At 62.6% G+C, this 228,152-nt stretch carries 213 protein-coding genes, 4 tRNA genes, 1 other RNA gene and 5 pseudogenes (2 of these 223 cut by a window edge); 97 read left to right on the forward strand and 126 right to left on the reverse strand.

The genetic code is table 11. The features are described 5' to 3' along the window. From phnE to SB772_RS08005, 3 genes are all read left to right on the forward strand, one after another. Window positions 1–597: the 3' portion of a phosphonate ABC transporter, permease protein PhnE gene (phnE, locus tag SB772_RS07995; protein WP_410832732.1), read on the forward strand. It extends 207 nt beyond the left edge of the window; 597 of the gene's 804 nt are visible here — the last part of the coding sequence; its start codon lies beyond the left edge, outside the window; its stop codon occupies window positions 595–597. A 52-nt stretch (window positions 598–649) separates the two neighbouring features. Then, a complete protein-coding gene (locus SB772_RS08000) occupies window positions 650–1,306 on the forward strand; it encodes an acetyltransferase (protein ID WP_410832733.1) in 657 nt (218 codons plus the stop codon). A gap of 163 nt (window positions 1,307–1,469) precedes the next feature. Continuing rightward, window positions 1,470–2,495, forward strand: coding sequence for an aldo/keto reductase (locus SB772_RS08005; RefSeq protein ID WP_410832734.1), 1,026 nt, complete (start codon window positions 1,470–1,472; stop codon window positions 2,493–2,495). 49 nt (window positions 2,496–2,544) lie between these two features. Here the strand turns inward: SB772_RS08005 and SB772_RS08010 are convergent, their stop codons facing one another. Beyond that, the gene (locus tag SB772_RS08010) at window positions 2,545–3,462 is read right to left on the reverse strand and encodes a LysR family transcriptional regulator (RefSeq protein ID WP_410832735.1); all 918 of its coding nucleotides are present in this window, start codon (window positions 3,460–3,462) and stop codon (window positions 2,545–2,547) included. Between the two features lie 208 nt (window positions 3,463–3,670). Here SB772_RS08010 and SB772_RS08015 point away from each other — a divergent pair, with 208 nt between their 5' ends. Next, on the forward strand, window positions 3,671–4,726 hold the full coding sequence (locus tag SB772_RS08015) for an aldo/keto reductase (RefSeq protein WP_410832736.1): 1,056 nt from the start codon (window positions 3,671–3,673) through the stop codon (window positions 4,724–4,726). A gap of 32 nt (window positions 4,727–4,758) precedes the next feature. On the opposite strand, the gene SB772_RS08020 is transcribed toward SB772_RS08015, so the two are convergent. The 7 genes from SB772_RS08020 to SB772_RS08050 all read right to left on the reverse strand — a co-directional run bounded on the left by SB772_RS08020 (window position 4,759) and on the right by SB772_RS08050 (window position 11,398). Continuing rightward, window positions 4,759–5,085, reverse strand: coding sequence for a LysR substrate-binding domain-containing protein (locus SB772_RS08020; RefSeq protein WP_410832737.1), 327 nt, complete (start codon window positions 5,083–5,085; stop codon window positions 4,759–4,761). Window positions 5,086–5,115: 30 nt separating this feature from the next. After that, on the reverse strand, window positions 5,116–5,565 hold the full coding sequence (locus SB772_RS08025) for a DUF3455 domain-containing protein (RefSeq protein WP_410832995.1): 450 nt from the start codon (window positions 5,563–5,565) through the stop codon (window positions 5,116–5,118). 195 nt (window positions 5,566–5,760) lie between these two features. After that, window positions 5,761–6,366 carry an ankyrin repeat domain-containing protein gene (locus SB772_RS08030; RefSeq protein WP_410832738.1) on the reverse strand — a complete coding sequence of 202 codons (606 nt, stop codon included), beginning with the start codon at window positions 6,364–6,366 and terminating at the stop codon, window positions 5,761–5,763. A gap of 107 nt (window positions 6,367–6,473) precedes the next feature. Beyond that, the gene (locus SB772_RS08035; RefSeq protein WP_410832996.1) at window positions 6,474–7,967 is read right to left on the reverse strand and encodes a catalase; all 1,494 of its coding nucleotides are present in this window, start codon (window positions 7,965–7,967) and stop codon (window positions 6,474–6,476) included. 683 nt (window positions 7,968–8,650) lie between these two features. Continuing rightward, window positions 8,651–9,556 (reverse strand): NAD(P)-dependent oxidoreductase, encoded by a 906-nt coding sequence (locus SB772_RS08040; protein ID WP_410832739.1) that lies wholly within the window; start codon window positions 9,554–9,556, stop codon window positions 8,651–8,653. 42 nt (window positions 9,557–9,598) lie between these two features. Then, entirely contained in the window at window positions 9,599–10,753 is a 1,155-nt protein-coding gene (gene yqhD / locus SB772_RS08045) for an alcohol dehydrogenase (RefSeq protein WP_410832740.1), read from the reverse strand. Between the two features lie 471 nt (window positions 10,754–11,224). Next, entirely contained in the window at window positions 11,225–11,398 is a 174-nt protein-coding gene (locus SB772_RS08050; RefSeq protein WP_410832741.1) for a hypothetical protein, read from the reverse strand. 12 nt (window positions 11,399–11,410) lie between these two features. Here SB772_RS08050 and SB772_RS08055 point away from each other — a divergent pair, with 12 nt between their 5' ends. After that, window positions 11,411–11,584 (forward strand): hypothetical protein, encoded by a 174-nt coding sequence (locus SB772_RS08055; RefSeq protein WP_410832742.1) that lies wholly within the window; start codon window positions 11,411–11,413, stop codon window positions 11,582–11,584. A gap of 83 nt (window positions 11,585–11,667) precedes the next feature. Here SB772_RS08055 and SB772_RS08060 read toward each other — a convergent pair. Then, window positions 11,668–11,754, reverse strand: a tRNA-Leu gene (locus SB772_RS08060). Window positions 11,755–12,152: 398 nt separating this feature from the next. Between SB772_RS08060 and SB772_RS08065 the strand changes: the two genes are divergently transcribed. After that, a complete protein-coding gene (locus SB772_RS08065; protein WP_410832743.1) occupies window positions 12,153–12,977 on the forward strand; it encodes a squalene/phytoene synthase family protein in 825 nt (274 codons plus the stop codon). Window positions 12,978–13,018: 41 nt separating this feature from the next. Here the strand turns inward: SB772_RS08065 and SB772_RS08070 are convergent, their stop codons facing one another. The 3 genes and pseudogenes from SB772_RS08070 to SB772_RS08080 form a co-directional block, all read right to left on the reverse strand. Next, window positions 13,019–14,263, reverse strand: a complete 1,245-nt coding sequence (locus tag SB772_RS08070) for a DUF1501 domain-containing protein (RefSeq protein WP_410832744.1) — start codon at window positions 14,261–14,263, stop codon at window positions 13,019–13,021. A gap of 134 nt (window positions 14,264–14,397) precedes the next feature. Next, window positions 14,398–14,953 (reverse strand): annotated as a pseudogene (locus SB772_RS08075) (DUF1800 family protein); the annotation flags it as partial. Window positions 14,954–14,960: 7 nt separating this feature from the next. Then, window positions 14,961–15,287, reverse strand: coding sequence for a hypothetical protein (locus tag SB772_RS08080; RefSeq protein WP_410832745.1), 327 nt, complete (start codon window positions 15,285–15,287; stop codon window positions 14,961–14,963). Window positions 15,288–15,515: 228 nt separating this feature from the next. Here SB772_RS08080 and ompR point away from each other — a divergent pair, with 228 nt between their 5' ends. The 4 genes from ompR to SB772_RS08100 all read left to right on the forward strand — a co-directional run bounded on the left by ompR (window position 15,516) and on the right by SB772_RS08100 (window position 19,024). After that, window positions 15,516–16,250, forward strand: coding sequence for a two-component system response regulator OmpR (gene ompR, locus SB772_RS08085; protein ID WP_006048917.1), 735 nt, complete (start codon window positions 15,516–15,518; stop codon window positions 16,248–16,250). Between the two features lie 88 nt (window positions 16,251–16,338). Beyond that, on the forward strand, window positions 16,339–17,688 hold the full coding sequence (locus tag SB772_RS08090) for an ATP-binding protein (RefSeq protein ID WP_410832746.1): 1,350 nt from the start codon (window positions 16,339–16,341) through the stop codon (window positions 17,686–17,688). 186 nt (window positions 17,689–17,874) lie between these two features. Then, window positions 17,875–18,423, forward strand: a complete 549-nt coding sequence (locus tag SB772_RS08095) for a peroxiredoxin (RefSeq protein WP_410832747.1) — start codon at window positions 17,875–17,877, stop codon at window positions 18,421–18,423. Between the two features lie 76 nt (window positions 18,424–18,499). Continuing rightward, window positions 18,500–19,024 (forward strand): carboxymuconolactone decarboxylase family protein, encoded by a 525-nt coding sequence (locus tag SB772_RS08100; RefSeq protein WP_410832748.1) that lies wholly within the window; start codon window positions 18,500–18,502, stop codon window positions 19,022–19,024. Window positions 19,025–19,836: 812 nt separating this feature from the next. Here SB772_RS08100 and ispF read toward each other — a convergent pair. Beyond that, window positions 19,837–20,316, reverse strand: coding sequence for a 2-C-methyl-D-erythritol 2,4-cyclodiphosphate synthase (ispF, locus tag SB772_RS08105; RefSeq protein WP_410832997.1), 480 nt, complete (start codon window positions 20,314–20,316; stop codon window positions 19,837–19,839). Between the two features lie 37 nt (window positions 20,317–20,353). Then, window positions 20,354–21,067, reverse strand: coding sequence for a 2-C-methyl-D-erythritol 4-phosphate cytidylyltransferase (gene ispD, locus SB772_RS08110; RefSeq protein ID WP_410832749.1), 714 nt, complete (start codon window positions 21,065–21,067; stop codon window positions 20,354–20,356). Between the two features lie 121 nt (window positions 21,068–21,188). Here ispD and mfd point away from each other — a divergent pair, with 121 nt between their 5' ends. The 4 genes from mfd to mscL all read left to right on the forward strand — a co-directional run bounded on the left by mfd (window position 21,189) and on the right by mscL (window position 27,718). Continuing rightward, window positions 21,189–24,671 (forward strand): transcription-repair coupling factor, encoded by a 3,483-nt coding sequence (gene mfd, locus SB772_RS08115; RefSeq protein ID WP_410832750.1) that lies wholly within the window; start codon window positions 21,189–21,191, stop codon window positions 24,669–24,671. A gap of 145 nt (window positions 24,672–24,816) precedes the next feature. Beyond that, a complete protein-coding gene (gene argE, locus SB772_RS08120) occupies window positions 24,817–26,082 on the forward strand; it encodes an acetylornithine deacetylase (RefSeq protein WP_410832751.1) in 1,266 nt (421 codons plus the stop codon). 55 nt (window positions 26,083–26,137) lie between these two features. After that, window positions 26,138–27,172, forward strand: coding sequence for a threonine/serine dehydratase (locus tag SB772_RS08125; RefSeq protein WP_410832752.1), 1,035 nt, complete (start codon window positions 26,138–26,140; stop codon window positions 27,170–27,172). A 99-nt stretch (window positions 27,173–27,271) separates the two neighbouring features. Then, window positions 27,272–27,718 (forward strand): large conductance mechanosensitive channel protein MscL, encoded by a 447-nt coding sequence (gene mscL, locus SB772_RS08130; protein ID WP_410832753.1) that lies wholly within the window; start codon window positions 27,272–27,274, stop codon window positions 27,716–27,718. A gap of 123 nt (window positions 27,719–27,841) precedes the next feature. On the opposite strand, the gene SB772_RS08135 is transcribed toward mscL, so the two are convergent. The 3 genes from SB772_RS08135 to SB772_RS08145 all read right to left on the reverse strand — a co-directional run bounded on the left by SB772_RS08135 (window position 27,842) and on the right by SB772_RS08145 (window position 32,073). After that, entirely contained in the window at window positions 27,842–29,815 is a 1,974-nt protein-coding gene (locus tag SB772_RS08135) for a response regulator (protein WP_410832754.1), read from the reverse strand. 78 nt (window positions 29,816–29,893) lie between these two features. Further along, the gene (locus SB772_RS08140; protein ID WP_410832755.1) at window positions 29,894–30,373 is read right to left on the reverse strand and encodes a response regulator; all 480 of its coding nucleotides are present in this window, start codon (window positions 30,371–30,373) and stop codon (window positions 29,894–29,896) included. Window positions 30,374–30,462: 89 nt separating this feature from the next. After that, window positions 30,463–32,073, reverse strand: a complete 1,611-nt coding sequence (locus SB772_RS08145; protein WP_410832756.1) for a sensor histidine kinase — start codon at window positions 32,071–32,073, stop codon at window positions 30,463–30,465. A 386-nt stretch (window positions 32,074–32,459) separates the two neighbouring features. On the opposite strand from SB772_RS08145, the gene SB772_RS08150 reads away from it, so the two are divergent. Further along, a complete protein-coding gene (locus SB772_RS08150; protein WP_091794435.1) occupies window positions 32,460–32,954 on the forward strand; it encodes a hypothetical protein in 495 nt (164 codons plus the stop codon). 36 nt (window positions 32,955–32,990) lie between these two features. On the opposite strand, the gene SB772_RS08155 is transcribed toward SB772_RS08150, so the two are convergent. Next, the gene (locus SB772_RS08155; protein ID WP_410832757.1) at window positions 32,991–35,336 is read right to left on the reverse strand and encodes an AsmA family protein; all 2,346 of its coding nucleotides are present in this window, start codon (window positions 35,334–35,336) and stop codon (window positions 32,991–32,993) included. A gap of 168 nt (window positions 35,337–35,504) precedes the next feature. On the opposite strand from SB772_RS08155, the gene SB772_RS08160 reads away from it, so the two are divergent. Both SB772_RS08160 and SB772_RS08165 read left to right on the forward strand, forming a co-directional pair. Then, entirely contained in the window at window positions 35,505–36,215 is a 711-nt protein-coding gene (locus SB772_RS08160; RefSeq protein WP_410832758.1) for an ATP-binding cassette domain-containing protein, read from the forward strand. Then, on the forward strand, window positions 36,212–37,018 hold the full coding sequence (locus SB772_RS08165) for an ABC transporter permease (protein WP_410832759.1): 807 nt from the start codon (window positions 36,212–36,214) through the stop codon (window positions 37,016–37,018). The genes SB772_RS08160 and SB772_RS08165 overlap by 4 nt, the downstream gene beginning before the upstream one ends. Window positions 37,019–37,038: 20 nt before the next feature. Here SB772_RS08165 and SB772_RS08170 read toward each other — a convergent pair whose 3' ends face one another. Together SB772_RS08170 and SB772_RS08175 are read right to left on the reverse strand one after the other, a co-directional pair. Then, window positions 37,039–37,596, reverse strand: a complete 558-nt coding sequence (locus SB772_RS08170) for a DUF6013 family protein (RefSeq protein ID WP_410832760.1) — start codon at window positions 37,594–37,596, stop codon at window positions 37,039–37,041. Window positions 37,597–37,910: 314 nt separating this feature from the next. After that, window positions 37,911–38,927 (reverse strand): zinc-binding alcohol dehydrogenase family protein, encoded by a 1,017-nt coding sequence (locus tag SB772_RS08175; RefSeq protein ID WP_410832761.1) that lies wholly within the window; start codon window positions 38,925–38,927, stop codon window positions 37,911–37,913. Between the two features lie 176 nt (window positions 38,928–39,103). On the opposite strand from SB772_RS08175, the gene SB772_RS08180 reads away from it, so the two are divergent. Further along, complete coding sequence (locus SB772_RS08180) at window positions 39,104–40,057, forward strand: LysR substrate-binding domain-containing protein (protein ID WP_410832762.1); 954 nt, start codon at window positions 39,104–39,106, stop codon at window positions 40,055–40,057. A gap of 46 nt (window positions 40,058–40,103) precedes the next feature. Here SB772_RS08180 and SB772_RS08185 read toward each other — a convergent pair whose 3' ends face one another. Next, window positions 40,104–41,072: a Ku protein gene (locus SB772_RS08185; protein ID WP_410832763.1), complete on the reverse strand. Its 969-nt coding sequence runs from the start codon at window positions 41,070–41,072 to the stop codon at window positions 40,104–40,106. Between the two features lie 197 nt (window positions 41,073–41,269). Continuing rightward, a complete protein-coding gene (locus tag SB772_RS08190) occupies window positions 41,270–42,511 on the reverse strand; it encodes a cytochrome P450 (RefSeq protein WP_410832764.1) in 1,242 nt (413 codons plus the stop codon). A gap of 238 nt (window positions 42,512–42,749) precedes the next feature. Between SB772_RS08190 and serB the strand changes: the two genes are divergently transcribed. Continuing rightward, window positions 42,750–43,589: a phosphoserine phosphatase SerB gene (gene serB / locus SB772_RS08195; protein ID WP_410832765.1), complete on the forward strand. Its 840-nt coding sequence runs from the start codon at window positions 42,750–42,752 to the stop codon at window positions 43,587–43,589. Between the two features lie 53 nt (window positions 43,590–43,642). Here the strand turns inward: serB and SB772_RS08200 are convergent, their stop codons facing one another. The 6 genes from SB772_RS08200 to rimO all read right to left on the reverse strand — a co-directional run bounded on the left by SB772_RS08200 (window position 43,643) and on the right by rimO (window position 49,864). After that, complete coding sequence (locus SB772_RS08200; protein WP_410832766.1) at window positions 43,643–43,774, reverse strand: hypothetical protein; 132 nt, start codon at window positions 43,772–43,774, stop codon at window positions 43,643–43,645. A 455-nt stretch (window positions 43,775–44,229) separates the two neighbouring features. Further along, on the reverse strand, window positions 44,230–45,414 hold the full coding sequence (locus tag SB772_RS08205; RefSeq protein ID WP_410832767.1) for a cystathionine beta-lyase: 1,185 nt from the start codon (window positions 45,412–45,414) through the stop codon (window positions 44,230–44,232). A 150-nt stretch (window positions 45,415–45,564) separates the two neighbouring features. Then, window positions 45,565–46,212, reverse strand: coding sequence for a hypothetical protein (locus tag SB772_RS08210; protein ID WP_410832768.1), 648 nt, complete (start codon window positions 46,210–46,212; stop codon window positions 45,565–45,567). Window positions 46,213–46,274: 62 nt separating this feature from the next. Continuing rightward, entirely contained in the window at window positions 46,275–47,459 is a 1,185-nt protein-coding gene (bktB, locus tag SB772_RS08215; protein WP_410832769.1) for a beta-ketothiolase BktB, read from the reverse strand. Window positions 47,460–47,528: 69 nt separating this feature from the next. After that, a complete protein-coding gene (locus SB772_RS08220; RefSeq protein ID WP_410832770.1) occupies window positions 47,529–48,524 on the reverse strand; it encodes a sugar kinase in 996 nt (331 codons plus the stop codon). Window positions 48,525–48,526: 2 nt separating this feature from the next. Continuing rightward, window positions 48,527–49,864 carry a 30S ribosomal protein S12 methylthiotransferase RimO gene (gene rimO / locus SB772_RS08225; RefSeq protein ID WP_410832771.1) on the reverse strand — a complete coding sequence of 446 codons (1,338 nt, stop codon included), beginning with the start codon at window positions 49,862–49,864 and terminating at the stop codon, window positions 48,527–48,529. 768 nt (window positions 49,865–50,632) lie between these two features. Here rimO and SB772_RS08230 point away from each other — a divergent pair. Beyond that, entirely contained in the window at window positions 50,633–52,360 is a 1,728-nt protein-coding gene (locus SB772_RS08230; protein WP_410832772.1) for a PQQ-binding-like beta-propeller repeat protein, read from the forward strand. A gap of 816 nt (window positions 52,361–53,176) precedes the next feature. Here the strand turns inward: SB772_RS08230 and phaR are convergent. The 6 genes from phaR to SB772_RS08260 all read right to left on the reverse strand — a co-directional run bounded on the left by phaR (window position 53,177) and on the right by SB772_RS08260 (window position 60,678). Next, on the reverse strand, window positions 53,177–53,797 hold the full coding sequence (gene phaR / locus SB772_RS08235) for a polyhydroxyalkanoate synthesis repressor PhaR (RefSeq protein ID WP_341312260.1): 621 nt from the start codon (window positions 53,795–53,797) through the stop codon (window positions 53,177–53,179). Between the two features lie 135 nt (window positions 53,798–53,932). Next, window positions 53,933–54,673: a 3-ketoacyl-ACP reductase gene (locus tag SB772_RS08240; protein WP_410832773.1), complete on the reverse strand. Its 741-nt coding sequence runs from the start codon at window positions 54,671–54,673 to the stop codon at window positions 53,933–53,935. 158 nt (window positions 54,674–54,831) lie between these two features. Next, window positions 54,832–56,013, reverse strand: coding sequence for an acetyl-CoA C-acetyltransferase (locus SB772_RS08245; protein WP_410832774.1), 1,182 nt, complete (start codon window positions 56,011–56,013; stop codon window positions 54,832–54,834). A gap of 167 nt (window positions 56,014–56,180) precedes the next feature. Further along, a complete protein-coding gene (gene phaC, locus SB772_RS08250; protein ID WP_410832998.1) occupies window positions 56,181–57,980 on the reverse strand; it encodes a class I poly(R)-hydroxyalkanoic acid synthase in 1,800 nt (599 codons plus the stop codon). Between the two features lie 575 nt (window positions 57,981–58,555). Beyond that, on the reverse strand, window positions 58,556–59,413 hold the full coding sequence (pgeF, locus tag SB772_RS08255; protein WP_410832775.1) for a peptidoglycan editing factor PgeF: 858 nt from the start codon (window positions 59,411–59,413) through the stop codon (window positions 58,556–58,558). Next, entirely contained in the window at window positions 59,410–60,678 is a 1,269-nt protein-coding gene (locus tag SB772_RS08260; protein WP_410832776.1) for an RluA family pseudouridine synthase, read from the reverse strand. The genes pgeF and SB772_RS08260 overlap by 4 nt, the downstream gene beginning before the upstream one ends. Before the next feature lie 38 nt (window positions 60,679–60,716). Here SB772_RS08260 and SB772_RS08265 point away from each other — a divergent pair, with 38 nt between their 5' ends. Then, on the forward strand, window positions 60,717–61,577 hold the full coding sequence (locus tag SB772_RS08265; RefSeq protein ID WP_410832777.1) for an outer membrane protein assembly factor BamD: 861 nt from the start codon (window positions 60,717–60,719) through the stop codon (window positions 61,575–61,577). A 105-nt stretch (window positions 61,578–61,682) separates the two neighbouring features. Here SB772_RS08265 and rlmD read toward each other — a convergent pair whose 3' ends face one another. From rlmD to surE, 6 genes are all read right to left on the reverse strand, one after another. Further along, window positions 61,683–63,101 carry a 23S rRNA (uracil(1939)-C(5))-methyltransferase RlmD gene (rlmD, locus tag SB772_RS08270; protein WP_410832778.1) on the reverse strand — a complete coding sequence of 473 codons (1,419 nt, stop codon included), beginning with the start codon at window positions 63,099–63,101 and terminating at the stop codon, window positions 61,683–61,685. A gap of 151 nt (window positions 63,102–63,252) precedes the next feature. Then, the gene (locus SB772_RS08275; protein WP_410832779.1) at window positions 63,253–64,029 is read right to left on the reverse strand and encodes a 3'-5' exonuclease; all 777 of its coding nucleotides are present in this window, start codon (window positions 64,027–64,029) and stop codon (window positions 63,253–63,255) included. Between the two features lie 4 nt (window positions 64,030–64,033). After that, the gene (gene rpoS / locus SB772_RS08280; protein WP_410832780.1) at window positions 64,034–65,116 is read right to left on the reverse strand and encodes an RNA polymerase sigma factor RpoS; all 1,083 of its coding nucleotides are present in this window, start codon (window positions 65,114–65,116) and stop codon (window positions 64,034–64,036) included. An 11-nt stretch (window positions 65,117–65,127) separates the two neighbouring features. Further along, window positions 65,128–66,057 carry a peptidoglycan DD-metalloendopeptidase family protein gene (locus SB772_RS08285; protein ID WP_410832781.1) on the reverse strand — a complete coding sequence of 310 codons (930 nt, stop codon included), beginning with the start codon at window positions 66,055–66,057 and terminating at the stop codon, window positions 65,128–65,130. A gap of 5 nt (window positions 66,058–66,062) precedes the next feature. Continuing rightward, window positions 66,063–67,154, reverse strand: a complete 1,092-nt coding sequence (locus SB772_RS08290; protein ID WP_410832782.1) for a protein-L-isoaspartate(D-aspartate) O-methyltransferase — start codon at window positions 67,152–67,154, stop codon at window positions 66,063–66,065. Then, window positions 67,151–67,909 carry a 5'/3'-nucleotidase SurE gene (gene surE, locus SB772_RS08295; RefSeq protein WP_410832783.1) on the reverse strand — a complete coding sequence of 253 codons (759 nt, stop codon included), beginning with the start codon at window positions 67,907–67,909 and terminating at the stop codon, window positions 67,151–67,153. Before surE ends, SB772_RS08290 begins: the two co-directional genes overlap by 4 nt. 215 nt (window positions 67,910–68,124) lie before the next feature. Between surE and SB772_RS08300 the strand changes: the two genes are divergently transcribed. Next, a complete protein-coding gene (locus SB772_RS08300) occupies window positions 68,125–69,099 on the forward strand; it encodes an NADPH:quinone oxidoreductase family protein (protein WP_410832784.1) in 975 nt (324 codons plus the stop codon). A 94-nt stretch (window positions 69,100–69,193) separates the two neighbouring features. On the opposite strand, the gene SB772_RS08305 is transcribed toward SB772_RS08300, so the two are convergent. The 8 genes from SB772_RS08305 to ffs all read right to left on the reverse strand — a co-directional run bounded on the left by SB772_RS08305 (window position 69,194) and on the right by ffs (window position 77,835). After that, on the reverse strand, window positions 69,194–70,018 hold the full coding sequence (locus tag SB772_RS08305; RefSeq protein WP_410832785.1) for an ABC transporter permease: 825 nt from the start codon (window positions 70,016–70,018) through the stop codon (window positions 69,194–69,196). A 118-nt stretch (window positions 70,019–70,136) separates the two neighbouring features. Continuing rightward, window positions 70,137–70,949, reverse strand: coding sequence for an ABC transporter ATP-binding protein (locus tag SB772_RS08310; protein ID WP_410832786.1), 813 nt, complete (start codon window positions 70,947–70,949; stop codon window positions 70,137–70,139). Between the two features lie 127 nt (window positions 70,950–71,076). Continuing rightward, a complete protein-coding gene (locus SB772_RS08315) occupies window positions 71,077–72,114 on the reverse strand; it encodes an ABC transporter substrate-binding protein (RefSeq protein ID WP_410832787.1) in 1,038 nt (345 codons plus the stop codon). 153 nt (window positions 72,115–72,267) lie between these two features. Then, window positions 72,268–73,503: a CaiB/BaiF CoA transferase family protein gene (locus tag SB772_RS08320; protein ID WP_410832788.1), complete on the reverse strand. Its 1,236-nt coding sequence runs from the start codon at window positions 73,501–73,503 to the stop codon at window positions 72,268–72,270. Between the two features lie 83 nt (window positions 73,504–73,586). Then, window positions 73,587–74,183 (reverse strand): recombination mediator RecR, encoded by a 597-nt coding sequence (gene recR / locus SB772_RS08325; RefSeq protein WP_115099840.1) that lies wholly within the window; start codon window positions 74,181–74,183, stop codon window positions 73,587–73,589. A 213-nt stretch (window positions 74,184–74,396) separates the two neighbouring features. After that, the gene (locus SB772_RS08330) at window positions 74,397–74,723 is read right to left on the reverse strand and encodes a YbaB/EbfC family nucleoid-associated protein (RefSeq protein ID WP_410832789.1); all 327 of its coding nucleotides are present in this window, start codon (window positions 74,721–74,723) and stop codon (window positions 74,397–74,399) included. A gap of 62 nt (window positions 74,724–74,785) precedes the next feature. Beyond that, window positions 74,786–77,539: a DNA polymerase III subunit gamma/tau gene (dnaX, locus tag SB772_RS08335; RefSeq protein WP_410832790.1), complete on the reverse strand. Its 2,754-nt coding sequence runs from the start codon at window positions 77,537–77,539 to the stop codon at window positions 74,786–74,788. A 197-nt stretch (window positions 77,540–77,736) separates the two neighbouring features. Further along, window positions 77,737–77,835: signal recognition particle sRNA small type (ffs, locus tag SB772_RS08340), an RNA gene on the reverse strand. Between the two features lie 444 nt (window positions 77,836–78,279). Between ffs and trxA the strand changes: the two genes are divergently transcribed. From trxA to SB772_RS08380, 8 genes are all read left to right on the forward strand, one after another. Further along, the gene (gene trxA, locus SB772_RS08345) at window positions 78,280–78,606 is read left to right on the forward strand and encodes a thioredoxin TrxA (RefSeq protein ID WP_006048864.1); all 327 of its coding nucleotides are present in this window, start codon (window positions 78,280–78,282) and stop codon (window positions 78,604–78,606) included. Between the two features lie 226 nt (window positions 78,607–78,832). After that, window positions 78,833–80,101, forward strand: coding sequence for a transcription termination factor Rho (rho, locus tag SB772_RS08350; protein WP_006048863.1), 1,269 nt, complete (start codon window positions 78,833–78,835; stop codon window positions 80,099–80,101). Between the two features lie 156 nt (window positions 80,102–80,257). Then, entirely contained in the window at window positions 80,258–80,788 is a 531-nt protein-coding gene (locus SB772_RS08355) for a MerR family transcriptional regulator (RefSeq protein ID WP_410832791.1), read from the forward strand. Next, a complete protein-coding gene (locus tag SB772_RS08360) occupies window positions 80,785–82,341 on the forward strand; it encodes an MFS transporter (RefSeq protein ID WP_410832792.1) in 1,557 nt (518 codons plus the stop codon). Before SB772_RS08355 ends, SB772_RS08360 begins: the two co-directional genes overlap by 4 nt. A gap of 15 nt (window positions 82,342–82,356) precedes the next feature. Continuing rightward, the gene (locus SB772_RS08365; RefSeq protein WP_410832793.1) at window positions 82,357–83,190 is read left to right on the forward strand and encodes a M90 family metallopeptidase; all 834 of its coding nucleotides are present in this window, start codon (window positions 82,357–82,359) and stop codon (window positions 83,188–83,190) included. Between the two features lie 221 nt (window positions 83,191–83,411). Beyond that, window positions 83,412–83,678, forward strand: a complete 267-nt coding sequence (locus SB772_RS08370; RefSeq protein WP_042323790.1) for a type B 50S ribosomal protein L31 — start codon at window positions 83,412–83,414, stop codon at window positions 83,676–83,678. A gap of 283 nt (window positions 83,679–83,961) precedes the next feature. Then, window positions 83,962–85,710, forward strand: a complete 1,749-nt coding sequence (locus tag SB772_RS08375; RefSeq protein ID WP_410832794.1) for an ArnT family glycosyltransferase — start codon at window positions 83,962–83,964, stop codon at window positions 85,708–85,710. Between the two features lie 11 nt (window positions 85,711–85,721). Next, a complete protein-coding gene (locus SB772_RS08380; RefSeq protein ID WP_410832795.1) occupies window positions 85,722–87,101 on the forward strand; it encodes an MATE family efflux transporter in 1,380 nt (459 codons plus the stop codon). A 174-nt stretch (window positions 87,102–87,275) separates the two neighbouring features. On the opposite strand, the gene SB772_RS08385 is transcribed toward SB772_RS08380, so the two are convergent. Next, window positions 87,276–87,686, reverse strand: a complete 411-nt coding sequence (locus SB772_RS08385) for a carboxymuconolactone decarboxylase family protein (RefSeq protein ID WP_410832796.1) — start codon at window positions 87,684–87,686, stop codon at window positions 87,276–87,278. After that, window positions 87,638–88,186, reverse strand: a complete 549-nt coding sequence (locus tag SB772_RS08390; RefSeq protein WP_410832797.1) for a MerR family transcriptional regulator — start codon at window positions 88,184–88,186, stop codon at window positions 87,638–87,640. The genes SB772_RS08385 and SB772_RS08390 overlap by 49 nt, the downstream gene beginning before the upstream one ends. Before the next feature lie 280 nt (window positions 88,187–88,466). Here SB772_RS08390 and SB772_RS08395 point away from each other — a divergent pair, with 280 nt between their 5' ends. Then, window positions 88,467–89,060: a ComEA family DNA-binding protein gene (locus SB772_RS08395; protein ID WP_410832798.1), complete on the forward strand. Its 594-nt coding sequence runs from the start codon at window positions 88,467–88,469 to the stop codon at window positions 89,058–89,060. 2 nt (window positions 89,061–89,062) lie between these two features. Beyond that, window positions 89,063–89,638 carry a YidB family protein gene (locus SB772_RS08400; RefSeq protein ID WP_410832799.1) on the forward strand — a complete coding sequence of 192 codons (576 nt, stop codon included), beginning with the start codon at window positions 89,063–89,065 and terminating at the stop codon, window positions 89,636–89,638. 171 nt (window positions 89,639–89,809) lie between these two features. On the opposite strand, the gene clpB is transcribed toward SB772_RS08400, so the two are convergent. Continuing rightward, window positions 89,810–92,407 (reverse strand): ATP-dependent chaperone ClpB, encoded by a 2,598-nt coding sequence (gene clpB / locus SB772_RS08405; RefSeq protein WP_410832800.1) that lies wholly within the window; start codon window positions 92,405–92,407, stop codon window positions 89,810–89,812. A gap of 119 nt (window positions 92,408–92,526) precedes the next feature. Continuing rightward, window positions 92,527–93,036 carry an Rrf2 family transcriptional regulator gene (locus SB772_RS08410; protein WP_410832801.1) on the reverse strand — a complete coding sequence of 170 codons (510 nt, stop codon included), beginning with the start codon at window positions 93,034–93,036 and terminating at the stop codon, window positions 92,527–92,529. A 312-nt stretch (window positions 93,037–93,348) separates the two neighbouring features. On the opposite strand from SB772_RS08410, the gene SB772_RS08415 reads away from it, so the two are divergent. Continuing rightward, window positions 93,349–93,909 carry a group III truncated hemoglobin gene (locus SB772_RS08415; RefSeq protein WP_410832802.1) on the forward strand — a complete coding sequence of 187 codons (561 nt, stop codon included), beginning with the start codon at window positions 93,349–93,351 and terminating at the stop codon, window positions 93,907–93,909. 66 nt (window positions 93,910–93,975) lie between these two features. Here SB772_RS08415 and SB772_RS08420 read toward each other — a convergent pair whose 3' ends face one another. The 6 genes from SB772_RS08420 to SB772_RS08445 all read right to left on the reverse strand — a co-directional run bounded on the left by SB772_RS08420 (window position 93,976) and on the right by SB772_RS08445 (window position 100,248). Beyond that, a complete protein-coding gene (locus SB772_RS08420; RefSeq protein ID WP_410832803.1) occupies window positions 93,976–94,452 on the reverse strand; it encodes a molybdenum cofactor biosynthesis protein MoaE in 477 nt (158 codons plus the stop codon). A 25-nt stretch (window positions 94,453–94,477) separates the two neighbouring features. After that, entirely contained in the window at window positions 94,478–94,735 is a 258-nt protein-coding gene (gene moaD / locus SB772_RS08425; RefSeq protein ID WP_410832804.1) for a molybdopterin converting factor subunit 1, read from the reverse strand. Window positions 94,736–94,761: 26 nt separating this feature from the next. Beyond that, the gene (glp, locus tag SB772_RS08430; protein ID WP_410832805.1) at window positions 94,762–95,991 is read right to left on the reverse strand and encodes a gephyrin-like molybdotransferase Glp; all 1,230 of its coding nucleotides are present in this window, start codon (window positions 95,989–95,991) and stop codon (window positions 94,762–94,764) included. A 142-nt stretch (window positions 95,992–96,133) separates the two neighbouring features. Then, the gene (gene thrC, locus SB772_RS08435) at window positions 96,134–97,585 is read right to left on the reverse strand and encodes a threonine synthase (protein ID WP_410832806.1); all 1,452 of its coding nucleotides are present in this window, start codon (window positions 97,583–97,585) and stop codon (window positions 96,134–96,136) included. A gap of 8 nt (window positions 97,586–97,593) precedes the next feature. Next, window positions 97,594–98,925 (reverse strand): homoserine dehydrogenase, encoded by a 1,332-nt coding sequence (locus tag SB772_RS08440; RefSeq protein WP_410832807.1) that lies wholly within the window; start codon window positions 98,923–98,925, stop codon window positions 97,594–97,596. Between the two features lie 75 nt (window positions 98,926–99,000). After that, complete coding sequence (locus SB772_RS08445; RefSeq protein WP_410832808.1) at window positions 99,001–100,248, reverse strand: pyridoxal phosphate-dependent aminotransferase; 1,248 nt, start codon at window positions 100,246–100,248, stop codon at window positions 99,001–99,003. A gap of 120 nt (window positions 100,249–100,368) precedes the next feature. Between SB772_RS08445 and SB772_RS08450 the strand changes: the two genes are divergently transcribed. The 13 genes from SB772_RS08450 (at window position 100,369) to SB772_RS08510 (ending at window position 114,012) form a co-directional block, all read left to right on the forward strand. Next, window positions 100,369–100,509: a hypothetical protein gene (locus SB772_RS08450; protein ID WP_410832809.1), complete on the forward strand. Its 141-nt coding sequence runs from the start codon at window positions 100,369–100,371 to the stop codon at window positions 100,507–100,509. 249 nt (window positions 100,510–100,758) lie between these two features. Beyond that, window positions 100,759–101,133 (forward strand): Mth938-like domain-containing protein, encoded by a 375-nt coding sequence (locus SB772_RS08455; protein ID WP_410832810.1) that lies wholly within the window; start codon window positions 100,759–100,761, stop codon window positions 101,131–101,133. A 301-nt stretch (window positions 101,134–101,434) separates the two neighbouring features. Next, a complete protein-coding gene (locus SB772_RS08460; RefSeq protein ID WP_410832811.1) occupies window positions 101,435–103,171 on the forward strand; it encodes a glycosyltransferase family 39 protein in 1,737 nt (578 codons plus the stop codon). A 25-nt stretch (window positions 103,172–103,196) separates the two neighbouring features. Further along, window positions 103,197–103,568, forward strand: coding sequence for an SMR family transporter (locus tag SB772_RS08465; RefSeq protein ID WP_410832812.1), 372 nt, complete (start codon window positions 103,197–103,199; stop codon window positions 103,566–103,568). Between the two features lie 255 nt (window positions 103,569–103,823). Then, complete coding sequence (locus tag SB772_RS08470; protein ID WP_410832813.1) at window positions 103,824–104,975, forward strand: DegT/DnrJ/EryC1/StrS family aminotransferase; 1,152 nt, start codon at window positions 103,824–103,826, stop codon at window positions 104,973–104,975. Between the two features lie 6 nt (window positions 104,976–104,981). Continuing rightward, complete coding sequence (locus SB772_RS08475; RefSeq protein ID WP_410832814.1) at window positions 104,982–106,025, forward strand: glycosyltransferase; 1,044 nt, start codon at window positions 104,982–104,984, stop codon at window positions 106,023–106,025. Beyond that, the gene (locus tag SB772_RS08480) at window positions 106,022–106,957 is read left to right on the forward strand and encodes a formyltransferase (protein ID WP_410832815.1); all 936 of its coding nucleotides are present in this window, start codon (window positions 106,022–106,024) and stop codon (window positions 106,955–106,957) included. Before SB772_RS08475 ends, SB772_RS08480 begins: the two co-directional genes overlap by 4 nt. Further along, on the forward strand, window positions 106,954–108,000 hold the full coding sequence (locus tag SB772_RS08485; RefSeq protein WP_410832816.1) for a bifunctional UDP-4-keto-pentose/UDP-xylose synthase: 1,047 nt from the start codon (window positions 106,954–106,956) through the stop codon (window positions 107,998–108,000). Before SB772_RS08480 ends, SB772_RS08485 begins: the two co-directional genes overlap by 4 nt. 10 nt (window positions 108,001–108,010) lie before the next feature. Next, window positions 108,011–108,907: a polysaccharide deacetylase family protein gene (locus SB772_RS08490; protein ID WP_410832817.1), complete on the forward strand. Its 897-nt coding sequence runs from the start codon at window positions 108,011–108,013 to the stop codon at window positions 108,905–108,907. A gap of 127 nt (window positions 108,908–109,034) precedes the next feature. Next, window positions 109,035–109,496, forward strand: a complete 462-nt coding sequence (locus tag SB772_RS08495; protein WP_410832818.1) for a peroxiredoxin — start codon at window positions 109,035–109,037, stop codon at window positions 109,494–109,496. Window positions 109,497–109,843: 347 nt separating this feature from the next. Further along, window positions 109,844–111,709 carry a PhoH family protein gene (locus tag SB772_RS08500; RefSeq protein WP_410832819.1) on the forward strand — a complete coding sequence of 622 codons (1,866 nt, stop codon included), beginning with the start codon at window positions 109,844–109,846 and terminating at the stop codon, window positions 111,707–111,709. Between the two features lie 205 nt (window positions 111,710–111,914). Next, complete coding sequence (locus SB772_RS08505; RefSeq protein WP_410832820.1) at window positions 111,915–113,099, forward strand: NlpC/P60 family protein; 1,185 nt, start codon at window positions 111,915–111,917, stop codon at window positions 113,097–113,099. Window positions 113,100–113,205: 106 nt separating this feature from the next. Continuing rightward, the gene (locus SB772_RS08510) at window positions 113,206–114,012 is read left to right on the forward strand and encodes an SDR family oxidoreductase (protein WP_410832821.1); all 807 of its coding nucleotides are present in this window, start codon (window positions 113,206–113,208) and stop codon (window positions 114,010–114,012) included. Between the two features lie 56 nt (window positions 114,013–114,068). Here SB772_RS08510 and SB772_RS08515 read toward each other — a convergent pair whose 3' ends face one another. Together SB772_RS08515 and SB772_RS08520 are read right to left on the reverse strand one after the other, a co-directional pair. Next, the gene (locus SB772_RS08515) at window positions 114,069–115,079 is read right to left on the reverse strand and encodes an anion permease (RefSeq protein ID WP_410832822.1); all 1,011 of its coding nucleotides are present in this window, start codon (window positions 115,077–115,079) and stop codon (window positions 114,069–114,071) included. After that, entirely contained in the window at window positions 115,079–115,705 is a 627-nt protein-coding gene (locus tag SB772_RS08520) for a DUF47 domain-containing protein (RefSeq protein WP_410832823.1), read from the reverse strand. Before SB772_RS08520 ends, SB772_RS08515 begins: the two co-directional genes overlap by 1 nt. A 1,430-nt stretch (window positions 115,706–117,135) precedes the next feature. On the opposite strand from SB772_RS08520, the gene SB772_RS08525 reads away from it, so the two are divergent. From SB772_RS08525 to SB772_RS08535, 3 genes are all read left to right on the forward strand, one after another. Continuing rightward, the gene (locus SB772_RS08525; RefSeq protein WP_410832824.1) at window positions 117,136–117,816 is read left to right on the forward strand and encodes a hypothetical protein; all 681 of its coding nucleotides are present in this window, start codon (window positions 117,136–117,138) and stop codon (window positions 117,814–117,816) included. 107 nt (window positions 117,817–117,923) lie between these two features. Next, window positions 117,924–119,111 (forward strand): DUF6402 family protein, encoded by a 1,188-nt coding sequence (locus SB772_RS08530; protein ID WP_410832825.1) that lies wholly within the window; start codon window positions 117,924–117,926, stop codon window positions 119,109–119,111. Further along, complete coding sequence (locus tag SB772_RS08535) at window positions 119,108–119,527, forward strand: hypothetical protein (protein ID WP_410832826.1); 420 nt, start codon at window positions 119,108–119,110, stop codon at window positions 119,525–119,527. Before SB772_RS08530 ends, SB772_RS08535 begins: the two co-directional genes overlap by 4 nt. 200 nt (window positions 119,528–119,727) lie before the next feature. On the opposite strand, the gene SB772_RS08540 is transcribed toward SB772_RS08535, so the two are convergent. The 10 genes from SB772_RS08540 to SB772_RS08585 form a co-directional block, all read right to left on the reverse strand. Next, window positions 119,728–119,943 carry a hypothetical protein gene (locus SB772_RS08540; RefSeq protein WP_410832827.1) on the reverse strand — a complete coding sequence of 72 codons (216 nt, stop codon included), beginning with the start codon at window positions 119,941–119,943 and terminating at the stop codon, window positions 119,728–119,730. A gap of 70 nt (window positions 119,944–120,013) precedes the next feature. Next, a complete protein-coding gene (locus SB772_RS08545; RefSeq protein WP_410832828.1) occupies window positions 120,014–120,418 on the reverse strand; it encodes a hypothetical protein in 405 nt (134 codons plus the stop codon). A 459-nt stretch (window positions 120,419–120,877) separates the two neighbouring features. After that, the gene (locus SB772_RS08550) at window positions 120,878–122,263 is read right to left on the reverse strand and encodes a replicative DNA helicase (RefSeq protein ID WP_410832829.1); all 1,386 of its coding nucleotides are present in this window, start codon (window positions 122,261–122,263) and stop codon (window positions 120,878–120,880) included. A gap of 148 nt (window positions 122,264–122,411) precedes the next feature. Beyond that, window positions 122,412–122,864 (reverse strand): 50S ribosomal protein L9, encoded by a 453-nt coding sequence (rplI, locus tag SB772_RS08555; protein WP_410832830.1) that lies wholly within the window; start codon window positions 122,862–122,864, stop codon window positions 122,412–122,414. Window positions 122,865–122,891: 27 nt separating this feature from the next. Further along, window positions 122,892–123,167, reverse strand: coding sequence for a 30S ribosomal protein S18 (gene rpsR / locus SB772_RS08560; RefSeq protein WP_410832831.1), 276 nt, complete (start codon window positions 123,165–123,167; stop codon window positions 122,892–122,894). Window positions 123,168–123,169: 2 nt separating this feature from the next. Beyond that, window positions 123,170–123,469, reverse strand: coding sequence for a primosomal replication protein N (gene priB, locus SB772_RS08565; RefSeq protein ID WP_341312313.1), 300 nt, complete (start codon window positions 123,467–123,469; stop codon window positions 123,170–123,172). Between the two features lie 48 nt (window positions 123,470–123,517). Continuing rightward, window positions 123,518–123,892 (reverse strand): 30S ribosomal protein S6, encoded by a 375-nt coding sequence (gene rpsF, locus SB772_RS08570; protein ID WP_410832832.1) that lies wholly within the window; start codon window positions 123,890–123,892, stop codon window positions 123,518–123,520. 239 nt (window positions 123,893–124,131) lie between these two features. Next, a complete protein-coding gene (locus SB772_RS08575; RefSeq protein WP_410832833.1) occupies window positions 124,132–125,022 on the reverse strand; it encodes an anti-sigma factor family protein in 891 nt (296 codons plus the stop codon). Continuing rightward, window positions 125,012–125,737 carry an RNA polymerase sigma factor gene (locus SB772_RS08580; protein WP_410832834.1) on the reverse strand — a complete coding sequence of 242 codons (726 nt, stop codon included), beginning with the start codon at window positions 125,735–125,737 and terminating at the stop codon, window positions 125,012–125,014. The genes SB772_RS08575 and SB772_RS08580 overlap by 11 nt, the downstream gene beginning before the upstream one ends. A gap of 199 nt (window positions 125,738–125,936) precedes the next feature. Further along, complete coding sequence (locus SB772_RS08585) at window positions 125,937–126,851, reverse strand: LysR family transcriptional regulator (protein ID WP_410832835.1); 915 nt, start codon at window positions 126,849–126,851, stop codon at window positions 125,937–125,939. Between the two features lie 259 nt (window positions 126,852–127,110). On the opposite strand from SB772_RS08585, the gene gcl reads away from it, so the two are divergent. From gcl to SB772_RS08600, 3 genes are all read left to right on the forward strand, one after another. Beyond that, window positions 127,111–128,886, forward strand: coding sequence for a glyoxylate carboligase (gene gcl / locus SB772_RS08590; RefSeq protein ID WP_410832836.1), 1,776 nt, complete (start codon window positions 127,111–127,113; stop codon window positions 128,884–128,886). Window positions 128,887–128,985: 99 nt separating this feature from the next. Further along, entirely contained in the window at window positions 128,986–129,795 is an 810-nt protein-coding gene (gene hyi, locus SB772_RS08595; RefSeq protein ID WP_410832837.1) for a hydroxypyruvate isomerase, read from the forward strand. A 72-nt stretch (window positions 129,796–129,867) separates the two neighbouring features. Further along, entirely contained in the window at window positions 129,868–130,776 is a 909-nt protein-coding gene (locus SB772_RS08600) for a 2-hydroxy-3-oxopropionate reductase (protein ID WP_410832838.1), read from the forward strand. Between the two features lie 345 nt (window positions 130,777–131,121). On the opposite strand, the gene SB772_RS08605 is transcribed toward SB772_RS08600, so the two are convergent. The 6 genes from SB772_RS08605 to SB772_RS08630 all read right to left on the reverse strand — a co-directional run bounded on the left by SB772_RS08605 (window position 131,122) and on the right by SB772_RS08630 (window position 137,431). Next, window positions 131,122–132,177, reverse strand: a complete 1,056-nt coding sequence (locus SB772_RS08605; RefSeq protein ID WP_410832839.1) for an asparaginase — start codon at window positions 132,175–132,177, stop codon at window positions 131,122–131,124. 113 nt (window positions 132,178–132,290) lie between these two features. Next, window positions 132,291–133,217 (reverse strand): CysB family HTH-type transcriptional regulator, encoded by a 927-nt coding sequence (locus SB772_RS08610; RefSeq protein ID WP_410832840.1) that lies wholly within the window; start codon window positions 133,215–133,217, stop codon window positions 132,291–132,293. A 72-nt stretch (window positions 133,218–133,289) separates the two neighbouring features. Continuing rightward, window positions 133,290–134,348: a sulfate/molybdate ABC transporter ATP-binding protein gene (locus SB772_RS08615; RefSeq protein WP_410832841.1), complete on the reverse strand. Its 1,059-nt coding sequence runs from the start codon at window positions 134,346–134,348 to the stop codon at window positions 133,290–133,292. After that, window positions 134,348–135,349 (reverse strand): sulfate ABC transporter permease subunit CysW, encoded by a 1,002-nt coding sequence (gene cysW / locus SB772_RS08620; RefSeq protein WP_410832842.1) that lies wholly within the window; start codon window positions 135,347–135,349, stop codon window positions 134,348–134,350. The genes SB772_RS08615 and cysW overlap by 1 nt, the downstream gene beginning before the upstream one ends. Continuing rightward, window positions 135,346–136,254: a sulfate ABC transporter permease subunit CysT gene (gene cysT / locus SB772_RS08625; protein ID WP_410832843.1), complete on the reverse strand. Its 909-nt coding sequence runs from the start codon at window positions 136,252–136,254 to the stop codon at window positions 135,346–135,348. Before cysT ends, cysW begins: the two co-directional genes overlap by 4 nt. A 136-nt stretch (window positions 136,255–136,390) precedes the next feature. Next, a complete protein-coding gene (locus tag SB772_RS08630) occupies window positions 136,391–137,431 on the reverse strand; it encodes a sulfate ABC transporter substrate-binding protein (protein ID WP_410832844.1) in 1,041 nt (346 codons plus the stop codon). Between the two features lie 315 nt (window positions 137,432–137,746). On the opposite strand from SB772_RS08630, the gene lexA reads away from it, so the two are divergent. The 3 genes from lexA (at window position 137,747) to SB772_RS08645 (ending at window position 139,624) form a co-directional block, all read left to right on the forward strand. After that, window positions 137,747–138,397 (forward strand): transcriptional repressor LexA, encoded by a 651-nt coding sequence (gene lexA / locus SB772_RS08635; protein WP_341312326.1) that lies wholly within the window; start codon window positions 137,747–137,749, stop codon window positions 138,395–138,397. 73 nt (window positions 138,398–138,470) lie between these two features. Then, on the forward strand, window positions 138,471–138,818 hold the full coding sequence (locus tag SB772_RS08640; protein WP_410832845.1) for a hypothetical protein: 348 nt from the start codon (window positions 138,471–138,473) through the stop codon (window positions 138,816–138,818). Window positions 138,819–138,970: 152 nt separating this feature from the next. Then, the gene (locus SB772_RS08645) at window positions 138,971–139,624 is read left to right on the forward strand and encodes a DUF2939 domain-containing protein (RefSeq protein WP_410832846.1); all 654 of its coding nucleotides are present in this window, start codon (window positions 138,971–138,973) and stop codon (window positions 139,622–139,624) included. A gap of 32 nt (window positions 139,625–139,656) precedes the next feature. On the opposite strand, the gene SB772_RS08650 is transcribed toward SB772_RS08645, so the two are convergent. Continuing rightward, on the reverse strand, window positions 139,657–140,121 hold the full coding sequence (locus SB772_RS08650; protein WP_410832999.1) for a universal stress protein: 465 nt from the start codon (window positions 140,119–140,121) through the stop codon (window positions 139,657–139,659). Between the two features lie 231 nt (window positions 140,122–140,352). Between SB772_RS08650 and nodI the strand changes: the two genes are divergently transcribed. Beyond that, the gene (gene nodI, locus SB772_RS08655; RefSeq protein WP_410832847.1) at window positions 140,353–141,267 is read left to right on the forward strand and encodes a nodulation factor ABC transporter ATP-binding protein NodI; all 915 of its coding nucleotides are present in this window, start codon (window positions 140,353–140,355) and stop codon (window positions 141,265–141,267) included. Between the two features lie 74 nt (window positions 141,268–141,341). Continuing rightward, on the forward strand, window positions 141,342–142,169 hold the full coding sequence (locus tag SB772_RS08660) for an ABC transporter permease (RefSeq protein ID WP_410832848.1): 828 nt from the start codon (window positions 141,342–141,344) through the stop codon (window positions 142,167–142,169). Between the two features lie 87 nt (window positions 142,170–142,256). On the opposite strand, the gene SB772_RS08665 is transcribed toward SB772_RS08660, so the two are convergent. Together SB772_RS08665 and SB772_RS08670 are read right to left on the reverse strand one after the other, a co-directional pair. Further along, window positions 142,257–142,679: a hypothetical protein gene (locus SB772_RS08665; protein ID WP_211613292.1), complete on the reverse strand. Its 423-nt coding sequence runs from the start codon at window positions 142,677–142,679 to the stop codon at window positions 142,257–142,259. A 464-nt stretch (window positions 142,680–143,143) separates the two neighbouring features. Continuing rightward, window positions 143,144–144,196: an NADP(H)-dependent aldo-keto reductase gene (locus SB772_RS08670; RefSeq protein WP_410832849.1), complete on the reverse strand. Its 1,053-nt coding sequence runs from the start codon at window positions 144,194–144,196 to the stop codon at window positions 143,144–143,146. A gap of 151 nt (window positions 144,197–144,347) precedes the next feature. On the opposite strand from SB772_RS08670, the gene SB772_RS08675 reads away from it, so the two are divergent. After that, window positions 144,348–144,560 carry a DUF3820 family protein gene (locus SB772_RS08675; protein ID WP_410832850.1) on the forward strand — a complete coding sequence of 71 codons (213 nt, stop codon included), beginning with the start codon at window positions 144,348–144,350 and terminating at the stop codon, window positions 144,558–144,560. Window positions 144,561–144,754: 194 nt separating this feature from the next. Next, entirely contained in the window at window positions 144,755–145,000 is a 246-nt protein-coding gene (locus tag SB772_RS08680; RefSeq protein WP_410833000.1) for a hypothetical protein, read from the forward strand. 50 nt (window positions 145,001–145,050) lie between these two features. Here the strand turns inward: SB772_RS08680 and cysC are convergent, their stop codons facing one another. Both cysC and SB772_RS08690 read right to left on the reverse strand, forming a co-directional pair. After that, the gene (gene cysC, locus SB772_RS08685) at window positions 145,051–145,620 is read right to left on the reverse strand and encodes an adenylyl-sulfate kinase (RefSeq protein ID WP_410832851.1); all 570 of its coding nucleotides are present in this window, start codon (window positions 145,618–145,620) and stop codon (window positions 145,051–145,053) included. After that, window positions 145,617–147,260 (reverse strand): sulfotransferase, encoded by a 1,644-nt coding sequence (locus tag SB772_RS08690; protein WP_410832852.1) that lies wholly within the window; start codon window positions 147,258–147,260, stop codon window positions 145,617–145,619. Before SB772_RS08690 ends, cysC begins: the two co-directional genes overlap by 4 nt. 347 nt (window positions 147,261–147,607) lie before the next feature. On the opposite strand from SB772_RS08690, the pseudogene SB772_RS08695 reads away from it, so the two are divergent. After that, window positions 147,608–147,958 (forward strand): annotated as a pseudogene (locus SB772_RS08695) (hypothetical protein). A 314-nt stretch (window positions 147,959–148,272) separates the two neighbouring features. Here the strand turns inward: SB772_RS08695 and SB772_RS08700 are convergent. The 4 genes from SB772_RS08700 to dusA form a co-directional block, all read right to left on the reverse strand. Continuing rightward, window positions 148,273–148,581, reverse strand: coding sequence for a hypothetical protein (locus SB772_RS08700; RefSeq protein WP_410832853.1), 309 nt, complete (start codon window positions 148,579–148,581; stop codon window positions 148,273–148,275). Between the two features lie 149 nt (window positions 148,582–148,730). Next, window positions 148,731–148,982 (reverse strand): hypothetical protein, encoded by a 252-nt coding sequence (locus SB772_RS08705; RefSeq protein ID WP_410832854.1) that lies wholly within the window; start codon window positions 148,980–148,982, stop codon window positions 148,731–148,733. Between the two features lie 373 nt (window positions 148,983–149,355). Continuing rightward, window positions 149,356–149,431 (reverse strand) — tRNA-His (locus tag SB772_RS08710). Between the two features lie 103 nt (window positions 149,432–149,534). After that, on the reverse strand, window positions 149,535–150,536 hold the full coding sequence (dusA, locus tag SB772_RS08715) for a tRNA dihydrouridine(20/20a) synthase DusA (protein WP_410832855.1): 1,002 nt from the start codon (window positions 150,534–150,536) through the stop codon (window positions 149,535–149,537). A gap of 347 nt (window positions 150,537–150,883) precedes the next feature. On the opposite strand from dusA, the gene SB772_RS08720 reads away from it, so the two are divergent. Then, complete coding sequence (locus SB772_RS08720) at window positions 150,884–151,150, forward strand: hypothetical protein (protein ID WP_410832856.1); 267 nt, start codon at window positions 150,884–150,886, stop codon at window positions 151,148–151,150. 174 nt (window positions 151,151–151,324) lie between these two features. Here the strand turns inward: SB772_RS08720 and SB772_RS08725 are convergent, their stop codons facing one another. Together SB772_RS08725 and SB772_RS08730 are read right to left on the reverse strand one after the other, a co-directional pair. Beyond that, window positions 151,325–151,567 carry a hypothetical protein gene (locus SB772_RS08725; protein ID WP_410832857.1) on the reverse strand — a complete coding sequence of 81 codons (243 nt, stop codon included), beginning with the start codon at window positions 151,565–151,567 and terminating at the stop codon, window positions 151,325–151,327. A 105-nt stretch (window positions 151,568–151,672) separates the two neighbouring features. Next, a complete protein-coding gene (locus SB772_RS08730) occupies window positions 151,673–151,870 on the reverse strand; it encodes a hypothetical protein (protein ID WP_410832858.1) in 198 nt (65 codons plus the stop codon). Window positions 151,871–152,110: 240 nt separating this feature from the next. Between SB772_RS08730 and SB772_RS08735 the strand changes: the two genes are divergently transcribed. After that, complete coding sequence (locus tag SB772_RS08735; protein WP_410832859.1) at window positions 152,111–152,362, forward strand: hypothetical protein; 252 nt, start codon at window positions 152,111–152,113, stop codon at window positions 152,360–152,362. A 48-nt stretch (window positions 152,363–152,410) separates the two neighbouring features. Here the strand turns inward: SB772_RS08735 and SB772_RS08740 are convergent, their stop codons facing one another. Genes SB772_RS08740 through ssuD form a run of 4 tightly spaced genes read right to left on the reverse strand, consistent with a single transcriptional unit; the run spans window position 152,411 to window position 155,714 of the window. Beyond that, complete coding sequence (locus SB772_RS08740; RefSeq protein WP_007182147.1) at window positions 152,411–152,626, reverse strand: molybdopterin-binding protein; 216 nt, start codon at window positions 152,624–152,626, stop codon at window positions 152,411–152,413. 47 nt (window positions 152,627–152,673) lie between these two features. Continuing rightward, window positions 152,674–153,672, reverse strand: a complete 999-nt coding sequence (locus SB772_RS08745; RefSeq protein ID WP_410832860.1) for an ATP-binding cassette domain-containing protein — start codon at window positions 153,670–153,672, stop codon at window positions 152,674–152,676. Further along, window positions 153,669–154,499 (reverse strand): aliphatic sulfonate ABC transporter permease SsuC, encoded by an 831-nt coding sequence (gene ssuC, locus SB772_RS08750; protein ID WP_410832861.1) that lies wholly within the window; start codon window positions 154,497–154,499, stop codon window positions 153,669–153,671. The genes SB772_RS08745 and ssuC overlap by 4 nt, the downstream gene beginning before the upstream one ends. Before the next feature lie 54 nt (window positions 154,500–154,553). Continuing rightward, window positions 154,554–155,714: an FMNH2-dependent alkanesulfonate monooxygenase gene (gene ssuD / locus SB772_RS08755; RefSeq protein WP_410832862.1), complete on the reverse strand. Its 1,161-nt coding sequence runs from the start codon at window positions 155,712–155,714 to the stop codon at window positions 154,554–154,556. 523 nt (window positions 155,715–156,237) lie between these two features. Here ssuD and SB772_RS08760 point away from each other — a divergent pair. Beyond that, window positions 156,238–156,663 (forward strand): hypothetical protein, encoded by a 426-nt coding sequence (locus tag SB772_RS08760; RefSeq protein WP_410832863.1) that lies wholly within the window; start codon window positions 156,238–156,240, stop codon window positions 156,661–156,663. A gap of 89 nt (window positions 156,664–156,752) precedes the next feature. On the opposite strand, the gene SB772_RS08765 is transcribed toward SB772_RS08760, so the two are convergent. Both SB772_RS08765 and SB772_RS08770 read right to left on the reverse strand, forming a co-directional pair. Beyond that, window positions 156,753–157,883: an enoyl-CoA hydratase/isomerase family protein gene (locus tag SB772_RS08765; protein WP_410832864.1), complete on the reverse strand. Its 1,131-nt coding sequence runs from the start codon at window positions 157,881–157,883 to the stop codon at window positions 156,753–156,755. A 46-nt stretch (window positions 157,884–157,929) separates the two neighbouring features. Further along, window positions 157,930–158,730, reverse strand: coding sequence for a TetR/AcrR family transcriptional regulator (locus tag SB772_RS08770; protein ID WP_410832865.1), 801 nt, complete (start codon window positions 158,728–158,730; stop codon window positions 157,930–157,932). A 98-nt stretch (window positions 158,731–158,828) separates the two neighbouring features. Here SB772_RS08770 and SB772_RS08775 point away from each other — a divergent pair. Next, window positions 158,829–159,062: pseudogene (locus SB772_RS08775) on the forward strand (epimerase); the annotation flags it as partial. A gap of 64 nt (window positions 159,063–159,126) precedes the next feature. Here the strand turns inward: SB772_RS08775 and SB772_RS08780 are convergent. Then, window positions 159,127–159,411, reverse strand: a complete 285-nt coding sequence (locus SB772_RS08780; RefSeq protein ID WP_410832866.1) for a DUF1488 domain-containing protein — start codon at window positions 159,409–159,411, stop codon at window positions 159,127–159,129. 288 nt (window positions 159,412–159,699) lie between these two features. Here SB772_RS08780 and SB772_RS08785 point away from each other — a divergent pair, with 288 nt between their 5' ends. Both SB772_RS08785 and SB772_RS08790 read left to right on the forward strand, forming a co-directional pair. Then, window positions 159,700–159,897 carry a hypothetical protein gene (locus SB772_RS08785; RefSeq protein ID WP_410832867.1) on the forward strand — a complete coding sequence of 66 codons (198 nt, stop codon included), beginning with the start codon at window positions 159,700–159,702 and terminating at the stop codon, window positions 159,895–159,897. Window positions 159,898–159,968: 71 nt separating this feature from the next. Beyond that, window positions 159,969–160,352: a hypothetical protein gene (locus SB772_RS08790; RefSeq protein ID WP_410832868.1), complete on the forward strand. Its 384-nt coding sequence runs from the start codon at window positions 159,969–159,971 to the stop codon at window positions 160,350–160,352. 33 nt (window positions 160,353–160,385) lie between these two features. On the opposite strand, the gene SB772_RS08795 is transcribed toward SB772_RS08790, so the two are convergent. Next, window positions 160,386–160,718: a DMT family transporter gene (locus SB772_RS08795; protein WP_410832869.1), complete on the reverse strand. Its 333-nt coding sequence runs from the start codon at window positions 160,716–160,718 to the stop codon at window positions 160,386–160,388. Between the two features lie 10 nt (window positions 160,719–160,728). Beyond that, entirely contained in the window at window positions 160,729–161,226 is a 498-nt protein-coding gene (locus tag SB772_RS08800) for a heme-degrading domain-containing protein (protein ID WP_410832870.1), read from the reverse strand. A gap of 249 nt (window positions 161,227–161,475) precedes the next feature. On the opposite strand from SB772_RS08800, the gene SB772_RS08805 reads away from it, so the two are divergent. From SB772_RS08805 to SB772_RS08835, 7 genes are all read left to right on the forward strand, one after another. Next, window positions 161,476–161,552: transfer RNA gene (locus SB772_RS08805), tRNA-Met, on the forward strand. Between the two features lie 425 nt (window positions 161,553–161,977). After that, window positions 161,978–162,523 carry an NUDIX hydrolase gene (locus SB772_RS08810; RefSeq protein WP_410832871.1) on the forward strand — a complete coding sequence of 182 codons (546 nt, stop codon included), beginning with the start codon at window positions 161,978–161,980 and terminating at the stop codon, window positions 162,521–162,523. Between the two features lie 9 nt (window positions 162,524–162,532). Next, window positions 162,533–163,270, forward strand: a complete 738-nt coding sequence (gene aat, locus SB772_RS08815) for a leucyl/phenylalanyl-tRNA--protein transferase (protein ID WP_410832872.1) — start codon at window positions 162,533–162,535, stop codon at window positions 163,268–163,270. Between the two features lie 126 nt (window positions 163,271–163,396). Further along, window positions 163,397–164,218: an arginyltransferase gene (locus SB772_RS08820; protein ID WP_410832873.1), complete on the forward strand. Its 822-nt coding sequence runs from the start codon at window positions 163,397–163,399 to the stop codon at window positions 164,216–164,218. 111 nt (window positions 164,219–164,329) lie between these two features. Next, window positions 164,330–165,352 carry a quinone-dependent dihydroorotate dehydrogenase gene (locus SB772_RS08825; RefSeq protein WP_410832874.1) on the forward strand — a complete coding sequence of 341 codons (1,023 nt, stop codon included), beginning with the start codon at window positions 164,330–164,332 and terminating at the stop codon, window positions 165,350–165,352. Window positions 165,353–165,468: 116 nt separating this feature from the next. After that, window positions 165,469–166,263, forward strand: a complete 795-nt coding sequence (locus tag SB772_RS08830; protein WP_410832875.1) for a cystine ABC transporter substrate-binding protein — start codon at window positions 165,469–165,471, stop codon at window positions 166,261–166,263. 183 nt (window positions 166,264–166,446) lie between these two features. After that, window positions 166,447–167,106 carry an amino acid ABC transporter permease gene (locus tag SB772_RS08835; RefSeq protein WP_410832876.1) on the forward strand — a complete coding sequence of 220 codons (660 nt, stop codon included), beginning with the start codon at window positions 166,447–166,449 and terminating at the stop codon, window positions 167,104–167,106. Here SB772_RS08835 and SB772_RS08840 read toward each other — a convergent pair. The 6 genes and pseudogenes from SB772_RS08840 to SB772_RS08865 all read right to left on the reverse strand — a co-directional run. Next, window positions 167,105–167,368 (reverse strand): annotated as a pseudogene (locus SB772_RS08840) (S26 family signal peptidase); the annotation flags it as partial. The gene SB772_RS08835 and the pseudogene SB772_RS08840 sit on opposite strands and share 2 nt — an antisense overlap. Continuing rightward, window positions 167,359–168,357: a Gfo/Idh/MocA family protein gene (locus tag SB772_RS08845; protein WP_410832877.1), complete on the reverse strand. Its 999-nt coding sequence runs from the start codon at window positions 168,355–168,357 to the stop codon at window positions 167,359–167,361. The pseudogene SB772_RS08840 and the gene SB772_RS08845, both read right to left, overlap by 10 nt. Window positions 168,358–168,534: 177 nt before the next feature. After that, a complete protein-coding gene (locus tag SB772_RS08850; protein WP_410832878.1) occupies window positions 168,535–169,254 on the reverse strand; it encodes a FadR/GntR family transcriptional regulator in 720 nt (239 codons plus the stop codon). Between the two features lie 361 nt (window positions 169,255–169,615). Continuing rightward, window positions 169,616–170,185, reverse strand: a complete 570-nt coding sequence (locus SB772_RS08855; RefSeq protein ID WP_410832879.1) for a flavin reductase family protein — start codon at window positions 170,183–170,185, stop codon at window positions 169,616–169,618. Between the two features lie 60 nt (window positions 170,186–170,245). Then, on the reverse strand, window positions 170,246–171,085 hold the full coding sequence (locus tag SB772_RS08860) for a class I SAM-dependent methyltransferase (protein ID WP_410832880.1): 840 nt from the start codon (window positions 171,083–171,085) through the stop codon (window positions 170,246–170,248). After that, window positions 171,082–172,968 (reverse strand): serine aminopeptidase domain-containing protein, encoded by a 1,887-nt coding sequence (locus SB772_RS08865; RefSeq protein ID WP_410832881.1) that lies wholly within the window; start codon window positions 172,966–172,968, stop codon window positions 171,082–171,084. Before SB772_RS08865 ends, SB772_RS08860 begins: the two co-directional genes overlap by 4 nt. A 369-nt stretch (window positions 172,969–173,337) precedes the next feature. On the opposite strand from SB772_RS08865, the gene SB772_RS08870 reads away from it, so the two are divergent. Together SB772_RS08870 and SB772_RS08875 are read left to right on the forward strand one after the other, a co-directional pair. Further along, the gene (locus SB772_RS08870) at window positions 173,338–174,810 is read left to right on the forward strand and encodes a flippase (protein ID WP_410832882.1); all 1,473 of its coding nucleotides are present in this window, start codon (window positions 173,338–173,340) and stop codon (window positions 174,808–174,810) included. A 65-nt stretch (window positions 174,811–174,875) separates the two neighbouring features. Further along, the gene (locus SB772_RS08875) at window positions 174,876–175,910 is read left to right on the forward strand and encodes a glycosyltransferase (protein ID WP_410832883.1); all 1,035 of its coding nucleotides are present in this window, start codon (window positions 174,876–174,878) and stop codon (window positions 175,908–175,910) included. Window positions 175,911–176,024: 114 nt separating this feature from the next. Here SB772_RS08875 and SB772_RS08880 read toward each other — a convergent pair whose 3' ends face one another. The 8 genes from SB772_RS08880 to SB772_RS08915 are packed head-to-tail and all read right to left on the reverse strand — an operon-like array spanning window position 176,025 to window position 186,183. Then, window positions 176,025–177,179 (reverse strand): glycosyltransferase family 4 protein, encoded by a 1,155-nt coding sequence (locus SB772_RS08880; protein ID WP_410832884.1) that lies wholly within the window; start codon window positions 177,177–177,179, stop codon window positions 176,025–176,027. Window positions 177,180–177,205: 26 nt separating this feature from the next. Next, window positions 177,206–178,168 (reverse strand): glycosyltransferase family 2 protein, encoded by a 963-nt coding sequence (locus SB772_RS08885; protein WP_410832885.1) that lies wholly within the window; start codon window positions 178,166–178,168, stop codon window positions 177,206–177,208. Beyond that, window positions 178,165–179,295 carry a glycosyltransferase family 4 protein gene (locus SB772_RS08890; RefSeq protein ID WP_410832886.1) on the reverse strand — a complete coding sequence of 377 codons (1,131 nt, stop codon included), beginning with the start codon at window positions 179,293–179,295 and terminating at the stop codon, window positions 178,165–178,167. The genes SB772_RS08885 and SB772_RS08890 overlap by 4 nt, the downstream gene beginning before the upstream one ends. 12 nt (window positions 179,296–179,307) lie before the next feature. Next, window positions 179,308–181,686: a hypothetical protein gene (locus SB772_RS08895; protein ID WP_410832887.1), complete on the reverse strand. Its 2,379-nt coding sequence runs from the start codon at window positions 181,684–181,686 to the stop codon at window positions 179,308–179,310. Between the two features lie 15 nt (window positions 181,687–181,701). Next, window positions 181,702–182,856: a glycosyltransferase family 4 protein gene (locus SB772_RS08900; protein WP_410832888.1), complete on the reverse strand. Its 1,155-nt coding sequence runs from the start codon at window positions 182,854–182,856 to the stop codon at window positions 181,702–181,704. Next, the gene (locus tag SB772_RS08905) at window positions 182,853–184,064 is read right to left on the reverse strand and encodes a glycosyltransferase family 4 protein (RefSeq protein WP_410833001.1); all 1,212 of its coding nucleotides are present in this window, start codon (window positions 184,062–184,064) and stop codon (window positions 182,853–182,855) included. Before SB772_RS08905 ends, SB772_RS08900 begins: the two co-directional genes overlap by 4 nt. 11 nt (window positions 184,065–184,075) lie before the next feature. Further along, window positions 184,076–185,650, reverse strand: coding sequence for a hypothetical protein (locus SB772_RS08910; RefSeq protein ID WP_410832889.1), 1,575 nt, complete (start codon window positions 185,648–185,650; stop codon window positions 184,076–184,078). After that, entirely contained in the window at window positions 185,650–186,183 is a 534-nt protein-coding gene (locus SB772_RS08915) for a GNAT family N-acetyltransferase (protein ID WP_410832890.1), read from the reverse strand. The genes SB772_RS08910 and SB772_RS08915 overlap by 1 nt, the downstream gene beginning before the upstream one ends. Window positions 186,184–186,516: 333 nt before the next feature. On the opposite strand from SB772_RS08915, the gene SB772_RS08920 reads away from it, so the two are divergent. From SB772_RS08920 to SB772_RS08960, 9 genes are all read left to right on the forward strand, one after another. Next, window positions 186,517–186,768, forward strand: coding sequence for an acyl carrier protein (locus tag SB772_RS08920; RefSeq protein ID WP_410832891.1), 252 nt, complete (start codon window positions 186,517–186,519; stop codon window positions 186,766–186,768). Continuing rightward, window positions 186,765–188,057, forward strand: a complete 1,293-nt coding sequence (locus SB772_RS08925; protein ID WP_410832892.1) for an acyl-CoA dehydrogenase family protein — start codon at window positions 186,765–186,767, stop codon at window positions 188,055–188,057. The genes SB772_RS08920 and SB772_RS08925 overlap by 4 nt, the downstream gene beginning before the upstream one ends. Before the next feature lies 1 nt (window position 188,058). Further along, entirely contained in the window at window positions 188,059–189,123 is a 1,065-nt protein-coding gene (locus SB772_RS08930; RefSeq protein ID WP_410832893.1) for an amino acid--[acyl-carrier-protein] ligase, read from the forward strand. Then, on the forward strand, window positions 189,120–190,181 hold the full coding sequence (locus SB772_RS08935; protein ID WP_410832894.1) for a DUF1839 family protein: 1,062 nt from the start codon (window positions 189,120–189,122) through the stop codon (window positions 190,179–190,181). The genes SB772_RS08930 and SB772_RS08935 overlap by 4 nt, the downstream gene beginning before the upstream one ends. Window positions 190,182–190,227: 46 nt before the next feature. Continuing rightward, window positions 190,228–192,810, forward strand: coding sequence for a glycosyl hydrolase 2 galactose-binding domain-containing protein (locus SB772_RS08940; RefSeq protein WP_410832895.1), 2,583 nt, complete (start codon window positions 190,228–190,230; stop codon window positions 192,808–192,810). Between the two features lie 630 nt (window positions 192,811–193,440). Further along, window positions 193,441–194,175 carry a Crp/Fnr family transcriptional regulator gene (locus tag SB772_RS08945; protein ID WP_410832896.1) on the forward strand — a complete coding sequence of 245 codons (735 nt, stop codon included), beginning with the start codon at window positions 193,441–193,443 and terminating at the stop codon, window positions 194,173–194,175. A gap of 55 nt (window positions 194,176–194,230) precedes the next feature. Next, entirely contained in the window at window positions 194,231–195,208 is a 978-nt protein-coding gene (locus SB772_RS08950; RefSeq protein ID WP_410832897.1) for a glycosyltransferase family 2 protein, read from the forward strand. Between the two features lie 41 nt (window positions 195,209–195,249). Next, a complete protein-coding gene (locus tag SB772_RS08955; protein WP_410832898.1) occupies window positions 195,250–196,449 on the forward strand; it encodes a polysaccharide biosynthesis/export family protein in 1,200 nt (399 codons plus the stop codon). Window positions 196,450–196,472: 23 nt separating this feature from the next. Beyond that, window positions 196,473–198,878, forward strand: a complete 2,406-nt coding sequence (locus SB772_RS08960) for a polysaccharide biosynthesis tyrosine autokinase (protein ID WP_410832899.1) — start codon at window positions 196,473–196,475, stop codon at window positions 198,876–198,878. Window positions 198,879–199,010: 132 nt separating this feature from the next. Here the strand turns inward: SB772_RS08960 and SB772_RS08965 are convergent, their stop codons facing one another. Both SB772_RS08965 and SB772_RS08970 read right to left on the reverse strand, forming a co-directional pair. Continuing rightward, on the reverse strand, window positions 199,011–199,433 hold the full coding sequence (locus SB772_RS08965) for a helix-turn-helix domain-containing protein (RefSeq protein ID WP_410832900.1): 423 nt from the start codon (window positions 199,431–199,433) through the stop codon (window positions 199,011–199,013). 337 nt (window positions 199,434–199,770) lie between these two features. After that, entirely contained in the window at window positions 199,771–200,985 is a 1,215-nt protein-coding gene (locus SB772_RS08970; RefSeq protein ID WP_410832901.1) for a glycosyltransferase family 4 protein, read from the reverse strand. Window positions 200,986–201,152: 167 nt separating this feature from the next. Between SB772_RS08970 and SB772_RS08975 the strand changes: the two genes are divergently transcribed. After that, entirely contained in the window at window positions 201,153–202,427 is a 1,275-nt protein-coding gene (locus SB772_RS08975) for a glycosyltransferase (protein ID WP_410832902.1), read from the forward strand. Between the two features lie 46 nt (window positions 202,428–202,473). Here the strand turns inward: SB772_RS08975 and rpiA are convergent, their stop codons facing one another. From rpiA to rnr, 3 genes are all read right to left on the reverse strand, one after another. Beyond that, window positions 202,474–203,169: a ribose-5-phosphate isomerase RpiA gene (gene rpiA, locus SB772_RS08980; RefSeq protein ID WP_410832903.1), complete on the reverse strand. Its 696-nt coding sequence runs from the start codon at window positions 203,167–203,169 to the stop codon at window positions 202,474–202,476. 129 nt (window positions 203,170–203,298) lie between these two features. After that, a complete protein-coding gene (gene rlmB / locus SB772_RS08985) occupies window positions 203,299–204,042 on the reverse strand; it encodes a 23S rRNA (guanosine(2251)-2'-O)-methyltransferase RlmB (protein ID WP_410832904.1) in 744 nt (247 codons plus the stop codon). A gap of 184 nt (window positions 204,043–204,226) precedes the next feature. Beyond that, the gene (gene rnr, locus SB772_RS08990; RefSeq protein ID WP_410832905.1) at window positions 204,227–206,740 is read right to left on the reverse strand and encodes a ribonuclease R; all 2,514 of its coding nucleotides are present in this window, start codon (window positions 206,738–206,740) and stop codon (window positions 204,227–204,229) included. Window positions 206,741–207,044: 304 nt separating this feature from the next. Between rnr and SB772_RS08995 the strand changes: the two genes are divergently transcribed. Together SB772_RS08995 and SB772_RS09000 are read left to right on the forward strand one after the other, a co-directional pair. Then, window positions 207,045–207,131: transfer RNA gene (locus SB772_RS08995), tRNA-Leu, on the forward strand. 142 nt (window positions 207,132–207,273) lie between these two features. After that, a complete protein-coding gene (locus tag SB772_RS09000; protein WP_410832906.1) occupies window positions 207,274–208,506 on the forward strand; it encodes a tyrosine-type recombinase/integrase in 1,233 nt (410 codons plus the stop codon). A 281-nt stretch (window positions 208,507–208,787) separates the two neighbouring features. On the opposite strand, the pseudogene SB772_RS09005 reads toward SB772_RS09000, so the two are convergent. The 5 genes and pseudogenes from SB772_RS09005 to gtdA all read right to left on the reverse strand — a co-directional run. Further along, window positions 208,788–208,988 (reverse strand): annotated as a pseudogene (locus SB772_RS09005) (hypothetical protein); the annotation flags it as partial. Window positions 208,989–209,325: 337 nt separating this feature from the next. Beyond that, entirely contained in the window at window positions 209,326–210,534 is a 1,209-nt protein-coding gene (locus SB772_RS09010; RefSeq protein ID WP_410832907.1) for a 3-hydroxybenzoate 6-monooxygenase, read from the reverse strand. Between the two features lie 57 nt (window positions 210,535–210,591). Then, on the reverse strand, window positions 210,592–211,233 hold the full coding sequence (gene maiA, locus SB772_RS09015) for a maleylacetoacetate isomerase (protein WP_410832908.1): 642 nt from the start codon (window positions 211,231–211,233) through the stop codon (window positions 210,592–210,594). A 33-nt stretch (window positions 211,234–211,266) separates the two neighbouring features. After that, entirely contained in the window at window positions 211,267–211,965 is a 699-nt protein-coding gene (locus tag SB772_RS09020; protein ID WP_410832909.1) for a fumarylacetoacetate hydrolase family protein, read from the reverse strand. A 72-nt stretch (window positions 211,966–212,037) separates the two neighbouring features. Then, window positions 212,038–213,084, reverse strand: coding sequence for a gentisate 1,2-dioxygenase (gene gtdA, locus SB772_RS09025; protein ID WP_410832910.1), 1,047 nt, complete (start codon window positions 213,082–213,084; stop codon window positions 212,038–212,040). Window positions 213,085–213,273: 189 nt separating this feature from the next. On the opposite strand from gtdA, the gene SB772_RS09030 reads away from it, so the two are divergent. Next, the gene (locus SB772_RS09030) at window positions 213,274–214,209 is read left to right on the forward strand and encodes a LysR substrate-binding domain-containing protein (RefSeq protein ID WP_410832911.1); all 936 of its coding nucleotides are present in this window, start codon (window positions 213,274–213,276) and stop codon (window positions 214,207–214,209) included. A 12-nt stretch (window positions 214,210–214,221) separates the two neighbouring features. Here the strand turns inward: SB772_RS09030 and SB772_RS09035 are convergent, their stop codons facing one another. Genes SB772_RS09035 through SB772_RS09045 form a run of 3 tightly spaced genes read right to left on the reverse strand, consistent with a single transcriptional unit; the run spans window position 214,222 to window position 217,008 of the window. After that, the gene (locus SB772_RS09035) at window positions 214,222–215,208 is read right to left on the reverse strand and encodes a 2Fe-2S iron-sulfur cluster-binding protein (RefSeq protein WP_410832912.1); all 987 of its coding nucleotides are present in this window, start codon (window positions 215,206–215,208) and stop codon (window positions 214,222–214,224) included. A gap of 55 nt (window positions 215,209–215,263) precedes the next feature. After that, window positions 215,264–215,734 (reverse strand): aromatic-ring-hydroxylating dioxygenase subunit beta, encoded by a 471-nt coding sequence (locus tag SB772_RS09040; RefSeq protein WP_410832913.1) that lies wholly within the window; start codon window positions 215,732–215,734, stop codon window positions 215,264–215,266. 2 nt (window positions 215,735–215,736) lie between these two features. Then, window positions 215,737–217,008 (reverse strand): aromatic ring-hydroxylating dioxygenase subunit alpha, encoded by a 1,272-nt coding sequence (locus SB772_RS09045; RefSeq protein ID WP_410832914.1) that lies wholly within the window; start codon window positions 217,006–217,008, stop codon window positions 215,737–215,739. Window positions 217,009–217,172: 164 nt separating this feature from the next. Here SB772_RS09045 and SB772_RS09050 point away from each other — a divergent pair, with 164 nt between their 5' ends. Then, window positions 217,173–217,961 carry an IclR family transcriptional regulator C-terminal domain-containing protein gene (locus tag SB772_RS09050; protein ID WP_410832915.1) on the forward strand — a complete coding sequence of 263 codons (789 nt, stop codon included), beginning with the start codon at window positions 217,173–217,175 and terminating at the stop codon, window positions 217,959–217,961. Between the two features lie 43 nt (window positions 217,962–218,004). On the opposite strand, the gene SB772_RS09055 is transcribed toward SB772_RS09050, so the two are convergent. Beyond that, on the reverse strand, window positions 218,005–218,736 hold the full coding sequence (locus SB772_RS09055) for an IclR family transcriptional regulator C-terminal domain-containing protein (protein ID WP_410832916.1): 732 nt from the start codon (window positions 218,734–218,736) through the stop codon (window positions 218,005–218,007). A 230-nt stretch (window positions 218,737–218,966) separates the two neighbouring features. On the opposite strand from SB772_RS09055, the gene SB772_RS09060 reads away from it, so the two are divergent. From SB772_RS09060 to SB772_RS09070, 3 genes are all read left to right on the forward strand, one after another. Beyond that, entirely contained in the window at window positions 218,967–219,725 is a 759-nt protein-coding gene (locus tag SB772_RS09060) for an SDR family NAD(P)-dependent oxidoreductase (protein ID WP_410832917.1), read from the forward strand. An 11-nt stretch (window positions 219,726–219,736) separates the two neighbouring features. Next, window positions 219,737–221,194 (forward strand): NAD-dependent succinate-semialdehyde dehydrogenase, encoded by a 1,458-nt coding sequence (locus tag SB772_RS09065; protein WP_410832918.1) that lies wholly within the window; start codon window positions 219,737–219,739, stop codon window positions 221,192–221,194. Between the two features lie 746 nt (window positions 221,195–221,940). Further along, a complete protein-coding gene (locus SB772_RS09070; protein WP_410832919.1) occupies window positions 221,941–222,906 on the forward strand; it encodes a substrate-binding domain-containing protein in 966 nt (321 codons plus the stop codon). A 31-nt stretch (window positions 222,907–222,937) separates the two neighbouring features. Here the strand turns inward: SB772_RS09070 and SB772_RS09075 are convergent, their stop codons facing one another. Continuing rightward, window positions 222,938–223,087 (reverse strand): hypothetical protein, encoded by a 150-nt coding sequence (locus tag SB772_RS09075; RefSeq protein ID WP_410832920.1) that lies wholly within the window; start codon window positions 223,085–223,087, stop codon window positions 222,938–222,940. A gap of 253 nt (window positions 223,088–223,340) precedes the next feature. Here SB772_RS09075 and SB772_RS09080 point away from each other — a divergent pair, with 253 nt between their 5' ends. The 4 genes from SB772_RS09080 to SB772_RS09095 all read left to right on the forward strand — a co-directional run bounded on the left by SB772_RS09080 (window position 223,341) and on the right by SB772_RS09095 (window position 226,586). After that, window positions 223,341–224,288: a 3-keto-5-aminohexanoate cleavage protein gene (locus tag SB772_RS09080; protein WP_410832921.1), complete on the forward strand. Its 948-nt coding sequence runs from the start codon at window positions 223,341–223,343 to the stop codon at window positions 224,286–224,288. Between the two features lie 115 nt (window positions 224,289–224,403). Beyond that, the gene (locus SB772_RS09085) at window positions 224,404–224,913 is read left to right on the forward strand and encodes a nuclear transport factor 2 family protein (protein ID WP_410832922.1); all 510 of its coding nucleotides are present in this window, start codon (window positions 224,404–224,406) and stop codon (window positions 224,911–224,913) included. A gap of 94 nt (window positions 224,914–225,007) precedes the next feature. Then, complete coding sequence (locus SB772_RS09090; RefSeq protein ID WP_410832923.1) at window positions 225,008–226,120, forward strand: Gfo/Idh/MocA family protein; 1,113 nt, start codon at window positions 225,008–225,010, stop codon at window positions 226,118–226,120. Window positions 226,121–226,349: 229 nt separating this feature from the next. Then, window positions 226,350–226,586, forward strand: a complete 237-nt coding sequence (locus SB772_RS09095; RefSeq protein WP_410832924.1) for a hypothetical protein — start codon at window positions 226,350–226,352, stop codon at window positions 226,584–226,586. A gap of 78 nt (window positions 226,587–226,664) precedes the next feature. Here the strand turns inward: SB772_RS09095 and SB772_RS09100 are convergent, their stop codons facing one another. Beyond that, on the reverse strand, window positions 226,665–227,195 hold the full coding sequence (locus SB772_RS09100) for a MarR family winged helix-turn-helix transcriptional regulator (RefSeq protein WP_410833002.1): 531 nt from the start codon (window positions 227,193–227,195) through the stop codon (window positions 226,665–226,667). Between the two features lie 251 nt (window positions 227,196–227,446). Between SB772_RS09100 and SB772_RS09105 the strand changes: the two genes are divergently transcribed. After that, window positions 227,447–228,152: the 5' portion of an FAD-binding protein gene (locus SB772_RS09105; RefSeq protein WP_410832925.1), read on the forward strand. It continues 1,040 nt past the right edge of the window; the window shows 706 of its 1,746 coding nt (coding positions 1–706); it begins with the start codon at window positions 227,447–227,449; its stop codon lies beyond the right edge, outside the window.

The following is a 228,152-nucleotide window of genomic DNA, read 5'->3' on the forward strand; positions in this document are numbered from 1 at the left end:
GTCCCGAATCTCTGGCCGGTTCTCGAGACGATCGACCTGGCGATTTTCGGCACCGTGTTTGGGGTGCTTCTTGCGTTCCCGCTATCGATTCTGGCGGCCGCGAATGTCACGCCGGCGAAGCCCTTGTACTACATCTCACGTGCGCTGATCGGCGTCACCCGCGCGGTCCCCGATCTGGTGTGGGCACTGCTGTTCGTGACCGCCGTCGGGCTCGGGCCGTTTCCGGGCGCACTTGCACTCGCAGTCCATTCGGTCGGCATGCTCGGGCGGCTCTTCGCGGAAGTGATCGAAGACATGGATATGGGCCCCGTCGAAGCGCTGACACTGACCGGTGCCGGCCGTCTACAGGTGTTGAGCCATGCGGTGGTGCCAGGCGTGCTGCCGTCGCTGCTCGGCATCGGGCTCTTCCGCTTCGACGAAAACCTGCGCTCCTCGCTTGTGCTCGGCTTCGTCGGCGCGGGCGGAATCGGCTTCCAGTTGCTGACCGCGATGAACCTGTTCCAGTATCAGACGGTATCGTTCCTGCTGATCGCTACCTTCATCCTGGTCGCGTGCGCCGAACGCGTTTCCGCCTACCTGCGCAGCCTCGTTATGTGAGTGCGAGGCAAGCGTTTTCGCGGTCACCTCAACATTGAATCCAGAGCCTTTTATGCTAATTGATCACGGCGTCGCGGCCGATCCGTGGACGCTCGGCCGTGTGCTGTCGGAAGATCCTGAGATCCATCCGACGGCACTGGTTCGCGCCAGCGACTTTGGCCGATACACCTATCTCGGGCCACGCAGTCATGTTGCCGAATCGGTAATCGGCGACTACGGTTATGCGATGGGCGACAATCAGATCGCCCACGCGCTCATCGGCAAGTTCGCCAACATCGCCACCGGCGTGCGCATCAATCCGCCGAACCACCCTTCGTGGCGAGCAACCCACCACCACTTTACCTATCGTTCGCGCTCGTACGGGCTCTCGCTCGACGACGACGCCGGCATCTTCCAATGGCGAGCGCAGGACCGCGTCGAGATCGGCCACGATGTGTGGCTCGGCCATGGTGCCGTGATCATGCCCGGCGTCACCGTCGGTACGGGCGCAGCGGTCGGTTCGGGAGCCGTGGTGACCAAAGACGTGCCGCCGTTCGCTATCGTCGTCGGCGTGCCGGCGCGCGTGTTGCGCTTTCGCGTCGACGCGCGCACTTCGGAACGGCTGCAGCAAATCGCCTGGTGGGATTGGAATCCCGAGCAAATCGACGCGGCCCTGGCCGACTTCCGCCTGCTCACCGCAGTCGAGTTCGCCGAGAAGTACGGTGCCTGATGTGGCGTCAGCGTCGCGCGGAATATACCGGCGATGCGAGCGCGAATACCTCAACAACGATTGCCCGGTCAAATTCATCTAGATGTTTAGACATGATTCAACGTGTCAGATGAAGTTTCCAGAACGGGCTGAGATCCTTTCAGTGAGTGGGAGTAAGTTTCACATGGAATTTCGGCAACTTGGACGCAGCGGCCTCAAGGTTTCGACGCTGACACTTGGTACGATGATGTTCGGCGGTCCGACCGATGAGACGACCGCGGAACGCATCTTTGACAAGGCCCGTGAACAGGGCGTCAACTCGATCGATTCCGCCGACGTCTATGCCGGCGGTGAATCGGAGCGCGTCGTCGGACGTTGCATAGCTGCCCAGCGCGACCGCTGGGTGCTGGCGACCAAATTCGCCAGTCCCCTCGCTGAGGACGACGTCAACGCGCGCGGCGCATCGCGTAAGCATATGATCCAGGCCGTCGAGGCCAGTCTGAAGCGTTTGAACACTGACTACATCGATCTGCTCTATCTGCACGCGGAAGACCATCACACTCCGGTCGACGAAACGGTGCGAGCGCTCAACGATCTGATTCGGGCCGGCAAGATACGCTACTACGGCTTGTCGAATCATCGTGGCTGGAAGATCGCTGAATTCGCTCACACCGCACAAGCGCTCGGCCTGGCTGCGCCGGTGGCCAGCCAGCCGCTGTATAACATCGCGAACCGGCAGGCCGAGGCCGAACAGCTCACTTCCGCGCACCGCTACGGGCTTGGCGTTATTTCGTATAGCCCGCTCGCGCGCGGCGTGTTGACCGGCAAGTATGAGATGGGCGTGGCGCCCGCATCCGATACCCGGGCAGGACGCGGTGACCGCCGCCTGCAGCAGGCCGAATGGCGCCCCGAGTCTCTGGAGCTGGCACGACGGGTTGATGAGCATGCACAGGCGCGAGGCCTGAGTGCGGGGCAGTTCGCGCTCGCGTGGGTGCTGAACAGCAGATACATCAGCTCGACGATCGCCGGGCCGCGCACTGAAGCGCAATGGAACGATTATCAACCGGCCTTGAGCTATCGTCTGACCGCGGAAGACGAAGCCTTCGTCGACTCGCTAGTGGCAACCGGCCATCCTTCGACGCCTGGGTTCAACGATCCGAAGCATCCGTTCTTTGGTCGGGTCCCGCGTCACGGTTCCCAAGAGGGATAAGGGGATTTCCCGGACGGAACGCTCTGCGGATGTCGGTCCAGGTCGAACGTCAGGTCGTAACGACAGGCAATTTCAGCAAGTCCAGGAAAGCACGGGCGACCGGTACGAGCGGTTCTCCCGCGCTGCTACCCTTAAAGACGGCCGCGAGTTCCCAGCACGGCTCTTCGGCTTCGCACAGGGTCGCTGTCGCGACCGGCGCGCCGCGCGTGTTGCGCCCCCTTGCAGCGGCCACGGATTCGGGCACTATGGTGATCGCAAGGCCATGGGCGGCCAGTTCAAGTAACATCGGCATGTCGTTGACCTCGAAGCTGCTCCGGCGCTGCAGGCCGGAAGTCGCAAAGCATCGATCGACGAGCCGTCGCACACTCCACTCCGGGCGCAGGTCGGCAAATGTTTCGTCGACGAGATCAGCCAGCTTCAGTTCGGTGGCGCCCGCAAGCCGATGATGCGTTGCGCAGACGACGACCATTCCTTCACATGCGAACAGGTGCGACCCGATACCGTCGAGCGACGTATCCGGCGGCTGTGTGAATGCGAGGTCGAGGCGCCCTTCCTGCACCGCGTCAATCAACGCGCGCGAGCCGTCCAGTGTCAGTTCGATATCGATCCCACCGAACGCTGCCCTGAAGTGTCCCAGACAGGCGGGCAGGTCGACGAAAGGTGCGATACCGTGAATTGCACCGATGCTCAGGCGACCGCGTGCGAGACCATGAACCTGCGTCACGGCGTGCCGCGCGTCGCGTGCGGCAGCCAGTACCCGCTGCGCTTCTGCGAACAGCACTTCGCCGGCAGGCGTCAAGGCGACCCGTCGCGTGCTGCGATTGAATAACGGTCCGCCCAGGTCTTCTTCCAGCGAGCGGATCGACGCAGACAATCCGGACTGCACGAGGTTCAGGCGCCGCGCCGCGCGCGTGAAATGCCGCTCTTCCGCGACCGCCACAAAATGTTCCAGTTGCTTCAAGTCCACGTTGGCACTCTTTTCTTGCAGAGACGATTAATCACGAAAACCGCTCAATTTAATCATATCTTTCTGTTGGAATGGTAATTCAATCTCCGCTATCGTCGAACGTTCGAGGCGTCAACGCAACGCCGGGCGCGGACCGCGGGTGCAATGGAACCTGACGGCCGCGCGCCGGTTTCGAATCCTGAGCAACGTACATGGAGATAGCTTCATCATGGACTACCGTCAACTCGGCCGTTCTGGCCTCAAGGTGTCGACCATCACGCTAGGCACGATGACGATGGGCGGCAAAGGCAAATTCGCGAGCGTCGGCCAGGTCGGCCTCGACGATGCGCGCCGGCAGATCGACATGTGCATCGACGCGGGCGTCAACCTGATCGATACGGCGGACGTCTATTCGAATGGCGCGTCGGAGGAAATCGTCGGCGAAGCGCTCGGCGGCAAGCGTAAAGGCGGTGTGCTGATCGCGACGAAGGCCCGCTTTCCCATGGGCGACGGCCCGAACGACCGGGGGCTGTCGCGACATCATTTGATAAAGGCCTGCGAGGCGAGCCTGCACCGTCTCAAGACGGATGTGATCGACCTCTACCAGGTGCACGAATGGGACGGACTGACGCCGCTCGAAGAAACGCTCGAAGCGCTGGACCTGCTGGTCCGGCACGGCAAGATCAGGTATGTCGGCTGCTCGAACTATTCGGGCTGGCATTTGATGAAGGCGTTGCACGTGAGCGAACGCGATCGTTTGCCGCGCTTCGTGAGCCAGCAGATCCACTACACGCTGGAAGCACGCGAAGCGGAATACGAACTCGCGCCGATCGCGCTCGATCAAGGCCTGGGCATTCTTGTCTGGAGCCCGCTCGCAGGCGGCCTGCTGTCGGGTAAGCACCGCCGCGACGCGACGCCGGAGGGCACGCGCCAGCTCGCCGGCTGGACGGAGCCGCCGATCCGCGACGCCGAACGACTGTGGTCGATCGTCGACACGCTCGTCGAGATTGCCAGCGAGCAGAATGTCTCGGCCGCTCAGGTCGCGCTCGCGTGGACGCTGGGGCGCCCCGCCGTGACGTCGGTCATCATCGGCGGGCGCAACGAGAAGCAACTGCTCGACAACCTCGGCGCGGCGAATCTGAGGCTGAGCGCCGAACAGCGCGAGCGGCTCGACAACGTGAGCGCGCCGCCCCTGCTCTATCCGTACTGGCATCAGGCGCAGACCGCGCACGATCGTCTTTCGGCCGCGGACCTGTCGCTGCTGGGGCCGCATCTCAAGGCGTAGAGTGTGATCCGGCCTTGCAGGTTCGCGTCGCCTCAGTCAAGAAGAGCGGGATTATCGATCGCGCCGTTCAGCAGTTCGATGAACGCCTGCACCGCCTGCGGCAGTGTGCGGCCGGCCATCGTCTGGATCTGGAGCGTGCGCTGGTGTAGCTCGGGATTGCGGATCGGCACGGCGGCGAGCCCATCCACATACAGCCGGCTACGCACGGTCAGGAACCCGGTCAGCGTGACGGCATCGGTCTGCAGGACAAAGCTTTGTAGCGCCGCATGATAGTTGCTGACGAACACGGGCTCGAAAACCAGACCTTCGAGGCTGAAAATCTCTCCATGTGCTCGTGCAACCGGGTTGTCAATGCGCACAGGTAGAAAAGCGGCGCGCCGGCCGGAACGCTATTTCAGGAACACATATCTCGCAACGTAAGGCGACCGGCCAAGCTCGTGTTCAGTCGTGCAGCTTGCAACTGGCGCGGCGCCGCCCACGGTGTCGAGGCGTTGCACGTAGCGAACCACGGATAATTCGCCGCTGCCCGCGGTGCTTTTGGTGCCGAGCAGAAGCTGCGGGACGCTGCCGGCTGTCTGGCTGGGCGCCTGCGCAAGTACGTGGCCTACTATCGTGCTGCCGTCCTGTGCCTGCCATTGCGGGCCGGCCGAATGATGCACCGCCTCCTGCCCGCGAGCGTCGTAGAGCGTTGCCAACGGGCTCTTGAACACCCATCCGAGCTGATGCGAGGCGTCGAACTCGCAAGAGTAGACTTGCACGCCCGAAGCGATCAACGACGTGACCACCTGCGTATCCGGCGGCGCGGCAACCGACGCCAGCGTGGCCGCGCTGACCGGCATTTGGCACGATATGACGAGGGCGGTAAAGATTGCGGTCGCGGCCTTTCGTGTTTGCCGTGAGTGGTTCGACATGGGGATATCCTTCGGATGGCGGTTTTTCAGGGTGGGGGCGGGATTCATTTGCAGCGTTTGGTCCGGAACTCAGCTTTGCATGTTAAATGGCGGGTCCTGGTTATACAAAACATAGCACCGCGACTACCTGGTCGCGCCCAACTGCTGCAAGGCACGGACGGCGGCCTGGTTACCCTGGGCCATCACCGTCTGCATGGCGGAGTTGCCTCTCGCGTCCACGTGATCCGGATTCGCCCCCTTCTTCACGAGTTCAGGCAGCAGGTCGAACCGGCCGAAGAGTGCGGCAAAGGCGAGCGCGGTTTCGCCAGCATTGTTGGTCTGATTGATATCGCACGATGTCTCCATGAGCGTTCGCGCAATGTCCTTCTCGCCTTTGTACAGCGCCCCCATCAGCGCAGTGTTGCCGTTGCGGTCGCCGAGGCAGGGGTTGGCTCCCGCAGCGATGAGCCGGCGCAGCATGTCCGGCTGATCATCGTAAGCAGCAAGTATCAGCGCGGTGTAGCCTTGCGGTGTGGTTGCGTCGATCGGGAAGTGCGCTTGCAGCAGTGCCTGCGCGATATCCCATCGACCCACTCGAGCCGCGTCGAACCACTCTTTGTCGTACGTTCTGACATCGACGCCGGCGCTCGGCGCGGACACATGCGCCGGGGCGGAAGCACAACCCGCAAACAACGCCACGGACAGCAAAACCGCGACGACTCCACCCAAGGCATAAGCACGATTCTTCATTGGGAAACTTCCTGGCGTACAAAGAAAATGCCTGCGCAGTTCACGTGCGGGAGCCGCGCAGGCTGTCGAACCGAACCATGTCCCGTTGGGGACTACGGCCTTACCGGTCAGTCGTCGGACAGCTTCGCCGACATCTGCTGCACACGCGACGAGTCGACTCCCAGCGCCTTCTCGAGACGGGTGCCGAGGTCGCTATCCGCCTTGTTGAAGTACGAAACCATAATGTACTTGTTCTTGTCGTTGGTCACATGGCGCAGGTCGCCGGTCAATGCAGTGACGAGATCGGCCTTCCCGGGTTCCGGCAGTGAACGGTAGAAGATACCGGCCTGCTTGAACATCTGCTTCTTGTGGATGGCCTGTTGCTGCGTTGTACCCGAAAGCGGCGTCTGCACATACTTGTACATGCCATCCTGGGAGAGTTCCTTGATGGTGGACGGCTCATAATTCACCTCTCCTGTCCGACCACTCGCGTTCATCTTCCCGTCCTGATTGTTGTTCTGGACGGTGGCCAGCGGCCGATTGATCGGCAGCGAATTGAAATTCGCGCCGAGGCGATACATCTGCGTGTCCGCGTACGCGAACATCCGGCCTTGAAGCATGCGGTCCTCCGACGGCTCGATACCCGGAACCAGACGTGACGGCGCGAACGCGGACTCTTCCGTGGACTCGAAGTAGTTGTTGGGAACACGGTCCAGGGTCATCGTACCCACCTTGCGCTCAGGCACACCAAGCCATTCCTTCGTGTCATCCAATGGGTCATAGTCGAACTTGGCGAGGTCCGACGGATTCAGAACCTGAATGTACAAGTCCCATTTCGGATAATCCTTTTTCCGGATCGCACCGTAGAGATCGTTGGTCATCATGTTCCAGTCGTTGCCGATGGATGCGGGAATGTCATTGGGGCGAATGTTCTTGAGACCCTGGTCACTCCTCCAGTGGAACTTCACGTAGTGAACTTCGCCCTTGGCGTTGATCATCTTGAATGCGTGAACGGCGAAGCCATCCATATGCCGATACGAGTCCGGCATGCCTTCGTCGGCATACATGTGCGTCAGCATGTTCGTCGACTCAGGCGTGTTCGCGAAGAAGTCGAAAGCAAGATTTGCATCCTGGACACCCGTCACCGCGCTCGGCTTGTTGGCGTGAACGAAATCAGGGAACTTGATCGCGTCGCGAATGAAGAAGACGCCCTTATTGATACCGACCATGTCCCAGTTGCCCTGAGTCGTATAAAACTTGATGGCGAACCCGCGCGGATCCCGAGCCTGCTCGGGCGATCCCCGGTAACCCATCACCGTCGAGAACCGCACGAAGACCGGAGTCTTTGTGCCAGGCTGGAATACCTTCGCGATAGACAGATCCGAAATGTCGGCGCTCGGCACGAACTCGCCGAATGCGCCGGTACCGCGTGCATGCACCACGCGTTCCGGAATGCGTTCCCGATCGAAGCGTTGGAGCTTTTCAACGAGCTGGGAATCCTGAAGAAGCACCGGCCCTTCCGCGCCGGCTGTCTGCGAATTCTCGTTATCGCCCACTGGCGATCCATTGTCGCGTGTCAATTGTTCGGCATAAGCAATATGCATCGACGCGAGTCCCAACATCACCGCAATCGCTGTTCTCTTGAGGACCGTGTTTCCCGCTTTCATATCTACTCCTGATCTGTGGTGGCTGACGAAAGAACTGAACTTCTAGTGCGTCGATCCTACAAGTCGGACCTAGATTAATTCCAATACCGAATTTCAATCAGGTTCATAGCCACGCAACAGCTTCGCATTCCTTATAAATAATAAGTCACTGTAAACAAACCAATTTTTCCCGATCTTTAGAGTTCTTATCGCATAGTCTTTGTCGTGAACCTGGCAGGTATTCTTCACGGAAAATTAACGAACCAACACTGCGTTGCACAATGAAATCCGCCGCATTGGACGCGCGCCAAAGACATAACGGAAGAGGATCGATCAAGGCATCCGCTTTCGCGTTGACCATAGTCACCGTGAACATTGCGAAAGAGAAAAGCGACTGCTGCTGTAATCACAACAGTCACTAGATAGATATCCGCTCAGGGTTCAATAAAATTAGAGCGACGGCGATAGATCGCGGACAGGGCCGCGTTATCGCCAATGAGGCTAAGGACTGGTGTCGAATGGAGCCGCCATGCCATTACAAGTTGTAATTGGCATTGCGAATTGTTTGCAGTTCAGCAATTTTCAGTAGCTGGCTCCGCTCATTAATGGAGTCGTAGCGGAGCAGTGCATCGTAGCAAGCGATGCCGTATCGAACACACTTATCCGCGGTTGAGTTGTTTGCTCAAGCCCGCGTCTGACAATGCACAAAGCGCCATCGCAGACCAGTCATGCTCCGCGCCGATACTTTGCGATCGCAAAGTCAGGAAACGGTCGTGGACAAGACTCGCAAGCGGTAGCGGAACGCCGAGTGCCTCGGCGGCCGCGAGCATGAGGCGATTGTCTTTCTGGCCAAGCGGCAACGAGAAGCCCGGTGGCTGAAACTGCTGCTTTGCAATCAATGGACCATAGATCTTGTACGGCGCAGCGTTGAAAGTCGCGTTCGTCAACAACTCGACGAGGTGCATCGGGTCAAGGCCGGCCTTGCCCGCAACGGCACAGGCCTCACCCAATGTTTCGATAATCACGGACAGCATGAAATTGCCGATGAGTTTGACCAGGTTCGCCTGAGAAGGATCCGCGCCGACAATACCGACCGATTGCCCAAGCTGTTCGAGGACCGGCACCGCGACTGCAAGATGCTCGTCCGCGCCTGCGGCCATGATGAATAGCTTGCGTGCCGCCGCCGCATCAGGACGACCGAATACCGGGGCCGACACGAAACCCAGGCCCGCTTCGCGATATCTCGCCGCGTGATCCTGTGCGGTGGCCACGCTGATCGTGCTCATCGAGATATGCACTGCGCCGGGTTTGAGCCCTGCAACGATGCCTGTTTCGCCAAAGGTAACGGCTACATGCGCTACGTCGTCGGCCACCATCGTCAACACGACGTCGGCCTCCTGTGCGGCCTGCGCCGGCGTTGCCGCCACGCTCGCACCCGCTGCGCGCAGAGGTTCGGCACGGTCGGCGGTGCGATTGAAAACATGCACTTCATGCCGGGACTCGATCAGGTTCATCGCAATCGCAGCGCCCATCGAGCCAAGCCCGACAACTCCAATTCTCATCATGACACTCCCTATAACCAGCCGGCGAGACGGATGCCCGCTCGCTCACACCGCAGATTGATAGATGCGGCGGCTTATCTCGAGCGTCACGTCGCCATGTTCGCCCAACGCCGTCATTCCATGTTCTTCGAGCTTCGCGAGTAGCATGCCGATGGAACTGCCGCCAATCTGGTAATCGCGCAGACGCGTCCCGACAGTCATTCGCTCGAAGAAGACGCGAGTGGCCGTAATCGCCGCCTCGATGCGTACCTCCTCACTGCCCTGCGTTATGTTCCACACCCGTTCGGCGTATTGCAGCAGCTTCGCCCGCTTCTGCTCCCGGCGCACACTCAACATGGCTGGCAACACGATGGCGAGAGTTTGTGCGTGATCGAGTCCGTGCAGTGCAGTAATCTCATGGCCGAGCATATGGGTGGCCCAGTCCTGCGGCACACCAGCGCCGATCAGACCGTTCAGCGCCAATGTCGCCGTCCACATCAGGTTGGCGCGCACGGCATAGTTATGCGGCTCCGCAAGGGCTTGCGGACCCACCTCGGTCAGGGTAATCAACAACCCCTCTGCAAAACGGTCTTGCACTTTAGCGTCGACCGGATAGGTGAGGTATTGCTCGACGATATGGACAAACGCATCGACTACGCCGTTGGCAATCTGCCTCGGCGGCAGCGAATAGGTCGTCGTCGGGTCGAGCACGGAAAAGCGCGGATAGGTCGCTTCGCTACGAAACGGCAGCTTGTCGCCTTTCGCGCGGTGGCTGATGACACCCCCGTTGTTCATCTCGGAGCCGGTCGCGGGGAGCGTCAGCACGCTACCGAAGGGCATCGCGTCGTGCACGTCGGCCTGCTTCGCCAGGATGTCCCACGGTTCGCCGTCAAACTTCAACGCCGCTGCGATGAACTTGGTGCCGTCGATGACTGAGCCGCCTCCCACTGCAAGCAGGAAGTCGATTTCTTTCTCTCGCGCCAGCGCAACGGCCTGCATGAGTGTTTCATAGGTTGGGTTCGGTTCGATCCCGCTGAACACGAACCATGCGCGCCCGCCAAGCGCCCCCTGCACTTGCGCAAGCACACCATTGCTCCTGATGCTCCCACCGCCGCACGTAATCAACACGCGCGCGTCGGGCGGGATCTGGGCATCGAGCACCGCGATCTGACCTTCGCCGAAAATGATCCGAGTGGGGTTATGAAACGTAAAGTTCTGCATTGAATCTCTCGTCCTTTCACAAATGCACGCAGACCCTCAACTGCTGAACCGAACCTTCCCGTTTCATATGCGAAAGACTGTCTTTCCACATGCACCAGAATAGATCCGGGTCAGCCCGGGCCCGAAAGATCGTTTGACTGCACCGTCTCGCCGGCGAAATGGCTGGTGAGGCAACCATGACGTCACGCCAAGAGCCATGGTCTGCGAGATCACACCAACAGAACCAAGGATAGTCCCGATAGATTATATCGTCAATTGACGATTTAATTTTTTTTGCATAGCCAGCGCCTAATGCCGGCGCGAACATGACACGTTCCTGCCGCTCGGCACGCGACAGCCGTTGCGGGGCGACTTACTCGTCGGCCGCCTGACCGCGGCCCCAACCGCCCCAGTCTTACGGCCTGGCCCTGCAACGTCCTTGGGTTTGGCCTTCATGACGCTCACGTGCCTATTGATTTCTCAAACAAGTCTTCACATGACGACTAATGTTTTGATAGAGCATATCGTCGCGAGGGCGGAAGACAGCCGTGCCTGCCACCCCGCGTAGCGCCGCTGCTCGGCAAAGAGTTTACGGGTGAAGTCGCGTATGCCTACGAGCAGCTTAGGGATTTCCGCATAGGCAGGTTCGTCGTAATCGATCATCACGACAAGATGGATATGGACCAGCTGACAATCCGGCTCACAACGCTGCGAGACATGATTGTCGACAACGAGGTGCGAATGTCGGCGCTGGTGCAAGGGCTGTATACATACTCAAACGTGACCTTTACACAAACGCCGTCCATGCTGTGGTGGCGGGCGCTCAGGCGCACGGTGCGCGGCCGCGCTTAAGCGCGCGGCGCAATGCATTTAAGAACCGACACTGCAGACGTAAAAAAGGCCACGTACCGTTTGGGAACGTGGCCTTATTTCTTTGGTGCGTGAGGCCGGACTCGAACCGGCACGAGATTGCTCCCGTCAGGACCTAAACCTGGTGCGTCTACCAATTTCGCCACTCACGCGAATCTTTATACCTGGCAGGTAGGACCGCCGCGATATCGCATGCGGTACAAACCTTTGCGAGACGCCAAACTTCTGCGAGACGCGGTGTACTTCCTTATACCACAAGGGTTTCGGCTGTTTTCAGTGCTGTACCCACTGAATAGAGCGTCAGGACCTGAACCTGGTGCGCCTACCAATTTCGCCACCCTCGCAGCCGGTAAGACGCCGTGCGTCCCACCCAATGTCCTGCATGCCCGCAGCCGCGTCAAAAGCGTGCGTCCGAAAGCGTAAGCGCGGGATTCTAACCGATTGATTCGCGCTTGTCTGCATCTGTCTGAAGGGCGTCGATGCTACAATTTTTAGTTAAACGCACGCATGCCGTGCCCCTCTTCGCGTGCCCTTCCCACATTCCAATCCAGTGAATTTCGACGAATATTGCCAGCAGAAAGCGGCGCCGCCCGGATCGAGCACTTACTATGCGCTTCGGCAGGCGCCCACAGCAAGGCAGCCGCTCCTGACCGCGTTGTTCGCGCTGCGCCGCGAGTTCGAGGAAACCGTTCAGGAAATCAGCGATCCCGCCATCGGCCGGACCAAACTCGCGTGGTGGCAAAACGAGATTGCCTCACTGGCTTCGGGTGCGCCGTCGCATCCGGTTTCAAAAGCGCTGGCGGCTTATCTGCCCGATACGAAGGCCGAGTATCCGGCGTTACAGGCATTGCTCGCCGGTTTTGAAATGGACCTCGACCAGGCGCGTTATCTGGACTACCCGAATCTGCGGCGCTATCTGCAAGGCGTCGGCGGCACGTTCGCGTCTCTGGTGGCGCGCGCGACGGCAAACGACGCGGCGCAGGCGACCAACTGGTCCGCACCGCTCGGCGAGGCCCTGCTGCTTGCGCAGTTCGTCGTCGAAACCGGCAACGATGCGCGGCACGGCCGCATCTATATTCCGATCGACGAAATGCAGCGCTTTAACGTCACGGCGGCCGATCTGATCAATCGCAAATATACCGACGCCTTTACGGAGTTGATGCGCTTCGAGACGAAGCGCGCCCGCGATGCGTTGCACGCGGCTCTCGCCGCGCTGCCCGCCAAAGAGCGCCGCGCACAGCGCACCCTGGTCGCGCAGACGGCGCTGGCGTTGGCGCTACTGGATGAAATCGAACGCGACGGCTTTCAAGTGCTGCATCAGCGCATCGCGTTGACGCCGATTCGCAAGCTGTGGATTGCGTGGCGCGCGAGGTAAGCGAGCGAGACCACACTCGCCGCTTCGCTCATTGGCCCATCTCAGACGCGTAGCAAAGGTAGCGGCTCGAACCGCTGCTGCAAGATCGTGGACGCGTCCAACCCCCACCATGGTCCAAGCACGGTGGCATAAAGCTGGCGGAAGTCGATGCCCACCGGCAGATTGCCGTTACCGTCGAGACGCGCGAGCACCGGCGGCACGCCATACAGTCCGCCTCGCACGCGGCCGCCCATGACGAAGTGCGGCGCAACGGTGCCATGATCGGTGCCGTTGCTTTGATTCTCGCGCGGGCGCCTGCCGAACTCGGCATACGTCATCACCAGCGTATCGTCCCAGCGGCCAAGCTCGACCAGCGCGGACTTCATCGACGCGAAGCCTTCCGCCAACTGCTTGAGCAGCGCCGCCTGCTGGCCGGGCTGGTTCTGGTGCGTATCGAATCCGTTCAGCGTCAACCGGATCGCCGCGACGCCCTGCCCGCTGCGCGGCTGTCCTTGCGGCGTGTCCCTCAAGGGGACTTCCTTCGACGCGTCGCTGGCGGCGAGCACCTGCATCGCGGTCTTGATCGAGGCACCAAACGCTCCGCCGGGAAATACCGTCTTCAACTGCGCCTGACCTTGCGTGGGGCGCAGACGATCGGCCGCCTTCACGATGTCGTTCTCGACGTCGAGAATGTGCGCCAACTCGGGATTGCGCTCGTGAAGCGACACCGGCGTGGCGAGACGCGAGGCCTTGACGAACTGCGCGGGATTGACCAGCGCAATCGCGCGAGCGCCGTTCGCGAGCGGCCCCATTTCGGCACTACCGATCACCACACCATCCGCGACAAAGCCGGGTGGGACCGGCGTCTGTGCAAACGCACGCGTGAGCCAGCCCTCGCGCAGATATTGATCCGAACGCGATGCGGTGTCCCAGATCTCGATCGAGCGGAAATGCGACAGGTTCGGTTGCGCGTAACTGACGCCCTGCACAATCGCCAGTTGCCGGCTCTGCCAGAGCGGCATCAGCGGCTGCAACGATGGATGCAGCGCGGTGCGCTCATCGAGTTGAATCGCCTGCTCGCGTTTAATGCCGATGCTCTTGCGCAGCTGATAGTAAGTCGGATCGGCGAACGGAATCACGGTATTCAAACCGTCGTTGCCGCCCTTCAACTCGACGAGGATCAGCAGATTGCCGTAGCCGCGCTTCATCGGTGCGCCAGGCGCCATTGCTTGTGCGCCGAACGCGCGCGGCAGCCAGAGCGTCGCGCTAGCGGCTGCGCCCATCGAGAGAAAGCTGCGTCGTTTCATCCTGCACCTCGTTCGATTGTCAGGGCGCGCGTCACGCCGAAGTCAATGGCCATGTCATCATTTGAGTTGATACGCCGGATCCTTTAGCAACGCTTCCAGATAGGCGCTGGCGGTCGAATCCGTTTCGATTGCATCCAGCCCGTGTAGGCACGCGCGGCTTCCGATACGTCTTGCTGCGTGTAGTGTCCTTCGCCGAGCGCGAACAGTTCCATCGCCTCACGCGCGAAGTTTTCGTTGGGCTGTGCCAGAAGAGCGTCATGCGCTCGGTCAGCGGCGACGGCGTGCTCGCCATCTTACGCACACCCACCACGCACGTAATATTTCATAACGCTCGCCGCGCAAATGTTGTTCGTCGTAACGCTGGTCAGCGGTCCATGCCTTGCGTGTTTCGCGTGTCGGGATCGGTTCGAGCACCCAGCCGGGCATCGGCGTGATGGCTTCGGTCCGGGTTGCCGCCAGCACCTGGTCGACTGCCTGCTGTCGTGTCAGCCCGACGTATTGCGCGAGTTCGGCATTATCCGGCGCGAAACCGACGCGCGTGAGGAAGAAGCGCGCGTCATCGACGTCGAGGATGTCCTGCCCGGATGAGAAGGCTGCGGACGCAGCCGCTTGCGGGTGATGCTTCAGACGCGGCGCAACGAAATCTTTCACATGCTGGGAACGCGCAATCAACGCGCCGCGCTCAGGCATGGCAAAGCTACCGCTTATAGAGTTCGCGGACAGCGTCTTCGATGTGCTGACGTAACAGACGCCGTTCGTCGGGCGTCATATGGCCATCACGACGACGTTGATCCAGATCAGGGGGAACTGCGGTGCGCAACATGGCGTCTGATGCAGGGCGGTCGGTCTCTGGGTTGTGGCGATTGACTTTGGCGCTGCCCGATCGGGGCGCGCGCTCGCTCGCAACTCTGTCGGCGGGAGGCTGGGCGTGGGCAGGCGTTGGTCCCAGTGTGCCTGCAAGCGTACCGGCAGCCGCCAGTGCAACCACGCTTAGGCGCACATTCGGCCAAACCCCTCCCTTCATGTTGTTCCCTTCGTGGCGCGGCAACCGGCTACCTCAAATGCGTATGCAGACCCCGGTAACGAGCCGGGTGCGAGAGTTTTGTCGAGTGAAGTATCCACCGAACAGCCGCATTCAGTAAAGCAGTCTAACTGTGTGCGCTTTACGTCGTGCCACAGTGCGGGTAAATTTTGTAACTGACTGTAACCCGATAATTGGTGCGCCCGCGCACCTCTTTCTAATCGCGCTAAGATGCCGACCATGGAAACCAAAAACCCTTCGAAAATCCTCGTCGTCGACGACGATCCGCGCTTGCGCGATCTGCTACGCCGTTACCTTGGTGAACAGGGCTTCAATGTCTATGTTGCCGAGAACGCGCCGTCCATGAACAAGCTCTGGGTGCGTGAGCGCTTCGACTTGCTGGTGCTCGACCTGATGCTGCCCGGCGAGGACGGCCTGTCGATCTGCCGCCGCTTGCGCGGCAGCAACGACCGCACGCCGATCATCATGCTGACGGCCAAGGGTGAAGACGTCGATCGCATTGTCGGCCTCGAAATGGGCGCCGACGACTATCTGCCCAAGCCGTTCAACCCGCGCGAACTGGTCGCGCGGATCCACGCGGTGCTGCGCCGCCAGTCGCCGTCCGAGCTGCCCGGCGCGCCGTCCGAGACTACCGAAGTGTTCGAGTTCGGCGAATTCGCGCTGAATCTCGCCACCCGCACGCTGACCAAGGCCGGCCAGGAAATTCCGCTGACCACCGGCGAATTCTCGGTGTTGAAGGTGTTTGCCCGCCATCCGCGTCAGCCGTTGTCGCGTGAAAAGCTGATGGAACTGGCGCGCGGCCGTGAATACGAAGTCTTCGACCGCAGCCTCGACGTGCAAATTTCGCGTCTGCGCAAGTTGATCGAACCCGATCCAGGCAGCCCGCGCTTCATTCAGACCGTCTGGGGGCTTGGCTACGTATTCATTCCCGACGGTGCAGCCTGAGCTTGCTCCCGCCTCCTGTGTCGACCGGAGTTGGCGCTTTAGCGCTTACTCCGGTCCCATGCAAGATAGTTCCAGATAAGAAGGGCCCATGCGGATCGACCGGCGCCTCCTGACGCTCGCGTTCGGCGGCCTTTTCTGGCGGACCTTTCTGTTGATCGCGCTGTTGATCGCAGTCAGTCTCGCCGCGTGGTTCCAGAGCTTCCGGGTGATCGAGCGCGAGCCGCGCGCACAGCGCGTGGCGCTGCAGCTGGTTGCCATCGTGAAGCTCACGCGCACCGCACTCCTCTATTCCGATCCCGACCTGCGGCGCGCGCTGCTGCAGGATCTCGAGAGCAATGAAGGGGTGCGCGTGTACCCGCGCGAAACCTCCGACAAGTACAAACTGCAACCCGACGAGTCGCTGAACCGGCTGATCGAACACGACATTCGCGGCCGTCTCGGCGACGACACGGTGATCGCGCAGACCGTCAACGACATTCCCGGCGTGTGGATCAGCTTCAAGATCGACGACGACGATTACTGGGTGGCGCTCGATCGCGATCAGCTGGACAACGCCACCGGCTTGCAATGGGCCGGCTGGGGCGTGTTCGCGCTGGCGCTGTCGCTGTTCGGCGCGGCGTTCATCACGAGTCTTGTGAACAGGCCGTTTGCCCGGCTCGCGATGGCCGCGCGCAAGGTCGGTTCCGGACAATCGCCGGAGCCGCTGCCGGAGCGCGGCATGGGCGTGGCCGCCGAGACCAATCGCAGTTTCAACCAGATGGTGCAGGACCTCGAACAGCTCGAGGCCGACCGCGCGCTGATGCTCGCCGGTATTTCGCACGACCTGCGCACCCCGCTCGCGCGGCTGCGGCTCGAAACCGAAATGAGTCCGTCCGACCAGCAGACCAAGGACGCGATGGTCGACGACATCGAGCAGATGGACATGATTATCGGCCGATTCCTTGATTACGCTCGCCCGGTGCAGCGTGTGCCGGAACCTGTCGACCTTTCAGTGATCGCAGGAGAACTGGCCGCGCGCATGGCCAGCGAGGACAGCATGCGGCTGATCACGCGCCTCGCGCCGTCCGCGGTGATCGAGGCCGATGAGACCGATATGCGGCGCGTGGTCGGCAATCTGCTGGAGAACGCGCGCAAGTACGGGCTCAGCGACGGCGACGGCATCCCGCATGTGATTCTGGAAACACGGGTGTCGCACTCGCGGGTCGAGCTGTCTGTCGTAGACGAAGGGCCAGGCATTCCGGAAGACCAACTGGCGCTTGTCACACGGCCGTTCTATCGTGTGAATTCGGCGCGCACCCAGGCGAACGGCACAGGCCTTGGCATGGCTATTGTGCAGCGGCTGGTGGGCCGTTACAGAGGCGCGCTGCGCTTGCGCAATCGCACGCCAGGCCCGGGTCTCGAGGTCACGATCGAGTTTCCGCTGGCAAAAGGCGCCTGATCGGAAGGGCCGCCGATCGGCTTCCGCGACCTTGCGACGCGTTGAATAATAACTATCCGACTCGTTAGAAAAAAACTATTGGCAGCATAGTTTAATAGAGCTATAGTCAAAAATCATGTAACGCGCTCGTTACGATGAGCTAGTAGGTTGAACAGCTGTTTTTCCAACACACCCAGGAGTATCGGAATGAAAACCGTTGGCGATAAACTCGAAGCGTTCACCGTCACTGCTGCGAAGCCGGGCTTCAACGCTCACGAAGAAAATGGCGTGTCGGCTTTCGAAGAGATCACGGAGCAGTCGTTCCCAGGCAAGTGGAAGATCATCTATTTCTACCCGAAGGATTTCACGTTCGTGTGCCCGACGGAAATCGTCGAGTTCGGCAAGCTGATCAAGGATTTCGACGAGCGCGATGCCGTGTTGCTGGGCGGCAGCGTGGACAATGAATTCGTGAAGTTGGCATGGCGCCGTGAGCACAAAGACCTGAGCAAGCTGAACCACTACTCGTTTGGCGACGTCAAGGGCGAGTTGATCGACCAGCTCGGCGTGCGCGACAAGGAAGCGGGCGTGGCACTGCGCGCAACCTTCATCGTCGATCCGGACAACACGATCCAGCACGTGTCGGTCAACAACCTGAACGTCGGCCGTAACCCGGAAGAAGTGCTGCGTATTCTGGACGGCCTGCAAACGGACGAACTGTGCCCATGCAACCGCGCAGTCGGCGGCGCAACGCTGTAAGCATTGCAGGTGAAAAGCCCGCTAAGCTTGAAAGAGCCAGCGGGCTTTTTTATCGACAATTCGATAGGAGATATCAATGGAATTCTTATCTTCGATTAAGGCACTCGTGCCTGACTATGCCAAGGACATCCGGCTTAACCTGGATGGGACGATTGCGCGGTCCTCGCTTGAAGGGAATGACGCGGTTGGGGTTGCGCTGGCGGCTGCATTTGCCGCGAAGAGTACGGTTATTGTCGATGCGATTCGTAACGCGGGAGTTTTGTCTCCTGAGGAGACGAATGGCGCGCTGACTGCCGCTGCGTTGATGGGGATGAATAATGTCTGGTATCCCTACGTCGAGATGACGGATAACGCTGATTTGAAATCGCAGCCGGCGCAGTTGAGGATGAATGCCTACGCTTCGCACGGCGGGGTGGATAAGCGACGGTTTGAGATGTATGCGCTGGCGGCTTCTATTATTGGTAAATGCCATTTTTGTGTGAAATCACATTTTGATACGCTGGTTGCTGAGGGGATGAGTTCTACTCAATTGCGGGATGTTGGCCGCATCGCGGCGGTGGTTAACGCTGCTGCGCAGGTTATTGCTGCTGAAGGTAAATAGTTGGTTTTTTTGCCTGTTTGGCGCTATTGGTTGTTCGCCTGTGGCGTTGGCCTTTTCTTTTTTTATTGGTTTATTAGCGTTCCCCCTGTGCGGGGGAGCACCTACTTTTCTTTGCCGCCGCAAAGAAAAGTAGGCAAAAGAAAGCGGCTCAAACCGCCAATTCTTAAGCGGGTCCCCCGGCTTGGAGGAGGCAGTGGAGCATCTGGAATCTGTGTTCTCGCACATTCAGCGCTTGTGACAAGGCAGTCATTCTTCCGGCGGCGCTGCGCGCGCCGCAGCGGTACTTCTTGAAACCGATGGGACGTACGCGCTTCCCGCGTCATTCGCCCCGCCTCGCACTGCGCGTTCGCCGAAACGGTCTGCCAGGGAAACCTGGGGCTTCGTTTGTGCGCGGTGGGAGCCATCGGCTTTGTCTCGGCGACGCGCCTGAATAGTGGAAGTGCAAGCCATTTCGCCTAACAAAACGCAACCGCGAGTTACGCTTGAACGACCGCTGACGCCGGAAGCGCCCCACGGTTTCGTGAAGTACCGCGTCGGCGCGCGCAGCGCCGCCGGAAGTATGACTGCCTTGTCACTCACGCGGAGTGTGCGAGAGCACGGATTCCAGATGCTCCACTGCCCCCTCCAAGCCAGGGGACCCGCTTAAGCGTTAGCGGTTTGAGCCGCTTTCTTTTGCCTACTTTTCTTTGCGGCGGCAAAGAAAAGTAGGTGCTCCCCCGCACAGGGGGAACGCTAATAGACCAATAAAAAAAGAAAATGCCAACGCCGTGGGCGTACAACCAAATACCACCGCCAAAGGTAAAATAACAAACTCAATTCTTGATTAACAAAACAACGGCTTGGGCTTCAATGCCCTCCCCTCGTCCAAGGTAACCCAGCTTCTCATTAGTCTTGGCCTTAACATTAACCCGCTCAACCGGCAGGTTAAGATCCGCAGCAATATTAGTCCGCATCCCCTCAATATGAGTAGCAAGCTTAGGCGCCTGAGCCACAACACTGCTATCGACATTAGCAATAGAAAACCCAGCCGCCGCCACACGAGCAAAACACTCCCGAAGCAAAACCCGACTATCCGCGCCAGCGAACCTGGCATCAGTATCGGAGAAATGCCGCCCGATATCCCCCATCGCGGCAGCGCCAAAAATAGCATCAGTAATAGCATGCAACAGCACATCCGCATCCGAATGCCCGAGCAGCCCGCGCTCATAAGGAATCGTCACGCCGCCGATAATCAACGGACGCCCCGGCACCAGCGCATGCACGTCATACCCCTGCCCAATCCTGAAATCCATATGCGTCAAGTCCGCTCATTAAAATTGAAATCGTCGATCAGGAAGCCGGCGGCCGGCAAAGAATCGCCTCGGCCAGATCGAAGTCTTCCGGATAAGTGACCTTGAAATTGCGCAAGCTACCCTGCACCAGCTTCGGCGCGTGCCCAAGCCACTCGATCGCGCTCGCCTCATCGGTCAAATCGTGACCGTCCGCCTGCGCCCGCAGAATCGCTTCACGCAACATGCCGATTCGGAACATCTGCGGCGTCTGCGCTTGCCATAAACCATCGCGTGCCTCGGTCCGGGCAATCCGCCCATCGGATGACCCGGCATCGATCCGTTTTAACGTATCCGCCACCGGCAGCGCCATGATGCCGCCCACTGCATCGTCTTTCAGCGCGCCAATCAGCGTGCGGATCAAGGACGGCGTAATGCCCGGCCTTGCCGCGTCGTGCACCAGCACCCAATCGTCGTCGTGGGCGCCGAATTCGGCCAGCGCGTGCAGTCCGTTCAACACCGACGCCTGGCGCGAAGCCCCGCCGGAACGGCGCACGGCGAAACGCAAGCCGCTGAAACGGCGGGCGTCGAAGTGCTGGTCGTCAGGTGCAATCACGACCAGCGTTTGCGCAAACTCACTGCACGCGTCGAAAGCGGCCAGCGAGTAATGCAACATGTCGCGGCCGGCAACGGTGCGATACTGTTTGGGCATCGCGGCGCCGGAACGGCTGCCGGTGCCTGCGCACGGAATCAGGGCAAATAGGCGGGAAGTCACGAGTGCGGATGCCGCGAAGTCAAAGTAAACAACGGATTTTATAATAGGTCCTTCGCATCCACGCCCCGACACGCGTAAACTTGCCGATCACGTGTGAGCCCGAGGCCGCCTTTTCTCTTCTATGCCAGACATCGCCGCATCATCGCAGTACTCCCCGCCCGTCGCGCTCGTCAAGGCCGGCCAGCGTTTCGCCTTCGACGGCACGCACGGCTCGTCCGATGCGCTGCTGATTGCCCGCTACCACCTCGCCTACCGCGAGAAGGTGCCGCTATTGGCGGTCGTCTGCGAAAGCGCCGTCGACGCGCAGCGCCTGTCGCAGGAAATCGGCTTTTTTGCGCCCGAGGCACGCGTGCGTTTGCTGCCCGACTGGGAAACGCTGCCTTACGACACCTTCTCGCCTCACCAGGACCTGGTGTCCGAGCGCCTCGCCACGCTGCACGATCTCGGCGAGGGCCGCTGCGACATCCTGCTGGTACCCGCCACCACCGCGCTGTACCGGATGCCGCCCGCGTCGTTCATGGCCGGCTACACGTTCTCGTTCTCGCAAGGCGAGCGCCTCGACGAAGCCAGACTCAAAGCGCAATTGACGCTCGCCGGCTACGAACACGTGAGCCAGGTGGTGCGTCCCGGCGAATACTGCGTGCGCGGCTCGCTGCTCGATCTCTATCCGATGGGCTCGCCGCTGCCGTACCGGATCGACCTGTTCGACGACCAGGTCGACTCGATCCGCGCGTTCGACCCTGACACGCAGCGCAGCCTCTATCCGGTGAAAGACGTGCGTCTGCTGCCGGGCCGCGAATTCCCATTCGACGAAGCCGCCCGCACTGCCTTCCGCAGCCGCTGGCGCGAAACCTTCGAGGGCGACCCGAGCCGCGCGTCGATCTATAAGGACATCGGCAACGGCGTGCCGTCGGCGGGCATCGAATACTATCTGCCGCTCTTTTTCGACGACACCGCCACGCTGTTCCATTACCTTCCCGAGGGCGCGCAACTGGCGTTCGTCGGCGATCTGGACGCGGCGATCAAGCGCTTCACCAACGACACGAAGCAGCGCTACAACTTCCTGTCGCACGATCGCGACCGGCCGATTCTGGAGCCGCAGCGCCTGTTCCTGTCGGACGAAGATTTCTTTACCTTCGCCAAGCCGTTCGCGCGGCTCGTGCTGCCCATCAACGCGGGCGGCGGCTGGTCCATGCCGTTACCGAACCTCGCGATCGACCGCCATGCCGACGATCCGGTCTCGGCCTTGCGCGCGTATCTCGACACCACGCCGAACCGCGTGCTATTCGCGGCCGAATCCGCCGGCCGTCGCGAAACGCTGCTGCAACTGCTCGCCGACAATCATCTGAAACCCGCATCGAGCGACAGCTTCCAGAACTGGCTCATCGGCGACGCGCGTTTTTCGCTAGGTGTCGCGCCGCTCGCCAACGGCTTTGCCGTGCCGCTCGACGGCATCGCGATCATCACCGAAACCGAGCTATACGGACCGCTCGCGCGCCGCGCGGGGCGCCGCCGCCAGGAACAGGCGAGCAACGTCGATTCGATGGTGCGCGACCTGTCCGAGCTGAAGGTCGGCGATCCGGTCGTGCATTCGCAGCACGGCATCGGCCGCTATATGGGCCTCGTCACCATGGATCTCGGCGAAGGCGAAACCGAGTTCCTGCACCTCGAATATGCCGCGGAAAGCAAACTGTACGTGCCGGTCGCGCAATTGCACGTGATCTCGCGCTACAGCGGCGCCGATCCGGAAAGCGCGCCCTTGCACTCGCTCGGCTCCGGGCAGTGGGAAAAGGCCAAACGTAAAGCCGCGCAGCAGATTCGCGACACCGCCGCCGAGCTGCTGAACCTGTACGCACGTCGCGCCGCACGCGAAGGCCACGCGTTCGCACTCGAACCGAAAGATTACGTGAAGTTCGCCGAGAGCTTCGGCTTCGAGGAAACACCGGATCAGGCCGCGGCCATCGCCGCCGTGATCGGCGACATGACGAGCGGCAAGCCGATGGATCGCCTCGTTTGCGGCGACGTCGGCTTCGGCAAGACCGAAGTCGCGTTGCGCGCGGCGTTCATCGCGGTGATGGGCGGCAAGCAGGTCGCGCTGCTCTCGCCCACCACGCTGCTCGCCGAACAGCACACGCAAACCTTCAGCGATCGCTTCTCCGATTGGCCGGTGCGCATCGCCGAACTGTCGCGCTTCAAGTCGACCAGGGAAATCAACGCGGCGATCCAGCAGATCAACGAAGGCAGCGTCGATATCGTGATCGGCACGCACAAGCTGCTGTCGTCGGATGTGCAGTTCAAGCGTCTGGGGCTCGTGATCATCGACGAGGAGCACCGCTTCGGCGTGCGTCAGAAAGAAGCGCTGAAGGCACTCAGAGCCGAAGTGGACGTGCTGACGCTCACCGCCACGCCGATTCCGCGTACCCTCGGCATGGCGCTCGAAGGCTTGCGCGATTTCTCGGTGATCGCTACCGCGCCGCAAAAGCGCCTCGCGATCAAGACCTTCGTGCGCCGCGAGGAAGAGAGCGTGATCCGCGAAGCCATGCTGCGCGAACTGAAGCGCGGCGGCCAGGTGTACTTCCTGCATAACGAAGTCGAGACGATCGAGAATCGCCGGCAGATGCTCGAAGCGCTGGTGCCCGAAGCGCGGATCGCGGTCGCGCATGGCCAGATGCACGAGCGGGAACTCGAACGCGTGATGCGTGACTTCGTCGCGCAACGCGCCAACGTGCTGTTGTGCACGACGATTATCGAAACCGGTATCGACGTGCCGAGCGCCAACACGATTCTGATTCACCGCTCCGACAAGTTCGGTCTCGCGCAATTGCATCAGCTGCGTGGCCGCGTGGGCCGCTCGCATCACCAGGCGTATTCGTATCTGCTGGTGCACGATCCGCAAGGTTTGACGAAGCAGGCGCAGCGCCGGCTCGAAGCGATTCAGCAGATGGAGGAACTCGGTTCGGGCTTCTATCTCGCGATGCACGACCTCGAAATTCGCGGCACGGGCGAAGTGCTCGGCGACAAGCAATCGGGCGAGATTCAGGAGATCGGTTTCCAGCTCTATACCGACATGCTGAACGACGCCGTGAAGGCGCTCAAGGAAGGCAAGGAGCCCGACCTTACCGCCCCGCTTGCCGCAACCACCGAGATCAACTTGCACGCGCCGGCGATTCTGCCCGCGGACTATTGCGGCGACGTGCAGGAACGTCTGTCGCTCTACAAGCGCCTCGCGAACTGCGAACACAACGATTCGATCGACGGCATCCAGGAAGAGTTGATCGACCGCTTCGGCAAGTTGCCGCCGCAAGCGCATGCGCTGGTGGAGACGCATCGTCTGCGGCTGGCGGCGAAGCCGCTCGGGATTTCGAAGATCGATGCGGGCGAGGCCGTGATCGGTTTGCAATTCATCCCCAATCCGCCGATCGACGCGATGCGGATCATCGAGATGGTCCAGAAGCATAAGCACATCAAGCTCGCGGGCCAGGACAAGTTGCGTATCGAAACGCGCAGCCCTGATCTGGCCGTTCGCGTCGCGACGGTGAAAGAAACCTTGCGCGCGCTCGGAGCGCCCAGCCGTGGCACGGCCACCGCTGCTGCCGCGCGATAGGGCGTCATAGCGTTCGATCGCGCGCAAAAGAGGCGCCACGCCTAGCCGTTTCACGTTCATGCTGCGGTGCGCAAAACGCGCGCCGCAGCATACGGCTGCGGTTTTTTTGGGTATGATCGAAAGACTCAAATGCTGGAGTCTTGCTATGTCTCACGTCGCTGAATCAGCGCAGTCCTCGCAAACGGCCGCCTCCGCATCAAATGCCTCCTCGCCTGTTTCGCTTCCCTGGGTCACCCGCCTCGTGTCGATGGACACGGTGAGCCGTAATCCGAATCTCGGTCTGATCGAAACCGTGCGCGACGAACTTCGCGCCGTCGGTATCGAAGCGACGCTCACCCACGACGACAGCGGCAAATGGGCCAACCTGTTCGCGACGATTCCCGCGCACGATGGCGAGACCAACGGCGGCGTGGTGCTGTCGGGTCACACGGATGTCGTGCCGGTCGACGGCCAGCAATGGGACAGCGATCCGTTCAAGCCGGAAATTCGCGGCGACAAACTATACGGGCGCGGCACCTGCGACATGAAAGGCTTCATCGGCGCAGCGCTCGCGCTGGTCCCCGAGATGCAGCGCGCCAGGCTCGCGAAGCCGATTCACCTCGCGCTTTCGTTCGATGAAGAAGTGGGTTGCGCCGGCGCCCCGCTGCTGATTGCAGACCTGATGAAGCGCGGCGTGAAGCCGGACGGCTGCATCGTCGGCGAGCCGACCAGCATGCGCCCGATCGTCGCGCACAAGGGCATCAACGCATATCAATGCTGCGTGCGCGGCCAGGCCGCCCATTCGTCGCTGACGCCAAAGGGCTTGAACGCAATCGAATACGCCGCGCGCCTGATCTGCTACATCCGCGATATGGCCGACCAGTTCCGCGAACAAGGTCCGTTCGACGGGCTGTACGACGTGCCCTTCACCACCGCGCAAACCAGCACCATCGCCGGCGGCAATGCGATCAACACGGTGCCGGCCGAGTGCCGCTTCCAGTTCGAATTCCGCAATCTGCCCACGCTCGATCCCGAACCGATCTTCGCGCGCATCGAACAATACGCTCGCGAAACGCTGCTGCCGAAAATGTTGCGCGAGCATCCATTGGCGGCCATCGAGATCACTAAAATCGCCGCAGCGCCCGGGCTCGATTCGTCTGAACAGGCGGCCATCACGCAACTCGTGCGGGCGTTGACCGCCGACCAGGACAAACGCAAGGTGGCGTACGGCACGGAGGCCGGGCTGTTCTCACTGGCAGGCATTCCCAGCATCGTGTGCGGGCCTGGCAACATCGAGCAGGCGCACAAGGCGAACGAATTCGTCACGCTCGATCAGCTTGTCGCTTGCGAGCGCTTCCTGCAAAAATTCATTCGCAGCATGTCGGTCGACGCCCCGAAGGAAGTCCCCTTGGGAGACGCACACGCGCACTGAAACCGAGCGGCTCGACAAGAGTCCTACGCATATCGACAAAAACCACGCCCACGCCATGTCAACCGCCACGCCGCAACACACCGACCATACGATCGACGGCGAGCCGATCCCTACGCTCGACGACATCGCCACGCAGCATTTTGCGTTGGCGCCGTGGGTCACGCGAACGCCGGTGTTCGACCGGCTCGACTTTCCGTCGCTGGAAGGCACCGTGGTGAACTTCAAGTTCGAACTGCTGCAAGCAGGCGGCAGCTTCAAGGCCCGTGGCGCGTTCACCAACCTGCTGGCGCTCGACGAAGCGCAACGCAGCGCGGGTGTCACTTGCGTATCGGGCGGCAATCATGCGGTGGCGGTCGCCTATGCGGCGATGCGTCTTGGCGTCAGCGCAAAGGTGGTGTTGTTCCGCGCGGCCAATCCAGCGCGTGTCGCGTTGTGCCGGCAGTACCGTGCCGAGATCGTGTTCGCGGAAAACCTCGCCGAAGCGTTCGAACTGGTGCGCCGTATCGAGGCTGAGGAGGGCCGCTACTTCGTGCATCCGTTCAACGGCTATCGCACGGTGCTGGGCTCGGCCACACTCGGCTACGAATGGACCACGCAAACGCCCGACCTCCAGGCGGTGATCGTGCCGATCGGCGGCGGCGGTCTCGCCGCCGGCGTCGCCACGGCAATGCGGCTCGCGAATCCGCGTGTGCATGTGTACGGCGTCGAACCCGAAGGATCGGATGCCATGGGCAAGAGCTTCGCCGCCAATCACACGGTCAAGATGGGGCCGATGCACAGCATCGCCGATTCCCTGATGGCGCCGCATACCGAGGAGTACAGCTACGAGCTATGCCGCCGGCACATCGACCAGCTCGTCACCGTATCGGACGATCAACTGCGCTCGGCCATGCTGATCTTGTTCGGACAACTTAAGCTGGCGGTCGAACCGGCCTGCGCGGCTGCAACGGCGGCGCTGCTCGGACCGCTGCGCGAAAAGCTGCAAGGCAAGCGTGTCGGCGTTCTGCTATGCGGCACCAACACTGACCCGGTCAGTTTTGCCGCACATATTGAACGGGCTCGCTCGCTGACGCCGGAGTCTCCGGTTTAATCCGATTTGACAATCCATAACGCCTTTCCCGGCCAAAAGACTAGCCTATCCTTATGAGGTTGGTATCATTCGAGGATCAATTTTCAAGGGGGAACCTCTATGAGCATGGTCAAGGAATTCAAGGAATTTGCCCTCAAGGGCAACGTGATGGATCTCGCGGTCGGTGTGATTATCGGCGGCGCTTTTTCCACCATCGTCAATTCGATTGTTAAAGACCTGATCATGCCGGTTGTCGGGGTTGCCACTGGCGGCCTCGATTTCTCCAACAAGTTCATCCGTCTGGGTAACATTCCCGCCAGCTTCAAAGGCAGCCCCGAGTCGTATAAAGACTTGCAGACGGCAGGCGTTGCCGTGTTCGGTTATGGCTCGTTTATCACCGTCCTGATCAACTTCATCATCCTCGCGTTAATCATTTTCCTGATGGTCAAGTTCATCAACAATTTGCGCAAGCCGGCTGAGGCCGCGCCGGCCGCACCGGCCGAGCCGTCGGAAGATGTGCTGCTACTGCGCGAAATCCGCGATTCCCTGAAAAACTCGCCGCGTTAAGCATTCGACCCCGCACATAAGCCGGGTCCAATAAAAAGGCCTGTTGCGATTGACTCGCAGCAGGCCTTTTTTATCGTGCGCCCGACATACCCGGACGCAGCACGAAAATGTCCATCCGGTGCACTATTCGTCCTGATGCGCCTTCCGCTTCACCGCGCTTTCGATCATCGTTTCAAGCTGGCCGAAATTGACCGGCTTGGTCAAATGCAAAGTGAAACCGGCGCTCAGACAACGGCGCACGTCTTCGTCGGTGCCGAAGCCCGTCAACGCAATCGCGGGCACGTCCGAATGCTCGCGGAACGCCTTGATGAAATCGATGCCCGTGCCGTCGGGCAAACCCACGTCGCTGATCACCAGATCAAAGGTGCGCGCCTGAGTGGCGGCCAGCGCATCGTCCACGCGCCCGACCACCGTCACGTCATGTCCGAGACCGCGAATCAGCTGCGCCATCACCTCCGCGGTATCGAGGTGGTCCTCGATTAACAGAATGGTCAGGAGGCGGGCCGCATGTACTTCGGCCGGCGCGCTAACGAGGGGCGCTTCGGCAGGTTTCGCGGCGGTCGGCAGCGTGATCGTGAACGTCGCGCCGCAATGCGCGCCCGGGCTTTGCGCGATCACCGTGCCACCATGCACGTCGGTCAGCGCCTTGGTGATCGCAAGGCCGAGACCGAGCCCGCCGAACTGCCGCGTCATGTTCTGGTTGCCCTGCTCGAACGCGTTGAACAGCTTGCCGATCTGCTCCGGTTCGATGCCGATACCCGTGTCTTCAATCGAGATCTGCACGTGCATGCGTTCGTCGCGCGTGCGCACGTAGATATGGCCGCCGTCCGGCGTGAACTTGGCGGCGTTGCGAATCAGGTTCCACAGCATCTGTTGCAGCCGTGCACGGTCGGCCAGCACGTAATGGTGCTGCGCGTTCTTGTGCACATGCACGTCCTGCTGCTTGACCTGGATCTCGCTGCGAAACAGTTCGAGCACGCTGTCGAGCACGTCGTGCACGTCGACGGTTTCCAGCGATAGACGCAGCTTGCCGTTCGCCACCCGCGTGAGGTCGAGCAAGTCGTCGATCAGCCGCGCTTCGAGTTCGACGTTGCGGCGGATCATGCGCACGCTCGCGCGCGCCTGCTCGGGCAGATCCGCAATCATCTCCAGCACGCTGGCGCCGGCCAGCACCGGTGTGAGCGGCGTGCGCAATTCATGCGACAGCATCGCCAGAAAGCGGTCCTTCGCGCGGTTGGCCTCTTCGGCGGTCTGGCGGGCGGCCTGCTCCGACGCGAGCAGGCGTTCGCGCTCCTCGATTGCTTCACGCTGCGGATGAATGTCCGTGCAACTGCCGAACCATTTGCTGACGTTGCCGTCTGCGTCGCGCATGGCGACCGCACGGGCGTCGAACCAGCGATATTCGCCGTCGTGGCGGCGAATCCGCAGTTCGTGCCGATAATCGCCGGCGCCGCTCCTCACCGCCTTGAGCCAGGTGCCGCGAATTTCCTCGCGGTCGTCGGGATGCACGGCATCGAGCCACGCGAGGCCGTATGAACTGCTTTCGGCCAGCCCCGTGTAGTCGAACCACTGCTTCGACAGAAAATCACAATCGCCCTCGGCGTTGCAAGTCAGCACAAGGTGCGGCAACGCTTCCGACAAGGTCCGGTAATGCTGTTCGCGATCGCGCAGCAGCAAGGCTTCGTCCGAGGCTTTCTGCAAACGGACTTGCGACAGCACCCGCTCGACGGCTTCGGGCAGGTAATCGAGGTAGTCGCCGGATTTCGGCACCACGTCGGACACGCCCGCGCGCAACGCTTCGATCACGCGGGATTCGTCGGTGAAACCGGTCACGAGGATGGCGGGAATCCGCACGCCCTCGGCGCGCAAGCGGCGAAAGAAGTCGAGGCCGGTCTCCGGCCCGCTAAGCTGGTAGTCGAGCACCAGCAGGTCGGGAGAGCCCGCGGCGAGCCGCTCGCGGGCCGCCTCGACACCGGCGCAGATCGCCACACGGCAGCCGGCGCGCTCGAGCGACTTGCGCGCGAGCCGCAGAATGCCTTCGTCGTCGTCGACGACCAGCACATACGCGGCGGGCAGCGCGGATACTTCTGGGGTCATGCGCAATCTTCTTTGGCTAGGTCTGGTGTAGCGATGTTTGTCATGGGCGGCTTGCGGGCGCCCGCTATGAGACGCCCTTCATGACGCCGCCAGCCGATGACCGGGCGGCAGCTTGACCACCTGCAGGAAAAAGCCCAGCCGCCGCACCGCTTCGATGAACGCATCGTACTCGACCGGCTTGGTGATATAGACGTTGCAGCCGAGTTCGTAGCAGCGCGCGATTTCGCGTGGATCGTCGGTCGTGGTCAGGACGATGACCGGCACTGCGGCGGTCTGCGGCGAATCCTTCAAACGCCGCAACACTTCGAAACCATCGACGCGCGGCATCTTCAGGTCCAGCAGCACGACGAAATTCGTCAGATCTTCGCGTGGCGGATAGGGACTCGCGGCGGGGTCGGCCGGCGCCGGGCCGAAAAAATAATCGAGCGCTTGCTGACCGTCGCGAAAACGCACGAAACCGTTCGAAATGCCGGCGCGGCGCAAATTGCGCTCGACGAGCGTTGCGTGGCCGTCGTCGTCTTCGATCAGCACGATGCTGACCGTCTCCCCGTGACTCATATGCCCTCCATACCGGCGATTCGTTTATGCATAATGCTTCTAAGTATCCCCACTATTGCCCCGGCTGCCGATCTCAATTCGATAACACTTTAATGGCGCGCCGGCTGTTCCGGCAGCACGACGAAAAAGGTCGACCCCGCGCCTTCCGCCGACTCCACCCAAACCCGGCCGCCGTGTCGCTCCACCATGCGCCGCACCACCGCAAGCCCGATGCCCTCGCCGCCAGCGATGTCACCGTGCAGCCGCTGAAACGCGCGAAACACCTTCGACATATACGCGGCCGGAATTCCAAGTCCGTTATCGCGCACGTAATAGGTGCGGGTGCGCAGCACACCCGGCTCCCTTTCTTCCACCGGTTCCGGCTCCAGCGCGCCGATCTCGATGCGCCCGTGACGCACCGGGTCGAGATAGTTAAGCGCGTTGCCGATCAGGTTGCTGAAAATCTGTTCGATCGCGCCCGGGTCGCCCCACACGGGCGGCAACTCACGCACGGTGACCACCGCCGCGCGCTGCTTGATCGTGCCCTGCAGCGCATCGACCACCCGATCCACCACCCGCCCGACGCTCACGCGCTGCCACTGATATTCGAGCCGGCCGGCGCGCGAAATGCGCAGCAACGCGTCGATGATCGCCGCGGCCCGCGTCACCGCGGTACGCAGATATTGCAAGGACTCCCGCACGTCGCCGTCGAGAATATGCACCATGCGTCGATGCTCGCCTTGCGGCAAATCGGCCGCCTCGACGGTGCTGTGCAGTTCGTCGCACGACACCTGTAACTCTTTCGAAAAACCTTGCAGATTCACCAGTGGCGAGCGCAGATCGTGCGACACGCTATAGATGAACATTTCGTTGTCTTGTGTTTCCTGGCGCAACTCCTCGTTGACGCCTGCGAGTTCCTGTGCGCGCGCCTGGAGCCGCGCTTTCAGCATGGCCTGCTCGCGTTCCGCTTCGCGCAAACGGACGCCCGTCTGATGAAGCACCGCATCGAGCGCGGCGATTTCGTCGTCGCCGGAGAGCGGCGCCGCAAGCGGCCGCCCGTTACCCAGACGCTCGGCGTTACCGGTCAACACTTCCAACCGCCGGCCGATGCTGCGCGCAAACACCACGGCGGTGGCCGCCCAGATCAGCATCGAGCCGATCACCGCGGCGATCAGCGCATATTGCTGGCGCTCGCGGCGCCGCGTGAGGGATGCGCCGCGCTCCGCGTCGAGCCGTGACGCCTCGCTGCCGAACGCAGCAAGCTCGTCGCGGAACAGCGCGATCTGCTGAGGCAGCGCACCGCCTTCCAGCGCGGCGAACGAATTCAGACTGCGCCCCGCATGCAGCGCCTGCGAGACCGCGGCGCTCTGCGCGCGATACGCTTCGATCGCCTGTTGCATCTGGCGCACGCGCCGGACTTGCTGCGGCGTATCGGCGACCAGCGCCTCGAGATGCGCAAGCCGGTCGCCGAGCTCGACCCACACTGTATGCCGGTCAATAAACAATGGATCGCCGACGACCATACCCGTGCGCACCCGCGCGGCCTGACGCAGCAGCGGATCGACGATGGCCGACGACTGATAGAGGATCTGCTTGCTGTTGGCGACCCACTGCGCGGCCTGCGCCGTTTGCTCCTGGGTATCGAAGACGACGCCCAGAAGCGCCAGCTCGACCACGCACGGCACTGCAATCAGCAGCAGACCCTTGGTGAAAAGTTTCATGTTCGCCCAATGGGTCACTCAGGCCCCGGCGGCACGCGAGGACAGTTTGCAGCCTGGCCATGCTGCCGGGCCGCGGTGCTGGCGGGCACGGCGCGGCGCAGCCGGACGGGCCATTATCGACGCGAATGTGAGATATTTCAACGTAGCGGCAAGATGCGCCCGCCCACATAAAAATGACTTTTTTATTGATCACATGTGTTTTTTCGGCGGCGCGTGCGTCTATGATGGAGACAGATGTGCTGGGAAGCGAAAGCGCGCGGCGAGGCGATTCGGCATGATTCGTGCTGGAGGCGGTGTGACGACGCGGTCGTCGAATCACCGTGAATCCAGCCTTGTCGTATGCTATAAAAGATCGACGTGCGGCGCGCGAAGCCGGGAGTGGTCGCATGAGGACGCTGCGTTTCTTGCAATTCTTTTTCAGGCGAATTTTTATGTCCTTCCCGAAAAAGCGTAGACGCGCGAAGGTGGACGGCGATGAGTCGTTCCTCGCGGTGCTGCGGCATTTCAAACCATTCGGTCAGCTCGACACCAAGATTGCGCGCGCTCGCGCGCAGGACGAACCGGTGCTCTATGCGCACGTGTTGCCAGGGCTCGATGTTCTTTTGTGCAGCGTGCGAGGAGCGCAGCCGCCTTATCCGGCGCCCGCTGAATTGCGGCGGCGTTGTATCGAGTCCATTACCAATGCGTTGGAACAGCCGCTCGATGGGCTGGAGAACGGCGGGTATTGGTATGAGGCCGATGGGTTTGGGTTTTTGGTCTTTGCCAGCCGGGCGAGAGGGAAGATCCTGACGGAGTTCGGCGCCACCCGGATTGGTGGCGCCCGGAGGGGGGTCCGGCGGCAGGATGCCGCTGGAGATGCCGCTCCGCGGTCTTTGAGGTAAGGTTTTTTGCCTTTGCCGTCGCCAAAGGCAAAAACCTCAACTCCCTTTATATTCAGCCGCATTAGCCGGCGCCGCGACAGCCGGCTTCTTACCGCCCGCAGCAGCGGAAGAACCAGACTTATTACCCGTCACCCCGTCCAATGAAATAGCAGCCTTAGGCATCTGCTTCTGCCCCGGCGGCGGCGCAGTCGGCACCTGCCTTACCTGCGACAGCAACTGATTACAAGCCAACGGCTTACTATTGCTAGGCGCGAGCAATGGAATCAACGCCGCAAACGGATTGATCAACCCAAGCCCAATAACGGCACCGCCCCTCAATGCCAACGCGGTAGCATTCACCCCGACATGGGGATCCTTGAAAGTCCCCTTCACATACAACGGCGAGCGCAGCGAAAACACGCGGAAACCCTTGGTATGCGGATGCACGCCAAGGTTCATCGATTCGTCGCGGAAATTCACGTCGCCGTCGATGTCGATCACCGCATCGTCCGTATCGAGCGCGAAGACGCGCGAATCAAGCACGCCGTTGGTCGCGACAAAATCGGCCACGGCGCAGTTGATCTTCACGTCGCGATTGCCAAACAGCTTTTCGTAGACAACGTTCGCCACGTTCAGGCCGGCCGCCTCCATCAACAGGCGGCTCACCGTACCGTCGGTAATCAGCGCCTTCACCTCGCCGTTCGAAGTCGCGGCCAACGCCGCCGGCGAATTGCCGGTCGCGCTCAGCGACGCGTCGCCGTTGATCTCGCCAAGCGCGCTTTGCATCGTCTTGACGTTCGGAAACAGTTGCTTGAGCTTCAGATGACGCGCCGATGTGGCGAAGCGCCCCTTGAGCGGCGCCGTGCTGCCGTCCAGATGAATGTCGGATGCCAGCGTGCCGCCGGCCACGCCGAACTTCAACGGCTCCAGCGACAGCACGCCGTCGGTCAGGATAACGTGCGTGTACAGATCGGTGATCGGCAGGTTCACGTCCTTGACGATGCGGCGGCCCGTGAACTTCACGTCGGCGTCGATCGCCTTCCAGCGGTCGGTGCGGAATTCTTCGACCGGCAGCGCCTTGTTGCCGGGCTGTCGCGTCGTGTCGCCGCGCCTGGCTTTGCTGGCGTTCGAGTCCGCGCCGATCACCGGGGCCAGATCGGCGAACTGCAACAGGTGCGATACCAACTCCCCCTCCAGCAGCGGACGCGGCTCGCGCGCCGTATAGGTCAGCGAACCATTCAGATCGCTACCGCCTACCCGGCCAGTAAAGTTTTCATACCTGAAGACGCTGCCGCCAGCCTTGAACTGACCGACAAGACGGCCCTCGGTCGCATAGGGCGGCGTCTCCGGCAAGGTCACACCGGTCAGCGAATAGAGCCGCGCCATGCTGTTGCCTTGCAGCCAGAAGCGCAGATCGACCGCGGCAAGGTGTGCCGGATCGGTAATCGTGCCAACCAGGCCGACATGCAGATCGCCGGTCTTGACATCGGCCTGCACCGGGAATGGCCGGTTCGCATCCTGTAACGCCAGCACACCGCCGAACTTGCCGCTGCCCGACAGCGGCGTCTTGTTGTAGGTGCCCTTGATGGTCCAGCCAATCGCATACGGCGCAATCGCCGGCTTGGCGCTGGCCGCCGCGCTCGTCCCGCCAGCGGCCGATGCCGATGCCGATGCCGCCGCCGAAGCCGCTGCTGCCTCGGACGCCGCCGCGGCGCTCGCCTGCGCGGCAAGCTTGCTCGCGCCCGCTTTGCCAACCACCTCCGCCGACGCGTTGCGCGATGCCTCTTCCTGCTGCTTCATCGCCTCGCCGATCGGAATCGGCTGGCCGAGCGTATCGATGACGGCCTGCATCTCGATCTTCTTCTGCTGGTCCGACAGCGCGACATTGCCCTTCGCAAACGCGATGTCGTGCAGATCGAGCTTCCATTCCGAAGGCCCTGTCGAAGCGGGTAAATTGAAGGTCCAGTTATTGCGTCCGTCGAGCAGGCGCTCCAGGTCGACCGAAGGATTCACAAGGTTGATCGCGGGAATCACGATGTCGTGGGCGAGCAGCGGCAGTACCTTGACCTCGAAGTCGATCTCGTCGAGCGTCGCGAAGTGCGACTGTTTGCTCCACTCGGGATTGCCCACCGTGATGTTGGCCGCCGAGAAGCGCGGCCAAGGCACCCAGCTATGCCAACCGGTCTCGCCCACCGGCTGTCGCCACCCTACTTTCAGATCGCCGGTGATCGCGAACGGCCGGCCGATCGCCTGCGTGACTTTGTCGTCGACCCACGGCCGAGCCCGGTTCCAGTCAAAGGTCAGAATAAAAATCGACAGCGCAGCAATCAGAACGACGACGATCCCCACCAGCCATGCGATGATTTTTCCGATCCGTCTTCCAATTGTGCTCGACACTGCCATGAAGGGCTCCGAGGTTTCTTCGTTGTATATTTGACCGCACGTATCGTGCCAGATAGTTGTCGTTTTATCATGCCGCACAACTCAAGTGAACGTTGCATGCGATGGGAATGTCGCGGCGGCGTCAGGGCCACGCCCGGAAAAATGCAAAACCCCACCACAACGCCGCTCATGAACGATGTTCCTTTAGTCCTTGCCGACGGCATCGCCCGGCGCGATGCGCTGCGTGGGCAAAGCCTCCTGCAGCCGACCCATTTCGCCTTGCAGACTGGCGACCGGGTCGCGGTCACCGGGCCGTCGGGGTCAGGCAAAAGCGTGTTTCTGCGCGCGCTGGCCCTGCTCGATCCACTCGATGCAGGACGCATCATGTGGCACGGCGCGCCGGTCGCGCGCGCCGCGATTCCCCGTTACCGCCGCAACGTCGCGTATATCCGGCAACGGCCCGCGCTCCTCGACGGCAGCGTCGAAGACAATCTGCGCTATCCGTTCGAGCTGCGAACCTATCGCGATGTCCGTTTCGACCGGGCGCGTGCGGCGAGCCTCGCCGCTCAGGCCGGGCGCGGCGGCGATTTCCTCGACAAGCGCGCGAGCGAACTTTCCGGCGGCGAGGCGCAGATCACCGCGCTGATCCGTGTCTTGCAACTGGCGCCCGAAGTCCTGCTGCTCGACGAGCCGACCGCATCGCTCGACCCGGAATCGTCGCGTGCGATCGAGGGCCTGGTGCACGCGTGGTTCGATGCCGATCCAGGCGGGCATGCATCGGTGTGGGTGTCGCACGATCCGGCGCAGGCCGTGCGCATGAGCGAGCGGCATCTGACGATGCGCGCGGGTGTGCTCGACGAATCAACCGTGACGCAGGCTCATCAGGAGTCCGGCCAATGACATTGCAAAACCTGAGCCTCTGGGACGTGGCGATTGCTGCGTTACTGATTGTCGTGAACGGCGTGGTCTCGGTGGCCCTCAAGCTGGACCTCGAGCGCACGCTGGCGTGGGCGGCAGCGCGAACCGTGCTGCAGTTGCTGGCGATCGGCTATGTGCTTGGCTGGGTGTTCCGCTATGACCGCTGGTTCGTGGTACTGCCGTTGATGATCGTGATGACGCTGATCGCCGGCTTCGCGGGCGCGCAGCGCGGCATCCGCACCTATGCCGGGCAACGTGTGGACAGCGTGCTGTCGATCTGGGTCAGTTCGTGGCTGGTGGCGGCGGTCGGACTCTTCGTCGTGATTCGCATTCATCCATGGTACGAGCCGCAATATGCGATCCCGATCCTCGGCATGATCCTCGGCAATACGCTGACCGGCGTGTCGCTCGGCATCGAACGAATGACCGAGGAATTGACCGCGCGGCGCGACCGCGTCGACATGGCGCTCGCACTCGGCGCGACGCGTTGGGAAGCGGCGCAGGCACCGGCGCGGCAGGCCGTGCGCGCGGGCATGATGCCGACGCTGAATCAGATGGCGGTAGTCGGCGTGGTGAGTTTGCCCGGCATGATGACCGGCCAGGTGCTGGCCGGTCAGTCGCCGTTGCAGGCGGTGCGCTATCAGATTGTGATCATGTTTCTGATCGCGGCATCGTCGGCGTTGGGGACGGTGGGCGCGGTGCTGCTGACCTACCGGCGGCTCTTCTCGGCCGAGCATCGGTTTCTGGGCGCGCGGCTGTTGGAGCGGCCGGCCGCGCAGCGTTGACTACCCTCCGCGCGCATCACTCAACGCTTCGCCGAGACCGCCACCTGGGTGCCATCGGTGAGCGTCAGCGTCTTCGTAGTGCCGTTGGTCGGCATCGTAAAGCGCAGAATCTGGCTGACGCGCACGTCGTTCGGACACTTGAGCGTTTTACCGGCGTTCGTCACCGTCTTGACGCCGTGCGGCGTCTGCGCCTGGAAGCTCAGTTGCACGGTCGCGGTGCCGTCACCGGCAACCACAGGGGCAAAGCGGATCTGCGTCTGACGAATCATCGCGCCGTTGGTATCGACCGGCAGCGATGCATAATTCGGACAGGTGTCAGCCGCGGGGACCGGCCCACCCGGCGGCACGGTCTTCCACGTGAAGTCATCCGATTCGCCGGAGCGGATCGTGCGCGTTTCCTGTGAATTGCCGAACTGTTTCGACGTGACGCGGACTGTATAGCGGATCGGACCATCGGTGGCGGACTGCGACGTGACCGTAATCGGCGTGGCCGCGCGGGCCACCGGCACGAGCACGCCGGGCGCCAACGCGCAGGCGAGGGAAGCGACAAGCGAAACGGCGGAAAGTCTGAAGCTCATACTGTCACCTCGTTGTTGTGCCGCTGCGGGCTCGCTTAAGCACTACTGCCTGACTCGAGCCTGATGGCGACCGGCCGGGCGAACCACGAGACACGCAACTGTTTTAGCATGATGCGCTACCAGTCTAACGCCAAGCGGCCATGCGCGCGCTTCATACGAATCGGGTGTTAACCCGCTTGCGGTGACGCGTTTTCTGCGTGTGCGATTCGCCCCTGCGCAACGCCACGACCTCGCGTGAGGTCCTATCCGAAAGACACATGGCCGGCAACGCATCTGCGAGGCCGGCCATGCTCCGTCGTCGGACTATGCGCGGCTTAGAAACCCGTCAGCACCAGCTTGCCGATCGCGCGCCCTTGTTCGAGCAGTTGATGCGCGCGGCGCAGGTTTTCGGCGTTGATCTTGCCGAGATCCTGACCGACTGTCGTGCGCAACGTGCCCGCATCGACCAGACGCGCTACTTCGGTCAGCAGCTTATGCTGCTCGATCATGTCGGGCGTGCCGAACATCGAACGCGTAAACATGAACTCCCAATGGAACGCGCCGCTTTTCGCCTTCAACAGTTCGACCGGGACCGGCTTGCTGTTTTCGACGATCGTGCAAATGCCGCCCTGCGGTTTGACGACTTCGGCCGCCGCCGGGAAGTGCCTGTCGGTGTCGTTGAACACCAGCACGTAATCGACCTGGTCGATGCCGATCTTCTTCAACTGCGCGGGCATATCGCCGAAGTGATCGATGATGTGATCCGCGCCCAACGCCGTCGCCCACTTCGCCGATTCGGGACGCGAGGCGGTCGCGATCACGTTCAGCTTCGCGAGTTGCTTCGCCAGTTGGATTCCGATCGAGCCGACCCCGCCCGCACCGCCGATGATCAGCACCGTGCGGCCCTCGTGCGCGCCTTGCGGCGACACGCCGAGGCGATCGAACAGCGCTTCCCACGCGGTGATCGCGGTCAACGGCAAAGCGGCCGCGTGGGTGAAATCGAGCGACGCCGGCTTGCGCCCGACGATGCGCTCATCGACCAGATGGAACTCGCTATTGGCGCCCGGCCGCGTGATGCTGCCGGCATAAAACACCGGATCGCCGACCTTGAAGAGCGTGACGTCCGGCCCGGCCGCCACCACCGTACCGGCCGCGTCCCAGCCAAGTATGCGCGGCGTTTTCTCGACGGTGTCTTTCGGGGCGCGCACTTTGGTGTCGACCGGATTGACCGAGATCGCTTCGACCTTCACCAGCAGGTCACGGCCGGTGGCTTCGGGTTTCTGGATGGCGACATCGATCAACGCTTCGGCTTGATCGATCGGCAAATAACGATAGAGACCGACTGCTTTCATCACAACTCCTGTTTGTTCAGATTGGGTTGAAGGACTGGCGAACCCGGCGGGTGGCGTCTGGTGCGCCTCACTGCCGACGCAACGCCGCCGTCGATCACCTTGACGTCATCGTAAGCCGGTTCTTATTCTCATAAAACCGCCATAATGACTGAAACATCATTTTGAATTTCAGAAGAATGAATCGCCCTGCCCATTCCGCGTCACCCATGCTCCACGACCGGGAGCGCCTCGATCTGCTCGACGTCGCGTTGTTTGTCCGGGCGGCCTTGCTGGCCAATCTGTCGGCGGCCGGGCGCGAATTCGGCTTGTCGGCGGCGGTGGCAAGCTCGCGGATCGCGCAACTGGAAAAGCTGCTCGGCGCGCGCATGCTGCACCGGACCACGCGCCGTATCAGTCTCACCCAGGACGGCGAAGTGTTCATGATGCGCGCCCAGACGCTGCTCGATGCGGCCGCCGCCGCGCGCGCCTCGGTCGGTCGCGCCCAGGCCGAACCGCAGGGCCGCTTGCGGGTGTCGATGCCGTCGTCGTTCGGGCGGCAGCACGTGTCACCGGTGATCGGCGAATTCTTGCGCCGCTATCCCGGCGTGAGCGTCGATTTGCGGCTGACCGATCAACTGGTCGATCTGGTCGATGCGGGCATCGACATGGCGATCCGGATCGGCGTGTTGAAGGATTCGTCGCTGGTGGCGCGGCGTCTCGCGACAAACCGCCGTGTGATCTGCGCGGCGCCTGCCTATCTCGCCGCGCGCGGCACGCCGCATCATCCTTCGGATCTGACACAGCACGAATGCATGATCCTCTCGGACCAGCGCGACTGGGCGTTCGTGACGCCCGCCGGTCCGCTCGATGTGCGTGTGAGCGGGCGTCTCGTCACCGACAACGGCGAAGTGATTCGCGACGCGCTCCTGGCCGGTTTCGGCATCGCGCTCAAATCGACATGGGACGTTGCGCCATATCTGCGCAGCGGCGAACTGGTCAGCGTGCTCGACACCTATCCGCTCGCGGAGAAGGTCGCAATCTGGGCGGTCTATCCGAGCCGCGCGTTCGTGCCGCCCAGGACGCTGGCTTTCATCGAGTTCCTTGCCGAGCATTTCGGCGATCCGCCGTATTGGGATGCGGCGACCGACTGAGGCGCGGAAGCACAATGCACCGGCGTGCGGCTATCCGGTTTCCCTTTCAGGCGGCCGCGCGTCGTTTGCGCGCCGCTGAAGCGGTCTTGCCGCCGCTGCCGCTGCCGCCGCTGCGGGGCGTGCTCACCGCGCGCGGTTTCTTGCGAGCCGGTGCGGTGGCTTCCGCGTCATCTTCATCGTCTGCCGTACTTTTGCGCGCGCCCACCGCCGGCTTGCCTTTGCCGCGGCCGAGGCTGCGCTTGAGCAGGTCGGACAAATCGAGAATATCGGCGGATTGACGCGACGCCTGTGGCGCTTCGATCTCGGAGATTTCCTCGGTCTTGCCTGCGCGGATCTTGCGGTCGACCAGCGCCATGATGTCATCGCGGAACGTGTCGTGGTACTTCGCCGGGTCCCACGTGTCGCTCATGTCGTCGATCAGCTTTTTCGCCATCTCGAGCTCGCGCGCGGTGATGCCGGCTTTCTTCGGATCGTCGACCGGCAGCTTGAATTCGTCGAAGTCGCGCACTTCGGCGGCCCAGCGCAGCGTATTCAACGCCAGCACCGGACCAACCGGGACCAAGGCCGCGAGATGCTGCTTGTTATGCAGCACAACGCTCGCCACACCTACTTTGCCCGACGACTTCATCGCCTCGCGCAGCAGCGCATACACCTTTTCGCCCTTGCGATCCGGCGTGAGGAAGTACGGTGTGTCGAGATAAAGAAACGAGATCTCGGGCGCATCGACGAATGCGAGGATATCGACCGTCTGCGTGGACTCGGGATTCGCCGCGCGGATCTCCTCATCGGACAGCACGACGTACTTGTCCTTTTCGTACTCGAACCCGCGCACGATGTTCTCGCGCGCGACCTCTTTGCCGGTGCGCTTGTTGATCTGCTTATAGCCGACCGGATCGATCGAGCGCTTGTCGAGCAGATTGAAACCGACCTTTTCCGAGTGCGTCGCCGGGTACAGTTGCACCGGTATATGGACGAGGCCGAAGCTGATTGCGCCCTTCCAGATCATGTGTGCCATCGTGCGCCCCAAAGTCCCTCATCCTTGGGGTGAAGCAGCAAGCGTGCCACGCGGTTCCGCGCGGCAGGCGGCGTGACGGCGTACTTGCCGCTCAAGGCATCGGCTGTAAGTCTTGCGCCATGTCGGCAAAAGATGCGGCGTGCCGGCTCGTCGGCGGCGGCAGGGTGCCGACGTTTCGAACAGTTGCGATGTCGCGCTCAGCTCGTCGGGTCGATCTCGACCGTCACCGAGGCGAAACCGCGAAACCGCACGCGCCCGCCACGAGTCGGTTCGCCGTCGAGGCGATAAGCGGGAAAACGCTGCACAAAGCGCCCGATAGCGATCCGCGCCTCGAGTCGCGCGAGCGACAACCCCGCGCATTGATGAATGCCGAAGCCAAACGCCAGATGCCGGTTCGGATCGCGGCGGATGTCGAAGCGATCCGGTTCGGCGAACTGGTCCGGGTCGCGATTGGCCGCGCCGATGCACAACGTGACGGGCGTGCCGCGCGCCACCGCAACACCGCCGATCTCCGTATCCACGGTCGTCATCCGATTGCCGAGCTGATTCGAACTCTCGAAGCGCAAGCACTCTTCAATCGCCGACTCGATCAGCGACGGTTCGTGCAACATCGCGGCGCGCTGCTCCGGCCATTGGGTCAGTGTGACGAGGCCGTTGCCGATCAGATTGGTGGTCGTCTCATGACCGGCATTCAGAATGAAGATGCAGTTTTGCAGCAGTTCCGTTTCCGACAATTGCTCGCCGCCCTCTTCGCCCTGGATCAGGCGCGTCAGCACGTCATGCTGCGGATCGCCGGGTTCACGCCGGCGCCGCGCCACCAGGTCCTGCAAATAGCCGACGAATTCGCTGACCGCGCGGTTGCCGCGTTCGAACTGCGCGTCGCTCAGCGACGGCTCGAGCGCGCCGAGAATCGCCAGCGACCAGCCGCGCAACGGCTCGCGCTCCGCATGCGGCACGTCCAGCAGATTGCCGATGATCTCGACCGGAATCGCCGACGCGAATTCGCCGATCAGGTCGATCCGGCCGCGCCCGGCGGCGGCATCGAGCAAGCCGTCGACGAGGCGGACCAGGCCCGGCTCCATCGCCGCGATCGCGCGCGCCGTCAGCGCGCCGGCGATCAGTTTGCGCACCCGCGTATGCCGCGGCGGATCGTTGAAGACGAGACTGGTCGTGTGATGCGTGTAGAGCGGCGAATCGCCATATTTCGGCCCGAATTCGACAGTCTTGTCGGAACTGAAAGTTTTGGGGTCGCGGTAAACCGCCTGCACGTCGCGAAAACGCGTCAGAAAGAGCGATCCGTCCGGCATGCGCTTGATGGGCTCATGCGTACGCAGCGCGTGGTAGACCGGGTAAGGGTCGGTGTAGAAAGCCGGGCTCAGGTGGCGCAGATCGAAGTCGCGCGCAAGGGTGAGCGCGTCGGTGGCGGTCGCCGGGGTCATCGGTTGTCTCCGTAGTGATGCGCCTCGTGGCTGATCCAATGCATGCGGTATGCCGTGCGCCGCCGGGTGGACACAATCGGTTCGATGAGCGCAATGGATGCAGGGGCGTCGTTCGATGCGCCAGTATGAACCGGCCGCCTGACGGTTGCACGCGGGCTGCATGGCGCCGAACCGTTACAATAGCGGGATTTTCCGCGCGCGCCGCGCGCCCGTCCCTTCCTGCGTCACTGCGCCGTCAATGAACCTCGTCATCCAAAGCCCCGCGCCCCTGTCCGCCGACCATCATAAAACGCTCATTGCGCTCGCACGCGGCTCGCACGGCAGCGTCATCGACGCGAACGCGATTCGCATCGCCGACGCCGCCGTTTCGCAGCGCGCCGATCTGGAGGTCTATTGCGGCACCCATCAACTGGACTACGCGTTTGTCGAAGCAGGCCGCCAGTTGCGCGATTTCGGGCTGGTCGCGATGGACATGGATTCGACGCTGATCACGATCGAGTGCATCGACGAAATCGCCGACTTCTGCGGGCTGAAAGCCGAAGTGGCCGCGATCACTGAAGCGTCGATGCGCGGTGAAATCAAGGACTTCAATGAAAGCTTGACACGCCGCGTGGCTCTGCTCAAAGGACTCGACGCCAGCGCGCTCGACCGCGTTTATGAAGAGCGGCTGCAGCTCTCGCCGGGCGCGCAACGGATGCTGGCCGGCGCGAAGGCTGCGGGATTGAAAGCGCTGCTGGTGTCTGGCGGATTCACGTTCTTCACCGAAAAACTGAAGGCTCGGCTTGGTCTGGATTTCACGCGCGCCAACACGCTCGAAATCGTGGACGGGAAGTTGACCGGCAAGGTGAGCGGCGAGATCGTCAACGCTGACGTGAAGGCACGCACGCTGCGCGAAACGTGTGCCCAACTGGGCATCGAACCGGCCCGCGCGATCGCCATCGGCGACGGTTCGAACGATCTGAAGATGATGGGTGCGGCGGGCCTATCCGTCGCGTTCCGTGCGAAGCCGGTGGTGCGCGAAGCCGCTAGCGTCGCCTTCAACCATGTCGGGCTGGATGGGTTGTTGCGGCTGTTTTAATGCACCGGCGATGCGCCGGCAGGCAGAGCGCGACGCCGGCGCACGCCTCGGACTCACCTGGTGTGCGACGCTATGACAAACGCGGTGGTCACGAAGACCAGACAGGAGAAAAACACGCCGCCCGCCCACCAGCACATCCGATCGAAGCCTTGCTCGGACGCGAAAAATTTGACTAGCTTTTTCATGTTGCCTCCTTTAGCGGGAGCAGTATAAATGCTCCACTATCTAAAAAAACTCGATGAGGTGAACATGTAGTGCTACGAATAAAATCGCGGCAACGGCCGCCGCAGAAATCGACCCAACGATTGCTCCACGGCACCAGTACTCGCCAACAAGCACGCTCTGTTTTGTGCCCGTCCTGCTACTGGATCGAAGATCGTACGAAGCAAGCGACATCGACATCACAAGGATCGAGCAGGAAAACGCCAACACGCAGAATCCAACAATGGCGAACGCCAAGGTCGGCACCTCGCCACGCCCCCTCTCCAACGCTGTCACTGCCTCATATCGTAGCGTCTAGATCCGGCGTCGACCATTCGGCCGAATGGTTAGGCTTACTGGTTACATTGACAAAGAGAAAAACCCACCGGAACCGTGTCCCGATAGGCTTGCATGACAGATTGCCGAAACGTTCAGGCGTTCAACCCAGCGCCGCCAGGCTGTGCTCGATATCCGCGCGCAAATCGGCTTCCTCTTCCAGGCCGATATAAAACCGTACCAGCGTGCCGCGGTGCGGCCACTGCGCTGCGCTGCGCATCGACGCGACGTCGTACGGCATCGCGAGACTGTGCGCGCCGCCCCAACTCCAGCCGAGCGAAAACAGTTCCAGCGACTCGCAGAACGTATCGATTTGCACCGCGCTGTAACGTTCGTCGAACACCACGGAAAATAGACCGCCCGCGCCCGTGAAGTCGCGCTTGAAGAATTCATGCCCCGGACAATCGGACAGCGCCGGGTGCAATACCGCGGCGATTTCCGGCCGCGTCTTCAGCCATTTGGCAAGGCCAAGCGCCGCGCGGTCATGCTGTTCGAAGCGCAGTTGCATGGTCGGCAGACTGCGCAGAATCAGCGAACAGTCGTCCGAGGACACACCGATGCCCATGCGCATGCGCGCAGCCTTCAGCTTCAGATGCAACTCGCGGTTGACGGTAATGGTCGCGCCCATCAGCACGTCTCCACCACCCGACTGGTACTTGGTCAGCGCCTGCACCGAGATATCGACGCCGTGGTCGAACGGCCGGAACCCGAGCCCCGCCGACCACGTATTGTCGATGGCCGTGACGACGTTGCGCGCTTGCGCCGCGGCGGTGATCGCGGGCACGTCGGCCACTTCCATCGTGACCGAGCCGGGCGCTTCCAGCCAGATCAAACGCGTATTCGGCTGGATCAGATCGGCGATGCCCGCGCCGATCATCGGATCGTAGTAACGCACCGTGATGCCGAAATCGCGTGCCAGCCAGTCACCATGATCGCGGTTCGGCGAGTAGACGTTATCGGGAATCAACACGTCGTCGCCTGCCTTGACGAGGCCGAAGTACACGTTCGAAATCGACGACAGCCCCGACGGTTGCAACAACGCGTGATTGCCGCCTTCGATGGTGGCGAGCCGCTGCGCCAGCGCGAGCGAAGTCGGCGTGGCGTGCAGGCCGTAGCGCCATTGCGCGTCGTTTTTCCAGTCGAGCGCGCGCATCGTCGCGAGATCGGGGAACACGACCGTCGAAGCCCGCATAACCGGCATCGAAAACGACTCGAAGCCCGGCGTGAGCTGATCCTCGGCGCGCACGATGCGGGTTTGCAGCCCGCGTTTGAGTTTGGATTGGGTCATGGTGAACGTAGATAAGAACCGGACGGAAACGAATCGAGACGCAGATCGAGCGCGGATCTGCCACGCGCCGCACATGCAAGAGTAGACGAGCCGGCGGGATTTCGCTTTACCGACGGCTCTCGGGCTGTCAGGCCCGTTCGGCAGCCAGCTTCACTCGCCGGTTTGCAGGTTGCTCACCCCGCCCACGGCATGACCGCCACCGGCCGCCGAAGCCGGTGCAGCGGCGCCGGTGGCGCCTGCGGATGGCTGCGGCGTCGGCGCGGCCTTACTCTCAGGGCCAGCAGCCGTAGCAGCCGGCACGGCCTGCCCCGCTGCCAGCGGCTTCAGATCGAACGCCAGCGGGCTGGAATCGTCGACGTTCATCCGTTCGCCCGTGACCGAACCATCGGCGGCGAACTTGCCGACCCAATTCCCGGTGATATGCGTGCCGTCGTTCGATTCTTCGACTTCGAGCACATCGCCGTCGCGGTCGCCGGCGATCAGGATCACTTCGCCGGTATCGGTGTACTGATACTCGCCGTGCACGCCGGCCGGATCGTCGGTTTTCGCGCCGAGCCGCAGCACGATCTGACGCGAGCCCAGCATACCGGCGTAGCGCGGGAACTTCGCGAATTCGGGGCTCGGCTTGAGCGGCAACTGAATCGGCGGCGGCGCCGCCAATTCCTTTACCGCGTCGCTTTCCGCCCATGCCTGCGCCGGCATCAACGCCGCCGCGCCGGCACACAGCAGTGCGGCGACGCTCATGACTGCCCAACCGCGCCGACGCACCGCACCCTTCATCGCTTTCAGTTCCCGCATCCGTTTCCTTCCTTGTTGCCCGATACCTGCTTGCCTGCCCGATACGCGTTCGCTGCCCGGCCTCAGATCCGTTCGAAGATCGCCGCGATGCCCTGGCCGCCGCCGATACACATCGTCACCAGCGCATACCGGCCACCAACCCGCTGCAATTCATACAGCGCCTTGACGGTAATCAGCGCGCCGGTCGCGCCGATCGGGTGACCGAGCGAAATGCCCGAGCCGTTCGGATTGACCTTCGCGGGATCGAGGCCGAGTTCCTTGCTGACCGCGCACGCCTGAGCGGCAAACGCTTCGTTCGCTTCGATCACGTCGAGATCGGCGACCGTCAGGCCGGCGCGCTCGAGCGCCTTGCGCGTCGCCGGCACCGGGCCGATGCCCATGTATGCCGGATCGACGCCGGCATGCGCGTACGAAACCAGCCGCGCCAGCGGCTTGATGCCGCGCTGTTCGGCGACGCTGCGCTCCATCAGCACGACTGCCGCGGCGGCGTCGTTGATGCCCGACGCGTTGCCGGCCGTCACCGTGCCGTTTTCCTTGGCGAACACCGGCTTGAGCTTCGAAAAATCTTCCACAGTCGCATTCATGCGTGCGTGCTCGTCCGTATCGAACACGACGTCGCCCTTCTTCGACGGGATCGTGATCGGCAGGATCTGTTCCCTGAAAAAGCCGCTCGTGATCGCATTAGCCGCGCGACGATGCGATTCGAGCGCGAGCGCATCCTGTGTTTCACGCGAGATGTCGTATTTGCGCGCGACGTTCTCGGCGGTCACACCCATATGGATCGACTGGAACGGGTCGTTCAGCGCACCCACCATCATGTCGACGAGACGCGCATCGCCCATGCGCTGACCGAAGCGCGCGGCGGGCATCGAGTACGGCGCGCGGCTCATGTTTTCCGCGCCGCCGCCGATCGCGATATCGGCGTCGCCCAGCAGCACGCTTTGCGCGGCCGACACGATCGCCTGCAAGCCCGAGCCGCACAGGCGGTTCACGGTCAACGCGGGCGCGTGTTGTGCGACTCCGCCGTTGATCGCGGCCACGCGCGCCAGATACATGTCTTTCGGTTCGGTATGGACGACGTTGCCGAACACCACATGGCCGACTTCGTCGCCCGACACGTTCGCACGCGCCAACGCTTCACGCACCACGCGGGCCCCGAGATCGGTCGGCGGAAAATCCTTCAGGCTGCCGCCAAAGTCGCCGATTGCCGTACGCACACCGCTTACCACCACTACGTCCCGTTGCATCGCTCGCTCCTCTTTAGTCTCATCAAGATGATCTTGCCTTGGCGGGCCGCGCGTCGCAGCGCGTCGCGATCAGCCCGCCAGGATGTGTTCGACCGTCGCCCGCGAAGGGATCGGCGCGACGGCGCCGTAACCTTGCGTCGACAGCGCGGCGGCGACGTTCGCATAGCGCGCCGCTTCGAATGGGTCGTCGCCGGCCACCATGCGCGCGATGAACGCGCCGCCGAAGCAGTCGCCCGCGCCGGTCGCGTCGACCGCGTCGACGGCGTGGCCCGGCACGACGCGCCGCTCATTGGGCGTCGCGATGTACGAGCCTTCCTTGCCGAGCTTGAGCGCGACCACGCGAGGGCCGCGCGACAGCAGGAAATCGACGATCTCGTCGCGACCGGTCAGGCCGGTGAGTTCGGTCACGTCGTCCCAGCTCGGCAAACAGATGTCGGTCTGGCGGATCGCTTCGAGCATCACCGCGCGCGCCCGGCCGAGCGGCCACAGCTTCAAGCGCAGGTTGGTATCGAAGCTCACGCGCACGCCGTTGGCACGCGCATGTTCGATCGCGGCGAGCGCTGCATCGCAGGCGCTCAGGCTGATTGCCAGGCTGATGCCGGACAGATGCACGAACTGGGCAGCGGCAATCGCCTCGAGTGGCAGATCGTGCGGCGCGTAGCGGCTCGCGGCAGAGCCGGCGCGCAAATAGTCGAACGCGTGGCCGCTGGGACCGTGCGAGACGAAATACACGCCGGTCGATGCGTGCTCATCGACACGCACGAGCGACGTATCCACCTGCTCGCGCTCCCACAGATCGATCAGCAAACGCCCGAAATGATCGCTGCCGACTGCCGAGACGAAACCGGTCCTCGCGCCCTGCCGCGCCGCCGCGATACAGAAGTTCGACGTATCGCCGCCGAAGCCTTGCAGGTAGTTCGGTTGATCCTTCGCCGACTGGTTGAATTCGATCATCGCCTCGCCGAGCGCGAGGATTTCCGGGGGCCGGCCTACCGGGGGCCGGCCTACCGGGGGCCGGCCATCCGGCGGCCGGCCATCCGGCTTACGAGTCGTGCTCACCGTCATGCTTAAACCTCGCCCCACAGGTCGTGGCCGTCGGCGCCGGTGATCTTCACCGACACGAAATCGCCGGCCTTGTAACGCCTGGACGCCTTGGCGGCGGGCGCGACGTACACGACGCCGTCGATCTCCGGCGCGTCCGCCGCGGTGCGGCCGATGCCGCCGTCGGCGTTGATCTCGTCGACCAGCACCTTCAACGTCTTACCGACCTTCTTCGCGATGCGCCTGGCCGACACTTCTTCGGCCACTTCCATGAAACGCGCCCGGCGTTCCTCACGCACTTCGTCCGGCAACGCGCCGTCCAGTTCATTGGCAGTAGCGCCTTCGACCGGCGAGTATGCAAAGCAGCCAACCCGATCCAGTTCCGCCTCGCGGATGAAATCGAGCAGCGTCTGGAACTGTGCTTCGGTCTCGCCCGGGAAACCGGCGATGAAGGTGCTGCGAATCGTCAGATCGGGACATATTTCGCGCCATGCCTTCACGCGCTCCATCACCTTCTCGGCGTTGGCCGGACGCTTCATGCGCTTCAGCACTTCCGGATGGGCGTGCTGGAACGGCACGTCGAGATACGGCAGCACATGGCCCTTGTACGGACCTTCGGCCATCATCGGAATCACTTCGTCGACGCTCGGGTACGGATACACGTAATGCAAACGCACCCAGGCGCCATATTGCGCGGCCAGCTCGCCCAGCGCGCCGACCAGATCGGTCATGCGTGTCTTGATCGGCTTGCCGTTCCAGAAACCCGTACGGTATTTGACGTCGACGCCGTAGGCGCTGGTGTCCTGCGAAATGACCAGCAACTCCTTCACGCCCGACTTGAACAGGTTCTCCGCTTCGAGCATCACTTCAGCGACCGGACGCGACACGAGGTCGCCGCGCATCGACGGGATGATGCAGAACGTGCAGCGGTGGTTGCAGCCTTCGGAAATTTTCAGGTACGCGTAGTGGCGCGGCGTAAGCTTCACGCCCGCGGCTGGCACCAGATCGACGAACGGATCGTGCGGCTTCGGCAGATGGTTGTGCACCGCCTGCATCACTTCACCGACCGCGTGCGGGCCGGTCACGGCCAGCACCTTCGGATGCACTTCTTCGATCAGCCCCGTGCCGCTCGCGCTCTTCTTCGCGCCGAGACAGCCGGTGACGATCACCTTGCCGTTTTCGTGGAGCGCTTCGCCGATCGCGTCGAGGCTTTCCTGCACGGCTTCGTCGATGAAGCCGCAGGTGTTGACGACCACGAGGTCCGCGCCGTCATACGTGCCGGAGATCTCATAGCCCTCGGCACGCAACTGCGTGATGATCTGCTCGGAGTCGACAAGCGCTTTAGGGCAGCCGAGGCTGACCATGCCGATTTTGGGCGCAGAACAGCCATTAGCGGTTGATTGTAAAGGGTTTTTCAACTTTCATGTCCGTTTTTTCGCTGGCAAGCCGCCAAGCGATACATAAACTTTGCCATTCTACCCGTATGGCAAAGGGCAACTGCCCTTCTGGTCCGGAAATTGTCCTCAGCGCTGTAGCTGGAGGAAGTCTGACGGGCGCGCACGTTCACCGCTCCGCCGTCCTTCAAGGACCCGATGGACTGCAAGCCGGGATTCAGATTTGACGGGGGCACACCATAAGAGAGCGCGAGAAATTCCTGCTTGCGGGCGTAATCTTCGGCCACTTAATACCGCAAGAAGACAGAGACTACGCCATACGTCTGCTGCAACAGCGAGGCAGCACAATGACGCTATGCGAAGCCAAGGGTAGCGACCAGCACTACCTCCTAGACATCGTGTCGCTTGGCGACCTGCCGCCCGCCAAACACATTTCCTGAACCCAGCGCAAGGCGGGCTTTATGTTCCTGCAAGGCGTGGGCGTCAGCAACGCTGGCGGTATATGTTCTTACGCCTTCGGGCAGCCGATGCGCGGTTGAATTGCGCAGGACCGACTACTAGAATACATGCGTTGGCGTGCCGTCCTTCTCGAGCTCTTCCTGGGCTCTTCCTGTCTGTAACGCCACGGCCACCGGCACGCTGAAGAGGGTCTTAAACAAGGGTGCTACGGCTAGAAGCCGTCGGTATGCCGTCTTAACACGACAAGCGCGCCAACTCGACGTCCCCGAAGGTGTCTCCATGACCAACGCACGCGCCAGTCTCGAGAAGGTTGAGCGGGTCGCCGCTGTGATTCTCGCCTTTTTTGCCGGCTCAAGCGCTCTCGCGCAAACCTCTCCCATGCCGCCTCATGGCCCCTCGGGGTCGTCCGCCATACCGAACATGCCGCCCGCCAGTGCGCTCGATGGATCGCCGGTGAGCCAGCAGAATTTCGTGAACGGCCACCTTCCGCCGAGCGTCCCTGGCGGTCAGGGTCCGACGCTGACGGCGAACGCGCCATACCAGGCGCCTGCGGCTGTGAGCGCCGCGACACGGGCCCGGACACCCGGAGCAGCGGCTGCCTCGTCCTTCACGGCGACCGACTGGCCTACGTTCGGCATGGACATGCAGCGGACCGGGAACAATCCCGTCGAGACCGTGCTTAGCCCGACCAGTGTGCGCAAGGGCTTGGTGACGCACTGGGCGACGGATCTTGGCGGCGCCGTCCTGACTCAGCCGACATTGGCTGCAGGCGTGAACATCAACGGCAAGTTGACCGATGTCGTCTATGCGGCGACGCTGCTGGGGACCACGTTCGCGCTGGACGCTTCCACCGGGGCCATCATCTGGCAACAAAGCGTGCCTCCCGTGCAAACCAACTGCGAGGACTTGGCCTTGTCGGGCGGCAACGCCGGTTTCATCGGGACTCCCACCATCGACCGTTCCACCAACCGGCTATATATCGTGAGCGGCAGAGGCTACCTGCACGCATACGATCTCGCAACCGGCGCGGATACGCCCGGCTTCAACCTGCCTATTCCCGACGCGGCGAATTTCTGGCCGAGGACGTTCGTCTACGGCAGCCCTGCGATCATCGGCACCTCACTATACGTCGCGACGGCCGGCAACCCCTGCGATATCCGGCCGTACCACGGACAGGTCGTCCACGTATCGACCAGCACCCCGCCGACGATTCTGGAACGCTGGTACCCGACCGGGGCGAACGGGCCGGAAGGGGGCGGGATCTGGGGTGCGGGAGGCGTATCAATCCCGCCTGACGGGACGGTCGTCTACGCGCTGACGGGAAACGCTTTCGCCAATCCGGAAAATGCCGGGTTCGCAGAACACGTCGTCAAGCTCACCCCGACGCTGGCGGCGGCCGCGTCCAACTCGCCGCTCGCTCCCACCGCCGCTGTGCCAGACGTGGACTTCGGTGCGACGGCGGTGCTGTTCCAGCGTCCCGGCTGCCCAACGATGCTCGCGGCCTACCAAAAGAGCGGCAACCTGTTCATCTATAACCGGGCCACCATCCAGCAGTCGGGGCCCATCCAGACGTTGGCGATTGCCAAGAGTTCGAGTGCCGGCGTCAACATCGGCCAGCCTGCGTTCGATCCGGTGTTGAACCAGCTTTACATCGTGGCGCCCTCCGACTCACCCGTCGGGTTCAACAACCACGGGCTCCTCGCGCTGGCCGTCGGCAGCAACTGTTCCATCAGCGTTGCCTGGCAGCAGCCGGTCGGCGCAAACGCGACGACGAACAACCCGGCCATTTCGCCCATTGTCGCAAACGGCGTTGTGTACTACGCCGATGGCGTCGCAAGCCAGGTGTTGGCCTTGGACGCAACAACCGGAAACATACTCTGGAGCACCGATAGCCTTGCGCCGGTTGACCGGATCACCGGAGGCATCTTCGCATCGCCGACCGTCGTGAACGGACAACTGTTCGTTGCGGGCGGCAGCGATCACAAGATTCACGCATTCGGCCTATAGCGAATACCGCCCGCCACGACCGCGGCCGTTACCCGCGCGGCGACGACCGCAGTAAGCCGGCAACACTGAGCAATCCTTCGGAAGAACCCTGTGAGCTGCACAAACCAGCGTGGATTTAAGCCTGCCTCACAGCGAGCTTTTGTCGGGCCCTGCACCCGGTGCAATGGGAGAGCCGCTACGCCGCTGACCTGCGGCGCGACAGCGCCAACATGCTTGTAGATGGTTGCTCGGCCAATGCCGTAGCGTTTCGCCACGTCGGTAACGCGCACGTCCGGATCGCGCAATACTGCCTTGTGCGTCCACAAAGGCAGCTCGCCCAATGTCATCCGCCGACATATTCCGCCCGATTGATAAAGCGACGAGCGAACCGGCGACGCTCGCCATCCTCGACAAAGTTGCCAACGTCCTCGATGCCGGCCCGAGCGTCTCGATCGCTTGTCCAGAGCTTTGCCTATTTTCGGACGCGCGACGCGTGCCGCGCACCAATCTCCACACGTTTGTGGCACAAGGCTTTCAGCCCGATCGGCCACATCCAGCGACACAGTATATTTTCATTGCTTTAAGGGCAGCCGAGGCTGACGAAACCGACCTTCGGAACGGAAGGCGTCGGCACGGCGGGGGTAGAGATCTGCGACATAGGATGGGTCCGGCGTATAGCGGTGACGATGGCGACTAATGGGGGCCGTGCGACAGGAACTACGGGTCAAAGGGTCACAAAACCCCTACCCCGGCAAAACGCCCCGCGCACGCAACCCTTCATTGTACCGCGCCGGCGGTCCTCCACCTGCGCCCTCGCCGCCAACGCTGCTTGCGCCGTTACTTCTTCTCCGGCTCCGGATTGCTTTGCGGATTTTCAGACGGATTTGCCGGCGCATTGGCCGCATTCACCGGGCCGCCCGGCGTAAACGGGAAGGTGCTGAACATGGACTTCGCCTGGTTCTGCATCTGCTCCTGCATCTGCACGAACATGTTCTTCGACTGCTCGATGTAGCTGGTCATCATGCCCTGCATCATCGGCGCCTGCATGTTCATGAATTGCGACCAGACTTCGGGATTCATCGCTTTGCCTTCGTACAGGTTCTTCGACTGGTCGGCGAGCTTCGCCTGAATGTCGATGAACGCCTGGATATTCTTTTCCAGATACGTGCCCATCATGCCCTGCATCGCATGCCCGTAGAAACGGATGATCTGCGAGAGCATCGACGAGGAGAACATCGGCAAGCCGCCGCTCTCCTCTTCGAGGATGATCTGCAACAGGATGGCGCGCGTCAGGTCCTCGTTGCTCTTCGCATCGATGACCTTGAAATCCTCCTGATCCAGCACGAGCTGCTTGACGTCCGTCAGCGTGATGTACGTGCTTGTCTCGGTGTCGTAGAGCCGACGATTCGGATATTTCTTGATCAGTCGTTCGGCTGTTTTCTTTGTAGTAGTAGTCATGTGACGCCTTTGAGCGCGAGTTGAGCGCGGAAACGGCGCCCTGTCGATTACGCAATCGGGTTATCGCGCAATCGAGACGCCGCCGGAACCATCTGAGCTAAAGCACGCCGCCTTTGTGAGCGGCGCACTCGTGACTCAGCCCATATGCAAGCCGCCATTCAGCGAAAAATCGGCGCCCGTGGAGAAACCCGATTCGTCCGACGCGAGCCATGCCACGATCGAGCCGATTTCGTCCGGCTGGCCGAGACGACGCACCGGAATCGTCGCGACGATCTTTTCCAGCACGTCCGGGCGAATCGACTTGACCATATCGGTGCCGATGTAGCCCGGCGACACGGTGTTCACCGTCACGCCCTTGGTGGCCACTTCCTGCGCCAGCGACATCGTGAAGCCGTGAATCCCGGCTTTCGCGGTCGAATAGTTGGTCTGGCCGAACTGGCCTTTCTGCCCGTTCACCGACGAAATGTTGATAACCCGGCCAAAACCACGCTCGACCATGCCGTCGATCACCTGCTTGGTGACGTTGAAGAGGCTGGTCAGGTTGGTGTCGATCACCGCCGTCCAGTCTTCGTGCGTCATCTTGCGGAACACGACGTCGCGCGTGATGCCGGCGTTGTTCACCAGCACATCGACCTCGCCGACTTCGGCCTTGACCTTGTCGAACGCGGCCTTGGTCGACTCCCAGTCGCCGACGTTGCCTTCGGACGCGATGAAGTCGAAGCCCAGCGCCTTCTGCTCTTCGAGCCACTTCACGCGGCGCGGCGAGTTCGGGCCGCAGCCTGCGACCACCTTGAAGCCTTCTTTGTGCAGCCGCTGGCAAATGCTCGTGCCGATGCCGCCCATCCCGCCCGTTACGTACGCAATTCGCTGTGTCATAAACTAGACTCCATTGTCGTTTTCGAGGCGCCGACCGGCTGCCCCATTCCTCGCCTTGTGCTTCATCTCCGCTGCCGCCGGGCGACCGGCCGGCGAGGCCACTGCTCGCCGCGCGCCGCCTGTTGTCACGAGGCGCGCGGCAACCCTGCTTTACCGCCTTAAGCGCGCTCGAGCGCCAGCGCCACACCCATGCCGCCGCCGATACACAGCGACGCCAAACCCTTCTTCGCATCGCGTTTCTGCATTTCGTGCAGCAGCGTGACGAGAATCCGGCAACCGGACGCGCCAATCGGATGGCCGATCGCGATCGCGCCGCCGTTCACGTTGACCTTCGACGTGTCCCAGCCCATTTGCTTGTGCACGGCGAGCGCCTGCGCGGCAAACGCTTCGTTGATTTCCATCAGGTCGAGATCGGCCGGCGCCCAGCCGGCGCGTTCCAGGCAACGGCGCGAAGCCGGCACCGGGCCCATGCCCATCACCTTCGGATCGACGCCTGCGTTGGCGTAGGCCTTGATGCGCGCGAGCGGCGTGAGGCCGAGCGCTTCGGCTTTCTTCGCCGACATCACGATCACCGCCGCCGCGCCGTCGTTCAGACCCGACGCATTCGCCGCCGTCACCGTGCCTTCCTTCGAGAACGCCGGCTTCAGGCTCGCCAGCGATTCGGCCGTCACGCCATGACGCACGAATTCATCCGTGGCGAAACGCAGCGGCTCGCCCTTACGTTGCGGAATGTCGACCGGCACGATTTCGTCATTGAAGCGGCCCGACTTCTGCGCGGCTTCCGCCTTGTTCTGCGACAGCGCCGCGAACGCGTCCTGCTGCTCGCGCGTGATGCCGTATTCCTTGGCGACGTTTTCCGCCGTCACACCCATGTGGTACTGGTTGTACACATCCCACAGGCCGTCGACGATCATCGAGTCGATCAGCTTCGCATCGCCCATGCGGAAACCGTCGCGCGAACCCGGCAGAACGTGCGGCGCCGCGCTCATGTTTTCCTGACCGCCGGCGATCACGATGTCGGCGTCACCCGCGATGATCGCGTTGGCTGCCAGCATCACGGCCTTCAGACCCGAGCCGCACACCTTGTTGATCGTCATGCCGGGTATGACCGAGGGCAGCCCTGCCTTGATCAGCGACTGACGCGCCGGGTTCTGACCGGAGCCGGCCGTCAGCACCTGCCCCAAGATCACTTCGCTCACCTGCTCGGGCTTCAGACCGGCCCGCTCGAGAACGGCGCGAATTACCGTGGCGCCGAGATCGGGCGCGGCGATCTTCGCCAGCGACCCACCGAATTTACCCACTGCCGTACGGGCGGCCGATACGATCACAACATCAGTCATTTCCATATCCTCCGGGCACGTCGGTCAATTGCACCGCAGCCCGTCAAGTTAAAAATCTCGTTGCTCTTGCGCTCTCGCCCAATCAGGCGCTCATTCAGACCATCCAGCGAAGCGCGCCATGAAATTTCCGCCGTGAAATCTCCGCTGTGAGATCTCACACCACACCACTACTCGCGCTGCCGCACATAACGCCCCGGCGCCGGCTCGATGACCGGGAATTCGGCCGAGCCAGGTTTGGCGCGCGGCTTCACTTTCTTGCCGCCGTACTGATCGAGCCAGCTGGTCCATTCGGGCCACCAGCTGCCGGGTACCTCGGCGGCCTGATCCAGCCACTCGTCCGGGCTTTCAGGCAGCGTCCTGACGTCGCCTTCCAGCACCCAGTAACTGCGTTTTTTCTTCGCTGGCGGATTGATCACGCCCGCGATATGGCCCGACGCGCCGAGCACGAACTTTAGCGGCCCGCTCAGCAACGGCACGGATGCATACGCGGTTTGCCACGGCACGATATGGTCTTCGCGCGAACCGTAGATGAAGGTGGGCACGTCGATCTTCGACAGGTCGATCGGTTCGCCGCACGTGGTCAACGCGCCCGGCTCGCGCAGGCGATTCTCGAGATACGTATTGCGCAGATACCAGACGTACATCGGACCCGGCAGATTGGTCGAATCGCTGTTCCAGTACAGCAGATCGAACGGCACCGGCGTGCGCCCTTTGAGGTAGTTGTCGACGACGTAGTTCCACACCAGATCGTTCGGCCGCAGGAACGAGAACGCGTTGGCGAACTCGATGCCGCGCATCAGCCCCGGCGCGCTGCCATTCTTGCCGCCGATGGTCTGCTCGCGCATCTGCACATGCGCTTCGTCGACGAAGATGTCGAGTACGCCCGTGTCCGAGAAGTCGAGCATCGCGGTGAGCAAGGTCATCGACGCAGCCGGATGTTCGCCGCGCGCGGCCGCCACCGCCAGCGCCGCAGCCAGCATCGTACCGCCCACACAAAAACCGAGCGTATTGATCTGCTCGCGGTCGCTGATCTTGCGCACCGTATCGATCGCGGTGAGCACGCCCTCGCCGATGTAGTCGTCCCACGTTTTATGCGCAATGGATGCATCCGCGTTGCGCCACGAAATCAGGAACACCTGATGACCCGAATCGAGTCCGTGCGCGACCAGCGAGTTTTCCGGCTGCAGATCGAGAATGTAGAACTTGTTGATGCAAGGCGGCACGATCAACAACGGCCGTTCGCGCACGGTGGCCGTACGCGGCTTGTACTGGATCAACTGAATCAGGTCGTTTTCGAATACCACCGAGCCTTCGGTGTTCGCGAGATTCTCGCCGACCACGAAACGCGACTCGTCAGTCTGCGAAATTTTGCCGCGCTGCAAGTCGCCGAGCAGGTTCATCACACCCTGCCGCAAGCTCTCGCCCTGGCTATCGAGCAAGGTTTTTTGCGCTTCGGGATTCAAGGCGAAGAAGTTGCTCGGCGACGCCGCCGCGGTCCACTGCTGCACCGCGAAGCGAATGCGTTCGCGCATCTTCGGTTCGGTTTCGAGCGCGTCGACCATTTCCTGCAGATAGCGCGCGTTCAACAGATACCATGCGGCGGTGAACGCATAGGCCGGCGTCGCGCTCCACGCGTCGGAACTGAAGCGGCGGTCTTTGAGTTCGGGGAACTTCATGGTCGAGGTCGCTGCCTGCTGGATCAGCTCCATCGCCTCGCGGGAATAATCGGCGTGCAGCTTGTGCAAACGCTCCGACGGAATCGCCGCGCTTGGGACATTGAGCCCTGCGAATGACGGCAACGGCGGCATAGATGCGGCCATCTTGCTGAAGTCGGGCATGCCGGGAAACGATGGCATCTGCGGTATCTGCATCGGCATTTGCGGCATTGAGAAAGGCGCACCATCGGCGCCGGGCGGCGTGCCGAGCGAACGCCATGCGTTCATCCAGGCGTCGAATAACTGCTGCATGCCGGCGGCGGAAGTTGCGCCGCTCGTACCGGCCTGCTGCATATGCTCCGTCGAGGAGTCCGTGCTACGGGAAGCTGAGGAATGTGATGCTGCCATACCTGCTTTTTGACCGGTAAGTCCTTGCGGACGGGTTGAGAGGCAGGTTTTGCGCACGTGGGCGATTGCTCGCGACCTCGTCACGCCCTGTCCCTTGTACGAGGAGCTGGGAGGAACATTCTTGCTCCCCATTGCAAGGCATGTCAATGCTTGTTCCTGATTTTGCCGCAGTGCGATATTTATTTAATTATCGTTTTCCCTGTGTAGCAGATCGCGCTTTTGGCACACGCCTCAAAAAAACAGATTCGCCGAAAAAAGCACCTGTACGGCATACGCTTATGTGCGCTTATCCATTCATGCGCCAATGCTTTTCGCGGCAGATTTACGCATGTCCGACGAATTCCGGCAGTGCAGCAAAAAAACCGCTGCGCCTCCGCACAAACCCTCATACGCGTCTCCGTAGACATGCGCTGCGTTCGCTAACGCACGCGTGGCTGCACTGCACTGGAGACTGCCACGCCCGCCACGCGGTGCGCTCGCTAATCCGCGATCGTCTGCGCCTGATCGTCCAGCCAGATCAGCGCGGCCATGCGGCCTGTTTCGCGATCGCGGCGATAGGAATAGAAACGCTCACGTTGCGTAACCGTACAAAGGTCGCCGCCGACAATCCGGGTGACGCCGAGCCGCTGCAAACGCAAGCGCGCGAGCGCCGCCAGATTGGCCAGATACTTGCCTGCGTTTTGCGGATGCGGAACGAACGCATCCGCAGTGGCGTCACGTTGTGCACCGTCAACACCGTTCATGAAGGCGTCACGCACGTCTGCACCGACCTCGAAAGCATCGGGTCCAATCGCCGGACCGAGGTAGGCATAGAGCGAAGCTGCCTCGACGCCCGCGAGACCGGCGACGCGCTGCGCCGTCTGCTCGACGATGCCTGCCGCGAGGCCTCGCCACCCCGCATGAGCCGCGCCGACCGCGCGGCCCGCTTCATCGCACAACAACACCGGCATGCAATCGGCAACCATCACGACGCATACCGTGCCGGGCCGATCGGTCACGCTGGCATCGGCCCGCGTCGGCGCGCCGCTCGCGCGAGCTTGCGCGAGTACGTCTTCCGCTCGCACGATAGCGGCACCGTGAATCTGCTCCAGCCAGGCGGCCTCGCCGACACCCGCCAACGCCAGAAGGCGCGCGCGGTTGGTTGCGAGCGCAGCTGGATTGTCGCCAGCCTTCATGCCGAGGTTCAAACCGCCCGGCTGATCCATGCCGTCAACCCAACGGCCGAACGGCGGCTGGCTCACGCCGCCGTTGCGCGTCGTGACGAGCGCGCGCACGCGTGGCGATACGTTCCATGCGGGCTGTACAACATCTGCAAATGTCAGCTCGGGCAAGCTCATGCGGGGTCGTCCTCGTCGTGTTCATCGGCTTCGCCGTCGTGGCCGGGTGCGGCGTCTTCATCGGCGTCTTCGTCGAGCGACGCGACGTAGTCTTCGTCCTCATAGTACGTCTCGTCGAACTCGCCGGCGTCGTCGCGCCCCAAGCCGAGCGCAGCCGACAGCACCGCCATGTCTTCCGGCACATCCGCGCGCCATTGCATCGTCCGGCCGGTTTGCGGATGGATCAGGCCGAGGCGCCACGCATGCAGCGCCTGGCGCGCGAAACCGTCGGGCAGCGGCGTGACCGAGCGCTTGCCGCGCGCGCGCCCATACACCGGGTCGCCGAGCAGCGGATGGCCGATGTGCGCGCAATGCACACGAATCTGATGGGTGCGGCCGGTTTCCAGGTCGCAATGAATCGCGGTGACCGGCTGACGCTGCCAGATCGCCGTATCGACGCGCCGGAAATGCGTGCGCGCGGGCTTGCCCGATGCGCTCGTGACCACCGCCATGCGCGTGCGTTCGCGCGGGTCGCGGCCGATCGGCGCGTCGATCGTGCCCTCTTCAGGCATGTTGCCCCACACCAGCGCGAGATACCGGCGCTTGACCGTGCGCGCCTGCAGTTGACGCACCAGATCGGTCTGCGCCTCGAGCGTGCGCGCGACCACCATCAAGCCCGAGGTTTCCTTGTCGAGCCGGTGCACGATGCCCGCCCGCGGCAGGCCCGCGGCGGCGTCGCCGTAGCGGTACAGCAGTCCGTTCAGCACGGTGCCGCTCCAGTTGCCGGCGGCCGGATGCACGACCATGCCGGCCGGCTTGTTGATGACCACCAGCGTATCGTCCTCGTAGACGATCTCGAGCGGCACCGGCTCGGGCGTGAACGCGAGTTGTTCGGGCAGCAGATCGGGCACGAGCTCGATGGTCGCGCCGAGCGGCACCGGCTGGCGGATCTTCGCCGGCTTGCCGTCGATGCGCACGCGCTCGGCCTCGATCCAGCTTTGCAGCCGGTTGCGCGAGAACTCGGGAAACACTCGGGCGAGCACCTTGTCGAGGCGTTCGCCGGCCAGTTCGTCGGGCACGGCGACGCTGCGCGGCGATTCGTCCGCCACGCGGCTGGCCACGGTCGGCACCATGGCTGGCATGCCGGCGGCGGCGAGCGCGTCGCTGCCGAGATCGTCGTCGAGCGAATCGACGCCCAACGCGTCGGAGGGGTCAGCGCTTACGCTATAATCTTCGTTGCTATTCCCGGCGCCGGTAGCGGTACCTGGAGTATTTGAGCGGGTCATTGAGTCTGGGTCACCTGGACGTAAAGCTAGACTGGAAAATGCGAGCCTTGAACACCATCACTAAAGCGGCGATCAATTTGGCGGCCATCAAGAAGGCGGCCTGGAAAGTGGCCGGATACATTGCGTGTGCCGCAGCCGTCGCCGTTGTTGCGGCTTGTCACGGCCTGCCGGAAAAGACCGACGAAACGGCTACGTGGAACAACAACAAATTATATACGGAGGCGAACGACGCTCTGTCCGGTGGTGACTTCGGCAAGTGCGCCAAGTATTTCGAGATGCTGGAGGGCCGCGATCCGTTCGGTCACTTCGCCCAGCAAGCGCAGATCAACGTCGCGTATTGCAACTGGAAAGACAACGAAAACGCCGCCGCGGACCAGGCAATCGACCGCTTCATCCAGCTGCATCCGGATCACCCGGACATCGCTTACGCGTACTACCTGAAGGGCATGATCCACTTCAACGACGACCTCGGTCTGTTTGGCCGCTTCTCTGGCCAGGACATGAGCGAGCGCGATCCGAAGTCGCTGCGCGAGTCGTATGACGCGTTCAAGGTCGTGGTCGACAAGTATCCGAACAGCAAGTACGCGCCGGACGCCGCGCAACGCATGCGTTACATCGTGAACGCGCTGGCGTCGCACGAAGTCCACGCGGCGGACTACTACTACCGCCGTGGCGCCTATGTCGCCGCGATCAACCGCGCGCAACTGGCGCTGAAGGAATACAAGAACGCGCCGGCGATCGAAGACGCGCTGCACATCATGATGCTGTCGTACGAGAAGCTGAATCAGCCGCAACTGGCTGACGACACCAAGCGCGTGCTGGCCGGCACCTTCCCCGACAGCCCGTTTATCACCGGGCATGCAAGGCCGGGCAAGGAAAAGTCGTGGTGGCAGTTCTAAGGCACGCCACGCTCTGAAAATAAAAACGCCACGACTTCGGTCGTGGCGTTTTTGTTTGTGCAGACTGAGCCTGCGGACCCCGCTTCTGGCTTCAGGCCCCTCGCTTCAAGCCCGCTCGAACAAAGCAATCGACTCCACATGCGACGTATGCGGGAACATGTTCACCACGCCCGCGCCCACCAGCCGATAGCCCGCCTCATGCACCAGCAGACCGGCATCGCGTGCGAGCGTCGCCGGATTGCACGACACGTAGACAATCCGCGTGGGCAGCGGTCCATTGCCGCTCTGCGCGATCTCGGCCAGCGCCTTCGCCACCGCCTGCGCGCCTTCGCGCGGCGGGTCGACGAGGAATTTGTCGAAGTGGCCGAGCGCACGCATGTCGTCGGCGGTGACTTCGAACAGATTGCGGCACGCGAACGACGTGTGCCCCGCGACGCCGTTCAGTTCGGCATTGGCCAGTGCGCGCGAGGTCAGCACGTCGCTACCTTCGATGCCGACCACTTCCCTCGAAATTCGCGCGAGCGGCAGCGTGAAGTTGCCAATCCCGCAGAACAGGTCGAGCACGCGATCCGTACGCGCCGGCGCCAGCAGCCGCAGCGCGCGGCTCACCAGCACGCGGTTGATCTGATGGTTCACCTGGGTGAAATCGGTCGGCTTGAACGGCATCCGGATGTTGTACTCCGGCAGCGTGTAGTCGAGCTGCGCGTCGAGCGGATAGAACGGCGTAACCGTCTCCGGGCCGCCGGGTTGCAACCAGAACTGCACCTTGTGCTCGTCGGCGAAATCGCGCAGCACCTTCTCGTCGGCCTCGGTGATCGGTTCGAGGTTGCGCACCACCAGCGCCGTGACCGACGAGCCGACCGCGAGTTCGAACTGCGGCATGCGGTCGTAGATCGACAGCTGGCGGACCATGAAACGCAGCGGCATCAGCATCGCCGACACATGCGGCGGCAACACCTCGCAAGTCTTCATATCGGCGATATAGCTGCTTTTCTTCTCGTGAAAGCCAATGCGCATGCCGCCTTTTTCCGGCAGGTAGCGCACCGCCAGACGCGCGCGATACCGATAGCCCCACGCCGGCCCGTGAATCGGCCGGAACACGGTCTCCGGACGTAGCTTCGCAAGATGCTGGAGATTGTCTTCGAGCACGCGCTGCTTGACCGCAACCTGTGCGCGGATGTCGAGATGCTGCATCGAACAGCCGCCACAGATGCTGAAGTACGTGCATTTCGGCGTGGTGCGGAGCACGCTTTCGCGCAGCACCTCGACGACCTCAGCCTGCTCGAATTTCGGCTTGCTGCGGTGAGTCGAGTAGCTGACGCGCTCACCGGGCAATGCGCCTTCGACGAAAATGACCTTGCCCGGCGTGCCGTCTTCGCTCTCGATGCGGCCGACGCCGCGCGCTTCCATATCGAGCGAGACAATTTCGATGATCGGCTCATTGCCGGTAACGACGGGGGCTCGCACCGGAGCGGGCGCCTTCTGGCGCTTCGGCGAGCGACGATGGGGGGCAGTTCGGGACACCTGCAACTTCCTGACAAACTTGGGGGAAAGGCGAGATTGTAGACGAACCTCCGCTCTTGCCAACGATTTGGCGCGGCGGCGCGATGGCCAGAGCGTGTACTGGGCGCCTCGCGCTCCCGGTTAGCGTACGGCGAACCGCTTCGCCATAGGCCTAGTTATCGAACGCGGCCAGATACTCGGCCCATTGCGGCGCCGCTTCCAGCGCGAGCGCGTTTTTTACCAGCGTGATCTCGTCAGCATACTCTTCGGCGGAAAACGCGCCGCGGATCAACTGGAAGCGGCAATACAGCAGATACGTATTGACGACGTCGGTCTCGCAATAATTGCGAATTTCCTCGATACGGCCGTCCTGATACGCGTGCCACACCTGGCTGCCGTCCATGCCCATCTTGCCGGGAAAGCCGCACATCCTGGCGAGCGCGTCGAGCGGCGCATTGGCGCGCGCCTGATACATCGCCAGCACGTCCATCAGATCCGTGTGACGCGCATGGTAGCGGCTGATGTAGTTGTTCCACTTGAACTCGCGATCGTCCTCGCCGAGATCCCAGAAACGGGAGGCCGGAATACCGTTGACCAGCGCGCGGTAATTCAGCACCGGCAAGTCGAAACCGCCGCCGTTCCACGACACCAGTTGCGGCGTGTATTTCTCGATCACGCGATAAAACGACTGCACCAGCGCGGCCTCACCGTCTTCCAGCGTGCCGAGCGAGCGCACCCGGAAACCGTTGTTGTCGCGAAATACACAGGAAATCGCCGCGACCCGTTGCAGGTGGTGAGGCAGGAAATCGCTGCCGGTCTTCTCGCGGCGCGCGGCGAACGCGTGCTCGGCGACTTCGGCGTCGCTCAGCGTGGCGGGCAAATCTTCGAGGCGGCGAATGCCGGCGACATCGGGAATCGTCTCGATGTCGAAAACCAGGATCGGTGTCATTGAATTAGAGAACGGCGTCCTTGCGCACACCGTTGGAGGCAAAGAAGCGCTTCAACCGCACCAGCGCTTCCTGCTGGATCTGGCGCACACGCTCGCGCGTGAGGCCCATTTCATCGGCCAGCTCTTCGAGCGTGGCCGGCTCGATGTGGTTCAGCCCGAACCGGCGCTCGATCACATGACGATGCTTGTCCGACAGCCGCGCGAGCCAGGCGCGCGTCAGCGTTTCCAGCTCGCGGTGCTGCACCTCGGCGTCCGGCGACTGGCTCTGATCGTCGGACAGCAGATCGAGCAGGCTGCTCGCCGGGTCCAGGTCGAGCGGCGCGTCGAGCGATGCGGTGTGCTCGTTCAGCGCGAGGATGTCGGTCACTTCGTCGGTGGTCTTGCCGGTCAGATAGGCAATGTCGTCGATGCTGGCGTCGCGGCGCTCGGCCGCCTCGCCCGAATTCATCGAATTTTTTTCCAGGTGGCGCTTGGCGCGCAGCACCTGGTTCAGTTCGCGGATCACATGCACCGGCAGACGCACGGTGCGCGCCTGGTTCATGATCGCACGCTCGATGCTCTGGCGAATCCACCAGGTGGCATACGTCGAAAAACGGAAGCCGCGTGTGGGATCGAATTTCTCGATCGCGTGCATCAGGCCGAGGTTGCCCTCTTCGATCAGATCGAGCAGCGGCACGCCGCGATTGAGGTAGCCCTTCGCGATGCTGACGACGAGCCGCAAATTACGCTCGATCATCACCTGCCGCGCCTCGAACTCGCCCGCCTTGGCAAGGCGCGAATACTTCTGCTCTTCTTCGACGGTCAGAAGCGGCTTGACACTGATGCGGTTCAGGTAATGCTGAATCGTGTCGGCCGTCAACTCGGCTTGCAGCAGCGCACGGAAATCGTCCGCGTCCGGCACGGCTTCGCTCACGCTTTCGCGCGTGTCGCCGGCTTCTTCCGCACCGCCCTGGCGTTCGTCGAGATCGCGCTCTTCCACGATCTCTTCTTCGACTTCCGAAGCGCCGCCTTCGTCCACCATCGCGGACGTGGCACGGCTGATCGTCTCAGACTCGGCTTGCGGCGGACGGCGCTTCGATTTCGGCATGGTCGTATCGCTTATTGCGGCGGCAAGTACTTCAGTGGGTCGACAGGTTTACCCTGCCGGCGAACTTCGAAATGCAACATCACGCGGTCGGAATCGCTATTGCCCATCTCAGCGATCTTCTGCCCTTTGGTCACCGCATCCCCCTCTTTTACCATCAAAGCACGGTTGTGTGCATACGCGGTGAGATAAGTTGCGTCATGCTTGATGATAATGAGATTGCCGTAACCACGCAGCCCATTTCCGGCATAAACCACGCGGCCATCCGCCGAAGCCTTGACCGCGTCGCCGGACGCGCCGCCGATATTGACGCCCTTGTTGGTCGAGTCGTTGAAGGTGCCGAGCAGCGGACCACGCACCGGCCAGGCGAACGCGACGTTGCCGGACGCGCCGGCCGTCGAGTCGCTCGCGGCGCCTGCGTTGGCCGGCGGCGTCAGCGAAGCGGTATTCGAACCTGAACCATAAATAGGCGGCGCTGCCGCTGCGCCCGTCGACGGTGCCGTGCTGCTGAGCGGCGCACTCTGCACCGCGCCGCCACTGCCGATCGGCGCGGTCGTCACGCCCGGCGTCAATGCGGCGGTGTTAGCGCCCGGCGGCACTACGCGCAACAACTGGTCGACTTCGATCTGGTTCGGGTTGGTGAGATTGTTCCACACCGAAATATCGCGGTAATTCTGGCCGTTCTCGAGCGCAATCCGATACAGCGTATCGCCCGGCTTCACACGGTAGTAACCGGGCGGCGGCGGTCCGAGCGGCACGGCCGGCTGCTGCGCGGCTTGCGTGCCGAGCGCGCCGCCACCAGAGCGATCGACGACGGGCGCCTGATCGAGCCGGGAAGCACAGGCCGTCATCAACAGGGACAAGGCGAGCACGCACACGCTACGCTGGGTTACGGTCATAGGGGCATTCAATCTGGTTCTTAGCATCGCGCGCAACATACTCATCGGTGTCAAATCACTCCGGATTTTAAGGGTACAAAGAAAACGCGATCAAGCCGCGACTCGCGCCATTGCGCGGGTCCGAGGCGCTCGACCAGAGTCAGTACCTGGTTCTGGCCGTCCTGCGAGCCGACTGGTGCAACCAGACGGCCGCCGATCGCGAGTTGTTCAAGCAATGCTTGCGGTACGTCGAGCCCAGCCGCGGCGATCACGATCGCATCGAACGGCGCCGCCGACGGCAGCCCAAGGCGGCCGTCGCCATAGTGCAGCCGGATGTTCGGAATGCGCAGCGGACGCAAGTTTGTCTTCGCGCGTTCGGACAGCGGTTTGATGCGTTCGATCGAATAGACTTCCCGTGCGACCTGGCTCAGCACCGCCGCCTGATAACCGCAACCGGTACCGATTTCGAGCACGTTGTTCAGCGCGCGGCCCGCCGCGGCCAACTCGATCATCCGGGCGACTACCGAAGGCTTGGAAATCGTCTGGTGATGACCGATCGGCAGCGCGGCATCTTCATAGGCCTGGGCCGCGAGACCCGGGTCGACGAACATGTGGCGCGGCACCACCGACATCGCGTTCAACACGCGCTGATCGGTCACGCCATTCGCTCGCAGGCGTTCGACCATCCGTTCGCGAACCCGTTCCGAAGTCAGCGCCAATGCACCGTTCAAAGCGACGTTCGGTGCGGCAGCGCGCTCGCTGGGTTTGGCAGCGGGCTTGGCCGGCAGCGCCGGTTTTGGCGCGGCGGCTTTCGCCTGGAGTTTGGGTTGTGGCTGGGCCTGGGGCTTAACCTGGGGCTTAACCTGGGGCTTAACCTGGGTCGTTAGCTGGGTCGTTAGCTGGGCCGCCACCGGGGTTTTTACCTGGGGCTTCGCTTGCTGCTGAGCCTGCGCTCCAGTCTGCAGCTTTGCCTGAGGCTTTGTTTGAGGCTTGACCATGGAGCCGGACGGCGAGCTCTTCGCTGGTTGCTGGCGTGCATTCAGCGCCGCGCTCGCGGCGAGTGCCGCCGCGCGCACGTCGCCCGGACGCCCTTCGGGCCGGCGCGGTTCGCGCACCAGGTCCTCGAGGCCGAGCGGAAAGCGCTTTGCGCGCTCGCCAGTCATGAAGCTTCGCTGCCGGCACGCGCCCAATCGCGCGCAGCGGACAGCATTTGCGTGTGGGTCAGGTCGAGCTGCAACGGCGTGATCGACACATGGCCGTTGGCGATAGCGTGAAAATCGGTGCCTTCGCTGGCGTCGCGCGCGCTGCCCGAGGGGCCGATCCAGTAGATCGGTTCGCCGCGCGGATTGGTCTGGCGGATCACCGGCTGCGAAGGATGGCGCTTGCCCAGGCGCGTGATCTGCCAGCTGCCGAGTTGCTCGTATGGCAGGTTCGGAATATTGACGTTCAGCAGCGGATGCCCCGGCAGCGGATGCTCCAGGTAATGCGCAACGATTTCCGCGGCAACGCGGGTTGCATCTTCGAGATGCAACCAGTCCTTGTCGACCAGCGAGAACGCGATGGCGGGCACGCCGAACATGATGCCTTCAGTGGCGGCGGCGACGGTGCCCGAATAGAGCGTGTCCTCGCCCATGTTCTGGCCGTTGTTGATGCCCGACACGACGAGGTCCGGCGTGTGGTCAAGCATGCCGGTCAGCGCGATGTGCACCGAATCGGTGGGCGTGCCGTTCACATAATAGAAACCGTTCGCCGAGCGCAGCACAGAGAGCGGCCGCGACAGCGTCAATGAATTGGACGCGCCGCTGCAGTTCTGCTCGGGGGCCATCACGGTGACGTCCGCGATCGGCTTGAGCGCTTCGTAAAGCGCGGCAAGACCAGGCGCCATATAACCGTCGTCATTGCTGATTAGGATTCGCATGCGGCGATTGTAACCGAGGAAAGAAGACGCGCGGACGACACGGCGGGCAGCGTGCGCGACGCATGCAAAGCGCACGCGTCGAGCATCCGGCGGGTCAGTAGCGGAGACGTATGAAACAATAAAAACGCACGGTCGTGCGGCTTGCTTTACACTCAGAATACTTGCGACACCCCGAAGGAAGCCCCTTCGGGGACCCTGATCGATATGGAGACACGATGCGCGCGATTCGCTGCAATCAGTATGGGCCACCGGAGAGCCTGGTCGTCGAAAATCTGCCGGACCTCGAGCCGCCGCCCGGTCACGTCGTGATCGACGTCGAAGCCGCGGCCGTCAATTTTCCCGATGTGTTGATCATCGAGAACAAATACCAGTTCAAACCACCCCTGCCCTTTACGCCTGGCTCCGAAGTGGCGGGTATCGTGCGCGCGGTCGGCGCGGATGTCACCCAGTTCAAGCCAGGTTCGCGGGTGGCCGCGTTCACTGGCTCGGGCGGATTCGCCGAGCAGGCGGTGGCGCCCGTTGCGGCGTGCGTGCCGCTTGCCGATGGCGTCGAATTCGAACTGGCGGCAGCGTTCACGCTGGCCTATGGCACGTCGCACCATGCGGTGGTCGATCGCGGTGCACTGAAGGCCGGCGAAACGATGCTGGTTTTAGGCGCGGCAGGCGGCGTCGGGCTGGCGGCAGTCGAAATCGGCAAGGCGCTCGGCGCGCGCGTGATCGCGGCGGCGTCGAGCGACGAAAAGCTCGCCATCTGTGTGAAGCACGGCGCCGACGCCACCATCAACTACAGCACCGAAGACCTGCGCGAACGCATCAAGACCCTCACTGACGGCAAAGGTCCGGACGTGATCTACGATCCCGTAGGCGGCGTGTACGCGGAACCGGCGTTTCGCAGCATCGGCTGGCGTGGGCGCTATCTGGTGGTGGGCTTCGCCAACGGCGAGATTCCCAGGCTGCCGCTCAATCTGACGCTGCTCAAAGGCGCGAGCATCGTCGGCGTATTCTGGGGCGACTTCGCGAAGCGCGAGCCGCAACACAATCACGCCGCGTTCGAGCAAATGGTCGGCTGGATCGGCGAAGGCAAGCTCAAGCCGTACGTATCGGCGCGCTATTCGCTCGAAGACACCGGCCGGGCTTTGCGCGATATGGCAGAGCGCCGGGTGATCGGCAAGGTGGTGATTACGCCCTAGCCGCGGCGCGCTCACGAAGCGCTTGCGGGAAACGTCAAATGAAAAAGCGCGCGGTTTTCGGACCGCGCGCTTTTTTCTGGGCCACAGGCTTGCGTTAGAGCTTTTCCGTCTCACCCGTTTTCGGCTGCCATTTCATCAGACGCCGTTCGCCGATCCCGACGATGCCGTCGAGGATCAGCGCAAACGCGGTCAGCACCAGAATCCCGGCGAACACGGTATTGATATCGAACGTGCCTTCGGCCTGCAAAATCAGATAACCGACGCCACGCGCCGAGCCGAGGTACTCGCCGACCACCGAGCCGACGAACGCCAGCCCCACCGAGGTATGCAGGCTCGAAAACACCCAGCTCATCGCGCTCGGCAGATACACGAAGCGCAGCAACTGCTTGCGGTTCGCGCCGAGCATGCGCGCGTTGGCGAGCACGACCGGGCTGACTTCTTTCACGCCCTGGTAAACATTGAAGAACACGATAAAGAACACCAGCGTGACGCCCAGCGCGACCTTCGACCAGATTCCAAGGCCAAACCATACGCCGAAGATCGGCGCGAGAATCACCCGCGGCATCGAATTGGCAGCCTTGATATATGGGTCGAACAGCGCGCTCGCGAGCGGCGACAACGCCAGCCACAGGCCGACGCCCAGCCCCAGCGCGGTGCCGAGCGCAAACGCCAGCACGGTTTCGACCAGCGTGATCCACAGATGCAGATAGATCTCGCCGCCCGTGAACCATTCCCAGATTCGCTGCAGTACCTTCTGCGGCTCGCCGAAGAAGAACGCGGCTTTATTCGGATCGTCGAAATAGAACGCCGGCAGCAGCGTCGGGCTGGTCAGCACGTACCAGAGCACGAAGCACAGCACGAGCAGCAACCACTGCCAGATCACCAGGTTCGCCCGGTTCGGGCGCAACGTCTTCCACATGGGTCGATTGCCTTACACGGTTAATTGACGCAACGGCGAGACTGCGAGACGCACTGCAAAACTCAACTGCAAAACTCAACTGCAAGACGCAACTGCGGACGCAACCGGGCGGACACGGTCAGACAGCCGTGAGTTGCTGCTGATAGCCCTTGAGCACTTCATCGCGCAACACGCTCCAGATCTGCGCGTGCAATTCGACGAAACGCGGATGCGCGCGAATTTCGGCGACGTCGCGTGGACGCGGCAAATCGATCGTGAATTCGCCGATCGGATGCGTGCCCGGCCCGGCCGAGAGCACCACCACGCGATCGGACATCGCAATCGCCTCATCCAGATCGTGCGTGATGAACAGCACCGCTTTGCGTTTGGCCGCCCACAAGTCGAGCAATTCGTTTTCCATCAGCTGACGCGTCTGGATATCGAGCGCGGAAAACGGCTCGTCCATCAGAATGATGTCGGGGTCGAGAATCAGCGTCTGCGCCATCGCGACGCGCTTGCGCATGCCGCCGGACAGTTGATGTGGATAGCGGTCGCCGAAACCGCCGAGGCCGACGCGCTTGAGCCACTCGTCAGCCTTGCTGCGCGCGTCGGCCGGCGGTACGCCCTGGAATGCGAGGCCCGCCATCACGTTGTCGATCGCCGAGCGCCATGGCATCAGCGCATCGGCCTGAAACATGTAGCCGGCGCGCCGGTTGATGCCTTTGAGCGGCTCGCCGAACACGTTGACCGTGCCTGAAGACGGGTCCAGCAAACCAGCGCCGACATTCAGCAAGGTCGACTTGCCGCAGCCGGTCGGGCCGACGACCGAGACGAATTCGCCCGGCGCGATCCGCAAGGTGGTGTCCTTGACCGCCGTGTAGCGCTGCGCGCGGCTATCGCGCGCGGCAAACGTGCAGGTGATGTTCTCGAGCGCCAGGGCGGCAACGGTCATCGTTCGACTCGCTTCGAAGATCGGTTTCGGTTTGTCTGGGTTTGTCTGGGTTTGTCTTGTGTCGTGACTGCGGTGATCAAGGTGTCGCGGCCGCTCTTGACCCCGCCTTTGACCCTGCAGGCACAGGCTACGCCTTGACAGTGGCCAACGCTTTCTTGACGAAGTCGTTGGTCCACGCCTTCGACAGATCGATCGGCTTGCCTTGCACCGCCGGGTCGAATGCCTGCAAGGTTTTCAGCGATGTCGCCGGGCCGTCGGCCGGCATCAACCCATCCGGCGACATCGCCTCCTTCACGTGCTGCCACGCGTCCAGATACACCGCGCGGTCGCCGAGCAGATAGCCTTCCGGCACCGTGTTGATCAGCTCGCTGCCGGTGGCCGTTTGCAGCCATTTGAGCGCATGCACCATCGCGTTGGTCAGCGCCTGGATGGTGTTCGGATTCTTCGTGATGAAGCTCTGCGACGCGTACAGGCACCCTGCCGGCATGTCGCCGCCGAACACGCTGCGCGTATCGGTCAGCGTACGCGTGTCCGACACGATGCGAATGTCGCCGGTCCGCTCGAGCTTGGTCATCACGGGGTCGAGATTGGCGATCGCGTCGATCTGGCCCGACTGCAGTGCGGCAATCGCGCCCGCGCCGGCGCCGACACCGATGAACGCAACGTCTTTCGCGGTCAACCCGGCTTTCGCCAGCACGAAGCTCGCCATGATCGCGGTCGACGAACCCGGCGCGGTCACGCCGATTTTCTTGCCCTTCAGATCGGCGATCGACTTGTAGTTCGGCAGCGCCTTCTTCGACACGGCGAGCACGATCTGCGGCGCGCGCCCTTGCAGCACGAATTCACGGAACAACTGCTTCTGCGCTTGCAGCAGCAAGGTGTGTTCGAACGCGCCGGAGACCACATCCGCGCTGCCGCCGACCGCCGCCTTCAGCGCTTGCGAGCCGCCGGCGAAATCGGAGATTTCGACTTCAAGTCCTTCGTCCTTGAAGTAATTGCGGCGCTCGGCAATGGTCAGCGGCAAGTAATAGAACAGATTCTTGCCGCCGACGGCGATCGCCACCTTCGTGGTTTCGGGTTTGCCCTGTGCGAAAGCAAGCGGCGTGGCGGCGAAAGTAGCGCCCGCGAGCGCTGCAGTTCCGGCAAGGAAGGTTCTGCGTTGCATGGTCCGTAGTCTCCGACTTTTGTTGTCCGGTTTTTTGTCTTTTGCCGCGGCGCCCGTAGGCGCCGCGCTTGCGTCTGTTTGTGTCTCTGCGGTGCGGTGCGCAGGAAACAGCCGTGAATCGAGCGCGGCGCAAGTTCCGAACCGCGCGTGCTCTCAGACTATCTGTTGCGCATGCAACCGTGCAATGTGGTCTGCATCATAACCTAGCGATTGCAGGACTTCATCGGTATGTTCACCCAGTTCCGGGCCGAGCCAGCGGGTTTCGCCGGGCGTTTCCGAGAGCTTCGGCGTGACCGACGGCAGCGCGATTTCCCGGCCGTCCTGCCATTTGAAGCGCTGGATCATCTGACGCGCCATGAACTGCGGATCGGTGAACATGTCGGCGACGCTATAGATGCGGCCGACCGGCACGTCGGCGGCATTCAGCACGGCGAGCGCTTCGTCGATGGTGCGCGTGGCGAGCCACGCGGCAATCGCGCCGTCGATTTCCCGGGTGCGCGGCACGCGGCCGTCGTTGTGCGCTAACGCGGGATCGTTCGCCAGGTCCTCACGCTCGATTGCCAGCATCAGCCGCTTGAAAATCGGATCGCTATTGCCACCGATCACGATGCTGCCGTCGCGGCACGGATAAGTGTTCGACGGCACGATGCCCGGCAGCGACGCGCCGGTGCGCTCACGCACCATGCCGTACACACCGTATTCGGGCACTACGCTTTCCATCATGTTGAACACGGCCTCGTACAGTGCGACGTCGACGACCTGCCCCTTGCCGCCGTTCACCTGCTTGTGATGCAGCGCCATCAACGCGCCGATCACGCCGTGCAGCGCCGCGATCGAGTCACCGATCGAAATGCCGATGCGCGGCGGCGGCAAATCCGGATAGCCCGTGATATGGCGCAAGCCGCCCATCGATTCGGCGATCGCGCCGAAGCCCGGCCGGTCGCGATACGGCCCGGTCTGGCCGTAGCCGGACAGACGCACCATTACGAGCCCGGGATTCTCCGCGGACAAAACGTCATAGCCGAGCCCGAGCTTCTCGAGCAAACCCGGCCGGAAATTCTCGACGACGATATCCGCTTCTTTTGCGAGACGCCGCACGATCTCCTTACCCTCTTCGGCTTTCAGATTGATCGTGACGGATTTCTTGTTGCGCGCCTGCACGGCCCACCACAGCGACGTGCCGCCGACTTCCGGGTAGAGCTTGCGCCATTTGCGCAGCGGATCGCCGCCTTTGGGATCTTCGATCTTGACGACGTCGGCGCCGAATTCGCCGAGAAAGCGCGCGGCGAACGGGCCGGCGATCAGGGTGCCGAGTTCGAGCACCTTGACGCCTGCGAGCGGGCCTGTGGGCGCGGCGGCAGTTGCGCTTGAGTCGGGGGTGGCGCTCATGTGTCTCCTTTCTTCTGTTCTGGCGGGCTCGCGCAGGGCCGCGTGCAGTTCGTCGATGCGGCGAGCGCGGCAAGCGCTTCGCGCTACATCGAGCGCCGGTCGAGCATCGCGCGGGCGATCGTGCCGGCGTCGACGTATTCGAGTTCGCCGCCCACCGGCACGCCGCGCGCGAGGCGCGTCACGGCAAGTCCGCGTGCCTTGAGCGTTTGCCCGAGGTAATGCGCGGTGGCCTCGCCTTCGTTGGTGAAATTGGTTGCAAGCACGACTTCCTTGACGACGCCATCCGACGCGCGCTTCACGAGCCGATCGAAATGGATCTCCTTCGGGCCGATGCCGTCGAGCGGACTGAGCCGACCCATCAGCACGAAATAGAGGCCGCGATAGGTCATCGTCTGTTCGAGCATGATCTGGTCGGCGGGCGTCTCGACGACGCACAGCAGCGTAGGATCGCGCTCGGGATCGAGGCAGACCTCGCAGATTTGCGCTTCGGTAAAAGTATTGCACTTCTCGCAGTGCTGCAGATGTTCAGTCGCGAACAGCAGCGAGCGCCCGAGTTTTTCGGCGCCGTCGCGGTCGTGCTGCATCAGGTGGTACGCCATGCGTTGCGCGGACTTCGGCCCGACACCGGGCAGTGCGCGCAGCGCTTCGACGAGCGCCGACAAGGCGGAAGGTTGTTTCATGCGGATCGACGGCGTCGAAGTGGGGGTTGCCCTGTAGGCGGGTAGCGATGCGGCTCTATCAGCGCGCAAGCGGATCAGGCAGGCGCTTGACTGACGAACTGCGACGCGCGGTGTCGAACCGGGACAAGCATGGAACGAACGTGACTCGTGCGTTGCCGCGGACACCGCGGCAACGGCAGCCGCGGCACTCGGTCCGTATTGCAGCGGCAGCGTTCAGAACGGCAGTTTGAAGCCCGGCGGCAGCGGCAGGCCCGAGGTCATGCCGCCCATCTTTTCCTGGGCGGTGGCCTCGGCCTTGCGCACGGCGTCGTTGAATGCAGCGGCGATGAGGTCCTCCAGCATGTCCTTGTCGTCGGCGAGCAGGCTCGGATCGATCGAAACGCGGCGCACGTCGTTCTTGCAGGTCATCGTCACCTTGACGAGGCCCGCGCCCGACTGCCCCTCGACTTCGATCTGCGCGAGTTGCTCCTGCATCTTCTTCATGTTTTCCTGCATCTGCTGGGCCTGCTTCATCAGCCCGGCGAGTTGGCCTTTCATCATGGACATGCTCCTTCTTGATAGCGTGAAATCCGGAAATCGGGTGCGCCACAAGGCGCGGCGAATCAGTGGGCGGATGGCGCGCCGTTCGGGCCGGCGTCCTGCGTAATCGGGCGGATCGAGCCGGGCACGATGCTCGCGCCGAACTCGCGGATCAGCGATTGCACGAACGGATCGGCGCCGATCTCGCGCTCCGCTTCCTGCTGACGCTGGGCGCGCATCGCGGCGTCGTGCGCGGCGGCGGTCCGGCGCGCCGGACCGACTTCGACCAGCACTTCGACGTTCTGGCCGAGCTTTTCGGCGAGCGCGGTTTTCAGTTTAGCGACCTGCGAGGCTTCCGCGTACTGCGGCACCGGCACGTTCAACTTGAGCGTGCTGCCTTCGAGCGCCATCAGTTCGCTGTTGAACGCAAGCTGATACGAAATGCCTTTGAGCGGCAAATCGACGGCGAGCGCGGGCCAGTCGCCCTTGAAGCCCAGCGGGTCGAGCGGCACGGCGGGCGGCAGCGGGCGTTTGTCCACTACCGGCGCGGGAGCGGACGGACTCGCAGCGTTGACCCGGACGTCGTCCGGGCCGCTGTCGAACACGGGCACGTAATTGTCTTCGGGCAGGCCGTAATAGCCTTCATCCGCAGCCGAGAGCGGCATGTACTCGTCGGGCGGGATGTCGTCCCACGGCGGGATCGACGCGCCGTTCTGCTCCGCGTTGCTGCGTTGCGCCTGCGGTGAGAGCGCGCGCGCGGCGTCCGGCTGCGCGCGGCGCGGGGCGCCCGGCGTAGGCACGGGCACGACGACGCGCGGCGCGGCAGGTTTCGGTGCGGCCGCAGCAGCGGGCCTGGCGGCTGACGCGGCGGCGGCGCGGCCACGGTCCGACGAAACTTTCAGTCCGGCGCTGCGCAATACGTTGAGCGCGTCGCTAGCGCCGCCTGCGCGGCGCGACGGGGCGTCCGCGGCGGGCGGCGGTACGGCCGCCGGGACTTCCTCAACGCGTGCCGTCGCGGCATCGGCCGGTGCGGCTTGCGATTGTGCGGGCGCGGCATCGACGCGGCTGGCCGCGGCGGGCGGTTCGTCAGTTTCGCCGTCCGATGCGGGTGATTCGTTGACGACGGACGCAGTGGCTCGTTCGTCTTGCACGGTTGCTGCGTCACCAACGGCTGGCGCCGGAGTTTCGCTCGTCTCCGCGACCGTTTCGATCGCGCTCGGCGCCGGGCTCTCGCCCTGTTCGGCGGCCGGCTGGGAGGGCGATTCCGGCGCTACGCCGGACGATGCTTCGAGCGCGGGCGCGCCGCTTTGCGGCGTCTGGGAAGCGGATTCGCTCGCGGCGGGCGTTAACTCCGTCGAAGCCGTTGCATTAGCAGCTTCCGGTTGCGCCTGGTTGTTGGCTTCGGCCTCAACAGGCCAGACATCAGCCGCTGCCTTTGGCGCTTCGGCTACGTTCGCGTTTTCCACCGCGGGCTTTTCCGACGCAACAGCCACCGCAGGCTCGGCGCGCTTCGCTCCGGTCGCCTCGGCAGCGTGCGGCTCGCGCACCGCCAGCGCGGCAGCATTCGCCACTGGCGCTGCGGAAATCGACCCAGCTTGCTGCGCAACCGCTTCTGCCGAACGCGCCGCCGGCGCACGCGCGGACACCGCAGCCTGAGACGCGGCCACCGCCGGCGTGCCGGCGCGTTTAGCTCCGTTCGAATTCGACGATCCCGCTGCACGGCCCGAACCCGCCGCCCCGCCGCCGCCGGTCGGCGCCGGCTCGAACGCCAGCATGCGCAACAGCGTCATCGTGAAGCCGGCGTATTCGTCAGGAGCGAGACCCAGCTCGCTTCGGCCGATCGTCGCGATCTGATAGAACAACTGCACCTGCTCGGCACTCAGCGCTTCTGCAAAACGACGCAAATCGCCCGCTTCCGGCCACTCGTCCAGCACCGACGACGGCGCGAATTGCGCCCACGCGATCCGGTGCAGCAAGCTCGCCAGATCCTGCAGCGCCGTCGAAAACGACAGGCTGCGCAGCGCCATCTCGTCCGCGACCGCCAGCACCGCGGCACCGTCGCCGTCGGCAAGTGCATCGAGCAGACGGATCAGATAGCTTTGATCGAGCGCGCCGAGCATGCCGCGCACCGCATCTTCATTGACCTGATTGGCCGAATAGGCGATCGCCTGATCGGTTAGCGAGAGCGCGTCGCGCATCGAACCGTCGGCCGCGCGCGCGAGCAGGCGCAACGCCTGGGCGTCGAACGGCACGTGCTCTTCGCCGAGAATATGTTCGAGGTGCGAGACGATATGCCCGGCCGGCATCTGCTTCAGATTGAACTGCAGACAGCGCGACAGCACCGTGACCGGAATCTTCTGCGGATCGGTGGTGGCCAGGATGAACTTGACGTGCGACGGCGGCTCTTCCAGCGTCTTCAACATCGCGTTGAAGGCGTGATTGGTCAGCATGTGCACTTCGTCGATCATGTAGACCTTGAAGCGCGCGTCGACCGGCGCATACACCGCGCGCTCCAGCAGCGCGGCCATTTCGTCGACGCCGCGATTACTCGCCGCGTCCATCTCGACATAATCGACAAAGCGGCCTTCGTCGATCTCGCGACACGCGCGGCACACGCCGCACGGCGTCGAGGTCACGCCGGTTTCGCAATTCAGCGCCTTGGCGAAGATCCGCGACAGCGTGGTTTTGCCAACGCCGCGGGTGCCGGTAAACAGATAGGCATGATGCAGACGGCCACCGTCGAGCGCGTGCGTGAGCGCGCGCACCACGTGCTCCTGTCCGACGAGCGAAGCAAAATCCTTCGGCCGCCATTTGCGTGCGAGAACTTGATAGGTCATGCGGAAATTGTATCAGTAACGATGGCACGCCAAACCGAATCGACGGCGCGCAAACGCATGTTGCCGTGCCATTGAAATTGGCTAACGAACCGATAGAAAAAAATAGATGCGCCGCGCGAAATCCACGCCGACAGACAGCAGAGGGGCTCGAAAGAACGACGGGGGAGTAAAACGGAAGTGAAGCGGGAGAAAAGGAAGGTGACGAGCCCGACCCTCGGCACTGGTGGAAAACGGCTGTGGCTGCTTCGTTCCCGACCTGACCAGGTTGACCATCCCTCCATGCGAGGAGGCCCGTCACGAAACATTGTATCACCGCTTGGCCCGCCGCGCGACTGTTAATACGACCAAAGCACGTTCGGCGCGTCGAATCAGGAGCCCGGGATCATATAGGCAGCACGGCAGGCAACGCCTGTCAGAGGCACTTGTGTTTGCGCACCGAGCCACCAGATAAGGTGCGTAGCAGTGAATGAAACAGCGTGGCACTTCACCGGCAGCCGTTGGCCCCACTGCCCTTGATGAGTACTATCACCACCGGCAACGCATAGCGAATTAAGCTAAACTGCCGTACGGATGACCCGCAAACGCGAGCTTTCCGCACATTCCGGAAATGGTCCCACGACTGTTCAGGCGTGTGTCGGCAAGGTGCAGATTGCGGCAAAGCGAACGGAAGTTTCCTTAGGTTTTGGTGTATCGTGGCGAGCAATTCAGGCGGGCCTCGAACCGATAGAGGTATTCATACAATGAGCGAACAAATCAAGCATATTAGCGACGCATCGTTCGAACAGGACGTCGTTAAATCCGATAAACCCGTGCTGCTCGATTTCTGGGCTGAATGGTGCGGTCCGTGCAAGATGATCGCGCCGATCCTCGACGAAGTCGCGAAGGATTACGCCGATCGCCTGCAAATCGCCAAGATCAACGTCGACGAACATCAATCGACGCCGGTCAAGTTCGGCGTGCGCGGCATCCCGACGCTGATCCTCTTCAAGAACGGCGCAGTCGCCGCGCAGAAGGTCGGCGCATTGTCGAAGTCGCAACTCACCGCGTTCCTCGACGGCAACCTGTAAAGCGGTCGCTTTAGCGCGTGCTGAAACCTCGGCGCGCTGCCACGAGCGTGTTGTCAGCCGGCAACACGCTCAATAAGAAAGATGCCATGCTGTCGCACTGGCGGAAATTAGCGTGTGCTATGCTAGAATCCGCAAAACGTCGAAAAGACGTGTAAGTCCTTGAGCGGTTCCGCTCACTCTCCTCCCAGATTTCATTTCGTCGCACCTTCTCCTGCGGGTTCTCCGTATGCATTTATCCGAGCTTAAGACTCTGCACGTGTCCGAATTGATCGAGATGGCCAATGGCCTCGAGATCGAAAGTGCGAACCGCCTGCGCAAGCAGGAATTGATGTTTGCCATTCTAAAAAAACGAGCCAAAACGGGCGACACGATCTTCGGCGACGGCACGCTCGAAGTGCTGCCGGACGGCTTCGGCTTCCTGCGTTCGCCGGAAACCTCCTATCTCGCCAGCACGGACGATATTTACATCAGCCCGTCGCAAATCCGCCGCTTCAACCTGCATACGGGCGACACGATCGAAGGCGAAGTGCGCACGCCGAAAGACGGCGAACGCTATTTCGCGCTGGTGAAGGTGGACAAGGTCAACGGCCAGCCGCCGGAAGCCTCGAAGCACAAGATCATGTTCGAAAACCTGACGCCGCTGCACCCGAACAAGGTGCTGCTGCTCGAGCGCGAAATGCGTGGCGAAGAAAACGTCACGGGCCGCATCATCGATATGATCGCGCCGATCGGCAAAGGCCAGCGCGGCCTGCTGGTCGCCTCGCCGAAGTCGGGCAAGACCGTCATGCTGCAGCACATCGCTCACGCGATCAAGCAGAACCACCCGGATGTCGTGCTGTTCGTGCTGCTGATCGACGAACGACCGGAAGAAGTGACCGAAATGCAGCGTTCGGTGGCCGGCGAAGTGATCGCCTCCACCTTCGACGAACCGGCTGCGCGTCACGTGCAAGTCGCCGAAATGGTGATCGAAAAAGCCAAGCGCCTCGTCGAAATGAAGAACGACGTGGTGATTCTGCTCGACTCGATCACACGTCTCGCGCGTGCGTACAACACGGTCGTGCCTGCCTCGGGCAAGGTGCTGACGGGCGGTGTCGACGCGAACGCGCTGCAACGTCCGAAGCGCTTCTTCGGCGCCGCGCGCAATATCGAAGAAGGGGGCTCGCTCACCATCATCGGCACGGCGCTGATCGAAACCGGCAGCCGCATGGACGACGTGATCTACGAAGAATTCAAGGGCACCGGCAACATGGAAGTGCACCTGGAGCGCCGTCTTGCTGAAAAGCGCGTCTACCCGTCGATTAACCTGAACAAGTCCGGCACACGCCGCGAAGAACTGCTGATCAAGCCCGAGGTTCTGCAAAAGATCTGGGTGCTGCGCAAGTTCATTCACGACATGGACGAAGTCGAGTCGATGGAATTTCTGCTCGACAAGATTCGCCAGACGAAGAGCAACTCCGAGTTCTTCGACATGATGCGCCGTGGCGGCGGCAGCTAAGGCCTCGCCCCCAAAGCCGTATCTCGCAAGAAAGCCGCTCGCCACAAGCGAGCGGCTTTTTTTCGCCTGAAAGAAACGCGCAACAGCGCGGCAGGATATACGTGAACGTACACGTTGCACTATAATGCGAGCAGTCTGCCATGCCCCTCACCGCTTATGTCGAAGGACTCACCCGCCCCGCTGACCGTACGCGACGCCGCTGAACGCCTTGGCGTCACGCCGCGCACGCTGAAATATTACGAGGAGCGCGGCCTCGTCTCGCCCACGCGCAGCGAGGGCCGCTACCGGCTTTACGACGAGGAAGACCTCAAGCGCTTCGGTCGGATTCTGCGTCTGCGTTCGCTCGGTTTCTCGCTGCACGGCATCACGGAAATGCTCAAACGCCCGCTCGAAGCGGTCGACGGCGGCCACCGCTACTCCAACGAATCGCTGCAGCAGATCCGCGACGCCATCGCGCAACAGGTCGACGCTCTTGACGCGCGCATCGAGACGATGCGCCGTGAACTCAAGGAAGCGCAAAGGCTTAGGGCCGAACTGAGCCCCGATCTGGACTACCTCGAACGACGCCTCGCCGGCGAGAATGCCGGCGCACTGCTGGAGCTGCGCCGCAACGCGCTCGCCAAGGCCGGGAGGACGAACACGCCGCCGGCCGCGAAGCGCACCAGAAAGCCGGGCGAACCCGCATGAGTGCAACGTCGCCCCGCGTAGCTTTGTTTAGCGTCGAAAAACTGCGCGGCGATTTTTTCCCCTGGGTGCTGGCCGTCGTCACCGGGCTCGACTATTTCGACAACGCGATCTTTTCCTTCTTCACCAGCTACATCGCCGGCGGCATCAATGCGTCGCCCGACGAACTCGTGTGGGCGTCGAGCGCGTACGCGATTGCGGCAGTGCTCGGCATCCTTCAGCAGCAATGGTGGGTCGAACGCTTTGGTTACCGACGCTACGTGACCGGCTGCATGCTGCTCTATTGCGCCGGCGCGGTCGCCGCCGCGCTGTGCGAGTCGTCGATCGAACTCGCGTTCGCGCGCGGCTTTCAAGGCTACTTTATCGGCCCGATGATGGGCACCTGCCGCATCCTGATCCAGATGAGCTTTACGCCGCAGCAACGGCCGGCTGCGACGCGCGCGTTTCTCATACTGATCGTGTTGGGCAGTGCGCTCGCGCCGTTGATCGGCGGCCAGCTGGTCGCGCATTTCGACTGGCGCGCGCTGTTCGCCTGCACCGCACCGGTGGGCCTGCTGTTCGCCGTGTTGGCGATGCTCGCCCTGCCCGACTCGGGCAATCGCCTGCCCGAGGAACGCGGTTCAGCGCATTTCTGGCCGTACATCATCTTTGCGTTTGCGCAAGGCGCGCTGCAAATCGTGATGCAGCAAGTGCGCTTCCAGTTGTTCAGCGCGTCGCCGGGACTGATTCTTCTAACGGTCGCCGGGATCGTCGCGCTGGCCTGGTTTGCATATCATCAATGGCATCACCCGGCGCCGCTCGTGCGCCTGCACGCGCTGCGCGAAAAGGTCTTCCAGGTTGGGCTCGTGCTGTACATGTTCTACTACTACGTCTCGACCGTTTTCAGCTATCTGATCTCGCGCTTTCTCGAAAGCGGTCTCGGCTATCCGGTCGAAAACACCGGGCAACTGGTCGGCGTCACGTCGCTGATTTCGGCGAGCGCGCTGTTCATCTATCTACGTTATGCGAAGCTGCTGCCACGCAAGAAGTGGATCATCGTGCCGGGCTTCGCGGTGGCCGCGTTCGCCGCGGCGTGGATGACGCGCATGTCGCCGGGCGTCGGTGAGGCGACGCTGATCGTGCCGCTGTTGCTACGCGGTCTACTGCTGCTGTTCATCGTGCTGCCGGTCGCCAATCTGACGTTTAAAATCTTCGCTATCGAAGAATTCACGCACGGCTACCGGTTGAAAAACATCGTGCGGCAACTGACGATCTCGTTTGCGACGGCCTCGGTGATCATCGTCGAGCAGCATCGGCAGGCGCTGCATCAAACGCGGCTCGCGGAGTTCGTGAATCCGTACAATCCAGCCTTTCAGGGTTCGCTTGCCGCGCTGACCAACAGCTTTGCCGCCGCCGGACGCTCACCGTCCGAAGCGCACTCGCTCGCGGTGGTGGAAATCAGCCGGACGGTCATGCAGCAGGCAAGCTTTTTGACATCGCTGGACGGTTTTTACTTCCTGATCGGCATAGCGATATGCGGCGGCATTTTTGCCGCGTGGCAAAAACAGATCGACTAGGGGTTTCATCAAGCCATGCTTTCGAAACTCACTCAATGGCTCGGCACGCGCCGCCGCGACCGCGCGCTGCGCGAGTACGCAATCGACGACGCGCTCTGGCAGGCCACGCTCGACGGCCTGCCGTTCCTCGCGCACCTCGACGCACCGGATCTCGTGCGCCTGCGCGAACTGGCGAGCCTGTTCATCGCGCAAAAGGAATTCTCTACCGCGCATGAACTGGAGTTGACGGATGCAATGACCGTTGCGATCGCCGCGCAAGCTTCGTTGCCGGTGCTGAACCTGAGCCTCGACCTGTACCGCGGCTGGGTCGGCGTGATCGTCTATCCGGGCGAGTTCGTGATCCGCAAAACGGTCGAGGACGAAGACGGCGTGGTGCACGAAGTCGAACACGACGCGAGCGGCGAAGCGTGGGAAGGCGGGCCGGTGGTGCTGTCGTGGGAAGACGCGCAGATCACCGACAGCGCGGACGCCTATAACGTCGTGATTCACGAATTCGCGCACAAAATCGACATGCTGACCGGCGAAGCGGACGGCCATCCGCCGCTGCTGCGCCGCTGGCACGCGCCGCTCGACACACAGGTGTGGGCGGACGTCTTCGACCATGCATACGACCACTTCTGCGCCAAAGTCGACGCGGTGCCGGAGCGCCGCTGGGCGCGCTTCGAGCGCGATTCGCTGATCGATCCTTATGCGGCCGATCATCCATCGGAATTTTTTGCCGTTTGCAGCGAGGCACTGTTCGTCAAGCCGCAGGCGTTCGAGGCCGAGTACCCGGAACTGTACCGGCTGCTGGCCCGTTATTACCGCCAGGACCCGGCGCGCGTCGGCGTGGCGTTCACGCCCGCCTGACGCTTGCCCGACATCCGTGCGAGCCCGTCCGGTAACGGCCGCAGGGCAATCCCGGCAATCAGGGCAAGCTGGTAAAAAGCTGGCAGAAAGGTCGTCAAGCGACTGATTTTCTGGCATAATCGCCGTTTTTCGACCCTAGGCAAGTGGCTCGCGCCAAGATGCTGTTCGTGATGCTTCGCGACTGCACGCGGGTTGGCTACCGCCAGATTAAAGGAAAGACCATGAAAGAAGGTATTCACCCCGATTACCGCGAAGTCCTGTTCATCGATATGTCGAACGACTTCAAGTTTGTGACGCGCTCGACCATCCAGACGCGTGAAACCGCCGAATTCAACGGCAAGACCTACCCGCTCGCCAAGATCGAAGTGTCGTCGGAATCGCATCCGTTCTACACCGGCCAACAAAAGATCATGGACACGGCTGGCCGCGTCGAGAAGTTCAACAAGAAGTTCGGCTCGCGCGCTACCGGCAAGGCAGCAGCGAAGTAATACGCGCCTCGTCGCCGGCCATGGGCCAGCCACGAAGCAGCAGCAAAAAAGGGCAGCGCGAGCTGCCCTTTTTTGTCACCTCATAGCGGGCGCTTATATATAACGAACGCTGCCGCCCGTTCCGGCGGCATTGTTACCCGCACCCCAACGACGTTGCGGGCCGTTACCGGCCGTGACGCGCATCGCACGGCACGACTACAATGCCGGATGCTCCGAATCGGCCATTCCACCGGACATGCCGTCCGGTCCCGGCTGCACCGCTTATCCGATATCCACACACCGCATGAGACCTGCCGTTCGCCTCACCGCCTCTGCGACCAGTGCGTTGCCGCGCTGGCTGCTGCTGACCATCTGTATCGTCTACGCGTCGTTTGGCCTCTTCGGCCGCGATCCGTGGAAGAACGAGGACGCAGCCGGCTTCGGCGTCATGTGGACAATGGCCAACGGTGGCGCCCACGATTGGCTGCTGCCGAACCTGGTCGGCAAATACCTCACTGAAGACGGGCCGCTCGGCTACTGGCTCGGCGCAAGTGCAATCCGCGTGCTGGCGCCATGGGTCGACGCGAGCAACGCGTCGCGCGTGTTTACCGGCCTGCTGTTCTGCGCAGGCTGCGCGTTCGTCTGGTATGCCGCCTACCTGCTCGGGCGGCGCGCCGAGGTCCAGCCGTTCAAGTACGCGTTCGGCGGCGAGCCGGAACCGCGCGACTACGGCCGCACCCTCGCCGACGGCGCACTGCTGATTCTTCTCGCATGCTTCGGTCTCGCCGAACGCGGCCACGAGACCACCCCGCAACTGGCGCAATTCGTCGGCATCGCGATGCTCGTGTACGGGCTTGTGCGGATGATCGACAAGCCGATCCAGGGCGCGCTGGTCTGGGGTCTGGCGCTCGGACTGGTGACGCTCGCAAGCAGTCCGGTGCTGGTCGGCGCCTTGTTGCTCGGCACGCTGGCGATGACGTTGATCGTGCGCGAGGCGCGCTCGCGCTGGCTGCTGCTGGCCGGCTTGCCGGTCGCGCTGGCGCTGTCGGTCGCGTGGCCGATCGCCGCACTCGCAGCATTTCCCGACGACGCCGTCTGGTACCTGAATCAATGGGTGCACGTGAGCGTGAGCTCGTTCGCCGGGCCGCCCGGCTCGGTGGCGAAATACGCGCTGAAAAACCTGCCGCTGTTCTCGTGGCCGGCGTGGCCGCTGGCGATCTGGGCATGGTTCAGCTGGTCGGGCCTGCGGCGCGCGCCGCACGTGGCCATTCCGCTGTCGGTGATCGGGCCGCTGCTGGTGCTCGTCGTGCTGCAGAGCCATCAGTCGAACCGGCTTTACATGCTGCTGCTGCCGCCGCTCGCGGTGCTGGCCACGTTCGCGCTGCCCACGCTCAAACGCGGGGCGATCAACGCGATCGACTGGTTCGCACTGTTGAGCTTCACGATACTCGGCAGCTTCGTCTGGCTGGTGTACGTGGCCGGGCTGACCGGCTTTCCGCATCCGCTCGCACGTAATCTCGCGCGGCTCGCGCCGGGTTTTGCGCCGCAATTCAAGATTCTGTCGTTCGTGTGCGCGGTCGCCGTGACGATATGCTGGTTCGTGCTGGTGCGGTGGCGTCTCGCGCGTCATCCGAAAGTCTTGTGGCGCAGCGTGGTGCTCTCGAGTGCCGGCACGACGCTGATGTGGGTGCTGCTGATGACCCTGTGGCTGCCGGTGGTCAACTACAGCCGGACCTATAAGGACGTCGCCGAACAGATTGCGAGCCATCTGCCGGAGGACTACACCTGCATCTCGCCGGTGCGCCTCGGCAATGCGCAGATCGCGACCTTCGCCTATTTCGGCGACATGCACTTCTCGTTCAACGAGGATTGCGACGTGATCCTGCGCCAGGACACCCAGGATTTCGGCGAGCCGAGCGCGATGTCGGACTTCGTCTGGAAGCTGGTTTGGGAAGGCCGCCGCGTGGCCGACCGTGACGAGCGCTTCCGTTTGTACGTGCGCATCGACCGTCCGAAGCCGCCGGTCATCAAACGCCGCAACTGGCACAAGTAGCCGGACTGAGCATGTTCACCGACGTACGGAAAATCGCCGGGCTCGCATGGCCCGTGCTGATCGGCCAACTGGCGATCATCGCCTTCGGAGTGATCGACACGGCGATGGTCGGCCGCTATTCGGCCGTCGATCTCGCCGCGCTCGGCCTCGGCTCGTCGATCTACATTTCCGTCTACATCGGCCTGACGGGCATTCTGACCGCGCTGCAACCCATCGCCGCGCAACTCTACGGCGCGCGCCGCTACGTCGAGATCGGCGAGGAAGTGCGCCAGGCGCTTTGGCTCGCGCTCGCGTTGACCGTGATCGGCTTTCTGATCCTCTATTTTCCGGAGCCGGTGCTGCGTCTTGCGCGCGTGCCTGAGGCGCTGCACGAGCGCACGGTCGCTTATCTGCGGATTCTGTCGTTCGGCTTGCCGGCGAGCCTCGCGTTTCGCGTCTACAGTTCGCTGACCAATGCCGTCGGCAAGCCGCGGCTGGTGATGATCCTGCAGATCGGCGCGCTGTTGCTCAAGTTTCCGCTCAACACGTGGTTCATTTTCGGCGGTTTCGGCGTGCCGGCGATGGGCGGCCCGGGTTGCGCGCTCGCCAGCATCGCGATCAACTGGGGGCTCGCGCTGGTCGGCATGCTGCTGTTGATGCGAATCGACGTGTTCGAGCCGTTTGCGATCTTCGCGCGCTTCTGCTGGCCGGTCTGGCGGCGCCAGGCAGCGCAGTTGCGGCTCGGCATTCCGATGGGCCTGTCGTATCTGATCGAAGTCACCTCGTACACGTTCATGGCGCTCTTCATCGCGCGCTTCGGCACGACGACGCTCGCCGGCCACCAGATCGCCGGCAACGTCGGCGCGGTGCTGTATATGACGCCGCTGTCGATCGGCATCGCCACATCGACGCTAGTCGCCCAGGCGCTCGGCGCGCATCGTCACGAAGCGGCGCGCACGCTGTCGCGGCACGGCATCATGATGGCCGTGACGATTGCTTTCTGTTACGGCGCGATCGTGCTGGTGCTGCGACCGTACGTGATCGAAGGCTATACGCCGAACGCGCAGGTGGCTGCCGCTGCGATGCCGTTGGTGCTGATCGTCGCGTGCTACCACCTGTTCGATGCGTTGCAGATCACCACCGCGTTCGTGCTGCGCGCCTACAAGGTGGCGATCGTGCCGACCGTGATCTATGCGATCGCGTTGTGGGGCGTGGGGCTGGGGGGCGGCTATCTGCTCGGCTTCAATGTGAGCGGCGCCATCCCCGAGTGGCTGACCGGCGCACGAGGGTTCTGGGTCGCAAACACCGCAAGTCTGGCGATTGCCGGCATCGGCTTGCTACTGTATTGGCGGATTGTCAGTAAGCGGTATTTGCGTGCCGGAGCGGTAGTTAGGGCGGATTCGGCGGCTTGACGCAAAAGGGATTGAGTCAAGATTGCGGAAACGCCCCTTCGTGGAAAACCCGGCTTTTACGCGCACCCCGCACGCGTTGTTCAAGTTGCTGGACGAAATCGACCGTTAGTTGCATTTGAGATCGAATAAAGAAGCGGCCGCAACTGGCAGCCGCTCTGCCCTACGCCGCCATCGTCAAGCCGCTTGCGCTTCGCTCAGCGCCAGATCGTGCCGTTCGAAAATCTCCCGAGCCGCGAACAGCGCGTTCAGCGCCGCCGGAAATCCCGCGTACAGCGCCATCTGCATGAACACCTCGACGATCTCTTCGCGCGTGCAACCGACGTTCAGCGCCGCCTCGATATGCACCTTCAACTGCGGCTGCGCGCAGCCGAGCGTCGCCAACGACGCAATCGTCGCGATCTCCCGCGCGCACAGATCGAGTTGCGGCCGGCTGTAAATGTCGCCGAAGCCGAATTCGATCAACAGGCGCCCGAAGTCCGGCGCGATCGGCGCGAGCGCGGCAATCACCTGCTCGCCCGCGGCGCCGTCGATTTCCTTCAGTTTGTTCCAGCCTTGGGTGTAGCGATCGTTTTTTGCGTGTTCCATGGTGAGTCCTTTTCCGAGTGCGATTGAGTTTTGTCGATCTGTCGTGTCGGATTGCTGTCAGCGGAGTGTCGCCCGGTGGAGCGCCGCCCAGCGGAGCGCCGCCCGGAGGAATCACGCTGGGCGGCATCCCGCTCAGCGACTTCGTAGTACGCGATCTTGTCGATAATCGCACCGAGATTGCTCTGCAACTCGGCGATCCGCGCCAGAACCGCATCCCGATGCGCCACCAGCATCTCGCGGCGCTCGCCCACTGTGGGCTGACCTTCTGCCCGCAGCGCGGCGAATGCCTGCATGCCGGCGATCGGCATGCCGGTCGCCTTCAGACGCATCAGGATCTGCAGCCAGTCGAGGTCGGCCGGCGAGTACAGACGATGCCCCGCCTGCGTCCGCCCGACCGCCCGAATCAGGCCGGCCTGTTCGTAGTAGCGCAGCGTATGCGTAGAGACGCCGATCGTTTCCGCGACCTGGCCGATGGTGAGTGCTTTCGACATTGTTGACATGACGGAACTCAGGTTAGGACTTCGAGTGCACTCTAAGTCAAGCGGATCGCGTTGTCATTCAGCGACGCGTTGATCGAAAAGCGCAATACGGCTTATTCGCGAGGCAAAAGGTTTAAATATTGTTCAAACAGATTTACTTGTCATGAATCGATCGGTATAAATCGTCCGCGCTAACAAATAAAGGGCGCGCAATTTGTCCTATGCTTAAGCGCAGCGCCTGCTGACAGGATGCGTCGCCCGTTCCCGGCTAACTTTTTTTGCCCTCAATGGAGTGCTTGCCATGCTGAAGAAGCTTCTAATGCTTTGCGTTGCTTTGGCTTTGTCGCTGTCGGCCGGATTTGCGGCGGCCGTCGAAGTGAATTCCGCCGATCAGGCCGCGCTCGAATCGGTAAAGGGTATTGGCCCGGTCCACGCGAAAGCGATTATCGAGGAACGCACCAGGAACGGCCCGTTCAAGGATGCTGACGATCTCGCCACCCGCGTCAAAGGTCTCGGCACCAAATCGGTGAGCAATCTCGAAGCGGCAGGTTTGACCGTCAACGGCTCGTCCACGCCGCCGACCGGCGCCAAGGCAGCCGCGAAGTCGACCAGCGCCGCGAGCACCAAGGCGGCACCGGCGGCTGCACCTGCTGCCACCACGCCGGCCGCGACACCGGCCCCGACGACGACTGCAGCGCCGGCCGAAGCGTCAGGCACGAAGGCATCGAAGTCGAAGAAGAAGAGCAAGGCTGCGGCGTCCGACGCGGCTGCTGCTTCGGCGCCGGCTACGGCGGCCGCGGCAAGCGCGCCGGCTGACGCGTCCGGCGCCAAGGCCTCGAAGAAAAAGGCCAAGAAGAGCAAGGCCGCATCGGCTGCCGCAGCCTCCGGCGCGTAATATTGCGGCTTGAGCTCCCGGCAGCGCGATGGTCGCGCGATGGCATCCGCCCCGCTGCCGCCCGCCTCGCCTCCCCAGCGCCGCGCAACCGCGCGGCGTTTCCACCCGCCGACCCGTCAAGCACGTGTCGGCATTCAAGAGAGTCCGTCATGAGCCTACTCGACACTATCGGTTCCCTGGTTGGCAAATCGCCCGAGGGCGGCGGCCAGCAAGCCCTGATTTCCGCCGCGCTCGAATTCGTCAACAACCAGCCGGGCGGCCTGAACGGCCTGATCAGCAGCTTCAAGGAAAAGGGTCTCGGCGACGTCGTTGCGTCGTGGGTCAGTAACGGTGAGAACCAGCCGATCGCACCGGATGCACTACAAAACGTGCTCGGCTCGGATGCGGTCGCCGGCCTCGCAGCAAAAGCCGGCGTGCAGCCGGATCAGGTCACGGGCCTCCTGTCGCAGATTCTGCCGCACGTCGTCAACGCAGCAACGCCGGAAGGCGAAGTGCCCGCCGAAGGCAAACTGAATTCGACGACCGTGCTCGGCGCACTCGGCGGCCTGTCGGCGCTGTTCGGCAAGGGCAACGCGTAAGCGGCCTCGTCCGGCACGCCGACCGCCCGTCAAAAGGCGAAAAAAAAGCGGCAACGAAGTCACCTTCGTTGCCGCTTTTGCTTTTTGGCAGCTGAGTTTGGCAGACGCATCGGGCAAGTTCGGCTCGTACCTCGACCGTTTCCTGCCCAACGTCCGCCGAACGCCTGTCGCTTAATGCACGACGCGCTCGAACACCAGCTTGCCGTCTTCCATTTCGACCGGAATCACATCCTTCGGACCGAACTTGCCGGCCAGAATCAGCTTCGCGACCGGGTTCTCGATCTCCTGCTGGATCGCGCGCTTCAACGGCCGCGCACCGAACAGCGGATCGTAGCCGACCTTGCCGACGTGCTCGAGCGCCGCATCCGACACCACCAGTTGCATGTCGAGCCTGGCGAGCCGTTCATGCAGACGTTGCAGCTGGATCCGCGCGATCGACTGGATATTCGAGCGATCGAGCGCATGAAACACCACGACGTCGTCGATCCGGTTGAGGAATTCGGGCCGGAAATGCAGCTTCACTTCTTCCCAGACCGCGTCCTTCACCGCTTCCTGCGGCTCGCCGACCATCGACTGGATAACCTGCGAACCGAGGTTCGACGTCATCACGATCACCGTGTTCTTGAAGTCCACGGTACGGCCCTGGCCATCGGTCATGCGGCCGTCGTCGAGCACTTGCAGCAGCACGTTGAACACGTCCGGATGCGCCTTCTCGATTTCGTCGAGCAGGATCACACTGTACGGCTTGCGGCGTACGGCTTCGGTCAGATAACCGCCTTCCTCGTAACCGACGTAGCCCGGCGGCGCGCCGATCAATCGCGCGACGCTATGCTTCTCCATGAATTCGCTCATGTCGATGCGGATCAGATGATCTTCCGAATCGAACAGGAACGCCGCCAACGCCTTGCACAACTCGGTCTTGCCTACACCGGTCGGCCCGAGGAACAGAAACGAGCCATACGGCCGGTTCGGATCCGCCAGACCCGCGCGCGAACGGCGGATCGCATCGGCCACCGCGCTGATCGCTTCGTCCTGACCGACCACGCGATCGTGCAGTTTTTCCTCGATCTGCAGCAGCTTTTCGCGCTCGCCCTGCATCATGCGCGACACCGGAATACCGGTCGAACGCGACACGACTTCAGCGATTTCCTCCGCGCCCACCTGCGTGCGCAACAGACGCGGCCGGGTCGGATTGTTCTGTTCCTTCGCTTCGGCCTGGGTCACTTCCTTCAACTGCGCTTCGAGACCCGGCAGCTTGCCGTATTGCAACTCGGCGACCTTCTCCAGCTTGCCTTCACGCTGCAAGCGGGTGATTTCCGCACGCGTTTTCTCGATCTCTTCCTTCAGTTGCGCGCTGCCCTGCACCGCCGCTTTTTCCGCGGTCCAGATTTCTTCGAGGTCCGAATAGTCGCGGTCCAGCCGCTCGATTTCTTCCTCGATCAATTGCAGACGCTTTTGCGACGCTTCGTCCTTTTCCTTCTTGACGGCTTCGCGTTCGATCTTCAACTGGATCAAACGACGGTCGAGCCGATCCATCTCTTCCGGCTTCGAGTCGATTTCCATCTTGATCTTCGAAGCCGCTTCGTCGATCAGGTCGATTGCCTTGTCCGGCAGGAAACGGTCCGTGATGTAGCGATGCGACAATTCAGCCGCCGCGACGATCGCCGGGTCGGTGATGTCGACGCCGTGATGCAGCTCGTACTTCTCCTGCAAACCGCGCAGGATCGCAATAGTCGCTTCCACCGTCGGTTCGTCGACCAGCACTTTCTGGAAACGGCGTTCGAGCGCGGCATCCTTTTCGATGTACTTGCGATATTCATCGAGCGTGGTGGCGCCGACGCAATGCAGCTCGCCGCGCGAGAGCGCAGGCTTGAGCATATTGCCCGCGTCCATTGCGCCTTCGGCCTTGCCGGCGCCGACCATAGTATGAATTTCGTCGATGAAGACGATGGTCTGGCCTTCGTCTTTCGCTATGTCGTTCAGTACGGCCTTCAGGCGCTCTTCGAACTCGCCGCGGTATTTAGCGCCTGCCAGCAAGGCTGCCATGTCCAAAGACAGCACGCGCTTGCCCTTGAGCGTTTCCGGCACCTCACCGTTGACGATCCGTTGCGCGAGGCCCTCGACGATCGCGGTCTTACCCACGCCCGGCTCGCCGATCAGCACCGGATTGTTCTTGGTGCGGCGTTGCAGGATCTGGATCGAACGGCGGATTTCGTCGTCGCGGCCGATCACAGGATCGAGCTTGCCGGCGCGTGCGCGCTCGGTCAGATCGACGGTGTACTTCTTCAGCGCTTCGCGCTGGCTTTCGGCGTCCTGACTATGCACTTGCGAGCCGCCGCGCACCGCGGCGATCGCGCTTTCGAGCGACTTGCGCGACAGGCCATGCTGACGCGCGAGGCGACCCGCCTCGCCCTTATCGTCGGCGACCGCAAGCAGGAACATTTCGCTCGCGATGAACGTGTCGTTGAGCTTTTGCGCTTCCTTGTCAGCCTGGTTCAGCAAGCCGGTCAGTTCGCGGCCGATCTGCACGTTGCCGTCGGTGCCCTGCACTTGCGGCAAGCGCGTCATCGCGTCGTTCAACGCGGTTTGCAGCGCCTGGACATGCACGCCGGCCCGCGAGAGCAGCGAGCGCGCCGAACCGTCCTGCTGGGCAATGAGCGCCGAGAGGACATGGGCCGGTTCGATGTATTGATTGTCGTGGCCGACGGCCAGACTCTGCGCATCGGCCAGCGCTTCCTGGAATTTAGTGGTGAGTTTGTCGATTCTCATCAAGCGACCTCCAATTTCGATTACCACCAAAATGAGGCGTTTAACGCAGGTTTCAAGCGCTTTTTTGCATCAGGCGACAACTATTTAACAATTGATGCGCGAGAACTGCCTCGCCGGTTTCAGGCAACCGGCGCCGCGCTGCCGCCAGCGGGCGTGGCCGGCGCGATCGGTATGATCGGAATCGCGCCGCTCAAGCTGAGCAACGCAGCCAGCGGACCGTGCGGCTGCGCGATTTCACCGATGGTATGGCGGTCGAGCTCGGCAAGGAATGCATGGCGTGCTGCTTCGAGCGCGCCTCTTATACGGCAATGCGGCGTGATGACACAGCCGCGACGCTCGCCATGCTCATCCGGGAAGCAGCCGACCAGTGCAAAGTCGCTTTCGGTGGCGCGCACAATTTCGCCGAGCGTCAGCGCGCTGGTCTGCTCGGCCATACGCAAACCGCCATTGCGCCCGCGCACGGTCTCGACCCAGCCGAGTTCGCCAAGCTGCTGCACGACCTTCATCAAATGGTTCTTGGAGATCCCGTACGCATCCGAGATATCCTGGATAGTCGATAACCCCTCGCCACGGACGGCGAGATACAACAGGACGCGCAGCGAATAGTCCGTATAGTCGGTCAGTCTCATAAGTGCAGGTACCACGATGAGCGCAAGCCGCGATCCGGGGGATAACCGCGTCGATGCAAGGGTTGCCGGGAACCGTCGCTCCGCCATAAGATGCAGGCGAAACACATCTTATTACTTTGCGTTGACTGGCGGTATTTGTCTTTCGGCAGTAATGGTAACGTTTCCCGCTTGGACCATTCGTACGAAAAGCGGGGCATTCGCGGCCTACTTCCTTCCGTTTCGACGCAATTTGAGGCCATTCGTGACGCTCTGCGGCGCCTCGTGGCGCACTGTGGCGATCCGAGACGAATGGCAGCCCCTTATGGAAATTGCATGAATCCGTCCTTCCCTGCGGCTCCGGTTGTCGAGCGCGCCGCCGATCCCACCGACGCGAATATCCGCGGCCTCGTCTACGGTTTTTACGACCGCGTGCGTGCCGATCCGCTGCTCGGTCCCGTATTCGAAGCGACACTGGCGGGCCGCTGGGACGACCATCTGCCGAAGATGTGCACGTTCTGGGCGAGCCTCGTGCTGGGGGCGAAGCAATACCGCGGCAATGTGCAGCAGGCACATCAACCGCTCGAGGGCGTCGAGCCGCAGCATTTCAGCCGCTGGCTGTATCTGTTCCTGGACACGGTGGAGTCGCGCTACGAACCGGCCGCGGCGATCCGCTTCATGGAACCTGCGCTGCGCATCGCGCAGAGTTTGCAGTTGAGCCGCTTCGGCTGGGATTACACGATTCCGGCAGAGCAGCAGGCGTTGCTGGAGCGCGTCGCGCCAAGGCGCCGTCCGCGCGACGACGAGTCGCATGATTCACCGGACCCGCACGGCTCGGCGCGGCCACGTGGCGAGCCGTTTCCGACCCGGATCATCGGCAAAATGCAGGACGATTGAGCAAGGCACGTGAAGTGCGTGAAGCGTATGAGGCGCGACCCTCGCCGAGCCCGAAAGGCGCGCGGGTTACTCAGCGGTCCGGTTGCCCGATTCGATGCCCCAACGGGCGAGCGCGGCATCGTCGGTGACGCGCGCATCGACCCAGCGTTCACCTTCCCCGGTCTTCTCTTTCTTCCAGAACGGCGCCTGGGTCTTGAGATAATCCATCACGAATTCACATGACGCGAAGGCGTCGCCGCGATGCGCGGCCGTGGTCGCCACCAGCACGATCTGGTCGAGCGGAAGGAGCTTGCCGACCCGATGCACGATCAGTACCTCGATCCCCGGCCAACGCTCGCGGGCGCTCACAACGATCGCCTCCAACGACTTCTCCGTCATGCCCGGATAGTGTTCGAGCTCCATCGTTTCGACCGTGCTGCCTTCGTTCAGATCGCGCACGGTGCCGACGAAACAGGCTACCGCGCCGATCTTCGGATTGCGCGCACGCAACGCGGCAACCTCGGCAGTGAGATCGAAGTCTTCTGTCTGGACGCGAACGGGCATCTCTGACTCCTGTGCGGTTTGGGCCTTAGCCGCCGGTGACGGGCGGAAAGAACGCGACTTCGCAACCTTCCGTGATACGCGTGCCGGCGTTGGTCATGACGTGGTTACACGCCATGCGCAACGCGCGGCCCTCGGCGAGGGTGTCGGCCCAAATGCCGCCGCGCACACGCAGCCATGCGCGCACGTCGCCGACCGTCGCGATGCCGTCGGGCAGTTCGACCGTCTCATCGGCCATCTCGAGCGCTTCGCGCACACTTGCAAAATATCTGAGTTGAATCTTCATCGGGACGCCAGCGGCCGTTGCCGGCCTTAGTTCAACAATTCGGAAAAGGGAATGAAGCGCACGGTCTCGCCGGCGCTGATCGCGTGATTCGGCGGATTGTCGATCAGGCCGTCGCCCCACACGGTCGAGGTCAGCACGGCCGAACTCTGATTCGGAAACAGATCGAGGCCGCCGGCTGGATTGACACGCGCGCGCAGGAATTCGTTGCGGCGGTCGGCCTTGTTCTGCGTAAAGTCGGCACGCAGCGACAATGCGCGCGGCGCGACCGTCTGCACACCGGCCAGACGCAGGACGAATGGCCGGACGAACAGCAGGAAAGTGACGAAACTCGACACCGGATTGCCCGGCAGACCGATGAAAAACGTTTCGCCGGCCGCGGCGGCATCCGCCTGCTGTGGCGCGCGGCGCACCGCGCCGAAGGCGAGCGGCTTGCCGGGTTTCATCGCGATCTGCCACATCGACAGGCGCCCTTCGGCCTCGACCGCCGGTTTCACGTGATCTTCCTCGCCCACCGACACGCCACCGCAGGTCAGAATCAGATCGTGCGCTTGTGCGGCTTCGCGTAATGTTGCGCGAGTTGCGTCGAGTTTGTCCGGAACGATTCCGTAGTCCGTGATCTCGCATCCGAGGTTTTCCAGCAGTCCGCGCAGCGTGAAACGATTCGAGTTGTAGATCGCGCCGGGTTTCAGCGGCTCGCCGGGCATGGTCAGTTCGTCTCCTGTGAAGAAAACCGCGACTTTTACGCGGCGGCGCACCTTCAATTCGGCGCAGCCGACTGACGCGGCTAGTCCCAGGGCTTGTGGTGTCAGGCGTGTGCCCGCGGGCAGGATGATCGAGCCGCTGCGGATGTCCGCGCCTTGGGGCGTGATCCATTCGCCCGGTTTGGGGCTGTGCAGGATCGTGACTTCGTCGCCGGTGATTTCGGTTTGCTCCTGTATCACGATTGCGTCGGCGCCCGGCGGCACCGTTGCGCCCGTGAAAATACGGGCTGCCGTGTTTGGTTTTAGCTCACTTGGCGCGTGGCCGGCTGGGATGCGTTGAGACACCGGCAGGCGGCGGTTGCCATGCGTCAGGTCGGCGGTGCTTACGGCGTAGCCGTCCATTGAGCTTGTGTTCATGGGCGGGACGTCTAGTGGCGAGATCACGTCTGCCGAAAGCACGCGGTTTAGCGCTTCCAGCGTGGCGGCTGACTCTGTTCCGACGATTGGGCGCGCGGCGCTGAGCAGTGTCGCCAGGGCGTCGGCAGTTGACAGCATCGGAGCGCGGGGCGTTGGGGTGGACATCTGGGTTCGAAGCCGCAGGTTAAAAGAATATTGTAGCGGTCGATGGGGACGGCCGGTGGCGGCCTGGAACATCCACCGCATCGAGCGCGATTCGTCGCGCTCGATGCTCATGGTTTTACGCGCCCGTGTTCGCCATCACGAAGTCCTTCACGCGCTGCACGTCTGCCGGCAGCACGTCGAAACGTTGCGGCAGCGATTCCAAACCCGCAAACGCGGCGGGACGTTCCGGCTCGCGCAGCAGCGCTTCGCGGATCGTTTCGCCAAACTTGATCGGCTGCGCCGTCTCCAGCACGATCATCGGAATGCCCGGTTGCAAATGCTCACGCGCGACCTTCAAGCCGTCGGCCGTGTGCGTGTCGATCATCGTGTCGTAACGTCCGAATACGTCGCGGATCACTTCCAGCCGATCCTCGTGGCTGCTGCGGCCCGACACGAAACCGAATTCCTTGACCCGCGCAAAGTCGCCGCTCGCCGCCAGGTCGAAGCCGCCCTTCTCCTCGACGTCGCGGAACAGTTGCAGCACCCGCGCCGGAGCGCGGCCCAGCAGGTCGAACACGAAACGCTCGAAGTTCGATGCCTTCGAAATGTCCATGCTCGGGCTGCTCGTGTGGTACGTCTCAGCCGCCTTGCGCACCCGGTAAATGCCCGTGCGGAAAAACTCGTCGAGTACGTCGTTTTCGTTTGTCGCCACCACCAGCTTCTCGATGGGCAACCCCATCATCCGTGCAATGTGGCCCGCGCAAACATTGCCGAAGTTGCCCGACGGCACGGTGAACGACACGCGCTCGTCATTCGACTTCGTCGCGGCAAAATAGCCCTTGAAGTAGTACACGACCTGCGCCACGACACGCGCCCAGTTAATCGAGTTGACCGTGCCGATCTTGTACTTCGCCTTGAACGCGTGATCGTTCGACACAGCCTTGACAATGTCCTGGCAGTCGTCGAACACGCCCTCGACCGCGAGGTTGAAAATGTTCGGGTCCTGCAAGCTGTACATCTGCGCGGTCTGGAACGCGCTCATCTTCTTGTGCGGCGACAGCATGAACACGCGAATGCCCTGCTTGCCGCGCATCGCGTACTCGGCAGCGCTGCCGGTGTCGCCCGAAGTCGCGCCGAGAATGTTCAGCGTTTCGCCGTGCCTGGCCAACGCGTATTCGAACAGGTTGCCGATCAACTGCATCGCCATGTCCTTGAACGCAAGCGTCGGTCCATTCGACAGTTCGAGCAGCGACAACGGCGCGCCGTTCTCGACGCCCAGCGTCTTGAGCGGCGTGATCTGTGCAGCGCTTTCGTCGTCGCGCACATTGCAGTAAGTCTCGGCCGTGTAGGTACGGCGCGTCAGCATGCGCAGGTCTTCGGCGGGAATGTCGTCGCTGAATTTCGACAGGATCTCGAACGCGAGATCCGCGTAAGGCAGCGTGCGCCAGCGCGTCAGTTCGTCAGCGCAAACGCGCGGGTATTCGGCGGGCAGGTACAGGCCGCCGTCTTTCGCGAGACCGCCCAGCAGGATGTCGGAAAACGTATGGCGCTCGCCGGCTCCGGCGCCGCGCGTGGAGAGGTAGTTCATATGTCGGCCTAGTTGAGCGCTTCCATGCGCAGCTTCGTGACTTGCGAGACCACGGTCTTCAGCGCTTCGATCGTTTTGATCGCGGCGTTGACGTTCTTTTCGACCGTCTCGTGGGTGATCAGGATGATGTCGGTTTCGCCCTTGCCGTTCGCGTCGACCTGCTCGGATTCCTTCTGCAGCAGCGCGTCGATCGAAATGCCGGTGTCCGCGAGAATGCGCGTGATGTCGGCCAGCACGCCGGTCACGTCAGCCACGCGCAAACGCAGGTAATAGCCGCTCGTCACTTCGTCGATCGGCAGGATCGGCGTGCTCGACAGGCTGTCCGGCTGGAACGCCAGATGCGGTACGCGATGTTCCGGATCGGCCGTGTGCAAACGCGTCACGTCGACCAGATCGGCGACCACCGCGGATGCCGTCGGCTCCGCGCCCGCGCCCTTGCCGTAGTACAGCGTCGTGCCCACTGCGTCGCCGTGCACGACGACCGCATTCATCGCGCCTTCCACGTTCGCCAGCAGGCGCTTTTCCGGAATCAGCGTCGGGTGAACGCGCAGCTCGATGCCCTTGTCCGTGCGGCGCGCGATGCCGAGCAGCTTGATGCGGTAGCCGAGTTCTTCGGCATATTTGATGTCGATCGCAGCAAGCTTGCTGATGCCTTCGACATAGGCGCGGTCGAACTGCACCGGCACGCCGAACGCGATCGCGCTCATGATTGTCGCCTTGTGGGCGGCGTCCACGCCTTCGATGTCGAAGGTCGGATCGGCTTCGGCGTAACCCAGCTCCTGCGCGGCCTTCAGCGCGGTCGCGAAGTCGAGCCCGCGATCGCGCATCTCCGACAGGATGTAGTTCGTCGTACCGTTGATGATGCCGGCGATGTACTGGATCCGATTGGCCGTCAGCCCTTCGCGCAGCGCCTTGATGATCGGAATGCCGCCCGCCACCGCCGCTTCGAACGACACCATCACGCCGTTGACGCGCGCCGCTTCGAAAATCTCCGTGCCGTGCACCGCGAGCAGCGCCTTGTTGGCGGTCACCACATGCTTGCCGTTGTTGATCGCGCGCAGGACGAGATCGCGCGCGACACCCGTGCCGCCGATCATTTCCGCAATGATATCGATCGACGGATCGTCGACCACCGCGTTGAAGTCATCGGTCAGCGCCACCGTGCCGGCCGCGCTGCCGAGCGCCGCGCTCGCTTTGGCGGGATTGCGCACGGCGATGCGCGCGATCTCGATACCGCGGCCCGCACGGCGTTTGATTTCTTCCTGATTGCGGCGCAGTACCGTGAAGGTGCCGCTGCCTACCGTGCCGAAGCCCAGCAGTCCAACTTTAATCGGTTCCATGCAGCGTGTGTTTTCGAGTAAGTGATTTAAAGGAAACGGGTGCCGGGACGGCGCGCGGCGCGCGCCGAATCCGCGTTAAGCCGTGTGGTGTTTGCGGTAGCCGTCGAGGAAGCGTGCGATCCGGTTGATCGAATCCGCGAGATCGTCCACGTTCGGCAGGAACACAACGCGGAAATGATCCGGCGTCTTCCAGTTGAAACCGGTGCCCTGCACGAGCAGCACGCGTTCTTCCAGCAACAGATCGAGGATGAACTGCTGGTCGTCCTGGATCGGATAAATCTTCGGGTCGAGGCGCGGGAACATGTAGAGCGCCGCTTCGGGCTTCACGCAACTTACGCCGGGGATGGCCGTCAACATGTCATACGCGAGTTCGCGCTGTTTGTACAGGCGGCCGCTCGGCACGATCAGGTCGTTGATGCTCTGATAGCCGCCGAGCGCGGTCTGGATCGCGTACTGGCCGGGCACATTCGGGCACAGGCGCATCGAGGCCAGAATGCCGAGCCCTTCGAAGTAATCTTTCGCGTGCCGGCGGTTCTCGCCGGTGAGACCCGAGATGAACATCCAGCCGGCGCGGTAGCCGCATGACCGGTAGCTCTTCGACAGGCTGTTGAACGTGACGGTGAGCACGTCTTCGGACAACGCCGCCATCGAGGTGTGCTTCTTGCCGTCGTAGACGATCTTGTCATAAACCTCGTCGGCGAAAATCACGAGGCCGTGCTGGCGCGCGATCTCGATCAGGCCGAGCAGCAGTTCGTCCGAATATAGCGCGCCAGTCGGGTTGTTCGGGTTGATCACGACGAGCGCGCGCGTGTTCGGCGTGATTTTCGCGCGGATGTCGTCGAGATCGGGCATCCAGCGGTTCGCTTCGTCGCAGATGTAATGCACCGGCGTGCCGCCCGACAGGCTCACGCCCGCGGTCCACAACGGATAGTCCGGGGCGGGCAGCAGCACTTCGTCGCCGTCGTTGAGCAGGCCCTGCATGGCCATCACGATCAGTTCGGATGCGCCGTTGCCGATATAGATGTCGTCGAGTTCGACGCCGTGCACACCCTTTTGCTGCGTGTAATGCATGATCGCCTTGCGCGCGGCGAACACCCCCTTGGAATCCGAGTAGCCGGACGAGCCCGGCAGATTCAGGATCATGTCCTGGATAATTTCATCCGGCGCGTCAAAGCCGAACGGCGCGAGATTGCCGATGTTCAGCTTGATGATGCGATGGCCTTCTTCTTCGAGCCGCTTCGCATGTTCGAGGACGGGCCCGCGAATGTCGTAGCAGACGTTCAACAACTTGTTGGATTTCAGAATCTGTTTCACGGCGGGCACTTCATCCTGGTTGATAGGCTTGGGCGAACAAGCGGGGGCGAAACAAACGCCGGGCCGGGCGAGTCCGCGGATACGGGGAATTCTGACGCGGCGCGGCCAGCGGCGGCCGGCAGACGTGCGTTGGCCCGGCTTCGCGCACATATCGCCGCCGACCCGGCGGATCGCGCCGGTGAAGCAGCCAAACTGGCGAACGCCGGGCGCAACAACGAGCAGCCGGGCAAAAACGACGAGCAAAACGGCGCGCGGAACGAAGGCGGGTAGCCGGCCGCGCCTGGCTCTCGCGTGCGGCTTGTGGCGGCACATAAGGCGAGGGGCGCCGCTTTCCGGCTAAAAAGCTATAATTTAGCGGATTTTGGCCGACTTCCGCAATGCACCAACCGCAACGGCAAGCCTTTTCGGCCGCTTCTGTCCCACTCGCGTGTCCCACTCGCGTCAAACCGCCCTGCTCCAGTTCCGCCCGGTCAGGCCGCCAACACGCATGATGTCTCACGACGACTTCGGAAAACGAATTTGAAATTACATCAGGATTCCAGCGGCGCCCTGAACACCGTCACCGGTTACGGCGCCGACTATGTCGAAATCAATCTGGTACGCCATTCGGGCAGCATTCTCGTGCTGCCGGAAGCGCCAGTCATCCCTTGGCCCGTTTCCTCGTTCGAGCAGTTGAGCGCCGAACACTTCGCCATGCTGGTGGAGTCCGCGCCCGAAGTGGTCGTGTTCGGCAGCGGCGAGCGGCTGCGTTTCCCGCATCCGCGCCTGACCGCCGCGCTCACCGCCAAACGCATCGGCGTCGAAACGATGGATTTCAAGGCCGCCTGCCGCACCTACAACATTCTGATGGCCGAGGGCCGCAAGGTCGCGGCCGCGTTGCTGATCGAAGCGTAACGGCGCCGTATGGGTGCGGCGCTGGTGCCGTGCAGGCGCAAGCCGTTGCCGCATATAACGCCTGACGCCTGCGGCAACCGCATCGCCGAACTGACCGCACGCCTTGGCCGCGTCACGGCCGATAACGTACACTGCGCGCCATCGGTGCCGTGCCGGCGCCCCGTGGATCGCCATCGGCAGCAAGTGTCGTCTCGTGCCCTGCAGCCGGCCACGGGTGGCCAGCCCTCCGAAGCACCAGCCGTCATTTCCGAACAACAATGCAACGCTGCCCCATGCGGCGTCGCCAAAAAGGTTGAAATCCATGAACGATACGCCGTCCCGGCTACCGCTCAATCGCACCACGATCCTGCTGCTCGTGCTGGCCCTCGCCGTGATCTGGTTCGTGCCGCTCGGCTGGCGCCATCTGCTGCCCAGCGACGAAGGCCGCTACGCCGAAATGGCGCGTGAGATGTTCGTCACCGGCGACTGGATCACGCCGCGCTACAACGGCTACAAGTACTTCGAGAAACCCCCGCTGCAAACCTGGGCGAACGCGCTCACGTTCGCGTGGTTCGGCATCGGCGAATGGCAGGCACGGCTTTACACCGCGCTGACGGGCTTTGCCGGCGTGCTGCTGATCGGCTTTACCGGCGCGCGCGTGTTCAACGCGGCAACCGGCGTGTTCACGGCGCTCGTGCTGGCGACCTCGCCGTACTGGAACCTGATGGGCCATTTCAACACGCTCGACATGGGCCTGTCGTTCTGGATGGCGCTCACGCTCTGCGCGCTGCTGCTTGCGCAGCGCCCCAACCTGCCGGACGCCAACGTGCGCGGCTGGATGTGGCTGTGCTGGGCGTCGATGGCGATGGCGGTGTTGTCCAAGGGTCTCGTCGGCGTAATCCTGCCGGGCGCGGTGCTGGTGCTGTACACACTGCTCGCGCGCGACTGGGCCGTCTGGAAGCGCCTGCACCTGATCGGCGGCCTGATCGTGTTCTTCGCGATCGTCACGCCCTGGTTCGTGCTGGTGCAACAGCGCAATCCGGAGTTCCTGAACTTCTTCTTCATCGTCCAGCAGTTCAAGCGCTATCTGACGCCTGAACAGAACCGCCCCGGGCCGTTCTACTACTTCGTGCCGGTACTGCTGGTCGGGTTCCTGCCGTGGCTGTCGATTACCGTGCAAAGCGTTCGCCACGCGTGGCGCCAGCCGCGCCAGCCGAACGGCTTCGCACCGGTGATCCTGCTGCTGGTGTGGACGGTGTTCATCTTCCTGTTCTTCAGTGCGTCGCACTCGAAGCTGCTGTCCTACACGCTGCCGATCGCCCCGGCCATCGCGCTGCTGATCGGCATGTATCTGCCGCTGGTCACGCGTGAGCAGTTGCGCCGCCATCTGGCCGGCTACGCACTGTTCCTGGTGGTGGCGGCATTCGCCGCGCTGTTCCTGACGCGCTTCGGCAGCGCGCGCAATCCCGCCGAGCTGTATGCCGAATACCGCACCTGGGTGCTGGCCGCACTCGCCGTCGCCTTCGTGCTGACACTGGCCGCGCTGTGGCTGAACCGCCGCAGCCGGACCGGCATTTTCGGCGCGGTCGCGGCCTTCGGCTCGGCGTGGCTGTTGCTCGGCATCATCGCCGGCACCGGTCACGACGTGTTCGGACGGCTGAGCTCCGGCGCGCCGCTCGCGCCCGCGATCAAGGCCGAAATCGCCAGACTGCCGGCGGATACGCCGTTCTACTCGGTCGGCGTGCTCGACCACACCCTGCCGTTCTATGTCGACCACACGATGATCATGGTCGCGCATCCGGACGAGCTGGCGTTCGGCATTTCCGTCGAACCGCAGAAATGGGTGCCGTCGGTCGATGCCTGGGTCGAACGCTGGAAGGCCGAACGCTACGCGCTCGCGCTGCTCCCGCCGTCCACCTACGACAAGCTGCTTGCCCAGCACCTGCCGATGCAGGTTGTCGCGCGCGACTCGCGCCGGGTGGTGGTGATCAAGCCTGTGGCTGCATCCGACGCCGCGGCGCCGGACGCAGCCACGCCGGTAGAAAAACACCAACAGTGACCCCACATCAGGATCAGAACGTTAGATGAACCCGATTTCCCTCTTTTGCATTCTCGCCGGCGTCACGTTGAACGCCGGCGCGCAGTTGCTGCTCAAAGCCGGAACGAATGCCGTTGGACACTTCGAATTCACCCGTGCGAACATCCTGCCCATCGGCTGGCGGCTCGCCACCCAGCCGCCGATCATCGGCGGGCTGGCCTGCTATGTGATCAGCGTCGCCGTGTGGGTGATCGGACTGTCGCGGGTGGACGTGTCGATTGCCTATCCGATGCTCTCGCTCGGCTACGTCGTCAACGCGATCGCGGCGTGGTATCTATTCGGCGAAGTGATGTCGGTGCAGAAGCTGATCGGGATCGGGATCATCCTGATCGGTGTAGTCATCCTGGCGCGCAGCTAGGCGCAAGGCCCCGGTAGTGGCTTGCCGGACATGCCTTATTACCGTTTATTGCGACCGCCGGCGCGACCTCGCGAGACGCCGGCGGCAAAAGATACTGTAAGCCGGGCATCGACACCGGCTAAGCAAAACGTAAGGATGGCCGCGGTATCCTGTAAGGTTGCGCCCTTTTTTAGCCGTGGCCTTGGGTTTGCGCGTAGTTTGTGCTCTACTTCGCGCCCTTCGGGTTGCGCCCCTTTCAATCGAGCGAAGCATTCAATGAGCCAGTCAACAGTCCCGTTTTTGCCGTTTGTCAAACCCGAAATCGATGAAGAAACGATCCAGGGCGTCGCCGACGTGCTCCGCTCCGGTTGGATCACCACCGGCCCGCAGAATCAGAAATTCGAAGCAGCGCTCTCAGAGTTCTGCGGCGGCCGTCCGGTGCGCACCTTCAATTCCGGGACGGCGACGCTCGAAATCGGGCTGCGGATTGCCGGTGTAGGCGAAGGCGACGAAGTCATCACCACGCCCGCCTCGTGGGTCGCGACCAGTAATGTAATCTATGAAACCGGCGCGACGCCGGTGTTCGTCGACATCGATCCGGCCACCCGCAATATCGACCTCGTTCTGCTCGAAAAAGCCATCACGCCACGCACCAAGGCGATTATTCCGGTTTATCTGTCGGGCCTGCCGGTCGACATGGATCGTCTCTACGAAATCGCCCGCGCCCACAAGCTGCGCGTGGTAGAAGACGCCGCGCAGGCGTTCGGCTCGACGTGGAAAGGCGAGCGCATCGGCAAGCTCGGCGATATGGTCTCGTTCAGCTTCCACGCGAACAAGAATCTGACCTCGATCGAAGGCGGTGCGCTGGTGCTGAACAACGAGGAAGAAGCGGTCCTCGCGCAGAAGTACCGGCTGCAAGGCATCACCCGTACCGGCTTCGACGGCATGGACTGCGACGTGCTGGGCGGCAAGTACAACCTCACGGACGTCGCCGCGCGCGTCGGCCTCGGTCAATTGCCGCATCTGGAGCGCTTCATCGCGCAGCGCAAGAAACTCGTGCGCGCGTACTTCGCCGGTTTGGAAGGCGGCGCGGCGGTGAAGCTGGGTGTCGGCCTGCCGCTTGCCGACTTCGAGAACAGCAACTGGCACATGTTCCAGATCACGCTGCCGCTCGAAAAACTGTCGGTCGATCGCGCCGGCTTCATGGGCGCGCTCAAGGAGCGTGGCATCGGCTCGGGCGTGCACTATCCGGCGATTCACCTGTTCTCGCTGTATCGGGCACGCGGCTTCAAGGAAGGGATGTTCCCGCACGCGGAGCGCTTCGGCGCGACCACTGTCACGCTGCCGTTGTTCACGCTGATGAACGAAGGCGATGTGGAACGGGTCTGCCGTGCGGTCAACGAAATTTGCGAACAATACGGAAAATAAGCGGAAATGAGTTATTCGGAACATCGCGCCGTCGCACCGGAAGTGTCGATCATCATCCCGGTGTACAACGAGGAAGCCGGACTGGCCGCGCTATTCGCGCGCCTTTACCCGGCGCTCGACGCGCTCGGCACCGGCTATGAAGTGATCTTCATCAACGACGGCAGCCGCGACAAATCCGCCGCCCTGCTCGCCGAGCAGTTCCGCGCGCGGCCCGACACGACCCGCGTGATCCTGCTGAACGGCAACTACGGTCAGCACATGGCGATTCTGGCGGGCTTCGAGCAATCGCGCGGCGAGATCGTGATCACGCTCGACGCCGACTTGCAGAACCCGCCGGAAGAAATCGGCAAGCTGGTCGCGAAGATGCGCGAAGGCTTCGACTACGTCGGCACGATTCGCCTGCAACGCCAGGACAGCCTGTGGCGCCGCAAGGCATCGCGCGCGATGAACCGCCTGCGCGAGCGCATCACCCGCATCAAGATGACCGACCAGGGCTGCATGTTGCGCGCGTACAGCCGTCACATCATCGATACGATCAATCGCTGCGGTGAAATCAACACCTTCATCCCGGCGCTCGCCTACACCTTCGCGCAGAATCCGGTCGAGATCGAAGTCGCGCACGAAGAGCGTTTTGCCGGCGAGTCGAAGTACTCGCTGTATTCGTTGATCCGGCTGAATTTCGACCTGGTCACCGGTTTCTCGGTCGTGCCGCTGCAATGGCTGTCGTTCATCGGCGTGATTCTTTCGCTCGGTTCCGCGGCGCTGTTCGTGCTGCTGCTGATTCGCCGCTTCATCATCGGCGCGGAAGTGCAAGGTGTGTTCACGCTGTTCGCCATCACCTTCTTCCTGCTCGGCGTGATCATCTTCGCGCTCGGCCTGCTCGGCGAATACATCGGGCGGATCTATCAGCAGGTGCGCGCCCGTCCGCGCTATCTGGTGCAGACGATTCTCGAACAGCGCGACGGCGCCACCGTCACCGAGGCGCCGCGTCAGGCGGTCGTGCAGGCCGTGCAAACCGCGCCGCTGATCGATCAGGGACCCAACCCATGAAACCGCGCGCAGTCGTCTTCGCGTACCACAACGTCGGCGTGCGCTGCCTGCAGGTGCTGCTCGCGCGCGGCGTCGACGTGGCGCTGGTCGTCACCCACGAAGACAGCCCGACCGAAAACATCTGGTTCGGCAGCGTCGCGTCAGTGGCCGCCGAGCACGGCATTCCGGTCGTCACGCCGGCCGATCCGAAGAGCGCCGAACTGCGCGCCGCGGTGAGCGCCGCGCGGCCGGACTTCATCTTCTCGTTCTACTACCGCCATATGTTGCCGGTCGACCTGCTGGCGCTTGCCGCACGGGGCGCTTACAACATGCACGGTTCGCTCTTGCCCAGGTATCGCGGGCGCGTGCCGACCAACTGGGCGGTGCTCAACGGCGAAATCGAAACCGGCGCGACGCTGCACGAAATGGCCGCCAGGCCCGACGCGGGCGCGATCCTCGCGCAAACGCCGGTGCCGATCCTGCCCGACGACACCGCTGCGCAAGTCTTCGACAAGGTCACGGTGGCCGCCGAACAAACCCTGTGGCGCGTGCTGCCTTCATTGCTGGCGGGCGAAGCGCCGCATCTGCCGAACGATCTGTCGCACGGCAGTTACTATGGCGGGCGCAAGCCCGAAGACGGCCGCATCGACTGGGCCCAGCCCGCGCAGCAGGTCTACAACCTGATCCGCGCGGTCGCGCCGCCCTATCCCGGCGCGTTCACCGATATCGGCGACAAGCGCTTCATCATCGCCCGTGCGCGCCTGGCCACGCCCGGCGCGCTTCGCTCGGATTTGCCCCCGGGCCTGCACGTAAGCGATAATGCCGTTTTCGCGATATGCGGCGACGGTCGCGCGATCGCCATCCATGAATTGCGGCACCAGCACGACGGCGGCGAAACCGTCGTCACCCCGGCCGAATTCGCCCAGCTCATCCAAACTCCCCGTCATTCATGAAAAAAGTCCTGATTCTGGGTGTGAACGGCTTTATCGGCCATCACCTGTCCAAACGCATTCTCGAAACGACCGACTGGGAAGTGTTCGGGATGGACATGCAGACCGACCGCCTCGGCGACCTCGTCAATCATGAGCGGATGCACTTCTTCGAAGGCGACATCACGATCAACAAGGAGTGGGTCGAGTATCACGTCAAGAAATGCGATGTGATCCTGCCGCTGGTCGCGATCGCCACGCCCGCCACGTATGTGAAGCAGCCGCTGCGTGTGTTCGAACTCGACTTCGAGGCGAACCTGCCGATCGTGCGTTCGGCCGTCAAGTACGGCAAGCACCTCGTGTTTCCGTCGACCTCCGAGGTCTACGGCATGTGCACCGACGAGCAGTTCGATCCGGAAGAATCGCAACTGTCGTACGGTCCGATCAACAAGCCGCGCTGGATCTATGCGTGCTCGAAGCAGCTGATGGATCGCGTGATCTGGGGCTACGGCATGGAAGGCCTGAACTTCACGCTGTTCCGTCCGTTCAACTGGATCGGCCCGGGCCTCGACTCGATCTACACGCCGAAGGAAGGCAGCTCGCGCGTAGTCACGCAGTTCCTCGGCCACATCGTGCGCGGCGAGAACATCAGCCTGGTGGACGGCGGCGCGCAAAAGCGCGCGTTCACGGATATCGACGACGGCATTGGCGCGCTGATGAAGATCATCGAGAACAAGGACGGTGTCGCCACGGGCAAGATCTACAACATCGGTAACCCGACCAACAACTTCTCGGTGCGCGAACTCGCGCACAAGATGCTGGCGCTGGCAGCCGAATTCCCGGAATACGCGGAAACGGCCAAGCAGGTGCAACTGGTCGAAACGTCGTCGGGCGCGTACTACGGTACCGGCTACCAGGACGTGCAGAACCGCGTGCCGAAGATCGACAACACGATGCAGGAACTCGGCTGGGCGCCCAAGTCGACCTTCGACGAAGCGCTGCGCAAGATTTTCGAAGCGTATCGCGGCCATGTCGGCGAAGCACGCGCTCTGGTCGAACAGCAATAAGGTCTGATCCTTGGCCCGTATCGTCCTGAAGATCGACGTCGACACGCTGCGCGGCACCCGCGAAGGCGTGCCGAATCTCGCACGCATCTTCGACCGCTTCAAGGCGCGCGCCACCTTCCTCTTCAGCCTCGGGCCCGACCATACCGGTTGGGCGATGCGCCGCGTGCTGCGGCCGGGCTTTCTGCAGAAGGTGTCGCGCACTTCGGTGGTCGAGCACTACGGCATCAAGCAATTGATGTACGGCGTGCTACTGCCCGGTCCGGATATCGGCGTGAAGACCGCCGCGGAAATGCGCGCGATTCATGAAGCCGGATTCGAATGCGGCATTCACACGTGGGACCATGTGTACTGGCAGGACAACGTGCGTTCGCAAGACCGCGAGTGGACCGTCAGGCAGATGCAGAAGAGCCACAACCGTTTCGTCGCGATCTTCGGCACTCCGCCGGTGACGCACGGCGCGGCCGGCTGGCAGATGAACGGCCACGCGTTCGAACAGATCGACGCATGGGGCATGCGCTACGCGTCCGACGGCCGCGGCCATTCGCCGTATCTACCGGTGGTCGACGGCAGGCAACTGTCGCATGTGCAGATGCCCACCACGCTGCCGACCCTCGACGAAGTGCTCGGCGTGGATGGTGTCGATCTGAACAACGTCGCCGCTTGGATGTTGAAGCGCACCGAACACAATCCGCGCGATCAGGTGTTTACGCTGCACGCGGAACTCGAAGGACAAAAGCTCGCGCCGATTTTCGAACAGTTGCTGGACGGCTGGCGCGCGCAAGGCCACAGCTTCGCGACGATGGGCGATTACTACGCCACGCTGGACCGCAGTACGCTGCCATCGTACCCTGTTACGTGGGGTGAAATTCCAGGCCGCTCCGGCGAGTTGATTGTCCAGCCGTCATAGGCGGCCCTGACCGAACCGACCGGTGGGCATCCGTGCTCCGCGCACCGGTCAACCTCCCCGCAAGCCTCTATGCCGGGCCGACGCTACCGCAGCAATCCGGCGCCGGCCATCACAACCGGAGAACCTCGTGCCCATCGCAGTCGACCAACCCGTCCCCGACTTCACCGCCCCTGCTACCGGTGGCGAGATCACGCTGTCCAAGCTGCGGGGCAAGAAGGTGGTGCTGTATTTTTATCCGAAGGACAACACGCCGGGCTGCACGACCGAAGGTCTGCAGTTCCGCGACCTGTATCCCAGGTTCAAAAAAGCCGGCTCGGAAATTCTCGGCGTGTCGCGCGACAGCCTGCGCTCGCATGACAATTTCAAGGCCAAGCTCGAATTGCCGTTCCCGTTGATCTCGGATCCGGAAGAAACGCTGTGCGCGCTCTTCGGTGTCATGAAAATGAAGAAAATGTATGGCAAAGAGGTACGGGGAATTGAGCGCTCCACGTTCGTCATCGACGGCGAAGGCGTGCTGCGCCAGGCTTGGCGTGGCGTGAAAGTGCCTGGGCACGTCGATGAGATTCTGGAGGCTGTACAAGCGCTTTGAGGCGCGTTATATTGGGTTGCAATGAGTGCCTGTCCACCCCATTCTTTCCGCAGCTGCGCCAGACTTCACGGCCGTTTTGTCGGTGCCGTCGAAGCCGCGAGGCGCAACGCGATGACCATAGGCGAGCCGCTTGCCCCGTACGCCGGGGCGGCGGCTTTTTTAATTGCGCGCAGCCGTTCGTTCACTCGGCCACGCGTTTCCGTTAAGGAGCCGATCGAAGACCAGGCGAACCGGCATCTCTAGACCGAAAGCGCGCCTCCGGGCGCAAACTGCGTGCGCACACACTGGCACCGGCAGAATGCGACAGGCGGCGCACGATATGTGACCCGATTATTTTGAGGGAAACCATGCCTTTGCCTACCCCCCCCAGCAAGCTCGGCAATCTCCTGCCGCCTGACGAATACAAGGCCAAAGCCGCCGCGCCGGCGCGCTCCGCCGCGAAGAAACAGGCGAACGAAGGGGAAACCGCAGAGCCGGCCGATTACGGCCGCGCGAACGTCGCCACGCCGATGGCGCATGCCGCCAATGCCGCAACCACCTTGCGGCCCGTACCGGCATCGTCGGCTTCCGCCAGCGCCGCTGCCGGGCAAGCCGCACCGGCACGCAACCGAAAATCGAAGCAAACCGCCGCTTTGCTGCAACCGGTGCCTGCCACCCGTCCGCAAGCCGAACCCGCCCAAGCTGCGCCTGCCGCACAGCAGCAGCCGGTGGTCGCACGCACGCCGAGCGCAAAACAACCTGCCGCCAGCGCACCTGCTGCGGTCGCGCCCAGTACGCGCAGCGCCGGCAAGAAACGCGGCGCAACCGTCGACGTGGTCGAAGCACAGAAGCTCTTCGTGCTCGACACCAACGTGCTGATGCACGATCCAAGCTGCCTGTTCCGTTTCGAGGAACACGACGTCTATCTGCCGATGATGACGTTGGAAGAACTCGACAACCACAAGAAAGGCATGTCGGAAGTCGCGCGCAACGCACGCCAGGTGAGCCGCACGCTGGACGCGCTGGTGGCGAACGCCGGCAACATGTCGGACGGCATTTCGCTGGCGCGCCTGGGCAGCCGCGAGGCGTCCGGGCGACTGTACTTCCAGACCAAGCTCACCGCGATCGAGCCTGTCGAAGGCCTGCCTGAAGGCAAGGCCGACAACCAGATTCTCGGCGTCGTGCGCGCGTTGCAGCGCGACCGGATGGACCGCCAGGTCGTGCTGGTGTCGAAAGACATCAACATGCGCATCAAGGCGCACGCGCTCGGTCTGCCCGCCGAAGATTATTTCAACGACCAGGTGCTCGAAGACAGCGATCTGCTGTTCTCAGGCATTCGCGCGCTGCCGCAGGATTTCTGGACCAGGCACGCAAAGGGCATGGAGAGCTGGCAGGACACCAAAACGGGCACCACGTATTACCGCGTGACCGGACCGCTCTGCGCGTCGATGCTGGTCAACGAGTTCGTCTATCTGGAGCCGCAGAACGGCGAGCCGACCTTTCATGCGCTGGTGCGCGAGTTGAACGGCAAGACCGCGCTCCTGCAAACCTTGCGCGACTACGGCCACCACAAGAACAACGTGTGGGGTATCACGGCGCGCAATCGCGAGCAGAATTTTGCGCTGAACCTGTTGATGAATCCGGAAATCGACTTCGTCACGCTGCTGGGTCAGGCCGGCACCGGCAAGACCCTGGTCGCATTGGCCGCAGGTCTCGCGCAGGTGCTCGACGACAAGCGCTACAACGAGATCATCGTGACGCGCGCCACTGTCCCGGTCGGTGAAGACATCGGCTTCTTGCCGGGCACGGAAGAGGAAAAAATGCAGCCGTGGATGGGTGCATTCGACGACAACCTCGAAGTGCTGCAAAAGACCGACGATGCCGCCGGCGAATGGGGCCGCGCCGCGACTCAGGAACTGATCCGCTCGCGCCTGAAGGTCAAGAGCATGAACTTCATGCGCGGCCGCACGTTCGTGGACAAGTATCTGATCATCGACGAGGCGCAAAATCTGACGCCCAAGCAGATGAAGACGCTGGTCACGCGCGCCGGTCCTGGCACGAAGATCATCTGCCTCGGCAATATTGCGCAGATCGATACGCCGTACCTGACGGAAGGCAGTTCGGGTCTGACGTACGTGGTCGACCGCTTCAAGGGCTGGGCGCACAGCGGGCACGTGACGCTGGCGCGCGGCGAGCGCTCGCGCCTCGCGGATTACGCGTCGGAGATCCTTTAAGTTTCAACACCTTAGCTTCGGCTAGAAGCCGCCTCCGGTTCATACCGGAGGCGGCTTTTTTATTGGCTCCGCGTCCGCACCAGGCAACACTTAGCGCACAAACTTCAAGTAAGTTGTCAAGAGTTCTTGCTTGGGCCATGTTTGACGGGCTACCATCCGGACATCGTCTGCCTTTAAACGAACGTTTACCGCTCGCCTGGTCTTCATGTGCCGACTCGCATTTTCGCTCCTGATCGTTTCGCTGCTCGCCGCCTGTGCCGGCGCGCCGCAGAAGACGTCGCGCGGGTCCGGCAGCTCGCTCACCGTGGCGAACGGCGCTTATCGTACGCCGCCGCCGGGCTTCCCGAATTTCGTCGATCACAGCATCGGCCGTGAGGAAATCTCGATTCAGGCGATGAGTCTGGTCGGCATTCCATACCGCTGGGGTGGCAATACGCCCGATAGCGGCTTCGATTGCAGCGGATTGGTTCGCTATGTGGTGTCGCGCGCGGCATCCGTGAATCTGCCGCGGACCACTTCGGATATGAGCGGGCGCGGCGAATCGATCGAGCCGGACGAAATCGCGCCTGGCGATCTGATTTTCTTCAACACGACCGGGCGCGCGCATTCGCACGTCGGTATCTACGTGGGCAAGCTGCGCTTCGTCAATGCGCCGTCGACGGGCGGCACGGTGCGGCTCGATTATTTGACCAATCCGTATTGGGCAAAGCGCTTCGACGGGATCCGACGCGTGGCTGCGCCGGCTACAGGACCGGCACCGTTCGATACGCCGGGTTATCAGGCTTCGGCGCCGCAGGAACGGACCGCACCGGTGTACGCGGGCACTGCGGCAAACCTGGCGCCGACAGCGAAAGCGGCGGCGCCGCAACCGCCGGCCTATGCAGCAGGCTCGTTGGCGCCGCAGCAAGCAACGCGCGTTACAACGACGTCTCGTGCTCCATTGATAGCGGCCACCCAGCCAAGCGTCGCGCCGAACGCGGCCTTACCTGCACAAGCTGATCCTTTTGAACCGCCGCCGCCCGGCATGAGCGCCGCGCAAATGCAGGCGCGCGCGGCAGGCGCTGTTTCGCCGACGCCGGTTCAAGCTACCCAGCAACCCGTCATACCGGATAACACTCCCGCAAATTCGGTGGCTCAAGACGTTGCGACGCCGCAAGCCGCCGCGCCCGTTTCCGTCGCCCGCGCTCCCGACCCGATCGACGCCGCCGCCGATGCGTTCGAACCGCCCCCGCCCGCCTCCGTCGCAGTGCGCCAGGCGCAGCAAGCGCGTCAGGTGGATGCGAATGAGGGTGTGCAGATCATGCGAGCGTCCACCGCCTCGCGCGGCGTCGCCGCACCCACGCAAACCACCGACGACCCCATCGCCCGTTTCGCCAACGGCAATTTCTGACGCCGCCGAGAAACGCGCTACAGACCTCATCATCCGCGCCCGGCCCTGCTGTAACGCCTCCGATCTGCTATCGTCTTCGATATTCTTCCGACAGCGGGTGGTGACGATGGATCTCGGGCTGAAAGACAAGGTGGTGCTGATCACGGGCGGCAGCAAAGGCATCGGACTCGCCTGCGCCCGCGCGTTCGCGATGGAAGGCGCCAAGGTCGCGATCGTCTCGCGCGACCCCGCCAATCTCGCACGAGCCTACGAAGAGTTGCGCCAGCAAGGCCTGCACGTGCATCGGACGCGCGCCGACCTGCATGAACCGCACAGCGCCGCCGACATCGTCGAGGAAGTCACGACTGCGGTCGGCCCGATCGACGTGCTGATCAACAGTGCCGGCGCAGCCCGCCGCTACGACCCGGAAACACTCGATGCCGAAGCCTTCCGGGCGACCATGGACGCGAAATATTTCCCGTACATCTATCCACAGCAGGAAGTGCTGCGCCGCATGGCCGAGCGGGTAAAAACCGGAGAAGGCGCCGGGCCCGGCACGATCGTCAATATCATCGGCATGGGCGGCAAGATGGCAAGCGACATCCACATCGCCGGCGGCGCCGCGAACGCGGCGCTCATGCTCGCGACCGTCGGCCTTGCGCACTACTACGCGCGCTACGGTATTCGCATCAACGCGATCAATCCGGGTTCGACGCTGACAGAGCGCGTCGAGGAAGCGGTCAAGCTGGAAGCGTTGCAGCAAGGCATCGACAGCGCGGACGCGCTGGCGCGCGGCCAGGCGAAAGTACCGCTCGGACGCTACGCGAAACCGGAGGAAATCGCCGACGTCGCGCTGTTTCTGGCGAGCCGCCGCGCGAGCTATGTGACGGGCGCAATCGTCCCGATGGATGGAGGCAGCACGCCGCTGATCTGAACGGCGTGCTTTACAGCTTTACGGGCTTTATAGCGCGGAAGCTGCGCTTGCCACGCTTACAGGAAGCGGTGGCCGAGCCACCAGGCTGCCGCGGCGAGCGCCGCGGAGGCCGGAATCGTCAGAATCCACGCCCAGACGATATTGCCGGCGACGCCCCAGCGCACCGCGCTCAGCTTCTGTGTAGCACCGACACCGACAATCGCGCCGGTAATCGTATGCGTGGTGGACACCGGAATGCCGAGCCACGACGCGGTAAACAGTGTGATCGCCCCGCCCGCTTCCGCGCAAAAACCGCCAACCGGCTTCAGCTTGGTAATCTTCTGCCCCATTGTGCGAACGATCCGCCAGCCGCCGAAAAGCGTACCGATACCCATCGACAGATAACAGCCACCGATCACCCACATCGGCGGCGTATCCGCGATCGACGACGCATAGCCGGTCGCGATCAGCAGCATCCAGATGATGCCGATGGTTTTCTGCGCATCGTTGCCGCCGTGGCCGAGGCTATACAAACCCGCGGAGATCAGTTGCAAGCGCCGGAAACGCCGGTCGACCCTGCTCGGTGGCGTACGGAAATAAATCCACGACACAGCCAGCATGAAGAATGAGCCGAGCACGAACCCGAGCAGCGGCGAGACGAAAATGAAGGCCACCGTCTTCATCAAACCGTCGGCATTGAGCGAACCCCAGCCCGACTTGGCTAGCGCCGCCCCCACCAGGCCGCCGATCAGCGCATGCGACGAACTGGACGGAATGCCGTAATGCCACGTGATGATGTTCCAGCCGATCGCGCCGACCAGCGCGCCAAAAATCACATAGTGATCGACGATCCCCGGATCGATCGTGCCCTTGCCGACTGTCTGCGCCACTTTCAGATGGAACACGAAATACGCGACGACGTTGAATGCCGCCGCGAACGCCACGGCCTGGTGAGGTTTCAGCACGCCAGTCGACACGACCGTGGCGATCGAATTCGCCGCGTCGTGGAAGCCGTTCATGAAGTCGAAAATCAGTGCGACGGCGACCAGGGCGGCGACCGCCCAGATAGCGAGTTGTATCGATTGCATTATGCGTTTTCCAGCACGATGCCTTCGATGATGTTCGCTACGTCCTCACACTTGTCGGTGATCGTTTCGAGCAGTTCGTAAATTGCTTTCAGCTTGATCAGCGTCTTGACGTTGTCTTCTTCGCGGAACAGCTTCGACATCGCCGAGCGCAGCACGCGGTCGGCTTCCGATTCCAGACGGTCGATGTCCTCGCAGGCCTTCAGGATCTGGCTCGCCTGCTTCATGTCCGACAGCAGGCTGACGGCGTACTGCACGCGCTCGGAGGTGGATGTGCAGATGTGCGCCAACTGGCTCGCTTCCGAGGTCACCGCCTGCACGTCGTACAGCGAAATAGCGGTGGCGACGTCCTCCATCAGATCGAGGATGTCGTCCATCGTGGTGATCAGCTTGTGGATCTCGTCGCGGTCGAGCGGCGTGATGAACGTCTTGTGCAGCAGGTCGATGGCTTCGTGCGTAAGCTTGTCAGCGGCCTTCTCGGCCTTTTGCACGTTTTGCTTATGCGTTTCGGCGTCTTGCAGATTGTCGATCAGCAGCTCGAGTTCGTGGCTCGCCGAGACGATGCACTTTGCATGCGCATTGAAAATTTCAAAGAACTTGCCCTCGGTGGGCATGAAGCGACCGAACATTTAGCCTCCGCGTTACCGCGATTTTTCAATTTAATCAGTAGCTTGCCGAAACTGACGCGGCGCGTCGGTCACGCAATATGAAAATTGTACGAAAGCGCAATTTGCATGCCTCAAGCGTGACAGCTTCGTGACAAGCCGCGATTCTATCGGAAATGGAGATGCGAGCGGACGACTGTTGCGCATCGGGTAACGGAGAGTAGAAAGCAGGAACCGATTGCGCGCGTGGCCGCGCAAGCGGCGATCAATGCCGCCGTTGACCTCGGCAAGCGCACAGATCGCCTCAGCAACTAGCCAGGTTTGTAACGCCCTTTCAATTTGGCTGAAAACCCCGGCTCCACACCATCTATAAACGCGAGCAGGCCGGCGAGTTCATCTTTTTCTTCGGGCGCCAATGACCCCGTGGTGCTCTTGTGATACATAGCGCGCGCAAGGCGCTTACGCTCGCGCCCAACCGAAACCAGCCCGTCTGGGGTGATTACAATAACCGTCCGATTGCCTGCACGTGAAGCATGCACGGTCTTGTGTTGATTAACCGCGATTTTCGGATAAGCGAGCGCCTCTAGGGTTTCGTAACAAATCCTACATAATTGGACAGAATTTGCTGCCGCTTACATGAAAAAACGATGTCGTCTGCGTCAACTCTGCCAAATGGCGCTCAAACAATACGAGATCATTGTAGATTGAGTCGTGAGCCCAATCTTTATAATGTTCGGCCATGCGGATGCGTCGCAGGTCATTGTCATTTTTTGCCAACTCTCGATACACCGCGTCTCGCAGTGAGGCCCACCACACAAAAAAAAGAAGCCCTGATAGGGCTTCACTCGTGAATGGTCGAGACCAATTTTTGATACAAGCGATGTTCTGAGATCGCTCATTTATTCCTGCCTTACCTAAAGTGCGCCGCGAAGCCGCTTTCGGGTTTTCCGAGTGCCCGCAGGAAAACGCGGAAGCGGTTTCGCGGCGGTAATCTCGTTCAATCAGTGTCAGTCTGGCGAAGCGCCCGACTATCCTACGGAGCCCGTCGTAGAATCGCGTAAAGCCCGTGGATAGTAGTCAAGACCAACTGAAACCGTCAGGAATTTTTTACGTCACGCCTACCGAAACGCTTTGCGCGCAAGGGACTACAGTCCAGGCTCGCTATCAACACCCCTACGCGGCAAATTTCCACGAGATGTATTTATCTTCGCCCGCTCTACATTCGACTTGACGCGACCGGTAGATGCGATCTATCTCGCTAGGCGATTGCAGTCAACCCCGCATGCGAAGAACGATCCTGGGTCGGCGCAACGGCCTGTTTCCGTATAAATTTCGTACGGTGTCGGTCGCGCAAAGGAAAAGGCTTCCCAGCGCCTGCGCCGAGCCTCGCGAGTGACATCAGAGATATGCCCTAGGAAGGCAATCCGCCCGACGCTGCCGCGCCGAAGTCGCCATTGATCGCGCCGCACAGAAATCTTAAAGGAGCACGAGATTGGACCAACTGCTTAGTCTCCCTGGCAAAAAATTGGGACGTAGTGTCGAACGCTCCGCTCGCGTTCTTTGCCCTTGCAGCCGCCATGTTCTCGCTGGCATACCTTGCAGCAAAGTGGAAATACACCGCCACCATCAGCCACATGCAAGCAGCTAGCGACACACTGAAAGAGCGACTCGTTTTGAAAACGGAGCAAGCGGAAGGCTACTTAGAACGCGCGCTTAAATTCGATGAGAAGGCGAAGGAAGTGGTCGATTCGAGTGAAAGCGCGTTGCAGGATAAAACGCTCACCCTCGTTGCACAACTACGGGATTTCATGGAGAAATCTAAAGCAGCGGACTACCAAGCAACGAATGCTGAAAGATTAGAGATGTCGCATGCTATCTCTGACGATCAGAAAAGCACGGCTTGGAGCCGTTCAATGAATTCATCCATGCAGCGATCAAATCAAGTTCATGCTGAATACGATAGGCGTTTTAAGGTTGATGCAATTTTGCTGCGAGACGAGTTACGGAGCCGCTTGCCGGAGTACTCTCCCGACCAATTGGCCGCGCACTCTTATGAGCACCCGACGAACTACTTCGACATGGGGGCGGTCGCAGATGACCTGGAGAAGATGGCGAAATTGCTAGAAGCAGACTGAGCAAGTAAATAAATGTCACAGATTGCAAAGTTAGGACTAGTCTGATAGACCCGCGCTGGGTGACTGTATATAAATCGACAGATTTGTTGCTCATAGAGGCCCGCTTTATGGATCTGTCGTATTACAAAATTAATAAGCTGCTATGGCGTTGGAGCAAAAAAGATGGCGCTCGCATCGTGCGTGAAGCCAAGCTTTCGATGGACAAGGCCCCGCCTGCGCTTCCAGTTCCGCCCGCTGCGAAGGTCTCCCCAACCCCCAAACCACCCAAGCCCGATCCACTGGTGCAAATGGTTGATGACCTTTACAGGGCATCTGACGCGTTTTCCCGCTCCAAAAAGTGGCTCGATACCCCCGCCCCGCCGAAGCAGCCGAAACCAACGAAACCTGAAAAGACCGTGCCGCCGTTCGATATTCAGGAAATTCCCGGCGCAATGCGCAAGGAAGCAATGCCGATCGGAGCCAGGCTGATGGAGCGATGGTTTGCTGGTCGTTTGAACTATTCGCCCACCGACGATGACGAGCGGGGCAAAATCAATCAGGATGGGAAACCCTATCCACCAGACATGTATGACACAACCACCGTCAAACTGGACTGGGTACTCAAACCTGAGCGCGCCAGGAGCAAATACGATTACCTAATAAACGAGGCCATCCGGTCCGACAAAGCACGTAAAGCACTTCACGACACGCTCGTCCCTTATAAGGGCAGGAGCGACCTTTTTACTACGGACATTTGTGGGGACGACCCAGAGCGATTGCACAAGCTATTTCAGTTTCAACGGGTCGGGGTCGATGGCACACTCGCGGAAAAAATCAAACTTCAATTGATCGCGGATGTCGAGCGCTCCGTCGTTCCCGACGACCTGACTGCTGCGCTTGGTTCGTTCAATATTTACGCGGCCATTGGGTCAGTCCGCTTCTCACAGGATATTGCTAGCGGTGTGATAGTGAGCAGCACAACGAAAGCCGAGATAACTGGCATATGGGTGTATGTGACGGACAGCTACACGTTTACCGACAAGCAGGGAGATCGTTCGCAGTATCTCGGGCATTGGAGCAGCGACGGGGTGATCGTCATTCCTCTTGATGGCGTTGCCGCCATCTCCCCGTATATCCCCTATGTAGAGTCACCAGTCACCCTCGGCAATCCGGTTATCAAGGGTGAAGTTCACTACCCCATCCACAACAGCGACTTCCGGCAGTGGCAGATCAGGCACCAACGCGGCGGGGATTTTGTCGTCTTCACAGATCGCCGGTTTGTTCCAGTCGTTCCGCCGATCAAGGTATATCTATGAAGGTCATGCGCCTACATGCCGTGATGCTTGTCGGACTCACTGTTATCAGCGCGCTCTACTTTGGCCTCGTTGACCGTACCCCGCACGGCACGGAATGCGAAAAATCATCATCCCCGGACGGAATCTACATAGCCGAGCGTTGCTTCCTTGAAGTGCAGTCATTTCGCAGTGGAGACGCAAAATACGTTGGCCGACTGTTCGACGCGAAAAGTGGAAGCCTATTGGCGGAGCATACTTTTATCTCGCCGGTTCCCGACCTCTTCTGGTCTCCCGGTTTTTACTCTGGTGAGCCAGTCCCGCATTTTATTGAGCCATCCGTGAATTTTTCCCGTGGTGGGGAAGATGGCGACGGTTCAGATATTTCGTTACCACCATCCCGGTGGGACAAGCTGCTGGCAGCACGGCCACGCTTGTAGCTCGAACTGAGCAACCGCGAAATACGATTTGCGCTGTTGGCCTCGCGTACGGGTGCGCGCGCGTCATGGCGTCGTCCCCCAAAAAATTCCAATGAATCGCTATTACCTTGGTCTACTAAGGGCACGATTTCTAACTTGCGGCGCACAAACGCAAAAAAGCCCGCACGCGGCGGCCCTTGTTGCCTGGTGAGCGTCGAGCGTCAGAGAAACGCGGCAACCTGATTCAGTCGCTCGGTGATGTTGCCCGTAATCGCACCGTAGTGCGATTGGATGATGGTAACGCTCGTGCCGGTGAGCTTCGCCACCGTGAACACGTCGAGACCGCGTGCAATGGCTTCGCTAATGTATGTGTGGCGCATGCAGTAGAGAACAGCCTCAGGCAGCTTTGCGGCCCCGCGTGCCTCTCTGAACGCCATGCCCAACGCGGGAGCCGTCCAGCGTTGCCCGTCCGCTTGCGTCAACAGGGGAGCGTTGCCGATTTTGTCTTTAGTCTGCTCGGCGAAGAGCGCCAGCGCCGCAGACGACAGATTGACTTTGCGCGGCCCCGTCTTGCCGGCCAGGTTCAGTATTCCGGCGTGCGGTCAAAATCGGCCGCGTTGGCGTTCGCCAGTTCGCCGGGTCGTGCGCCGACGCGCAACACGGCGCCAGTGACAGCGTGCGCAAGTTGTCCGGCATGGCATCCAACAGGCGTTTGCGTTCCTCCGCATGGAGCCAGCCCTCTCGAAGTGCGCCCACTTGCTTATGCTTGTTCACTTCCTTCCAGCCAATATCTGTCGAGAGCAGCCCGTGTTTCTTCGCATAGTTAAGGGCTGTTTTCAGCGCCGTAAGGTTTCGGTTGGCAGAATCCTTCGCGCGCTTCTCGCTTTCCTCGTCGGCTTCTTCGTCGTCCATTGGGGATTGCTCGTCGCGCCACTTCTCAACATCGAGCGTGCGGAGCTTGGATAGGTCGATTGAACCAATGCGATGGTCATACACCAGCCGCTTAAAGCGCCCTTCCGCGTCGTTCGCGTTTGCCGCGCCTTTTTCTCGCTACGCCGGTTCGCCACGTACAGACGGCAGGCGTCAGATACGGTCGTGCTTTTGTGCTGCACGCCGCTCGCCAGTCCGTTCGCCCATTCCGTTACTGCCTTGCTAGCGGCATCAAAGATATCGAACTGTATCGAACTGGCCGAACGAATTGAATTCCTGCTTCCCGGCATCATTGCGCCACCGCCATATCCACGTACCCGCCCCTGAGTCGAGCTTGCGGAAACCGCAATCGACGCCAGCCGACAGACGTACAAAGTACGGCTCCCGGCGCGGCGTTAGCCTGTCGCGTGCGTCGTTACAACAAGCGCACCACTTATCTGTTTACTCGCTGTAAAAATTCTGCGCGCCGGCAAAGTTATCGAACTTCGTGAATTGGCCGTGGAACGTGAGCCGAACAGGTCCGATCGGACCGTTCCGCTGCTTACCGATGATGATTTCCGCCGTGCCCTTGTCCGGACTGTCCGGGTTATAGACCTCGTCGCGGTAAATGAACAGGATCACGTCCGCATCCTGCTCGATAGCGCCGGATTCGCGCAGGTCCGACATGATCGGCCGCTTGTTCGGGCGCTGCTCCAGGCCACGGTTCAGCTGGGACAATGCGATTACCGGCACATCGAGTTCTTTGGCAAGACTCTTCAGCGAACGCGAGATTTCCGAGATTTCGGTCGCGCGGTTTTCACCCGACGACGAACCGCTCATCAGCTGCAAATAGTCGATGATGATCAGACCCAGCTTGCCGCACTGGCGCGACAGCCGGCGCGCGCGCGAGCGCAATTCCATCGGATTCAGGCCGCCGGTTTCGTCGATGAAAATCTGCGCCTCGCTCATTTTTTGCACCGCGTGCGTGAGCTTCGGCCAATCTTCGTCGGTCAGGCGTCCGGTTCGCATCCGATGCTGGTCGAGCCGGCCGACCGAGCCGAGCATACGCATCGTCAGTTGCGTGCCCGGCATTTCCATTGAGAACACGGCGACCGGCAAGCCGTACTCGACTGCCACGTATTCGCCGACGTTCATCGAAAACGCCGTTTTACCCATCGACGGACGACCCGCGACGATGATCAGCTCACCGCCGTGCATGCCGGAGGTCATCCGATCCAGATCGACAAAGCCTGTCGGCGTGCCGGTCACGTCACTCGGATTGGCAGTGTGATACAGCGTGTCGATCCGCTCGACCACTTCGGTGAGCAGCGGCCCGATTTCGAGGAAGCCCTGGGTGCCGCGCGCGCCATCTTCGGCAATCGAAAACACCTTCGATTCGGCCTCGTCCAGCAACTGGCGAACTTCCTTGCCTTGCGGATTGAACGCGTCAGCGGAGATTTCGTCGGCCACCGACACGAGACGGCGCAGCACCGCGCGATCGCGCACGATTTCCGCGTAGCGACGGATATTGGCCGCGCTCGGCGTGTTCTGCGCCAGCGCGTTCAGGTACGCAAGACCGCCGACCTCTTCCGCTTTGCCCGAAGTGCCGAGCGCCTCGTAGACGGTAATCACGTCGGCCGGACGCGTTGCCGCGATCAGCTTGCCGATGTGCTCGAAGATGATCCGGTGGTCGTAGCGGTAAAAATCGCTCTGCGACAGGAAGTCTGCGATGCGGTCCCAAGCCGCGTTGTCGAGCAGCAGGCCGCCCAGCACCGATTGCTCGGCCTCGATCGAATGCGGCGGGACTTTCAGCGACTCGAGTTGGGGATCTTTGGACGGTGCGTTCATGGAGAGGAATTATCGGGGTAAATGCGCGCGGAGGGAAATCTAAAAACTGGTCGGGAACGCCTCGAAAACCGGGCACAAAAAAAGGCAGGAGCCGGTCACCCGGCCCCTGCCCCTTGCCAGCAACGTCCTGGCAGATGCTACCTGATGCTTAGACGTGTTCGCCGATCACAGCCACCGTCACATCGACGAGAACGTCGGTGTGCAGCGAGATCTGAACTGCGTGATCGCCAACGATCTTCAGCGGGCCTTGCGGCAAACGCACTTGCGCCTTTTCCACTGCGAAACCTTGCTTGACCAGTGCGTCAGCGATGTCGGCATTCGTCACCGAGCCGAACAGACGGCCGTCGACACCGGCCTTCTGACCGATCTGAATCGTGGAACCTGCCAGCTTTTCGCCTTGAGCTTGAGCGGCAGCCAGCTTTTCAGCGGCGATCTTTTCGAGTTCAGCGCGGCGGACTTCGAATTCAGCCAGGGCTTCCTTCGTTGCACGGCGAGCTTGCTTGTTCGGGATCAGGAAGTTACGTGCGTAACCGTCCTTGACCTTCACGATATCGCCCAGGTTGCCCAGATTGACGACTTTTTCCAGAAGAATGATTTGCATTCGGATGCTCCTTATCGCGTCGTCGGGTTAGGCCTTGTGCTGGTCGGTGTACGGCACCAGCGCGAGGAAACGTGCGCGCTTGATTGCCGTATCCAGCTGGCGTTGATAGTGCGACTTCGTACCCGTGAGACGCGCCGGCGTGATCTTGCCGTTTTCGCCGATGAAGTCCTTCAGCGTTTCGAGGTCTTTGTAGTCGATGTAATCGACGCCAGCGGCCGTGAAACGGCAGAACTTCTTGCGCTTGAAGAGCGGATTTTGTTGCTGACGACGCTTGTCGAATTTCTTACCAGTCGGGCGGGGCATGTTCAGTCCTTTCCAATGTCCTGCAATTCTGTGATGTGAAATACCAGTGTTCTTGCGTTGCGGTGCTTTTTTGCCAGAAAGCCTGTGAAGAGCGTTTCCACGCCCATCTGACAGCTTTCCAGCTTACCGCTCGCCTCGCCTGCGGCTACCGCCTGCATGGTCAGTTCGACTTGCCGGGCAATGCCGGCTTCGACGACTTCCGTGCGGTGGTGCAACGTGCAGCCTGCAATCGGAACGCCAGCGGGGGTGTACCGCACCGGTTCGCGTTCGACGACGCTGGCCGTAAGTTGCAGCCGGTTCATGTACCCTTTGGCGAGAGCGACGCTTGATCTGGTAGCTTAAATAGTGTCTTAAGCCTGCGCTTCGGACGGTTGCGTAGCAGCCGACTTCTTGGCTTCTTCGCGCTGCACTTCCTTCATCATCGGCGAAGGGCCGGTTTCGGCCTTCTTCATCTTGACAATCAGGTGACGCAGAACAGCGTCGTTGAACTTGAATGCGTGCTCCAGCTCGTCGAGCGTGGTTTGGTCGCATTCGATGTTCATGCAGACGTAGTGAGCCTTCGCGAGTTTCTCGATCACGTAGGCCAGTTGGCGACGGCCCCAGTCTTCGATACGGTGGATCTGGCCACCGTGCGACGTGATCGTGCTCTTGTAACGCTCGATCATGGCGGGCACTTGCTCGCTCTGATCGGGGTGCACGATAAAGACGATTTCATAATGACGCATACACACTCCTTGTGGATTAAAGCCACCCGGGCGTCGGAACCGGTGTGGCAAGTGAGAAGCCGAAGAGTGTAACCCGATAAGGGCCGGGTTGCAAGATATCCCTTTAATCTGGCGCGCGAATCGGGTGTGTTTTCAAGGGTTTAGGCGACTTCAGGCAGATTGGCGGAAGCCGGCCCACGCTTGCTGGCCCCTTCCACGGCCCTGTCGGCTCGACCTCGGCCGCCGTCCCTTCGGCCGCCTCAACCGCCCTCCGTCCGCTCGCTGCCGCCTTGCAGGCGAGCCTTCAGCGCCGTTTCGAGGCCGCTCAACGCGTCGGGCGCGGCGTCCGTAATCGCCCACCAGGTCATGCCTCCGGCGTTCCAGTGCGCGAGCGAGTAGCCTTCGCGCGACACCGTCGGCGCAGCCGGACCGTTCACACGCAGCTCCGCGGCTGCCGCGCTGTTCCCGGGAAACACATAGACGTCGATCACATGCTTGCGATAGCGGTACACCAGCACCGCCACCCGCTGGTGCGCGAGGTAATCCAGCCGCCCACCTTCCAGCGCGAAACCGTTCGCGGCCAGGTCTTCAACCGGCGGCGAATAGTCGAGCCGGCCGTTGAACCACGGCTTAACCGTATGCCGATCCGTCGAAATCACGTCGATGTCATGGCCGGACAGCTGCGCCCTGACGTGGCTCTCGACCAGTTCGTCGGAGAACGGCGCGACATCCGCCGGACGGTGCAGGCTCAGCGTGACGCCCGCCGCCGCCGCACCCAGTGCAACGACCAGCGCCGCCAGCCAGCCTTGCCCGATGAGTCTGCTCGCCCCGCCGAAGCCGCCCTGCGGACCACGCCAGCCGTCAAGCCAGCCGAGCCAGTGCCGCTTGCGTGGCGGCGGCTGACGGGTTTCGGGCGCCGCCACGGCTTCGCCGGTCGGCGGCAGCGACTCGACGATCCGCGCACGCAGCCCTTCCGGCGCCCGGTGATACGGCGCCGCGCGCAGCGAACGCTTCAGCGCATGCAGGCTTTCGCTTTCGCTCCGGCAGGCATCGCAACTGTCGATATGCTGCTGGACGCGCAGCGCATCCGGCGCAGGCAATTCCCGGTCGGCGCTCGCATCGAGGAGCGGCCGCGCTTCGTTACAGTCCATCTGGCTTCTCCTGAGTGAGGCCGGCGGCGGCCGCGCCGGTATTGTTGGGTGGCCGGCCATTGGAGGCCGCCCGCAGCGGTGTGACGGAAGCCGTCGGCCCCGCGCAAGCTGAAGACGTCGTGGCGCGCGGCGGCCCCCCGCCCTCGTTGACCGTCAGCAGCGCGGCCAGTTTGCGGCGGCCTCGCGCGAGTCTCGACATCACCGTGCCGATCGGCACGTCGGCCACCATCGCGATTTCCCGATAGCCCATCTCTTCCAGCTCGCGCAGGATCAGCACCTCGCGGTACTCGACAGGCAGCTGCGCGAGCGCCTCGTGCACGCGCTTCGCGTCTTCGTCGCGGATCAAAAGCGCCTGGGGATCGGCGCCGCCCGCGCTCCAGCCCTCGAAGGTGGCGTCGTCCATGGTGTCGTCGAATTCGACCACCTCGCGCGATGACGCGCGCCGCCGCCACTCCGTGTACCAGGTGCGGCGCACGATCGCCAGCAGCCAAGGCCTGGCCGAATCGCCGCGGAAGGTGTCGAAGAAACGGAACGCGCGCATGAATGCTTCCTGCACGACGTCGTCGGCATCGTTGGCGTTGCCGCACAACCAGCGCGCAAGGTTGTACGCGGCGTCGAGGTGCGGCAGCGCCAGTTGCTGAAAACGACGGCTCCGCGCTGCGTCCGCATCGGCATTGACGTGCGCGCCAGCGTCATTTGAATCGGTTTCACCCACCTCGGCCCTCCAGGGCATTGCGGCTACGCTGTGTGACTCGTCTTCACAAGATGACCGGCTACAGGTCGAGTTTATTCCCGCCGCCGCACGGAATCCGCAAAAAGGCAGGAAAGACCGCGAATCATGGACTGCGGCACTCGACGATGAGCGGCCCGATCCGGGTGGCCTGCGCGAAAAGCAGGCACGAGCGGCCCGCGCGCTAGTAAGTCGAGCGGTTCCAGTAATCCTCGTCGGCGTACACCTCTTTCAGATAGTCGATGAAGTAGCGCACCTTGGCCGGCACATAGCGCTGCTGCGGATACACCGCGAGAATGTCGTAATCGGGCAACGCGAACTCGTCGAGCACGGTTTCGAGTTCGCCGCGCCCCAGTTGCTGGTGGATTTCCCACGTGGAACGCCAGCCGAGGCCGAGCCCCTCGCAGACCCAGCGATGCAGCAGCTCGCCGTCGTTGCAATCGAGCGTGCCGCCCACGCGCACCGTCACCAGCTTGCCGTTGCGGCGGAAGTACCAGCCGCGGTTCTGGCCGCCTTGCAGATTGAACGCGAGGCAGTTGTGGCGCGGCAGATCTTCGAGCGTTTTCGGCTTGCCGTGTTTGCGGAAGTACTCCGGCGTGCCGCACACCACGCGCCGGTTCGAGGCCAGCTTCACCGCGACGAAATTCGGATCGACCGCGCCGCCGATCCGGATCGACAGGTCGTAACCCTCGCGCACCAGATCCACCACCCGGTCGGTCAGATTGAACGACACCTGCAGTTCCGGCTTGTCGGCGAGAAAGGCCGGCGCGAGCGGTGCGACGTGCTTGCGCCCGAACGCGGCCGGCGCCGACACGATCAGATGGCCGTTCACCGCGCGCCGTCCGGCGCTCAGCTCGTTTTCCGCCTGAGCCCATTCGGTGAGCAGACCGCGGCAACGCTCGAGAAACGCCGCGCCGTCTTCGCTGACGACCAGCCGGCGTGTCGAGCGGTACATCAGCTTCACGCCGAGGCGCTTTTCCAGGGCGTCGATGCGGCGCCCGAGAATCACCGGCGACACACCCTCTTCCAGCGCGGCAGCGGCGAGGCTGCCCGCGTCCGCGACGCGCACGAAGGTTTCGATCTGTTTGAAGCGGTCCATCTCTGTCTCCTGTGTCGACCGGAGTTAGCGCTTTAGCGCTTACTCCGGTCCCATGCAGTCTTATCGCGGTCGACCGGAGTTAGCGCTTTAGCGCTTACTCCGGTCCCACGCAGAGCGCCCGTCGTCTCCGGCAGACGCCATTCCATACTTTTTGTTTCGAAATAAGCGACCCGGACTGATCTTATCAAACCTTTAGGTCAGGCCTAAAGTGCGATCAACACCCTTAGTTCGCACATTCCCAGACATTCAGGAGACATTCATGGCCAAGATGAGAGCCGTCGACGCAGCCGTGCTGGTGCTCGAAAAAGAAGGCATCGACACCGCATTCGGCGTTCCGGGCGCAGCAATCAACCCGTTCTACTCGGCCATGCGCAAGGCAGGCAACATCAGCCACGTGCTGGCGCGTCACGTCGAAGGCGCTTCGCACATGGCCGAAGGCTATACGCGCGCTCAGCCGGGCAACATCGGCGTGTGTATCGGCACGTCGGGCCCCGCCGGCACCGACATGATCACCGGTTTGTACTCCGCTCAGGCCGACTCGATTCCTATTCTGGCTATCACGGGCCAGGCGCCGCGCGCGCGTCTGTACAAGGAAGACTTCCAGGCCGTCGATATCGAATCGATCGCCAAGCCCGTCACCAAGTGGGCCGTGACCGTGCGCGAGCCGGCGCTGGTGCCGCGCGTGTTCCAGCAGGCATTCCACCTGATGCGCTCGGGCCGTCCGGGTCCGGTGCTGGTCGACCTGCCGATCGACGTGCAGCTCGCCGAAATCGAGTTCGACATCGACACCTATGAACCGCTGCCGGTCTACAAGCCGAAAGCGACCCGCAAGCAGATCGAAGCCGCGCTGACACTGCTCAACGATTCGGACAAGCCGCTGATCGTCTCCGGTGGCGGTGTGCTCAACGCAGCCGCTGAAGACCTGCTGGTGACGTTCGCCGAAACCATCGGCGTGCCGGTGATCCCGACACTGATGTCGTGGGGCGCGATTCCCGACGACCATCCGCTGATGGCCGGCATGGTCGGCCTGCAAACCTCGCACCGCTACGGCAACGCGACGATGCTCGCCTCCGACTTCGTGCTCGGCATCGGCAACCGCTGGGCGAACCGTCACACCGGCAGCATCGAGGTATACACGAAGGGCCGCAAGTTCGTGCACGTCGATATCGAACCGACGCAGATCGGCCGCGTGTTCGGTCCTGATCTGGGCATCGTGTCGGACGCGAAGGCCGCGCTCGAGCTGTTCGTCGAAGTGGCCCAGGAATGGAAGGCCGCCGGCAAGCTGAAGGACCGCAGCGCATGGGTCGAAGACTGCCAGCAACGCAAGCGCACGATGCATCGCAAGACGCACTTCGACAACGTGCCGATGAAGCCGCAGCGCGTGTACGAAGAGATGAACCAGGTGTTCGGCCGCGATACCTGCTACGTGAGCACGATCGGTTTGTCGCAGATCGCCGGCGCGCAATTCCTGCACGTCTACAAAGCGCGCAACTGGATCAACTGCGGCCAGGCAGGCCCGCTCGGCTGGACGATTCCGGCGGCGCTCGGCGTGCGCGCGGCTGACCCGCAACGTCCGATCGTCGCGCTGTCGGGCGACTACGACTTCCAGTTCATGATCGAAGAACTGGCCGCCGGCGCGCAATTCAAGCTGCCGTACGTGCATGTGGTGGTGAACAACTCGTACCTCGGCCTGATCCGGCAGGCACAGCGCGCGTTCGACATGGATTTCTGCGTGCAGCTCGGCTTCGAGAACATCAACTCGCCGGAAACGAACGGTTACGGCGTGGACCACGTGGCTGTTGCCGAAGGCCTGGGTTGCAAGGCGATCCGCGTGTTCAAGCCGGAAGAACTGAAGCCCGCGCTGCTGAAAGCGCAATCGATGCTGTCCGAGTTCAACGTGCCGGTGATCGTCGAAGTGATTCTCGAACGCGTAACCAACATTTCGATGGGCACCGAGATCGACGCGATCAACGAGTTCGAAGCGCTGGCCGAAAAGCGCGCAGATGCGCCGACCGCGATCAGCCTGCTCGACTGAGTTTCCTGTCTTTGCATCACGTGAGCGGTTCGGAAGCAATCAGCAACCGGGCCGCCTCATGAAGTTATTCCACTGACCGACCAGCGAGATCTACGCGCCATGCCGAAATTTGCAGCGAATCTAACCATGCTGTTCAATGAAGTCCCGTTCCTCGACCGCTTTCAGGCAGCCGCGGACGCGGGCTTCAACGCCGTCGAATTCCTGTTTCCGTATCCGTATCAGATCGCCGAACTGAGCGAGCGTCTGCAACAGAACCGTCTGAAGCTCGTGCTGCACAACCTGCCCGCGGGCAACTGGGAAGCGGGTGAACGCGGCATCGCGTGCCTGCCTGATCGCGTGGGCGAGTTCCAGGAAGGCGTCGGCCGCGCGATCGAATACGCGAAGGCTTTGAAGGTGCCGCAACTGAACTGCCTCGTCGGCATTCCGAGCGCGGGCGTCGATGCGGACAAGGCACGCTCGACGATCGTCGATAACCTGCGCTTTGCCGCAGGCGAACTGAAGAAGGCCGGCATCAAGCTGCTGGTCGAGCCGTGCAATTCGTACGACATCCCGGGCTTCGCGCTGAACCGCTCGGGCGAAGGCCTCGAGGTGATCCGCGCAGTCGGCTCGGACAATCTGTTCCTGCAATACGACATCTATCACATGCAACGGATGGAAGGCGAACTCTCGGCGACGATCAAGAAGAACCTGCCGCAGATCGCGCACATCCAGCTCGCCGACAACCCGGGCCGCAACGAACCGGGCACCGGCGAAATCAACTACCCGTTCCTGTTCGACCTGCTCGACTCGCTCGGCTACGACGGTTACGTCGGTTGCGAATATAAGCCGCGCACCACTACCACGGCCGGCCTCGGCTGGGTGCAGAGCGTGGCCGGGCAAACACGCGGCGCAGCCCACACCGCCGCCTGATTGAATCAGGCGCATCACGCCCCGAAGCAAGTCCCCCTGGGGGACCCCAAACAACACTGGAGATTCAGAAACATGGCAAAGATCGGTTTTATCGGCCTCGGCATCATGGGTGCACACATGGCACGCAACCTCATCAAGGGCGGTCACTCGCTGTTCGTGAACGGTGCATACCCGGTGCCGGAAGATCTGGGCAAGACGACCAGCGTGGTCGCCAATTCGACCGCCGTCGCGCAAGCCGCCGACGTCGTCATCATCATGGTGCCGGACACGCCTGACGTCGCCAACGTGCTGTTCGCCGACGACGGCGTCGCCGCCGGTCTCACGAAGGGCAAGCTGGTGATCGACATGAGCTCGATCTCGCCGCTCGACACACAGGCCTTCGCGAAGAAGATCAACGCGCTCGGCGTCGACTACCTCGATGCGCCGGTGTCCGGCGGCGAAGTCGGCGCGCGTGAAGCGTCGCTGACGATCATGGTCGGCGGTCCGGAAAAGGCTTTTGCGCTGGCCAAGCCGCTGTTCGAACTGATGGGCAAGAACATCTCGCTGATCGGCGACAACGGCGCGGGGCAAACCTGCAAGGTCGCGAATCAGATCATCGTTGCGCTGAATATCGAAGCGGTCGCTGAAGCACTGCTGTTCGCGTCGCGCTCGGGTGCCGATCCGGAGCGGGTTCGCAAAGCGCTGATGGGCGGCTTCGCCTCGTCGCGGATTCTCGAAGTGCACGGCGAGCGCATGACCAGGCGCAAATTCGATCCGGGCTTCCGCATCGAACTGCACCAGAAGGATCTGAACCTCGCGCTCGACGGCGCACGCAAGCTGGGCATCGCCCTGCCGCATACGGCGAGCGCGCAGCAGTTGTTCAGCGTATGCGCGGCGAACGGCGGCAAGGCATGGGATCACTCGGCGATGGTGCGCGCACTGGAAATCATGGCGAACTACGAAGTTGCGCAAGCGCCGGATAGCGAAGCAAAGGCTGCTTGACAACGCATTTCCCGCAAAGGCCGGTTGCACGGGTCGCACACGCGACCCGCCGATCGGAGCGAACCGCGACAGGCCAATCAGGGAGTCTGCAGCGAGCGTCAAACGCAGCACATAAAAACAACATCAAGCAGTTACACAGGTTGCCGTGATCGTTGCATCGTCATCGTCACGGCAATCGCAGGTGGGGCGCCCGGTTCGTCGTGCGGCATGTGCGGCGGAGCGGGCAAATCGTGCCGCTCTGGGCTGAGAGCGGCAAGTGGGGTCCGCAGCGGCACCCGGCGGCGCCGGGGAAGCCTTGGTCGGTCAGACGTCGTCGTCGGGTGTCCGGCTGTCGGATTTCATGCTTCAATACGTATCGAACACCCTCTGCAACGCCACCGCTCCGGTGCCGCCCGCGGCCAGCGCCAGCATCAGCAGCACGCGCGCCTTGTACGGGTTCAGCGATCCCGCGCTGACGAAACCCAGCGGATCATCCGCGGCTGCGCCGTTGCGCATCACATGCCCGGAACCCACCCGCGACGAACGCACCACCGCGACGCCTTGCGAGGCTGCGTCGGCCAACGCCTGCAGCATCGTCGCGTGAATCGAGCCGTTACCCGTGCCCGCTACCACGATGCCGCGCACGCCCGCGGCGACCAGCGCATCCACGGCGATCCGCGATACGCCCGCATAGCTCGCGACGATCTCCACATGCGGCCACGTCGCGCCGATCACGAATTCGGTCGCGACCGTATGCGGGCGCACCACGCCGCGCTGGAATTCGACCCGGCCGTCCTGCACCCAACCGAGCGCGCCGATTTCCGGCGACTGGAATGCATCGACGGCGTAGGTGCTCGTCTTGACCACATCGCGAGCGCTGTGGATCCGGTTGTTGAACGCGACCAGCACGCCCTGCCCGCGCGACGCTTCATGCGCCGCGACCGTCACCGCGTTGTGCAGATTCAGCGGGCCGTCGGCGGAAAGCGCCGAGGCCGGGCGCATCGCCGCGGTCAGCACGACCGGCTTGGCGGACTTGATCGTCAGATGCAGCAGGTAGGCGGTTTCTTCGAGCGTGTCGGTGCCGTGCGTGATCACCACGCCGTCGATTTCGTCGGACGCCAGCAGCGTGTTGACGCGTTGCGCGAGCGTGGTCCATAGCGGCATCGCCATGTCTTTGCTGTCGACGCTGGCAATCTGCTCGGCTTGAATCCGTGCGACGGTGGACAAGGCCGGCACCACGGCCAGCAGTTGATCGACGCCGACCACGCCCGCCTGGTAGCCGGACGTATTGGTGGCGTCCGCGGCCGCCCCGGCAATCGTGCCGCCGGTCGCCAGCACGGCAATACGAGGCAACAGCGGTGCCGGCGGCGGCGTTGCGCCGTCGTCAGGAGGCGTCGCGGAAGAGGAAATCAAAGTATTCATGGCGGCGATTGTAAGCGATGCGCCGCGCGCCGCAATGCGTTTAAAAAACGCATTGCCGTTCGTTTTATGTCGGGTCAGCGCGGGCCATGGCGGCCCGCTCCCCGTCAAACTGATTAAGCCGCTTCGCGCAGTTGCGCGGCGATTTCCGCTTCGTTCAACTGCGGCGCGAACATCTCGATCAGCCGATAAGCATACGCGCGCAGGAACGCGCCCTTGCGTAACCCAACCCGTGTCGTGCTCGCTTCGAACAGATGCTGCGTATCCAGCGCGACCAGTTCCGTGTCGCGTTTCGGATCGTAGGCCATCGCCGCGACCACGCCGATCCCCATGCCGAGTTCGACGTAGGTCTTGATCACGTCAGCGTCGATGGCGGTCAGCACCACGTCCGGCAATGCGCCCGCTTTCGCGAATGCCTGGTCGATGTGCGAGCGGCCCGTGAAGTCCTGGTCGTACGTGACGATCGGGAATTCGGCGATCTCGTCGAGCGTCAGGTTCGGCCGCCCTACCAGCGGATGGCCCTTGGGCACGACCACGATGTGATGCCATGAATAGCACGGGAAGGTGACGATATCCGGGAAACGGTCGAGCGCTTCGGTCGAAATGCCGATGTCCGCTTCGCCGTTGATGATCATCTGCGCGATCTGCTGCGGGCTGCCCTGGCGCAGCGCCAGATGCACTTTCGGAAACACCTCGGTGAACTGGCGGATCACCTTCGGCAGCGCGTAACGCGCCTGCGTGTGAGTCGTCGCCACGACCAGGTGGCCGCTATCCTGATCGGCGTACTGGCGTGCCACGCGACGCAGATTCTCCGCGTCGAGCAGCATCCGCTCGATCAACTGATGCACCGCCTTGCCCGGCTCGGTGAGACCCGTCAGACGCTTGCCGCGCCGGATGAAAATATCGACGCCGAGTTCGTCTTCGAGATCCTTGATCTGTTTCGATACGCCCGACTGCGACGTGTACAACACGTTCGCCACTTCAGTCAGATTCATGTTCTGACGCACGGCCTCGCGCACGAAGCGCAATTGCTGGAAGTTCATTTGTATGTCTCCGGTTCAGCCGGAGTCAGGTTATTTGAATGGGTTTTCTTAAGACGATCCGACGCATTGGGCTCATTGCGCAGGAAAAACGCGCAACGCACGCGGCACCGCGGTGACGCCGTCGCCGATCGCCAGTTGCAGATCGCGCCACGCTTCGCGATCGAGTTCCGCTTCGAGCACGTTGCCCTCGCGGCCCGCGAGTTCGACGCGCACCGAGCCGCCGAGCGTCACCACGCGCCGCACATCGACGACGATGCCTTCGCGATGGCCCGCTGCCTGCGGATACAACTGCAGATCGTGCGGACGCACATAGGCGAACGCCGGGCCGCTGAAATCAGCCTTGATCGCAACCGGCAGCGCCGCGCCGTCCACCACGAAGCCGCTCGAATCGACCTTGCCATGCAGCCGGTTCGCCGCGCCGAGAAACTCGTAGACGAACGAGGTCTGCGGATGGTCGTACACGTCTTGCGGACTACCGACCTGCTCCACGTGTCCGCGATTGAGCACGACGATCCGATCAGCCACTTCGAGCGCTTCTTCCTGATCGTGCGTGACGAAGATCGTCGAGATATGCAGATCGTCATGCAGACGCCGCAGCCAGCTGCGCAGTTCCTTGCGGACCTTCGCATCCAGTGCGCCGAACGGTTCGTCGAGCAGCAGCACCTTCGGTTCGACGGCCAACGCGCGCGCCAGGGCAATCCGCTGCCGCTGACCGCCCGACAGTTCCGACGGATAGCGTTGCGCGAGCCAATCGAGTTGCACGAGCTTCAGCAGCTCATGCACCTTCTGGCGAATCACCGCTTCCGACGGCCGTTCCTTGCGCGGCTTCACGCGCAGGCCGAACGCGACGTTCTCGAACACCGTCATATGACGGAACAGCGCGTAATGCTGGAACACGAAACCCACTTCGCGCTCGCGCGCACCGACCGTCGCGACGTCCTGGCCTTGCAGCACGACCTGGCCGCCGTCCGCGTATTCGAGTCCGGCGATCACACGCAGCAAGGTCGTCTTGCCACAGCCCGACGGCCCGAGCAGCGCAACCAGTTCGCCCGGCGGGAAATCGAGCGAAACGTTATCGAGCGCGACGAAATCGCCAAAGCGCTTTTGCAGGTGACGAACGGTGATACCCATTACAGCTCTCCTTGCTTGACCGGGTGCTGATGCAACGCCTTCGCCGTATTCGCGGACGATGCCGACGACGGCGGTATGACGGGACCCGCGTACGCGGGCACATTGCGCGCGCCCGACAGTTCCGCCGACATATGGCGTTCGGCGAGCAGCTTCAGACCGAGCGTCACGAGTGCGAGCAAGGCCAGCACCGACGCCACGGCGAACGCCGCCGCGAAGTTGTATTCGTTGTAGAGAATTTCGACGTGCAGCGGCATCGTGTCGGTTTGTCCGCGAATGTGGCCGGATACCACCGAGACCGCGCCGAACTCGCCCATCGCCCGCGCATTGCACAGAATCACGCCGTACAGCAGGCCCCATTTGACGTTCGGCAGCGTGACGCGGCGAAATATCTGCCAGCCCGACGCGCCGAGCACGTGCGCGGCCTCTTCTTCGTCGTTGCCTTGCGCCTGCATCAACGGAATCAGTTCGCGCGCGACGAACGGGAACGTGACGAAGATCGTCGCCAGCACGATGCCCGGCACGGCGAAGATGATCTGAACGTTGTGCGCTTGCAGCCATGGCCCGAACCAGCCTTGCGCGCCGAACATCAGCACGTAGATCAAACCGGAAATCACCGGCGAGACCGAGAACGGCAGATCGATCAGCGTGGTCAGGAGCGCCTTGCCACGGAATTCGAATTTGGCGATACACCATGACGCGGCCAGGCCGAACACCAGATTCAGCGGCACGGCGATCGCGGCGGTTATCACGGTGAGCTTGATCGCCGAAAGCGCATCCGGATCGGCGAGCGATTCCAGATAGAAGCCGAGCCCCTTGCTCAACGCCTGATAGAACACCGCGACCAGCGGCACCACCAGAAACAGCGCGAGAAACAGCAATGCGATGCCGGTCAGAATCCAGCGCACGACCGGCGGCTCGGTCACCGGATCGGGACGGCGAACCACGTCGAGCGGCGCGCGCGCAGCGGCGATCGCTGCGGCATCGACAGTATCACGGCTCATTGCACACCTCCGCCGCTCACTGGAACGCTCACCGCGACGCTCGCGGCGGCAGGCGCCGGGCCCGCCCCGCCGCGGCCCGTGCGCCGCTGCAAATACCACTGCAATGTATTGATCAATAACAGCATCAGGAACGACACGACCAGCATCACGACCGCCAATGCAGTGGCGCCGGCGTAATCGTATTGTTCGAGCTTGGTGATGATCAGCAGCGACGTGATTTCCGACTTCATCGGCACGTTACCGGCGATAAAGATCACCGAACCGTATTCGCCGAGCGCCCGTGCGAACGCCAATGCGAAGCCGGTCAGCAATGCCGGAAACACCGCCGGCAGCACCACGCGCCGGAACGTCAGCCAACGCGATGCGCCGAGGCACGCGGCGGCTTCTTCCTGCTCGCGCTCGAACTCTTCGAGCACCGGCTGCACGGTCCGCACAACGAACGGCAAACCGATGAAGGTCAACGCGATCAGCACGCCGGCCGGCGTAAAAGCGACCTTGATGCCGAGCGGTTCAAGAAACTGCCCGATCCAGCCGTTTCCGGCGTACACCGCCGCAAGCGAAATACCGGCGACGGATGTCGGCAGCGCAAACGGCAGATCGACCACCGCGTCGACAAGCCGTTTGAACGGGAACGTGTAGCGCACCAGCACCCACGCTACCAGGAAGCCGAACACCGCGTTGATCAATGCGCCGCCGAGCGCCGAGAAAAACGTCAGCCGATACGACGCGAGCACGCGCGGCGAACTCACCGCGCGCACGAACTGACTCCAGTCGAGCGTCGCCGTCTTGAGAAAAGTGGCTGCGAGCGGAATCAGCACCACGAGGCTCAAATAAGCCACCGTGATGCCGAGCGTCAGGCCAAAACCGGGCAACGCGCTCGGTTTTCGGAAGGTCAACGTCGTCATGCTGGATACTCTTTCAGGGTTGATGCTTGCGGCTTTTTTTGTCTTCCGGCTGGCCAGAAAGCGCGCTGGACAAGCGCGCTTTCTGGCGAGTGGTTACCGCATCTGTCCACCTATGCCGGTTCAGGCATCGACAGTCTTACTGCGGCTGGTAAATCGAATCGAACACGCCACCGTCCGCAAAATGCGTCTTCTGCGCATTCGCCCAGCCGCCGAACGAGTCGTCCACCGTGTACAGCTTCAGCTTCGGAAACTTTGCGGTCAGCTCGGCCGGCACCTTGTTCGAACGTGGACGGTAGAAGTTCTTCGCGGCGATTTCCTGGCCCTGCTCGCTATACAGGAAGTTCAGATACGCTTCGGCCAGCTTGCGCGTGCCGTGCCTGTCGACCACCTTGTCCACCACCGCGACCGGCGGCTCGGCCAGAATGCTCACCGACGGCACGACGATCTCGAACTTGTCCGGACCGAATTCCTTCAGCGACAGGAACGCTTCGTTTTCCCACGCGATCAGCACGTCGCCGATGCCGCGTTGCACGAAGCTGGTGGTCGCGCCGCGCGCGCCCGAATCCAGCACGCCGGCATTCTTATAGAGCTTGCCGACGAACTCCCTGGCCTTCTGATCGTTGCCGCCCGGCTGATGTTCGGCGTATGCCCATGCAGCCAGATAGTTCCAGCGCGCGCCGCCCGACGTCTTCGGATTCGGCGTGACGATCGACACACCCGGCCTGGCCAGATCGTCCCAGTCCTTGATGTGCTTCGGGTTGCCTTTGCGCACGAGGAACACGATCGTCGACGTGTACGGCGACGCGTTGTCCGGCAAACGCTTTTGCCAACCCTTGTCCAGCAAACCTTTGTTGGCCAGCGCGTCGATGTCGTAGGCCAGCGCCAGCGTCACGACGTCCGCTTGCAGACCGTCGAGCACCGAACGCGCCTGAGCGCCCGAGCCGCCATGCGACTGCTTGAAGGTGACCGACTCGCCCGTCTTCGCTTTCCACTCCTTGCCGAATGCCTGGTTGACGTCCTGGTACAGTTCGCGCGTCGGGTCGTACGACACGTTCAGCAGCGTCGTATCGGCGGCGTGCGCTTGCGCCATCACGCCGACTGCGGTTGCCGCGCCGAACGCGAGCGCCGCGATAAGTTTTCTGGTCTCGCCTGCCAGCCCCGTGCCCTGATGGTTCATGCCAACTTTCTCCGCGTTGTAGTCCGCTGAAACAGCGTGTGGTGTTGTTTTGCGTCGCGGTCACGTGCACATGAGCGCCAACTCGGAGGCCAGTCTATCGAAGGGCTTTCATCATTAAAAATAATGTTTCCTCATTCTTTAATACGCAAAAGTGGTAATGGCAGCTGGATAAGGCGTTGCGGCACCAAAACGGATGTTGGAACGTCCTTTTGAGACGCCGGAACGCCACCCCAACCGACGAACTTAAAGTAAAGCTTGAATTGCGGTGAATACTGTATAAAAATACAGTCACCTGTTCATACATACAGTGGCGCCATGACCAAACTCACCGCACGACAGCAGCAGGTTTTCGATCTGATTCGCCGGGCTATCGAACGCACCGGCTTCCCTCCCACCCGCGCGGAAATCGCCGCCGAGCTGGGTTTCAGTTCGGCCAACTCGGCCGAAGAACATCTGCGGGCTCTCGCCCGCAAGGGTGTGATCGAACTCGCGGCGGGTGCGTCGCGCGGCATTCGTCTGCTGGCAGGCCCCGAAGATTCGCCGCATCAGTTCACGCTGCCACACGCCAGCATCATGCAACTGTCGCTGCCGCTGATTGGCCGCGTCGCTGCCGGTAGCCCGATCCTCGCGCAGGAACATATCTCGCAGCACTATGCGTGCGACCCGGCGCTGTTCTCGAGTAAGCCGGACTACCTGCTGAAAGTTCGCGGGCTGTCGATGCGCGACGCCGGCATCTTCGACGGCGACCTGCTCGCGGTGCAAAAGAAAAGCGAAGCGAAAGACGGCCAGATCATCATCGCGCGCCTGGGCGACGACGTGACGGTCAAGCGCTTGAAGCGCCGGCCGAACGGCATCGAGCTGATCGCCGAGAACCCCGACTACGAAAACATCTTCGTTCAGACCGGCAGTGCGGATTTCGCGCTGGAAGGCATCGCTGTCGGGCTGATCCGCCCCGGCGAGTTCTGAGCGCCCGCTTCTACCAACGCTTGCCCGACGCCAACGCGTCGCTGCCCCTACGTTGAATCGCCTGGAGAGACTCATGGAACGCTTTGCCCGCCTGCTGCCTTTTCGCCAGTTCGGCCGTTTGCGCCATCTGCGCAAGCTGGTGCCCTGTTCGCTGAACGAGGCGTCCACGGCCAACTCTCCGTCGCTATTCGACGAACCGGCATCGCGCGCGTCGAGCTTGCCGTCGTCGTTGCCGGCTTTCGCTCGCGTGTCGTTGAATTCGGGGCTGAATACGGCCGAGCCGGCGCGACGCGCGCCGGTGCGCGTCTATCACGGGCCATCGCGGCTGATCATGGTCGGCACGGTAGACGCCGTGTGCCGGATGATCGATCGCTGCATCGCTGAAGAAGCCAATGTGCACGGCGCGGTGTTCGAGTCATGAGGTGTAGGGCGCGATGCGTTGTTGCCCTGCGGTTGGCCCACTGTTGCTGTTCAGTTGCCCCGCTCGCGCCTCGTCAGATATTGCATCGCGTGGGATCGTTTTCGTGTGGCCGTGGTCCACGCTAGACCACCCTTGATAGAGAGCTCCACTCGATGGCAGTTTCTACACGCACCAAACGCGGCGCCACACGGCCGCTGATCGTTGTTCTGATTGTGATTGTGGTGATGGCCGCGCTGGGATACGGCTATGCATCGCCGTATATTGCGCTGAACAATCTGAAACGCGCGGCGGACGCGCGCGATGCGGAGACCGTCAATCAGTATGTCGACTTTCCAGCGTTGCGCGAGAGCCTGAAGCAGCAGGTCACCGGCTTGCTGACACGCCGGCTCAACGCACATGGCAACGGCAACCCATTCGCCGCGATCGGCGCGATGATCGGCGTTGCGCTGATCGGTCCGCTGGTGGACGCGTATGCGACACCGGACGGCGTTGCTGCATTGCTGAACGGCATGCCGCCGCGTGGCGAACCGGGCGAACGGCCGCCTGCACCGCCTGCCGCGCAAAACGCCCCTGGCGCAGCTGCGTCTGCGCCCTCTGCCGGAAGCCATACCGCCAATAGCACGACTAGCAATGCAACCAGCAGCGCCACGCCGCCGCAACCGCCGCAAACCACGGCCGGCTATCGCGGTGTCAACGAATTCGTCGTCAGGTATCAGCACGGCGCGGGCGACGCGCGCTACGCCGCGATTTTGCGGCGCGAAGGTTGGTTCACATGGAAGCTGGCCGCGGTCGACCTGAACGACTGATCGTTCGGTCGACGCGGCTCATGTTGCTGGCGTCAAGCCGCCGCCTGCTGCTGTTCCTGCGCGGACGAACACGCCACCAGAATGCTGCAGGAGACCCGGTCGAGCAGCGGCGTATTCCCCGCGCCCATCCACCAGCGCGACAGGCCAGTGCGGCAACGGTGGCCGACCACCACCAGGTCCACATGCAGTTCGTTGGCGAGATTGGCAATCTCGTCGATGGGATGACCGAACGCAAAATGTCCTTGCGCGTTGACGCCGCGCTCGGTGAGCCAGTCCACCCCTTCCTGCAGGATGTCGCGAGCAGTCTTCTCGAAGCTGCCGCAGGCCACGTCGGTGAGCAGGCCCGCGCTTTGTGCAATGCTCGAACGCATGTCGACAACCGACAACAGATGCGTTTCCGCCTTCAGGTCCAGCGCCAGATCGGCGCCACAACGCAGCGCTTTACGGCCTTCGCGCGAGCCGTCGTAGCAGAGTAGGATTTTCTGGTAGCTCGCCATGGTTTTCTCCCGTACCGCGGGGAACGCGGTCATAAATGAATCATGGTGCGCCGCAATTCAGGTTGCAAGGGATGGAAAACGCTAAGTGCGCCACAAGGAGAGGCGAGGCTATGCCGCAGCGCAAGAAAAGGCGTACGGCGGCCAGGTGGCGGCAAACGCCTGACCGCCGATGCCATAGAATGAGCGGCCTTACCGGCCATTCGCGTCTTTTCCCGGAGCATCATTCGATCCATGTCTGAAGCCGCCATTGAATTCCACCATGTCAAGAAAAGCTATGACGAAAAGACGGTCGTCGATGGACTGTCGTTTCATGTGAACGCCGGCGAATGTTTCGGTCTGCTTGGACCGAACGGCGCGGGCAAGACCACCACGCTGCGCATGCTGCTCGGCATTGCCGCCCCGGATGCCGGCACGATCCGCTTGTGCGGCGAGCCGATTCCCGGTCGCGCGCGGGTGGCGCGAGCGCGCGTCGGCGTGGTGCCGCAGTTCGACAATCTCGATCCCGATTTCACTGTCCGCGAAAACCTGCTCGTGTTCGGCCGTTATTTTGGCCTGAGCGCCGCGCAATGCCGCGCGATGGTGCCGTCGTTGCTCGAATTCGCACGTCTGGAGAGCAAGGCGAATGCACGCGTGAGCGAACTGTCGGGCGGCATGAAGCGGCGGCTCACGCTGGCGCGCGCGCTCGTCAACGATCCCGACGTGCTGATCATGGACGAGCCGACCACCGGGCTCGATCCGCAAGCGCGCCATCTGATCTGGGAACGGCTGCGTTCGCTGCTCGCGCGCGGCAAAACTATTCTGTTGACCACGCACTTCATGGAGGAAGCCGAACGGCTCTGCCACCGTTTGTGCGTGATCGAGGAAGGACGCAAGATCGCCGAAGGTGCGCCGAGCGAACTGATCGCATCCGAGATCGGCTGCGACGTGATCGAGATCTTCGGCCCCGATCCGGTTGCGTTGCGCGACGAGTTGGCGCCGCTGGTCGAGCGAACCGAGATTAGTGGCGAGACGCTGTTCTGCTACGTGAACGACGTGCAACCGGTGCTTGCATGCCTGAAGGAGCGCGCTGGTCTGCGCTATCTGCATCGTCCGGCAAATCTGGAAGACGTGTTTCTGCGACTGACCGGCCGCGAGATGCAGGACTGATGGACTGACGCTGGCCGTGCCCGGCGCTGGCCACCTGCCGCTTATAGCTATAAAGACACTGCAAGAGACAAGCAATGGACGCACGCACTTACGACACCCCTGACGACACGCCGTCGAAGCAGGCGCCTTTCGCCGCTTTGCCCGCGAACGCCGTGAACTGGATAGCGGTATGGCGCCGCAACTATCTGGTGTGGAGGAAGCTCGCGATTGCTTCGATGTTCGGCAATCTTGCCGATCCGATGATCTACCTGTTTGGTTTGGGTTTCGGGCTTGGACTGATGGTTGGGCACGTCGACGGCGTGTCGTACATTGCGTTTCTGGCGGCGGGCACGGTGGCATCGAGCGTGATGATGTCGGCGAGTTTCGAGTCGATGTATTCCGGCTTTTCGCGGATGCATGTGCAGCGCACGTGGGAAGCGATCATGCATACGCCGCTGACGCTCGGCGACATTGTGCTGGGCGAAGTGATGTGGGCCGGCAGCAAATCGATGTTGTCAGGAGTGGCCATCATGCTGGTCGCGGGAGCGTTGGGGTACGCGAATTTTCCGTCGATGTTGCTGGCGTTGCCGGTGATCGTGCTGACCGGGCTCGCGTTCGCGAGTATCGCGATGGTAGTGACGGCATTGGCGCCGTCGTATGATTTTTTTATGTTTTATCAGACGTTGGTGTTGACGCCGATGTTGCTGTTGTCCGGGGTTTTCTTTCCTATCGCGCAGTTGCCCGCTGCGGCACGCGGTGTGACTCAGGTCTTGCCGCTGGCGCATGCTGTCGAGCTTATTCGCCCCGCGATGCTTGGACGGCCTCTTCAGGAGGCTGTTTTACACGTTGCTGTGCTGGTTGCTTATGTTGTCGGTGGGTTTCTTGTTTCTGCCGTTTTGTTTCGACGAAGGATGATGAAGTAGGTTTCTTTATTTGCCTACGCGGCACCTGTTGTGCCGCGTAGGCAAAAAACAAAACCAAAGCCCCCAATCAGGCGCTACGCGCAAAAATCAGTCTTCGTCATCCGTCCAGGGAATATCCACATCAGAAATAAAGGCCACCGTTGCAAACGGCCCGCCATCCTGACGTCCGATCTTGCCATCGGCCCGTTGCCATTCAACCCTGAACACCGTGGCAGGATCATCGGCAATCAACCTCACCGTGCGAACTTCATCAGGATCAGCCTCCTCGACAGGACCGTCGAGCGAAACCTGCAATTCCTGTGGCCATAGTCCATCGGCGGGATCGTAAATCTTGTCGCCGTCAGGAATCAGCGTGAACGCTTCCACGCCGATCGTCGCCGACGCCTCCACGATCATCTTGCCCAACGCGCGCAACAGCGCAGTCGCCCGCGCCGAATTTGCCTGGCGAATTGCAAGATCCCCGCGCGTCAGTGCCTGTTCAAGTTTTGGGTTTGTTTTTTGTTGCGCCATTCGATTTCCTGAGTCCTATCGCTCTGTTGTGGACGGCACGCCGTATTCACCGCGTACCTCTCTCCATTTTTTGGGCTGAATCGTACCACCGGTGTGCATCGCAGCATCACAACCTGCGCAATCAACCCGCCCAGTCGAGCCATACAGCCCGCCCCCGTCACCACAGTTTAGGTCGTGATTCGCCTTCCGGCAGGGAGATTTGCCTTTCAATTCGCCGCCCGCCGCCGATTCCCGATGCGGTGCGCCGAGCGCCGGCCAATATCACGGTGGGCGGCGGCCCGGGCGATCAGCCGCCATGCAGATGCAGATCTGATGTTCTGCGCGCTAGCGCGTTTGCTGGCGCTGTATGCGGTGCGCTCGACATTGAAAATCCGCTGAGCGCGCTTGAAGCCTGCTTAACTGAATCAAACCTCGTCGTTGCCGCGGCATCGAAGCCGGGGCAACGCAACTTCAGATCAACTGCATCACGGCGCCGGATTCGGCTGCAGCTCATGCAGCGCATCGATTTCCGCGAGCACTTCCGGCGAGAGTTTCATTTCGGCGCTGCCGATGTTTTCCTTCAACTGCTCGAGCGAGGTCGCGCCGATCAGATTGCTGGTCAGGAACGGCCGGCTGTTGACGAAGGCCAGCGCGAACTGCGCGGGCGACAAGCCATGGCGCCTCGCCAGTTCGACGTAACGCGTGGTCGCCTGAATCGCTTGCGGCTTGCTGTAGCGTTGAAAACGCTCGAACAGCGAGATGCGGGCGCCCGCCGGACGCGCGCCGCCTTCGTACTTGCCCGACAGCCAGCCGAAGGCCAGCGGTGAATACGCAAGCAAGCCGATATTGTCGCGATGCGCGTATTCGGACAGACCGGCTTCATACGTACGGTTCAGCAGGCTATACGGATTCTGGATGCTGACGATGCGCGGCAAGTCGAGTTTTTCCGCTGCGCGCAGAAACTGCGCGACACCCCACGGCGTTTCGTTCGACACGCCGAAATGGCGCACCTTGCCTTCCTTGACGAACTCGGCGAGCACCGACAGCGTTTCTTCGATCGGCACCGTGTACGCATCGTCGACCCACGGATAGGCGGGGCGGCCGAACGTCATCGTGCTGCGATCCGGCCAGTGCAACTGGTACAGATCGACGTAATCCGTTTGCAAGCGCTTGAGGCTATCGTTCAACGCTTCGGTCAGATTCTTGCGATCGAACTGGTTGCCCGCGCCGCGAAGATGGCGCGGATTATGCGGTTGACGCGCCGGCCCGGCGATCTTGGTGGCGAGCACGATCTTCTCGCGCGCGCTGCGATGCTGCGCGAGCCACGTGCCGATGTAGCGCTCGGTCGAGCCTTGCGTCTCGGGACGCGGCGGCACCGGGTACATTTCAGCGGTGTCGATCAGATTGACGCCGTGATCGAGCGCGTAATCGATCTGCGCGTGCGCGTCCTGTTCAGTGTTCTGCTCGCCCCACGTCATGGTGCCGAGACCAATCAGGCTAACCTGCACATCTGTGTCGCCGAGTCTGCGGTATTCCATCGAACTTGTCCTGTTGATTGTGTGAACGGAAAGCGCTGAAGTTACCACGCCGGCGCGATGCCTGCAGCGCAGCTAAAATGCTGGAGCAGCGGGCGGCGTCCCCGTCGGCATGCCGATCCTTTGCGTCGAAATTTCCGTCGAAACACCTGCGATGAATCCTGAACACCTTGAACTGCTGGTCACGCGCGTGATGCCCTACGGAAAATATAAAGGCCGCCTGATTGCGGATCTGCCCGGGCACTATCTAAGCTGGTTCGCAAGCCAAGGCTTCCCGCCTGGCGAAATCGGCCGGCTGCTGGCGCTGATGCATGAGATCGATCACAACGGTCTGTCGTCGCTGATCGAGCCGTTACGCAAGCGCTGAGCGCGTCGCCATGGAAACGGAATGAAGTACGGTAGAGCCGGATGAAAGTTGTCGTACAGGCAATTGACGCTTGTACAAATTCGCACAGACTTTGCCTTGACCCTCGCGAGGCCGTGGTCTTAAATTCGCTTGCCCCCCCCGCATCCTGCGCACGTTTGTTCGAGCGTTCGCACGTGGCACAACCCGCCTCGACCATGCCTCACTTCAGTCTGATGGCTCTACTGGATTTCATCGGTCACGACCTGTCGCCGGTGAGCGCCGTCATCGCGTTCTTTCTGGTCGGTTATCTGGCGGTCGGGCTGCCGGTGTATTTCCGCCAAGGCGCGGCATCGCGCGATGTGTGGGGCACAGCGGCCGGCGTGACGATGGCCGCGGTCTATGCGGCATTCATCATCGGCGTGTACCCCGCTTTGCATCACTCGGCCAGCTTGCTGCGGTAAGACGGTGCGGGTTCAGGCAGCGTCGATCCGATCGCGTCGCCACCCACATCTCAGAGCGCCAGATGCGCCACTTCCGTCGGGCGGTCATGCAAGTGGCCCGCCTCTGCCAGGTGCACGATCAGCTTGACGAGCGCCTCATCGAGCGAGAGCCGGTCGGTTTCGATCGCGACGTCAGGTGACAGCGGCGCTTCGAACGGCCCGGAAATACCGGTGAAATCCGGGATTTCGCCGCGTCGGGCGCGTGCGTAGAGCCCTTTGACATCGCGCGCTTCGCACACCGGCAATGGCGCGTTGATGAATACTTCGATAAAACCGTCACCGACGATTTCGCGCGCCATGCGCCGATGCTGATGCTCAGGCGAGATTACCGCGGCAATCACGACGAAGCCCTCCTGCTTGAGCAGCGCCGCGACATGTGCGACCCGGCGCAGATTTTCAGCGCGGTCCGCGCGCGTGTAGCCGAGGTCGGCGTTCAGGCCGTGCCGCAGCACGTCGCCGTCGAGCACGATCGAGCGCTGGCCCGCCGCGACGAGACGCTGGTGCAATGCGGTGGCCAGCGTCGATTTGCCGGCACCGGACAAGCCGGTCATCCATACGACAACGCCGTGGATTGCGCTCATGGTTTACGCTCCGGGTTGGTTGCCACGGCTGCAACGTCTGCAAGGTCGAAACCGGGCGATGCATGCTGCTCATACGGGGTAAAACTACCGGTGGCCGCCAGCGCCGGTCCCAAGCCGTCGAACAGCGGTTGCAGTAACGCCTGCCGCGGCTGCCAGCGCTGCACCGACGTCTTGTAGATCGGCCGGCGCACCTGTGCCGCACTAGCCGTATTCACCTGACGTTCGGTCTGGTGAAATGCGAGACAACGTTCGTCCCAGTCGAGCCCGCAGTGCACCAGTAATCGACGGACATTGCTCTCCAGATCTTCGACGAGGTCCTCGTACTTGACCTCGATCATCGCGCCTTCGGGCAGCACGCGTTGCCAATGCGCCATCAGGGCGTCGTATGCACGGTAGTAGCGGCCGAGTTCGCCGAGGTCGTAGCCGAACGGTACATCATGAAAAATCCGCGAAAAAATCGACAGGCAGGTTTGCAGCGGCGAACGGCTGCTGTGAATGAAGCGCGCGTTCGGCAACGCCAGGTGGATCAGCCCGACGTTGATGAAATTGAACGGATATTTGTCGGTAAAGCGCGTGTAGTGCAGTGCTTCGTGCTGCATTTCGTTGTCTGCTTCGTTGTGCGCACCGGCCGCTAATTCCGGCAACGCTGCGTGTATGCGATGCAGGTAATCGGCACCCAGCGCACCGAATTGCGCCGCGCCGGCGTCTTGCAATGCTTCGATATCGATTCGCAGCGGATCCTCGCGATCGCGCGCGATGCAGCGCACCAGCGCCTCGCCGAATTCCACGCGCTCACCCGCGCCAAATACCTGCGGATGGCTTGCGAGAATCTGTTCGATCAAGGTCGAACCGGAGCGCGGCATGCCGACGATAAAAATCGGTGCACGCGATGGATCGCCGAGACCGCGTTTGGCCGCCAGCACATCGGCGCTGAGCAGCTCAGGCAGATGCGCAAACAGACTGAGCGACGCGGCTTCGTCATAGCGCACGCCCGCGCGGTACAGCGCATTGCCCTGCAAGAAGTGCTCGAACGATGCATCGTTGCGGCCCGCGTCGGAGAGCGCCTGGCCATATGCGAAGTGAATCTCCGCCTGATTCGCCGGCGTCAGCGAAGCTGCATTGCCTGCCAACTGCTCCAGCGCGACGAACACCGGATCGTCGGCGCTCAAGCGCCTGGACTGCACGAAGTTGCGGTAATACAGCGGGACCTGAGGTGCGGCCTCGATCGCGCGACGATACGCTTCATGCGCCTCGTCGAAACGCCCGAGTGCCTGCAGGCAGTTGCCCATGTTGTTGTGCGAACCATCGGCTTTCGGGTTCAGGCGAATCGCCTGACGATAGCAGTCCACCGCCCGTTCGAGCCGATGCATCTGCTCGAACGTCCAGCCGAGGCCGTGGTGGAAATCAGTGTTCTGCGGGTCGAGCGCGATCGCTTCCTGATACCGGAAGACTGCTTCGGGCAAACGGTTCAGCGTGGCTAACGTGGCGCCGAGCCGGTCGTATATGGAGGCGTCGGCGGGATCGAGCGCGCGGGCGGATTCGAAACGCTCGAGCGCTGCTTCGAGTTCACCGCGAGCGGCATAGGCGTCGCCCTCGGCGCGCCAGTCTGATGCGGTAGCCGGCTGTGGATCGTGCTTCATTGACGGCTGGTTTTCGCAGGCTGCACGTGGCGCGGCCCGAGCAAGGTGGGAATGCGTTCTTCATCCAGCTTCAGCGCAGGCTTTATCTGGATTCGTTGCAAATTTGTCTGATGGAAAAATAACAGGCGCGAATTAAAGTTGCATTCCGTAAATTTAACCAATTATTACAGAACGCTAAGCTGGTAACGGCAAAGAAAGCAGCCCGGATGCCCGTCTGGCTTGGCTGAAGCCTCAGTTACAACGATATGCAAGCAGCAGCGGCACGCGTGAGCCGTAATCTGCGGACACAAATGGTGCTGAACTTGCCGTCATGCGTTTTTTCTCATTTTAATATGAGGGAGAAGATCATGAGCAAGCTCATTAGGCCAATGGCTTCTTTGTTGGCGATAGTGGCGAGTCTCACCGGATGCGTCGTTGCGCCGGGATACGATTATGCCTATGCGCAACCGTATTACCCTGACTACGTTTACGGCCCCGCGTATCCACCGGTCTAGGGCACGATCGGCATCTGGGGCGGCGGTTGGGGCGGCCCGTGTTGCTACCATGGCAACGGGCATTGGCACGGCGGCGGTGAGCACGGCGGCTGGCACAGCGGCGGTGAGCGTGGCGGCTGGCACGGCGGCGGGTATGGCGGTTACCACAGTGGCGGGAGCGCGTGGCAAGGTGGCAGTGGCGAACACGGCGGACATAGTCATTGAACTGCACTGCGATGCGCCGCAACACCGTTTGCTGTGACGCCATGGAGCATTGATTCCGGCTCACCTTTGCGCGCGCACCTCGGCGTTGCGCACTTTATGTTTATGGTGGGTGCGGGAATGGCGGGCACGTCGACCAGCCATTCGAGCGCGAGTGCGGTCGTGCCTGCTTCGCCGCTACTCCACGGCCGCCAATGTGGTTGATGTCCTGCAGCGGCGTATCAAGCCGGCGACGTCGCGAACTTCGCGCACGAGGAGCAGATAGCAGATGCCGCGGCATGAAAGTCGAGCGCACGCGCGAACATACCGGCGCTCAGTCAAACCTGCGGAAGATCGTCCATGGACTTTTCGATATTCCCGTCGGGGACCTCCGTGTCAATCCCATCAGGGCCGTTGGTATGCGCAACGATCTTGATTTTCGGACCCAGAAATCTCACACCGCCAAGGGTAAAAAGGGACCAACACACGTCTCCCGCATGGATCGCCTTGACCACTTCGATCACCTCGACAACCTCGGTCGGAGACAGCCAGTCATGCGTCTTCGGGTCGACGAGAGCCCAGCGCACGTGCGTGACACGGTCAGTTGCGGGGTTAATGCGCACGCCGTCGATCGCAAACGTAGCCATATCTACCTCCATCATCCTGACAAAGGAATCTCAACATTATGCGCTGCTTCCTTTCGTGGCTCTCCAGCCAGCCTCAACGCCGCACGCGGCTATGGATGGGATGTCAATCCGTGGGTGTGGGTGGTCGAGTTTCGGTGTACCGACTGATGTCAGCCGTTGCCAACCAACGTGTCGACAAGGTCGCGCCCCGCGCGATAGGCCGCATCAAGCGCCTCTGCTTCGGTCTCAAAGATGTCGCTGAGCTCATAAAACTGCGTGCGTTGCCCGGCATGACGCAGGTCGGCGCCCGGTCGACAAACATATCCGTTGTAATGGTATGGGGTATCTGGCGCCGGAGGTCCGTATGCAAGGATCGGCAGCACCCAGATCTCAAGTCCTTTGTAGTCGATTTTTTCCCACATGGATACCTCCAACATCGGGATCGCGGGACCGTCGCGCGGGGCTATGGCGGGGACATCAACCCGTGAGTGCAGATGACCGGCAATTGACGAAGCCTTCCCAATATGGCGCTGATCCAGACCATTTGCAATTACGCCGTGCGCTGAGGTTGAGGTGCGATCAAGGCGACATCACGACGAAGCTCGAAAACTGCGACGAGGATGCATCTGATTTCGCCGCGCACGCAAACCTGGGCACAACGCATCGGCACCATGCTCGACGCAAGGTGAAGGTGGCGAAAGCGACAGAGTAAATTCCGAAAACAAAAAAGCCGTTCCGAATTTTGCATTCTGGAACGGCTCTTAAGGTGCAACTATTTGAGTCTGCTGAATTCTTTGGGGTGGCTGATGGGGCTCGAACCCACGACAACAGGAATCACAATCCTGGACTCTACCAACTGAGCTACAGCCACCACTGACATCTGCTTGACTTGCTGAGAAACTCGTTGCCGAGAAACTTGGCCCGTCAATGAAGAAACGAGATTATACGAACAAGAATCTCGTTTGCCTAGTCCTTTATTCAAAAATTTCGACTGGCTCACGCAGATGCTGTCTTGCCTCGTCGAAGATGCTCAGATCGCGCGCGGCGAGACGCTTGCTATCGGACAAAACACGACGCCATCCACGCGCGCCTGCCTCGCCTCGATACAGACCCAACGCATGGCGCGTGATCGCGCCGAGGTACGTGCCCCGCGCCATTTCCGCCGCGCAGTATTCAATCAGTTTCGCTTCGACCTGCTCGCGCGTGAGCGGCGCATCCGTCGAACCGTAGAAACGCGCATCCACGTCGGCCAGCACATACGGGTTGTGATACGCCTCGCGCCCGAGCATCACGCCATCGACGTGTTGAAGATGCGTCTGCACTTCGTCGAGCGTCTTGATGCCGCCGTTGATGATGATCTCCAGACGCGGAAACTCGCGCTTCAACTGATACGCGTACTCATACTTGAGCGGCGGAATCTCGCGATTTTCTTTCGGGCTCAAGCCCTTGAGAATCGCATTGCGTGCATGCACAACGAACACACTGCAACCGGCGTCCGCGATCGTGCCGACGAAATCGCGCACGAAACCATATTCCTCGACCGCATCGACGCCGATCCGATGCTTGACCGTTACCGGCACCGACACTGCGTCGCGCATTGCCTTCACACAATCGGCGACGAGTTGCGGCTCGTTCATCAGGCAAGCACCGAAAGCACCGCGTTGCACGCGCTCGGAAGGACAACCGCAATTCAGATTGATCTCGTCATAGCCCCATTGCTCGCCGAGTTTTGCCGAGCGCGCGAGGTCGTCGGGCTCGCTGCCGCCGAGTTGCAAAGCGACCGGCGCCTCTTCCGGCGCGAACGCCAGATGGCGCGATACGTCGCCGTGCAACAACGCGCCGGTGGTCACCATTTCCGTGTACAGCCACGTATGGCGCGATATCACGCGATGCAGCGAGCGGCAGTGGCGATCGGTCCAGTCCATCATCGGGGCCACGGAAACGCGGCGTGGATTGGGAGTTTGAGTTTGGGACATGGTGCGGCCAGACGGCGTAAATCAAAGTGCAATTTTACCGCAAGTGGACAAACGCCCAGAAAGCGTCGGCGAAAGTGCCGGCACTCCCACAAGACCGTCGATAACCGCTTGGCCGACCGGGTCTTTCGGACCGGAAAACGCTTGATTGGCGGGGTCGGAACGCCGCTCAACCTTGTCTTATATACCTCTGACAGATTGTTCCAGTATCGAGAATAGTAATTTCAGATTATCGGTACAAATTTTCAATAGTAGGGGTATACACTGCCCTGCATCGACGTTGCAGACACACCTCACCGGCCACTGCGACGCCTTCTAGAACCGAAGTCGAACGTTATTGGAGTCATACCATGAAGACCAAGCTTATCGCCGCCCTGCTGGTTGCTGCTTCCGCCTCGATCGCAGCCCCCGCTTTTGCTAGCGGCTACGGCCCGGCGCCGTTCTATCGTCCGTCGGTCGGCGCACCGGCTTCGCAACAAGGCCAGAACGCGCAAACCGTCGCTGCTGAACGCACCCAAGCCGAATCGAACGCATACGGTGGCGTGAAGACCGTGTCGTCGCAATCGGGCACGCGCGAACCGGTTTCGGGTCCGCAATCGGTTTTCTTCGGCCACTAAATCGTTGCCGTTGTGCCTGCTGGCCGCCATAGGCAGCAGCTGAACTGGGCGCCGCGCATGAAGGATTTGATGCCGGCGCCCAGACTAGCTAGACGCACAGCAGTCTCCAGCAGTAAAGGCAGGACCATCAGCCTAGACGAAAACCCCCGCCTTTGCGCGTCCACACGCGGCCCGCTAAGCAGCGCGCCTGCTGTCGATCACCTCACGCGCCGCCCGAAACGCCGCCTCGGCCGCGGCATGCTCGGTGGGCCATAAGCTGTCGATGTGCACAAGCCGCCAGTCGACCACTACCACCTCGCCCTGCAGCACCCGAAAATGCGCTTTAACGCCGGTGAGCACCTGCTCGACCGCGACTTCGATGTCGTAGTCCCGATAGCGCTCCTCGTAGTCGCCCATATCGAGGCCCTTCGGCTGCATGTTCGCCTCCGTGGTCAAGTTATAGCGTGTACACAGCCATACCTGAGCGGCGGGCCGTCATACAGGCTCGCCAGGAAATGCACCCGCCCAGCTCTCGCCGAACGATCAATCGCAATCGCCCGAAAGATACTGCCGGCCGTTGCAGGTGATCTCGACATGGCCGCCGTCAGCTTCGGCGACGAGCCCGCTTGCCAGCAACTCGACCGCCACGGTCTGCGCAAGCTTCGGCACAGACTGTCCGACGCCGACGTCGTTCAGACGCCGCAATGCTTCGATCGCCTCGGGACTCAATGACTTCGACATGGCCGTCTCCATCGTGACGCCTGATTCATCCTAGCAAGTTTCCGGTGCTTGCGCAGGAGCACGTAGAGGCACACAACGGGCTCACAGCGGGCACGCAGCGTGGCGGTGCGGTTAAGCGCCGGGAATCGAAAGCAGGAGCGAACCGGCGAATTTTCCGCGCAACGCCGGGTCTATCCAACGTGCACTACAGCAACGAAAAAGCAGGGAGAACCAGCAAGCGGCATCGCAAAGGAGGATCAGATGAAACGAAGCAGATGGGCAGCGCTGACGGCGAGCGTCGCGTTTGCGGGATGCGGCGCGTGTGCTACAGCCGCGCTCGCGCAAACGCCAAATCCGGCACCGCAGAATAGCGGCGCGTCGATGGTCAAGCCGCCGCCGGGGGCGAGCGGCCCGGTCAATCCGGAGAACATGCCGATGGTCAAGCGCCCACGCAAACCGACTAACGACAAGATGATGCACGAACCGCCAGCCAGCAGCGCCAACGCGAAATAGCATCGGCACGCGTGGCAACGGTATCGGCGAAACGACACATCGCGCGGCTTACAGGCGCGCGATCGACACCTCCGTCGACTTCACCAGCGCGACCACTTCCGAGCCGACCTTCAGTTCGAGTTCGTCGACCGAGCGCGTGGTGATCACCGAGGTGACGATACCGAACGGCGTATCCACATCGACTTCGGATACCACCGGCCCGCGGATGATTTCCTTGACCTTGCCTTTGAACTGATTGCGTACGTTGATAGCGGAAATGCTCATATCGAGTGACTCCAGAGAAGCGATTGAAAACGGTCAGTCAAGGTATGTCAGACGGCCCAGCGGACGTCTGTCGGCCGCGCAAGACGGCTCTCGTCACGTGCGTCGTAAACGCGACGGGACAGCGCGTCGTCGTTCGGCGCCGTCTTCAATACGCGTTGCAACACATGTTCTTCCAGCGCGGCAAAAACGGCCGAAGCGCGCGCCCGCGGCCGCGCGAGCGGCACTGGCTGATCTAGCGCGATGTGCCCTTCTTCGATCAGTAGAATCCGGTCGCCCAGCGCCACGGCCTCGTGCACGTCGTGCGTCACCAGCAGCGCGGTAAATCGATGCTCACGCCACAGCCGTTCAATCAGCGCGTGCATTTCGATGCGCGTCAATGCGTCGAGCGCACCGAGCGGTTCGTCCAGCAGCAGCAATTGCGGTCGATGCACCAGCGCACGCGCCAACGCGACGCGCTGCCGCTGACCGCCGGAAAGCTGCGCGGGCCAGTCGTTGGCGCGCTCCAGCAAGCCGACTTCGGCGAGCACTGCGCGCGCATCTTCACGCGCGCGGCGGCCAAGACCGAGCATCACGTTTTGCAGCACGCTCTTCCAGGGCAGGAGGCGCGCGTCCTGAAACATGATGCGGGTGTCGAGCGGCTGGCCGTCTTCGGCGCGCTTTTCGAGCACGCCCGAGGTGGTCTTTTCCAGGCCGGCGACGAGCCGCAGCAAGGTCGACTTCCCGCAGCCGCTGCGACCGACGATCGCCACGAAACTGCCGCGCTCGATCGACAGATTGAAATCGGACAACACCGTGCGCTCGCCATACTGCTTGCCGACGCCGCGCAATTCGACCGAATAATCGGCGAAGCGGCCCGCGTCGTTGCGCGCCAATGCGCCCTCCGGCGATACCCCGCCGCTCCGGTTCACGCCGTGCGTCCGATCGGCGCGGTCGAGTCCAGCCGCTTCGCCAGCGTCGTGATCCGTGATGCGCGGCTGCGCCAGTTCGGCTTCGAGATCGCTGCCCGCGATGCCGCCGAACGACGCCGACAATGTCGTTGCGCTCATGCTTTCGCTCCCCGTTGATAGGCCGGATGCCAACGCAGCGACACGCGCTCGAGGCTCTTTGCCAGCAAGTCGGCGAGTTTGCCGAGTGCCGCGTACAGCAGGATGCCGACCACCACCACATCGGTTTGCAGGAATTCGCGTGCATTCATCGTCATGTAGCCGATGCCCGATTGCGCGGAAATCGTTTCGGCGACGATCAGCGTGACCCACATCAGCCCGAACGCGAAGCGCACGCCGACCAGAATCGACGGCAGCGCGCCCGGCAAGACCACATGCCGGTACAGCGCGAAACCCTTCACGCCATAACTGCGCGCCATTTCGATCAGATTCGCATCGACCGAGCGGATGCCGTGAAAGGTGTTCACGTACACCGGGAAAAACACGCCGAGCGCGACGAGAAACACCTTCGCTTCCTCCTCGATACCGAACCACAGGATCACGAGCGGAATCATCGCCAGCGCGGGGATGTTGCGGATCATCTGCACGGTCGAATCGAGCGCGACTTCAGCGGGCTTGAACAAACCCGTCGCAAGGCCGAGCACGAGTCCGATACCGCCGCCGAACGCGAAGCCCGACACCGCGCGCCACGTGCTGACCTTCACGTCCGCCCACATCTCCCCGGACTGGATCAGCGACCACGCGGCCTTCACGACCGCGAGCGGTTCGGGCAGCACACGTGTCGACAGAACGCCGCTGCGCGCGGCGACTTCCCACGCCAGCAGAATCGCGAGCGGCGCGAGCCACGGCGCGAGATGGGTACCGACGCGGCGCAACAAGCCAACGGCCCCGCTTGCGCCGCGTTCCGCATTCACAGTGGATTGAGCCATGATTGCTTTCCTCATTCCTTATCGATTGGCATCGCTGCCGAATCCAGCAAGCGCTCAGCTCGCGCTCGCCGCCTTCGGCAGGTAGTTGTTGCCGACGATCTCGCCGAACGGACCCGACAGCGGGCCATTCGCCGTCTTGCTGCGACGGTTCGGCAGCAGCGGAAACACCAGCTCGGCGAAGCGATACGACTCTTCGAGATGCGGATAACCCGACAGGATGAACGTGTCGATGCCGAGGTCGGCGTATTCCTTCATGCGTGCGGCGACCTGCTCCGGATTGCCGACCAGCGCCGTGCCCGCGCCGCCGCGTACCAGACCGACACCCGCCCACAGATTCGGATAGACCTCGAGTTCCGCGCGGCCGCCGCGCTTGCCGCCGTGCAACGCGGCCATGCGGCGCTGCCCTTCGGAATCCATCTTCGAGAATGAAGCCTGCGCGCGGGAAATGGTTTCGTCGTCGAGCTTGCTGATCAGCTTGTCGGCGGCGGCCCATGCTTCTTCTTCGGTTTCGCGCACGATCACGTGCAGACGAATGCCGAACTTGATCTCGCGGCCATGCGCCCTGGCACAGGCGCGAATGTCCGCGATCTTCTTCGCGACGGCGTCGGGCGGCTCGCCCCACGTCAGATACGTGTCGATATGCTCGCCGGCCATGTCATGCGCGGCCGGCGACGAACCGCCGAACCACAGCGGCGGATGCGGGTTTTGCACCGGCGGATATAGCGCCTTGCCGCCCTTCGAGCTCAGATGCTTGCCGGTGAACTCGATCGAATCGTTGGTATGCGCGGCGCTCAGCAGCTTGCGCCAGATGTGCAGGAATTCGTCGGTGATTTCATAGCGCGTGTCGTGATCGACGAACACACCGTCGCCTGCCAGTTCAGCCGCGTCGCCGCCGGTCACCACGTTGATCAGGAGACGTCCGTTCGACAGACGGTCGAAGGTCGCCGCCATACGCGCCGCGAGACCCGGCGACGAAATGCCCGGGCGAATCGCCACCACAAACTTCAGGCGTTGGGTCGCGGCGATCAGGCTCGACGCCACCACCCAGGCGTCCTCGCACGAACGGCCGGTCGGCAGCAGCACGCCCTCATAGCCGAGCGTGTCGGCCGCGACGGCGATCTGCCGGAAGTAGTCATAATCGGCTGCGCGTGCGCCTTGGGAAGTACCGAGATAGCGGCTGTCGCCGTGAGTCGGAATGAACCAGAACACATTCATTTGCTGCTCCTGCTTGTTCGAAACTGGATGGGGTGGAGACGGCGTGTCGAGTGAAAGCGCACACGCTGGCCGCGCGTTTTCACCCGGCACGCGGCCGGGCAATGCGTCGCAAAAGGGGCGGAATTACACAACTCAACGCGGTTTGGCGCGCTCTAGTTCCGACAGCGCAACCGCCGGCGCGCGTGCGCCGTGGAGCGGGTGAGGATCGGCATCAGGCAGGACATCGCGACGGCTTCCCTCGACCAAACGTGCGCGTCATGCGCTCGATTAAATGGGCGACGGCGGCAACACCGTCTGCATGGAGAAACAGTCTATGGATCGGGCCACGGCTTTTGAACGATTTTTTTAAGCTTAGGTTTTCCACTTTCGTGATTAGCCCGACGCTAAAACATACGGCTTTCGCGCGGTGCGCACGCGCGAAAGCGAATGGCCCTCGGGGTGGCCCTTATATAATGGCGCACATTTCCGATAATCCGGTGCAGGCCGCGCGAACCGCGCCGCCTGAGTTCTCGCGGTGCCATGCATGCAAAAACTTATCCTGCCGTTCGTCGCCGGTTTTCTGGCTTCCCTGTTCTTTCACGAATCGACGCTCGCGCTGCTGCACGCAGCCGACCTGATCGACCCGACGGGTTTTTCGACTGCGCCGTTTTTGCCGCTGGGCTTGCCTGAGTTCATTGCGAACGCGATCTGGAGCGCGTTCTGGGCGGTGCTGATGGCCTGGCTGTTGCGCATCGCGCCCGAACGGCGCGCGCCGTGGGTGCCGGCCTTCGTATTCGGCGGCATTGTGTTGACGGCGGCGAGCGTGTTCGTGGTCGGTCCGCTACGCGGCATCTGGCCGAGCGGCAACATGCTGCCGCGGCTCGCAGTGGGTTTCGCGGCGAACGCGATGTGGGGCTGGGGCGCGCTGGTGTTCATGCGCGCATTCATGGCGGGCGAAGACGAGGACTGAGCGAGGACTGGGTGCCGTCTTGACGCTCGATTGCAAGGCTATGCCGATGCGGGCACCGGCATCGTCTTTACCGCCGTTCCGACTTTCTCCTAGCCGTGCAGATCGCGCAGCGGATGTTCGTTTGCCGGCCAAGGGCTTTCGAACATCTTCGCCACGTCAGCGGCGCTGACGTCTTCGATGTGCGCGAAGCGCCAACGCGGCGCGTTATCCTTATCGATGATGCGCGCGCGAATCCCTTCGATCACGTCGCCATGCTCGAAGCACGTGCGCGTCAGATCGAGATCGCAGCGCAGCACGTCCGCCATCGAACCCTCGGCCCGCGTCACCACTTCCAGCGACACCGCCATCGACAAAGGCGAACGCTCGCGCAATACGCCGATCGTCTGCTCCGCCCAGTCGGCAGCGTCGCCATCGCTTTCGCGCTCGAGCGACGCGAGTATCTGCACGACATCGGGCAACGCGAAATGCCGGTCGATCAACGCACGGGTGCTCGCGAGCGACGAACTCTCCGGATTCGGCACGACTTGATGTGCGCCGGTCTCGCGCGCGATGCACGCCACCACGTCGGAACCCCGTTCGAACAATTCGCTGCGCAATGTATCGACCAGCGCGGGCAGCGCTGAATCGTCGATATAGGCGTCGGCGAGACCTGCGTAGAGCGCGTCGGCCGCGCCGACGGCCTCGCCGGTGACCGCCAGATAGCGGCCGAGCGCACCCGGCGTGCGCGACAGAAACCAGCTCGCGCCAACATCGGGGAAGAGTCCGATACGCGTCTCCGGCATCGCCATTCTGGTCGAGTTGGTCACGACGCGCAGACCGCCGGTGCGATGCGCCCCCTGCGAAATCCCCATGCCGCCGCCCATCACGACGCCGTTCATCAACGCGATATACGGCTTCGGATAGGTAAAGATCGCATGATTGAGCCGGTATTCCTCGATGAAAAACGTATCGCGCACGTCGTGTTCGCCGCGCTGTGCCGACTCGTACAGAAAGCGGACATCGCCGCCCGCGCAAAAAGCGCGCGGATGCTGGCTGCGCACCACCACCGCGAGCACGTCGGGGTCTTCGCGCCACTGGTCGAGCGCCGCGTGCATCGCGCGAATCATGCCGGTCGACAGGGCGTTGAGCGCCTTCGGGCGCTCCAGTTCGATGAAACCGATGCGGTTGGCTATGTAGGTCGCGACTTCGTCGCTGACGGCTGGCGAGGCGGAACTGGACATAGTGAGCTAAGCGCGCGGGCGCGAAGTGAACCGGAACTGAACGTTATCACGCGCTCGCTGCTTTCGGCTTGGTGGACGATCGTGCGGAAGATTCGGTGCGTGCTGTGGTGGACCGTTTGCGAGCGCGCGTGTTTTTTGCTGCGGGTTGCCGCGCCGCAGGTCCGGCCTGCGGCTCTGCCGCGTGCCGCGCGCCGAGCCATGCATCGAGCGCAACGTCCACTACTGTGTCGAGCGACGCGCCCGGAAATACCGGGCATGTGAGATTGAGCGCGACGATGCCATGCATGTTCGCCCAGAAAGCCTCGGCCCATACCGCCACGTCCACCGATGCGGGCAAGCGCTCCGCCGCCTTCAACTCGTCGAGCGCGACGATCATGATGCGCAACGCGGCGTCGCCGGGATCGTCGTCTGCTTTGAGCGGTGCGCCGCTCTCGTCCACCAGAGCCATGTCAGTCGATGCAGCCGGCGCGGCAACGCCGCCGAGCGCGGCGCCGGTGTAGCTCGGATCTTCCATGAAGATCAGCCGGTAGGTTTCCGGATGCGCAACGCCGAACGCCACATAAGCGCGCCCGAGCGCCTTGAGCCGTTCAGCTGGATCGGCGATCCGCGCAAGCGGCACGAAGGTCTCGAGCAGTTGCGCATAACCTTCCGCGCACAACGCCTGAGCGATCTCGTCGCGGCTCGCGAAATGAAGATACAGCGTGGCAGGTGAATATTCGATGGCGTCGGCGATCTTGCGCATCGACAACGCAGCAAAACCTTCACGCATGACGATGCGCCGCGCCGCATCGAGGATGCGCTCGCGCAGCGCCTGTTTCTGGCGAGTTTTTCGTTCAGTGATTCCCATGAAGCGCATTTTCGGGTTGACAAACTGAAAAGTCAAATTAAACTGAACACTGTTTACTGAACGCCGTTCATAAAATTTATTCGAATCAGTCAGGCCTCGGCAAAACCATGTTGCGCGTGCTCGGCCTGTTCAATCCGCTGATGCGGGAACTGGTGGAGATGAATTACCTGATGACGGAGCCCGTAGTGCTCGACGGCACCGCGTTGAGTACGTTGATCGGACCGATCGCCAAAACCTCGTACGAAGACGGTATCCGGCAGTCATTCGCCGCAGCGCGCGAAGCGGCCTCGGCAACCGCTGCGACAGACCGGACCACGGCGAAACCTGCTTAGTCGCGGCCGGGTTTTGCGAGCGCAGGCGTGTGTAGGTGTGCGTAGGCGTGTATGCCGCCTTGTATCAGCCCGCGACGTTGCCAGGCGGAAAGTGGCCGCTCTTGAGCAGCACAGGCGTGCCGTTACTGATTTGCAGATGTTCGCGCGCGACCGCCTCGATGCGCGGACGTCCGGCGTCGAACGCGCGCATCCAGCCTTCGAGATTCTCGCTGTAAGCGCCGAAGTGATCTTCGAGCGCTTCGACCGAGATCGCGCACGGCACGGGTTCGCCATCCACCAGCGCGGGAAACACAACAGTCAGATTCGAGTCGCGGTAAGCGGGCGCGTCCGCGGGAAACCGAATTTCCATGGTCGCCTCATCAGAAATATCCGACAGAAGACTGACGCCGGCGCAAACAGGTCAGCTTCGGAGAACGTCGATATGGTACTCGCCAGGCCGGATTGCGGTCCAGTCTCCCGAACTCCCTTCCCGCACGTCTCGCGCCGCCGCCAACTGTCTCCGGGCAGGCGGCCGACATGCTTGCGCGCGGCCTGTTCGAACTCGAAAAATCGCGTGGCACTTGCGTCGCTTGTTCCGGTCGAACAACGTCATCGGCACAGCCTGTGCTGACGCAAATTCGAGTTCAGCAAGCGCGATATGGGAAAATATTTTCTGCAAAACCACGAACTGCCCGAGCCGGATGCGGCAAACCACTGGTTTGCTTACGCCGAAAATCACGGCATCGACATTCCGAAAGCCATCAGCATCTGGGAAGACGCGGCCACTGAAGACGGCGCGGAAAGCCGCCGGATAATCGGCGCGGCGGGCATCACGATCGAGACGGCCGGGCAGTAAAGACACGGCCCTCGCCGTGCGCGGCGAACCATCACAGACTCTCGACACCCATTAGAAAGGGAACCATCACGATGCATTTCATGACGTACCTGCGCCGCTCCGGCCGCTTCCGACCCAGCCGCGCGGCCCTTGTTCTGGCCCGCCTGCGATCCCTTTCAGCCGCCCTACCCGCCGCGGTACTGCTCAGCGCAGGACTTGGCGCCTGCGCGTCATCGAACACCACTTCGCTGATCAACCTGCCGAATGGCCAAACCGGCTTTGCGGTGAATTGCAGCGGCGCGGACGCCGCCTCCAGTTGGGCCTCGTGCTACGTGCAGGCCGGCAAAGCATGCGGCGCGACCGGCTACGACATCATTTCGAAAGACAACGAGGAAGGCGGCGCGGCAGGCGGCAGCGTCACGAACGTCGTGTCGGCCAACGTGAAAAACCGTTCGATGATCGTGCGCTGCAAATAATGAACAACATGTGGCCGTTCGTTTGCGCGGGGTTCAGTGCGCCTGCATCTTCGAGAACATATTCAACACGGCGACACCGGCAACGATCAGCCCGAGCCCGATGACGGCCGGTACGTCAGGCACCTGGCGGTACATGACGACCGCGACCAGCGTAATCAGCACGATGCCGGCGCCGGACCACACTGCGTAGACGATGCCGACGGGAATGCTCCTGAGCGTGAGCGACAGGCAATAGAACGCAATGCCATAGCCGAGCACGACCACCGCCGCGGGCAGCAGCCGTGAGAATCCTTCCGACGCCCGCATCGCGGAGGTCGCAATCACTTCGGCAACAATGGCAATGGCGAGCAATGCATAAGGAGGCATCCGCATCGCCTCAGGCCTTTGCAAGCGCGAGCTTGCCGTAGTCGTGGCCAAGCTGCGCGCACAGTGCTTCCACCACCAGTTCATGATCGGCGCGCTGCGGCAAGCCCGAAACGGTCACCGAGCCGATCACGCCGGCACCCGCTACCGTCAGCGGAAACGCGCCGCCGTGCGATGCGTATTCCGTGACCGGCAAGCCGTGCTTCTCAGCGAGCGTGCTGCCCGCCAGCTGCATCTTCAAGCCGATCGCGTACGAGCTGCGGCGAAAGCGCGCGACGGTGTTGTTCTTGCGCCTAACCCAATCGACGTTGTCGGGCGTCGCGCCCTCGAGGGCGCTGAAGAAGAGCGGTTGGCCGAAGGTGCGCACGTCGATAGCCACCGCGAAACCACGGGCCTTGGCGACCTCATGCAGATACGCACCGACTTGCCACGCGCGGTCGGCATCGAATTGGGGGAACACCAGCGCTTTTTCCTGCGCGGCAATCGACTGCAGATCGTGAGCGATATCCATGAGGTGGGAGCAAGGTAAGAGGTGAAGCGCACGCCGCATTGCATAATGAACGTCATAACGAAGGGCGCCGCGAGAAGAACCTGAATTCTAGCGCAGCGCCTCATGATGGCCTTCCGGCATGCGACGCCGGCCATGCGCGCCGCGACCTCGGGTCCCGCACGAACCTCGTATATGTGTCGATTTGAAGTCCGTTCTTAAATAGCTATTGCGTCGGCATACGCTTTGTCCTATAATCTTTTCTTCGACGGACGCGGGGTGGAGCAGTCTGGCAGCTCGTCGGGCTCATAACCCGAAGGTCGTAGGTTCAAATCCTACCCCCGCAACCAAGTATCTCAGCGGTTCGAAACGTCGAAAACAACATCAAAGGCTTGCCCAACCGGCAGGCCTTTTTTGTTTTTCGTCGCGCATTTGTTCTGCCCTTCTTTCCCGTAGTCAGCCCAACACCAAACGCTCCGATTCGCCATGTCGCACGAAGCGACGCTGTGCTTGCACGTCGACGGCTAATCGCATCTACTCACCCTCCTCTTTTTTATCTGCAGTCCAAACAGATACGCACTCCCTTCGCTCGCTGCAATCGGCGCCCGCACCGTGCCAGCCGAACACGACAACGATCAACGCCTCGCGCAGAAGCATCGCGACCGCCCGAGGCGCGCTGGTCGCTTCGTGCCACCACCGCACACCGCCATTTCCGGCCCGCAGAAAACCCCCGCCCCAGTGATAAACTCCTATCACCCTTTCTCGTCCCCTTCCTATGAAATTCTGTTCTGTCTGCGGCCACGGCGTCAGCCTGAGCATTCCGCCGGGCGACAACCGCGAGCGTTTCGTATGCGGCAGTTGCGGCACGGTGCACTATCAGAATCCGCGCAACGTAGTCGGCACCGTCCCGGTCTGGGACGACAAAGTGCTGCTGTGCCGTCGCGCGATCGAACCGCGATACGGCTACTGGACGCTGCCCGCGGGCTTCATGGAAATGGGTGAAACGACGGCTGAAGCGGCCTCGCGCGAGACGCTGGAAGAAGCCGGCGCCCGCGTCGAAGTGCAGAACCTGTTCTCGCTGCTGAACGTGCCGCACGTGCACCAGGTGCATCTGTTCTACATGGCGCGCCTGCTCGATCTCGACATCGCCGCCGGCGAGGAAAGCCTCGAGGTCAAGCTCTTCGAGGAAGACGAGATTCCGTGGGACGAGATCGCCTTCCCGACGGTCGGCCAGACCCTGCGCTTTTTCTTCGCTGACCGCGCCGCCGGCAGCTTCGGCCTGCACACGGGCGATATCTTCCGCTCGCTGCGCGAAGGTTGAGCGGCGCGCATGGTTCCCTGGCTCGGACCCGACGATCCGTTTCCGTCCGTCGAGCGCGCGCTCGGCGCGACAAGCGGCGCACCCGGCCTGCTCGCCGCGAGCGGCGATCTGCTGCCGTCGCGGCTGATCGACGCCTATCGGCGCGGCATCTTCCCCTGGTATTCAGACGGCCAGCCAGTGCTGTGGTGGAGCCCCGACCCACGCATGATCCTGCGCCCTGCCGAGTTCAAAGTGTCGCCGTCGTTGCGTAAAACGCTGAAGCGCGTCCTGCGTGACGACGCATGGGAAATCCGCGTCGACCACGATTTCGCCGCCGTGATGCGCGCCTGCGCGCAGGCGCCGCGGCGCGGCCAGCGCGGCACGTGGATTACGGCCGACGTGGTCGAAGCGTATTCGTCGCTGCATCGGGTGGGTGACGCGCACAGTATCGAAACCTGGTTTGAAGGCAAGCGCGTAGGCGGCTTGTATGGGGTGTCGTTCGGCCGCATGTTCTTCGGCGAATCGATGTTCGCGGACGTCACCGATGCCTCGAAAATGGCGCTGGCCGCGCTGGTCGGACACTTGCGCCGTCACAAAATAGAAATGATAGACTGCCAGCAGAACACGTCGCATCTGGCGTCGCTGGGCGGTCGCGAGATAGCGCGCAAAGCGTTCATCGCGCATGTTCGCGCGTCTGTCGACGCGGAGCCGATTCCCTGGCGCTTCGACAAGACCGTGTTGCTCGATGTGGTCGCGCCGGCGGCGTAACTGACGAACCAGGACGCATCAGGAAAAATCAGGCCGAATCCGGATCCGTTGCCTACCGGGCCGCGGGTCACGAGCCGCAAGGCCCGCCGGGTTTGCATTACCAGAGACGCATCGAGAGCTGCCAACGTGACTCATCCCAACGAGCTGCCTCTTTCTCCGCTTTCCGCGCTGCAATTTTATGCAACGGCGCCCTATCCCTGCAGCTATCTGGATGGACGCATCGCGCGCTCGCAGGTCGCCACCCCCAGCCATCTGATCAACTCCGACGTCTATACCGAGCTCGTCAAGGCGGGCTTCCGGCGCTCGGGCGTGTTCACCTATCGTCCGTATTGCGATGGTTGCCGCGCATGCGTGCCGGTACGCGTGCCGGTCGACCAGTTCGAGCCGAACCGCACACAGCGGCGCGTCTGGAAAAAGCACGGCGAGCTGATCGCCACCGTCGCGCCGCTTCATTACGACGAAGAGCACTACGCGCTTTACATGCGCTACCAGTCGGCACGGCATGCGGGCGGCGGCATGGATCGCGACAGCCGCGACCAATACGAACAGTTCCTGCTGCAAAGCCGGATCAACTCGCGGCTGGTCGAGTTTCGCGAGCCGCAGCCGGATCATCCCGAAGCGCCGGGCATCCTGCGCATGATCAGCATGATCGACATCCTCGGCGACGGGCTCTCGTCGGTGTACACGTTCTTCGAGCCGGATCTGCCGCACAGCAGCTTCGGCACCTACAACATCTACTGGCAGATCGAACAGGCGCGCAGTCTCAAGCTGCCCTACGTGTACCTCGGCTACTGGATTCGCGAGAGTCCGAAGATGGCGTACAAGGCGAATTTCCGGCCGCTCGAAGGCCTGATCGACGGTGCCTGGAAGGTGCTCGATCCGGCGAGCGTCGAACTGCCGCCGGTGGACCTGGCGATCCACGGCAAACGCGGGCCGCTTCGGCCGTAACGGCAGCGGGTGCCGGAGATAGGCCCCCACCCGCCTTCCAGTTGGTCTCATTCATGCCCCAAAGCCGGTAAAATAGCGGGTTCCCATTTTCCGGCCGTCCGGCTTCGTCCCGTGTTCAGTTCCCTCTACCCGCTCGTACGCGCCCAACTCTTTCGCATGGACGCGGAAGACGCTCACCACCTGACCTTGCGCATTCTCGGCGCCGCCGGCCGCGCCGGCCTCGCGGGCACGCTCGCGCCGCGCGTGCCGGATGCGCCGCGCACCGTGATGGGCCTGACATTTCGTAATCCGGTCGGCCTCGCCGCCGGCCTCGACAAGGACGGCGCCTGCATCGACGGTCTCGCCGCGCTGGGCTTCGGCTTCATCGAGGTGGGCACGGTCACGCCGCGCGCGCAGCCGGGCAATCCACGCCCACGCATGTTCCGCCTGCCGCAAGCGAACGCCGTGATCAACCGGATGGGTTTTAACAACGCGGGCGTCGACCAGTTCGTCAAGAACGTGCAGGCCGCGCGCTATCGCGGCGTGCTCGGGCTGAATATCGGCAAGAACGCCGACACGCCGATCGAACGCGCCGCCGAAGACTATGTGTACTGCCTCGAGCGCGTGTACCCGTTCGCGAGCTATGTGACGGTCAACATCTCGTCGCCGAATACGAAGAATCTGCGCCAGTTGCAAGGCGCGGGCGAACTCGACGCGTTGCTCGCCGCGCTGAAAGACAAACAGCGGCGTCTGGCCGACATGCACGGCAAGCTGGTGCCGCTCGCGCTGAAAATCGCACCCGACCTCGATGACGAACAGATCAAGTCGATCGCCGATACGCTTTTGCGCCACCAGTTCGAAGGCGTGATCGCCACCAATACCACGCTGTCGCGCACCGCCGTCGCCGGCATGCAATACGGCGACGAAGCCGGCGGCCTGTCGGGCAAGCCGGTGTTCGACGCGTCGAACGAAGTGATCCGCAAGCTGCGCGCCGAAGTCGGCGAGGCGGTGCCGATCATCGGCGTGGGCGGGATTTTCTCGGGCGACGATGCACGCGCGAAGCTGGCCGCCGGCGCGTCGCTGGTGCAGCTCTATACCGGCTTCATCTACCGCGGCCCGGCGCTGGTGGCCGAATGCGTGCAAGCGCTGCGCTGACACCGGGCGATGCGAGTCGCATCGGAATATAGACATAAACAAACAGTATTTAAGCTTCGATAGTCTACTTTGTTATGCTTTCGTCTGTTAAAACGCCTTCGAATAAAAGGAACACGATGAAATCTGGCTTGCTGAAAAAGATCGTAGTAGCCGGCCTGATCGGCGCGTCGTTCACGGCCGTGACGGCCCACGCGGACGACCTGCTCGACCAGGTCAAGCAACGCGGCACGCTGCGCGTCGGTCTCGAAGGCACCTTCCCACCGTTCAACTCGAAAGCGCCGTCGGGCGAACTGGTCGGCTATGATGTCGACGTCGCCAGGGCCGTTGCCGGCAAGCTCGGCGTGAAGCCGGAATTCGTCACGACCGAATGGAGCGGCATCATCGCCGGTCTGCAGGCGGGCAAGTTCGACGTGATCGTCAACCAGGTCGGCATCACGGACGCACGCAAACAGGCGCTCGACTTCTCGCCGGCCTACACGTACTCGGCCGCGCAACTGATCCAGCGTAAGGACGACACGCGCCAGTTCAAGTCGCTCGACGATCTGAAGGGCAAGAAGCTCGGCGTCGGTCTCGGCACCAACTACATGGACATGGCGAAGTCGGTGCCGGGCATCGACGTGAAAACGTATCCGGGCGCGCCGGAGTATCTGCGCGATCTGGCCGCCGGACGGCTGGATGCGGCGCTCAACGACCGCCTGATGCTCGCGTATCTGATGAAGAACTCGCAGTTGCCGCTGCGCACCGGCGCCACGGTCGGCGCGGGCAACCCGTCGGGCATTCCGTTCAGGAAGGGCAATCCGAAGTTCGCCAAGGCGATCGACGACGCGATGACCCAGCTCGAAGCGGACGGCACGTTCACGAAGATCTCGGACAAGTGGTTCGGTATCGACGTCAGCAAGCCGCTCAAGTAAAGCGCGCTTGACGAAACGAAGGGCGGCATCGTCGACGATGCCGCCCTTCGTTTTTGCACCACCGCTTTCCGTAGCGCTTCAAGTTGCGCGCCGAGTCTCGCTTCGGCCTCCGCCTCAATGGCTGCCAAAGGGCCGCCAAAGTTTATGATGTGCGCTTTGCCGCGCCAACCATACCAACCGCTCATGTCCACCACTTCCCTGCTCGTCCAATCGCTTCCTGTGCTCGCACAGGGCGCCGTCCTGACGGTCAAGTTCGCGGTTCTGTCGATGATCTTCGGCCTGATTGCCGGCGCCGTGCTCGCGGTGATGGGGATCAGCCACAACCGCGTGCTGAACTGGATCGCGCGCATCTACGTGAGCCTGCTGCGCGGCACGCCGCTGCTGGTGCAGATCTTCGTGATCTATTACGGTTTGCCGAGCCTCGGCATCTCGCTCGACCCGACGCCTGCCGGCGTGATCGCGTTGTCGGCGAACGTGGCGGCGTATCTGTCGGAAAGCATGCGCGGCGCGATTCTCGGCATTCACAAGGGCCAGTGGCTAGCCGCTTATAGCCTCGGCCTGTCGCGGCGCCAGACGCTGCGCTACGTGATCGCGCCGCAGGCCTTGCGCATTGCCGTGCCGAGTCTGTCGAACAGCCTGATCAGCCTGATCAAGGATACCTCGCTGGTGTCGGTGATCACCGTGACTGAGCTGCTGCGCAGCGCACAGGAGGTCATCGCGTCGACCTATCAGCCGCTGCCGCTGTATCTCGCGGCAGCCGCGGTCTACTGGGTGCTGTGTCAGGTGCTGGAATGGGTGCAGCGCTGGTACGAACGGCGCCTTGCGCTGCCGTCGCGGCACTGAGCACCAGATACTCGCCTTGCGGCACGACCACCGGCCCGAACGAGTTGCGCGGACTCGGCGCTTCAGGCGAAAGCCGCACCGTATGTGCGACGCCGTCGAAGCGTTCGGTCAGATAGTCGCCGGGGGACGCGGCGTCGCCTGGCAATGGCGCGAGTTTCAGCAGTTGATAATCGGCCTGCACGCCGTTCACGTACAGCACGTTGTCGCGCATCACGACGCGGTCGCCCGGCAAACCGATCAGGCGCTTGACGATCAGCTCATGCATTCGCCCGCGAATTTGAGCCCCAGCGCGGCGCGCGCGGCATCGGCCATCGCGATCATCTGCAACGAAGTGGCGTGCGGCATCAGCGGGCTTTCCAGCTGGCCGGCGCGAATCAGCTCGCAGAAATGCGCGGTCTCGTAGTTCAGACCGCCGCCTTCGAATGGCTCGTCGAGTTCGACCACGCGACCGTCGGCGTAGCGGATCGTCGCGCGCGACGGGTTCCACCACGGCTCGTGGATCGTCACGTGGCCGCCTCTGGCCATCAGCAGCGCATCGCCCTTGCCGTGCAGATCGAGCCCGCAAAATAGCTGCGCGATACCGCGCTCGTGCCGGCTATTGAGGCTCGCAAAGGTATCGACGCCGGTGGACCCGAGCCGCCCGAGCGTCTGCACCTCGCGCGGTGCGCCGAGCCAGTCGATCGCCAGAAATATCTCGTAGATGCCGATGTCGAGCAATGCGCCGCCCGCATGCTCGAACGACAGCGACGGGTGATCGTCCGGCACGCCCGGCACCGAACAGCCGGCACGCACCAGACCCACCGCGCCGATCGGCTCGGCATCCAGATGCGCGCGCAACTTTCTGTAGAGCGGATAAAACGGCGGCTTCATCGCTTCCATGAAGAGCCGTTGCGCGGCCCGCGCGACGCTCAGCACGCGTTCGAGCTGCGGCGCGTTGATGGTGGCGGGTTTTTCGCACAGCACATGCAGACCGGCTTGCAGCGCGGCGATCGCGTAGTCGGCGTGGCTGTCCTGGATGGTGGCGATATAGAGCGCGTCGATGCCGCTTGCGAGCAGCGCGTCGAAACTCGCGCAGACCTCGCCGCCGAATTCAGCGGCAAAGGCGGCGGCCGGTTCGGCGCGACGCGACCACAGCGCGCTCAGTTGCGCGTGCGGTACATGGGCGAGACCTTGAGCAAAACGACGGGCGATGCGACCCGTCCCGACGATACCCCAGCGAATGACGGTGTCCCCAGAAGGGGCTTGTTCCATGGCAATTGTCATCGTTCCTTCGAGTCCGTGCAGTTCAGAACAGGCGCTATTGTCGCGCATGCCGCACGCCAGTGCGTGGACATCCAGCCACGCTGCGCCGCGCCGTTCGTTACTGACACAGGATCTCGCAGGCCATTGAACCAGACCGCTGCCGATGTGCCGCCGCAGCGGCCACGCTCAGCCGCGTACCGGTGGTTCCGTCGAAAAGGTCGTACCGAGCTCTTGCGTGGAGTAGTCGATCATCGCCAGCGACGCGAGTTCCGCGTCCTTCGGATCGCGCCGTTCGATCGCTTCGACCACGCGCTGATGCATGCTGACGGCCTTCTCCCAGAGACCTTCCTTCTGGCTGACGATGGGGTTGACGGTCGACAGCGCGCCGCGAATGATCGCCGCCATCTGCCTGAAGAACTGGTTGCCGCTGGCGACGACGATGCGCGTGTGAAACAGCTCGTCGGCGGCCTGATAGCCGGCCTCGCCCGGCCGGATCATACGGAACGCGTCGAACGCCTCGCGAATCGCAGCGATGTCGGCCGCGCTGCCGCGCGCGGCCGCCTGCGCCGACGCGCGCGGTTCGATCAGGATGCGAAACTCGATCACGTCACGCAGAAACAGCGGATCGGGCTTCGCGCGAAAGCGCCAGTTCACGACGTCCTCGTCGATCATGCGCCAATCGCTCATCGGCCGGATGCGCGTGCCGATCTTCGGCCGCACGTCCAGCATGTCGCGCGCGAGCAGCATCGAGAGCGCCTCTCGCATCACGGTCCGGCTGACGTCGAACTCCTTCGACAGCACATCCTGTGGAGGCAGGATCGCGCCGTACTTTTCTTCGACGATGCCCGTAACGAGGCCGTCCATGACTTTGCTCACCAGCGATCGATCCTTGTTTGCCTGTTCCATGAACACTCTCCCCGAAGCGGTGTTTGCCCCCGCGTAGCCTGTTAATCAAGCGGCCCTCGTGTGTCGTTTTTATGCGTTTTGGTGTTGTTTTACGATACGTTGCTAGCTTCAAACCAGTTGCGCCAGTTGGGACACTTCCTGACAGGGTTATCCCTCTTAGGAATTGTTTCTTCTCTGTAACGCGGCGTGGTTTGACGGGCCACAAGCTTGCGTCACAAGCGTGCCTGCGTTGCGAAATTTGCATCGTGCGAAGACGCACGTAGTGAGACGAATAGGCGAATCCGCAACACCCGGCGGGTGCGGACAAGGCAGGCGCGAAGCACGAGCCGATTCAAGCCGATCCGCAATGACGATCCGCTCATCAGCAGGCGCCCGTCGCGACCGATGCGTAACGCCCGCCAAAAAAGATCAGCGGCGCGTGTTCATCGAGCGAAAACATCAGCACTTCGCCGACGAACAGCGTGTGATCGCCGCACGGATGGCGGTCCACCATCCGCGCCGCGAAGCGGGCCGCCGCGTGTTCGAGCAGTACCACGTCCGGCAAGCCGTCGACCGCCGCGAAACGCGGCGCGACCCGGCTCTGCGGCTCGCCGGCGAAGTGACGGCTGTGCGGCTCCTGCGCGTCGGACAGCACGCTGACGCCGAACAGCGTGTTCGCCATCAGCCGCTCGTGCATGCGCGCGCGATGCCCAACCGACACCACGATCAGCGGCGGCTTGAGCGAACCCGACATGAAGGCGTTGGCGGTCATCGCGTGCAAGCGGTCGCCACTGCCGGTCGAAATCACTACTACGCCGGTTGCGAAGCGCCCCAGTGCGTGACGAAAGCGGCGCTCGTCGAAGCCGGCTGCGTCCGGGCCGGCCGGCTCGCCAGCCGCCGGGCCGCCGGCGGGCCCGTGCTCACTATCAGTTTGAAGTGCCCGGGCCTCCATTGCCGCCCTCCTTCGCTGGTCAATCTGTCGGATGTGGTCTGCTCAGCATCGGCCCGGCGATCAGTCGAAGCGGCATGCGGCGACCGGTTTGTGCGCGATGAAGTGAAACCACCACGCGCGGCTGGTTTCCCCGTCGTCGGGAATGCGCTCGCCCTCGCAGCTGCCGAACACCGCATCGCGCTGAAAGCCGACTTCGGCGAGCTGCCGGCGCTGTTCGGCGAGCGTCGTATAGACGATCACAATGCCGAAGTTATGCGCCGCCGCCGTCTTCAGCGCGTAGCTGCCGTAGTCGTGATTCAGCCGCGCGTTGCGCAGATAGTTCAACGTGCCGAGCTGGAAGCGCCGCAGCGAGCGCAACGTGCGCCAGCCCAGCTTGAGGGGATTGAACGTGAATTCCGGCAGCAGTTGCCGGAGGTTCTCGCCATAGCCCGGTCCGCCGCGGTTGTGCGTCGAGAACAGCAGGTAGCCGCCTGGCCGCAACACGCGGTACATCTCTTTGAGAATCTTCACGCGGTCGTCGTAATCGACGCAGTCGATGCCGTTCCAGCTGAACTCGACCAGGCCGTAATGCGCGGACGGAAGCGCCGACATGTCGCGCGCATCCATGTGCCGCAAATCCAGTTCGGGATAGCGCGCCTTCGCCATTTCCAGCAGTTTCAGCGTGTAGTCGACGCCGGTGTAGTCGCTCGAGATCGCGGTCATCAACGGAATCGTGCGGCCCGCGCCGATGCCGATATCGAGCAACGGCTGGCCCGCGCAACGCGGCCCGAGCCAATCGAAGGCCGCTTGCTCGCCCGGGTCGGAGAACGTCTTTTCGGTTGTGAATTCGCGCGTCGCATCCGGCGAATTCCACGCGATGCGATTGACGCGGTCCAACTCGGACTGCAATTGTGTATTCACGGGCGTACTCCGTCGAGGTAGGGGGGCGCCGTGGCTCGGGAACCTGTTGCTCCGTCAGTCGGCGCACTGACGAGCTGATGCTGGGAAAGCGCCGGCGTCATTGCGCCGGTGGTATCGGTTGAAACCATTGCAGCGGCGACGGCAGGAACGGCCGCGCGGATCACGTCGGCGAATAGCCACTTTTCGGCGTCGGCCATGACCGCATCGCGCGCGGGGCGCGTGAACAGCGCGTGATCGAGTTTGGGCAGCGTCACGGCGCGCACGCCCGGATAGTGCTGCAACGCGCCCAGCCGCGCGCCGAATTGCACGCGCGCTTCATCGAGGCCGACGTCGAACTCGCCGTACGCGAGCCGCATCTGCACACCCTTCGTGTGCAACGTGCGGACGATGTCGCGCACTTCGTTGCGAGTCAGCGGCCAACCGGTGCGATGTTCGAGCCAGCCGATCGTGGCGAGCCAGCAGCGCCGCGCGAGGCGCCAGCCGAGCACGCTCGCGATCCGCAGCGGATGACTCTGCCCCTGCAGCGCGCGCGACCATTTCGCGCCGGTGAGCGCCGAGCGCCAATAGACCTTCGACGAAGCGAATTGCTGCGCACCCGGCTCGCGGGCCGCGCCGTCCCAGATGAACTTCTGCAGGTTCACGCCGAAGCCGCCGACGATGTTCGGATGGCGCGCGCACGCATGCAGCCCGACGAACGCGCCGCCGCACACGCCGAATGTGACGACCCGCGCATGGCCTTGCGCGACCAGCCAGTCGGCGCCCGCGGCCGCATCGTTGCACGAGGTATCGGAATAGATCGTGTCGAGCGTGATAGTTTCGGCGGCCGGCGCGGCGTCGCCGAGTCCGCTCAGGTCCATGCGCAGTGACGCGATGCCGAGCGCCGCCAGACGCCGCGCAAACAGCACGAAGATGCGTCCATCGCCGATGTGGTGGCTCGCGCCGGTGTTGACGAACAGCATGGCAGGCGCGCCGCTCCGTGGCGCAGCCGGTTCGCAGTAGATGCCGAAGTACGAACCGAACACCACCGGGCGCTCAATCGCGTGAGGCAGCGCAAGCGCCAAGGCAGAGACGTCGGTCTGAGGTAGATCCGCTGCTGCAGGACCCGCCGGCGCATCGGGCGAATCCAGCGCCAGCCACGCGCTCACGCGCGAAAACGCCTCCACCGGCTCTTCGCTATATAACGCTTCGATCATGAACCGGTCGCATTCGTCGAAGGCTTGCCGCTCGACTGCCACGCCGTTTGACCGATAGTGATCGGCGAGCTCCATGGCACCTTTACGATCGCTGGAGTCGAGCAGTAACACGCGTCGCGCGGGCGCATGGCTGTCGCATCGCAGATCGATCGCCGCCAGTTGCACAATATCCGATCCGTATAAGCCGAAACCAAATGCCTCGACATAGGCATCAGGGTCGGCAATCGGATCTGCATTCATGCCGGCGGTCGTGCTCAGCCAGCGCTGCCGATGCGCGCGCAACTCACGCAGGTAGTTACGCCCTGAGACCGCGGGCGCCAACAAAACGAGGCCGTCGATATCACCCATCCGCTGGGCGGCAAGCGCCGCAAGCGATGCGCCGAGGCGCAATCCGACCAGCGAGACGCTCTGCACGCCCGTCCACTCGCGTAGCCGCAGGGTCGCCTCAACAATGGCATCGAGCCATGCATTGAGCCGCTGTGGATCGTCTTCCAGGCCAGCCGAATCCCCCGCACCGGGGTAATCGAAACGCAAGACGGGCATGCCTGCCGCAGCGATGCGCTCGGCCAGTTTGCGCCAGCCGCGATGAGTGCACAGTGCGTCGTATCCAAACGGGTTGCACAGAACCACCCCTGCGCTGCCCTGAGCTGGATACAGCCACCCAAAGCACTCGCCGAATACGACTGGCATCGAAAGTCTCCGTACAAGAAGCCGTGGGCGGACTTGTGTCGTCCAATTCCAATACTTGACCAGCTCGTTGCCACGCAGATACGCGGTTGCCCGCATCCGCCTGGATAACCGTACGTGGGTCGAACAAGTCGGGCTATTTAAACAATTCCGCTCCGAAGCAACTGTACGGCCTCCCACACTCTCGGCAAGCCGCGCTAGTGACCTGCCATGTAGCCAGCGGCACCTACGACCATCCGGGCAGGCCATCGCCCCGCATACGGCCGTGGGTGCGGCCGCGCACAAACGCCGCGACTGGCGGCGAGCACAATGGTGGCAGCCTACAGTCGAGCCCGACACGCCTTTCTCCCATCCGTCCAAGCGCAGCGATCCATGAACCCGAAGCCCAGTCTGAAACGAAGCACGTTCTTCAACTTCATGGGAAGCGCATTGCCGATGATCGTCTCGCTGGTGACGGTGCCGCTCTATCTCCACCATGTCGGCGCTGCGCGCTATGGCGTACTCGCAATCGTCTGGATGCTGCAGGGATATTTTGGCTACTTCGATCTTGGCCTCTCCGCAGCTACGTCGAACCGCATTGCGCAATTATCGGAAGCCTCGGCCCTCGAACGTGAATCGGTGCTCTGGACCGCGCTCGCGATGAACGCCGTATTCGGCATGATCGGCGGCCTCGTGTTCTTTGCGGCCGGCCGCCTGCTACTCGCCCAGTTTCATATCGACCCGTCAATGTACGCAGAAGCGCTCGCGGCACTGCCGTGGGTTGCATGTTCAATTCCGCTTGCGACACTCAGCGGCGTGTTTGCCGGCGCGCTAACCGGGCGCGAGCAATTCGCCGCACTCAACGCCGTGCAGTTGTTTGGCATTGTGATGTTTCAGGTCGTGCCGCTCGTCACCGCGATCGTGCTGGGGCCGACCCTGCAAAATCTGATCGCTGCTGCGATTCTGGGCAGCACCGCCACGCTGATACTGATGGCCGAGGTAGTGCGCCGGTGGTTCCCGCTGAAGTTCGCCGCCGGTCCGCTCAAGCACCATATCAAACCGCTCTTCTCGTACGGCGCATGGGTTTCGGTGACCAGCCTCGCGAGTCCGCTGCTCGAAACCGCCGACCGTCTGCTGATTGGAAGTGCCCTCGGACCGCATGCCGTCGCCTACTACCAGGTACCGTACAACCTCGCGAGCCGGGTTCGGATCCTGCCCGGCGCGCTCGCACGCAGCCTCTTCCCGCGCCTGTCAGCCCTTGAAAAGACGTCCGCCAGCGAACTGGCCGACAGCGCGGTGCGGGGATTGGCCGTCGCGCTGACGCCGCTGATCGTCTTCGGCATATTTCTGATGCAACCTTTCCTGATCCTGTGGACCGGTCACGATTTCGCGTCGAAGTCCGTTTCCGTGGGCGAGACCATTCTGGTCGGCGTATGGATCAATTCGCTCGCATTCATCCCTTTTAGTCACCTGCAAGCCACCGGTCGTCCCGATATCGTTGCGCGCTTTCATCTGGTTGAATTGGTGCCGTTCATCGCCTTCCTCTGGTGGGCGTTGCACGCTTTCGGCCTGACAGGCGGCGCACTCGCATGGAGCGCACGCTGCGCCGTCGATAGCTTGCTGCTGTTTATCGCCGCGCGCTTCGGCCTTCGACTCGTGGGCTTTCTATTCGTCCCAGCGCTGCTGGTAATCGCAGCCTACGTGACGACGCTGCTCCTGCCCTGGCCATCCTGGCCCCGTGTTGCAACATGGGCGCTGCTCACCGTTGCGGCGCTCGTCTGGTCGACCGTCGCAGAGCCGCAGCTACGTGCGCGCGTGCTGCAGGTAGTCGCCCACCGACTGCCAACCGCGTTCAGGCGGGCATGAACGCCGCAGCGCGCTCGCCAAACCCCTTCCTCATGGGTCAAATTGTCATGCGTATTTCGATTGCAATGGCTACCTACAACGGCTCCCGCTTCCTCCCGGAACAACTCATGAGTCTCGCTGCCCAGTCAGTATTGCCCGCCGAGCTTGTCGTCACCGACGACGGTTCCACCGACGGCACGGTCGATCTGATCGAACGTTTTGCCGAACATGCGCCGTTCCCGGTGCGGGTCTATCGCAACCCGCAACGTCTGTGCTATGCGGACAATTTTCTGCGCGCGACATCGTTGTGCCAAGGCGAATGGATCGCTTTCTGCGACCAGGACGACGTCTGGCTCAACAACAAGCTTGAACTCGTTCGTCACGCAGCATCGCGCCGCGGGGTCTCGATGGTCGTGCATCCGGTCCGCACAGTGGACGCCGCCCTGCAAAAGACGCCCGGCGAGGCCTCCTGCTGCCGCGTGCGGCACGGACGCGGGCCGCATCGCCTGCCGCCATTCGGCTTTTTTGCCGGACTGTGCGTGACGTTCGACGCCGCACTCGTGCCGTTGCTGTTGCAACCGCCGCGCGGGCCGGGATCCGGTCACGGTACCCGCGAGCCAGCACATGACCAGTGGGCGTGCGCGCTTGCCGACGCGGCGGGCACGGTTAGATATATTCCTCAACCGCTCGTGCTGTACCGCCAGCATGGCGAGAACACGTGTGGCGCCGACGCGCGTGAGCGAACGAGCCCCTTGAATCAGGCGAGTTGGGCAGGCGCTTCCTCGTACCAGTACTATGCCGAGCAGGCCCGGCGGTACCAGGAAGCGTTCAGGACGCTGGCCGACTCACCAGAAGGCAGGCCCTGGCGTGAACAACTCGAGCGCGCCGCGCTGCGCTATGGACGCACGCATGACTATCTGATAAGCCGCGCCTCGCTGCACCTGGGTGCCGGCCGGCTGGCGAGAATCCAAACGGTCGCCGCACTCGGCGCCCGCTGGTCATACCGCTTCAACCCCGTCCGTTCACCGCTTCAGGCGTTCATTAAGGATCTCTACGTGTCGATTCTGCGCCCGCCTCGAGCCCGTGGTGACGTGAAGAGCGCAACGGCTGTGAAACGCTAGTCCCGTCTGCCGAGCGTCTATCGGGTGGCGCTCGCCGTCCGCCCGCGCTGTGCGCCGCATCCGCTAAGCCACCCCGCCGAGGCCGCGTTGTCGCGTGGCCGGATTGGCCTGGCGTCACGCGACAACGCGCGTAGCCCGCCGCAGATGTGATTTGTAGAGCAGCTCGAAGCGATCCGCGACTCTCGCCCACCCATACTCGAGCGCCGTTTCCCTCGCGCGCCGCTGCAACACCGCCCAGCGCGCAGGGTCGTCCAGCAGAGCCTGCACAGCGTCGCTGAGCGCCGCCGGGTCGCCGGGCGGCACGATCACGCCGTTATCTCCATTGCGCACGTAAGCACGCAAACCACCAATGTCCGACACCACAGGCACCAGGCCGCACGCCATCGCTTCGAGCGGCGATAACGGGAATCCCTCATAGATAGACGGGAACGTGAGTACGTGACACCGCGCAAGCAATTCGGGTAGCGCGGCATTGTCGAAGGCCGGAACTGCGGTGATCCGCTCGCGCGTGCTTTCCGGAAAGCGCGCGAGTGTCTGCTCAACGGGTTCGCCGGTGCCGAACAACGTCAGCGTAATGTCGTGGTTGCGTTCGAACAGCACCGTCGCGGCCGTCACCAGCGTAGAAATGCCTTTCCAGTAGTTGGCGCGACCGATAAACGCAAGATTGAGCGGAACCGCTGTCTGCCTGCCCGCGTCACTGAGCGCCTTGCGCGCGATCGACGTAAACGTCTCGTCAATGCCGTTGTCGATCTGTACGACGCGCCCTTCGCCAAGGTTCAGCTTCGATACAGCGAACGCGCACTCGGTGTCGTTGAGCAGCATCGCGACATCGGCCCACTGGAACGATTTCGTACATTCCCACAGCCGAAGTCCACCGTGGTAGAGACTGTACTTCCACGATTTCGCCATGTTGCCGGACCGGCAGGCTTCAAGAAACATCTCATGCACGACAGGTTCCATGCCGTGACTGCGCGTCACCGACAACTGCCGGCGCCGCCAGCCGAGCACGCGCCGCGCGAGGTTGATTACCCAGCCGTCTCCGGCGGACATGTCGAGCACGTCGTACTCGGGATGCGCGATCACGTGCGCTAACACGAACCATGGAAACAGGATCGAACACGCTATATCGCCGACGCCCCTCACATCGTCGTGTGACAGCACCTGCACCGTATGGCCGCGCGCGCGCAACGCCTCGGCGATTTTGACGGTCACACCGGGAGCGCCCGCGTTGCGGCTCAGATTGTGGTGAATCGTGAGCAGGATATTCATAGCGTAGGGGAATAAGAAGGTTAGTTTTATTGACCGGTGGTCGCGCGCCATACGTTCGACAGCCTGATGATCGGCAGCAGCGACGAAAGTGCGCGGCGCTTCGCGAGATAAGCCGTCAGATGGACGAAATACAGCGTAACGAACGCGAGATACTTCGGCAGACTCGGATCGATCACGCGGTAGCGCTTCACTCCCACGTAGAGCCGTGCGGCTTCGCAATGCAGCTGATAACGCGACATGCCATACCGGCCGGAGGTGCACTCGATCACGCCGCCGCCAGGCAGCGTGTCGCGAGCGTGCAGCGCGGGCAGCAGATCTATCGAGTAGCCGTGCTTGAGCGCGCGCAGCGACAACTCGGCATCTTCGACGCCGAAGAAAATGTTCTCGTCCCAGCCATTTCGCTTGAAGAGCACTACCGGGAACACGGCCGCATGAATGTTCACACACTGCGGCTCGTCGGCTGCGGTGAAATAGCCCGCAAACGACAGTTTCACCGGATGGCATTCAGGATGTTCCGCGCCGCTCGACGAACCGCCCGTCAACATCACCCTGTGACGGCGTTCAGGCGGCAACGCGGCGAGATGGGTGTGCGCGACGGCAAAGAAATCGGCGGCGATCTGCACGTCGTCGTCGACGAACGATACGTAGTCACATTCCGGCGCATGGGCGAGGCAATGGCGCACCGCGTTGTTGCGGTTCGCGCACACGCCGTGCCGTGGACCTTCCAGCCAGACGACACCCGGATGCCGCGCGACGACGGCCGCATTGGCAGCGCGCATCGCAGGCTCCGGCGAGTCGTCGCTGACAACAATACGCGCGGCGGCCGGCACGCAACGCGCAAGGTTGTCAAGACAGGCAGCGAGCGTTTCGGTGCGATTCATCGTCGTCACGCAGACGGCGAAGGCTGGTTCGGCGCTTCGCGTGCCTGCTTGCGCGCTATCGACATCGGCATCGGCAGCGAACGCCGCGGATTGCACAATCGTGTTCATCGTACGACTCCGTCAGGCGACACGCCGCGCCGCGTTTCCCGCACCACCACGTGTCGATCTGGTCGGCATGCGTCGAGCGTCTGTTCGTAGATCGACAGATACGCATCGCAAACGTGTTGCACGTGGAAGGTTTCAAGGTTGCGTCGCGCACGCGCGACCAGCGTGGCGTGGGCAACCTTGTCTGTCAGTAGCAGTTCGATCGCGTCGGCCAGCGCGTGTGGGGCTGACGGCGGAACAAGCAGACCGGCCTCGCCGTCGTCGAGCATTTCCGGATTGCCATCGACTCGGGTCGCCACGATCGCGCAGCCCGCCTCGCGTGCTTCGCACAGCACGAGACCGCCAGGCTCCTTATGCGACGCCAGCACGAACACATCCGCCTCGGCCAGATGCGCGTGCGGATTCGCGACGAAGCCCGTGAAGTGCGCGCGATGTGCAATACCCAGTTCCTGCGCCAAGGTTTCCATGTCTGCGCGGTCGGGACCTTCGCCGACGAGATACAACGCCGCCAACGGAATCCGTTCGCACAACCGCGCGAACGCGCGCAGCAAATCCTGAATCCCCTTGCGCTCGTACATGCCGGCCACGGTGACGATGCTCGGGCGTGCCAGTTGCGGGGAGGCGGGCAGTGGCACGCCGGCAAAGCGCGGCGTGCCAATCGTGCCGTTGCGCACCACCGACATACGCTCATCCGGCACCCCGCGCAACACCATCGACACCGCCACCGACTTGCTGACCGCCACCACGCGATCGCCGAAGCGCATCAGCGAGGCGCTCTTCTGGAATTCGTTATGCACGGTCGTGACGAGAACGTAGCGCCGCCGCGCGGCGCCGAAGCGCGCGAGCAACGCACCGGTCATCATGTGCGCGTGCACAACATCCGGATCGCACCGCGCGAGCAACCGGTTGAAGCCCGCCAGCATCGCCGGCACCCGCCACGGCTGGCGCGATTGCGGCAGCAACAGATGACGCACGCCGTGCTGTTCGAGCAGTGCCTCAAAACCGCCACCCGACGAGCCGACCGTCACCTCATGACCGGCCTTCGCCTGCATGCAGGCGAGGTCGACCATCATGTTGACGATGCCGTTGCCGACGTTCTGCGCGTGATTGGAAAGGTGAACAATTTTCATATCGGCGCGAGTTCAGTTGTGATCGATCGAGGCGCTCGCCAGCCCGCGGGCGGCCGGCGTAAAGCGGTACATCAGCGCCTTGCCATGCGCGTCTTCTTCGACGAACACGAGGTATTCGCCGCTCGCGAGCCGCTGCGCGGTGATCGGCATCGACGCATCGATCAGACCGCTGGCCGCACCGACCTCGGGACCGGGCTTCAGACGCCCTGCGTCGCGTCCCGTGTCCCGCTCGTAGACGCGCACAATACCGGTCGGAGTTTCGACACCGAAGATATAGTCTCCAGCGACGGCAAACCCGCTTAACGCCATGGCCACGGGCGGCCCTTCGTCGGGCAGCTCGATCGCGTAACGCAACACCGGCTTGCCGCTCATCCAGCGGTCGTAGCGTGCTAGCAGCGAGCCAGCGCCATTCCAGTTGTATTCGACGAACGGACGCTTGCGGGTCGAACCGGAGATGAGCATCGTGTCGCCGTCGGGAAAGTAATTCAGGCGTGCGATCCGGTTAAAAGGCGCGGGCATCGGGTAGCGTTGCATCGCCGCGTATCGGTAGATCGGATTGCCGCTGCGGTCGAATCCCTGCAGCGGAAAGCGGCGAATGCCTTGCGATTGGGTGCCCTGCCAGATCGCACCCGCGCTGTCGACCCACCAGCCGGACATCGGCGGCCCATCCTCTTGCGTCACATCCTGATCGAAGTCGCCCGCGGCGAAACGCCCCTGGCCCGCCGTATCGCGCCAGATCCATCCACCATGAGGCGGCTGGTTCGGCGGCCATGCGCCGTCGATGTGCGATTGCGTGACAAAACCCGACGGAATTGCCGTCTCCCGGTCAGCTGCAAAACGATAAATGCGCAGCCAGGTGCCGTTCATGTCGATCGTGTAGAGCAGGCGCCGTCCGTCGACATCGCGCACGAGCGGCATGCCGCGCTGTCCCTGCCGCAAATTGAGGTACGGGTCATACGGATAGCGGAAACGGTCGACGGTGTAACCGGCATACGACCACTCCTGCCCGGACGGACGAGACAGGTCGAGTGTGAAGCGTTTGGTGCCGCTATACACCGAAGGCGGATTGCCATCGACGAATTGCGCGCCATCGACGAACAACAGCCCTTGCAGGCTGAAACGCCGCTTGCCGCCGGGCGTATAGCTCTCGATCAGCGCGCCATCGTTGTTGCCGGGGCCGGGCACGAAGCCGCGCGGTCCCGCGCCGTTCATCGACACGTACACGTTGCCCGCCCGATCGACACCCACCCCCGTCAGCCCATTGAAACGCAACGGTCCCGGCGCACCGGCACGGCCCGCATAGATACCGCCTGCTTCGCCCAAGGTGGATGACAACTGCATGGAAACTTCCTCGCGAGGAGCGTTGGCGGAGTTCGCCGCAACGCCTGTCGATGCAAGCGGCACGGCGCTGAAGATCAGGATCTGCTGACGCTGACCGTTGTCGGCGATCAGCAGCCGGCCGTGCGAATCCAGCGTCAAGTCGGCCGGCACTGCGCCGGGCGGCAATGTCAGCACGCCTAGCAGCGCACCATCGCGTGCATGGTGAGCGACGCGTCGAGCGCAGTCTGTGCGGCTGCACTCAATGATCCACAGCGTGCCGTCGGGTGCGACGGCGATCCGCCCCGGCTCGCGCACCGGAAAATTGCCGGCGGGCTGCATCGAGCGCACATCGAAGATCTCGACGCGGTTCTCGTGCTGGTTCGACACGAAGAGCCTGGTCGAGTCCGCTGCGAGGCCGCGTATTGCATAGTCCTCGGCACTCGACGAGTGGGTGATCACACGGAACGCGAGCGGACTGCCGGGCCAGTCCACTTCGCCTTCGAACGGCGCGCTCTTGCGAAAGTCGGCACGGCGGCGACGTGACACGCCATACCACACGACCCCTTCGGGTGGCAGATGCTTTTTCGCCGCCATCTCATTGCCGAGACTCACGACCAGTTGCGCGGCGAACACGTAGTCGTCGTTGACGGCGATCGCGTCGCCGCCCAGCATTCCCCAGCCGTGCGATTGCCCACCGTAACCGATCAATTGGCCGTCGCGGTAGTGGCCGATCTCACCGCCGCCTTCATCCCACGGCGCATTCGTGTACACGTCGCCTTCCGGCGTGACGGCGAGCGCCTGCACGTCGATCTGCACCCAGCGTTGATCGGCGTAGCCCCACGTGTTGCCGATCCACGAAGTGCGATAGGACAGTGACGGGTGGGCGGCTACCGAAGCAGGCGCGGGGTTCGTGCTGGCGACGGTGGCGCTCCCCGCCGCCGCTCCCGCAAATACGGACAAACCGGACGTCGCCCCAACCGACCCCAGCGCGACATATAACGCAAGCACCGGCAACAACGCCGCACCCACGCAAACGATTCGCTCGAACATTCGTCGTGCAATGCGCCGCATGATCGCCTCGCGCCGTCAGAACGCGTCTATCGCTTCGCGATAGATCCGCGCAACCTGCGCCGCCACCACAGGATGATCGAAGTGCGCCCGCGCGTAATCCCGGCAAGCTTGTGCATCAGGCAATGCGAGCGTCCCCAGCAGGGCATCGGCTATGCCGCTGCCAAGCGCCTGAAATCCGCCCGATGAAAGCACCAGATCGGGCGACAGCGGAGCAACCGCTTCCGGCAAGCCACCCACTGGGGTAACGAGCACTGGCGTGCCGGAAGCGAGCGATTCGATCGTCGTGAGGCCGAAACCCTCGAACGCCACGGTTGGCACCACCGTCACGTCCGACGCGCAGTACCAGAGCGGCAACACGGCGTCGTCTACAAAACCGGCAAGCTGCACATGCCGCTCCAGCCCCCGTGCGACGATGCGGGCATGCAATTGCGGCTCAAGCGGCCCTCGTCCGGCAATCGTGAGCAGTACGTCAGGCACTGCCTGCCTGACCACGAACATCGCATCAATCAGGTCTTCGAGCCCCATGCGCGACACAAGCCGCCGGACGCAGAACAACAAGATCCGGTCTTGCGGCAAGCCAAGGCGCATGCGCGCATGATGTTTGGCAAGTCCTGTATTGAAGCGGTCAACGTCAACGCAGCCAGGCACCACGCGGATGGCGTCCTCGCGCACGCCGTACCGGTTCCGCAGAATGTGAGCGAACGCATGCGACAGCACGATATGACGCGTTCCGCCGCGATACACGATGCGTTCGAGCGCGTGACGTGCCAAGCGTGACAGCCGCCCGCGTCCTTCCACTCCCGACTCCGAGTCCCATGGCCCATGAAAATGCACGACTCGTGGCACACCGCTGAACACGCCCGCGGTCGGTGCCGCATAGAGCGCGAAATGCGTAGCGACAACATCGGGCATGCGCGCGTTCCTGAGCTTGCGCGACAGCGCGCGCGCGTGCCAAAGACGCCTGCCGAGCTGCGCGTGTGCCTGTGCGAAAGGGTGCACGCGGCCGCTCGACGCCTCGAACACGCCGGGTGTGCCGGCAACCATCCCGCGCACACTGACACCTTGTGCCGGCAGCGATTCGATTAAGGCCAGGAACATGCGGTCGAGTCCACCTGGCCGCTCGTCGAACCAGTGCATGCCGATTTGCAGCGAATCGATCGGCGCGCTCATGATTTCGCCGCCGTGACGGCCGCAGTGGCTGTTTTGACGTTCGGCGAAGCGTCCGCCAACCCCGTTACGCCCGACACAGCGGCATGCTCGACGGCAATCCGTTCATAAAGCGCCAGATAGCGATTCGCCATGTTCTGCCATGTCAGTGTTTGGGCAAGGATGCGCGCCGCTGTCCGCATCCGTTTGGCGTACTCACGGTCCTGCGCGAGCCGCGCAATCGCCGCGGCCAGTCCCGCTTCGTCTTCCGGGTTGTCGAGCACGATGCCGCAGCCCGCGCCGATCACTTCCGCGCCGCCGGCCGTGCGCACCGTGACAACCGGCAACCCCGACGCCAGCGCTTCGAGCAACACCAGACTCATCGCCTCGTAACGCGACGGAAACACGAACGCATCGACCGAGCGCATCAGGTCCGGCATCTCCTTGATGAAGCCGATGAAATGCACCCGCTCGTTCACGCCGAGCGACTCGGCCAAGGCCGGATACGGACTGTCGCGCAAGCCTCCGGCAACCGCGAGATGCACATCGGGAGTCGCCGCCAACGCGCGCAGCACGGTATCGAGATTCTTGCGCGGCACCCGCAGGTCGCCGGCGAACAGCAGCATGAACGGCCCTTCGGGCAAGCCGAAGCGCGCGCGCGGCACCTCGCCCGGCGCGAACTCTTCGATATCGATGCCGTTGTGGATCACGCAGAGGCGCGCAGCATCGATGCCGAGCGCGCACACTTCCGTGCCCACTTTCGCCGACACCGGCACCACTACCCGCGCACGCCGGAACGCGAGGCGTTCGCACCACGCATTCACGCGCGTGAAGATCACCTGATAGGCGGCATAGGCGCCATCTTTCCAATGAAACGGATAGAAGCCACACCGATACCAGCCGTCGTGAACGAAATGCACGGCATTGACATCGGCGCGCGCCCACGTAATGAATCCGTTCACGTGAATCACGTCGAAGTCCTGACGATGCGCGCGAATCCACTGCGCGGTGCGCCACGCAAACATCTGGTATTTCAGGAGCCGCGACGGCAACCGGCTTTCGGCGATCTTCACGAAGCGCGCTCGCGCATGTCCGCTGATTTCCGGTGCAGCCTTCGAACCCAGCAGCGTGACTTCATGACCCGCTTCGAGCGCGGCGAGCGCGATCTCGTAGTTCACGCGCCCTTGCCCGTCGCCTTTGGCGATCACATGTGTCACGATCAAAATCCGCATTGCCTTACCCGTCATACCTGGCTCCCCCGGACTTGCGGCGCCTCGGCCGATGCAGGTCCATGCAGATGGCGCGCGTGCCGCAAGCTGATCACCGGCATGATCACGCCGATGAAGAAGAAAAAGCCAGGCAGCCCGGCCAAGGTATTGACGAACACCATCATCGCGAAGATCGCGAGCGACACGCCCACGCCGGAAATCGCCAGCCGGTCTTTCGAGCGCAGGCGGCTCGCGGCGAACGCGCGCCACATCAGCATCAGAATCCCGCCCACATAGAGCAGCGTGCCCGGCCAGCCCATCACGTACGGCACTTCCATCACACCGCTGTCGAACACAACGCTCAGCTGCTGCGTATCGTCGGCGGAAAGTTTGCTGCCCAGACCCGTGGTACCGAGCCCCTGCCCCGCAATGTCGCTCAGCGCAACCGTGAAGAACTGCTTGTAGAACTCGGCGCGCACCTGGTAGCTGTTGTCTTCACTAATGTTCTGGATCGTGTCGAAGCGCTTCACGAGCGGCTCGGACACTTCGTCGATCATCAGCGCCGGCGCGCCCAGCATCACGAAGCCCAGCAAGCCGGCGATCAGCCGCAGGCGCCCTTTGCCGTCGAGCATCGCAAGCGGGTAAATCAAGCCGATCACCAGACCGCCCCAAGCCCCGCGCACCGCCGTGAACATCAGCGCGGGAATGCCGACGATTCCCACCGCGACGCGCATCTTGCCGCGTGCGCCGAGCGCGAACAGCATGATGGACATGATGGTCATGGCGAACGGACCCGACGAATTCATCGTGCTGCCGACGCGCATGCCGAACGGCACCGCCGTGCCCTCCGAGCTCATCTGCGAGGACAGCAGCCAGAAGGCGTCCCACGGTGGCGGCGAGATGAACTCGATCACGCCGTACAGGCCCATCACGAAGCCCGCATACACGAAGGTCTTGAGCAGCACGCGGTGATAGACCGGATACTCGCGCCAGGTCGCGACGAGGTGAAACGCGACCAGCACCGGGAAAATCCAGTTGATCAGCGTGTATAGCGCGGCGGCCGGCCCGACTGCCGCCATGCCGATCACGAACGAGTAGAACAGCGCCAGCATGATCATCACCAGCGGCGCGGCACGGCGTTCGCCGAGGATGCGGAAGTTCCTGATCAGCGTGAAGCCGCTCAGCGAGACCGCCAGCAACGGCGCGATCATCACCGGACTTTGCTGGTTGAAGGAACCATTGACGAAGTCCGCGAGACGCCGCACTTCCGGTGACAGAAAAAACAGCCAGCAAACGAAGCCGAGATAATGCGCGGGCGAGCGGCGATACAGCAGCAACGCGACGCCGAACGCGCCGAGCGGAAAGATAATCTCCACCAGCTTCGCCTGACGCAAGAGGATCAGGAGGAGCGTGAGCGCGAACAGCGCGAACGGCAGACCGGTGGGATGACGCATGCCCGCAGTCTGCCGCAGCGGCACGGCCGCGGCCGCGCCGCAGGACGATACAGCGGCGCCGGGCAGCGCACGCGGCGCTTCATGTGAAGACGGCGGTGAGGACAGCGGCGGCAGCGCCGCCTTCGCGCTGGAAGGGGTCACCAGCATACGCGCCATCACAACAACTCGAAGGTATTGATGCCCGCCATGCCGCCGTGCTCGCGGCGGCGTACGCCAAATAGCGGCTGGCTGCCGCGCACCTGGCGTGTGAGTCCGATGAACGGCACGCCATGCTCGAGATACGGTCCTTCCATCTTCCGAAAACCGAATTGCTCGTAGAAATCGCGCAAGCCGACCGGCGCCGTCACGCGCGCGGCGTGTCCCGGCCAATGCCCGGCGATCGCCTGCAGCACCCGTTCGATCAGCAGCTCGGCAGTGCCGTCGCCGCGCCGCAGCGGACTCGTCAGCACCTTGTCGATGGTGATTTCCGGATCTTCCGCGTCGCCGGGTTGCAGGCGCGCATACGCGACGATCGGCATCGCACGCGCCATGTCCTCGACCGCGAGCACATGCAACGAATGCTCGTCGCGGCCATCGGCGTCGAGACAGACATGCGATTGCTCGACCACGAAGACCGCGCTACGCGCCCGCAAGATCAGATAGAGCTCGCGCGCCGACAGCTGCTCGAATTCCAGCGTTTTCCAGTTCATCACCTTCCCCAGCGGTTTCCAGGTTTTGCGAAGCGGACTTCATGAGCCCGCCCTCACGGGCCGGCTCGACACGCCGGTCCGGTGTCATGGCTACACGGTACGTCCCCAATACACGTGGTTCCGTGCGCCATCGCACTGACGCCGGGCTTTCACGAACTTTAAATATGCGATGTCCGGACACGGCCGCACCGCACGTCTTCAATGCAACTTTGGGGCGGCCATACACGCGCAACGAGACACACTGAACCAGCATCGGAAAAACGACGGGGCCGGTTCGTTTTGTCAGTCAAGCGACACTTCGAGAGATAGTTGGCCAACCAAGGGGCCCTCACCATGAAAGAAGCATTGCGCCGCATCCTTTCCGAATCGGCACGCCTCGACGTCCTGCCAGACACGCTGGCAGACGATGCCGATCTCTACGCCGCAGGCTTGTCCTCGCTGGCGACGGTGCATCTGATGCTGGCCATCGAAGACGAATTCGACATTGAAATCCCGGACCGCATGTTGACGCGCCGGCTCTTTTCCAGCATTGATTCGATGGCCGCCGCAGTGACCGAACTGCAACGGGCAAAGGCCGCAGCATGACCGCCCCGCTGCTGGACGCTGCCGCCTCAGCCGCGCCGGAGGAATCCGCCGCCGCACCGGTCGTGCTGAGCGCAGTGGAAGCCGAACCCGGCTGGCGCGCGGCGGCGCAGCGCTGCGCGGCGGTGGCCGCGCAGTTCGCCGACGCGGTAGACCTCGAAGCGCGTTTTCCCCGCGAGGCGTTCGACGCGCTGCGGCGCGAACGTTTGCTCTCCGCGATGGTGCCGGCCCGTTTCGGCGGCGCCGGCCTGTCGCTCGCGGAGGTCGGCGCGATCTGCGAGACGCTGGCGCAGGGCTGCGCATCCACCGCGATGGTGTACGCAATGCACCAGATCCAGGTGGCCTGCATCGAGGCGCACGGCAGCGAGTCGGCATGGCATCGGCAGTTGCTCGCGCAACTGGTCGACCATCAATGGCTGCTGGCTTCGGCGACGTCCGAGGAAACCATCGGCGGCAATGTGCGCACCAGCGCCTGCGCGGTCGAACTCGACGACGCGCTCAGCGACGAACTCACCATCAAGCGCTTTCGCATCGAAAAGCTCGCGCCGACAATCTCGTACGGCGCGCACGCCGACGGCATTCTCGTCACCGCGCGCCGCACCGCCGAATCGGCCGCGGCCGACCAGGTGCTGATCGTCACGTTACGCGAACAAACGCAACTTGAAAAGCGCGGCGGCTGGGATTCGATGGGGATGCGCGGCACCTGCAGCGAGGGCTTCCGGCTCGTCGCCACCGGTCTGGCCGAACAGATCCTGCCCGCCCCCTTCGCCGATATCGCCGATCAGACCATGCTGCCGGTGTCGCACACGCTGTGGGCCTCGGTATGGACCGGCGTGGCAAGCGACGCGGTGAATCGCGCGAAGGCGTTCTTCCGCGCGCAGGCACGCTCGAAACCCGGTTCGATCCCGCCGGCCGGCTTGCGCCTCGCCGAAGCAGTCGGTCTGCTGCAGATGATGCAGGCGCGCCTGTCGGTGGCGCTCGACGCGGCGTGCGCCGCGCATCACGCGAAACACGGCGCCTGCCAGGCCGATGCGCCGCTCTCGGCGATGCTCGGCTTCGCCTCCGACATGAATACGCTGAAGACCAGCATCTCGAGCACCGCACTGCAAGTCGTGCAGGAAGTGCTGATGATCTGCGGCATGGCCGGCTACAAGAACGGCACGGAATATAGCGTGGGACGCCATCTGCGCGACCTGTACTCCGCGCCGCTGATGATCAACAACGACCGTATCGCGCAGAACACCGCCAGCCTGTTGCTTGCGCAGCGTCCTGCCGCACCGGGGAGAGCCTGAGATGAACACGATGACCGAGACCGCCGCGCTCGCCGAAACCGGCGCGACGCCGAGTTTTCGCGACGAGCTGCTGGCCGCAGGACTCCTGATCGACACCGGCGAAAACGGCCTGTACGGCCGCAGCCAGGTATTCGAAGACGTGGTGGACCGCCTGAACGCCGCGATCACGCATCTGGGCGCGGACCAGCAGCCGGAAGTGCTGCGCTTTCCGCCGGCGATGCGTCGCACCGACTTCGAAGATAGCGAATATCTGAAGAGCTTCCCGAATCTCGCCGGCACGATCCACGCGTTCTGCGGCAACGATATGGGTCATCAGCGCCTGTTGCGCGCGCTCGACGACGCCATGACCGAACGCGACGGCGAGCGCAGCGAAGCATGGATGGCCCAGCAAAAACCGACGCGTGTCGTGCTGACGCCGGCGGCCTGCTATCCGATCTATCCGGTGATGGCGCGGCGCGGTCCGCTGCCGGCCGGCGGCCGCACCATCGACGTACTGTCGTACTGCTTCCGCCACGAACCGTCGCTCGATCCGGGCCGCATGCAGATGTTCCGCCAGCGCGAATACGTGCGCCTCGGCACGCCTGAACAGGTGATGGCGTTCCGGCAGATGTGGGTCGAACGCGGCTCGCTGCTGATTACGCTACTGCAACTGCCGGTCGAGGTGGATCTGGCCAACGACCCGTTCTTCGGCCGCGGCGGCAAGATCGTCGCCGATAGCCAGCGTGCCCAGGCGCTCAAGTTCGAACTGCTGATTCCGGTGGCGAACGCCGACAGCAAGACTGCATGTCTGTCGTTCAACTATCACATGGATCACTTCGGCGCGATCTGGAAGATCGCCTGCGAAGACGGCACGGTGGCGCATACGGGCTGCGTCGGCTTCGGCATGGAACGCATCACGCTGGCGTTATTCCGCCATCATGGGCTCGACGTGAACGCGTGGCCGGACGAGGTGCGCGCGCTGCTGTGGGACGACACCCAGGCGCGTGTCGCGCACGGCATGGCGCAGCCACACGAGGCATCGGCGCTGCCCGCCGCACCGCTACAGGGTGCCGGAGACAGCGCATGAGGTCGTCTCCTTCGTCCCAACTGAAGGGCGAGCCGTGCGCTTTTGCGCCGCTCGCACGGCTCGACCCGCACACTCAGGGCGTTACGGTCCCGAGCGCAGCGCCGCTGCGCCAGCATGCGCCGCATGCGCTGCACCAGGGCGATCGCGTGTGGCAGGAGACCAACTGCTACGTCGACCTGTGGATCGAGCTGCTGCACGGCTTCGGACTCGACCCGCGCGCGGCATTCGGCTTCACCGTCACGCAGGATTTCGAAGGCGATCAGTTCACGTTCTTCAAATTCCCGCTCGAAGACCTCGAGCGGCTGTACGGCACCCAGGTGCAGGAACTCGCGATCTACGACTCGCTCGAGGCCCGCGTGCTCGCGCAAACCTTGCGCGGTCATACGGTGCTCGTGGAAGTGGACGGCTACTACCTGCCGAATACGCGTGCCACGTCGTATCGGCGCGAGCATCCGAAAACCACCGTGGGCATCGACTTCATCGATCCGGCCGCGCGCCGTCTCGGCTATTTCCACAACACCGGCTATCACCTGCTCGACGGTGAAGACTACGACGGCGTGTTTCGCAAGCTGCCGCAGTTCGCGCAGCAGCCCGATCTGCTGTTTCCCTATGTCGAATTCGCCAAGCAGGCGCGGCCCGCGCTGGAAGGCACCGCGCTGGCGAACGCGTCCGCCGGATTGTTGTGCGCGCATCTGAGCCGGCGGCCGTTGAGCAATCCGATCTCGCAGTGGCGCGTGGCGTTTCCCGAGCATCTGGAGACGCTGCTCGAACGCGGCGAGGCGTTCTTTCACCCCTACTCGTTCAACCTGATGCGGCAGCTCGGCGCGAACTTCGAGTTTTTGTCGAAGTATCTGCTGTGGCTCGCCGGCCAGGGTTTCGAGATTCCGGCGTCGATCCCGGCCGCGGCGCAAAGCATCGCGTCGGAGTCGATGGTGATGCAGTTCCGGCTCGTGCGGGCAATCACCCGCGCTCGCCGCGATTTGTGCGAAGACTGTTTCGATACGCTGGAGAGTGCTTACGAAAAGACGTTGCCGCCACTTGCCGCCCTGGTGTCGTGACGCGCACTCGCCGCCCTAGCCGCAGGGACTCGCCGTGGATGCACTGATGACCGACGCAGCGCCCGATGCCGCCCCGCTCGTGCCCGCCGGCCCGACTGGGATCGCCGGGACCGCTGTCGGGTTAACGGCACAGGATTGCTGGCCACAGCGGCTCGACACGGGCTGGCAGTGCGTCAGCACGCCTGCGGGTGCGTGTGCGTCACCCGCCGACTTGCCGGTGGATGGCTGGCTCGGCGCGCCAGTGCCGGGTACGGTCGCGAGTGCGCGCCGTGCGGCGGGCCTCTTCGACGCTGCCCATCCGCCGCCGCTCGCCTTCGACGATCACTGGTACCGGCTGACGCTGACAGGCACGGGTAAACGCCGCTTGCGTCTGCACGGGCTCGCGACGCTCACCGAGGTCTGGCTCGACGGCACCAGGCGGCTCGATTCCGATTCGATGTTCGTCGCACACGATCTCGACATCGAACTGCACGGCAGCGCGACGCTCGCCCTATGCTTCCGCTCTCTCACGCCGGCGTTGGCGGAAAAGCGCTCACGCGCGCGCTGGCGGCCACGTCTCGTTTCGCCGCCGACCTTGCGCAACCTGCGCACCACCCTGCTCGGCCATATGCCCGGCTGGTGTCCGCCTGTGCAAGCGGTCGGACCGTGGCGGCCGGTCGAACTGCTCAGCGATGCGCCGCACGCATTCGACACTGTCGATCTCGTGAGCCGCCTCGACGGCGACGACGGCGTTGTTACGCTCACGCTACGTTTTGTTCATCCGCACGACAGCGCGGCGAGTTGCGCCTCGTTGAATTGCGGCGGGCTCGTTTCGTCCTTGCAATGGCGCGATGCCTATACGCTGACCGGCAGCGTGCGCGTGCCGCAGGCCGAACGCTGGTGGCCGCATACGCATGGCACGCCGACTGTATATCCGCTGATGTTGCAGCTCGATGACGAGCGCCCGATAACCCAACCATTGGGATCGGTCGGTTTTCGCCGCATTGAAGTAGACCATGGCGCGGACGGTGCGGGCTTCGCGCTGCGCGTCAACGGTACGCCGGTGTTCTGCCGCGGCGCCTGCTGGACCAGCGCGGATCTCGTTACCCTGAGCGGCACCGGCGAGCAATTGCACCACGCGTTTGCACTCGCGCGCGCGGCGGGAATGAACATGCTGCGCGTGGGCGGCACCATGGTGTACGAGTCGGATGCGTTCTACGCGCTCGCCGACGAGTACGGCATCCTCATCTGGCAAGACTTCGCGTTGGCGAATTTCGACTACCCGACCGACGCCGCTTTCAGCGCGTCGATCGAGCGCGAAGCCAGCCAGTTCCTGACCCGCACGCGGCGTTTCGCGTCGCTCGCGGTGCTGTGCGGCGGCAGCGAAGCCGACCAGCAGGCGGCCATGCTGGGCCTGCCGGCTTCGATGCGCACGCAACCCTTGTTCACCGGACAGTTGCCGGCGATCGCGGCACGCGAGCGGCCGGACGTGCCGTATGTCAGCAACTCACCCTCGGGTGGCGTCTGGCCGTTTTCGACTAATACCGGCATCACGCATTACTACGGCGTCGGCGCCTATCAGCGTCCGCTCGACGACGTGCGCCGCTCACAGGTGCGCTTCGCCGCCGAGTGCCTCGCGTTCGCCAACGTGCCCGACGACGCCACCTTGCACGACGCGCTCGGCACGATGCACGTGCACGATCCTCGCTGGAAGGCCGCCGTGCCGCGCGACCCCGGCGCCGGCTGGGATTTCGACGACGTGCGCGACTACTACCTTCAGGCGCTATATGGTGTCGAACCGGCGCGGCTGCGTTACGAGGACCCGCAACGCTATCTGGACCTGTCGCGCGCGGTGGTCGCCGAACTGATGAGCGACGTGTTCGCCGAGTGGCGCAGCGCCGGCTCGCCATGCGGCGGCGCGCTGGTCTGGCAGTTTCAGGATCTGCGGCCCGGCGCGGGCTGGGGCCTGATCGACGCCACAGGACGACCCAAAAGCGCCTGGTACGGCCTCGCGCAGACACTGCAGCCCGTGCAGCTGGTCATGATCGACGAAGGCCTCAACGGCCTCGCTATTCATTTACTGAACGAGCGTGCGCAAGCGTTGCACGCGCAACTGGATCTAGTGTGCCTGCGCGACGGTTGCGTCAAGGTAGCGTCCGCGAGCCGAGCGGTCGAGCTGGCGCCGCACTGCGCGGAGCAAATCGGCGCAGCCGAGTGCCTCGGCCAGTTCTTCGACTTCACGCACGCGTACCGCTTCGGCCCGCGCGCGCATGATGTCACGATTGCGACACTGCGCGATCCGGCCAGCGGTCGGGTTCTGGCGGAAGCGTTTCATCTGCCGGAGCGGCGCGTCGGCGAACGCCACGAACTGGGTTTAACGGTGACTGCCGAGCGCGCCGGCGACAACTGGCAACTAGTCATCGAAGCAAAGCGTTTCGCGCGCTTCGTTCATATCGTCGACATGCACTACCGGGCCGCGCATGACTGGTTCCATCTGCCGCCGAACCGTTCTGTGACTGTGCCGCTCATCCCCTCGGCTCAACTCGTTGCGTGTGCATCGAGCGCGGCGTTTACAGCTGACGCAACATGCGTGGCGCCCGCCGGCGAAGTGCGCGCAATCAATGCGATTTCCGCCACGTTCTACGGTTGACTGTCTCCCCTGAGCTAACCGTCCCTTCGCAATACGCTTAACGCCTCGCAATGCGCGCATCCGTTTGTTTGTTTTCATGCGTCACTGTCGGTTTTTTCGCGACTTCCCAGTCGCCAAAAAAGCGATCCGTAAGCGCCGTATGCAATCTGTGGAACACAACTGAATCAATTCCGGCACATCCGGGACGCCCCTTTGCAGCCCACCTGCCAAGGCTGTCTCATACCTGCGACGCCACCCGGAAAGACGCTCGCAGCGGCAGCCAGGCCAATCTGGTCAAGGATTTGAGTCGAATAAAGATACTGGACTGCCCCCTCTGCCAGGCGGGACGCGCTGTACATATTTGAAACAAAAAGCCACGTTTCGCTTCGCGCACCGCTAAGGCCTGCTTCGTTGCGCCGCACCAGCCCTCGTTTCCCCTACGGTTGGCACGCTCCTCGCTAAAGAGATAGCGCAACACGGCGTCGCCCGGACGAGATCGACAAGGAGGGGCGGTGGCGCATCAGGCCAATACGGGGCCGTTCCTGCTCATCCTTCGCTACTCGCCAGGCGGCGCGTTGTTTTAATGGATGCAGGCATCGGATCAAAAAAACTGGAAGGCGCGCGGCGCGTGACTTCACAAGAGGACCGATCATGTTGACACTTCAATCAGACCTGCACGGCAACCATTTGCTCGGTGCATTGCCGTCCCACGAATGGCAAGCACTTGCGCCTCACCTCGAGCTGGTCCATCTGCGTACCGAGCAGTTGCTGTGCGACTCCGGCCAGCGCATCCATCACGTCTACTTCCCGACCACGGCAATCATCTCGATGCTCTCGACGATGGAAGACGGCAGCTCGGTCGAAATCGCCGCGGTCGGCCGCGAAGGCATGACCGGCGTGCCGGTGCTCACCGGTGGCGAAACCATGCCGAATCGCGTGCAGGTCCAATGCGCCGGCTTCGCGTACCGGACGAGCGCACAGGCGCTCAAGCAGCAATTCGCCCGCTCCGATTTCCTGCGCCGCCTGATGCTGCTGTATATGCACGCCCTGCTCACGCAAGTCGCGCAGACGGCTGCCTGCAATCGCCACCACGCGCTGAGCAAGCAGCTTTGCCGGTGGCTGCTGATCGAAGTGGACAGGGTCGATTCGAACGACCTGACGGTAACCCAGCAACTGATCGCCGACATGCTCGGCGTGCGCCGCGAAGGCATCACCGAAGCGGCCGGCAAGCTGCACGACGAAGGCCTGATTCATCACAGCCGCGGCCACATCAAGGTGCTCGACCGCAAGGGCCTCGAAGCGCGCGCCTGCGAATGCTATGGCCTCGTCAAACGCGAATTTGACCGCCTTCTGCCACGCCTGCGTCAGGCTGAAACCGTCGAGTAGGCGCTGCATTCTTTTTGATTACCCGGCAACTCATTATGCTTAGGAATACTGCTCGATGTCTCGACGCACTCTTTGTGATCGCGGACAGGCTGCTCGCTCACTGGACGTGAAAGTCTCCGTGATCGTGCCGACCTACCGGCGCACCGCCGATCTGGCGCGCTGCCTGGCGGCACTCGACGCGCAGCAGCGCCGCGCAGACGAAGTGATCGTGATCGCACGTCACGACGATTACACGACGCTCGACTGGCTGCGCACGCGCGAAGCAAACCGGCCGGACACGCGGATCGTGCTGGTGCGCACGCCGGGCGTGGTGGCCGCCTACAACCTGGGTATCGAAAGCGCCAGCGGCGACGTGCTCTGCTTCACCGACGACGACGCCGCGCCGCACCCGGACTGGGTCGAACGGATCGCCCTCGCCTTCGAAAACGATGCGTCTCTCGGCGGTCTGGGCGGACGCGACATCGTGCATGAACGCAACGGCATTCTGCAGGGGCAGAAGCCGCGCGTGGGGCTCGTGCGCTGGTATGGCCGCGCCATCGGCAATCACCATATCGGCCACGGCGCGGCGCGCGAAGTGCAAGTGCTCAAGGGCGTCAACATGGCGTTTCGCCGCGAGGCGATCGGCACGCTGCGTTTCGACGGGCGCTTGCGCGGCACCGGCGCGCAGGTGCATTGCGAAATGGGCTTCAGCCTCGACGTGCAGCGGCGCGGCTGGACCTTGATCTATGACCCGTCGTTGCTGGTTGAGCACTTCCCGGCCCAGCGCAGCGACGAGGACCAGCGTGACACATTCAACGACACAGCTTTCTATAACGCGTCATTCAATCTCCGACTCATCATGTGCGAATACCTGACGCCGCCTGGCCGATGGGCGTTCGTCGCTTACTCGACGCTGATCGGCGATCGCGCTGATCCGGGGTTCCTGCGCGCATTGTCGTTGGCATTCGAGAGCGGCGGCGTGGCGCTCGCGCTTCGCAAATGGCGAGTCGGTTTACGCGCAATGCGCGGGGCATGGCAGGAGGCGGCACGCTGACCGATCCGATCAGCGCATCGTTTCACGCGAGGGACCACAAAATGAATATCAAAACCATTGCCGCAGGGCTCGCGGCCGCATCGCTATGCGCCTGCTCATTGGCGCCGGGACCTTATCTGGACACCAAACGGCTGGAGCCGCCCCCTCCGCCGCAACAGACCGAAAAATTTCCGGTCCGCGCGATCGATGTCGGCTATTTTCGCCAGCAGCGCGCGGCCGCCGTGCCGGCGGTCTGTCCGTTGCAGTGCCTGACGCCGACAACGCGCAGCTTGTATGACTATCACCTGGGGATCAGCGATCAGTTGACCATCATCGTCTGGGATCACCCGGAACTGACGGCTATCGGCTCGGGCACGGCGGCCGGTGCGCCGCCTCTGCCGGCGGGCAGCAGCGGCACGGCGCCGTCGCCGGGACCGACGCAGACACAAGGTGCGACACCGATCGCGCCGCCGCTGTCGGGCGGCGGCGAAGGCGGACTGACCGTGCGGGTCGCCAACAACGGCACGATTTTCTTCCCGCGCGTGGGCCGCATCAAAGTGGTCGGGATGACCGCGCAGCAGGTCCAGCAGGAATTGACAAAGAGCCTGGCGAGGACGATCCGCAATCCGCAACTCGACGTGCGCGTATCGGGCTTTAACAGCCAGTCGGTGCAGGTGACCGGCAACCTGCGCACGCCCGCTTCGGAAGCGATCACCGACACGCCGCTGACCGTGCTCGACGCGATCAATCGCGCGGGCGGCGCACTGGCCGACGCGGATCTGCAAAACGTCGGCGTCACGCGCGACGGCAAGCGCTACACGGTCGACGTCGCCGCGCTGCTCGAAACCGGCGATCCGCAACAGAACGTATTGCTGCAGGACGGCGACATCATCGACGTGCCGGACCGTTCCAACAGCCGCGTCTTCGTGCTCGGCGAGGTCAACAAGCCGACCTCGCTGCCGATGAACCGCGGCCGCCTGACGCTCGCCGACGCGCTGACCGGCGCGGGCAGCCTCGACGTCAAAACCGGCGACCCGCGTTTCGTCTACGTGGTGCGCGGCGCCGACAAGACGCTCACGCCCGACGTCTATCAGCTCGACATGACGCAGGTCGACGCGTTGATGCTGATGACCAAGTTCGAACTACAGCCCAAGGACGTGGTGTACGTGCAAGTCTCGAACGCCGCCCGCTTTAACCGCGCACTCGAACAGATCACGCCGACCCTGCAAACCTTGTTCTACACATGGCAGTTGTCCAAGTAAAACGATCGCTACGGAGTATCTATATGAGTACGTACGACATGCCGGACCACGGACCGGCACCGGGCAGCGACGAGGACGCAGTGATGCGGGACCTGTTGCGCATTATCGTCGATCAGATCGGGTGGGTAATCGGCATTGCCGGCTGCGTCATCCTGGCCGCGGTGATGTACACGAGGATCGCGACGCCGATCTACTCCGCCGATGCACTGCTACAGGTCGAAGCGCAGAACGCCAACGCCACGCCGAGTCAGACCATGCTGGCGCTCATGCCGTCGATCGGTGCGACGCACACCCAGGCGGAAATCGAAATCATCAAGAGCCGCGCGGTGGTCGAACCGGTGGTCGAGCAATTCAAGCTGAACTTCATGGTGGTGCCGAAGACCATGCCTGTGCTCGGCAGGATCTCGGCGCTTTTCACGCATCCGGGCCGCCCGCTCGGCGCGGCGTTCGGCATGAACTCCTATGCGTGGGGAGGCGAGCAATTCGAGGTCGATTCGATCGCGGTGGCCAAGTCGCTCGAAGGCGCGCAGCTGACGCTGCGCGTGCTCGACTACGGACGCTACGAACTGCTCGACTCGTTCGGCAAACGGATCCTGACCGGCGTGGCCGGCCAGGAAGCGAGCGGCAACGACGTCACGTTGTTCGTCAAGACGCTGGTGGCGCGTCCGGGCACCGAGTTCTACGTCACGCGCTTCAACCAGCTCGATGCGGTATCCGCCCTCTCGTCCGGTCTGCAGGTGTCGGAGAAAGGCCGTGAAACCGGTGTCGTGCAACTGTCGTACATGGGCACCGATCCGCACGCGATCACCGCGATCACCAACGCGGTGGCGGCGTCGTATCTTAAACAGCGCACCGAACGCGCGCAGGAAGAAGCGAGCCACATGCTGAGCTTCCTGAACAGCGAACTGCCGCGTCTGCGTACCGAGGTGAAAAGGGCGGAGACTGCGCTGTCCGAATACCAGTCACGGGTCGGTTCGTTCCAGCCGACCCAGGAAGCCGGCGTGTACCTCGCCGGCGGTCTGGACTACGAAAAGCAGATTGCGTCGCTGCGCATCATGCGTGCGCAACTACTGCAGCGCTTCACCGCGGAGAGCCCGGAAGTGCAACAGGTCGATGCGCAACTGGCGGCGATGACAAGCGAAAAGGCGCGCTTCGAACAGCACTTCACGACGCTGCCGAGTTCCGAGCGCGACGCCCTCGCCTTGCAGCGCGATGCGAAAGTCGCCGAAGAAATCTACGTTGCACTGCTGAACAAAACCCAGGAGCTGTCGATTTCGCGTGCCGGCACAATCGGCAACGTGCACATCATCGATCAGGCCTTGCTGCCGTCCCAGCCGGTGCGGCCGAAAGCGGCGCTAATCATTTCGGCGGGCACGGTGCTCGGCATCATCGCCGGCATTCTGTTCGCGTTCTGCCGCCGCACGTTCCTTACCGGCGTGTCCGATCCGGAGTTCGTCGAACGCCGCTTCCAGCTACCGATCTTCGGTTCGATCACCTTCAGCCCGGAACAGGCGCGCAGCGACCGGCTGTTGAGCGCCACCCGCGGCGCGGCGCTGCCCGCGCCGAGTTCGCGGCCGGCCGAAGTGCCGGCCCTGCCCGCGACGCCATCCGGCATCCAGCGGTTGATCCGGCCGCGCACGGCGGCGGCCAAGGGCGCGCGCGTGCCGGTCGGCACGCAAACCGTCATCCCGTCGGCCAGGACGCCGATGCGCTCGCTGCTGGTGAAGACGCATCCGTACGATATGACGGTGGAAGGTTTGCGCGGACTGCGCGCCACGCTGCAATTCGGCCTGGTCGATGCGCCCAACCGGGTGGTGGCGATCACAAGCCCGGCGCCTTCGGACGGCAAGAGCTTTCTGTGCGCGAACCTCGCGGCGCTGATCGCCGAGTCCGGCAAGCGCGTGCTGCTGATCGACGCCGATCTGCGGCGCGGCCGGCTCGCGCAATATTTCGGCCGCTCGCCCAATGGCGGCTTGACCGAACTGCTGATCGGCCAGGTGGATCTGAAAGTCGCGGCTCGAGCCACGGGCGTCGACGGCTTGCACTTCATCGCGGCGGGTGCTTATCCGCCGAACCCGTCCGAGATCCTGACTTCGTCGCGCTTCAGCGAAATTCTTGCGCGCTTCGAGCAGGAGTTCGACCTGGTGATCGTCGATACGCCGCCGCTGCTGGCCGTTGCCGATGCCGCGGTGGTCGCCAATATCGCCGGCTCGACGGTGCTGGTGATGCGTGCCGGCATGCACTCCGAACACAACGTGACTGACTCGCTGAAGAAACTGCGGCGTGCGCGTGCCCGGGTGGTGGGCGGCGTGATGAATGCGGTGCCGTTGAAGAGCCGCAACAGGAACGGTACGTATGACTACGCGTATGCGTACACCTACTCCGCCGGCGATCCGCTCGATCCTCAAGCTCCGCAAGCGCCACAATAGATCGCGCTACCGTACTGACGAAAAGGGGCTGCGCCTGGATCAGGCGCAGCCCCTTTCGCATTGGCACACGGTTTATGTGGGCGGATCGGAAGCGAAGTTGATGTGGGATTGACGCGGCGGTATGTGCCGCTCTTACAGAAACGCGCTGACGTCGGTATGAAAACGCACGGCCAGTGCTTTCGCGACCTTCTTGCTGATCGCGCGGCGGCCCGCGAGAATATCGCTTACCACGGTGGGCGAGGCGATTCCCATCAGATCCTTTTGCTTGAGCCCATGCGTTTCCAGCAGATGCCGCAAGACCTCGCGCGGCTCCGCTTTCGGGATCGTCACGTTGTTGGCTTCCCAACCCTCGATCAGGTCGGCGACGATCGCGAACAGATCGGCAAGCGGGTCTTCCGCGTTGCCGTTCAGGTGATCGGCGAGTTCATTGGCTACCTGGACCATCTTCTGATAATCCTGCTCGCTGCGAATGGGTGTGAGGGCCAACTGGGTTTGCAGCGTAGCCCAGGTCTGAGCGATGTCGGGAAAAGCTCCCGGGAGGCGATCGGCATCCATGACTTTAAATTCTTCCTCGTCCAAAGGTCGTATTCCGCATGCGTCAATGCAACGCTTGCTTCGAAATGACCCGCATCATCTTTCCTCGCAACGATTCGTGCATCGGACATGCACGCTCTGCCTGCAAGGCTGAATGGAGTGGATCGGCACCGATGGTCGGCCGGACGGCATAGTCCGAGCGACCAGCAGCGCTTTGCTACGGTACAACGGAAGCCATTTTTTATTCGCGTATTGCGAAGTTCCCAATGCACGAATAACACGATAGTAAACTTCACCCCGGAGACGACTCGCTAACGACGCCGGCGATCAAGGCGGACACGATCGAACTCGTCTTGCGTCAACGTCCCCAGAGGTTTTCCTGAACTATATCGCCGGACCAGGCGATATCTTCGGCGGCGAATTCGTGTTCAGTCCGTTCCATCGCCACCTGTGGACGCCCACCCGACGCCGCGATCGTGCGCGTTACTTCGCTCATGAAGGCGCGCCGGAACACCGCCGCCGAAAAACGTTCGGCATTCGCGCGGCACGCAGCCGGCGTGATCTGTTCACGCTGGCGTTCGAAGCGGTCGATCGCATCGAGCATCGACACAACCGTTTGGCGTGCGAAATATACGCCGGTAGGATGCGCCTCGCCGACCGGCACCACCGTTTCGAGCGCCCCGCCCTTGCCGAACGCGATCACCGGCGTGCCGCATGCCTGCGCTTCGAGCGCAACGATACCGAAGTCTTCTTCGGCGGCGAATACGAAAGCGCTCGCACGTTGCAGATGATCTCGGAGAACCGTGAACGGTTGATAGCCGAGAATCGTCACATTCGGACCGGCCTTGGCGCGAATCACCGCCATCTCCGGACCATCGCCGATCACGATCAGCTTGCGGTGGGGCGTCGCGGTAAAGGTTTCGACGATCAGATCAATGCGCTTGTACGGCACCATCCGCGAGGCGGTCAGATAGAAGTCTTCCTTGTGCGTGCACATTTCGAATCGGTGCACGTCGACTGGCGGCGGAATCACCGCCGCATCGCGCCGATAAGTTTTCATCATGCGGCGCGCGACGAACTGCGAATTGGCGATCAGCCGATCGACGCCGTTCGCCGAATGAGAATCCCAGCCGCGCAGGTAATGCAGCAGCGCGCGCGCCGCCCATGAGCGCAGCCCGTGCGTCAGTTTCGCCTCGCGCAGATACTGGTGTTGCAGATCCCACGCGTAGCGCATGGGCGAATGCACATAGCTCACGTGCGTCTGATCGGGGCCGACCAGCACGCCTTTGGCTACCGCATAGGAACTGGTGATAACGAGGTCGTAAGTCGATAGATCGAACTGTTCGATTGCAAGCGGCATCAGTGGCAGATACGCTCGATAGCGGCGCCGCGCAAACGGCAGGCGCTGGATGAACGAGGTCGTGACGGGCTTGCCGCCGAGGGGTCTGCGGTCTTCGAAGAAATCAACGAGGCTGAATAGATCGGCATTGGGAAAGCACTCGATGATCTGTTCGAGCACTTTCTCCGCCCCACCGGGCGCGACGAGCCAGTCGTGCACGATCGCCACTTTCATAATCTTGTTACCTATAGAGAAACGACCCGTAGCCGTAGGATCGAGTGTATGTGGCGCTTCGTTTGCTGTGCGTGCGCATGCCCACATTCGAGGCGCGACAGTCCACGAATAATAAAGACTCGCCATTCGCCTCCTGCGAAGTGGCGCCTCAATTACTTCGCCATCCTATGCGACCGACGATCGACGCCTCTCCACTTGCCCATTCGTTGCCGCTGGTTCAGCCAGCTTCGATCGATACACCCGCCACACCTTCGACACCCGTGACACCCACAACGCTCGCGCCCGCGATGCCGAGTGTGCTGTTCGTCGATCAGAGCGGCCAGCTCGGCGGCGCTGAATTCGCGCTGTTGCAACTGGCGGGAAGCTGCACCTCGCGCAGCCAGGTCGTGCTGCTCTCCGACGGCCCGTTTCGTGCGCGGCTCGAAGCGCTCGGCGCACGCGTGGAGGTGCTGAACGATGTGCACGTATCAGGCATCGTGCGGCAAGGCTCCGGTTTGAATTGTCTGCGCGCCGTGCCGGGCATCCTGCGCCAGGTACGCGCAATCGCCTCGCGGGCGTGCGACTTCGACGTGCTGTTTCTCAACACACAAAAGGCGCTGGTGCTCGGCGCGCTCGGCAAACCGCTGCATCGCAAACCGGTGATCTGGTATCAGCACGACATCCTGACGCGCGCGCACTTCGGGCGTGTGCAATTGAGCGTGGTCAAGTGGCTGGTGCGTTTCGCGGTCGATCAGGTTGTCGCGAATTCGAAGGCGTCGGCGCAGTCGCTGGCGGCGCTAACGGGCGTCGCGCCCGATACGGTTCCGGTCATCTACAACGGCATCGATGCGGACGCATTCAGCCGCGTCGACGGCACGAAGATGGCCGCGCTGCGCCGGCATCTGGGCTTGCCTGAGGATGCGTGGCTCGCAGGTTTATTCGGCCGCCTCGCACCGTGGAAAGGTCAGCACATTGCACTCGACGCGCTGGCGCGGCTGCCTGGCGTGCATCTGGTGCTGGTCGGCGCGCCGCTATTCGGCGAGGACGCATACGCGCAGCGTCTTCATCAGCAGGCCAAACAATTGGGCATTGCGGATCGCGTGCACTTCGCAGGCTTTCAGGACAACGTGCCCGCATGGATGAAAGCGATGGACGTCATCTTGCACACTTCGACCGAACCCGAGCCGTTCGGCCGGGTGATCGTCGAAGGAATGGTGGCGGCGCGGCCGGTGATCGCCGCGGCCGCCGGCGGCGTGACCGAGATCGTGCGGCACCGGCACAACGGCTGGCTGGTGAAACCCGGCGATGTGGCCGAGTTAGCCGATGCGATCGAAACGTTGCGCGCCGAGCCGGCACTCGCGCAGCACCTCGCGGCGCAGGCGCTCGCCGATGCGCAAAACGCGTTTTCGGTGGATCAGTATTTACAACGGATGACGCAGGCCATCGGGCAAGCCGCGCGCTGAAACAGGCTCGCGCACGCGGCTGCTAAAAGGCCTGGCTTAGACTGGGTTAGCCCTTGTTGTACTCGATGATCTCGACGCCGGTATCGGTGCCGAGCAGGCATAAATCCGCGCCGCGGCCGGCAAACAGACCCACCGTCACCACGCCCGGCCATGCATTGATGTGCATTTCCAGCGTGCGCGGGTCGCTGATCCGCAGACCTTTGACGTCGAGGATCTCATTGCCGTTGTCGGTGATGAACGGCACGCCTTCTTTCGTCACGCGTACCACCGGCACGCCGCCGAGCGCCGTAACGCGGCGGCCGATCGCGGTGCGCGCCATCGGCACGACTTCGATCGGCAGCGGGAAGTTGCCGAGCACGTCGACACGTTTGCTCGCATCGGCGATGCAGACGAACACGTCCGACACGGACGCGACGATTTTCTCGCGCGTCAGCGCCCCGCCGCCGCCCTTGATCATCGCACCGCTGTGGTCGATCTCGTCGGCACCGTCCACGTACACCGGCAGCAAATCGATTTCGTTCAGGTCGAACACCTTGAAGCCGTGCGATTGCAGGCGCGCGGTGGTGGCGAGCGAGCTCGACACCGCACCGCGATAGCGGGCCTTGTCGACAGCCAGCGCGTCGATGAAACAGTTCGCGGTGGAGCCGGTGCCGACGCCGATCACTGCGCCTTCGGGCACGTTGGCGTTCACGTAGTCGGCGGCGGCCTGGCCGACCAGTTGCTTGAGTTCGTCTTGGGTCATAGGAAATGCTGGCGAGCAGTAAAAGCGACAAGTTTACCGGAGTGGCATGCGAGCGCCGGATGACGGCGATTGAAACTGGGGCGTCGAGCCTGCGGCATTGCGCCGAAACCGGTCCGACGCCCCTTGAGCTTACTTCTTCACCGACCGCTGACGCACCGCTTCGAACAGGCACACGCCGCTCGCCACCGACACGTTCAGGCTCTCGACCGTACCGGCCATCGGGATCTGCATGACCACGTCGCAGGTATCGCGCGTGAGACGGCGCATGCCCTCGCCTTCGGCGCCCATCACCAGTGCGACCGGACCGTCGAGTTCAGCCTCGTAGAGGCTCTTGGTGGCTTCGCCGGCGGTACCGACAACCCACACGCCCGCGTCCTTCAATTCGCGCAACGCGCGCGCCAGATTCGTCACCGTGATGTACGGGACGGTATCGGCTGCGCCGCTCGCGACCTTGGCTGCCGTCGCATTCAAACCCACTGCGCGATCGCGCGGCGCGATCACCGCGTGCGCGCCGGCAGCATCGGCGACGCGCAGACAGGCGCCGAGATTATGCGGATCGGTCACACCGTCCAACACGAGGATCAACGGCGAACCGTTGATGCCGTCGAGCAGTTCGGCAAGGTTCTGTGCGAGCGGCAGGTCGCCCGCGCGCGCGACCACGCCCTGATGCCGCTCGGTATGCGAGAGGCCCCACAGACGCGTTTCGTCGGCGGCGATCAGACGCACGCCGGCTTCCTTCGCCGCATGCAGGAATTCGGTCATGCGACGGTCTTTGCGCGTCGCGTCGTAATAAACCTCTTCGACCGTCGACGCGTCGTGCCGCATACGCGCGGTCACTGCGTGGAAACCGTATAGAACCTTGAGACGTGACATGACTGAAAAACCTTTGATTGAGCGCGCCTTCAACGCGCGCTGCTGTGATGAATACGAGCGTGGGTGCGACTTGAATACGGTCTGGTTATGGCCTGCGTACGACATGGATCAGACGAAATGCAGACCGCGCGCAACCGGTACGTGACGACGTACCCGATGCGCGCGGTTCAACGACCATGCGACTTCAGCGCTTCTTGCGTGCCGGCTTCGACGCCGATTTGGCCGGCGCGCCATGCTTCTTCGCCGCGCCGCGCGCCGCGCGCGCTTCCTTGACGGCCGCGGTTTGTGCCGGCGCGGCCTTCTTGCGCCGCCCACCCGCGCCTGCCGCGCCGCCCGCCCCACCTTCGAGCGGCGGCAACGAACGCACGCGCGCGCCGCCGTTTTCGCCGGAAACCTTGTCGGCCGGCGCCGGACCCGGACGACTCGTCGGCGGCTTGATCGGCGTGTCGCGCACGAGGCGGAAGTCGATCTTGCGCGCATCGAGATCGACGCGGCTCACCTGCACCCGCACGCGATCCGACAGGCGATAACGAATGCCGGTGCGCTCGCCGCGCAGTTCGTTCTTGATCTCGTCGTACTGGAAGTAGTCCGAGCCCAGTTCGGTGACGTGCACAAGGCCTTCGATGAACAGCGCGTCGAGCTGCACGAAAATGCCGAACGACGTCACGCCGCTCACCATGCCGCCATACTCTTCGCCGAGCTTGTCGCGCATGAAATAGCACTTGAGCCATGCTTCGACGTCGCGCGACGCTTCGTCCGCGCGACGCTCGTTGGCCGAGCAATGCAGGCCGAGTTCTTCCCAGATCGCAACGTTGTTCGATCGCGTGCGGCCGCGCTTCTCGTCGTCGGCCTGCTGCATCGCGCGGGCACGCGGCGACAGCGCCGTATTCAGATCGACGCCGTGCGGCGCTTCCGGTTGATATTTGCGGCCTTGCAGGATCGCGTAGATCGCGCGGTGCGTCAGCAGGTCGGGATAGCGGCGGATCGGACTCGTGAAGTGCGCATACGCTTCGTACGCGAGACCGAAGTGGCCGATGTTGTCCGGGCTATAGACGGCTTGCTGCATCGAGCGCAGCAGCATGGTCTGCATCATCTGCGCGTCGGGCCGTTCGCGGATTTGCGCCATCAGCGCAGCGTAATCGCTCGCGTGCGGCGTGTCGCCGCCGCCGAGCGAAAGGCCCATGCCGCGCAGGAAAGTGCGCAGATTCTCGAGCTTCTCGGCGGTCGGCCCGGCGTGCACGCGGTACAGCCCTGGATGCTTGTGGCGCTTGAGGAAGTCGGCGGCGCAGACGTTCGCCGCCAGCATGCATTCCTCGATCAGCTTGTGCGCGTCGTTGCGGGTGCGCGGCACGATCTGCTCGATCTTGCCCTGCGCATTGCAGACGATGTACGTTTCCGTGGTATCGAAGTCGATCGCACCGCGCTTCTGGCGCGCGGCGAACAGCGACTTGTACACGCCGTACAGATTCTGCATCTGCGGCAGCAATGCGGCGCGGCGCGCGGCCTCAGGGCCCTTGGTGTTCTTCAACACCGCGGCCACTTCCGTGTAGGTCAGCCGCGCCACCGAGTGCATCACGCCCGGATAGAACTGATATGCCTTCACCTCGCCGCGCGCGGTGACGATCATGTCGCACACCAGCACGCATCGATCGACGTGCGGATTGAGCGAGCACAGTCCGTTCGACAGTTTCTCCGGCAGCATCGGAATCACGCGGCGCGGGAAATAAACCGAGGTGCTGCGTTCGATCGCGTCTGCGTCGAGCGCGCTCTTCGGGTGCACGTAGTGCGACACATCGGCGATCGCGACGATCAGGCGGAAGCCTTCGCCGCGGCCGACCTGAACCGGCTCGCAATAGACGGCGTCGTCGAAGTCGCGGGCGTCTTCGCCGTCGATCGTGACCAGCGGCACATCGCGCAGGTCGATGCGATGACGCGCGTCGACCGGGCGAACTTCGTCAGGGAGCTTGACGGCTTCGTCGAGCGCGGCCTGGCTGAATTCGTGCGGCACGCCGTACTTGCGCACCGCGATTTCGATTTCCATGCCCGGGTCGTCGATATCGCCCAGCACTTCCACCACGCGGCCGAGCGGCTGCGAATGACGGCTAGGGAAATCGGTGAGTTCGACCACCACCACCTGGCCGACCTTGGCCTTCTTGGTGTTCTGCGTGATCAGGATGTCGTGACCGATGCGCTTGTCTTCGGGCGCGACGATCAGCGCGCCATTCTCGTTGAGCAGCCGCCCGATCACGCGCTTGTTGGCGCGATCCGTGACTTCGACGACATGCCCTTCCGGACGCCCGCGGCGGTCATAGCCGACGATGCGCGCTAGCACGCGATCGTTGTGCATGACCTTTTGCATCTCGCCGGTCGGCAGGAACAGATCGTCCTGGCCGTCGTCGCGCACGAGGAAACCGTAGCCGTCGCGGTGGCCTTGCACACGGCCGGCGACGAAGTTCGACGGATGGGTCAGCTGATAGAGATTGCGCTGATCGAGCCGGATCTGGCCGTCGCGCTCCATGGCGCCGAGGCGCTTGAAAAATCCTTCGCGCTCCTGGCGCTTGATCGACAAGGCTTCGGCGATGTCGTTCGCGGCAAGCGGCGCTTCGCTCGTGCGCAGGACGCCCAGGATTTCTTCGCGGCTTGGAATCGGATACGGAAATTTGCTCAAGGGCTTGTCGATGATTTTTTCTCGTTGCATGGACGTCGGTCGGCGATGTGGCTCGGCTTAAGAAGCGTCTGAAATGCGCTTAAGTTGCACTTGCGATTGCACTGGAATAACTGCTCGGGTCCGGCTCGTTCAAGTCTGAGTCCGACGGGCGTGTGCACCGTGCCAACGAACTACTGCGAGGCATTCTAACACCCGTCTTGCGCGCCACGCGGCCGGTCAATAGTCGCTGTGAGGCAGGTGCGGCGTGGCCGCCGCGCTGTTTAAGCACGTTTTGAGAAACGCTTGACAGGCCTGAGTCTGTCGCTATAATAGCGTTCTTTGCTGTTCATCACCTGCCCAGGTGGCGAAATTGGTAGACGCACTAGGTTCAGGTCCTAGCGGTGGCAACACTGTGGAGGTTCGAGTCCTCTCTTGGGCACCAATAATTGTTCCGGCGTAAGCCGAAGTAGTCCGAGAAACCCCGTAAGATCAAAGTCTTACGGGGTTTTTTGTTCCCTGCAGTTCCCTTGCGTTCCACTGACATCGACGATTTTTGCGTATACACGGAATCGAGATGTTAGGCCATGCCCAAACGCGTCGAACCGAACTCCGAAGTGGTACTTCGCGTCGCCAAACCGCGCGAGCGCCCCTACCTGCTCGCGGATGGGAATGGCTTGGCCTTGCGCATCTGGCCGGACGGCAGCAAAACCTGGCTGTTCCGCTATCGACGACCGAGTACGGGCAAGGAGAACTTCCTCAGCCTCGGCCCCTACCCCGATATCACCCTCGTTGATGCCCGACGGTCGGCCACTGCCGCGCGCAATCTTGTGCGCGAAGGCACCGATCCGGTCGAACATCGCCGGGCCGAGTCCATCGCCCGCAAACGCGCCGCCGAAGGCGCCTTCCATCTTGTAGCCCAGCGCTGGCTCGACTTCAAACGCAAGGAATGGGCAGACGAAACCTACCGGAAGGCGGAGTTTGTTGTGCGCGAATACCTGACTCCCGCGCTCCGCAACAAGCCCATCTCGACGCTTACCACGCCAGAGGTCAAGCCAGTACTCGAAGCGATTGCCTCTCACGCGCCCAACCTCGCGACCAAAGCACGGCAGTACGTCGGTGGCATCGTGACCTACGCCGTCCAGAACGGACTGCGCGAAGATGGCGCCGCGTTAACACTCCGCGGCGTTGTGCCTCGCCACAAGAAAGGCCACATACCAGCGATTACCAAGCCTGCGGACATCGCTCCGCTCGCTCTTGCCATCGATGCCTACAAGTCGCCCATTACCCGCGCCGCCCTCAAGCTCACCATGCTGACCGGCCTTCGCGCCGGCGTGGTTGCCTCAGTGCCGTGGGACGAGGTGAACCTCAAGACAGCTGAATGGCATGTTGCCGCCGAGCGGATGAAAATGCGGCACGATCACATCGTGCCATTGCCAACGCAGGCGATCGCCATCCTGAACGAGTTGCAGTCAATTACCGGCAAGGGGTACTACGTCTTTCCGTCCCCTGCCCGTCAAAAGACTCCTCATTTACATCGAGACGCATTGAGTAAGGCATTGCGGGAGATGGGATTTCAAGGAAAGCACGCGACGCATGGTTTCAGGGGCATGCTTCGTACGGTCGGACGAGAACGACTCGGTATGGATATCGATGTACTGGAAGCGCAACTGGCGCACGCCAAGCGTGGCGATGTGCAAAAGGCCTACGATAGAACAACGTTTGACGACGATCGTCGCTGGGTCATGCAGGAGTGGGCCGACTATATTGATCGGCTAAGCGTGCCAGCGACGGGAGCGGGATCGAGGAAGCAGGCGTGAGTAGCATACCCACTCGATTGTAAATAGCCCGCTGAACCCCTGTATTGCGGGGGCTGTCAGCGATTTCGTAAGCGTCGATACCGTCGGCGATACCGATTTTTCGTCCCGGCTATCACCGGCTTTTGGCAGGCCGCATTGGAAAATCCAAACGTGGACCGCCTGAAAAAATCGTGAAGGTCGAGCGAATGAAGACGATTTGCGAGCGTGATACCGTCATCGATACCGTCAGGCCACGCTCTTTGTCGACGCGGTCTTGGTGGACCCGCGCCCTCACATCACCATTACATACCGTTTTCCGAACCCGAACGAGACGTTCCGTTGGCGGCACCGCCATATCCCGAAACGCCTGCTTGTGCTGTGGCGTTCTGTACCGTCACTTTTGCTTCAGCGGCCTGGATATTTTCCGGGTAATGAATCGCGTCGCGCGGGTTATAGCCGGCTTTCTCGACCTGCGCGAGTACCTCAATGATTTCTGTTAGTGGCGCTACGAAGAAACCTGCTCGGCCACGAATGCGGTCAGTCTAAAGGGCAAAAAATCATTAGGGTAAGTACTGCTTTTTTAACTCTCCGTTGCTGTGACGACAACAATCGATCAACACAGGTTCGACCGTCTTCGCTCGAAGAACTATTCGGCCAGAGTCAGTTTGGGCGCAGCTATGCAGTGGTGCTGCGGATCCACTTGATCGCTTCGGCGAGCCGTTCCGCCGAAGCGCCTTTCCAAGCTAGAGACCGTACTTGTACGACGGATCGTCGCGGTCGCGCTGCCCATAGTTCCAGTCGCCCAACGGGGCAGGATGCTGCCGCGTACCGCGTGGAATCTCAAATGATGCCCTTCAGGCACTCTTCTGCGCGCCAGCCGTGCAGCCATTGCAGTGCGTCGTAAAACTGCTCCTGCGTGCGGCCGATCCAAAGGGAATTGCGAACCTGTCGCTCAACGCCCTTCGCGTGATAGATGCGGCCCATTTCACGTGCCGAATAGAGCACGCGCGCCGTGCGCGGAATACGAGCTGTCTCGTACAGTTTGAACGCGGCTTCGAAATCGCCATCGGTCGCAGCGACGGCGGCACCCAGCGTAACGGCATCTTCGAGCGCCTGGCAGGCGCCTTGCGCCAGGTATTGCGTCATCGGATGCGCGGCGTCGCCAAGCACCGTCGCGCGGCCATAGCTCCAGCGCTCGACAGGGTCCCGGTCCGCCGTCGCCCAGCGCTTCCACGAAGTCGGCCGGTCGAGCATCTGATGCGGCAACGGATGAATGCCTTCGAAGTAGGACAGCACTTCCTCCTTGCTGCCTTCGCGCACGCCCCACTCTTCTTTCTCGCGACTGTGAAACGTGACGACGAGGTTGTATTGTTTGCCGCCGCGCAGCGGGTAGTGCACGAGGTGGCAATTCGGGCCCGCCCACACCACCGGCGCATTGATCTGCAAGTCCTTCGGCATGTTTTCGACTTCAACGACGGCGCGATACACGACATGCCCTGTCACGCGATGCTCGTCGCCGATCAATGCCTTGCGTACCGCAGACTTCACGCCATCGCAACCGATTACGGCATCCGCGTGGTACCGCTCGCCGTTCTGATCGATGACAGTCACACCGCCGGCATGCTGGTCGAGCTCGCGGACCCGCGTGTTGGTGCGGAACTGGATCAACGGATGATCCTTCACGGCTTCGAGAATCGACAGGTGAATGTCGGCACGATGAATCACCGCATAGGGATTGCCGAAGCGCGTGCGATACGGGGCGCCGACGTCGATCCGCACGACTTCTTTTGCGTCAAGCGCATCCATCAGTTTCAGGTAGTCCGTAAAGACGGCGCGGTTGCGCGCCGTCTCACCGACGCCCAGTGCATCGAGCGCGTTGAACGCGTTTGCGGCCAACTGGATGCCTGCGCCGATTTCCTGAATCTCAGGAGCCTGCTCCAGCAGCTGTATATGAATGCCTTGACGTGCGAGCGCGAGCGCGGTAGCCAGGCCGCCAATACCGCCGCCGATCACGAGTACGCGCCGGCCTTTGGTGTCTGTCTCAATCATGTTTTGTCTCCTGTCGACCAGAGTTAGCGCTTTAGCGCTTACTCCGATCCCATGTAATCACGCGATGTAATCGGGCTGGCGCTGCGGCTGCGCGGCGTCGAATGCCGGGTGTTTCGACGCGTGCTCAAAGACCGCGAGACAGCGCGGATGCGGACTCAGATCGCAGTCCATGCGCAGCGCGTTAGCGATCTGTGGCACGAGGCACAAATCGGCGAGCGTCGGCTGTGCGCCAAAGCACCACGGACCTGGGTTGGCACGTTCGATCATGCGTTCGGCGCCCGCCATCCCTTGAGCAATCCAGTGCCGGTACCACGCGCTTTTCTGCTGCGGCGTGACTTCGAGTTCCGTTTCCAGATATCGCAACACCCGCAGGTTATTGAGCGGATGAATGTCACACGAGATCAGCGCGGCGAACTCGAGCACACGCGCACGCAGAACCGGTTCGAGCGGAATCAGGCGCGGCTCGGGGTATTTCCGGTCGAGGTAGTCGATGATCGCGAGCGACTGGCCGAGTCTGAAATCGCCGTCGATGAGCGCGGGCACCGACGCGGACGGATTCACATTCGCCACATAGTCCGTTGCGCGATGTTCGCCCACGCGAATATTGACGGGCAGCGTCTCGTACGCGATCCCCTTGAGCGCGAGCGCAATGCGTACACGGTACGACGTCGAACTGTTGAAGAAGCTATGGAGTTGCACGGGTAGACCTCCGACAAATGCAGGTTACGTATCTCAGGCCACACGCACCGTTACTTCGCCAAGACGTTCGACACCGACCTTCATCGTGTCGCCCTTCTGCACCGCACCGACACCTTCGGGCGTGCCCGTGAAGATGACATCGCCCGGTTCGAGGCGGAAAAATCTGGACAGATACGCCACCGTCTCCGCAACCGACCAGATCAGATGCGACACGTCGCTCTTCTGTTTGGTCTCGCCGTTGACCGTCAGCCACAGTCCGGCGTTGTCGAAGTGACCGACCTTGCTGGCCGGATGGATCGGCCCGATCGGCGCCGAGCGGTCAAACGCCTTGCCGATCTCCCACGGACGGCCCATTTCGCGCATCTTCATCTGCAGATCGCGCCGCGTCATGTCGAGGCCGACCGCGTAGCCCCAGACGTGATCGAGCGCCTGTTCGAGCAGGATGTCCGAGCCGCCTTTGCCAATCACAGCGACAAGTTCGGCTTCGTAGTGGTAGTTCTGCGTCTGCGAAGGGTAAGCCAGTTCGAGCGTTTCGCCGTAAGCGACGGGCACGACGGCATCGGCCGGCTTGCAGAAGAAGAAAGGCGGTTCGCGATCGGGATCGAAGCCCATTTCGCGTGCATGCGCGGCGTAGTTGCGGCCAACGCAATAGACGCGGCGCACCGCGAATTGAGCATCGCTGCCGGCAACGGGTACAGCAACGAGCGCTTCGGGCGGAAAAACAAAAGTCATGATGAGTTGGACTCGGCAAATAGTTTGGGTAGCTCACCGCCAATGCGGCGCCTGGAAAGAAAAGTGACGCGTCTAGCCGCGTTCTTCGCGCAGCAGATTCAGCGCGGCGAGCACGGGACGATCCGAATAGCTGAACAGCACGCTTTCCGCCGATGCCACCAGTTGCACGGGCGCCCACGACGGCGCGACGAACACGTCGTGCGCCTCGAAGGTGAACTCGTCGCCGCCCATCCTGACCGTGCCCTTGCCTTCGACGACGCAGTAAATCGTTGCGTCGGTACTGCGATAGGTACGGCCCTTGAAGCCGGCAGGCAGGTACTGCATGAAGGTCGCAATGGTCGGCATCGGCCAGCCGCCCGTGGCCGGATTCACGTAGCGCAGCTTCACGCCGTCCCACTCGTCGAGTTCGCCGTTGCGGTACAGCGCGTCGAGCGCTTCGCGGCTGCGCGCATACGGGTAGCTGAAAATCGGCGACGTGGGATCGGACACGCGGTGCCGCACGGGCATCATGTTGTGGCCGAAGCGCGCGAAGCTGTCGCCTTCGGGGCGCGAAACCGGCTGGGTCGCTTCGGGGTAGTTCTCGGCGAAACCGGCGTCCATCTGCGCGACGAGTGGTATATCGAGGCCATCGAGCCACACGACAGGCTCGCCGCCCTTCTCCACGGAAGGATTGCCGTGGTCGTGCCATGTCCACGACGGCGTGATGATGAAGTCGCCCGGATGCATCGTCGTGCGTTCGCCGTTGACAGCCGTCCACGCGCCCTTGCCTTCGACGATGAAGCGCAGCGCCGACTGCGTATGCCGGTGGCTCGGCGCGATCTCGCCGGGCAGGATCAGCTGGAGTCCGGCGTACAGATTCGGCGTCATGCTCGATTTGCCCGGCAGGCCGGGGTTTTCGAGCACCAGCACGCGGCGCACGGCTTCTTCCGCGCTGATCACGGCCCCCGCCTGCATCACGAGATCCCGCACCTGTGCGTATTTCCAGATCGCAGGCCGCGCTTTCGGCTGCGGCGCTTTGGGCACGAGGTTGTGCAGCGATTCCCAAAGCGGCGCCATGCCCTGCTGGGCAATCCGCTCGTAATAGGCTGCGCGCGATCTGCCTGGATTGTTACTCGTCATTCGCGTCTCCTTTATGGTGTCTCATGGGTTCCGGCTCACTAGCCGGCGGCGTCGGCTCAATGGATTCCGCACAATCATTTATATGCGACAGCGCTATGCCCAGTAAAATGGCGAAATCATCTAATCCATACGGTTTTGGATATACCTGCGGCGCAGGACTGGCAAAACTCATGACGAAGGAGCTGCGCAATGGACTGGACTTACCGCCTGCGGCTAAGGCATCTGCAGGTACTGTTGAGCCTCGCGAGCACGGGCAATCTCAGCCAGTCGGCCGCGGCGCTCAGCACGACGCAGCCGGCACTGTCGAAATGGCTGAAGGCACTCGAGGAAGACGTCGGCCTGCCCCTCTTTGAAAGGCACGCACGCGGCCTGCGGCCCACGTCGTATGGCGAAGCGCTGATCGAGCACGCGCGCCGGATCGAAGCGCATCTCGACATTGCGCGCGACGACATGCAGGCACTCCGCGCGGGCGGCAGCGGCCTCGTGAGTATCGGGACCTCGGGCGTATCGGCGGCGGACACGGTGCCGCTCGCCGTGTCGCGGCTTCTCGATCGCATGCCGCGGGCGCAGGTGCGGCTCGTCGAAAGCACGATGAACCAGCTGATGCCGCAGCTTGCGCGCGGAGAACTCGATATCGTTGTCGGCCGCGCGGGACAGCAGTACGACGACCCGCAACTGCAGACCGAAACGCTGTATACGGAGCCGATCAACTTCGTCGCACGGCCGGATCATGCGCTCATGGAAAAAGCGCGACTCGGCTGGGACGACGTGCTCGCGTATGCGTGGATCGTCTGGCCGCAGGGCACGCCCGTGCGCAACGCCCTGGAGAGCGCGCTCGCGGCCGCGGGACGCACGCTGCCGAATCACTGCGTCGAATCGAATTCGTCGATTCTCAATCTCACGCTGCTGAACAACACCGATCTGGTGGGCGTCGCCTCGCATCGGGCCGCGCTTCGCTTCGAGCAGCTGAACGCGCTTCGCATTCTGCCGGTGCCACTCGAAGGCTTCGGCTCGGTTTCGGTCTACTGGCACGCCGAGAACGTCAATCGCGCCGCGGTGGCCATGGCATTGGAGAGTCTTCGTCATTTTGCGGACCCGCGCATGAACGAATGGCACACCGCCTGAGGCGCAAGCGCGTCAGCCGGTATGAACGAACGCGTCGCTGAAGAAGTCGTCTTCGGGCATGCCGCTCTTCACGAAGGTATCGCGCGCGGCGCTCGTCATAAACGGGTTGCCGCATGCGTACACCTCATAGCCTGCGAGCGAGCCGAAGTCTTCGAGCACCGCCTCGTGCACGAAACCGCGCCGGCCCGCCCACGCCTCGTCGGCTTCGGACAGCACCGGCACGAACTTCACGCGGCCACTGTCGTGCCATTTCTGCGCGAGTGCCGCGAGATAGAGGTCTTCGGCGCGGCGGGCGCCCCAGTACAGATGCAACGGCCGTTCGAGCTTGCGCTTGATGGCGTCCTCGACGATCGACTTCACCGGCGCGAACCCCGTGCCGGTCGCGAGCAGCACGGCGGGGCTGTTCGACCCTTCGCGCAGCGTGAACTCTCCGAACGGCAGTTCGACGCGCAGCTTGTCGCCCTTCGCGAGGCGGCCCAGCACGGCTTCGGAGAACCGGCCGCCGAGCACGTGGCGCACGTGCAGCTGCACGCTGTCGTTTTCGTGCGGCGCGTTCGCCATCGAATAGTTGCGCCGCGTGCCGTCATCCAGCTCGATTTGCAGATACTGGCCGGCGCCGAACTTCGCGCGTACACCGGTGGGCAGCCGCAACTGCAGGATGCTGACGTCGGCAGCCGGCTGTGTGATGCGATACACGGAGACCTCGAGCGTCTTGCGCGCGACGGGGTCGCGCTTCTCGATGCGGCGCGGTGCGATCGTCAGGTCCGTGTCGGGGCGCAGGCAGCACAGCAGCGCCCGCTCGGCCGGCGCCGCCACTGCGCCCTGCACCGGCGAACGCGCCTCACCCGCCACGAGACCTCCTTCGCAAGACGCGCAGACGCCCTTGCGGCAAGAGTACGGCACCGCATAGCCGGCGCGTTCGGCCGCGTCGAGCACGGTTTCGCCGGTCGCGCATGGAAACGTTATGTCGCTGTCAGCGACGGAAATTAGAAAGTCCAAGATGTCACCTCGATGCGTTGTCAGCAGGCGCCGGTCGAAGGCGGATTTGCGGGCGTCATAACGGCAACGCGAGCAGCGTGTCGATACGCGCGCTGTCGCACACGACGACGCGTTCGCGCAACCGCACGCCCGCCTCGTCGCGCACGTACACATCGCAATAGCGGCCCGTCGCGAACAGGTCGGTGGTGCCGTCGCGCATGATACGCGCGACCATGAACGAAGTTTCGCTGCGCGCCTCGGTGCCGTCGTCGCTGATCACGTACGGCTGCCCGAGCAGATGGCGGTAGGCGTGCCGTTCATAAATATTGGCGTCGCGCAGCGACGCGACCCGGTCGACAAGCATGCCGTGCGAGGCCGCGTAAATCATGCTGGCCACGAGATCGCGGCGATGGTTGTCGGCGGTCGTGACCCTGTAGATGCACGACGTGGTGAAGAAGCCGGGCCATTGCCCGAGGTCGCCGTCGTCGATGCAGCGCACGTATTCGGCCTGCGCGCGGGCGATCAGTTGATGGATGTCCCGCGTCATCGTCAATATCCCATTGCGTTACGGTAGGCCTTCCAGAAGCCGCGAATCGAGGCCTCCGTCACGCGGCTCGCGCTGCTGGTCGTGCCGTCGCCGCCCATTTCGATCACCGAGCGTGCGTCGCTTGCCCCGTCGATGCCGCGCTGCACGAAGCCGCCCACGCAGCCGTCCTCCATCGAGACATACCCGGCCGGGCCCACGAGGTTCGCCTGGCGCAGACGCATTTCCCGCAACTCGGGCGTATCGTCCTCGAAGCCGAGATAGATCCAGTTGAGTTCGGTCTGGCGCGCGCCGCGCGGCAGGATCTGGCGCACCGCGATGGCGTTCTGGATCTGCTGGAGCACGAAGCCCGGGAAGACTGACAGAATCTGCAGCGTGATGCCGTCGCCAAACTCGTCGGTGCCTGCGAGCACCGAGGTATCTTCGAGGCGGTGGCCGCTCTCCGAGCGGATGTTCTGGGCCGCGTAGTCCTTCGTGACCGCCTGCTTCTCCGCTTCAGCCGCGTGATCGACCGCCGAATAACTGACGTGATGCCCGCCGCTCGGGTCGACGATAATGCCACCGCGCTGCGACAGCTTGTTCAACTGGAAGGTCGTGAAGAACAGATGCAGGATGCTTGCATGATAGGAATCCTTAACGTTTTCGAAATAAAGCTTCCAGTTGTTCGGCAGCATCTGCGTGAAGCGGCCGAGCACGACGGGTGCGCGGTTTTCGAGCACGCGCGCAATGCGCTCGACGATCTCCTCGCCAAGGTATTCGTCGAGCGGCGGCACGTCGTCGGAGAAGCTGCCGAACACCAGACCGTGGAGCGTCGCCACGCGCAGCTTGCGCAAGCCGTGATCGCCGAGGCAGAAGTCTTCCTTCATGCCGCCCTGGCCGTTGATGCCGTCCCGGAATGCGACGCCAAGCAGATCGCCCTGCAGGCTGTAGGTCCAGGCATGGTAGACGCAGCTGAAATCCTTCGCGTTGCCCGCATCTTCGAGGCACACCATTGCGCCGCGATGCGCGCAGCGGTTTTCGAATGCATAGAGCTCGCCGTCTGTGTCGCGCGTGACCACCACCGGTGCATCGCCGATGAACATGCTGCGGAAGTCGCCCGGATTCGGCACCTCGGTTTCGAGGCACAGATAGCTCCAGTTCGGACCACGAAAGATCGCGTCCTGCTCGTCCGCATAGACTTCGTCGCTCTGGAACAGCGCATAGGGCACGCGCGTGACGCCCTCGGCGGGCCACTCGATGCTGGCGCGCCGCGCCGGCTGGATGGGGATGATGTTCAAGTTGCTGACTCCGTAGAGGGCGTTTGCCGAACGCCGATTGCCGGGGACCTCGGCGGGACTGTAGTTGACAGCCCGATCGGGGTGTGTTCGAATATCGTACAAAGTTCGGTATACGACCCAATATGACATTCCTCAAAAGCCCTGTCAATACGGAGGAGCGCGCCATGTCGCCCGTCGAGGATGAATCCGGAACAATCAAGTCCCACGCGAAGGAAGGTATGGGGGGGCTGGCCAAGGGGTTGGCCATCATCGAGGCGTTCGGCCCGAACACCACGCGCATGACCGTTTCGGATGCGGCGAACCTGGCTGACCTGAGCCGCCCCGCGGCGCGGCGCTGCCTGCTGACGCTCGTCGAGCACGGCTATCTCGCTCACGACGGCAAGTTCTTCACGCCATTGCCGCGCATGCTACGGCTGGGTGGCGCCTACCTCAGCACGTCGTCGCTGCCGCAGATTGCGCAGCCGCTTCTGGCGAGCACGCGCGACAATCTGCAAGAGTCGGTCTCGCTGGCCGTGCTGGACGAGGGTTATGCGGTGTTCATCGCACGCGCCGAGGCGGTCCGTATCGTGTCAACGGGCGTGAAGCTCGGCGGCCGCCTGCCCGCCTATTGCTCCGCCACGGGGCGCGTGCTGCTCGCCGGGCTGCCCGAAGAGCAGGCGCGCGCGCACCTCGAAAGCGTGCCCATGAAGCGGCTCACCGATCGCACAGTGGCCAATCTCGACAGCGTGCTGAAGGCAGTCCGGCGCGCGGCGGAAGACGGCTACGCAATCAGCGACGAGGAGATCGAAATCGGCATGTCGGCGATGGCGGTTCCGGTGAAGAACAGCGCCGGGCAGATCGAGGCGGCGGTGAGCGTGAGCGTCTATTCAGGGCGCGTGAACATCGAAACGTTGCGCGAAACCTTCCTGCCGGCGCTGCGTGAAACCGCCGCGCGCCTGCAACGTTCGCTTTAAGCCGGCCGGCGAGGCGTGCTCCCCGGACACGAGAGGCGGAGCGCTACAACAGGGCGGCAAGGTGGCGGCGCGCGCTTTCAAGTTCTGGCAGCAGGTGTTCCACTACGCCTTCGCGCGTCATGCGGCTTGTGGACACCGAAAGGCTCATGGCAGCAACCATGTTCCCATGTGCGTTGCGGATCGGAACGGCGATCGAGCGAATACCGATCTCCAGTTCTTCATCGATGATCGCGTACCCGTGCCTGCCCACAAATTCGATCTCTTTCATGATGCTGGTGATCGTAGTGAGGGTGTGAGGCGTCAGAGCGGGACGTGCCATTCTGTTGAGCATGAATCTCACTTCGGCCGGCGGTCGCCCTGACAGCAGAACCCGCCCTGTGGCACTGCAGTAAGCAGGCAAACGCGAGCCAACACCCAAACCGCTGGACAGGCTGCGCCGATGCGTTGAGCGTGCGACGAAGACCGCATCCTGCAAATCCAGCACAGCGATCGAGGCAGATTCCTGCGTGCGTTCGCTGGTGATCTCCAGGATAGGTTGCGCGACCTTGGTCAACGGATCTGAAACGACATACGCGTAGCCCAGCCTCAGAGCGCGTGGTGCCAGGACAAAGCTGTAACCATTCTGCGTGGCATAGCCCAGCCTGCACAGCGTGAGCAAACTACGCCGTACCGAACCCTTGGTGTGACCGGTTATCTCCGCCGCCTGCGTCACAGTCAACGGCCCTTTTTTCATACCGAATGCTTCGATGATGGAGAGCCCTTTTTCGAGCCCCATCACGTATTCCGGTTCGTTTTCCCGTGATTCTTTCCCGCCCGCAGGAGACGCCATAGACCCTCTCGAAATTCGAATTCCGTATAAAAGTCCGGTATGCGGACATTCTAGCCAGGTTCGTTGACACCCAATCAGCCTTTGCTGATATTTCGCTACATACCGCAGGGCAAGCGACCCACACGAACATCGATCACTCATTGCCACCTGAAATCTTCTGACGTGCGAAGGAAACCATGAAACCTGAATTACCCAAGCGCATTATTGTCACTGGTGGTGCCAGTGGCATTGGCTACGCTTTCAGCGAACATCTTGCACAGCTGGGCCATCGTGTCGTCATCGCCGACCTGCATGGCGCAGACGAAGCCGCAGCGCGTCTTCGCGAGTCCGGACATCAGGTCATCGGCGTACGCACGGACGTTGTCAGCGAGGCAGATGTCGCCGGCATGGCGGCCGCAGCAGTCTCGGAGTTCGGCGGCATCGACGGTCTCGTCAATAACGCTGCGCTGTTTACCACCCTGACGCTCAAGCCCTTCGAGCAGATCACCAATCAGGAATGGATGCGGGTGATGGAAGTCAACACGCTGGGCCCGTTCAACTGTGCCAAAGCAGTGCTGCCGCATCTGCGCAAGAGTGGTCGGGGGCGCCTCGTGAACATCGCGTCCACCGTGCCAATCAAGGGGCCGGTGAATATGGCGCACTACGTGGCCAGCAAGGGGGGCGTCATTGCCTTCACGCGCGCACTTGCGCGGGAACTGGCGAAGGACAGCATTACGGTCAATGCGATTGCCCCCGGCTTCACGCTAAGCGACGGCGTGCTGCAGACCGATCTGCAAGACCGCATTGGTGAAAACGCCCGTACTTCCGGCCGCTGTATTCAGCGCGATCAGGTACCGGGTGACCTCGTGGCGGCGCTCGCGTACCTGGTCAGTGATGGTGCGGGCTTTGTCACAGGCCAAACCCTCGCCGTGGACGGCGGTAGTGTATTTCTTTGAGTCAGGCCGCCATGGACACCACAACCGCACAATACGAAGCACTCGCCCTCTACATCGGTGGCCGTTTCCTGAGCGCCCGCGGGCGACCCGAACAGGATGTGATCAACCCTGCAACTGGCGAGGCGTTCGCCCGATTGCCACACGCTACGCCTCAGGATCTGGATGATGCCGTGAACGCAGCGGCTGATGCATTCCAGGTCTGGCGGCACACGCCGGCAATCGAACGCTCAGCGTTGCTGCGTCGTGTTGCCTCGTTGATCCGGGAGCGAGCTCCGCAGATCGCCCGTAACATTACGTTCGACCAGGGCAAGCCTTTGGCCGAAGCTATTCTGGAAGTACAAAGCTGTGCTGAGCACGCTGAATGGCATGCGGAGGAGTGCCGGCGCATTTATGGACGCGTGATCCCGGCGCGCACGCCGGGTGTGCAGCAGACGGTCTCCCGTGAGCCCATCGGTGTTTGCGCCGCGTTCACACCGTGGAACTTCCCCTTCAACCTGGCGCTACGCAAGGTGGTCGCCGCCTTGGGTGCGGGCTGCACGATAGTACTCAAGGGTCCTGAGGATTCACCAAGCGCAGTGGTCGCGCTGGCGCGTATATTTCACGACGCAGGTTTGCCAGCGGGATGCCTCAACGTCGTCTGGGGCGTGCCGTCCGAGGTTTCCACCCATCTCATCAACGCTCCGGCTGTGCGAAAGATTTCGTTCACTGGCTCCGCCACTGTCGGCAAACAGCTGGCGTCGATGGCCGGCGCGCAGATGAAGCGCATGACGATGGAACTAGGGGGTCACTCGCCGGTGCTGGTGTTCGACGATTCTGACGTAGAACAGGCAGCGCGTTTTCTCGCGCGCACCAAGACACGCAATGCCGGTCAGGTCTGCATGGCACCGAGCCGCTTCTTCGTGCACGAAAAAGCCTATGACCAGTTCGTGGATGCCTTCGCCGCCGAGTACGCACCGCTACGGGTCGGAGACGGCCTCGATCCACAGACCCAGATGGGACCGCTGGCCCACGAACGACGCATCGACGCAATGCAGGCCCTGGTGACGGACGCGCGGGAGCGCGGCGCATCGTTGGTGTGTGGTGGCAGCCGTCTGGCTGAAACAGGTTACTTCTTCCCCCCGACCATCCTCACCGGTGTGCCCGATGACGCGCGCCTGATGCTCGAGGAACCGTTCGGACCCGTCGTGCCGATAACGACATTCAGTAGCACTGAAGAGGCCTTGTCACGTGCCAACGCGCTGCCATACGGCCTGGCTTCCTACGTGTTCACCAATTCGATCGCGACCGCCGAATACGTTGCAGGTCGTATCGAGGCCGGAATGGTTGGAATCAACCATTTCGGCCTGGCATTGGCCGAGACGCCGCTGGGGGGCGTGAAGGAGAGCGGCATGGGCAGCGAAGGAGGCATCGAGACGTTCGATGGCTACCTCGTCACCAAGTTTGTGTCGCAGGCCAGTCGGGTGCCCTGACAACGACGCGACTGGACCTCTTCGTTAGTGACCCCGTACGAGCAAACTTTCGTGCATTTCTGAGAACGCGTTCGTACCGTGTCCTCCGCCGCTGCGTCGGTACTGGCCTCAGCGCGGCAGTGCCGATGCAGCGGCACATTTCTCCGACGGGATTCCGATCATTCCGCTGACGGATGGGGCAGATCAGACTATCCGGAATCCCGCCTTCCCTGTCCTCTCTCATTTTCAACCTGCGGGCGAGTGCGCAGCACTCGCCCCTTCCTCACCACTGCACGCGAAGCGCATTCGGCCGCACCCGTCACGTTCACGTGCGCCCTTGCCAGGGACTTTCCCCAGGGTGCTTGACTTAATTCATCCCGAGACACATTATTCGATATGAATCGATCTAACAACACACTGTTTCATTTAGCATCACATATCAATGCCGCCACAGGAAGTTCCATTTTCCTGATCGACCCGATTCCATTACTCATCCATCACCCACGGCGAGGATCACCATGTTCTTCAAGCTTCGCGCATCGCAAGTTGCAGTGCAAAAACCGCAAAGTCCGTTCGTTGCGCAAGAGACTATGCCCGCTCATCAATGCGGCCTCAAGAATCGGCGCGATCTTCGATACTGGCGAGGAAAGATGCTCGTCCGGATTACGCAAATAAGCGCCAGCCTCTTTCTTGCCACGGGTTTTATCTCTACAACTGCCCACGCGGCGGGAGATTCCATCACGAACCATCAAGGCGACATCACGCCAATGTGCGGAACGAAGCCGATGATCGTCGGCGTGTCGGACGGCTACGGCGGCAATACGTGGCGCAAGACCGGCCTCGCCGAAGTCAAGGACGAGCTCAGTCGGTGCAAGAACGTCACGCGGGTCATCTACAGCAATGCCAACGGCGATCCTCAGAAGGCGAATTCCGATATCAACAGCATGGTCGCGCAGGGCATCAACGTCCTCATTCTGCTCCCGGACTTCGGCGCGGTACAGCTTCCCGCGATGCGCGCGGCCATGAAGGCGGGCGTCGCGGTCGTCCCGTACTCGGCTCAGATGACGGGCACACCTGGCCGTGACTACGTCGTCAACGTGGTGGGCGATACGCAGCAAATCGGTGTCCTGTGGGCCGACTGGCTCGGAACCACGCTGAAGAAGGGAAATGTCGTGTTCATGGGCGGATCGCCCGGAGCGACCACCTCCCAAAACTTTATGGACGGTTTGAGAGGCGGACTCAAGAAATACCCGGATCTGAAGCTGCTCAACGAGCAGTACATTGTGACGAACTGGAATCCCGTCGACGCCCAGAAGGCCACCGTCGGTCTAATCGCGCAGTATCCGAAGATTGACGCCATCGTGACGGATGGTGGCGAAACTGCGCTAGCCGCCGTCAAGGCATTCGAGCAGGCTCACCTGCCGGTCCCCGCCATCGCGACGATTGCAAGCGACAACCAGGTGAATTGCCACTACATGTCGGCAAAGCAGTCGGGCAAGCCCTATCCCTACTACACGCTCGACGGCACGACGACTTACGTTCGCTTTGCCGTGCGGCAGGGTGTAGCGGCTTATCAGGGAACGGTAAACAAGGAGTCGCCGTCGATTCTGCCCTTTGCCTACGCCGATAGTGCCAAGGGCCTCGACCCGAAGTGCGATCCGACCGCTCCGCCGGATGCCGACCTCACCTCCGCGCTCCCGCCGCAGAAGCTGAAGGCCGTGTTCGAGCGTTGATCGCTTAAAACAAGTCACAAGCGAACAGCATTCACTGCTGCAGTTCGATAAGACCACGAACGATGGCCTTGTCCAGCGCGAAGTCCGCCACGAGCCGCGTGGGCTTCCCGCTTTCTTCCTCGACCTGCCTCTTGCGCCTTGCCTCCGATGGCAACAGGCCTCCGAATTTCTCCCCGAGCATGATCTCCTGGTCGCAGTAGGGCCGTTGCACACGCGCCGCTCACCAGGGCATTCCCCAGGTTTCTTGACTTATTTTATTCCATAACGCATCATTCGATATAAATCGATTGCTCATGGAATCATCTTGATGCACACGATCTGATTGCGGGAGGGGTCTACTTTTCGGGCGCGATCTGCCAGAACCTCTCCAGTTTGGTTGCCGTGGGCCCGGAAGCTTAGCGGGCCTGAATTCACTACCTGTGTTGAGGATCATCATGGTCGAAAAACTGTCTCTCTGGGAAGCCGCCAAACGCGAAATGGAGGAGTACCAGTTCATTGCCGGAGCCGAGCTGCAACCCAAATGGGACGTGTCGGACAAGATTGCGATCAATGCAGCCGTATCGGGGCGCTTTGAGAGCGCCACGTCGCTCGCGGAGTATGTAGAGGCCGCGTCGAGCGTCATCGAAGCCGGCGCCTGCGGCGTGCACATCGACTTTTCGTTCATGACCGATGAGAAGGGACGGCGCCTCGACCGCGACATCCCGCCAGTTGAGGCGTATTCCGCCGTTCTCGAGCCGCTGCGTTCGCGCTTTGGCAACGACTTCGTGCCGAATCTGAACGTCCTCAACGGCTCGTCATTCGATGAGTGTATGAGCCCCGCGCGCGCAGGTCTGACCGAAGTCGCACCGTGCGCGCCGGGCCATCCGGAAGCCTTCATGGTGCCGGCCATATCGGAGCTCGAGGCCACCGGCGTCAAGCCGGAACTGGCCATCCACAGCTCCGGTGAGATCGAGCTCGCGAAGCGCAAACTGATCGATACCGGCATTCTCAAGAAGCCCTACAACTGGCTGATTCTCTATGGCCTGCCGTTCAACGTCGGTCGCACGCTGGTGTCCGGCACGTGGGTGAGCGATGCCCAGGACATGACGCGCCACATGTTCCTGATGGTCGACCAGATCCGCAAGATCGATCCGACATCGGTCATCAGCGTCTGTGCGGCCGGTCGCGCGACACTCTATATGACGACCCTTGCCACGATGATGGGCCTGCATATCCGGATTGGCACCGAAGATACGCCGTGGAAGTACCCGAACAGCGACAAGCGCCTAAAAGACAATCTGGAGATGTTCAACATGGCGCGCGACATCGCCGGCCTGCTCGGACGCAAGCCGGCCTCGGCCAATGAATACCGGGCGCTGGTCGGCAAGCCGGCCCGGAACTAAAAGCATAGCGCGGCCATGACCGCGCAAGCGGACAGCGGTGCAGGCACGACGGGAGTCGTGCGATCGTGCTCTGCACCCGAGTTCAGTCGCGACGATCCAATCAAGGAGACCGAAGGTGGAAGCGAAACTTCAGCAGCTACTGGATGAAGCGGAGATTCGCCGCGTTCATATCCGCTATTGCCGTGGCATCGATCGGATGGACTGGGATCTCGTGCGGTCGTGTTATCACCCGGATGCGATCGACAGGCACGGTGCGTACAACGGAGGCGTGGAAGGTTTCATCGACTGGGCAGCCGAGTTGTTGCCGAGCTTCGAGTCGACGCAGCACTTCACCGGCAACCAGTATGTCGAGGTGCACGGCGATGTGGCGTTCGCGGAACACTATGCGCAGGCCAGCCACCGCACGAAACCCGACGACGACAAGCCAGCGATGGACTGGGTGGTGAACATTCGCTACGTGGACCGCATGGAGCGGCGCAACGGTGAATGGCGCATTGCCGATCGGGTGGTCGTGCTCGATTCGCAGCGATCGGACCCGGTTCCCGGGGACATGGCACTGCTCGAAAATTCCAATGTCGGGCGCCGTGACAAGGAGGATCCGTCGTACAGATACCAGATCGTATGACGGCTCCGCCAGTGTCTGTGGCTGGCTCCAGAGGACCAACCTTTGAGGTCAGGCGCTCGAGGTTACTGCGGTTACCTAAAGGTTAGAGGAAGCAATGGAAAGAAAACATCGTGTGGGTATCGTCGGTCTGAGCCCAGGACGCGGCTGGGCGGCGACAGCCCATATTCCGGCCTTGCGGGCCTTGTCAGACGTCTTTGAGCTCGCCGGCGTGGCAAACACGAGCCTCGCGAGCGCGCAGGCAGCGGCCGCCGGGTTCGAAATCCCGCAAGCATTCGAAAGTGCCGCTGCGCTGGCCGCATCGCCGGACATCGACATCGTCGTCGTCACCGTCAAGGTTCAGCACCACAAGGAAGTCGTCACGGCGGCCCTGCAGGCAGGCAAGAGCGTGTACAGCGAATGGCCGCTCGGCAACGGGCTCGAAGAAACCATCGCGCTCGCCGAACTCGCGCGTGAGAAAAAGGCATTGGCCGTCGTTGGCGCGCAGGCGATCGCCTCCCCCGAGGTGCAGTTCATGCGCAAGCTCGTTGCGGACGGCAAGATCGGTAATGTCCTTTCTTCGACGTACGTGGGTTCGGGTTTCAGCTGGGGCGACGACATCCTGCAGGGTGACGCCTACGCCATGGACAACCGGAACGGCGCCACACTGCTTTCCGTGATCGGGGGGCATGCCATTTCGGCGATTGATGCCGTCCTCGGCGATATCGACCAGATCGGCGCGGTGCTCTCGCAACGCAGGCAAACCGTGCGCGTCATCGAGACGGGCGAAACCGTCGAGATGAAAACGCCCGACCACCTCATGGCGAACGCGATTCTGTGCTCCGGAGCGCCGCTGTCGTTGCAACTCCGCGGCGGCGTGCCGCGCGGGACGAAGCTGCTGTGGGAGATCAACGGAAGCGAGGGCGATCTGCGTGTCACCGCGAGGAATGAATACGTCCCGGCGGTCAACATCTCGCCCTTGCGCGTCGAGTTCGGACGCAAAGGTCAGGACGGCTACGAGGAACTCGACGTCCCGGATCCCTTCCCGATCGATGCCGGCGATGCCGTTGCCGCGCGCAATGTCGCGGGCGTTTACCGGTTGCTCGCCGATGACCTGCGCCATGGCACCCGCACGGCGCCCAGCTTCGATCACGCACGCGCACTACATGAAGTGCTCAATGCAATCGAGCAGTCAAGTGAAACGGGCAAGCGGGTCAAGGTGGGCAAGTAACAAGCGTGTGCGGCTCTCGTATGCGCCGCACACGCACATGAAACGCGTAGACAGGAGTGTGCGCCCATCCTGCCCATGGTCGGCCGGGGCTGGGCGCCAAGCGATGCAGGCAGGTTGCGGGTGTTGTTCCTGACTGGCCTCGCGGCGGACGTGAACGTCCATTTGGTGAGCAAGGCCGGTCAGTTGGTTGTAGTCACGCGATCAAGGCGAGCGTGATAAGGAGAAGATCATGGCTAGCGCTGGAAAGTCGTTGCACTCGATGGTGGAACACTGGCTTGCTCCCACCTCGATGGACACTGTGCATGTGATCGAATTCAGGAACCAGCGTGCGAGGCGGCAATGTTACGTGTGCGTCGAAGCACGCAGGGCCGCCGGAACGGCGGCCATGTTCTTCTTTCGCCACAAGGACGGACTCTGGTGTATTTTCCCGCCGTGCCGGGAGCGCCCGTCCATGCGCGTGACGTGAGCGCGCGCCGCCGTTCTCCGCACAACGATCAGCAATGTCCTCAACGACATGGTCGTCGTGCCAACGACCGGCCGGCGGCTAGTCGATCACGGAGTCGCCCTGAGACATCTGGGTCAGGTTGTCTTCGATCTGGTGCATGACTTTCCAGAAAACCCGGAGATCTTTTGCCGAGATGCCTTCGAGCGAAGCCGAAATCATCTCGGTGAGCTCAGGCAGCATTTCGTCGACAAGGCGTCGTCCTTCATCCAGCAGGCTGACGTAGTATTTTCTTCTGTCCTTAGGGTCGCGTGTGCGTCGCACGAGATTGCGCTTTTCCATGCTATCGAGCGCCGGTACGGCCGTGGTCGATGCAATGCCTACCCGCTTGCTGAGTTCGAGCTGGTTCATCTCGCCACGTTCGGCCAGAACCCGAAGATAGAACCAGTGCGCAACCGAAACGCCCTCCTTGTCCAGCAGCTTCTGGCCTTGGGCGTCGTAGAGACGGTATATCGTGCGTGCCATCCATGGCACGGTTCGGCCGCGGTCGTCAAAAACGTCTGAGCGCTGACTACCCGCCGCTTCCAGACCGTCGAGCGCATCGTGCATTGCATTCGAACTCAATTTTGACATTGACCATTCCTCAACTGGGGCCACCCGACCGTAACGCACGGACCGGGTATGCGCAGCAAGCGTCATGTTCCCGATACAGGGAATTCCCTGGAACGCTTGACTTTATTCACCCTGGAACACATCATTCGATATAAATCGATACCTCAAAGCATCATCTCTATAAAGATAATCTGCTTTGAGAGGATTATACAGCACGCGCAAAATGGATGTGCACGCGAGACTTCCGGGGCCTCTCAAACAGGACAAGCGCTATGGGTACTGATATCACGGCAAGCTGGGATTTCGAGGTCGACGTCATTGTTCTGGGAGCGGGTGCAGGCGGCATGTCGGCGGCCATTGTGTCGAAGAACGAAGGGCTCAGGCCGCTCCTGCTCGAGAAGACGGACCAGGTTGGCGGTACCTCCGCCTGGTCGGTCGGCATGATGTGGTTCGTAGATAGCGCGCCGATGCGGCAGGCGGGCTTTCAGGATTCCTTCGAGAAAGCACGTCGTTACTTTGCTGCGACCGTCGGCACCACCGTGGGTAGTCCGCTTCAGGAAAGCTACATCACCCAGGGCCGGGTCGCACTGGACTATCTGGTCGGCCATTCCGAACTCAAGGTGATGGCGGTCCATTATCCAGACTACTATCCGGAGTCCGATGGCGGCATGTTCGGACGAGCTCACGCCCCGCTCGAGTTCGACGGGCGCGTGCTCGGTCCGCACTTCAAGGACCTGCGGGCACCGTTGCCGGCATTCGCTCCATTTGGCGGCATGATGCTCGACCTTCAGGATTTGAACCACTTCTTGTCCTTCACGCGCTCGTTCAAGTCGTTCTCGCATGTCGTGAAGTGCTTCCTGCGCTACGGCAAGGACCGCCTGAGCTACCATCGCGGCACGCGCCTCGTAGGCGGCAATGCGCTCATTGCGCGTCTGTACAAGACGATCCTCGACGAGCAGATTCCGGTATGGCTAGGCG

The organism is Paraburkholderia sp. SIMBA_030, from assembly GCF_046535245.1.
GTDB lineage: Bacteria > Pseudomonadota > Gammaproteobacteria > Burkholderiales > Burkholderiaceae > Paraburkholderia.

Bases quoted from the DNA above. Each gene is read 5' to 3' on its own strand.
- SB772_RS08000 (WP_410832733.1), top strand. From the start codon at position 650: ATGCTAATTGATCACGGCGTCGCGGCCGATCCGTGGACGCTCGGCCGT.
- SB772_RS08005 (WP_410832734.1), top strand. From the start codon at position 1,470: ATGGAATTTCGGCAACTTGGACGCAGCGGCCTCAAGGTTTCGACGCTG.
- SB772_RS08015 (WP_410832736.1), top strand. From the start codon at position 3,671: ATGGACTACCGTCAACTCGGCCGTTCTGGCCTCAAGGTGTCGACCATC.
- SB772_RS08025 (WP_410832995.1), bottom strand. From the start codon at position 5,565: ATGCCGGTCAGCGCGGCCACGCTGGCGTCGGTTGCCGCGCCGCCGGAT.
- SB772_RS08030 (WP_410832738.1), bottom strand. From the start codon at position 6,366: ATGAAGAATCGTGCTTATGCCTTGGGTGGAGTCGTCGCGGTTTTGCTG.
- SB772_RS08035 (WP_410832996.1), bottom strand. From the start codon at position 7,967: ATGTTGGGACTCGCGTCGATGCATATTGCTTATGCCGAACAATTGACA.
- SB772_RS08040 (WP_410832739.1), bottom strand. From the start codon at position 9,556: ATGATGAGAATTGGAGTTGTCGGGCTTGGCTCGATGGGCGCTGCGATT.
- yqhD (WP_410832740.1), bottom strand. From the start codon at position 10,753: ATGCAGAACTTTACGTTTCATAACCCCACTCGGATCATTTTCGGCGAA.
- SB772_RS08055 (WP_410832742.1), top strand. From the start codon at position 11,411: ATGGACCAGCTGACAATCCGGCTCACAACGCTGCGAGACATGATTGTC.
- SB772_RS08070 (WP_410832744.1), bottom strand. From the start codon at position 14,263: ATGAAACGACGCAGCTTTCTCTCGATGGGCGCAGCCGCTAGCGCGACG.
- SB772_RS08080 (WP_410832745.1), bottom strand. From the start codon at position 15,287: ATGAAGGGAGGGGTTTGGCCGAATGTGCGCCTAAGCGTGGTTGCACTG.
- ompR (WP_006048917.1), top strand. From the start codon at position 15,516: ATGCCGACCATGGAAACCAAAAACCCTTCGAAAATCCTCGTCGTCGAC.
- SB772_RS08090 (WP_410832746.1), top strand. From the start codon at position 16,339: ATGCGGATCGACCGGCGCCTCCTGACGCTCGCGTTCGGCGGCCTTTTC.
- SB772_RS08095 (WP_410832747.1), top strand. From the start codon at position 17,875: ATGAAAACCGTTGGCGATAAACTCGAAGCGTTCACCGTCACTGCTGCG.
- SB772_RS08100 (WP_410832748.1), top strand. From the start codon at position 18,500: ATGGAATTCTTATCTTCGATTAAGGCACTCGTGCCTGACTATGCCAAG.
- ispF (WP_410832997.1), bottom strand. From the start codon at position 20,316: ATGGATTTCAGGATTGGGCAGGGGTATGACGTGCATGCGCTGGTGCCG.
- mfd (WP_410832750.1), top strand. From the start codon at position 21,189: ATGCCAGACATCGCCGCATCATCGCAGTACTCCCCGCCCGTCGCGCTC.
- argE (WP_410832751.1), top strand. From the start codon at position 24,817: ATGTCTCACGTCGCTGAATCAGCGCAGTCCTCGCAAACGGCCGCCTCC.
- SB772_RS08125 (WP_410832752.1), top strand. From the start codon at position 26,138: ATGTCAACCGCCACGCCGCAACACACCGACCATACGATCGACGGCGAG.
- mscL (WP_410832753.1), top strand. From the start codon at position 27,272: ATGAGCATGGTCAAGGAATTCAAGGAATTTGCCCTCAAGGGCAACGTG.
- SB772_RS08135 (WP_410832754.1), bottom strand. From the start codon at position 29,815: ATGACCCCAGAAGTATCCGCGCTGCCCGCCGCGTATGTGCTGGTCGTC.
- SB772_RS08140 (WP_410832755.1), bottom strand. From the start codon at position 30,373: ATGAGTCACGGGGAGACGGTCAGCATCGTGCTGATCGAAGACGACGAC.
- SB772_RS08145 (WP_410832756.1), bottom strand. From the start codon at position 32,073: ATGAAACTTTTCACCAAGGGTCTGCTGCTGATTGCAGTGCCGTGCGTG.
- SB772_RS08150 (WP_091794435.1), top strand. From the start codon at position 32,460: ATGAGGACGCTGCGTTTCTTGCAATTCTTTTTCAGGCGAATTTTTATG.
- SB772_RS08155 (WP_410832757.1), bottom strand. From the start codon at position 35,336: ATGGCAGTGTCGAGCACAATTGGAAGACGGATCGGAAAAATCATCGCA.
- SB772_RS08160 (WP_410832758.1), top strand. From the start codon at position 35,505: ATGAACGATGTTCCTTTAGTCCTTGCCGACGGCATCGCCCGGCGCGAT.
- SB772_RS08165 (WP_410832759.1), top strand. From the start codon at position 36,212: ATGACATTGCAAAACCTGAGCCTCTGGGACGTGGCGATTGCTGCGTTA.
- SB772_RS08170 (WP_410832760.1), bottom strand. From the start codon at position 37,596: ATGAGCTTCAGACTTTCCGCCGTTTCGCTTGTCGCTTCCCTCGCCTGC.
- SB772_RS08175 (WP_410832761.1), bottom strand. From the start codon at position 38,927: ATGAAAGCAGTCGGTCTCTATCGTTATTTGCCGATCGATCAAGCCGAA.
- SB772_RS08180 (WP_410832762.1), top strand. From the start codon at position 39,104: ATGAATCGCCCTGCCCATTCCGCGTCACCCATGCTCCACGACCGGGAG.
- SB772_RS08185 (WP_410832763.1), bottom strand. From the start codon at position 41,072: ATGGCACACATGATCTGGAAGGGCGCAATCAGCTTCGGCCTCGTCCAT.
- SB772_RS08190 (WP_410832764.1), bottom strand. From the start codon at position 42,511: ATGACCCCGGCGACCGCCACCGACGCGCTCACCCTTGCGCGCGACTTC.
- serB (WP_410832765.1), top strand. From the start codon at position 42,750: ATGAACCTCGTCATCCAAAGCCCCGCGCCCCTGTCCGCCGACCATCAT.
- SB772_RS08200 (WP_410832766.1), bottom strand. From the start codon at position 43,774: ATGAAAAAGCTAGTCAAATTTTTCGCGTCCGAGCAAGGCTTCGATCGG.
- SB772_RS08205 (WP_410832767.1), bottom strand. From the start codon at position 45,414: ATGACCCAATCCAAACTCAAACGCGGGCTGCAAACCCGCATCGTGCGC.
- SB772_RS08210 (WP_410832768.1), bottom strand. From the start codon at position 46,212: ATGCGGGAACTGAAAGCGATGAAGGGTGCGGTGCGTCGGCGCGGTTGG.
- bktB (WP_410832769.1), bottom strand. From the start codon at position 47,459: ATGCAACGGGACGTAGTGGTGGTAAGCGGTGTGCGTACGGCAATCGGC.
- SB772_RS08220 (WP_410832770.1), bottom strand. From the start codon at position 48,524: ATGACGGTGAGCACGACTCGTAAGCCGGATGGCCGGCCGCCGGATGGC.
- rimO (WP_410832771.1), bottom strand. From the start codon at position 49,864: ATGGTCAGCCTCGGCTGCCCTAAAGCGCTTGTCGACTCCGAGCAGATC.
- SB772_RS08230 (WP_410832772.1), top strand. From the start codon at position 50,633: ATGACCAACGCACGCGCCAGTCTCGAGAAGGTTGAGCGGGTCGCCGCT.
- phaR (WP_341312260.1), bottom strand. From the start codon at position 53,797: ATGACTACTACTACAAAGAAAACAGCCGAACGACTGATCAAGAAATAT.
- SB772_RS08240 (WP_410832773.1), bottom strand. From the start codon at position 54,673: ATGACACAGCGAATTGCGTACGTAACGGGCGGGATGGGCGGCATCGGC.
- SB772_RS08245 (WP_410832774.1), bottom strand. From the start codon at position 56,013: ATGACTGATGTTGTGATCGTATCGGCCGCCCGTACGGCAGTGGGTAAA.
- phaC (WP_410832998.1), bottom strand. From the start codon at position 57,980: ATGCAGCAGTTATTCGACGCCTGGATGAACGCATGGCGTTCGCTCGGC.
- pgeF (WP_410832775.1), bottom strand. From the start codon at position 59,413: ATGAGCTTGCCCGAGCTGACATTTGCAGATGTTGTACAGCCCGCATGG.
- SB772_RS08260 (WP_410832776.1), bottom strand. From the start codon at position 60,678: ATGACCCGCTCAAATACTCCAGGTACCGCTACCGGCGCCGGGAATAGC.
- SB772_RS08265 (WP_410832777.1), top strand. From the start codon at position 60,717: ATGCGAGCCTTGAACACCATCACTAAAGCGGCGATCAATTTGGCGGCC.
- SB772_RS08275 (WP_410832779.1), bottom strand. From the start codon at position 64,029: ATGACACCGATCCTGGTTTTCGACATCGAGACGATTCCCGATGTCGCC.
- rpoS (WP_410832780.1), bottom strand. From the start codon at position 65,116: ATGCCGAAATCGAAGCGCCGTCCGCCGCAAGCCGAGTCTGAGACGATC.
- SB772_RS08285 (WP_410832781.1), bottom strand. From the start codon at position 66,057: ATGAGTATGTTGCGCGCGATGCTAAGAACCAGATTGAATGCCCCTATG.
- SB772_RS08290 (WP_410832782.1), bottom strand. From the start codon at position 67,154: ATGACTGGCGAGCGCGCAAAGCGCTTTCCGCTCGGCCTCGAGGACCTG.
- surE (WP_410832783.1), bottom strand. From the start codon at position 67,909: ATGCGAATCCTAATCAGCAATGACGACGGTTATATGGCGCCTGGTCTT.
- SB772_RS08300 (WP_410832784.1), top strand. From the start codon at position 68,125: ATGCGCGCGATTCGCTGCAATCAGTATGGGCCACCGGAGAGCCTGGTC.
- SB772_RS08305 (WP_410832785.1), bottom strand. From the start codon at position 70,018: ATGTGGAAGACGTTGCGCCCGAACCGGGCGAACCTGGTGATCTGGCAG.
- SB772_RS08310 (WP_410832786.1), bottom strand. From the start codon at position 70,949: ATGACCGTTGCCGCCCTGGCGCTCGAGAACATCACCTGCACGTTTGCC.
- SB772_RS08315 (WP_410832787.1), bottom strand. From the start codon at position 72,114: ATGCAACGCAGAACCTTCCTTGCCGGAACTGCAGCGCTCGCGGGCGCT.
- SB772_RS08320 (WP_410832788.1), bottom strand. From the start codon at position 73,503: ATGAGCGCCACCCCCGACTCAAGCGCAACTGCCGCCGCGCCCACAGGC.
- recR (WP_115099840.1), bottom strand. From the start codon at position 74,183: ATGAAACAACCTTCCGCCTTGTCGGCGCTCGTCGAAGCGCTGCGCGCA.
- SB772_RS08330 (WP_410832789.1), bottom strand. From the start codon at position 74,723: ATGATGAAAGGCCAACTCGCCGGGCTGATGAAGCAGGCCCAGCAGATG.
- dnaX (WP_410832790.1), bottom strand. From the start codon at position 77,539: ATGACCTATCAAGTTCTCGCACGCAAATGGCGGCCGAAGGATTTTGCT.
- trxA (WP_006048864.1), top strand. From the start codon at position 78,280: ATGAGCGAACAAATCAAGCATATTAGCGACGCATCGTTCGAACAGGAC.
- rho (WP_006048863.1), top strand. From the start codon at position 78,833: ATGCATTTATCCGAGCTTAAGACTCTGCACGTGTCCGAATTGATCGAG.
- SB772_RS08355 (WP_410832791.1), top strand. From the start codon at position 80,258: ATGTCGAAGGACTCACCCGCCCCGCTGACCGTACGCGACGCCGCTGAA.
- SB772_RS08360 (WP_410832792.1), top strand. From the start codon at position 80,785: ATGAGTGCAACGTCGCCCCGCGTAGCTTTGTTTAGCGTCGAAAAACTG.
- SB772_RS08365 (WP_410832793.1), top strand. From the start codon at position 82,357: ATGCTTTCGAAACTCACTCAATGGCTCGGCACGCGCCGCCGCGACCGC.
- SB772_RS08370 (WP_042323790.1), top strand. From the start codon at position 83,412: ATGAAAGAAGGTATTCACCCCGATTACCGCGAAGTCCTGTTCATCGAT.
- SB772_RS08375 (WP_410832794.1), top strand. From the start codon at position 83,962: ATGAGACCTGCCGTTCGCCTCACCGCCTCTGCGACCAGTGCGTTGCCG.
- SB772_RS08380 (WP_410832795.1), top strand. From the start codon at position 85,722: ATGTTCACCGACGTACGGAAAATCGCCGGGCTCGCATGGCCCGTGCTG.
- SB772_RS08385 (WP_410832796.1), bottom strand. From the start codon at position 87,686: ATGGAACACGCAAAAAACGATCGCTACACCCAAGGCTGGAACAAACTG.
- SB772_RS08390 (WP_410832797.1), bottom strand. From the start codon at position 88,186: ATGTCAACAATGTCGAAAGCACTCACCATCGGCCAGGTCGCGGAAACG.
- SB772_RS08395 (WP_410832798.1), top strand. From the start codon at position 88,467: ATGCTGAAGAAGCTTCTAATGCTTTGCGTTGCTTTGGCTTTGTCGCTG.
- clpB (WP_410832800.1), bottom strand. From the start codon at position 92,407: ATGAGAATCGACAAACTCACCACTAAATTCCAGGAAGCGCTGGCCGAT.
- SB772_RS08410 (WP_410832801.1), bottom strand. From the start codon at position 93,036: ATGAGACTGACCGACTATACGGACTATTCGCTGCGCGTCCTGTTGTAT.
- SB772_RS08415 (WP_410832802.1), top strand. From the start codon at position 93,349: ATGAATCCGTCCTTCCCTGCGGCTCCGGTTGTCGAGCGCGCCGCCGAT.
- SB772_RS08420 (WP_410832803.1), bottom strand. From the start codon at position 94,452: ATGCCCGTTCGCGTCCAGACAGAAGACTTCGATCTCACTGCCGAGGTT.
- moaD (WP_410832804.1), bottom strand. From the start codon at position 94,735: ATGAAGATTCAACTCAGATATTTTGCAAGTGTGCGCGAAGCGCTCGAG.
- glp (WP_410832805.1), bottom strand. From the start codon at position 95,991: ATGCTGTCAACTGCCGACGCCCTGGCGACACTGCTCAGCGCCGCGCGC.
- thrC (WP_410832806.1), bottom strand. From the start codon at position 97,585: ATGAACTACCTCTCCACGCGCGGCGCCGGAGCCGGCGAGCGCCATACG.
- SB772_RS08440 (WP_410832807.1), bottom strand. From the start codon at position 98,925: ATGGAACCGATTAAAGTTGGACTGCTGGGCTTCGGCACGGTAGGCAGC.
- SB772_RS08460 (WP_410832811.1), top strand. From the start codon at position 101,435: ATGAACGATACGCCGTCCCGGCTACCGCTCAATCGCACCACGATCCTG.
- SB772_RS08465 (WP_410832812.1), top strand. From the start codon at position 103,197: ATGAACCCGATTTCCCTCTTTTGCATTCTCGCCGGCGTCACGTTGAAC.
- SB772_RS08470 (WP_410832813.1), top strand. From the start codon at position 103,824: ATGAGCCAGTCAACAGTCCCGTTTTTGCCGTTTGTCAAACCCGAAATC.
- SB772_RS08475 (WP_410832814.1), top strand. From the start codon at position 104,982: ATGAGTTATTCGGAACATCGCGCCGTCGCACCGGAAGTGTCGATCATC.
- SB772_RS08480 (WP_410832815.1), top strand. From the start codon at position 106,022: ATGAAACCGCGCGCAGTCGTCTTCGCGTACCACAACGTCGGCGTGCGC.
- SB772_RS08485 (WP_410832816.1), top strand. From the start codon at position 106,954: ATGAAAAAAGTCCTGATTCTGGGTGTGAACGGCTTTATCGGCCATCAC.
- SB772_RS08500 (WP_410832819.1), top strand. From the start codon at position 109,844: ATGCCTTTGCCTACCCCCCCCAGCAAGCTCGGCAATCTCCTGCCGCCT.
- SB772_RS08505 (WP_410832820.1), top strand. From the start codon at position 111,915: ATGTGCCGACTCGCATTTTCGCTCCTGATCGTTTCGCTGCTCGCCGCC.
- SB772_RS08510 (WP_410832821.1), top strand. From the start codon at position 113,206: ATGGATCTCGGGCTGAAAGACAAGGTGGTGCTGATCACGGGCGGCAGC.
- SB772_RS08515 (WP_410832822.1), bottom strand. From the start codon at position 115,079: ATGCAATCGATACAACTCGCTATCTGGGCGGTCGCCGCCCTGGTCGCC.
- SB772_RS08520 (WP_410832823.1), bottom strand. From the start codon at position 115,705: ATGTTCGGTCGCTTCATGCCCACCGAGGGCAAGTTCTTTGAAATTTTC.
- SB772_RS08530 (WP_410832825.1), top strand. From the start codon at position 117,924: ATGGATCTGTCGTATTACAAAATTAATAAGCTGCTATGGCGTTGGAGC.
- SB772_RS08535 (WP_410832826.1), top strand. From the start codon at position 119,108: ATGAAGGTCATGCGCCTACATGCCGTGATGCTTGTCGGACTCACTGTT.
- SB772_RS08540 (WP_410832827.1), bottom strand. From the start codon at position 119,943: ATGGCGTTCAGAGAGGCACGCGGGGCCGCAAAGCTGCCTGAGGCTGTT.
- SB772_RS08545 (WP_410832828.1), bottom strand. From the start codon at position 120,418: ATGGACGACGAAGAAGCCGACGAGGAAAGCGAGAAGCGCGCGAAGGAT.
- SB772_RS08550 (WP_410832829.1), bottom strand. From the start codon at position 122,263: ATGAACGCACCGTCCAAAGATCCCCAACTCGAGTCGCTGAAAGTCCCG.
- rplI (WP_410832830.1), bottom strand. From the start codon at position 122,864: ATGCAAATCATTCTTCTGGAAAAAGTCGTCAATCTGGGCAACCTGGGC.
- rpsR (WP_410832831.1), bottom strand. From the start codon at position 123,167: ATGCCCCGCCCGACTGGTAAGAAATTCGACAAGCGTCGTCAGCAACAA.
- priB (WP_341312313.1), bottom strand. From the start codon at position 123,469: ATGAACCGGCTGCAACTTACGGCCAGCGTCGTCGAACGCGAACCGGTG.
- rpsF (WP_410832832.1), bottom strand. From the start codon at position 123,892: ATGCGTCATTATGAAATCGTCTTTATCGTGCACCCCGATCAGAGCGAG.
- SB772_RS08575 (WP_410832833.1), bottom strand. From the start codon at position 125,022: ATGGACTGTAACGAAGCGCGGCCGCTCCTCGATGCGAGCGCCGACCGG.
- SB772_RS08585 (WP_410832835.1), bottom strand. From the start codon at position 126,851: ATGGACCGCTTCAAACAGATCGAAACCTTCGTGCGCGTCGCGGACGCG.
- gcl (WP_410832836.1), top strand. From the start codon at position 127,111: ATGGCCAAGATGAGAGCCGTCGACGCAGCCGTGCTGGTGCTCGAAAAA.
- hyi (WP_410832837.1), top strand. From the start codon at position 128,986: ATGCCGAAATTTGCAGCGAATCTAACCATGCTGTTCAATGAAGTCCCG.
- SB772_RS08600 (WP_410832838.1), top strand. From the start codon at position 129,868: ATGGCAAAGATCGGTTTTATCGGCCTCGGCATCATGGGTGCACACATG.
- SB772_RS08605 (WP_410832839.1), bottom strand. From the start codon at position 132,177: ATGAATACTTTGATTTCCTCTTCCGCGACGCCTCCTGACGACGGCGCA.
- SB772_RS08610 (WP_410832840.1), bottom strand. From the start codon at position 133,217: ATGAACTTCCAGCAATTGCGCTTCGTGCGCGAGGCCGTGCGTCAGAAC.
- SB772_RS08615 (WP_410832841.1), bottom strand. From the start codon at position 134,348: ATGGGTATCACCGTTCGTCACCTGCAAAAGCGCTTTGGCGATTTCGTC.
- cysW (WP_410832842.1), bottom strand. From the start codon at position 135,349: ATGAGCCGTGATACTGTCGATGCCGCAGCGATCGCCGCTGCGCGCGCG.
- cysT (WP_410832843.1), bottom strand. From the start codon at position 136,254: ATGACGACGTTGACCTTCCGAAAACCGAGCGCGTTGCCCGGTTTTGGC.
- SB772_RS08630 (WP_410832844.1), bottom strand. From the start codon at position 137,431: ATGAACCATCAGGGCACGGGGCTGGCAGGCGAGACCAGAAAACTTATC.
- lexA (WP_341312326.1), top strand. From the start codon at position 137,747: ATGACCAAACTCACCGCACGACAGCAGCAGGTTTTCGATCTGATTCGC.
- SB772_RS08640 (WP_410832845.1), top strand. From the start codon at position 138,471: ATGGAACGCTTTGCCCGCCTGCTGCCTTTTCGCCAGTTCGGCCGTTTG.
- SB772_RS08645 (WP_410832846.1), top strand. From the start codon at position 138,971: ATGGCAGTTTCTACACGCACCAAACGCGGCGCCACACGGCCGCTGATC.
- SB772_RS08650 (WP_410832999.1), bottom strand. From the start codon at position 140,121: ATGGCGAGCTACCAGAAAATCCTACTCTGCTACGACGGCTCGCGCGAA.
- nodI (WP_410832847.1), top strand. From the start codon at position 140,353: ATGTCTGAAGCCGCCATTGAATTCCACCATGTCAAGAAAAGCTATGAC.
- SB772_RS08660 (WP_410832848.1), top strand. From the start codon at position 141,342: ATGGACGCACGCACTTACGACACCCCTGACGACACGCCGTCGAAGCAG.
- SB772_RS08665 (WP_211613292.1), bottom strand. From the start codon at position 142,679: ATGGCGCAACAAAAAACAAACCCAAAACTTGAACAGGCACTGACGCGC.
- SB772_RS08670 (WP_410832849.1), bottom strand. From the start codon at position 144,196: ATGGAATACCGCAGACTCGGCGACACAGATGTGCAGGTTAGCCTGATT.
- SB772_RS08675 (WP_410832850.1), top strand. From the start codon at position 144,348: ATGAATCCTGAACACCTTGAACTGCTGGTCACGCGCGTGATGCCCTAC.
- SB772_RS08680 (WP_410833000.1), top strand. From the start codon at position 144,755: ATGCCTCACTTCAGTCTGATGGCTCTACTGGATTTCATCGGTCACGAC.
- cysC (WP_410832851.1), bottom strand. From the start codon at position 145,620: ATGAGCGCAATCCACGGCGTTGTCGTATGGATGACCGGCTTGTCCGGT.
- SB772_RS08690 (WP_410832852.1), bottom strand. From the start codon at position 147,260: ATGAAGCACGATCCACAGCCGGCTACCGCATCAGACTGGCGCGCCGAG.
- SB772_RS08700 (WP_410832853.1), bottom strand. From the start codon at position 148,581: ATGGCTACGTTTGCGATCGACGGCGTGCGCATTAACCCCGCAACTGAC.
- SB772_RS08705 (WP_410832854.1), bottom strand. From the start codon at position 148,982: ATGTGGGAAAAAATCGACTACAAAGGACTTGAGATCTGGGTGCTGCCG.
- dusA (WP_410832855.1), bottom strand. From the start codon at position 150,536: ATGTCCCAAACTCAAACTCCCAATCCACGCCGCGTTTCCGTGGCCCCG.
- SB772_RS08720 (WP_410832856.1), top strand. From the start codon at position 150,884: ATGAAGACCAAGCTTATCGCCGCCCTGCTGGTTGCTGCTTCCGCCTCG.
- SB772_RS08725 (WP_410832857.1), bottom strand. From the start codon at position 151,567: ATGCAGCCGAAGGGCCTCGATATGGGCGACTACGAGGAGCGCTATCGG.
- SB772_RS08730 (WP_410832858.1), bottom strand. From the start codon at position 151,870: ATGTCGAAGTCATTGAGTCCCGAGGCGATCGAAGCATTGCGGCGTCTG.
- SB772_RS08735 (WP_410832859.1), top strand. From the start codon at position 152,111: ATGAAACGAAGCAGATGGGCAGCGCTGACGGCGAGCGTCGCGTTTGCG.
- SB772_RS08740 (WP_007182147.1), bottom strand. From the start codon at position 152,626: ATGAGCATTTCCGCTATCAACGTACGCAATCAGTTCAAAGGCAAGGTC.
- SB772_RS08745 (WP_410832860.1), bottom strand. From the start codon at position 153,672: ATGAGCGCAACGACATTGTCGGCGTCGTTCGGCGGCATCGCGGGCAGC.
- ssuC (WP_410832861.1), bottom strand. From the start codon at position 154,499: ATGGCTCAATCCACTGTGAATGCGGAACGCGGCGCAAGCGGGGCCGTT.
- ssuD (WP_410832862.1), bottom strand. From the start codon at position 155,714: ATGAATGTGTTCTGGTTCATTCCGACTCACGGCGACAGCCGCTATCTC.
- SB772_RS08760 (WP_410832863.1), top strand. From the start codon at position 156,238: ATGCAAAAACTTATCCTGCCGTTCGTCGCCGGTTTTCTGGCTTCCCTG.
- SB772_RS08765 (WP_410832864.1), bottom strand. From the start codon at position 157,883: ATGTCCAGTTCCGCCTCGCCAGCCGTCAGCGACGAAGTCGCGACCTAC.
- SB772_RS08770 (WP_410832865.1), bottom strand. From the start codon at position 158,730: ATGGGAATCACTGAACGAAAAACTCGCCAGAAACAGGCGCTGCGCGAG.
- SB772_RS08780 (WP_410832866.1), bottom strand. From the start codon at position 159,411: ATGGAAATTCGGTTTCCCGCGGACGCGCCCGCTTACCGCGACTCGAAT.
- SB772_RS08785 (WP_410832867.1), top strand. From the start codon at position 159,700: ATGGGAAAATATTTTCTGCAAAACCACGAACTGCCCGAGCCGGATGCG.
- SB772_RS08790 (WP_410832868.1), top strand. From the start codon at position 159,969: ATGCATTTCATGACGTACCTGCGCCGCTCCGGCCGCTTCCGACCCAGC.
- SB772_RS08795 (WP_410832869.1), bottom strand. From the start codon at position 160,718: ATGCCTCCTTATGCATTGCTCGCCATTGCCATTGTTGCCGAAGTGATT.
- SB772_RS08800 (WP_410832870.1), bottom strand. From the start codon at position 161,226: ATGGATATCGCTCACGATCTGCAGTCGATTGCCGCGCAGGAAAAAGCG.
- SB772_RS08810 (WP_410832871.1), top strand. From the start codon at position 161,978: ATGAAATTCTGTTCTGTCTGCGGCCACGGCGTCAGCCTGAGCATTCCG.
- aat (WP_410832872.1), top strand. From the start codon at position 162,533: ATGGTTCCCTGGCTCGGACCCGACGATCCGTTTCCGTCCGTCGAGCGC.
- SB772_RS08830 (WP_410832875.1), top strand. From the start codon at position 165,469: ATGAAATCTGGCTTGCTGAAAAAGATCGTAGTAGCCGGCCTGATCGGC.
- SB772_RS08835 (WP_410832876.1), top strand. From the start codon at position 166,447: ATGTCCACCACTTCCCTGCTCGTCCAATCGCTTCCTGTGCTCGCACAG.
- SB772_RS08845 (WP_410832877.1), bottom strand. From the start codon at position 168,357: ATGGAACAAGCCCCTTCTGGGGACACCGTCATTCGCTGGGGTATCGTC.
- SB772_RS08850 (WP_410832878.1), bottom strand. From the start codon at position 169,254: ATGGAACAGGCAAACAAGGATCGATCGCTGGTGAGCAAAGTCATGGAC.
- SB772_RS08855 (WP_410832879.1), bottom strand. From the start codon at position 170,185: ATGGAGGCCCGGGCACTTCAAACTGATAGTGAGCACGGGCCCGCCGGC.
- SB772_RS08865 (WP_410832881.1), bottom strand. From the start codon at position 172,968: ATGCCAGTCGTATTCGGCGAGTGCTTTGGGTGGCTGTATCCAGCTCAG.
- SB772_RS08870 (WP_410832882.1), top strand. From the start codon at position 173,338: ATGAACCCGAAGCCCAGTCTGAAACGAAGCACGTTCTTCAACTTCATG.
- SB772_RS08875 (WP_410832883.1), top strand. From the start codon at position 174,876: ATGGCTACCTACAACGGCTCCCGCTTCCTCCCGGAACAACTCATGAGT.
- SB772_RS08880 (WP_410832884.1), bottom strand. From the start codon at position 177,179: ATGAATATCCTGCTCACGATTCACCACAATCTGAGCCGCAACGCGGGC.
- SB772_RS08885 (WP_410832885.1), bottom strand. From the start codon at position 178,168: ATGAACACGATTGTGCAATCCGCGGCGTTCGCTGCCGATGCCGATGTC.
- SB772_RS08890 (WP_410832886.1), bottom strand. From the start codon at position 179,295: ATGAAAATTGTTCACCTTTCCAATCACGCGCAGAACGTCGGCAACGGC.
- SB772_RS08895 (WP_410832887.1), bottom strand. From the start codon at position 181,686: ATGCGGCGCATTGCACGACGAATGTTCGAGCGAATCGTTTGCGTGGGT.
- SB772_RS08900 (WP_410832888.1), bottom strand. From the start codon at position 182,856: ATGAGCGCGCCGATCGATTCGCTGCAAATCGGCATGCACTGGTTCGAC.
- SB772_RS08905 (WP_410833001.1), bottom strand. From the start codon at position 184,064: ATGCGGATTTTGATCGTGACACATGTGATCGCCAAAGGCGACGGGCAA.
- SB772_RS08910 (WP_410832889.1), bottom strand. From the start codon at position 185,650: ATGGCGCGTATGCTGGTGACCCCTTCCAGCGCGAAGGCGGCGCTGCCG.
- SB772_RS08915 (WP_410832890.1), bottom strand. From the start codon at position 186,183: ATGAACTGGAAAACGCTGGAATTCGAGCAGCTGTCGGCGCGCGAGCTC.
- SB772_RS08920 (WP_410832891.1), top strand. From the start codon at position 186,517: ATGAAAGAAGCATTGCGCCGCATCCTTTCCGAATCGGCACGCCTCGAC.
- SB772_RS08925 (WP_410832892.1), top strand. From the start codon at position 186,765: ATGACCGCCCCGCTGCTGGACGCTGCCGCCTCAGCCGCGCCGGAGGAA.
- SB772_RS08930 (WP_410832893.1), top strand. From the start codon at position 188,059: ATGAACACGATGACCGAGACCGCCGCGCTCGCCGAAACCGGCGCGACG.
- SB772_RS08935 (WP_410832894.1), top strand. From the start codon at position 189,120: ATGAGGTCGTCTCCTTCGTCCCAACTGAAGGGCGAGCCGTGCGCTTTT.
- SB772_RS08940 (WP_410832895.1), top strand. From the start codon at position 190,228: ATGACCGACGCAGCGCCCGATGCCGCCCCGCTCGTGCCCGCCGGCCCG.
- SB772_RS08945 (WP_410832896.1), top strand. From the start codon at position 193,441: ATGTTGACACTTCAATCAGACCTGCACGGCAACCATTTGCTCGGTGCA.
- SB772_RS08950 (WP_410832897.1), top strand. From the start codon at position 194,231: ATGTCTCGACGCACTCTTTGTGATCGCGGACAGGCTGCTCGCTCACTG.
- SB772_RS08955 (WP_410832898.1), top strand. From the start codon at position 195,250: ATGAATATCAAAACCATTGCCGCAGGGCTCGCGGCCGCATCGCTATGC.
- SB772_RS08960 (WP_410832899.1), top strand. From the start codon at position 196,473: ATGAGTACGTACGACATGCCGGACCACGGACCGGCACCGGGCAGCGAC.
- SB772_RS08965 (WP_410832900.1), bottom strand. From the start codon at position 199,433: ATGGATGCCGATCGCCTCCCGGGAGCTTTTCCCGACATCGCTCAGACC.
- SB772_RS08970 (WP_410832901.1), bottom strand. From the start codon at position 200,985: ATGAAAGTGGCGATCGTGCACGACTGGCTCGTCGCGCCCGGTGGGGCG.
- SB772_RS08975 (WP_410832902.1), top strand. From the start codon at position 201,153: ATGCGACCGACGATCGACGCCTCTCCACTTGCCCATTCGTTGCCGCTG.
- rpiA (WP_410832903.1), bottom strand. From the start codon at position 203,169: ATGACCCAAGACGAACTCAAGCAACTGGTCGGCCAGGCCGCCGCCGAC.
- rlmB (WP_410832904.1), bottom strand. From the start codon at position 204,042: ATGTCACGTCTCAAGGTTCTATACGGTTTCCACGCAGTGACCGCGCGT.
- rnr (WP_410832905.1), bottom strand. From the start codon at position 206,740: ATGCAACGAGAAAAAATCATCGACAAGCCCTTGAGCAAATTTCCGTAT.
- SB772_RS09000 (WP_410832906.1), top strand. From the start codon at position 207,274: ATGCCCAAACGCGTCGAACCGAACTCCGAAGTGGTACTTCGCGTCGCC.
- SB772_RS09010 (WP_410832907.1), bottom strand. From the start codon at position 210,534: ATGATTGAGACAGACACCAAAGGCCGGCGCGTACTCGTGATCGGCGGC.
- SB772_RS09020 (WP_410832909.1), bottom strand. From the start codon at position 211,965: ATGACTTTTGTTTTTCCGCCCGAAGCGCTCGTTGCTGTACCCGTTGCC.
- gtdA (WP_410832910.1), bottom strand. From the start codon at position 213,084: ATGACGAGTAACAATCCAGGCAGATCGCGCGCAGCCTATTACGAGCGG.
- SB772_RS09030 (WP_410832911.1), top strand. From the start codon at position 213,274: ATGGACTGGACTTACCGCCTGCGGCTAAGGCATCTGCAGGTACTGTTG.
- SB772_RS09040 (WP_410832913.1), bottom strand. From the start codon at position 215,734: ATGACGCGGGACATCCATCAACTGATCGCCCGCGCGCAGGCCGAATAC.
- SB772_RS09050 (WP_410832915.1), top strand. From the start codon at position 217,173: ATGTCGCCCGTCGAGGATGAATCCGGAACAATCAAGTCCCACGCGAAG.
- SB772_RS09055 (WP_410832916.1), bottom strand. From the start codon at position 218,736: ATGGGGCTCGAAAAAGGGCTCTCCATCATCGAAGCATTCGGTATGAAA.
- SB772_RS09060 (WP_410832917.1), top strand. From the start codon at position 218,967: ATGAAACCTGAATTACCCAAGCGCATTATTGTCACTGGTGGTGCCAGT.
- SB772_RS09065 (WP_410832918.1), top strand. From the start codon at position 219,737: ATGGACACCACAACCGCACAATACGAAGCACTCGCCCTCTACATCGGT.
- SB772_RS09070 (WP_410832919.1), top strand. From the start codon at position 221,941: ATGTGCGGAACGAAGCCGATGATCGTCGGCGTGTCGGACGGCTACGGC.
- SB772_RS09075 (WP_410832920.1), bottom strand. From the start codon at position 223,087: ATGCTCGGGGAGAAATTCGGAGGCCTGTTGCCATCGGAGGCAAGGCGC.
- SB772_RS09080 (WP_410832921.1), top strand. From the start codon at position 223,341: ATGGTCGAAAAACTGTCTCTCTGGGAAGCCGCCAAACGCGAAATGGAG.
- SB772_RS09090 (WP_410832923.1), top strand. From the start codon at position 225,008: ATGGAAAGAAAACATCGTGTGGGTATCGTCGGTCTGAGCCCAGGACGC.
- SB772_RS09095 (WP_410832924.1), top strand. From the start codon at position 226,350: ATGGCTAGCGCTGGAAAGTCGTTGCACTCGATGGTGGAACACTGGCTT.
- SB772_RS09100 (WP_410833002.1), bottom strand. From the start codon at position 227,195: ATGTCAAAATTGAGTTCGAATGCAATGCACGATGCGCTCGACGGTCTG.